This is a genomic window from Sorangium sp. So ce726, assembly GCF_051521405.1.
Classification (GTDB): domain Bacteria; phylum Myxococcota_A; class Polyangia; order Polyangiales; family Polyangiaceae; genus Sorangium.
The window spans coordinates 10708992-10900000 of sequence record NZ_CP150349.1 but is presented as its reverse complement, the minus strand read 5'-3'; the positions used below and the strand labels follow the sequence as shown (position 1 = coordinate 10900000).

The window sequence follows — 191009 nt, the reverse complement described above, 5'->3', positions numbered from 1 at the left end:
GGATTTTCTTCGAACCTGCGCACGGTGAGAGCCGTGCGCAGGTTTTTTTTTGTCCATTGTGCTTCGAACTTTGGGCGTGCGTTGCGGCGTTGAAGGCGCCTCGGGGACGTCGGCGGCTGCGTGAAGCGCGTTCCGGGCTGGCCGGCCCCCGGCGGGGGTGCTCGTCGGGCAGCGCAGCGAGGGCTGAACTCGCCTGGGACGTTCTGTCTCCGGCGCGCTGCGCACGCCGGAGACAGAACGTCGATCGGGCTCAGACATCAGCCCTCGCCACGCTGCCCGACGAGCACCCCCGCCGGGGGCCTACGGTTCGGCAGGACGACTTCGTTTGGGGGCAGCGTCAGACATCAGCCCTCGCCATGCTGCCCGACGAGCCACCCTCGCCGGGAGCCTACGGTTTGGCAGGATGGCTTCGTTGACGAGCACCCTCGCCACCCCACCGAGGCCTACGGTTTGGCAGGATGGCTTCGTTGACGAGCACCGTCGCCACCCCACCTGGGCCTACGGTTCGGCGGGACGGCTCCGTTGAAGGCGCCGCCTTTGCAACGAGCTCGTGCTGGCCGCCGTCAGATCGGGGCCGTTGAGGCAGGGAACGGGGCGATGGCGGTGGCGTGCCATTACGGCGTCGGGACGGGGTGTACCGGGGAGTGACGGTCAGTGCGGACGCTCGGTAGCTCGCCTCGGGCCGTAGCTGCGCAGGAGGATGAGCCCCGCAAGGGCGGATAGGGCGGCGATCTGGAGAGCGAACGGGATCTTTTGCACCCATTCCTCCTCGTCGATCCCGATCGTTGCGAGGAAAAGGCCGAGCAGGCCGCCCATGGCTTCGCCGGCGCGGCTCAGAGACGTCGCTGGGCCGCTTGCGACCGCTTCGTGCGAGAGCGCGTGCAAAAGGAGGCCCGCGACCGCGGAGAGCAACCAGGGCTCGATCGCCTCGAGGTGCTCCAGGTCGACAAGCCGCGTCGCGAAGGCGCCAACCACCGTGGCGAGCGCAATGCCCGCGAGCGCAGCGCTCATGGCGCGCTTGCCGCCGGTATCGGCTTTCACCTCGAGGACCTGAATGGCCACCACCATGGCGAGCGGCACCGTGTGCGCAGCGATCACGAGCACGACAGGGAGCGAGAGCTGTCCAACGCGTGAGAGCGACGCCACCGCCGCGCCCTCGCCGAACTGATGCGCGAGCACCGCGGCGTACCCCATCGCGAGCGCCGTCGTCGGCGTCCGGTCAGCCCCAGCGTCCCCGAGCAGGACGCGCTCCAACACCGCCGGCGCCAGGAAGCCAGCCACCGCCGCGAACAACGCGAGCCAGCCGATCTCGCCGATCGCCTCCGGGAGCAGGTGAAGCAGCGCGATCGACGCCGCACCGACGAGGGCGAACGTCCGCAACGCAGACATCGCGCCCTCGCTCCGGTGACGGAACACCGCCGCAATGCCGCCCAGCATGACGGCCAACGCGAGGAGCGAGACGCCGAACGCCAGCGACACAGGCGCCCTCCTAGCACGGATCCGGCACGAATCGGTGATGCGCCGAACGCTCTGTGGGGTGCGCTACGAACGCGGGTGGTTGTGCCGTTCCGTGCGTAGGATCAGGTCGCCTACGAGGGCAGTCCAGCCGGTCTGGTGCGAGGCGCCGAGCCCAGCGCCGGTGTCGCCGTGGAAGTACTCGAAGAAAAACAGGCGATCTCGGAATCGAGGATCACGCTGGAAGAGGGGGTGCTCGCCGTAGACAGGGCGGCGCCCCTCGCGGTCGCGCTCGAAGATCGCGATCAGTCGGCGCGCGATCTCGTGCGCTCCGTCGCGGAGCGTGCGAGGGCCGTGGCCGCCGAGCGACGGGATCGTGAGCACGTCGCCGAAGCCGTGGTCGAGCCGGAGGAGCGATCGGTAGAGCAAGTAGCCGAGCGGGAACCAGATCGGGCCGCGCCAGTTGGAGTTGCCGCCCTTCATGCGCGTGATCGATTCGCCCGGCTCGTAGCCGACCGTGTACTGCGCGTCGCAGGGCTCGAACCCGAGCGAGACGGGCGCGGCCGCGTGCTCCTTGGAGAGCGAGCGCGGGCCGAACGGCGAGAGGAACTTGTCCTCGTCAAACAGGTGCGCGAGCACCCGCTCGAGGCGCCCCGGCGGCACCGCGGAGAGCACCTGGCGGCCGTCTGGACGTACGGTGATCGCCTCAGCCAGCGCGGGGTTCCTGCGGAGGAACCACTCGGTCCGGCGCCGGAAGTTCGTGAGCTTGCCGTAGATCTCCGGGGTGATCACGTGCACCGCGCAGAGCGGGATGAGGCCGACGGCCGATCGGATCTTCACGTGCCGCGGCTTCCCTCCGGCGATGAGGATGTCGAAGTAGAAGCCGTCCTCCTCGGACCAGAGCGGCAGCCGGCCATCGGCGGTGTGGTGGAGCGCGTGCGCGATCCGCAAGAAGTGCTCGAAGAACTTGCTGGCCAGATCCTCGTACGCGGAGTTGTCTAGCGCGAGCTCCAGCGCGATGCGCATGAGGTCGAGGCAGTACATCGCCATCCACGCCGTGGCGTCCGCCTGCTCCAGGCGCATCCCGGGCGCGAGCCGCTCGCTGCGATCGAAGAGCGAGATGTTGTCGAGGCCGAGGAACCCGCCCTCGAAGACGTTGTGCCCCTCGGCGTCGCGCTTGTTGACCCACCAGGCGAAGTTGATGAGGAGCTTGTGGAACACCCGCTCCAGGAACACCCGATCGCCCTCGCCCCGCTGCTTCCGCTCGATCTTGTAGATCTGGTAGGTCGCCCAGGCATGCACCGGGGGGTTCAGATCCGAGAACTCCCACTCGTAGGCAGGCAGCTGCCCGTTCGGGTGCTGGTACCACTCCTTGACCATCATCTTCAGCTGGGCCTTCGCGAGATCGATGTCGAGCGAGGCCAGCGCGACCGCGTGGAAGGCGAGATCCCAGGCCGCGAACCAGGGGTACTCCCACGCGTCGGGCATGGAGAGGACATCGGCGACGGAGACGTGCCGCCAGTGGGCGTTTCGGCCGCTCAGCCGCTCGGGCGGCGGCGCGTGCGCGTCGCCGCGGAGCCAGGTGTCGACGTCGTAGTGGTAGAACTGCATCGTCCAGAACAGCCCCGCCGCCGCCTGACGCTGGATGGCGCGGCGATCGTCGGACAGGGCAGGGCCCTGGACGGCGAGATAGTACTCGTCCGCTTCTCTGCGCCGCGCCTCCAGGAGCTCGTCCGCGCCGTCGAAGGGGCACTCCACCGGCTCGGGCGCGAGCCGGAGCAGGATCCGCCGGCTCTCGCCGGCCGGCACCTCAAGGCGATGCCAGCTCGCGGCCTTCGTGCCGCGACGCTCGGCGTTCACCCGCGCCTCGTCGCCGTGGACGACCCGGTGATGGAACGCGTCCTTGACGTACGGTGTCCGCGAAGGGACGCCATAGAGCCGCTCGCGGTTCGTCTCGTTGTTGGTGAAGAGCAGCTCCGGGCTGCCCTCGATGTACAGGTGATACGCGCCGTGCTCGGGGTGCGCCGCGCGCACCATCACATGACCGGCGTCGGTCTCCATGGCCCGGATCTCCGGGACCGGACCCGGAGGCTCGCTCCAGGACCATGTGTTGCGGAACCAGAGGTGCGGGAGCACGTGGATCGGCGCGGCCTCCGGGCCGCGGTTCACCACGGTGATGACCATCAAGATGTCGATCGGGCTCCGCTTCGCGTACTCGACGACGACGTCGAAGTAACGATCCCCGTCGAAGGCGCCGAGATCGGGGAGATCTGCCTCACCCTCCGAGAGGCCGCGGTCGCGCGCGGCGGCGACGAGCGCCTCATAGGGGAACGGCCGCTGCGGGTACCGGTAGAGATAACGCAGGTAGCTGGAGGTCGGCGTCGCGTCTTCATAGTAGTAGATCTCCTTGACGTCCTCGCCGTGGTTGCCTTCGGGCCCGGTCAGGCCGAAGGCCCGCTCCTTCAGGATCGGGTCCCGCTCGTTCCAGACGGCGACGGCGAGACACAAGATCTGGTGTCGGTCGCAGATGCCGCCGAGCCCGTCCTCGTTCCAGCGATAGGCGCGGCTGCGGGCATGGTCGTGAGGGAAGTGCGCCCACGCGTCCCCGCTCGCGCTGTAGTCCTCGCGCACCGTCCCCCAGGCCCGTTCGGAGAGGTAAGGGCCCCAGTGCTTCCAGCGCAGGAGGCGCTCGCGCTCTTCCTCGAGGCGGCGGTGCTCGGCGGTCGGCGCAGCGCGGACGGTCCTCGTCATGCGCGCCACGCTAGGCGACTCCGACGGAGGCGTCGAGCCCGCGGCCGGCGCGCGATCGGCTGGAGCGCTGGAGCGGGCGCTACTCGGTGCGCTTGATGATGTGGAAGCCGAACGGCGTCTCGATGATCTCGCTCACCTCGCCGATCTTCAAGGCGAAGGCGGCGTCGGAGAAGCCCTTCACCATCATGCCGCGCTCGAACACCCCGAGATCCCCGCCGCGCTCGGCGGCGCCCGGCTCGTCGCTGTACTCCGCGACCACGTCCTCGAAGCTCGCCCCGCCGCGGATCTTGAGGAGCGCTTCCTGCGCTCGCGCGCGCGCCTCGGCGCGCGTACGGCGGAGGCCCTCGGGCTTGCTCTTCGAGCCCTCGTGCATGACGAGGAGATGCCGCGCGCCGATCTGCTTGGGTTGACTCGCGATCACCGCGCGCTCCCGCTCGATCGCGGCGTCCTCCTCGGCTGCCCGGATCGGCGCGGAGACCGCGAGGCCGCCGCCGACCCACGATGGCGAGGTGGCGAGCGTCCCGCAGGCGGTCGCGCAGAGGAGCGCGAGAGGCGAGCACGCCGAGAGCGCGTGAACCAGCACGGCGCGGAGATGAGGGCTACGCATCGGCGCGGAGACTGCCGCGGGAAGAGTGCGCCCGCAACCCTCCCGTCCGCTCGCGCCGCTCAGCGGAGGACCATCACCGGGACGAAGGCCCACCCGCCAGCGGCCACGCTCACCCGGGCGCGCCTCGACTCGCCGCGGACGCCGACGACCACGTCGTGCGTGCCCGCGCGGACGCGGGTCCGCGCGATCGCGATGCGCGCGGGGAGCGTCGACCAGCCGCGCGTGTCCGGCGTGTCGAGCGCGGTCAGCGTCGCGCTCGTCAGCAGGCCGACGAGCAGGCCCAGCGGCCCGGAGTCCTCCGCAGCAGCCTCGGTGGCGCCCTGCGCGGCCTCGCCGGCCGCGATGCGGGCGACGGTCCTCGTGATGGCCGACAGGATGACGGTGCCCTCGTTCTTCTTCCAGGCCGCGCGCACCTGCGCCTCGACGTCGAGCGCCTGATCCATCGGCTGCGAGCGCCCATCCAGCTTCAGCGTGGGAATCGAATAGCCGCCCTTGCCCCGGGCGAGCGTCGGGTAGTTGACCCAGGTCACGAGCCCCTTCGCCGCGAGCTCGCTTGCCCGCGCGCGATCCGTCGGGCTGATGTCGTTGGCCACGAGCGTGAGCGCGAGGCCGATCGGCAGGCGCTGCGGCACCTTCTGCGGGACGCGCCCGAACCCGACGACGACGATGAGCTCGGCCTCGCCGGTCTCGTCGAGGGGCGGCGGCGGGGCCTCACCGTCGATCAACGCGGCGATGCGGGGCGACCTGGGCTCGCCGCGCGTGAGCGCGCGGAGCGGGCGGCGGAGCGACGGATACGACCCGTGGCGGAGGGCGTCGTCGTAGTGGAGGAGCGCCTCGTCAGCCTGGCTGCTCTTCTCGAAGGCGAGGCCGGCAAGGTAGCTGCCGAGGCCGAGGAGCGCCGTCTCGCCCTCGTGATCGCGCAGGTATCTCTGCATGACCGCGAGGCGGCGAGCCTCGACCCTGGCCCCGCTGAGGTCGCGCTGGGCCAGGTAGTTCATCATGTTGATGGTGTTGATGAGCAGCTTCTCGTAGGCAGGCGCCTTGTACGGGCCCACGTCGTCCGAGAAGAGGTATTTGCCGAGATCGTGGGCGGCCCCGCGGGACATGTCGAGCAGGTCGATCGACTTGTCCGCGGCCCCGAGATCGCGCGCGGACAGCCGGTAGCTGTCCATGCTGAGGAGGATGTTGCCGCGGTCGAGCAGGAGGAGCGCGTTGTCGCCCCGGAGCGCCGGGAGCTGGGCCGCGGTGTCGACCTCGAGCTGCTCGTTCAGCGCGGCCACGGCCTCGGCGGGAGCGCCGCGATCGAGCGCCTGGAGCGCGGTGCGCACGCGATCTTCATGTCCGCCGCAGGCGGCCTGCCAGAGGCCGAGGAGCAGCGCGAGAGGAGCCAGGGCCGCACGCTTGCGCCCCGCGAGGCCCGCGTGCCGCCAGCGCATCACTCCTGGATGAGCGCCTTGGTGAAGGCCGCCCTGTTCTGCCAGGCCACCGCGCTCGTGGCGACCTCGATGACCTGCATGAACATGAAGTACTGGACGCGGCGCTCGTCGTCGGTGCGCTCATCGGCGGTGAAGACCTTGCCGGTGAGGTAGTACTTTGCGCCGAGCTGGCGGTTGTACTCGGCGATGTGGTCCGGATCGAACCCGCCGCCGCGCTGCTTCTCGACCTCCGCGACCATCTGCGGCTGGCGCTCGACGCTCACCACGGTGACGAGGCTCGCCTTGGCCAGGTACGTCTCGATATCGGACAGGAGCGCCTGAAGCTGGCTGTCGATGTGCTCGCTCGTCTGGTTCGACAGCGGATAGATGGCGAGCGTGGGCCGCGAGCCGTCGTGCGCCCACGCCTTGGCCACCGGAGAGGCCATCAACGACGTCAGGTTCTCGTGAAGGAGCTGCTCGATGTCGCGCCTGTCGATTCCCGTGCTCATCGCCGCGTCGTCGAGCCCCTCGACCTGATTGCCGCGCACGTAGGTGGGGCTGCAGCCGATGGGAAGAGAGGCGAGCGCGAGCGCCGCGAGCAGCGCGGCCGGACGGATGCTGGGCGAAATGGGCATGGACGCTCCGCAGGGCAGGACGCCCGCATCCTAGCAGGCGAGGTGTGTGCTGGAGCTTCGATCAGGCGGAAATCGTGCTCTGCGACGCGGCGCACGCGTGGCGTGCACGCCGCGCGCGGCACGTCAGCAGCGCGGACGTCCTGGCTCGCCTCAGCGCGAGCAGCGCGAGCAGCGCGAGCAGCGCGCGCGCGGCCGGGGCCCCGCTGTCGTCGCCGACGACAGGGCCGTGCGCGCACGAGAGCCAGCGCTCGTCGAGCGGCCGGCGCGAAGGCAAGCGCACCGCGGGGTCCGACGCCGCGGCCCACCAGGGCGGGTCGTAGTCGCCGACGTCAGCGGCGCGCATCGCCTCGGTGACGAGCCAGTCGCGATGGGCGATCAGCCCACCATAGATGGGGTCGGCGCAGCCGGCGGGCCCGCGCGACGTCACGCCGATGACTCGCCCCGCGATGTCGAGCGCCGGTCCGCCCGAGTCGCCGCTGCAGATGCCGTTCTCTCCGCGCCACTCGCCTCCTGTGACGCGCTCCTGCGTTCCACACCCGTACCCCACGCACTCGACGTGAAGTCCGTCGCGGCGCCTGCGGACGCCGCCGCCGCGCGATCTGCCCTCCGTGTCGCCGAAGCCCACCGCCGAGTAGACCTCGCTCTCCTCGGGAGGCCGATCGAGGCGGGGCGCGAGCGGCGTGACCTCGCTGCCGCCGAGCGGGGAGGACAGCACGACGAGCGCGATGTCGCGCCCGCAGACGGCGTTGCCGTCGGGCGGGCTGAGCAGCGCGCGCGCGCCGATCCACGGCGTGTCCGCAGCCCACAGGGCCCCGCCGAGCGTGGCGTAGACCTGCGAGGCATCGACCGGCTCACCGAACGTCGCCGTCTTGCAGGCAATGAGCTTGGGAGCTTCCGCGATGCAGTGCTGCGCGGTGAGCACCAGGTTGGGCGCGATCACGGTGCTCGAGCAGGTCCGCGCGACGCGCCCTCGGCGATCGGTGATGAGGAGCCCGGCGACCGCGCGGTCTCCAGCGTCTAGATACCCTCCCTTGATCTCCTGCGCGGCCTCGGCCGCGTCCTCGTCGTGCAGGTCAGCTTCGTCCGCGTCTCCAGCGCAGCCGGCCAGCGCGGCGGCGAGGAGGCAGCCAGCTCGGGTACACCATGCGGTGCTGTTCCGGCACACGGCCAGCCGCCTTTGCACGGCACCTGCCAGCCTGGGCTGTGCACCGCCGCGCTCCCCGAGGGAGGAGAGGATTGCTTCCGAGGAAGCTCACGCGCCGGCGGAGCCACCCCGCTGCGCTGTGGTGTGGAATGCGGTCAACGCGCCGGTCGGGCTCATGTACACCCGAGCGCCCGACCCTGTCGTCAACCGAGCGCAGCGCGATGGAGCGCAAGGCTCCGGCGAGGAGGCGGCGCGGGCGCGGGGCCTCGCGCTCCGGGAGCACCTCCCTCGCGCTGCGATCCCGCGCGTCCGTTCGCGACGTCGCCGCGCTGCGCGCGCTCGTTATTATTCTCCCGGCGGCGCCGGAGCGTCAGCCGACCACGATGTTGACGATCTTCCCCGCGACGTAGATGAACTTCTTCAGCTGCTTGCCCGCGGCGAGGGTGGCCACGCTCTCCAGGCCGAGCGCGGCGGCCCGCGCCTCTTCCTCCGATGCCGCCTTCGCCAGCATCACGCGACCGCGGACCTTGCCGTTCACCTGCACCGGGATCTCCAGGACATCGTCGACGCAGAACGCCTCGTCGTAGGTGGGCCATGGCTCGTAGCTGAGCGAACGCTCGTGGCCGGTGAGCCGCCACAGCTCCTCCGCGAGGTGCGGCGCGAAGGGGGAGACGAGGAGGATCAGCCGGAGGACCGCCTCGCGCGGCGGCGAAGGTAGCGAGCTCAGGTGATTCACGAAGACCATCATCGCGGAGATGGCGGTGTTGAACGCCATCGCCTCGATGTCGCCGGTCACCTTCTTGATCGTCCTGTGGAGCTGCCGGCTCGTCGCGTCGTCCATCGCGTCCGAGAGCGGCCGCGTGCACGTCGCGAACACGCGGTCCCGGAACCGGACCACCCCCTGGATCTGCGCTGATTGCCACGGCTTCACCGCCTCGAGCGGGCCCATGAACATCTCGTACAGCCGCAGCACGTCGGCGCCGTGGGCCCGCACGATGTCGTCGGGGTTGATGACGTTGCCCCGCGACTTCGACATCTTCTCGTTGTCCTCGCCGAGGATCATCCCCTGATGGACGAGCTTCGCGAAGGGCTCGGGGTGCTTCACATGGCCGAGGTCGTAGAGCACCTTGTGCCAGAAGCGCGCGTAGAGGAGGTGCAGCACGCCGTGCTCCGCGCCGCCGACGTAGAGGTCGACGGGCATCCACGCGTCGTACGCGGCCTCCGAGAACGGCTCGGCGTCGTTCTGCGGATCGAGGAAGCGAAGGTAGTACCAGCACGAGCCCGCCCACTGCGGCATCGTGTTCGTCTCGCGCGCGTACCACTTGCCGTCCCGCTGAAAGAAGCGCCAGTCGACGGCGCGCGCCAGCGGGCCCGCAGGGTCGTCGCCAGGGCGGAAGTCGGCGAGCGGCGGCAGCTCGATCGGGAGGCTGGCTTCCTCGACCGCGATCGGCTGATCGAAGCGGATCGTGTGCGCGGCGCCCTTCCTGGGATCGCCCTGCGGATCGGCGAGCTCGACGGGGAAGTAGATCGGGATCGGCTCGCCCCAGTAGCGCTGGCGCGAGAAGACCCAGTCGCGCAGCTTGTAGTTCACCTCGCGCTTGCCTCGCCCGAGCGCCTCGAGACGCGCGATGACCGCGCGCTTGCACTCCTCCGTCGCGAGCCCGTCGAACTCGCCGCTCCGGACCGCGACGCCCGGGTCGACGTAGGCGGCCTCGAGCTGGTCGTGCAGGGTGCCGTCGGGGCTCACGACCTCGACGATGGGCAGCCCGTGGGTGCGGGCAAACGAGAAATCGCGCTCGTCGTGCCCGGGCACCGCCATCACGGCGCCGGTGCCGTAGCCCCCGAGCACGTAGTCGGCGACCCAGATCGGCACCTCCACGCCCGTGATGGGGTGGACGGCGACGAGGCCGGTGTCGACGCCGGTCTTCTCCCTCGCCGCCGCGGCGAGCCGATCGCGATCGCTCTTGCCCGCCGCGGCCGCCACGTACGCGCGCACCGCCTCGCGGCGCGGCTCGGACGCGCCGCTCTCCGCGCTCGTGAGCCATGTCGTGAGCGGGTGCTCGGGCGCGAGCACGACGTAGGTGACGCCCATCAGCGTGTCGGGGCGGGTCGTGAACACGCTCAGCGAGCCCTTGCCCCATCCCTTGACCTCGAACGTGATGAGCGCGCCCTCCGAGCGGCCGATCCAGGAGCGCTGCATCGCCACCGTCCCTTCAGGCCAGTCGAGGAGGCGGAGATCCTCCGCCAGGCGATCGGCGTAGGCGGTGATGCGGAGCATCCATTGCCTGAGCGGCGTCCGGTAGACCGGGTGCGAGCCGCGCTCGCTCTTGCCGTCGATCACCTCCTCGTTCGCAAGGACGGTCCCGAGCGCCGGGCACCAGTTGACGCTCACCTCGTCCTGGTATGCGAGCCCCTTCTTGAAGAGCTGGAGGAAGATCCACTGCGTCCAGCGCACGTAGCGCGGATCGGTCGTGGAGAGCTCTCGCGACCAGTCGTAGCTGAAGCCCAGCATCTTGAGCTGGCGCTTGAAGGTCGCGATGTTCCGCGCCGTCGTGTCGGCCGGGTGCGTGCCGGTCTCGAGGGCGTGCTGCTCGGCCGGCAGCCCGAAGGCGTCCCAGCCCATGACGTGCAGCACGTCGATCCCGCGCGTGCGGAAGTAGCGGGACATGATGTCGGTCGCCGTGTACCCCTCGGGGTGGCCGACGTGCAGCCCCGACCCTGACGGATAGGGGAACATGTCGAGCACGTAGCGCTTCGCGCGGGCGGCGTCGGCGCTGCGGACGGCGCGGAAGGTCTCGCCTTCCTCCCACGCGCGCTGCCAGCGCGGCTCGACGGCGGCATGATCGTAGCGCGCGGGCTCACGCGGCTCGTTGGGAGAAGGTTCGGTGGAGGCGCGGGGGTCCATCGTCTCGGCGGCCATATCGCGACGTGCCATAGCACTGTGCTGCCGCGGTCGACAGCCGCCCCGCGGCGGCAGATGCCCGCGCCCCGGCGGGAGCGCCACGCCTGTCCACGGCGGGCTGCGGCCATGTCGAGAGTTCCCGACAAGCGTGGACAGCGCCTCGGTCCGAGCTCTGCCGTCGGAGACGCCCACGCCGGAGAGGGCTGACCGCGCGCGACGCCTCGCGCTCTGGAACCAGCGCGTACGCCGGAGCGGCGTGCGCGCCGCTGGCGCCGAAGAAGGAGCGCGCGCCTCGTGAGCGCCTCGGTGGCGGGACGAGCTCGCTCTTCACCGAGCCGACCCGAGGAGCGCACCCCTGGCGTCGCTATCCTGCGTCCGTGACGGGCGGTGTCGTCACGGCGCGGCGCTGCGTGGCGCCAGCGCCAACGAGCGGCAGCGCCTCGCGGGGACGGGGCGACGCGTCAGAAGGATGGCCGCACGCCGAGAGTTGGGGGTAGATTGAGAGCGCTGTTCCGCTTCAGTGTGAGGCGGAGGGGTCGCGTGGGCGGTCCCTCCGAGGCGCGCGGATGACCGACAAACACGTTCCATGGGGAGCCCCCGAGAGTGAGAGGGCGGCGCAGCCAGGCCGGCCGCTCTCGTCGGCGCACGGCTCGGGGATCCCTTTCCGGCCGCTGCCCGTGCCGCCGCTGATGGCGCCCGGCGCCCTGCGCCCGCTCTCCGCACAGTACGCGCTGAGCCCGCATCTTCAGCAGCAGAGCCCGCCCGCGTTCTCCGGGCCGGTGCCGTCGGCGCCCGCGTTTCTGGGGTCGGCGTCATCGGCACCCGCGTTCTCGGGTGCCATGCCGGCGCCGGCGTTCTCAGGGCCAGCTCCCGCCGGGTACACCCAGCCGCCGACGGCGAACGTCTCGGCGCGCGGAGGGACCCTTCCGCCCGGGCTCGTCTCGCAGCAGGACGTGCTCTCGGCCAGCGGCGTCTTTTCTCCGAGCGCGCTCCCGTTCATCTCGGCGCCGCCGCAGTCGGATCCGGTGCCTCCGAGCCAGGTGGCCTTCCAGCCGGCGCCGATCACGGACCGGATGGGCGCGAGCGCGGCGCAGCCGCCTGCGCCGGCAGCGCCGCCCGGGTTCGCGGGTCCCGGCTTCGGTGCCGCGGGGCCCGCTGTGCCAGATGCCGCGCGCGCGCCGATGCCATCGGTCCACGCCGGCCAGCCGCCTGCGCCGGCAGCGCCGCCCGGGTTCGCGGGTCCCAGCTTCGGTGCCGCCGGGCCCGCTGTGCCAGAGGCCGCGCGCGCGCCGATGCCATCGCCTCACGCCGGCCAGCCGCCTGCGCCAGCAGCGCCGCCCGGGTTCGCGAGCCCTGGCTTCGGTGCCGCCGCGCCCGCCGTGTCAGAGGCCGCGCGCACGCCGCTGCCCTCGCTGCACGCGGGGATGTCGGCTCAGGCCGGGCCGCCACCGGCCGCTGCGACCGCGTCGGCGATGAGCGCTGCTCCCGGCGCGGCGGCGCACGTTGCGCCTCATGCGGCTGGCGGGTGGGACGGCGCGGCGGCGCACGGCGCGCCTCAGGCGGCCGGCGGGTGGGACGGCGCGGCCATGCCCCCGGCCGAGAGCCCGTGGGCCACCACGTCGGCGCGCCTCGAGATGCCGGCGCTCCCGTCGACCTTCGTTCAGGAGCGCCCGGAACCGCAGAAGCCACCCGCCGCCGTCGTGCCGCGGCGGCGGGAGGGCGGCAGGACGCTCATCATCGTGCTCAGCGTGGTCCTGGCGGTGGCCTTGCTGGCGCTCATCACGATCACGCTGTGGCAGAGCATGCGCGGCGGAGGACCGATCGCGATCGACTACAAGGAGCCGCCGCCCACGGCCACCGAGGCATCGCCAGAGCCCACCGTGAGCGTGACAGCGGCCCCCAGCGCGCCCGCTGCGCCCCGCCCAGCCGCGCGGCCACGGCCGAAGAGCGACGACATCTACGACGAGGTCGAGAAGGAAAAGACCCGGCGCTGAGGCGGCGCGACGCCGCACACACGGGGCGCGCCGCAGGCGATTCGTTGGCCCCGCGCCTCGTTCCGTGCTGGTGATCGCCCGCGATGGCGACGCCGATCCCGCACAACCTTGCCCCCTTCTCCCTCGACGAGCTGGCGCGCGCGACCGGCGGGCGCGTGCTGAGGAGCGGGCCGGACGCGCGGGGCGTCTCGACCGACAGCCGGACGATCGCGCCAGGAGCGGCGTTCGTCGCGCTCGCCGGCGAGAGCTTCGATGGCCACAGGTTCCTCGACGCCGCCGCGCAGCGCGGGGCGGCCGCGTTCCTTGTCTCCCGGGAGGTGGCCCTGCCGCCCGGAGGAGGCGCGGTGCTCGTGAACGACGGCCTCGCGGCGCTCGGGGCGCTGGCCAGAGCGCACCGCGAGCGATGGCGGACGGGCGCCCACCCCGACGGGCCGCGGGCGATCGTCGCGATCGGCGGTTCGGCCGGCAAGACGACGACGACGCGGACGATCGCGGCGCTGCTCGCGGGGGTGGGCCGCGGCGAGGTGCACGCGACAGCGGGCAACCTGAACAACGCCATCGGGCTGCCAATGACGCTGCTCGGGCTCGAGGACCGCCATCGCTTCGCGGTCGTCGAGATCGGCACGAACCAGCGCGGCGAGGTCGCGGCCCTCGCGCGGATCGCGGGGCCGGACCTTGCCGTGCTGACGTCCATCGGCGTCGAGCACACCGAGGGGCTCGGCACGCTGGACGACGTCGCCGCCGAAGAAGGTGATCTGCTCGCCGCCTTGCCGGCCGAGGGCGTGGCCTTCGGCAACGGCGACGACGCGAAGGTGGTCGAGCAGCTCGAGCGCGCCGGAGCCGCGCGGCGGATCACCTACGGCTTCGGGGAGCGCGCGCGGATCCGGATCGCGGGGAGGCGGCCGGTCGGGGTGCGCGGCACCTCGGTGCGGATCGAGCGGGGAGGCGAAGCGCTGGAGCTCGTCGTCCCGCTGCTCGGCGAGGCGGGGGCGCTGGCGGCGGCGGCGGCCGTCGCCGTCGTGGAGGAGGCGGTCGGCGAGCCGCTCTCGACGGAGCGGGCGGCCCGCGCCGCCGCAGGGCTCGCGCCGCCAGGGGACGGGCGCCTGTCCGTCCGCGAGCTGCCGGACGGCACCGTGGTCATCGACGACAGCTACAACGCCAACCCGCTGTCGATGCGATCGTCCCTCAGGACGGCCGTCGAGGTCGCCGAAGCGCTCGGGAAGCGGCTGGTCCTGCTGCTCGGCGAGATGCGCGAGCTCGGCGCGCTCGCGGCGGCGGAGCACGACGCGCTCGGCGAGCAGGTCGGCGCCGTGCGCCCCGCCGCGCTGATCGCCGTCGGCGGCGATGCGGCGCGGATCGCGCGCGCTGCCGAGGCTGCCGGCGTGCAGGCGTGGTTCGCCGGAGACGCGGACGCCGCTGCGGCCCGGGCGCAGGAGATCGTCGAGCGCGGCGATCTGGTGCTCGTGAAGGGCTCGCGCGGGATCAGGATGGAGCGGATCGTGGAAGCCCTCGTCGCCAGCGCCGGGCGCGGCGCCGGCGCGTCGCCCTCGCCGTGAGCGCGCGCCCACCGGTCGAGCACGCTCGCCTCCCGGCGCGCCGGGCCGCGGTCACGCGCCGAGCGCAGCCCGCGCCTCGGCGACGGACAGGCTGAGCAAGAGCTTCGCCTCCTCGTTGCTGCAGAAGGAGCGCGTGACCATGCGATCGACGTACAGCGTGCCGCGGAGGTGATCGACCTCGTGCTGGAGGATCCGCGCGGGCCAGCCCGTCGCTTCCCACCGGACCTCCTTGCCGTCCTCGTCCACGCCGCTCACCTCGACCGACAGATCGCGCTCGACCAGCGCCATGTAACCCGGGACGCTCAGGCAGCCCTCGAAGAACGTCGCCCGCTCCGCGCCTGCCGCGTCCGGGAGCGACGGCGCGAGGACCCTCAGCGTCGGGTTGATGATCACCCGGAGCGGGAAGGGCACGCGGCCGCGCTCGGCGCGCTGGCCTGGCGCGAGGCGGGACATGAGCTCCTCGCTGTCTTCGAGCACGATCACCTGCTGGTCGACGCCGATCTGCGGCGCCGCAAGCCCCACGCCGGGCGCCTTGCGCATGACGGAGACCATCGTCGAGACGAGGTGCTTGAGCCGCTTCGTCCCGATCTCTTCGGGCGGGACGGGCGCGGCGGGCTTCCGCAGGACGGCTCTGCCTGCGAGGACGATCGGGGGGAGCTCCATGCTGCCGGGATGAATCGGCGCCCTCGCGAGCGCAAGCGTTGTGAGCTCGGGAGCAGGGTCCGTGTGGGGGGCCTCGCGGCGAGGCGGACGTGAGGGTGGATGTCCTCGCGGCGAGGCGGGCGTGAGGGTAGAGGAGCGGCGCCGGGCACGGCCCGGCGTTTCCATGGCAGCACCTCCTCCGCCTCCGTCGGCTCGCGCGGACGCCCCCCGCCGGCCGCTCCGCCTCGTCGTCATCGTCGTCCTCGCGGCGCTGACGCTCGCCGCCTTCGCCGCCGTGACGCTGCGGCTACAGCTCGAGCCGAACGTCGCCTCGCTCCTGCCGGAGCGCGGAGACGCCGCGGCGCTGCGCCGGTACGTGCGCGGGTTCGGGGGCGGTGACCTCGGCGTCGTGATGGTCAAGGGCGACGATCCCGACGAGAACGCGGCCGTGGCCGCGGAGATCGCGCGGGCCCTCGCGGCGCGCCCGACCGTGCAGCGCGCCGCCGATCGGATCGATGTCTCGCGCTCGCTCGATCCGTGGGTCGCGTTCCGGCACGCGGACGCGCGCGTGCGAGAGCGCCTCGCCGCCGCGCTCTCGCCCGAGGGGATGCGGGAGCGCCTCGCCGAGACGCGCGCCATGCTGCTCGCGCCGGGGGGCGGCGCCGCGGCCGAGACGATCGCGGCCGACCCGCTGCGCCTCTCTCAGCTCGTCTTCGAGTCCGCGGACATCGGATCCGGGGTGCGCACGCAGGCGGACGGCGCCTTCGCCACGGACGACGGCAAGGTGCACCTCGTCCTGGTGCAGCCAGCGGGGCAGGCGCTCCGCGGCGCCGACGCGCGGGCGTTCGTCGCGGACGCGAACGCCGTCCTCGGCCCGATCCGCGCGGCGCACCCGAGGCTCACGCTCGGGCTCACCGGCGGGCACGCCATCGCCGCGGCGACCGAGGCGATGCTCACGCGCGATCTCGCGATCTCGGGGTCGCTCTCGATGCTGCTCGCCTCCGTCGTCTTCGCGCTGCTCTTCCGCCGCCTGCGCGCCCTCGCCGCGGTGATGCCGCCGCTCGTGCTCGGGACCCTCTGGACCGCGGGGCTCGCCACGACGCTCCCGGGCGGGCTCAGCGCGATCGCCGTCGCCTTCATGTCGGTGGTCGTCGGCGTTGGCGTCGACACCGGCGTCCACGTCTACGCCGCGCTGCTCGAGGCGCGGCGCGAGGGCCTCGATCCGGAGGCGGCCGCGCGCGCTGCGAGGGCGCGGACCTCCCGCGCGGTGCTCATCGCCGCCGTCACCGCGGGGGCGGCGTTCGGGGCCCTCGCGCTGTCGGACATCAACGCGCTCCGGCAGCTCGGGCTCCTGTGCGCCGCGGGCGAGGTCCTGACGGCGATCGCCATCGTCCTCGTGACGCCGGCCGTGGGCGCGTGGCTCGAGCGGGGGACCCCGCCACTCGAGGCGCCGGCGCGCTGGACCGACGGCCTCTATCGGCTCACCCGCACCCGCGGCCGCGCGCTCGCGCTCGCTGGGCTCGCGGCGCTCCCCATCGCGGCGGTCGCCCTCGGCGCCTCGCCGCCGCTCGCGGAGGCCATCGTCGCGATCAGGCCGGCCGAGCTCGAGCCCCTCAAGGTACAACAGGAGATCTTCGAGGCGTTCGGCGGGCGGCGAGGGCAGTGGGTGGTGCTCGTCGCGGACGGCGACCAGGAGCGCGCCCGCGCGCGGGGCGACCGGATCGCGGAGCGCCTCGCCTCGATGAAGGCCGACGTGGAGGCTGTCGACGCGCTCACCGCGCTCGCCCCCGCCGCCCCGACGCAGGCCGAGCGCTTCGCCGCGCGCGACGCGCTCGATCTGCCCTCCAGGGCCGACGAGCTCGCGCGCGCGCTCCGCGACACAGGCTTCGCGCCCGAGCGCTTCTCGGCGGTGCTCGACGGGATGCGCGCGCCGCCCCGGCAGGAGGTGGCGCTTTCCGATCTCGAGCGCGGCCCCGCGTCCATCCTGCTCTCGCGCTACCTCGGGGCGGACGGGGGGGAGGCGCTCGTCGCGCTGTACGTGCGGCCCCGCGAGACCGGATCGGTCGAGCGGATCGAGCGCGCGCTCCGCGAGGAGGATCCGCGCGCCATGCTCACCGGCTACAGCCGGCTCGAGGCGTCGCTGCGCGAGACGCTCGCACACGACATGCCGAGGATCGCGCTCGTCGCGGGTGCGCTCGTGCTGCTGGCGCTCTCCGCTTCCCTCCGCAGCGCGCGCGACATCGCGCTGGCCGCGCTCGTCGTCGCCTCGGAGATCTCCCTCGTCCTCCTGCTGATCCGGGTGCTCGGCATCCCCCTGCACGCGTACGACGCGCTCGTGATCCCGGTGCTGCTCGGGATCACGGTGGACGAGGGCATGTTCCTGCTCCACCGCGCCCGCGACATCGAGGCGGCGGGCGGCGGCGACGCGGTGATCCGCGAGACGCTGCGCCGCGAGGGGCCGGCGATCGCCGCCACGGCGCTGACCACGGCCGCGGGCTTCTCAGCGCTCGCGTTTTGCGGCTTCGACGGCCTCCGCGATCTGGGCCGGGTCGGCGCGCTGGGCAGCGCGGTCGGCCTCGTCGTCGCGCTCATCGTGGTGCCGGCGGGGCTACGGCTCTGGCCCCGGGCCCACGGACGCGCATAACATGTCGCCGTTGTCGCCCCGGGGCCTCCTCCTTGTCGCTCTCCTCGCGCTCGCGCGTCCCGCGGCGGCGCAGCCGTCTCCTCCGCCCGCCGCGCCGCCGCCTCCTGCAGCGCCGGCGCCGAGGCCGCCGCGCTCGGCCTTGGCTCGCGCCGTCGACGCGCTCGTGCGCTCACTCGACGCCGTGGACGGCCGCGCGCTCGTGGCCGCCGCGCCGCTGGTCTCCGACGCGCCGGCGCCGCGCGGCGCCCAGCTTGTGGCCACGCTCGCCGCCCACGTCGCCGGCAAGCTCGGCGCCGGCGTGCGCGCGCAGAAGGACCCGATCCCGCTGCCGCTCGCGCGCGAGGCGGCGCGCGACGACGCGGCGCTCGTCCACCTCGTCGTCGAGATCGCGGCGGGGCGGCTGCGCGTCACCGCGGACGTGTACCCGGTGCCGCGCACCGTCTGGGCGCGCATCCGCGACCCGGAGCCGGGGCCCATCGCCCACGCCTACGCCGAGGCGCCCCTCGACGCGGAGATCCGCAGCTTCCTGGCGCCGATCCCGCTCGTCGCCGCCAGGGTCGACCGCGCGAAGAACTTCGAGGGCGACGTGGTCGCGCTCGCGTGCGGCGATCTCGACGCCGACGGGGCGATCGAGCTCCTGAGCGTGAGCCGCCGGCGCGTGACGACGCTCCGTCTTCGCGGCGGCCGGGTCGTGCCGCTCGCGTCGCGTCCGTGGCCAGACGTGGTCGCCGTGCACCCGGCGCCGCTCCGCGAGCCGCTCGCGTTCGCCACGCTCGTCGAGCGCGCGAGGGACGGCGAGCTCCTGCCGCCGTTCGCCGACGTCGGGCTCACCGACCGCGCGCGCAGCGTCCGCTTCGACGGCGAGCTGAAGGCGCTCGCCGAGCTCCCGGGGCTGGCGATCCCGGACGCGGGCGGCTCGGCCTGCACGACGGCGTGGGGGCCGCTCCTCACGGGCCCGCTCGGGCCGTGCGCCCCGGCGGATCCCCCGCCGGCGACCGCGGCGCTCTCCGGCCGGTACGACGCGCTCGCGTCGGCGCAGCTCCTGTCCGCGCAGGGCGAGCCCTTCGCGGTCTGGGCGACGCGCGAGCGCGGCGCGGTCGAGCTCCGGGACAGCGCGGGCCGTCGCAAGGTCGTGGGCAGCGCCGGGGCGCAGCTCGCGGTCGGCGATCTCGATCAGGATGGAGAGCCCGAGCTGCTCGCCAGCCTCGACGTCCTCGATCCGCTCGAGGACGCCGTCGTGGTCTGGTCGTGGCGGCGCCGGGAAGGGGGCCCGGCCCGCGCGGCGCCCGAGGAGATCCTGCGCTTGCCGGCGCCGGCGGGGGTGCGCGCCCTCGCGGTCTGTCCGCCCGACGGGGCCGGGCGCGCCCCGTTCGCCGTCGCGACGGCGGACGAGATCTGGGTGGTGCGGTGAGCCTCCCGCGCCGCGCCTTCCTCGGCGGCGCCGGCGCGCTGCTCGGCGCGGCCGCCCTCCCGGAGGTCGCGCGTGCGATGGGGCGCACCCCGCTCGGCGGCCGCCTCTCGATGCACCTCCCGTGGCCGACGAGCTCGCTCGATCCGCACGATCTGAGCGATCCCGCCGCGGCGCTCTTCGCGCCGGCGATCGCCGACAGCCTCTACGGGCTCGATGCGTCCGGGAACCCGTACCCGACGCTCTCGTCCGCGCTGCCGTCGCGTGAGGCGGATGGCGCGGTCGTGCGCCTTCGTGAGGGGTTGCGCACCGCGCGCCTGCTCAAGCTCGACGGCCGCGACATCGTGAGCTCCGTCGAGCGCGCCCGCGCTCGCGGCGCCGCCGCGGCGCTCGCCGACATCCCGAGGCCCGAGCGGCACCCGAGGGATCCGCTCGCCGCGGTGTTCCCGCGCGCGGATCCCGCCCGCGTCGCCCGCGCGCTCGCGTCGCCGATGGTCGCGCTCCTGCCGCGCGGCTTCGACCCCGCGGCGCCGGATGGCACCGGCGCGTTCCGGGCCGACGTCGGCCCGGCGCAGATCACGCTGACGCGCAACGACGTCGCCGCGCGCGGCGCCGCCTTCCTCGACGCGATCGAGGTGATCCGCTCCGAGGACCTGACGACCTCGCTGCGCGCGTTCGAGACCGAGCGCGACGACCTCGGCTGGCTCGGCGCCGGCCTCCACACGAACCGCCGCGGCGCCGTCCGCTTCGATCTGGGCGTCGCCGGGTGGATCGTGCTCACGACGGGCCCCGACGCCGGGCCCTTCGGTCAGCCTGGCGTTGCGCAGCGGCTGGTCGACGCGCTGCCGCCCGAGCGCCTCGCGCACCTCGGCCTCGTCGGCCTCCCGAGGGCGCACGGCGATCCTGCGTGGGGAGGGCCCCCGGCGTCGCTGCTCGTGGACGAGTCAGCCGCCCACCTCGTCGAGGTCGCCGAGGCGGTCGCGCCGATCCTCTCGCGGCCTGGGCACGAGGTCACCGCGGAGCCGGTGGCGCGGGCGGAGCTCGGGCGCCGCCGCGCCCGCGGGAAGGCGACGCTCGCGATCGAGCTGGTGCGCCCGCTCGGCCCCGGGCCCCTCGGCGCGCTGCTCGCCCTCGCAACCGCCGACGATCGTAGCCGCGCCCTCGACCTCGCCCGTCACCCGCCCCGCCTCGTGCCCAGCGCCGCCCCCCGCTCGCTCACCGCGACGCTCCGCCTCGGCGTGATCGCCGAGGTCCGGATCGCGGGCGGCGTGCTGCCGGACATCGCGCTCGCGCGCGCCGCCAGCGGCGAGGGCTGGGATCTCGGCGCCACCTTCCGCCGCCCTGCGAGGCGCTGACATGCGCCCACCCCGTGGGGAAGCGAGCGCGACCGCGCGGCAGCTGTTCGGGACGTCCGGGCGAGCGTCACGGCGATGGAGGCCGCTTCGAGCGCTTGCGCGGTGGGGACATTTGGTTACTATCGGCTGGTCACGAACGTCACTGGCACTCGACACGACGCTTCTCTTCTCGGGGATCGCGGATTGATCGCGGACTGGACGACGCAACGTGTGGCGCACCGGGGGCTCCTCCCCAGCGCCGCCCCCCCTCGATCCCCCACGGCTCCATCGGGGCGGCAGGGCACTGTTCGGCACCGAAGCTGACGCATCTCGCAGAGCCGTGAAGTGAATCAGTGTCATGGGTACTCGCCTCTACGTTGGTAATCTCCCCTTCTCCGCCACCAAGGCCTCCGTGCAGGCCGCGTTCGCTCAGAGCGGCGAGGTGACGGATGTACACATCGTGACCGACCGCGAGAGTGGGCAGTCGCGTGGTTTCGGGTTCGTCACGATGGGCACGCCTGAGCAGGCCCAGCAGGCGATCGAGAACATGAACGGCGCCATGATGGACGGCCGTCCGCTTCGCGTGAACGAGGCGGAGGAGCGGGTCCAGCGCGGCGGCGGCGGCGGCGGCGGCGGCGGTTACGGCGGCGGCGGCGGCGGCGGTTACGGCGGCGGCGGCGGCGGTGGTGGCCGCGGCGGCCGTGGCGGTGGCGGCGGCGGTTACGGCGGCGGCGGTGGTGGCGGCCGCGGCGGCCGTGGCGGTCGCGGCGGCGATCGGTACTGAGCCGGACTAGGCCGACGTTTTAGCGGCGGTGCCTCTCCCCAGAGGCGCCGCCGTTCTCGTTTGTGCGCTGCCCTCTGCGGCGACCGCCGTCACGCGCTCCGAGGCCCCGGTCGATCAGTACTCCGTCGATGCCTCCGCCTCATCGGCCGTCGCGGCGATCTGGCCTGCCTCCGCGGGGCGGAGCACGAGCTTGCCGACGGCCATCGCGACCAGGGCCGAGAACAGCGACCCGAGCAGGACGGCCAGCTTCGCGACCCCGAGCCTTTGCCCCGTTCCGAACGCGAGCCCCGCGACGAAGATCGCCATCGTGAAGCCGATACCCGCGACGCATCCCACGACGAGCACGCCTCGCCAGAGGACGCCGCGCGGGAGGGCGGCGAGGCCGAGCTTCACCGACAGGAAGCACGCGACCATGATCCCGAGCGGCTTGCCCAGCATCAGGCCGAGGACGACCCCGAGCAGCAGCCGCGTCGAGCCCGCCGCGCCGAGGTGCACGTCGCCGAGGCTCACGCCCGCGTTGGCGAACGCGAACAGCGGCATGATCCCGTAGGCGACCCACGGATGCAGCGCGGCCTCCAGGCTCACGACGGGCGGCAGCGCCTCGCGCCGCGCCTGCGAGAGCTGCGCGAGCGGCCCCGTGAGCTCGCGCGCGTCATGCCCGCCGGTCGCGCGCTCCTGGAAGTCCTGCAGCGCCCTCCGGGCCTCGGCGAGGAAGCCCTCCTCGCCGAACCACGGATGCACCGGCGTGAGCAGGCCGAGCAGGACCCCCGCGATCGTGGGGTGGACGCCGGCGCTCAGCAGGCCGGCCCAGGTCACGACGCCGGGCGCGACGTAGACCGCCGGCGAGCGGACGCCGAAGCGCTGAAGCGCGAGCACGCCCGCGATGCCCAGGGCCACGAGCCCGAACCCTGCGACCGAGGTGCTCGACGAATAGAAGATGGCGATGACGAGGATCGCGCCGATGTCATCGATGATCGCGAGCGCGAGGAGCAGCACGCGCAGCGCCGCCGGGACGCGGTTGCCGAGCAGCGCCAGCGCGCCGACCGCGAACGCGATGTCCGTCGCCATCGGCACGCCCCATCCGCTGCGCTCCGGCGGGCTCGGGTTCAGCGCGAGGTAGATGAGCGCCGGGAAGAGCATGCCGCCGAGCGCGGCCGCGACGGGCAGCACCGCCCGCTTCAGGACGGAGAGCTCGCCCTGATGGATCTCGCGCCGGATCTCGAGCCCGACGACGAAGAAGAAGATCGTCATCAGCCCGTCGTTGATCCAGAAATGGAGATCGTGCTCGACGACGTAAGAGCCGAGGCCGAACCTCACCGGCGTGTGCCAGAGGCGCTCGTACGAAGCTGCCCAGGGAGAGTTCGCCCACGCGAGGGCCACCGCGGTGGCGATGAGCAGGACGATGCCGCTCGCCGCCTGGACGTGGAGGAACCGCTCGAGGGGCTGGAAGATCCAGAGCGCCAGGCGGCGCGCGGGCAACCAGGTTCCGGGCGGAGCGTTGCGGAGATCCGAGGTGCCCATCCCGCGCGTACGGTAGGGCGCCCCACGGCGATCGAGAAGCGGCAATGACGGCAGCTCCGCGCTTCCGGAGCGCGGAGCTTGCTCCTTTGCCTGGCGGGCGTCAGAGAGCGGCACGCTGCCCGCCCCTCGCGCTTGGGGCGGGCCGCTCACAGCCGATGCCACCTTCCATCCCTTCAGAGCACAGGCCGTCGCCGCGGGCGATCTCGCTTTACTACTTCGGTATCTTCGCCGTCCTCGGCGTGTACCTGCCGCTGTTCCCGAGCTGGCTGGAGGCGCGGGGGATCCAGGGGCTCGCGATGGGGGCGATCGCGGCGACGCTCCCGGCGATGAGCCTCATCGCGCCGCCGGTGTTCGGCTTCATCGCCGACTCGCTCGCCGTGCGGGTGTGGTTGATCCGGGCGGCCTGCGCCGGCGCCTTCGTCGTGTTCGCGCTGCTCGCGCTGTCGTCGGCGCTCGGCGTGTCGCTCGGCTTCGGCGGCCTCTTCGTCGCGGCGCTCGCGTTCGCGTTCTTTCGATCGCCGATGTTCACGATGGCCGACGTCGTCGCGGTGGAGGCGTCAGCGAGCTCCGGCATCGCCTACGGCAGGCTCAGGCTCTGGGGCTCGATCAGCTTCGCGCTGATGGCGATCGCCAGCGGAGCCCTCGTCAATCCGGCGCGGCCGGCCGCGTTTCCCGCCACGATCGCTGCCTCCCTGCTGATCGCGTTCGCCATCTCGTGGGCCCTTCCGGCGCGCGGCGAGGCGCCCTTCCGTCGGTCCGGCCTGCGCGACGGAGCGGCCGACACCGCGGGCACGGCGCGCTCTCCGGCCACCGAAGGCGAAGGCGCCGCGGGCGCGGCGCGCTCTCCGGTCGCCGGAGGCTCCGTGCGGCAGCGCGCCCGCGCCCTCCTCCAGAGCCACGATTTCCGCCTGTTCCTCGCGGCATCGTTCCTGGCTCAGAGCGCCACCTCTTCGTACGATCTCTGTTACACGCTGCACCTGCGCGACATCGGTTTCCCCGAGTCGCTGGTGGGGGTCGCGTGGGCCGTCGGCGTCGCCGGCGAGATCGCGCTCATGGCGTTCTCCGGCCCCCTGCTCAAGCGGTTCGCTCCGCCCACGGTGCTCGCGTTCGCCTTCGCGGGCGCCTCGCTCCGCTGGGCGCTGCTCTCGTATGTGCGCTTCTGGCCCGCCCTGCTGGCCATCCAGCCGCTCCACGCGATCTCGTTCGGCATGATGTGGGTCGCCTCGCTCGCCTACACGCGGGATCGCTCCCCGCCTGAGATCCTCGCCACGGCGCAAGGGCTCTTTTCGGCCAGCGCTGGCGCAGGATCCGTCGTCGGGATGCTCGTGTGGGGTGAGCTCTACAAGCGCGGGGGCGGCACCCTCACTTTTGGGGTCGCCTCGATCACGGCGTTGATAGCATTCGTCCTGGCTGTGACCTTCGCGCGATCAACGCGACCAACGCGACCGACGCGGCGTTCACCGTCAGGGGGCTCAATTTTCTCTGTCAGCTCCCGGTGCCAGGAGTAACGTTCCATTTTCTGCCGCACGCGTAGGCGCGCGCGGGCACTACCTGAACGAGGCGAGCATGTGCGGGATCGTCGGATACGTTGGGTCAAAAAAGGCGGCGCCGATCATCGTCGAAGGGCTACGGAAGCTCGAGTATCGAGGCTACGACTCGGCCGGCATCGCCATTCATGACGGCAAGGGCATCGAGATCGTCCGGACGCTCGGCAAGCTGATCAAGCTCAGCGAGGCGCTCGAGAAGCGGACCCTCGACGGCACGACCGGCATCGGCCACACGCGGTGGGCGACGCACGGCCGCCCGAGCGAGGTGAACGCCCACCCGCACTCCGCGGGCCCGGTGGCCGTCGTGCACAACGGCATCATCGAGAACCACGTGGCCGTCCGGCAGCAGCTGGAGAGCCAGGGGGTCAAGTTCCTCTCCGACACGGACACCGAGATCGTCGCTCACCTCGTCCACCGCGAGCTCCAGAAGGGCGCGAAGTCGCTCTTCGAGGCCGTGCGCGGCGCGCTCCGGCAGGTCCACGGCGCCTACGCGATCGCGGTCCTCTCGCGCGATGAGCCCGACGTCATCGTCGCCGCCCGGTACGGCTCGCCGCTCGTCGTCGGCGCTGGCGAGAACGAGATGCTGTGCGGCAGCGACATCCCCGCGCTGCTCGCGCACACCCGCGACATGATCTTCCTCGAGGACGGCGACATCGTCGAGCTGCGCGCGAGCGGCGTCCGCATCGAGACCGTGACCGGCGGCGAGAAGGTCGAGCGGCGCGTGAAGCGCATCGACTGGAGCCCCGTCCAGGCGGAGCGCGGCGGCTACAAGCACTTCATGCTGAAGGAGATCCACGAGCAGCCCGACGTCGTCGAGGCCACGCTGCGCGGCAGGATCGATCTCGCCGCCGGCGACGTGCACGCGACCGAGATGGGGGTCACGCCCGAGTTCGCGAAGGAGCTGCGCCGGGTCTACATCGTCGCGTGCGGCACGAGCCACCACGCCGGCATCGCCGGGCGCTACTGGATCGAGCAGCTCGCCAGGGTCCCCACGGTCGTCGAGCTCGCGAGCGAGGTCCGCTACCGCGAGCCGATCTTCTTCCCCGACGATCTCGTGATCGCCATCAGCCAGTCGGGCGAGACCGCCGATACGATCGCGGCGCTCAAGGCGGCGAAGGCGCAGGGCGCCAAGGTGCTGGCGCTCTGCAACGTGCTCGACAGCGCGATCCCGCGCCTCTCCGACGGCGCGCTCTACACGCACGCGGGCCCCGAGATCGGCGTCGCCTCGACCAAGGCCTTCACCACGCAGCTCGCCGCGCTGCTCCTGCTCGCCGTCTACCTCGGCCGCCGCCGCGACTCGCTGTCGGCGGAGCGCGGGCGCGAGATCCTCCAGGCCCTCTGGGAGATCCCGAGCCACATGCGCGAGGTGCTCGGCGACGCCGACTACGTGCACGCGATCGCGAAGCGCCTCGTCCACGCGAAGGACGTCCTGTTCCTCGGGCGCGGCCTCGGCTTCCCCATCGCGCTCGAGGGCGCGCTCAAGCTGAAGGAGATCTCGTACGCGCACGCCGAGGGCTACGCGGCCGGCGAGATGAAGCACGGGCCGATCGCCCTCATCGACGAGGCGCTCCCCGTGATCGTCGTCTGCCCGCGCGACGCGCACTACGACAAGACGTTCTCCAACCTGCAGGAGGTCCGGGCGCGCGAGGGGCAGGTCGTCGCGATCGCCACGAAGGGCGACGAGTCGATCCTCGAGATCGCTCAGCACCACGTCTGGATCCCCAAGGTGCCGGACGAGGTCGGGCCGCTCCTTACCGTGCTCCCGCTCCAGCTCATCGCCTATTACGTCGCCAACCTGAAGGGCAACGACGTCGATCAGCCGCGCAACCTCGCGAAGACGGTCACCGTCGAGTAACGAGCAACGCCGCTCTCGCGGCGGTGCATCCCCGCCGCGGCGAGCGGCCTCCTCTGCGGCGCGCAGCGCTCCTCTGCGGTGCGCGCCCCTCCTTCTTCGGCGCGGGCGCTCCCGCGCCGCGCCTGCGCGCCCGCGCGGGGCCGCGGCTATGCTGCGCGCATGCGCATCCCCGGCAGGACGGAGCGGCGGGTCGTCGCGGCCATCCTCGTGACCGCCCTGATCCCGCTCGTCGCCAGCATCGTGGTCGCCAGGACGGTGATCGCGCGGGTGTCGGCGACGGCGTTCCAGCCCGAGTTCGGCGTCCACCTGGACAGGGCGCTCGGCGTGTACGCCGAGCTGGCCGCCGCCATCAAGCAGGGCATGCGCTCCGAGGCCGACGCGATCGTCGCGGCGGACCCGCTGCGCGAGAGCGCCTTCACCGGCGACGCGCAGCGCCTCGAGGGCGAGCTCACGCGCATCATCGCGGCTCACCCCGCGCTGGTCTCCCTCCGCGTCGAGCGCTGCGGCGGCGAGCTCGTCGGAGCGCGCGAGCGTGGCCGCCCTGTGGATCCGGCGCACGAGAAGACGCTCACGGTCCGGAAGGCGATCGCGCGCGCGCCCGGCCACGCCGCCGAGCCCGGCGATCCCGCGCCCGACGACGGCGGTTGCGACGGCGACGCGCGGACCCTCATCGCGACGTTCGCCGCGCCGAGCGCACGCTTCGACGAGCTCGACGCGGCGCAGGCGTTCGCGCAGGCCTACCACGCTCTCGAGCGGGAGCACCGGAAGGAGTACCTCGACGAGAGCTACGGCGACGCCTTCGCCGCCCTGCTCGGCGCGACGATCCTCCTCGCGATCCTCGCCGGCGTGCTCGTGGCGCGCCCCGTGGTCGACCGCATCGCGCGGCTCGCCGCGGCGACCCGGCCCGTTGCGGAGGGCGACCTCTCGGTGCGCGTGGGGCTGCAGGGCGACGACGAGGTCGCCGATCTCGGCCGCGCCTTCGATCGCATGCTCGAGGAGCTCGAGGGCAGCCGCGCGCGGATCGAGTTCCTCAAGCGCATGGGCGAGTGGCAGAAGATGGCGCGGCACCTCGCGCACGAGATCAAGAACCCGCTGACCCCGATCCAGCTCGCCGTCGAGGAGTGCCACCGCCGCTATGCGGGCATCGACCCGGCGTACCAGCGCTTGCTCCAGACGACGCTGGAGGTCGTCGAGGAGGAGGTCGGCACCTTGCGCCGCCTCGTCGGCGAGTTCTCCAATTTCGCGCGGCTCCCGCGGGCGGAGCTCGAGCCCTCGGATCTCGCGGAGTTCCTGCGCGAGCAGGGCGAGCGCTTCGCCGCGGTCGAGGAGGCGGAGCGCGAGCACGCCTCGGACGAGGCGCTGCTCGGGCGCGTCGATCTCGAGTTCGACGTGCCTGACGTGCCCATGCCGGCCGCGCTCGATCGCGAGATGCTCCGGCGCGCCCTCGGCAACATCGTGCGCAACGCGGCGCAGGCGCTGCGCGACGCGCAGCGCGCGGCGCCCGGCGGAGGAGCCGGAGAGCGCCCGGGCGCCGCTGTGTGGGGCAGCGTTCGCGTCTCGGCGCGGAGCGAGGGGCAGAGCCACCTCATCGCGATCGACGACGACGGCCCGGGCATCGATCCCGCCGTGCGGGACTCGGTGTTCGATCCGTACGTCACGACGCGGTACGACGGCACGGGGCTCGGCCTGAGCATCGTGAAGAAGATCGTGGTCGATCACGGCGGCACCATCGACGTGCTCGAGTCCCCGCTCGGAGGCGCGCGCTTCGTCATCCGGCTCCCGCGCGCAGGCACGCCGGCGGCGCGCGCCGCGCTCGGCGCCGAGGCCTTCTCCGACGGCGATCGCGAGCCTGCGTCCGAGGGCGCCGCGCCGATGCGGCCAGCCGCTCGTGGAGGGCAGGCGCCGCGCGGGACGGGGTAGGGCCGCGCCCGCCGGTGCGGCGCAGCGGATCCTGCAGCGCCAGAGAGCCGCACGCTGGACGACGAGCGCTGCCCCGGGAGCGCGCTCCGGGCTGCTGGCGAGGGGCCTCGGCGCTGAAAGCGCACCTTCGGACCGGTCGGTGGTCAGGAGATGCTTGACCAGCCGGCCCCGCTTTGCCATGTTCGCCGGCGGAGAGGTGACCGAGAGGCCGAAGGTGCCTGATTCGAAATCAGGTGTACCCGCAAGGGTACCGCGGGTTCGAATCCCGCTCTCTCCGCTACGCTTGGCTGCTTGCCCCCATTGAAGCAGGGGTGCTCTGACCGCCCGCTCTCTCGCGAGCGGCGCCGGTCCGGCAGAAGCGGGGCGCGTTGAAGTTGTATCGGGAGAGGTGACCGAGTGGTCGAAGGTGCACGACTGGAAATCGTGTGTACGGCAACGTACCGCGGGTTCGAATCCCGCCCTCTCCGCTGAGCTGAACCGTCGATCGACTCCTTGGCGTGATGAGCTCCTTCAAGCGAGCCAGCAGGACGTCGGCGAGCGATGTGACGTGAACGATGAGCGATGAGACCGAGCGGCTGGTCGCTCGACCGCCGTACCCGCTCGTCGAGTCGAAGTCGGGTTTTCTATAAGTGTTGCCTGTCGCGGCGTTCGAGGGGGAAGCTTTGAGCTCGTTCGCCGTCGATGCGGCCAAGGCGCTGCCTGGTTCAACGCCTTGGCAAGCTGGATGATCAGGCAAACAAGAGAAATGTGGGAGCCCGCGACACGCCAGCGGTGCGAGGCGGGACGTACGGGACGTACGGAGCGCCGACGGCTTGTCGACGGACCCCGCTTGACCAACCCCCGCAGGACGATGACGATGCTCCCGCAGAAGCCTGAGACGCTTGACAGGCGAAGGGCCGCCTTGTAGAAGTGGCGCCCCTTTTTGGCAGGCGCCCTTCCGGAGTTTTTCGCCCAATGAATCCTCAGCCCAAGTCCTTTTCCGCCAAGCCTGCGGAGGCCCGCAACGAGCGTACGTGGTGGGTGATCGACGCGGAAGGCAAGCCCCTCGGCCGCCTTGCCAGCCGCATCGCCACGGTGCTCCGCGGCAAGAACAAGCCCACGTTCACGCCGCACGTCGACACCGGCGACTTCGTGATCGTCGTGAACGCCAAGAAGGTCCTTCTGACGGGCCGCAAGCTCCAGCAGAAGAACTACGTGCGGCACAGCGGCGAGCCGGGCGGCTTCCGTTCCGAGTCGTACGGTCACCTGCTCGAGCGCAAGCCGGAGCTCCCGATCCAGAAGGCCGTGAAGGGCATGCTCCCGAAGAACGTGCTCGGGCGCGAGCTCCTCACCAAGCTCAAGGTCTACGCCGGTCCCGATCACCCCCACGCGGCGCAGAAGCCGCAGCCCCTTAGCTACAGCTGAGCAAAGCCATGACGGAAACGAGAACGTACGCCACTGGTAAGCGTAAGACCGCCGTTGCGCGCGTCTTCCTCTCGCCGGGCACCGGCAACATCAAGGTGAACCAGAGGCCCGCTGACGATTACTTCGTCCGCGAGACCTCGCGCATGGTGATGCGTCAGTCGCTCGAGCTGCTCGAGCTGCTCGATCAGTTCGACGTGAACGCGACCGTGGTCGGTGGCGGCCACAGCGCGCAGGCCGAGGCGATGCGGCACGGCATCGCGCGCGCCCTCTGCGAGCTCGATCCGGAGCGCAGGTCGTCGCTCAAGCGCGCGGGCTTCCTCACGCGCGACGCGCGCAAGAAGGAGCGCAAGAAGTACGGCCAGCCCGGCGCCCGCAAGCGCTTCCAGTACTCGAAGCGGTAACAGGCCTGGGCCGCCGCCCATCGAGGCGGACGCCATGGCAAGGACATCGAGGACGCGAGGGTTCATCCCCTCCGCGTCCTCGGTGCGTTTTGTCTGCCTGATACCGCGGAAGCGCCGAGGACGGGACAACTTGTCCCTCGGCATCCTCGCGCCTTCTGGTTTCATCGAGCGAACCTTTCGGTCCGCTCGGGGTTCTCTTGTTTCATCGAGCGGACTTCTCGGCCCGCTCGGCGTTACATCGCTTCCGGCGGGCTCTTGAGATCGGCGCCTTCGATGAGCTCGCCCTCATCGTCCCCGGCGCCTTCCGGCGGCTGCGCTTCTTGCTCGTTCGGTCCGCTCGGTCCGACGTCCGGTGCCGCGGCGGCTGCGGCGGCTGCGCTGCCGGTGGCTGCGGGCGGCGGCGAGGGAGGCTCTGCTGCCTCCTGCTTCACCGGTTCGGGCGGCGGTTCGGGCAGCGGAATGGAGTCGAGCCGCTTGTCGAGCGCTTCCTTCGTCGCGGCAAACGCCGCGCGATCGATGCCGGGCATCACGCGCTCTCCATCGAGCTGGAGCGTCTCGGCATCGAAGTACTTGCCGTCCCTCTTCGCGCTGAAGTGAAGGTGAGGGCCCGTCGAGCGGCCCGTCGATCCGACGTAACCGACGAGCTGGTGGGTACCCACCTTCATGCCGGCCTTGATGCCGGGGGCATACCTCGACAGGTGCGCATAGCCGGTGGTGACCCCGTTCGCGTGCGTCACCGTGACGAGGTTGCCGCTCGGACCCGCCAGACCGACCCAGTCGACCACACCGCGATACGCCGAGTACACCGGCGTTCCCATCGCCGCGCCGAAGTCCGTCCCGTTGTGGGGCATCCTCTTCTTCAGCACCGGGTGCATCCGCTGCGGGTTGAACTTCGACGTCACGGGCGCGCCCGGGACCGGCGCGCGCCAGCCGCCGGCGTGCGGCTGCCGGCCGCGCTCATCGAACGAGCCGCGAGCCTCCTGCCCCTTGAAGTCGTAGATGCGTACCGGCTTCTCCGCGGGATCCGGGGGCCGGTACTCGAGCGCGACGACCTTCTTGTACCGGGAGAACATCCCGAGCGCCGTCTCCTCGATGGCGATCAGCCGGACCGTGCCCCCCTCCTCGAAGCTCTCCGTCGAGATGCGCCCGCTCAGCGCGTCGTCGATCACGTCGAGCACGCCGGGCTCCAGGCCCCCCGCCCGGATCGCGTTGGCGAGATCCTTCCCCACGTAGAAGGAGGCGACGACCTCCTCCTCGGCGATCTTCATGTCGAGCGTGGCGCCCGTGAGCAGCCCGGCCGCGTCGTCCCTCGCCTGGTAGATCTCGCTCGCCGAGACCTCGTACTCGAAGGCGCGGACGCGGCGCGTGGAGCGATCCATCGCGACCGTGAACCGGTCCTTGCGGCCGCACTTGTCGAACTTCCGCAGCCCGTCGAAGGCCTTCATGATCCGGTAGATCTGCGCCTTCGGTACGCCCTTGTCGTCGAGGGCCGTGATGAACGACCGGCGGTCCATCGCGTCGCTCACCAGGAGCACGGAAGGATCCTTCCCGAGCTCGGAGATCCGCCACGGGCCGGGCAGCGGGGTGCGCTGCTTGGTCTTCACCTCGGGAACGGCGGAAGGCCTGGCGGCCTCGTCCGTACCTGCTGCCGAGGTCGCCGGGCTCGCGGCGACCAGCGCGCGCTCGTCGCGCACCGGGACGCCCTGGATCAGCAGCGCGATGAGCGAGGTGAGCGTCGCGAGGCCGAAAATGCCGCCGAAGACCGCGGTCATGCGCGGCGACAGGTGCGGTCCTGGAGGGGGCCGGCTGAGGCCGGGTGGAAGCCGCGGGCCGTCCGTCGAACCGGGGCCCGCGTGGGGACCGCCGTCCATGAGCGACGGCGTCCGCAGGGGCTGCACGCGCGGATCGCTGCCGCGCGACCAGGGCGCCGAAGCGCGCCCGCGAGAAGAAGGAGGAGGGAGCTGCGGCGGCCACGTCGACGCCGCGCGCGCGCGCAGATCGCTGCTGCGCGACCAGGGAGCGGCCGGAGCGCCTTCACCCCGGCGACTGCCCTGCAGCGGCGCGGTCAGCGGCGGCGTGGCCGGTCTGCTGGGGGCGTCGAGCGCGTCGTCCGTGACGTCCTCGGCCGCGCCGATGCGCACGATCTCGGCGCGCGGTGCGTCCTGCGGGACAGCAGCGCCAGGCTCCGCGCGCGGCGCGTCTTGCGGGACAGCGGCGCCAGGCTCCGCCGCGCTGCCGGCCTCTCCGCTCCGCTCCCTGGCGCGGTCCTCGGCGTCCGGCGCTCCGGAGGCCTCGAGCGGGTTCTGGGGTACTGCACTCGGCACGCCGACGTGCGTACCAAGGCATCGACGGGGTTGCAACCGCGCGACTCCCTGGCCGACGCAAGGGTTGCGCGGAAGGCGGATCCCATCGTACGCCGGTCGCGTAAGCTGACGGGCCTGATGGACGACCGGCTGAAGCAACTTCTGGTTCTCGGCAGGGAGCACTACGAGCGGCGCGAGTACGATCTCGCCGAGCATGCCCTGCGACAGATCATCGAGAAAACCGACCGCTTCGCGGACGTCTACAACATGCTCGGCGTCATTCTCCACGAACGCGGTGATTTCCTTGCGGCCGAGGCCCACTTCGAGCGCGCGGTGCAGCTCAACGAGCACTACACGGAAGCGCTGCTGAACCTCGCCGTCACCTACAACGACCTCGGCAAATACGAGGCCGCACGGCAGGTCTACTCTCGCATCCGCCGCGGCGAGGGGGGAGCCGGCGCCCTCGACCCGTTCGCGCGCGGCAAGATCGCCAACATGCACGCCGATCTCGCGCAGGCCTATGCCGACGCGGGTTGCGCGCAGGAAGCGATCGCCGAGCTCACGCGGGCTGTGGCGCTGTGCCCGACGTTCGTGGATCTTCAGCTGCGCCTCGGGACGATGTACCGCGACGCCGGGAATCTGGAGCTCGCTCGCGAGCATTACGCCGCCGCGCGCGACGCGAACCCGAAGTACGCACCAGCGCGCGTGCTGCTCGGGGTCGCGCTGCTCTCTCTTGGTGCGCCCGATCAGGCGAGCGCCGAGTGGCGCGAGGCGCTCGCGCTCGATCCCGACAACAGGACGGCGAAGATGTACCTTCGCACGCTGGAGGCGCAGCGGAGCGGGCGCGCTGCGGGCGCTGTGTCAGGCGAGCCGGCGCCGGCCGCCGCGGCGGGCGGTACGTGGGACGCGCTCGACGAGGCGACACCCACGACCGTGAGCGACATCCTCTCCAAGACGACGGCCGATGCAGCGGGTGAGACGGATCGTGCTGCACGGGAAAGCAAACCCTGAACGTTGGCGAAATACTCTCTCCTCCGAGAGGAGGCGCGCCGCGCGTGGCGTGAGCTCCGTGGCAGCGAGCTGTCCGCCGGCCGGACCGCCGTGGCGGTCGCGATCGGCCTGTTCATCGGGTCGCAGCCGATCTTCGGTTGCCACACGCCGCTCGTGCTCCTCCTCTGTCTGTGGTTCCGTCTGGATGCGGCGATTGCCTGGGTCGCCGCGAACATCTCCAACCCCTTGTTCGCGCCAGCGCTGCTCACGGCCGAGGTCCAGGTCGGAGCGTACCTCCGCACGGGTCGCTGGCTGCGCCTCTACGAAAAGATGAGCTGGGCGCAAGCGCTTTCGGACTTCCCCGAGTACATGTTCCTCGGCGCCCCGGTGGTCGGGCTCGCGCTCGCCGCGCTCGGCGGCGGCCTGATCTTCGTCCTCGTCACGCTGAAGCGGCGCCGCGCTCCCTCGCTGCAGAGCAGCAGGATGGAGCCGTATCGGCTCCCCGGGGATGCGCCGCCGTGGGTTCACGCGGTCGAGCGCGTCGCCGGGAGGTACAGCCCGCCTGAGGGCGCTACGCCGGCGCAGCGTACCCGCTTTCACTATGTCCGCTTCAAGCTGCTCGGCGACCCCATCGCCCGGTTGATTGCCGACATCGCTGGCGACCGCCCCGGCGCGCTCGGGGAGGTCCTCGATATCGGGACCGGGGCTGGCCAGCTGCCGATTCTCCTGCTCGAGCTGGGGAGGGCCGAGCGCGCGCGTGGGTTCGACTGGGACCGAGCCAAGATAGAGGACGCCCGGCGCGCGGCCGGCGAGGGCTCTGGCGCATCTCTCCCGCGCTCGTCCGAGTCGCCCGGCCCGCCCGGCGCGCATCGCGCGGCCCAAGCCGCCCCTTCGCTGAACGCCGAGTTCTGGTGCGCAGACGCGCGCGAGGCCGAGCTCGGAACTGCAGACACCGTGCTGCTCATCGACCTGCTCCACTACTTTCGCGTGGAGGAGCAGGACACGATCCTGCGGCGAGCGGCGGCCGCGGTTCGTCCGGGCGGGCGCCTGCTCGTCCGCGAGGCGGACACCGAGCGCGGCTTGAGGAGCTCGATCACGCTCCTTGAGGAGCGTGTCTTCACCGCGCTTCGATTCAACCGGGGCGAGCGTGTGCGCTTCCGTCCTGCCCGAGAGATCGCGGCGCTCCTCGAGCAGCTCGGCTTCTCCTGCGAGACGATGCCCGCCTGGGGGAAAACGCCCTTCTCGAATGTCCTCATCGTCGGGAGCCGAGCCCAGCGCTGAGCCCGAGTCGCCCTTCCCCGCGAGCTCTCATCCTCCCACCGCCGTCACAGCGCGCTCAGCGTCTGCGGCCGTTGGCGGGGTGTCCGATCCAGCGTGCGACCTCTTGTGCATCCCCCAGTTGCTCGATCACCGCGGATGGTTAGAACCTGTCCAGTACGTTGACGCGTTGGTCTCGCGGCTCCTTTCGGTACACGAGCCGCGCTATCGGGTGGAGCGACCGCTCTCCGCTCTGATCCCGCGCTGATGGCACAGACCATGCCTGTCCCACGGGCATGGCCGCGGAGTCCCGCTGTCCATGTCCCTTCCTGATCGCTAGAGGCCGATAGGCCTCTCGTGGCTCCTCCTTGAGAGGCGTCGGGCTCGCCCACAAGCCGGCAATATCCGCCTGGGGCGTCCTGTCCAGGTGTCCGTGGAGGTGCGTTGAGCGCCGGGCCGGCCGGGTCCAGTGTGGCGCCGAGGGCGCCGTGCGATCGTCGAGAAGGCGCCGGATGGGCGGAGCGGGTCAGGCGTTCACAGCAACGACGCTTGCGCGCAGCGCCGATCGTGCTCTGCCATGTCGGCAGTCCCGGCCACGCTCACTGCCCCACGGAGCGAGCACCGCCCGGCGGGAGTCCGGCCCCGGATGACCAGACTCCTGCGCCGCGTCGTCGCGCCGGTGACCCTCCCTTTCGTCTCCTTGGAGCTCCGCCCGCCTCACGCCCCAGCGTCCGTTTCGAGGCCGCGTCAGCGCTGCGTGACAGGAGACCCGACGGGATCGCTGATACGCGAAACTAGATGTGGTGGTCCTTCGATGATGCCCCACGATATGTTGGGGGCTCAGCGGGTGTTGACGTGGTGCTCTCTCCCGATCCGACGTCGACAAGAGCACGGGCATGGCGGCTCGGTAACCTAGCGTCCTGGGCACCAGAGCGGACATGTGTGCACAGACGCGAGCGCGGAGCGGCGCCGCCTGTGTCGTGTCACCAGGCGGAGCCGCTCAGCAGCGGTCGGGCGGCAGCTGACGGGCCTTGCGAGCGGAATTCTCCGTCGTCCTACGAGGAGACGACATGGCTTGGCGGGACTTCCTGAGGGGCATCCAGCGGCGTGTACGGCTGCGGAGCTTGCTCCGCTCCGATGTGCGACGTCTCCGCGCCTGCCGGGACAGCTCCTGGCTCACCGCGATTTCCCCTGCTGGGTTTGCGGGAAGGCGGGGCGTCGACCTCGGTCGGTTTGGCCGGACCCTTCTGGAGAGCGTCGATGCTGGCTTCAGCGGGAAAAGTACTTGGTAGCCCGCTTCTCTCCTTTCGACGTGATCTTCTTCTCGACGAGCAGCTTCCGAATCGGGAGGGTCAGCTCCTTCGTGGTGGTGCCCAGATCCTTGGCGATCTGCTCGACGCCCTGGCCGCTGTTGCTCCGGATGTGCTCCAGGACCTTCTGCGTCATGGCGGCGAGCTCTTCCTTCGAGCGCTTCTCGCCCTTCTTGCGGGTGGGCTTCGCAGCGCGAGCGGGGCGACCGGCCGCCTTCTTGACCTCCGCAGGCTGCTGAGGAGCGGCCTTGGCCCGACCCACCTTGCGCGGCGCGGCGGCCGCAGCGACCGGCTGGCCCTCCCCTCGCAGGGCGTTGGCGACAGCCTCGAGAGCCGCTTTGCGGACAAGTCCGCTCAGCTGAGAGACGAATGCATCAACGTGGCTTTTGATCTCGGTTTCGACGTTGCTCATTGGATCTCGCGTCCCATGAATAGCTAGAGTTGTCAACTGCTGAACAGCACCTTGCTTGAAAATAATTCGAGAGGTGTCCCCTCAACGTGCGTCAAGAACCCGCGCTCGCCACCTCCCCGTCGGGTCGTGGGGTGCTGGGGGCGACCGGTCGAGCCGGACTCCAGCCACCTCGTCTCCTTGGCGATGTCGCGTCGCGAAGCCAGGCTCCGCCCCAACCCAAGAGGGTGCGATGGACAGCGCCGTGCTCCTCTCTGCACCGCGCAGCCGCTTTGGATGCCGCAGCGCGCGTGCCGTGGGCAGCCCCGTAACCGAGGGGAGCCAGCGACATTCCCATGAAGATCTGCTTTCCTGTGCTCCGGACACACGCGCCCCACCGCGCAGCGGCCGAGGCAGGCACCTGACCGAGGGACCGTGCAGGAGCCCGACCCCCCGGGTGGAGCGCCCGCGATGAGGAAAGGTGTCATGGCCGAGGTCGCCGTTCCAGTCGATCGCCGGTGAGCCGGAGCGGCAGCCTTTCACTTCTGCACTCCACCCTGCTCCGGCGGCGTAACCGTATGCCCGAGCTCTCGTCTCCCGACCGAGCCGCTCTCCGGGATCGACCGCAACGTGTCGGCCGTCGAGACGCCCTCCGGCGGTGTCGACGTCATGAGGGCTACCCCACCCACCTGCCAGGACAGCCCCCTGGCTGATCGGCGCGGCGGCCCGACGCGGTTGCTCCCACCCACGTTGCAGCCCCCAGGCCATGTCGCCTCCGGTCTGGCTGCGTCTTTTTGCGGCTGTGCTGGAGCTGCCCAGCCTCCGGCCGAGTCTCCCAAACCGCTCGCCGTGCCCGAGCTCCGACGGCCGCCCCGGCAAGCCGGAAGTCGCCCTGCGGGAGGCCACGAGGCCGCCGCTCCTGCTCAGCCGCTCATCCTGATTCAGGGGGTGACACTCGTGCTGGGCACCAGGGTGACGCTCGCCCGCGGCTCGCTCCCGCGCGAGGGGGCAAAGCTCACCGCCGCCGCCGAGGGCGACATCGATCCCCCGAGCGGGGCGGTGGTGATGGACGCTGGTGGACAGTTCGTCACTCCTCGGCTGTTCGACGCGCACTCCCACCTCGGGGGCCGCCCGACACCAGGCGCAGCGGCGCACCTGGACGGCAGCGAACGGGAACCAGACACGGGGCCGGTGGCGCCGCAGGCTCAGTTCGCCGATGCCTTCTGGCCCCAGGACCCGGGTATCGAACGGGCAGTCGCTGGTGGTGTTACGACCATACAAGTCCTTTCGGGTTCAGGCAACCTGATTAGAGGGTGCGCGGTAACGATGGAGCTCCGACCGGGCATCGGTCCTCCCATCGGCCATCCGAGCTTCCTCCGAGCTTCCTCCCAGGTTCCTCCCTGATTCCTGCCAGATGCTTCCCAGACGCTCGCCACCGTGGCGCCCGGCGGGCTGAAAGTGGCTTGCGGGGAGAGCCCGAAGCGCAGCTACGGCGGGTACAAGCGGGCACCGATGGCCGGTACGGGCAAGCTTGCTCTCCAGCGGGCGACCTCTCTCAAGGTCAGGAAGCTCCAGACGGACTGGGCGCGATGGAGCGACCGGGAGTCGCGCCGGATTGCGACCGAGGCGAAGACGCCGTCGTCCGCCAGGCCACGAAGCAGGAGCGCTCGACACCCGAGACCTCCTCCCGCGAAGACCTGCCGTCGGGCCTACTGCCTGAGCGAGGGCATGTCTCGCGTCGACGTGGGCGCGGCGCGCCATCACCCCAGTCGCCAGCGCCGCCTCCTACACGGGCGGTCGTGCGACGCGTGACGGCGGCGCACCGTGATGGGGTGGCCTCACGAGAGCCGCGGGTCAACACGCGGCGCGCGCGGCTCTCGTGATCAGGCTGCCCGCGCACGCTGCGCGGCTCACGTGATCAGGCGCTCGCGCGCGCCGCGTGGCTCACGTGATCAGGGCGCTCGTGCGCGCTGCGCGGCTCACGTGATCACGGCGCCCGCGCGCTGCGTGGCTCACGTGATCAACCTGCCCGCGTGCGCCTCGCGCGGCTCACGTGATCACGACGCGCGCGTGCGCGCGCCGATGGCAACGTGGTGCGCGCCGGACTCCCGCCCCGCCGAGCGGCGGCGATCGCCCGCAGTCCGGCCGGCGCGTTCGTGTCGCCTTCGCTTCGGCTCGAACATGGCCTCGCGAACGTCGCGGTCGGGTCGGGCGACTCGCTCGACATCTCGACCTGGGCGTTCTGCCCCGTCGCTCCGTGGCGAGCGGCGCCGCGTCACATGACGGCGTTTTTCTAGATGTAAAGGAGAACCGGCGCGGGCCGCGTCGGCCGCTCTCCACGGGAGGAGCCATGATCGCGGCGCTTGCTGCCGGCGCGCGCGACTTCTAGATCGTTCCGGCCGTGGTCAACCCGAGCGCCAAGCAGGATCCCGAAGCCCTCCTCGCCGCCAAGCTCGCGTCGCTCCCGACGACGCCGGGCTGCTATCTGTTCATCGACAAGGCCGGCGCCGTCGTCTACGTCGGCAAGGCGAAGAGCCTGCGCTCGCGCGTCCGCAGCTACTTTCAGGAGAGCGGGAGCGACGCCAGGTACTTCATCCCGATACTCCGGAAGATCGTGGCCGATCTGGAGACGGTGGTGACCGCCACCGAGAAGGAAGCGGCCGTACTGGAGAACGAGCTCGTCAAGCAGCACAAGCCGCGGTTCAACGTCAAGCTGCGTGACGACAAGGACTTCCTTTGCCTCAAGCTCGACACGCAGAAGGCGTGGCCGATGCTCGAGACGGTCCGCCGTCCCGCCCCGGACAAGGCGCGCTATTTCGGGCCCTACCACTCGGCGACGAGCGCGCGGCGGACGCTCCACCTGGTCAACAAGCACTTCCAGCTCCGCACCTGCTCCGATACCGAGATGGCGTCGCGCCGGCGCCCCTGCCTGCAGTACCAGATCAAGCGTTGCCTCGCGCCCTGCGTGATGGATGTGGACCGGGAGCTCTATACGGAGATGGTCCGCTCGGTCGCGCTCTTCCTCGAAGGGCGCCACGACGAGCTCACGGGCGAGCTCACCACGCGAATGCGGGACGCGTCGCGGGAGCTCGAGTTCGAGCGCGCCGCCATCTACCGCGATCAGCTCCGGGCGGTCGAGGCGGTGCGCGAGGCTCAGCGCGTCGTCTACGTGAAGGACGTCGATCAAGACGTGGTGGGCATCTACCGCGAGGGGACGCTCGTGGAGGTCGAAGTGATCTTGGTGCGGAGGGGGCGCGTGACAGACACGCTGTCCTTCTCGCTCCGCAACATGGAGCTGCCGGATGACGAGGTGCTCGGCGGCTTCCTGAACGAGTACTATGGCGTCGCGTCCACCACGATCCCCGATGAGGTCCTCGTGCCCGTGTTGCCCGACGGCGCGGAGGGCGTTGCGGAGTGGCTCGGCGATCGGCGCGGCCGCAAGGTGGCGCTCTTCGTGCCTCAACGCGGGCCCCGCGTCGATCTGCTCAAGATGGCGAGCGAGAACGCAGCTCACGCGTTCCGGGAGAAGCAGCGGAGCTCCGACGATCTCGAGGCCCGGCTCGAGGAGCTCAGGGAGCGCCTTCGTCTCCCGACGCTCCCGCGTCGCATCGAGTGCTGCGACATCTCGCATCTCGGCGGCGGCGACACGGTGGGATCGATCGTGGCGCTCCTCGATGGTCAGCCGGACAAGAAGCGCTACCGCAGCTTCAACGTGAAGAGCGTGGCCGACGGCGACGACTACGCCGCGATGTACGAGGTGCTCTCACGGCGCTTCCGCCGCGGAAAGGCCGCACGGCAGGCGAGCCCCGCGTCCACCGCAGACAGCGAGGCCGCCCTCGGCGCCGAAGGCGCGCCTGAGAGCCATGGGATGGAGGGCGTCACCGAGAGCGACATGATGGAGAGCGATCCGGAGGAGAGCGACGCGCCCGAGAGCGATGTGCCGGAGGGCGACGTGGCTGATGAGGACATCGGCTTGGCAACAGCGAGCGACGCTCCGCCGGAGACGGAAGGGACGCAGGTGTCCGCTGATGAGGAGCGAGAGATCGCTGGCTCGGGGGGTGATGCGTGCGATGCGTCGAAGAGCGCCGAGGCCGGCGGAGGCGAGTGGGATCTTCCAGATCTGTTCGTCGTCGATGGTGGGCGCGGCCAGCTTCAGGTGGCGCTGTCGGCGGCGCGCGATCTCGGCCTGCACGGCCTCCCGATCGTCGGTCTGGCGAAGGAGCGGGAGACGCAGACCGGAGAGAAGCTCGTCGACCGCGTCTACCTGCCTGGCCAGAAGAACGGCATCCCGCTCCGATCCACGAGCTCCGCCCTCTTCTTCCTGGCGCGCGCGCGCGACGAGGCGCATCGCTTCGCAAACCACGCACGCAAGCGGCTCGGCAAGGCGCGGCGCCTCCGCTCTGAGATCGAGGACATCCCAGGGCTTGGCAGCGCGGTGAGGACGGCGCTCCTCCGGGAGCTCGGTTCCATGGAAGGAGTGCGCCGCGCGACCGACGCTCAGATCCTGGCGGTGACAGGGGTCACCAAGCGACACCTGTCAGCGCTGCGCAAGGTCATCCCCTCTCCCGAGTCCTCGCAGCCCGACGCGCCGGCCGAGGACACCGGCGATCTCTCCAAGGCACGGGGGCTCACGCGCTGAGCGCGACCGGGCCCGCTCCGCGATGGATCGGTGAAAGATCACGCTGCGACCTGAACGGCGTTCCGGGTTGAGCGCCAAGGCGTTCTCTGCGACGATCCGAACACCAGGCGCCCGGTCGCATTCCGGGCGCACGCGGTCATTTTTCGATCAAGAGCACCACCTGGCACACCGAGCGCTTCTTGCGGACCCGCCGTAGTGGGCGGGCCGCGGCGGGCCGCGCTCGGCGGGCTCGATTCCCGGCGGGCACTGCCTCGCTCCGGGGTTACGCGGCACGTGAGCACCATGGGAGAAGTACGCGCTGGCCACACGCTCGGTCGCTATGAGCTCCTCGTCCCCATCGCGCTCGGGGGCATGGCCTCGGTGTGGGCCGCTCGAACGGGCGGCCAGCTCCCAAGGATCGTCGCCGTCAAGCTGCTGCGCGCCGAGCTGAGCGACGATCCCGACTTCGAGGCGATGTTCCTCGACGAGGCCACCCTGGTCTCGCAGATCCATCACCCGAACGTCGCGGAGACCATCGATGTGGGCGAGGAGGACGGCGTCCTCTACCAGGTGATGGAGCTCATCGACGGCGAGCCGCTCAACCTGGTTCTCCGCGAGAGCAAGGCGCGCGGCGGCCTGCCGCTCCCCTTCGCGCTCCGCATCGTGGCCGAGGCGGCCCTCGGCCTGCACGCCGCGCACGAGCTGCGCGGCCGCGACGGCAAGCCCGTCGGCCTCGTCCACCGCGACGTCTCGCCGCAAAACATCCTGGTCGGATACGACGGGTCGGTGAAGATCCTCGACTTCGGCGTCGCCAAGGCCGCCTCGAACCTGCAGCGAACCCAGGTCGGCCAGGTGAAGGGCAAGTACGCGTACATGTCGCCGGAGCAGGCGGGCAGCGAGCCCATCGATCGGCGCACCGACGTGTTCACGCTCGGGATCGTCTTCTATCAGCTCGTGACGGGCAAGCACCCCTTCCACGCCGAGAACGATCCTGCGACGGTGCGCCGCATCTGCGACACGGCGGCAGCCGAGCCGCCGCGGACCCTCGTCCCGTCGCTCCCGGAGGACGTCGGGCGCATCATCATGAGGATGCTCGCGAAGCCGAGGGACGAGCGCTTCGCCACGATGGCCGAGCTGCGCCAGTCCATCGAGCAGCTGTCGCCCGCGACGCCCGTCGCCACCTCGGATGAGCTCGCCGCGCTGATGCAGCAGATGCTCGGCCCGCGCGGCGAGCGGCGGCGAGCGGCGATCCAGGAGGCCATGCAGATCGCGCGCGAGCGCGCGATCGACTCCGACTATCCGCAGTCACAGCAGAGCTCGCCGCAAGCCGCCGCCCAGCCCGGGCGCGCGAGCGCAGAGCGCGGCGCCGCCGCGCCGCAGGGCGCTCCGCCGACGACGCCCGAGGAGGGCCACGCGCGGCGCTGGCTCGTCCCCGCGACGGTCGGCCTCGTGGTCCTCGTGGTGCTCGCCGGCGCGCTCCTCCTGCGCTCCTCGCCGCATGGCGGCCCGCCGCGCCAGCGGGGCTCCCTGCTCGTGCCCAAGGCGGGCTCGATCAAGGAGCCGCTCCTCAGGGCCGCGCGCGCCGCATCGAAGGAGCCGCGCGGCGGCTCCGATGTGACGCGGCCCGCCCCCTAGCGGCGCCCCGCGCCCGCGTTCGCTTGACGGTTCGGGCAACGCTTTTCAAGATGCCCGCCCTCGTATGGATCTTCGCCGCTCGCCGGAGCTCTGGAGGTTCGCCGCGCTGGTGGCGATCTTCGTCACGAGCGGCCTGGTCATCACCTACCTCGTGCTGCCGCCCCCGCTGGACGACGGCCCCAAGCCCCCGCCGATCCTCCGCGTGGCGCAGGTGCCGGTGCCGACGGGCGGCGATGTGGTGGCGAACGCGCTCGACCTCGTGCGCCGCTACGCCACCGGGGAGATCCGGATCGTGCTCCCCGACGGCTCGGCGCGCGCGCTCCACCGCAACGATCTCGGCGTCGAGATCAACCGGGTCCGCCTCGCCGAGTTCGTGCGCGAGGCGCTCCGCCCCGAGAGCGCGCTCCGCCGCGCGCACGAGCGGGCCGGCGATGGCGACAAGCGCGACGAGGACGCGCCGCTCGACATCCCGATCCCGCTCCTCCTCGACTCCGAGCGCGCGATCAGCAAGCTGCTCGACCTGAAGGTCGAGCTCGACGCGCCCGCGGTCGACGCGTATGTCGATCTCGAGGCGAAGCAGCTCAAGCCCGAGAAGATCGGGTATCGGCTGGACGTCTACGGGACGCTCGCGCGCATCGACGCCGCCCTCCGGGCGGGCGAGGACGCCGCGCAGGCCAGCGTCGAGACGATCGCGCCGAAGCTCGTCGCCGAGCAGCTCGGCAACGTCAAGTTCGATCAGGTGCTCGGCTACTTCGAGACGCGCTACGCGACCGGAGGGAGATCCAAGGAGAGGACGTACAACCTCAGGCTCGCCGCGTCCAAGCTCGACGGCGTGGTCGTCATGCCGGGCGAGATCTTTGACTTCAACGAGACGGTCGGCCCGCGCGACGAGGCGCACGGGTACCGCGTCGCTCCGGTCATCGCCCAGGGAGAGCTCGTCGACGGGCTCGGCGGCGGGACCTGCCAGATCTCGGGCACGCTCCACGGCGCCGCGTTCTTCGCCGGGCTCGAGATCGTCGAGCGCTACCCGCACTCCCGCCCGAGCTACTACATCAAGCTCGGCCTCGACGCGACCGTCGTCTACCCGACGATCAACTACCGCTTCAGGAACCCGTTCGACTTCCCGATCGTGCTCCACGAGACGGTGGCCGGCGGCGTCGTGCGCGCCGAGATCCTCGGGCCCTCGCGCAAGCTCACGGTCACGTACTTCCGTCGCATCGACGAGGTCATCCCGTTCGAGGAGCTGGAGCGCCCGACGCCGAAGCTGCCCGAAGGGATACGGGCGCTCGCTCAGCGCGGCATCCCCGGCTTCAAGACGACGAGCTCGCGGGTCGTCCGCGACGGCGCCTACGCGGTGCGGGAGAAGTGGAGCGACAGCTACCCGCCGACCGCGCAGATCATCCACGTCGGGAGCGGTCCGCGCGACCCCGAGGCCAAGACGGCCGACGACAATCACCCCGAGTACGTCGCGGACGAGTACCTCGTCGTCACGCAGGGGCCGGACGTCCGCACGCCGGGCGTGACCGGCCCCGAGCCGGGCGGCGGCACCGTCGAGAGCCGCGAGCCCGGGCTCACGGGCGAGCGCGGCTGGACCGAGCGCGCGGGGTTCGGCACGTTCCGCGCGAAGGGGGATGAGCGCAACGAAGGCGAAGGCGGCCGCGCGCGGGGTGAGGACGCGCCGCCCGCCGAGGGGATCGCCGTCGCGCAGGCCCCGGGCGGGGCGGCGCCAGAAGCCCGTGGCCAGCGGGACCTCGCGGGGGACGAGGCCAAGGGCGGCAAGGGCAAGAAGCGACGCCAGAACCAGAAGAAGACGACGACGAGCGACGGCGGCTGAGCGGGCGGCCTCGAACGAAGCCGACGGCGGCTGCTCGGCGGCGCTCGCCGCGAGCCGGCCTCGGCAGGCTCGCGGCGAGCGCCGCCGCCGCGGCCTTCAGCGAGCGCCGATCACCCGGCGCACCTCGTGGAGCGTCGGGCCCGCGAGCGCCCGCGCGCGCTGGGCGCCTTCCAGGAGCAGCGCGTCGACGCGGGCCGGGTTGGCCATGAGATCGGCGTAGCGGCGCCGCGGCTCCTCGAGCGCGCGGTTCAGCACCTCGAACACGGCCTCTTTCGCCTCGCCCCAGCCGATGCCGCTCTGGTAGCGGCCGCGGAGCGCCTCCGCCTCTTCGGGTGTGGCGAACTCCCGGTAGAGGTGGAAGAGCGGCGAGGTGTTCGGATCCTTCGGCTCGCTCGGTGGCGATGAGTCCGTCTTGTACTTGAAGATCGTCTTGCGCAGCTTCTCCGGCGGCAGGAAGAGCGCGATGGTGTTGTCGTAGCTCTTGCTCATCTTGCGGCCGTCGAGGCCGGGGATCACCGCCGTCTCCGCGCTGATGCGCGCCTCGGGCAGGACCAGGGTCGGGCCGTAGATCGCGTTGAAGCGCTGCGCGATATCGCGGGCGATCTCGATGTGCTGGACCTGGTCCTTGCCCACCGGCACGACATTCGTCTTGAACAGGAGGATGTCGGCCGCCATCAGCACCGGATAGCCATAGAGGCCCATGTTGATCCCGGCGTCGAGGTCGTCGCTGTCCTCGACGCCCGCGGCGCTCGACGCTCCGGCCCGGGACTCCATGTTCTTGGCGACAGCCGCCTTGTAGGCGTGGGCGCGGTTCATGAGCCCCTTCGCCGTGAAGCAGGAGAGGATCCAGCTGAGCTCGAAGATCTCCGGAACGTCGGATTGCCTGTAGAAGATGACCTTCTCGGGATCGAGGCCGAGCGCGAGCCACGTCGCGGCGACCTCGTGGACCAGGCTCCGGAGCTTCTGCGCGTCGTGGATGACGTTGAGCGCGTGATAATCGGCGACGAAGTAGAGCGCGTTCGACGCGGTCCCTGCGAGCGCGAGCGCCGGCTTGATCGCCCCTACGAAATTGCCGAGGTGCGGCGTTCCAGTGGGCTTGATGCCGGTGAGGACGGTGCTTGCCATCGTTGTCGTGTTCCTCTGAAGGAGCTCATCCCATTACGCGCTCCTGGCGGGTGATGCCACTGCCACGCCCCAAAATTCTGCCGGGTTTCTGGCTGCGCGGGCGCGTTGGCGCGTGTCGGCGCGCGTTTGCGCGCGGCGTGCGCGCCGGCACGAGCGCTCTGCCCGCAGCGCAGGCCCCGAGCAGCCGCCCGAGGCGCAGCGTGTGCCGTGTGCCGTTGTGCCGTTGTGCCGTTGTACGGTTCGCGATTTTCGTGCCACGGTGGACGCCGGATCGACCCCCGACCCACGCTGGCACCTACGCCATGTCTGGCCGAACGCCGTCATCTCTCGCACCTCGCCCAGAGGCCTCCGCCCTGCCGCCCGCTGGCCAAGCCCCCGCCAACGCGCGGCCGACCGTCGCGCTCGCCGTCTCGGGCAGCATCGCCGCGTACAAGGCCGCCGAGGTGGCCCGGCTCTTGATCCAGGGTGGCGCGCGCGTGCTCCCGATCATGACGCGCGCGGCGCAGCAGTTCCTCGGGCCCATGACGCTCAGCGGGCTTTGCGGCGAGCCGGTGCGCGACACCATGTGGGATCCCGGCTTCGCGGGCGAGCTGCACGTCGCGCTCGCCGCCGAGGCCGATCTCGTGCTGCTCGCACCCGCGACCGCCGACGTGATCGCCCGCCTCGCCGCGGGGCGCGCCGACGACCTCGTGACGGCGCTCGCCCTGTGCGCGCGGGGGCCGGTGCTCGCCGCGCCGGCGATGCACCCCCGCATGTGGGCTCACCCCGCGACGGCGCGGAACGTCGCCACGCTCGAGGCCGACGGGCGCGTGCAGCTCGTCGGCCCGGTCTTCGGCGAGGTCGCCTCGGGCGAGCGCGGCCTCGGGCGCATGGCCGAGCCGGCGGCGATTGCGGCCGCGGCGTTCTCGCGGCTCGCCCCGCGCGACCTCGAGGGGCTCCGCGTCGTCGTCACCGCGGGCCCCACGCTCGAGGACCTCGATCCCGTGCGCTTCCTCGGCAACCGGTCGACCGGCAAGATGGGCTTCGCCGTGGCGGAGCGGGCCGCGGCGCGGGGCGCGCAGGTCACGCTCATCGCCGGCCCCGTGGCGCTCTCCACGCCGCCCGGATCGCGCCGGGTCGACGTGCGCGGGGCGCTCTCGATGCGCGACGCGCTCTGGCAGGCGCTCGGCGAGGACCTGCGCGGCGCTGACGCGCTCATCATGACGGCCGCCGTGTCCGACTACCGCCCGGCCGAGCAGCACGCGACCAAGCTGAAGCGGACGCCCGACCTCGCGTCGCTCTCGCTCGTGCCGAACCCTGACTTGCTCGCGGAGATCGGCGCGGCGCGCGGGGGCCTGGCGGGCGCTGGCGGCGCCGACGGAGCGCGCTCCCCGGTGCTCGTCGGGTTCGCGGTCGAGACCGCCACGGACGAGGGGGTCATCGCCTATGCCCGGCACAAGCTCGCGAGCAAGCGCGTCGACATGATCGTCGCCAACCACGCGGCGGACTCGTTCGGCCGGGACGACAACCGCGCCACGCTCGTGACCCGCGACGCCGCCGACGCGCTCGGCGTGTTGCCCAAGCCGGTGCTCGCGGACCGTATCCTCGACCGGGTCTTGCAATTGAGATTGAGTCAGACGAGTCAGGCGAGCGCGCGATGATCTCGGGCGAAGATCGCGCCGCGGCACCTTCCGCCGCGGCTCCTCCGGCTGCCTCTGGCTCGGCCGCCCCGGCCTCGTCGTGCGATCCGCGGGCGATCGATCCGCGCGAGCCGCCGCGCTCATCGCGCCGCGAGGCAGCGCTCATCGCCGCGTCCGTCACCGTCAGCGTCGCGCTCGCCGTCTCGTTCGCGTTCGATCCCGGTCGCGCGGGCACGCCTTTCATGCTCGCGGCGCTCGGCGCGCTCTACGCCGTCCTCACGGCGATCACCGTGATGTGGCTCCGCCGGCGTGGCGAGCTCCGCGCCGCGCTCCGCCCCCTGTCGGGCGATCTCGCGCGCGGCGCCCTGGTCGCGGCGGGGCTCTACGGGCTCGCCATGGCAGTGCAGCTGCTGCTCGCCCCGCGGGGCTCGCCTCGCGAGGCGTGGGTCCTTCGCCTCTACCTCCAGCTCGGCGACCCTGAGGCCGACGCGCGCGTGTTCGCCGGCGCGCTCGTCTTCGTCATCGCCGCGCTGGAGGAGATCGTCTGGCGCGGGCTCGTCCTGCGCGCCCTGGAGGGGCCGCTCGACCAGGTCGCTGCGTGGCTGCTGTCGAGCGCGCTGTTCGCCGTCGCGCACGCCCCCACGCTCTTCCTGCTCGCGGATCCGGTGGCCGGGCCGAACCCGCTGCTCGTCGCGGCGGGCTTCGGCTGCTCGATCGTCTGGGGTCGCCTGGTGCACCGGACCGGGCGCCTGGCTCCGGCGGTCTTCGCCCACGCGTTCTTCTCGTGGGCGATCGTCAGCTTCCCGATCTGGCGGCCGTGACGGGCTCGCGCCCGCCGCGGGATCAGCCCTCGAGCTTCGCGAGCTCCTCTTCGGGGACGTCGAAGTCGGCGTAGACGTTCTGCACGTCGTCGTGGTCGTCGAGCGAGTCGACGAGGTTCAGGCAGACCTCGGCGTCGCGGCCCGCGACCTCTTTCTTGGTCTTGGGGACGTAGCCCGCGGAGTTCGACTTCACCGCGATCTTCGCGTCCTCGAGGGCCTTCACGACCGTGTCCATCACGTCGACGCTGGAGAGCACCTGCCACTCCTCTCCCTGGTCGCTGTAGTCGTCGGCTCCCGCGCCCACGGCGGTGTCCATGAGCTGATCCTCCGTCGCCGCGTCCTTCGCGAGGAGGATGATCCCCTTCCGCTCGAAGGCCCACTGCGCGGAGCCGCCGGCGCCGAGCTGCCCGTTGTTCTTCTCGAAGATCTTCCGGATCTCGGCGACGGTGCGGTTCCGGTTGTCGGTCATCGCCTCGCAGAGGAACAGCGTCCCGCCGGGCCCCGTCCCTTCGTAGAGGATCTCCTCGTAGTTCGCGCCCTCGATCTCGCCGGTGCCGCGCTGGATGGCGCGCTTGATCGTGTCGGCGGGCATCGCCTGGCCCTTGGCGTCGTTGATCGCCTTGCGGAGGCGCGGGTTGCCGTTCGGGTCTCCGCCGCCCATGCGCGAGGCGACGGTGATCTCCTTGATGAGCTTCGTGAAGAGCTTGCCGCGCTTCGCGTCGAGCGCGCCCTTCTTGCGCTTGATGGTGGCCCACTTGGAATGGCCGCTCATGCCTGTCTGCTCCGTGATGACGGGGCGTTCGCTCGCGGCGCGCGCCCAGGGGGAAGGTTCGGCGCAAGATGGAGCACCGATCGGTTCGAGCGTAGAAACCGTCAGGGCGCCGGGAGCGCCAAGAGATTGTCGAGCTCTCTTGGCGCTCTCGGCGCCTTTCGGTCCGAACCGTCCGTCGCTCTAGCGGTGCGCCCCGGGGGAGGCAACAACGACGGCACCCCGGCCGCGCGTATCCCTCCTCACCGGGAGGACGAGCGCGTCCGGGGCCCTTGCCGACCTGGGTCTGTGGCTGCCCCCCTCTGTGTCGCTACAGCGCGTAGCCGGTCTCGCCGTGCTCGGTGGCGTCGAGGCCCTCGCGCTCGTCGCTCTCGGGCACGCGCAGGCCGATCAGCTTGTCGACCAGCTTGAGGAGCACGAAGGTCACGATCGCGGCGTACAGTCCGACGGCCGCGATGCCGACCAGCTGCGGGACCAGCTGCCCCGGGTTGCCGGCGATCACGCCGTCACGGCCGGCCTCGTTCAGGGCCTTCTCGGCGAAGACGCCGGTGAGGACCGCGCCGAGGAGGCCGCCCACGCCGTGGACGCCGAACGCGTCGAGCGAGTCGTCGTAGCGCAGGCGCTCCTTCGAGACGACCGCCGCATAACACACCACGCCCGCGAGCAGGCCGATCACGACGGCGGCCCACGGCGCCACGAACCCGGCCGCGGGCGTGATCCCGACGAGCCCGGCGACGATGCCGGACGCCACGCCGAGCGCGGTCGGCTTGCCTCGCTGCGCCCACTCGACGAGGAGCCACGCCGCGCCGCCCGCCGCCGCCGCAAGGTGCGTGTCGAGCAGCGCCAGCGCCGCGAGCCCGCCCGACGTCAGCGCGCTGCCGGCGTTGAAGCCGAACCAACCGAACCACAGGATGCCCGTGCCCGTCAGGGTCATCGTCAGGTTGTGCGGCACGTGCCGCTCGTGCGGATATCCCGTGCGCCTGCCCAGCACGAGCGCACAGATCAGCGCCGAGATGCCCGCCGCGAGGTGAACCACGGTGCCGCCCGCGAAGTCGAGCGCGCCCATCTCGAAGAGCCAGCCCTTCTCCGCCCACACCCAGTGCGCCACCGGGTCATAGACGAGCGTGGACCAGAGCAGGATGAAGACCAGGTACGCCGAGAACCGCATCCGCTCGGCGAACGCCCCCGCGATGAGCGCGGGCGTGATCACCGCGAACATCATCTGGAACGCCGCGAACGCGAGGTGCGGCACCGTGCCGCGCTCCACCGTCGCGATCCCGCGCAGACCGACAAAGTCGAACCCGCCGATGAGCCCACCGTGCGAGGTCCCGAACGAGAGCGAGTACCCGATGGCCACCCACTGCACCGAGATCACCGCGAGCGCGGCGAACGAGTGCATGAGCGTCGCGAGCACGTTCTTGCGGCGCACCATGCCGCCGTAGAACAGGGCGAGGCCCGGCGTCATGAAAAGGACGAGGGCTGTCGATGCGAGGAGCCAGGCCGTATCCCCAGTGTCGATCTTCATGGCACGGGCGTAACGTGCCCAATGTTTCAACGAGGTTTCGTGGTCGCGGCAGGACGCATTTGACAGGAAGTCGGGAAATTTCTAACCCCTGATCTGGCGGCGCCGGACACCGAATCCGATCGTTTCGTGATGTCACCTACATCAGGCCGCTTGTGATCCGCGTATCGACAGGACCGGGATCTTTGCCGATCTCACCACCCGCTGCGCCACGCTGCCGAGCAGCGCCCGCGCAACGGCGCCGCGCGCGTGGGTCCCGATCACGATCATGTCAGCGCCGATCTCGTCCGCGAGGCGGCAGATCTCCTCGTCGGGGACGCCGGCGCGCAGCACGCCCGAGATCTCGACGCCGGGCGCGGCGCGCCGGCGCTCGAGCACCTGATCGAGGCTCCGCTGCGCGGCATCGGCGATGCGCGCGGCGTCCTCGGCCGAGGGGATCAGGGACGAGCCTTCCGGGAAGCTGTAGACGGGCACGCTGTACACGTGCGCCACGACGATCTTCGCGGACAGCTTGCGGGCGAGCTCGATCGCCTTGTCGAGGGCGATCTCGGAGGTCGCGTTGAAGTCATGGGCCAGGAGGAGGGTCTTCATCTTGCTCCGCGGTGCTGGAGGGCGCAGGCGGCGCGCCGCCGTCCTTTCGGTCCGGCTTTCGTAGCTCCGGGGGCGGGTCTCCGGTAGGGGGCTCGTCGGAGGCCGCCGGGGCCGGCGGCTGCGCCTTCGACGGCGGCTTCACCCGCTTGAACAGCGCCATCTTCTTCAGCCGGCTGAGCTCCTCGAGCTCGCCGCGCTTCACCGCCGCGTTGTGGCGCTCCAGGTCCTTGCCCTTGAGCTCCCCCTCGTCGAGCAGCACGTACTGGACGGTCGCGGCGCGGTCGCCCGGATAGAAATAGGCCTCCTTCCGGTTCGACACGTGCGGTCCCATCTTGCTCGTCGCGCCGACGATGGCGTTGGGCGGGATCGCCTCCACCTGCTGACGGACCCAGGCGTAGGTCGCCTCCTGGTCGGGCGTCAGCTTGCGCGCCACGCGGGAGAAGCCGCCCCTGAACGACGCGTTCTCGACGAGGCCGCCGAACTTCCACGACATCAGCGCGGCCGCCACGAGCATGGCGGCGAGCAGCGCGCGAGAGAGGCGCCGCCCGTCGAGCCCGAAGTACGCGGTCGGCCCGGAGCCCTCGATCCGCTTGAGCGCGATCGGCGTCAGCACGAACGCGATGGGGAAGAGGATCGACGAGTACTGGAAGTGGATCGAGAACACCGCGTCGCGCGAGGCGAGCAGGCAGAACAGGAGCCCGTAGGCGAGCATCCAGCGCCCGGGCTTGGCGAGGAACGGCAGGAAGCAGAGGGGGACGAAGAGCAGGAGCAGGAAGATGATCTTCGGCTCTTCCAGCAGGACCTTGAGCGCGAAGACGGGGTTCGTGAGGAGGGAGACGAGCATGCCGCCGAGCCCGCTCCGGTTCGGCATGAGCTCCTCGTAGTAATAGGCGAACGAATAGGCGTCCTTGCCGGACATGATGATGCCCGCCGACGTCATGAAGAACAGCTTCACGATGACGAAGTAGACGAGGCTCGTCGCGATGGTCACCCAGCCGAGGCGCGCTCTGCCGACGCCGCGGCGGTCGAAGATGGCGTAGAGCCCGATGAAGCACATCAGCAGGGAGACGTCCTCCCGGCAGAGCAGCAGCACGGCGAGGGTGACCCAGTACAGCCTGTCCCTGCCCGTCTCGTAAAAGTAGAGGAGCCAGACGACGAGCGGCGAGATCAGCGCGAGCGAGTGGAACTCGTACATGTTCGCGCCGTGCAGGGCCGGATAGATGGCCCACACGGCGGCGAGCAGGAGCGCCTTGCCGCGGTGATCGAGCTTGTCGCGCGCGAGCAGGTACACGGGGACGACGCCGGCGCCGAGCCACGCGGACTGGAGGATGAGGAGGAACTCCGCCCTCGGGTAGATGAGGTAAAGCGGCGAGAGCAGGATGAGGATCGGGTCGAAGTGCGCGGAGCCGTGGTAACCGGCCCTGAGCCAGGAGCAGCCGAGCGGCCGTCCGTGGATCGTCTGGTAGAAGATGTTGTCGTAGTACCCGAGGTCGGGCGTCCTGGTGTGCAGCGCGTGGTGGTTGGTGATCGCGAGCCGGGAGAAGAAGAGCGTGTAGCCCGTCCACATCGCGAGCAGGGCCAGCGGCGGGAGCCACCGCGCGACCGTCGCGAGCGCGCGGCCTCCGCGAGCGGGCGCGCCATCGAGCTCGGACGCATCGTCGAGCCCGGGCGAGAGCCGCACGCGGCGGCCCCAGGCGTAGGCGCCGGCGCCCGTGGCCAGGGCGGCGAGGGCGGCGAAGAAGATCGTGCTCTTCGGGCTATCCTTCTCGATGTTCGGGAGCTTGAGCGCGGCGACGAACGGGAGCGCGAGCAGGGGGATCAGGGCGCGGTTGAGGCGGCCCACGGTGCCCACGAAATCCCACGAGCGGGTGCGGGCCCGCCGCGCCAGCATCACGAGGAAGTAGGCGAGCGCGACCCCCACGATGGCGGCGACGGCGCCGCCGGCCATCCAGCGGCGCTCCACCTCGGTCAGCTTGTTCGTGTCGAGCTGCGCGTGCCGGCTCGGGTGGGTGAAGACCCAGGCCGTCACGGCGATGCTCATGCCGTAGAGGATCGGCCACGGCGCCAGGGTCAAGGCGGCGCGCGCGAGCCGCTCGAGGGCGCCGTCGAGCTTGGCGAGCGCGCTGTTCAGCCTGGTGCGGTGGTTCTCTAGCATAGGTGAGGCGGGTCCTCGGCTACTTGACCCCACCCCCCGCTGTCAAGGAACGGGGGGAACATCGCGAAAGGACGCGGAAGGACGTGTAACGACGCGAGGTCGCGGGAAGGGCAGGGCGCCACGCGCGGCCCGCGGTAGAATGGCGCCATGTCGCACTACCGGGATCATCTCGATGCGGCTCGCGCGCGCATCGAAACCCTCGAAGCCAAGCTGAAGGAGCGGGATGCGGCGCTCGCCGCCCGGGACGCGGAGATCGCGGAGATCCGTGCGGAGGTCGAGCGGTTGCGTGGCGGATCGAACGATGATGGGCCGCTCGACGGGCCGCTCGGCCGGGGCGGTGGGCAGCGGGCCCTGCTGGTGGCGCTCGCGGTGTGCAGCTTCGCCACCGCGACGGGCTATGCGATGGTGCGCCCCTCGCATTGCCTGCAGCGCGGCGGGGCGTACCCCCCCTCTGCCGAGGTGTCGTCGCGCTCTCACGAGGGGTACGACGCCTGGTCGAGCCGGGTCGACGGGGCGCGCGTCCGGGTCGGTAAGGCCGCGGGTGCAGCGCTCGAGCACGGCCGTGTCCGGGCGAAGCGCTGCTGGCAGCCGGACGGGCCGAGCGGGGAGGGGAGCGTGACCGTGATCTTCGCGCCGAGCGGCGAGGCCCACGTGGAGCTGGACGGGGCGCCCTTCGCCGGGACCGAGGTCGGCGCGTGCGTGGTCGACGCGTTCCGAGCCGCTGCAGCGCGGGTGCCGGCCTTCGAGGGGGAGCCTCTTCGGCTCACGACCCCGATCTCGCTCTGAGTACGTCGAAAAGAGCTCGTCGCTCGAGCTCGCTCCTGCGGGCGAGGGAGGAGCTCGGGTCGCTAGCCGAATCGGGGGGTGGACGGGGCTGAGGAGGTGGGCGGGGGGGCCAGCTGCCAGCTCACGAAACCGACGGCGACGACGATGAGGTAGATGACGGCGAAGACCAGCAGGCCGAAGCTGACGCCGTGCTCGGCGGTGAAGCCGAGCGAAGGGAATACGAGGGAGAAGAAGAACTCACGGACACCTACGCCAGCGATCGAGATCGGTAAGAGACCGAGCAGGTTCGCGATGGCGAGCAAGCAGGTGACGTCGAAGAGCGAGAGCGGTACGCCAAGGGCGCGCGCGATGAGGTAGCCCTGTGCGAAGTTGACGACGAACGTCGCCACCGTGACCGGGAGCGTGAAAAGGAGCCCGCGCCCGACATGAGCGCGCAGCGCGACGAGGAAGCGGCTCGCCGCGCCGGGCTCGGCGTTCTCCGATGGATCCTTCGCGAGCTTGCGCGAGAACGCGAGCAGCAGCCGCTCGGCGAGCCCGGGGATGAGCAACACGAGGGGCGCCAGGACCGTGAGGGCGATTCCACCCCACGTCAGCCAGGCCAGGCGGCCGGCGATCACCGCGCTGTAACGGGCGACGCCGACCGCGACAAACGCGGCGAGCACATAGAGATCACACAGCCTGTCCATCACGACGGTGGCCAGCCCCTCCGCGTAAGGCACGCCGAGGTCGTGGCGCAGGTAGCGGATCCGGAGCAGGTCGCCGACCCGGCCAGGGGTCAGCATGCCAACGTAGAGCGACGTGGCGTAGGCGCTCCACGCACGCCGAAGCGGATAGACGATGCCCCGGGCACGCAGCAGCGCGTCCCAGCGGACCACCTTGAGGTGGATGTTGAGGACGTTCAGCGCCGCCGCGAGCGCGAGCGGGCCAGCAGAGGCCGATACGACCGCGCCGAGCACCGCGTCCCGGTCGTCCATGCGCATGACCACGAGGACGAGCAGGAGCGGGCCAATCAGGCGGACGAGGGCGCGCAGGGCGGTGCGGCTCACGACGGCAAACCCCGGCCGCGCGCTCAGCGCGGCGCCGCGGAGCAGAGGGCCTGGAGAGAGGAGAGGCGCCCGGACGCAGGGACCCAGGACCGATCGAGGTGAGGCTCGGAGATCACTCGAACTCCTCGCGGATGGGCGGCTCGTCTGCCAGGTGGCGCTGCTGCATCTGGAAGGTAAGGAACTCGCCGATGAAACCCATCGAGAAGAACTGGATGCCGAGGAGGATCATCAGCACGCCGAGGAGGAGCAGCGGCCGGTCCCCGATCTTGTGACCGAGCAGCCAGAGGAACGTCAAATACGCGTTGATGGTCACCCCGGTCGCCGCGAAGACCAGGCCGATGAGGCCGAAGAGGTGCATCGGCTTCTTCGAGTAGCGCGTCAGGAACATGACGCTGAGCAGGTCGAAGAAGCCGCGCAGGATGCGCTCCAGTCCGTAGCGCGAGGTGCCGTACTTGCGGGCGTGGTGGCGCACAGGGATCTCTGTGACGCGGAAGCCTTGCCAGGCGGCGAGCGCCGGGATGTACCGGAAGAGATCTCCGTAGATCGGGATGGTGCGCAGCACCTCGCGACGGTAGGCCTTGAAGCCACAGTTCATGTCATGGAGCTTCACGCCCGTGACCGCGCGGACGGTCCCGTTGAAGATCCGGGACAGGACGAGGCGATTGGCCGGGTCGAGGCGGTTGACCTTCCAGCCCACCACGACGTCGAGGCCCTCCTCGACCTTGGCGATGAAGCTCGGCAGATCGGCCGGGTCATCCTGGAGATCGGCATCCATCGTGACGACCACTTCGCCCCTCGCCTTGCGGAACCCGGCCGTGAGCGCCGTCGCCTTGCCGAAGTTCTTCCGCAGCCGGATCCCCTTCACGACCGGGTTCTCCGCGCGGATCCTGGAGATGACGCCCCAGCTGTCGTCCGTGCTGCCGTCGTCCACGAAGATGAGCTCGTAGGAGAAGCGCCCTTTCAAGGCCTGATCCACCCGCTGCGCGAGCTCCATCAGGCTCTCCGCCTCGTTCAGCCCCGGGACGACCACCGAGACGTGCGGCGCCGCCGAGGCGGCCGGCGAGATGGAAGGCGCCATGAGGCTCGGGCGAGGATCGAAGGCGGAGAGCCCGAACGTGGCACGGTCCTCCGGAGCCTCGTGAGGGGCAGGTGTGGGGGGCTGGTCCACAATCACGGCGGCGGAGGATAGCAGAACGTCACAAGAAGGCGCGGTTCCGTCCGAGGAACTCGCTGCAAGCGCGGCGGCAACAAGGGCAGGACGTGCTGCCGGTCACCGGCAGGGGGCGAGGGAAGCGCTGCCGGGGGCTGGCAAGGGAGAGGAAAGCGTTGCCGGGTGCTGGCGAGGGGCGAGGCGCGTCTTCCGGCGTCGGACGCCTCAGGCGGGGGTGCTCTCCGGCCTGTCCAGCCGTGGCGACGGTGGCTCCGCGGTGGCCGTGTCGTCCTTCTCGTCGGCCGTGAGGGCGCGCGGTGGGCTCCGCTCGAGCAGCGCGAGGAAGGGCGCGTGAAGCGCCTCGAGGAGCTCGCGCTGCTTCCCGCTGGGCGTGTGCTCGAGCAGCCAGCTGATCTCGTCGTGGATGGCGTTGAACGCCGAGGTACACGCGGCCATCGCCTCGCGGATGCGCTTCGAGCGCGCGATCGCGCGCGTCTGGCCGGAGCTCCGGCCGAGCCCCCTGGCGAGCGCGGTGGTCGCCTCCTCGATGCGCTTCAGGTACGCGCCGGCGCCGACCTTCTTCACGTCGGCGGAGCGCGGCGCCTTGCTCGCGATGGCGACCTGGTGCCAGCCGAAGTCGACCTCGGCGTCGTACCCGTACTGGGTCTGCTCGGTGCCAGCCCCCGCGAGAAGCGCGCTGCGCAGCCGGATCGCCGCGTCGCGGTGGGCCGGATCCCTGCCCTCGGCCGCCGACGCCAGCAACAGGTGCAGCGCTCGCTGGGCAGCGTCCCACTCCGCGTCGAGCTCGGCGAGTGCCGCGGCCGACGCCACCCCGAGCGCCTCGTCGAGCGCCGCGATGCTCCAGAGCGCGCGCAGCTTCCACACCACCGGCCTCGGCGCCTCGAAGAGCAACGCCGTCGGGACGCGGCTCGGAACATCGTACCTGCCGATCAAGACGCCCTTCCACGCGCCGTGCTCGAGATCCCGCGCGAACGCGCTGAACGCCTTGTCCGTGACGAAGCTGTATCCGTGGGCTGCCATCGTTCTCTCTCCGCTCCTCCCCCAGAAATCGCGCATTTTAGCGAGGCGCGCGCGCTCTGCCGCAAGCGCTTTCCTCCAGGAGCTCGGTCGGGACCTTGCTCGGTGCGCGCCGGGCGAGCGGGGCGCTGAGGCGCGTCCCGTGCAGGAGCACACGCTGCTGGATGAGCTGCTCCGGGGGCGGATGCTGCTCGCTTGCGGCGATCGAGGCGCGGAGCGGCCAGGCGACCGCCGCGACATGAGCGCTCGGAGGCGACCCGAGTGTGGTAATCGAGTCGCGTGGGGAGCCGACGGCGTGACGGCGTGCTGGTGCGCCGCGGAGGCGGGTGACGTGGCGGGCGAGAACAGCGGCGCGCCGCGCGGCGGACACCCGGACGATGAGCGGCTGTTCGGCCCCGATGCCGTCCGGACGCTTCGCGTGGCCTTCGAGGAGGTGACGTGGCTCCTCGGCCGCGGCTATCCGCTGCGCACCGCGATCCGGACCGCCGGTGACCACCACCAGCTGGCCGCACGCCAGCGCCTCGCGCTGCAGCGAGCCGCTTGCTCGGATGCGCAGCGGGCGTCGCGCCTCGCGCGCTGCGCGCCGTCCTCGTCGCTCCAGGGCGCGGAGGCGAACATCGACGGTTTCAACCTGATCATCACCCTGGAGGTGGCGCTCGCGGGCGGGCTGCTCGTGCGCGGGCCGGACGGGGCGCTCCGCGATCTCGCGGGGCTGCGTGGCAGCTACGCGCCGATCGTGGAGACCGACGCAGCCATCGATCGGATCGGCGACGCGCTGGCCGGCGCCGGCGCGGCGCGTGCGCGCTTCCTCCTCGACGCGGCCATCCCCAGCTCCGGGCGGCTGCGCGCGCAGATCCTTGAGCGCCTCGGCGGCGCGCCCCTCTCGATCGAGGCGACGCTCGTCCCCGATCCCGACCGCCTCCTCGCGGGGGCGGCGGGCGTGATCTCGTCCGACAGCGTCGTCCTCGATCGCTGCGTGCGCTGGGTCAACCTCGCGGACGAGATCGTGGGCGCGCGCGTGCCGGCGGCGCGGGTGGTCGAGCTCGTCCCTCGCGGAGGTGATGCCAGCGCGTGAGGGCGCGGAGCGCCCGTCACCGGCAGAGCCCGAGCCGCCTCGTTTGCCAGGCGACCTGCGCCGCGAGCCCCTCGCGCAGGGGCACCCGGGGCACGTACCGGAGCGCCGCCTGCGCCGCCGCGGTGTCCGCCCAGGTGCGCCGGACGTCGCCGGGCTGCGGCTCTCCCCGCTCGACGCGCACGGGTCCTGCGAGCTCTCCCAGCAGCCCGAGCGCGTCGTTGAGGCTCACCCGCGAGCCGCCGCCGATGTTGAACACGCCGACGGCGCCGCCCTCCATGGCGTCGACGTTGGCCTGCACCGCGTCGCTCACGTACGTGAAATCGCGCGTCTGCTCGCCGTCGCCGTACACGCGGACCGGCTCACCCTTCAGCACGGCGGCGATGAACCGGTGAAACGCCATGTCGGGGCGCTGCCTGGGGCCGTACACCGTGAAGTACCGGAGCGAGATCGTGGGCAGGCCGAAGTTGCGCCGGTACAGCTCGCAGAGCTGCTCGGCGGCGAGCTTCGTCACCCCGTAGGGCGAGTGCGGGGCGGTCCGGCTGGATTCGTGCATGGGCACATCCCCCGTGTCGCCGGAGGGGTCGCCGTAGACGGAGGAGGACGAGGCGTAGACGAGCTTGCGCACCTGGCCGTGCGCCCTGGCCGCCTCCAGTAGCCGCTGCGTCGCGAGCACGTTGTCGCGCAGGTAGACCTCGAAGCTCTGTCCCCAGCTCGGGCGCACACCCGCCTGCGCCGCCTGGTGGAAGACGACCTCGCGGCCAGAGAGCAGCGGGCGGAGATCGTCTGTCGCGAGGTCGGCCGTCGAGAGCGAGAAGCGCGGTTCGCCGCGCAGCCGTGCCAGGTTCCCCTCCTTGAGCTCGCGGGCGTAGTAGTCGGTGAAGCGGTCCACCCCGAGCACATCGTGCCCGAGCTCGATCAATCGCTCCGCCAGGTGGGAGCCGATGAAGCCGGCCACCCCCGTCACCAGACAACGCATCCGCCTCCCGTCCTGGTCCTGCCGCGTCGCGGCCTCGCGTCCTCGTCTAGCCGCGCCGCGGCCTCCGGTCCCGGGCCTGCCGCGTCGCGGCGCGGCGATGCTAGCACCTCGGGCCGTCCGTTGAGCGGGCAGCAGCCGGCCGCGCGAAGCCCGCCGCGCCGCTGAGCTCGCTCCGGGGTTTGGGGACCGACCGGGGTTGGGGGATCGTGGACCGACCGAGGTTGAGGACCGACCGAGGTTGAGGACCCGCGGCGGACGGACCGGGGTTGCGGCGGACCGACGCGGGTTGAGGATCGACCCGGGGCTGGGGCTGCGTGGACCGGCGTGGACCGACCGAGGTTGGGGACCGACCGGGGTTGAGGACCCGCGGACCGACCTGCGGCGGACCGACCCGGGTTGAGGATCGACCGGGGGCTGGGTCCGCGTGGACCGACCGAGGTTGGGGTCAGCGCACCCTCTTCTTGCAAATACGCCCACCTTTCCGATGTGTATTTCTGAATCTGGTTGCGCCTACCTGCCGGGCGGGCGACGCTGACGCGCGCTCGGGCCCCTCGCATTTCTGTCCGAGGCGCGATCGAGACGGGTCGGAAGGCTGGCTGTTGCTTATGGGAATTGTTGTTGAGCAGCTCACGAAGCGGTTCGGTCCGAACAAGGTGGTCGATGACGTCTCGTTCGAGATCGAGAGCGGCGCGCTGGTCGCGCTCCTCGGGCCGAGCGGGGGTGGCAAGAGCACCGTCCTGCGCATCATCGCAGGGCTCGAGAGTCCCGACTCCGGCGAGGTCATCCTGAACGGCAAGAAGGCGACGACCACCCGCGTCCAGGACCGGAACATCGGCTTCGTCTTCCAGAACTACGCGCTGTTCAGGCACATGAGCGTGCGCGACAACATCGGCTTCGGCCTCAGCATCCGGAAGCGGCCACGGAAGGAGATCGCGACCACCGTCGACGAGCTCCTTAGCCTCGTGCAGCTCGACGGGCTCGGCGGCAGGTTCCCGCACGAGCTGTCCGGCGGCCAGCGGCAGCGCGTCGCGCTGGCGCGCGCGCTCGCGCCAGGCTCGTCGCTGCTCCTGCTCGACGAGCCGTTCGGGGCGCTCGACGCCAAGGTCCGCCTCGAGCTGCGCGAGTGGATCCGGAGGCTCCACAAGGAGCGAGGGATCACGAGCGTCTTCGTGACCCACGATCAGGAAGAGGCGATGGACCTCGCCGATCGGGTCATCGTGCTGCACAAGGGGCGGGTCGAGCAGATCGGCACCCCGGAGGAGATCTACGACCGGCCGTCGACCGAGTTCGTGGCGAGCTTCGTCGGGTCGATCAACGTGCTCAAGGGCGAGGTGCGCGACGGCCAGGCGGCGCTCGGGACCCTCGCGGTGCACGCTCCACCCGGGACCGGTGACGGCACGAGCGTGCGTGCCTTCGTACGTCCGCACGACATCGAGGTCCACACCCGGATCGACTCTTCGAAGACGCCCGCCGCCGATGACGCCAGCATCGCGCGCGTCGAGCGGCTGTCGCGGGTCGGGTGGATGGTCAAGGCAGAGCTCCGCCTCTCCGATGGCCAGCCGCTCTCCGTCGAGCTGACCAAGGACCGCGTCGCCGAGCTTGGCCTGTCCGAGGGGGACAGGGTGCTGGTAAATCTCCGAGACGCTAAGATCTTCGTGCAAGATTACTCTATCTAGCCCGCTGGCCGGCGCTCCCGTCTGGCCAACGGCCATCACGGGAGGCGGCACATGGCTTCAATCTTCGACGACATCGCGGCGACGATCGGGCGCACCCCCCTCGTCCGCCTGAGCTCTGCGGGCAAGGGTCTGCGCGCCGAGCTGATCGGCAAGGTCGAGAGCCGGAACCCTGGCGGCAGCGTCAAGGATCGCATCGGCCTCGCGATGGTCGAGGACGCGGAGCGGCAGGGCAAGCTGAAGCCCGGGAGCGTCCTCGTCGAGCCGACGAGCGGCAACACGGGCCTCGCGCTGGCGATGATCGCCGCGGCCAAGGGCTACCGGCTGATCCTCACGATGCCGGAGTCGATGAGCCCGGAGCGGGTCGCGCTGCTCCGGGCGTTCGGGGTCGATGTGCTGCTGACGCCCGGGTCGCTCATGGTGCAGGCCGTCGCGCGGGCGCGCCAGATCGTGGAAGAGACGCCCGGCGCGGTGATGCTCCAGCAGTTCGAGAACCCGGCGAACCCCGCCGCGCACCGCGTGACGACCGCGCGCGAGATCTGGGAGGACACGGATGGGACGGTCGACGTCGTCGTCGCCGGCGTGGGGACCGGAGGGACGATCACCGGCGTGGGCGAGGTGCTCAAGCAGAAGAAGCCCGGCGTGAAGATGATCGCGGTCGAGCCCAGGAACGCGGCCGTGCTGAGCGGCGGCCGCGTGGGGGCGCACCTGATCCAGGGCATCGGCGCGGGCTTCGTCCCGAAGATCCTCCGGCGCGAGCTCATCGACGAGGTGGTGCCCGTGTCCGAGGACGAGTCCTTCGACGCCGCGCGCCGGCTCGCCAAGACAGAGGGCATCCTCGTCGGCATCTCCGGCGGCGCGGCGCTGGCGGCGGCGCTGTCGATCGCGGCGCGCGACGAGATGCAGGGAAAGAGGATCGTGGTGATCCTCCCCGACGGCGGGGAGCGCTACGTCACCTCGCCGCTCTTCAAGGAGCTCGTCGGCTGCGCTCGCGCGGCCGCACCCCGCTGAACCGCTAGGGAAGGCAGCCGCACATCGGGTCGCCTTCCCTGCAGACGCACTCCGTCTTCTTGGGCGCCTGCGGCGCCGCCGGCCTCGCCGCCTTGACCTGGAGGGCCTCCCGGTCGCGCTTCGCCGCGAGGAGCTTGCGCTCGAGCTCCGCCTTCTCCGCCTGGCTTCGCACCGTCTGGTACGCGAGCGTGAGCTCGCCGATCTTCCTCTCGCTCGACGCGAGGTCGCTCTGGAGCGTGGCGAGCCGCTGCTCGTGGGCGGCGCGCGCGGCCGTCTGCTCGGCCAGCGTCTGCTCGGCCTCCGGCTTGATCTTGCCGAAGAAGATGCCGAGCGTCGCGGCGAGCACGACGACGAAGAGCGCGCTCCCCCCCGTGACGAGCTGCTTGAGCCGCCGCTTCTGGGCGTCCCCCGCGAGGGCGGCGAGCCTCCGCTCGTGCTCCTGCTGCCTCTCCATGGCCTCGATGCGCGCGCGCTGCTCGGCCTCGATGCGGGCCTTCTCGACGGCCGCAGTCCGGATCCCCTCGAGCCGCGCGGCCTCCTCGCGCGCCTGCTCCTCCTCGCGGCGGGTCCGCTCCTCCTCGGCCCGGATGCGCGCCGCCTCCTCCGCCCGAGCGCGCCGCTCGAGGGCGCGCCGCGCCGCTTGCTCTGCGAGCGCGCGCTGCCGCGCGGCCTCTTCCTCCTCGCGCAGCCGCTGCTTCTCGAGGCTCATGAGCTGCTTGAGCGAGAACAGAACAGAGCTCTCCTGGATCTCGGCCATGACGGATCGACCTCCTTGCCCGCGCCGGGGTGCGGAGCACACGGCGCACGCCGACGAGCGCGGCTCCAGCGGATGAACTCCGCTGCTCCGGCCTCGCTCTCGCGCGCGGTGTGCTCTCGGTTCACCCGTTGGACCGAGCGACGAGATGGAAGCTTGGATGGCTGAGGAGCCGAACGGGACGGGCGCAGGGAAAGCGCCGCGAAGGGAATAGCGTGATGAGGGGCGCCGCGAGCGGCGCGGTCACTCGATGCGGACGGCGACGAGGACCTTCATCCACACCCCTTCGGGCGGGATCGTCTTCGTCAGATCGACCTTGCCTTCCCAGTCGACGTGCACCGTGTAATCGCCGCTCTCGTCGTCCTTGTAGAAGAAGGGCCGGATGTCGTCGTGATAGACCCGATCGAGCGGGACGATGCGCTCTCCGGTAGGCATCGGCGCCTTCTTGGCGACGACGGTCGACTCGCCGTCGACGACGGCCGAGGCGGAGACGCTCTTGATGAAGGTGAGGTCGGGCACGTTGCTGTCGCGTGCTTCCAGCCGGATGTACATGAGCTCGGCCCTGTCGACGGAGTTCGGGTCCTCCGAGACGGAGAGCTCGCTCCATCCGGAGAAGACCGACTGCGAGGTGGGCTTGACGAGGAACTTGGTCTCCACCTCATGCTCTCCGACGACCGAGGCACAGGCGCTCGCGCCGAGCGACAGCGCCATGGTGAGCGCCGCGCCGGTGCGCGCGGAGAGGCAGAGCGAGGCGAGCCCACGGCGACAGGTCAACATAAGCATCCTCATTCGCAAGACATAGCATGGCGAGGTCCGATCGACGCGCGGGGCGCGGCCGGCTATCGTCGTCGGCCGAGGGCGACCAGATGGCGGCGGAATCAGGCGCGAGTATTGACGGCGGGCAGGGGACGGCCCCTGCGTCCTTCGAGGCGAGGCTCGAGCTCGCCCAGCGGACGAGCACGCGGCTGCGAGAGGCGATCGGGCAGGTCGTGGTCGGGCAGGACGACGTCATCGAGCAGACGCTCTGGGGGATCCTCGCGGGAGGGCACGTCCTCCTCGAGGGGGCGCCCGGGCTGGGCAAGACGCTCCTCGTCAGGACCATCGCCGGCTGCCTGGATCTCGCGTTCTCGCGCATCCAGTTCACCCCGGATCTCATGCCGAGCGACGTGACCGGCACGAACGTGCTCGTCGCGGCGGCGGACGGCTCGCGCCACTTCTCGCTGCACAAGGGGCCGATCTTCGGGCAGGTGATCCTGGCCGACGAGATCAACCGGGCGACGCCGAAGACGCAGAGCGCGTTGCTCGAGGCCATGCAGGAGCACGCGTGCACCATCGCAGGCACGCGGTACGCGATGGAGGAGCCGTTCTTCGTGCTGGCCACCGAGAACCCGATCGAGATGGAAGGGACCTACCCGCTGCCGGAGGCGCAGCTCGATCGGTTCCTGCTCAAGGTGCTCGTGCCGAGCCCGACCGAGGACGAGATGACCGAGATCATCGCCCGGACCACGGGCCACGATCGCGGGCCGCCGCCGCGGGTGCTCACCCGCGACGACGTGCTCTCGCTGCGATCGCTCTGCCGCGACATCGCGGTCGCCGAGCCCGTCATGCGGTACGCGTCGCGGCTCACGCGGGCGAGCGATCCGGCCGCCGAGGGGGCGCCCGAGATCGTGCGGAGGTCGCTCCGGTTCGGCGCCGGCGTGCGCGGCGCGCAGTCGCTGGTGCTGGCCGCGAAGGCCGTGGCGCTGCTCCAGGGAAGGGCGCACGTCGCCTTCGCCGACGTGCAGCGGGTCGCGAAGCCGGTGCTCCGCCACCGGATGATCCGGTCCTTCGAGGGCGAGGCGGAGGGGATCACGACGGATCAGGTGATCGCGGCGCTCCTCTCCGCGATCGAGGCGCGGCCCGAGCCCGTGGCGCAGGCGATCCGGCGATGAGGCGCATGGACGAGTTGCGGGAGCAGGCGATCCGGAGCGGGTCGCGGAGGAGGGGCGCGAAGGGCCTTGCGGGGGTGGCGTCGCTGGCGGCGCTCTTCTCGGCGGGGCCCGCGTCCGGGCAGGCGCCGCCTCTGTCGACCGCGACGGAGCTCGTCGTCGACGTGGCGCCTGTGCTTGGGACGAGCGGCGGGATGCCCTGGGGCTGGAACCAGGTCGTCGTGCGCATCCAGAACAACGGCGGCCGTGCAGCCAGGGGCGAGGTCGAGGTCGAGTCGAAGCGTTACTCCGACGAGCGCGTCTTCGTCGCGTCGGCGCCGTACGCCGTCGGGGCGGGCGCGTCGGTCGACGTGCGCGTGCCGGTGCACGTGTCGCCATTCGGCGATGTGCAGGTGCGGGCGCTCGATGAGGGCGGAGCGCAGGTGTCGTCGCAGGGGATCTCGTCGACCTCGCAGCACGCGGTGGTGCTCTTCGACGTCAGCGAGAGGTCGCTCCTCCGCGGGGGCCTCCACGACGCGCCGATCGCGCCGCTGTACATATCGACCAGCCGCGCGCCCGGGGGGACGCCGAGCCCTGTCCTCTGGGTCGGGCAGCCTCGCTTCGACAGCGCGACTGGCGACCCGCTGCTGCCCGACCGGGCGGCCCTGTACAACGCGGCGGACGCCGTGCTCATGCGCACCGACACGCTGTCCAGACTGAGCGGCTCCGAGCTCGAGGCGCTCGCAGGCTTCGTCCTCTCCGGCGGCACGCTGGCGCTGTCCGTCGCCCGCCCCGAGGATCTGCGGCACCCGACGCTCGCGGCGTTCGTCGGCGGTGAGGTCGCGAGGGCGCCCATCGCGCCGCCCACCCTCGTGGAGATCGCGCCGCCCGGTGGCTCCAGCGGCTTTGGCAAGCAGGGCAACGTGCTCCTGCCCGCGCCCAGCGCGACCCCCGCGGTGGCCGAGTCGCTCTGCGGCTGGTCGGGGGGCAACCTGCGCGGGAGCCCGTATGGCAGCTCGGCGTTCTACGGCCTCGGTGAGGTGCACCTGCTCGCGTTCGACCCCACGCGCTCACCCGCGGCCAGCGACCCGTGGGTGAAGATCCGGGTGGCCGATCTCGCTCGCCGAGCCTACGACCGTCGCTCCACGGTGGCCTTCCGCCCGGGGGAGGATGCGATGGGCGTCGACCTCGAGCCGGTGCGGCGGGAGCTCGATCCGAACGAGAGCTCCCGCTGGGCGATCGGGGTCTCCGCGCTGCTGCTCTGCTTTTACGCGGTGCTCGCCGGTCCGATCAATTTTTCGCGCGCCGCGCGGCAGGGGAGGCCGCTCCGCGCGCTCTGGCACCTGCCGGTGCTCGCTGCGGTCACGTTCGCGGTGATCGTCGGCGTGGGCCTGTTCGCGAAGGGGGTGCGCGGCCGGGCGCGCCACCTCACGTTGATCGAGGCGGGGGCCGGCATGACGAAGGGGGCGGTGCGCCGGTTCCGGGGCTTCTTCGTCGCCAGCGCGGAGGAGCTCACGGTCCGCACGACCGACCCGAGCGGCGTGATCAGCACGGCGGTGGTCGCCGAGCTCTCGGAGCGGCGCGACCGGTTGCTCGTGGACCGCGACGGGGCGCGGCTGACGAAGGTCGCGGCGCTCCCCTGGCAGACGGTGATCGTGCGTGAGGATGGGGCCGCGTCGCTCGGGGACGGCATCGCGATCGTCGCCGATCCGAGCGGCGACGTCGTCGTGAGCAACCGGAGCGGCCGCGACCTCCGGGGCGGCGTCCTGTGGCTACCGGAGGGCGCGGCCCGCTACTTCGCCCGCATCGGCGACGGGGAGAGGGTCTCGTCGCGCGCGGGGGTCGATCTCGCGGCGCGGAGCGAGGGGCAGGGCTGGCTCTCGCACGCGGGCTTCGCGCGGCGGGTCGGTGGCATGGACGTCCACGACCTCGGCGGGAGGCTGCTGACTCCGCTCCTCGAACCCGACGCCCCGGGGCTCGGCGCCGCGTGGCTGGCCATCGAGGAGGCGGCCGGCGGATCGGTCGACTGGTTCCCGGCCGGCGTGCCCGTGCTGTTCGGTCAGCTCGACGGCGGCGAGGGGCGCGCGAGCGACTCCGGGCTGCGGATCGACAGCGACCGCGTGCTCGTGCGGGTCGTGGGCTACGGAGGCCGGCCGTGAGCGCGGTGCTCGGCGGCGCACCGCCCTCCGGGGCGCAGATCGAGCGGCCTCGGCCGACGATCCGCGTCCGGCACCTCTCGCACCGCTTCGGCGCGTTCGACGTGCTGAAGGATGTCACCTTCGACGTCGGCCCCGGCGAGATCTTCGGCTTCATCGGGCCGAACGGCGCGGGCAAGACGACGACGATCCGCGTCATGGCGACCTTGCTCGAGCCCATGGCAGGGCGGGTCGAGATCGACGGCGTCGACGTGACGATCGACCCCGCGGCTGTCCGCCGCAGCATCGGGTACATGCCGGATCACGCCGGCGTCTACGACAGGATCACGGTGCGCGAGTACCTCGAGTTCTTCGCGGACGCCTTCCGGGTTCCATCGCTCGACGTGGTCGACGCCGTCCTGGAGCTGACCGATCTCGGCAAGATCCAGGACCGGATCGTCGCCACGATGTCGAAGGGGATGAAGCAGCGCCTCCAGCTCGGGAGGATCCTGCTGCACGATCCGAAGGTCCTTATCCTGGACGAGCCGGCGAGCGATCTCGATCCGCGCGCGCGCATCGAGATCCGCGATCTCTTGCTCGAGCTCCGGAGCCTGGGGAAGACGATCTTCCTGTCGTCGCACATCCTCACGGAGCTCTCCGATGTGTGCACGTCGATCGGCATCCTCGAGAAGGGCCGCCTCGTCGTCGCCGGGCCGATCGGGGAGATCGCCGCGCGCCTCGAGGCGGTGCGCGCGGCGCAGGCGCACGGGCACGCGCCGCCGCGCCACGCCGCTGCGCCGGGCGCGTACGGGGCGCAGGCGCACGGGCACGCGCCGCCACGGCACGGGCCCGAGGCGGCCACGTCCGACGGCGCGCCGGTGGATCCGGCCGCCGTCGATCACGCGCAGGCCGGCGGTCCGCCGCCCGGATACGGCCCGCACCCGCCGCACGCCGCCGGGTCGACGAGCGCGGGGCAGGCGGCCTACCCGGCGCTCTCACAGATCTCCCGGCGCAAGGTCAAGGTGCGGGTCCTCGGCGATCCCGAGGCAGCGGCCTTCCTGGTCAGGGGGGGGCCGGGGATCACCGACGTCGACATCGTCGCAGGAGCCGTGCATGTCGGCTACGTGGGCACCGACGTGAAGATCGCCGAGATCGTCCAGCACCTCGTGCGCAGCGGCGTCGGCGTGATCGGCGTCGAGCCGGAGCGCAATGAGCTCGAGAGGATCTTCCTGGAGGTCACGCAAGGAGAGGTGCAGTGAGCGTGCAGACTGGCACATCGCCGACCGCCGGCCCGGCGTCGCAGCGGCTCGTCGATCGAGCGCGGCATCGCGTGGGGCGCATCCTTGGCGAGCCGAACCCGATCTGGATCCGTGAGCTCAAGCAGGCGGCGCGCCTCGCCCGCACGCCGATCATCCTGCTGGTGCTGGCCGTGCTGATGGCGCTGCTCGTGGCGACCATCGGCGGCATCGCGGCGAAGGAAATCGCGCCTGCGAAGACGGGCGTGATCCTGTTCCAGGTCTTCTTCTCGCTCGCGTACTTCGTGGTGGCGCTGGTCGGACCGGCGGTCGCCGCGAACAGCATCGCTTCGGAGCGCGAGGGGCGCACCTGGGAGGCGGTGCTCCTGACGGGCATCCCGCCTGGCGAGATCGCGCGAGGCAAGTTCCTCGCCGCTTACACGGCGATCTCGATGTACGTGGTGATGCTCGCGCCGGTCGGGGCGCTGCCGTTCCTGTTCGGCGGGATCACCGCGATGGAGGTGGTGATCGCCTTCCTGTTCCTCTTCTTGATCGCGCTGCTCAGCGTGGCCTTCGGCCTGGCGATCAGCTCGAAGATGGGGAGCCTGCGCGCGGCGATCCTCGTCACGCTGCTGCTCGCGTTCCCGCTGTCGATCGGCCTGTTCTCGGCGGGTGGCTCGGGGCTCTCGTACGCGGCCCACCTGGCCTGGCCGGAGGTGCCCGAGGGGCCGCCCATCTGGCTCCCGATCGCCTACCAGCGCGCGCCGCTCGGCCTCGATTACGTGCTCTTCCTGCTCCTCCTGCCGATCGCGGCGATCGGCATGCCCGCGTGGTTCCTGTACCAGGTGACCGTCGCGAACCTCACGAGCGAGAGCGACGATCGCTCCTCCGGGCTGAAGACGTGGTTCGCGGTCTGCGCGCCCGTGACGACCGCCGCCGCCGCGGTGCCGGCGTTCTCGGTGGACCCCTCCGATCGCCTGCCCGCGATCGTTGCGGGCGTGTGCGCGGCGCTCTCGTTTCTGATCTTCTGCGTGTTCCTCTTTGCCGGAGAGCCGATCGGCCCATCGCGCCGCGTCGAGGTTCACTGGGCTCGGAGCCGCGCCAGCCGGCTGCGCCGCTTCTTCGGCCCCGGCGTGATGCGCTCGGCGTACCTCCTTCTCGCGGTGGGGGTCCCCGCCCTCGCCGCGCTCTGGGTCGTCGGGCACTGGCTGAGCCTTGGCGCATCGGTCACGACGCCGGAGATCCTGGCGCAGCAGGTCCAGCACGTCGCCGTCTACGCGCTCGCCGTCTACGTGTTCCTCGTCGGGCTCAGCGCGTTCCTGCGCACGCGGATCGCCTCGCCCCTGGTCACGCGGGCGCTGCTCCTGACGCTGCTCTTCACGATCGCGGTCGGCCCATGGATCGTCGCCGCCATCGCCGGCCTCGTCGCGGAGCTCGACACGAGCGAGAGCGCCCTCCTCGTCGCGGCCCCGTCGCCGTTCTACGCGTTCGTGATGCTCTCCAAGGCCGATCAGGGCGATGCGGGGTCTGTCATCGCCGCCGGGTACATGGCTGCAGCTGGCTGGGTCGCCGTCGGGCTCGGCCTGCTCTCCGCGGCCCGCGCGCGCTGCGCTGCCGTCGTCGCGCAACGCGAGGCAGCCTTCGCCGAGACGGACGCGCTCCTCGCCCGGGAAGACGAGGCCGCGCTCGCGGCGGAGCAGGCTGCGCCGCCGCACGCGGGCACGCCCGAGCACGGCGAGCCAGGGAGCGCCGCGGGCACCGCCGCCTGATCACGGGGGCGTGATCGCGACGCGCTCCGAAATCGTACGCACACGTATCTTTGTGTGGAAATTTGGAACGCGACCAGGGAATGCAGCAGGATGCGCTGCGCGCGCATCTGTCGAAATCTTGGGCGTCCTGTGGCGAGCGTGTGAAAAGAGCGCTCGCGCGCTCGAGGTCCGGGAGCGAGAGGGGATCTCGATTCCTCGCGTCGTGTGACGACGGCGGCACCACCTCGACCCGCAGAGGATGGCCTTGCCTTCGCACGAAGACTGCCGATGCGCGGCGCCTGAGCTGAGCGATACCTTGCTGGATGGTACGCCGTACCGGCCCGTGCGCCGGCTCGGGCGAGGGGGAATGGGCGAGGTGATCGAGGCCGCGCACGTGGGCCTCGACAAGCCCGTGGTGGTGAAGCTCCTGCACCGCGACCTGAACCGTGAGCCGCGGCTCGTGGAGCGGATGCGCGTCGAGGCGCAGTCGCTGGCGCGGCTCGCCCACCCGAACCTGGTGACCGTCACCGATTTCGGGCGGACCGCCGAGGGGAGGACGTTCCTCGTCATGGAGCGGCTCTACGGCCGGACGATGCGCGAGGAGCTCGCGGCGCGCGGCGCGCTGCCGGCGAGGGAGGCGCTCGATCTCGTGACGCAGACGCTGGCGGGCCTCGCGGCGGCGCACGGCGCGGGCATCGTTCACCGCGACGTGAAGCTCGAGAACCTCTTCGTGTGCGACGCGGATGCGCAGGGGCGGCGCGTGGTGAAGGTGCTCGATTTCGGGATCGCCAAGGTGGTCGCTCCGCGCGGCGATGGGCGGGCGCCGGCGCCGTCGCTCTATCAGACGGAGGAGGGGGTGCTCGTCGGTACGCCGCGCTATCTCTCGCCCGAGCAGGCCTGCGGGCTCGCCGTCGATGCGCGCACCGACGTGTATGCGGCCGGCGTGGTGCTCTACACGCTGGTCGCCGGCCGCGATCCGTTCGAGCAGTTGAGGCGCGTCCACGAGCTCGTGCGCGCCCATGCGAGCGAGGTCCCCGCGCCGCCGTCGAGCCACGCGCCACGGGCGGTGCCGCCGGAGCTCGACCGCGCGATCATGAGGGCGCTGGAGAAGCGCCCAGAGCTCCGTTTCCCGGACGCAGTGGCGTTCGCGGCGGAGCTGTCGCGCATCGCCGCGGGGCTTTCGGCAGGGGTGGATGGTGGGTCGGTCGTACCGTCGGGGGCGTACTGGCAGCGCACGGCGCCGCTGACGCTGCCGCCGGTCCGGGCGCCGGTGCTCCCACCGACGTTGAGCGCGACCGTGAAGGCGTTCGGCCTCACGGCGCCGGACATGGCAGCGCGGCCCGCCCCAGGGGTTGCGCTGCAGCGCGCATCGGAGGCGCACAGAAGCAGGGCGCGGCGCGCGCGGCGGCCCGCGCGCCCTCAGGCCAGCTGGGCGGCCATGGGATTGCTGGTGGTGAGCGTGGTGCTCTTCGGCTTCACCCTGGCGTTGCTGGTGAGCTTCGTGGGCTGACAGGCGGGTACGGCGTCGTCGCCGCGGATGCCAGGAACGTCCACCCGGTGTGACGAACCCGCTACGATGCGGGCTGCGGAATGGGAGCGCTGGCGCTGAGAGGGGCAACCTGGGTGCGGGCCAGGAGGCAGCTCAACCTGGGTGCGGGCCAGGAGGCCAGGAGGCAGCTCAACCTGGGTGCGGGCCAGGAGGCCAGGAGGTAGCTCAACCTGGGTGCGGGCCAGGAGGCAGCTCAACCTGGGTGCGGACAGTGCGGACAGTGGGGTGCGGACAGTGGATGCTGGATGGGTGCAAAAAATCGATGTCGTGGCATGCGAGAAGTCTGGCAGCGTAGTACTGGGCAACACGCGTGTGGTTCGGTGAGGAAGCAAGAAGGTGGCCAGGCTCAACTCCGCGCGCCGTCGACCCGCGGAGCCGCGCCTCGCGCGCCGTCATGGTCCACGACATCAGAGCCTTCGGGCATCGAGAGCCGCCGCCGTCAGGGACGTGACCGCGGCGGCTCTCGATGCCCGTGCCCTGCCGTGGGGCGGCCTTGGCATCGCTCCGGAGGGGGTGGTGACGCTTGGGTGCGTGGTGGTGGCGGCCGGGTGGAGTATCTTCGGGTCCATGCCGTGGCCCTGTCCCCGAGCGAGCTCCGAGGTATCGTGCGCGGGCCAGCGCACGTTCGACGCTGGCCTTCGGCGCCCCCGGGCTCGTCGGAGCGCTGCCGCGGCACCCGCCACGCCGTCTGCAGTGCAGCGGTCGAGGCAGATCACCTCGGGAGCGCGCCCATGACAGCGCGGCGTCTTGTACCGGGGGCTCGATGCGCTGCTGTTCACGTGGGGCAGCAGCGCGCCTTTTGCGCGTGGCGAGAGGGGCAGGCATGACCAACAGGAACGCGAACAAGAGCTCGCCAGGGCAGCCGGCGGCTCAGGGCGCTGCGGGTGACGCCGCGCCGCAGCAACCGACGCTGCCGCAGCAGCCGCCGCGCGGGTACGACACGCCGAATTTTGCATCGCAAGAGCACCCCTCACCGGCGCAACAGCGAGCGCTTACGCAGGAGCCGCGCCGCAGACCTGAAGAAGGAAACACCGGCCCCGCAGCGCCGCCCGCGGAGCGGATGGTGCAGTGGGGCGACCCCAGGCCGCGGCGCCGCCAGGATCGCGAGGCGGGGCCGAGCGACAAGCAGGTGTATGTTCCTCCGGTCACGCTGCCTCCGAACCGAGAGCACCAGGCGATGGATCAGCAGAAGATCCAGGTAGCGCCGTCGCTGTTGAAGGGCGTCGACGAACGGAACCGGCCGACGATGCGCAGGATCCCTGTGCAGGGGTTGCCGGGCCCCCCGACGGGTGCTCCCGATGGGCAGGGCGGCGCGCGTCCCGGTGGCGTTCGCACGGCCCGCGTCGGCGTCGGCAGCGGCGTCTGGCCGCCGCCCGAAGACGAGTCGTCCGGCTCGCGCGGGCCGTCGTCCCGGAAGCAGCGACCGATTGCAGCGGCCGCTCCCCAGCCAGCAGCCGGCGCGTCTCGAGCGGGGCTGCAGCCGACCGCTGCGCGGGCCGATGCCACCGCGGTGACCGCAGCGGCCGCTGCGGCGGTGCTCGCGGCGCGCCGCCGCCGGGCCCCGCTGGCGCTCTTCGCGTTGCTCGTGTTTCTAGGGAGCGCGACGGTCGCAGGCTTCTGGGTGCTGTGGCGCGCCGCCAATCCGACGAGCGAGCAAGATCCGGCGCTGGCCGAGGGCGGCCGCGTTCCCACGCCCGATCCCGCCGCCCTCGCGACGCCCACCCCGAGCGCGCAGCCCGAACATCCGCCTCCGGTGGCGATCGAGCCGCCACCCACGGCAGAGCGACCTGTTCCTGCCGTGTCCGAGGTTCCGACGGCGTCGCCCACGGCGGAGCCGAGCTCGCCGCCCGCACACTCCGCGGCCACGGTCGCCGCCCGTCCGTCCTCAACGCGTCCTGCTGGGCAGGTGAAGCGCCCCGCCAAGCCTCCGACCGCGCCGGACGACATCTACGAATCGGCTGTGAGCCCTCCGATCCCACCTCAGGTCCCGCCGTCCGCGCCCTCTGCGTCGCCCACGACGCCCCCGGGCACGACCGCTCCCCCGCGTCCGTTCCCCTGACGCGCCGCCTCTCCGGATTGCATTCCTCCCGCCAGCCACCATGCGAAAGCCATTCTTGAAATACCTGTCTCTACTCCTCCCGTGCGCGGCGGTTCTTCTGGGGCCGAGCGTCGCGAGCGCGACCGGCGAGGCTCGGCTGATGCCGAACTCTCCGACCGACGCCCCGCCTGCGACGTCGCGCGCGGGCGAGCGCGCCGCGCAGCTCTACCGGGAGGGGAACAGGTTCTACGATGAAGCGCGATTCGCCGAGGCTGAGGCGCGTTATCAGGCGGCGTGGGATCTCCAGCAGAGCTTTGACGTGGCCGGCAACCTCGGGAACGTCGAGCTGGAGGTGAATCAGCCCCGCGAGGCGGCCGAGCACCTCCAGTATGCGCTCAATACCTTTCCGCTCGGCGAGAAGGCCGAGAAGAAGAGCTTCCTGCAGAAGCGGCTCGCCGTCGCCAGGTCGCAGGTCGGCGCGCTTCGCATCAGCGTGAACGTCGACGATGCCGAGGTGCTGATCGATGGCAAGGTCGTCGGGCATTCGCCCCTCGACACCGAGGTGTTCGTCGATCCCGGCAAGCGCACGATCGAGGCACGCCGCGCTGGCGCCAGGACGTCGACGTCGCTGCTCGTGGCGAGGGGCTCGGACCAGAGCATCGCCCTCAGCCTCGATTCGGGCCCGAACATTCCGCTGGTGGTCGCGGGCGGGGCCGTCGGGCTGCTCGGGCTCGCATCGGGCGTGACCTTCGCGATCCTCTCCACGGCAAAGGGCGAGTCCGCAGCGACGGAGCCGCTCGGCAGCGCGAGGCGCACCGACCTGCGCGACGCCCAGACCACGCTCGCCAACGTCTCGTTCTGGAGCTTCCTCGGCGGCGGCGTGGTGCTCGCGGGGACGGCCTTGTACGCGTTCTCCACGTCGAGCCGCGCGCCGGTCACGAAGGCCGGGCTCCCCCGGTTGTATGCCGCGCCCTTCGTGAGCGCAGAGGCGAACGGCCTGCTGCTGGGCGCGAGCTTCTAGGCCGGTGGGCGCTGCGCGCTCCACGTCTGGTCCCCGGACTCAGCGCGGCTGGAAATAACGGCCTACCTGCTCGCGGTACTCTTCGGGGACATCGCTGCGCTCGACACCGCCGACCTCCTGGGGACCCACGACACCGAGCGCGCTCTCGCCGCGCACGTTGGCGGTGTCTCCGGTGCGCCCGGCTGCTCGGCCCGTCACGAGCCCGGGCATCGGCCTGCCCGGGTTAAGCCTCGCGCTGGCGCGTGAGCGCAGCTCACCCCCGGCGATCGCGCCGGTTTGCCCATCGTGGCTGCCCGGGCCGCCGCCCTCCGAGTGACCTGGCTGCGCCGACCCTTGCTTGCCGGCCCCGCCCCCTGACGAGCTCTGCTGCCCGCCCTGCCCGCGCTCCTGGCTGCCCAACCCCGGTGGGCCTGCCCCGCCTGCCATCGGCATCGGGAGCGGCGTCCCCCCGAGCTGCCCCTCGGCCTCGCCCGCTCCGCGCTGTGCATCGTCGAGCGCTCGTTGGCGCTTCGATTCCTCGCTGCTCGGGCTCCCCTCCTGGGCCATCTGGCGCAGCTGTTCCTCGAGCTGCTGCTGTCCGTCCGGCGTCTCGAGCTGCCGTGCGAGCTCGCGCATCTGCTCCTTCGACATGGGCTCTCCGAGCGCGCTCTCGGGGGACTGGGCCATCCGCTGCTTCAAGCGGTCGGCGAGCCGCTTGCGCTCCTCGGGGCTCAATTTCTCGAGCGCCTTCTCGAGGCTGCCAGCAAGCCGCCGCGCGTCGCGGTCGCTGCCGGTCCGGGCGAGCTCGCGGAGCGCGTCGCGCCCCTCGTCGCCGAGCCCGTCGCCGAGCGCCTCCGCCAGCTCCCTCAACGCGTCGGCCTGCTTGCCGCGCTGATCCAGCAGCTTGCGCTGTTCCTCGAGCGCCTTCGCCACGCCGGGGGCGCCGGCCCTCTTGGCGGCTTCGGCAGCCTCCTCGAGCACCTTCCGGGCCCGTTCGCGGTCGTCCCGTTCGAGCTTGTTCGCGAGCCGCGCCATCTCCTCGTCGAACGCCACGAGGTCGCGATCGCCGAGCGCCTTCGCAGCCCGCTTCAGCTGAGGGTCTTCTCCGAGCTTGCCGAGCGCCGACTCCATCCCATGACGCTGCTCGCCCTCGCCGAGCGACAGCCGCTCGGCCGTGATCGCGTCGCGGAGCCTGCCGAGCTCGGCCTGCGCTTCGCGGCGCTCCACGCCGCTCTTCAGCTTTTCGCGGAGCCTCTTCGCGTCGTCTGAGAGCTTTTTCAGCCGATCGTGTTGCTCGGCGTCCCGAGCGTCGATCTCGGAAAGCTGGACCACCCGCCCGAGGCCGGCGATCTCGGCGAGGCGCACCTGCTCGGCCCCGGGCGGGGGCGCTGCTGCCGCGGGCGCTGGTGGCAGAGGGAGCCAGCTGAGATAGCCAATGGCCGCTGCCGCGAGCGGGGCTCCGGCATGCCAGCGTCGCCACAGGGGCGTGCGGACCTGCCGGGCGGTTGCGGCGTCGAGGGCCGCGGCCGCGTGGGCGAACACCACCTCGCGGGCCGCGGATGCGCTGGCGCCGGGCGCGCCATCCGCTGTGTCCTCGGCTGCCGCGAGCTCAACGGCCGTGGAGACCGACTCGGCGGAGCCGAGCTTGCCGTCGAGAAACAGCGCGACGTTCGGGTCAGTCCACCGGCGCCGGCGCGCCACCGCTGCGCCAGCCACAGCGCCGAGCAGGCTGCCCGCGGCCATCCAGGGGCGGAGCGCGCCTTGCCGCATGTGCCAGGCGACGGCCGCGCCTACCGCGCCGAGCACCATCCCAGCGGCGGCGCCCGTGAGGACCAGATCGAGCGCGAGCCGCCGCCGGACGCGGCGAGACCACCGAGCGAACGCGGCGCTGAACCTCCGCTGGGGAGACGCATCGACCATGGATCGAGGTGTACCTGCGGGCAGACGCGCCGGCCAGCGCTGCCTCGGGGCACTCCTTCAAGCCTCATTGCGGCACGCAGTGCCCGACGTCGCGTCCGGTGCGAGCGTCTCGCGCTCTGTGGGGACCGCCCTGTGGAGCGGCGTCGGTCGTCTTGAGCCACGACGGGTCGCGGAGGAGCTGTCCTCGGACGTATCGCGCCACCGCCCCCTCACGGGACGAAGCACCATTTCAAGTGGAATGACGCGAACTCGAGGCGCGCTGGAACAACGTCCTGGGCAGCGCCGAGCAAGTTCAGGCCACAGTCAGCGAAAGAGAACTTGCAATCGTGCGAGTCCTCGGACGATGTCCGGAGCGTCGCATGGCAAGAGCCATAGAAAAGCGCATCGTCGACGTACATTCGCATGTTCACGACAGCAGCGTCGCCGCCCTTGCGCTTGCTGCCGAGCACATGGAGATCGAGGTAGTAGAAGCCCCTCCTGTCCTTCGAGTGATCCACCAGCTCCAGATTGGTTTCGCCATTGAGACGGGAGCAGTCAACGTCCCAGCTGTCGTCGAATCCGGCGACAGGCAGCTTGCCGCTATCCCCCGTGTCAAGCACCAAGCTCTCCCCGTTCACGGTCATGACCGCCATGCCGTACGCTTCAGGAATTTCCGGGCTAGTAGAGCACCCGAACGGCGAGAGCGACAGCACGAGGCCTTGGGCGAGGAGGGGTCGGTGCATGGGAGTTCTCCAGCAGCATGGCGGGCGAGAGCATCGCACGAGGTCGACAACCATGAACGCGCGCAATGTGGTTGATCCATGCGCCGTGCCAGATGTCAACCGGAAACGGAGGCCCCTGTTGGCCCCGTGCCACCGGAAACGGAGGCCCCTGTTGGGCCCGTGCCGGGCTGACCGACGTTGCCGTTGACTGCCGGCCCGGCCGGTCTGACCGACGTTGCCTTGGTGGTGGTGGTGAGACCCGATACGTGTTGTCTACGGGGCGGTCCCAGGCATAGGCCATGGCGGGCGCCGGCGGAAAACGGGAGCCGCCAGGGTCGCGAAAATTTAAGTATGCGAAATCATTGGCCGCAAGCCCGGGCACGCGTTTGGCATAGTCGGTAGTCATGAGCCAGCCTCGCGCTATCGTTGCAGGTGCCACCTATCTCCTCACACGACGCGCGCTGCGGCGACACCTCCTCTTCCGACCGGATGCCGCGATTACTCAGCTGATCATCTATGCACTCGCGGTTTCGGCCAGGCGCTACGGCATTCGCCTGCATGCGTTGTGCGCCATGTCCACGCACCTGCACATCGTCGTCACTGACGTCGAAGGCGTACTTCCGCGATTCCTGCAACTGTTTCATCGCCTCGTGGCGCTGGGGACCAAGGTGCTCCGAACCTGGGAGGGGCCGGTCTGGGGCCACGAAGCGACCAGCGTTGTTCGCCTCTTGACGCGGGCGGCCGTGGTGGAAAAGATTTCATATTCACTGGCAAACCCGGTCGAGGCGGGGTTGGTGCGACGTGCGAAGGAATGGCCGGGAGCGAAGGTGCTCGTCAACGAAATCGGCCGCGGCGAGCTGCGGGCGAGGCGTCCTGACCTCTACTTTGCTCCGAGCAACCCCGCGTGGCCCGAGGACGCCGCCATTGCGATCTCGCTTCCGCCAGCTGTGACGGATGATGACGCGGACGCCTTTCGGCGCGAGGTGACGGCGGAACTCGAGCGGAAGGAAGCCGAGGCGCACGCCGCGATGCATCGGAATGGCCGCGGTTTCCTCGGCCCCGAGCGCGCATGCACGGTGTCGCCCGACGCTCGCGCGACGAGCGTCGAGGCGCCTCGCGGCCTCAATCCAACATTTGCGGTGGGCAGAGGACATGCAGACGCACGAAGGACCGCGGTTGCCGCTGTTCGTGCATTTCGCGCAGCGTACCGCGAGGCGCTTCAACGATGGCGTGCAGGGCTGCGCAGCGTGGCGTTTCCGGCAGAAACGTGGTGGATGCGCGTCTTCCATGGCGTGGCCGTGAACGATGAGGCGCTCGTGTCGTAAAAGGAGAACGATCGGGATGCCGACGCGGCAGCTGGGCTGCTGATCGAGGGCGAGTGAGCGACAGCCGCCCTCCGTTCGCGTGCATACCTGGTTTTCGTGTGAAACTACACGTCAAGGGTGCCGCGATCGCGTGATCCGGCCTCGTGGCCCAGGAAGCGCGGGCTGTCCGAGCGCGTCGTTACAGCGGTAGGGGGAGCTCGATATACGGCTCGGTGATCCTGCCGACGACGATATCGCGCATCTGCGTCCCATAGTAGGTCGATCCCGATTGCGTGCTCCAGGCGTGTCCCACGATCGTCCCGTTGCTGTTGGCATACAGGCGCATGACGCCCCTGCCAACACCCTCGTGCCAGGAGCCGTCCGCGTTGCGCCGGGTGTCGTTTGTCCCGTGGCCCGTGGTGCTCGAGTCGAGGACGAGGAGCGCGTACTGGATTGTCCCCGTGACGAACGGATAGGTCGCCACGCGTGGCACCGCAGTGCCTGCGGCGATGGCGACGTGCCCGCTCGCCGTGCTCCCCGTCGGATACTCGATCGCGACGATATCGCCAGCCTCGATCTCGCTCACCGTCATGATCTGCTCGAAGCCAACCTCTTCGATGATCCTGTCGTGGTACCGCGCGGCGTTCGGGCTCATGCTGCCGAACCATGTGTTGATGTCGTAGACGGACAGCTGATAGGCCTGCTTGAGGACGTTCGTGACGAACGACGCGCACAGGCTGCGGCTCCGATAGTCCGTGGCTCCTCCGACGCCGGCCCAATAAACATAGGTCGTGCCGCTTCCATATTCGTTGTTTACCGGTGCGATGTGGGTCACGAGCGTGTCGGCCCAGTAGAAATGGCTCGGCTCTCCGGCCGTCTGGCCCTCTGCCGGGCGCGGCGCGAGCAGGCTCAACCCCGCCAGAACGACGGCCGGGAGCGCGCGAACAGCGGCTCCCGAGCTCATGCGCTTCAATGCAATCATTATTTCCTCCCGTGTGGAATCGATGGCCCCGCGTAGGCTGGTCACACCGGTGTCGGCCTCATCGCGGGCATCGCCGCAGAGCGCCGGCAAAGCGAAGTTGCGCACCAAGCCACCGAACATACGCCGAACGAACGATCTCTTCAATCACCGGCACGAAGGCGGCACACGGGCCGTGCGCGATCCTGCGCGGATAGTGTTCCCCTCATTTCCACAGGCTGTCTCCTCCGGGCGACCTCCGTGCACGTCTTCGTAGATCCGCGCGTCGATGCCCACCGCAGGGGGCGGCGCGGCGGTGGCGCGGGGATCACGGCCGGTACGGAGAGGGCGCGGCCGTCGCGACCGACGTTGCGTCCGACGACGGCCGTCGCGACCGAGGTTGGCGGCCGTCGCGACCGACGTTGCGCCAGACGACCGCCGTCGCGACCGACGTTGCGCCGGAAGGCCGTCGCGACCGAGGTTGCGCCCGACGTCGACTGGAGGCCGGCGATGTCGTACGGGTCGGCCGATCCCGGGCGCTCGGGGAGCGCGGTCGGCGAGAGCCCGAGGCGCTGGCGAAGCGCGCCCCGCCCGCGCCGCGTGGCGCGCGGGTCCAGGCGGGTCGCCGGGGCCGAGCTCCGCCGTTTTGTTGACAGATCCGCGCAGATCGATTGGATGGCCGCGTGCCCCCCGTGAAGCGCGCATCGATCCACCTCCAACCCACCCTGACGCTCGGCGACGCGCTGGAGCACTACGCCTCCTGGCCGAGACCCACCGTGATTGTCTCCGACGGTGCTTATGGCGTCTCCGGTTTTCCCGGCGATCCCCCGACGCACGACGGGCTCGCCGCGTGGTACGCGCCCCACGTCGCCGTCTGGTCAGAGCGCGCCTTGCCGTCCGCCACCCTCTGGTTCTGGGCGACGGAGGTCGGCTGGGCGACGGTGCACCCGCTGCTCGAGCAGCACGGATGGGAGTACCGGACCTGCCACGTCTGGGACAAGGGCATCGCCCACATCGCGGGCAACGCGAACACCCGGACGCTGCGCAAGTTCCCCGTGGTGAGCGAGGTGTGCGTGCAGTACGTGCGCAAGGTCCTCCTGGAGAGCGCCGGCGTGCGGCTGCCCCTCAAGACCTGGCTGCGGCACGAATGGGAGCGCTCGGGCCTCCCCCTGCGCCAGACGAACGAGGCGTGCGGCGTGAAGAACGCGGCCACGAGGAAGTACTTCACCCGTTGCCACCTCTGGTATTACCCCCCGGCCTCGGCGTTCGAGCAGCTCGCCGCCTTCGCGAACGCGCACGGCCGCCCCGAGGGACGACCCTACTTCTCGGTCGATGGCAAGCGGCCGTTGACGGGCGAGGAGTGGGCCACCCTGAGAGCCAAATTCCATTGCGAGGTCGGCGTGACCAACGTCTGGCACGAACCCGCGGTCCGCGGCCCCGAACGCTTCAAGGAGGACACGCGGTCGATCCACGGCAACCAGAAGCCCCTCAAGCTGCTCGATCGCATCATCCGCGCTTCGTCCGATCCAGGCGATGTCGTCTGGGAGCCATTCGGGGGGCTCTGCTCGGTCGCGGTGGCGTCCTTCGCCGCAGGGCGGCGCTGCTACAGCGCCGAGATCGCGCCCACGTACCACGCCGTCGCGTCGCGCCGCCTCGCGAAGTGCGCGCCGCAGCCGCGCGCCGAGATCTCGGCGGCCTGACGGTCGGTCTCTGCCCCGCTCGTCCGCATGGTAGCCTGCTCCCCGATGGCGACGCCGAAGATCGTGACCGTGGGAGGGGGGACCGGCCATTACACGCTCCTCACGGGTCTGCGCGCCCTGAGCGCCCGGATCACCGCGATCGTGACCATGATGGACTCGGGCGGCAGCTCCGGAAGGCTCCGGGACGAGTACGGCCTCCTGCCGCCAGGCGACTTCACGCGTTGCCTCGTCGCCCTGTCCGAGCACCCGGAGGCGCTGAAAGAGCTGCTCGGCCACCGCTTCCGCTCGGGGAGCCTCGGCGGGCACACCCTGCGCAACCTCATATTCACCGCGGTGCAGGAGATCACCGGCTCGCTCCCCCTCACGGTCGAGCGCCTGCACGAGATCTTCTCCGTCAAGAACCGCGTCCTCCCGGTCACGATGGATCACGTCGATCTCGTGATGCACCTGGAGAACGACCGGACCATCCGCGGGGAAGCGTCGATTGACAACCTCTCCGACATGCTCGATGCGCCAGTGCTCTCGGTCTATCTGGATCCCGAGGCCCAGGCGTACCCAGCGGCGCTCGACGCGATCGCGGACGCCGATCTCATCATCCTCGGGCCGGGAGACCTCTACACGAGCCTCGTGCCGAACCTCCTGGTCAAAGGCGTGCGCGAGGCCATCGCGGCGAGCCGCGCCCGCGCGATGTTCGTGTGCAACCTGATGACGAAGCCCAACGAGACCCCCGGCTACACGGTCGAGGACTTCGTGGGGACCATCGCCATGTACCTCGGCGAGGCCCGGCTCGACGCGGTGCTGGTCAACGACGTCTGGCCCTCCGAGGGCCTGGAGGAGTACGCCTCCGCTGGCTCTGAGCCGGTCGTTACCTCGCCGGACAAACCGCTCGCCTCCGACCTCCTCGTCCCCGCCGACCTCCTGTTCGGCGGCAAGCTGATTCGCCACGACCCGCACAAGCTCTCGGCCGCGATCGTCTCCCTCGCCCGCCAGCGATCGTGGTGGTGAGGCCCCGGGCCAGGCTCCTCCGCGCCTGGCCCCGCGCTCGACGGCCACCCGCGGCGCGCTCCCGGGACGCGGCGCTCCCGGGCCGGTCGGGCGGCCTCGCGCCGGCGCGGCCACACACGACGATCAGGCGGTCTCCGGCGCGTCGGGCAGATAAAAGGGCGTGTTGACGATCACGATGCCCTTCCCGCCCCGGAAGAGAAGGAGCCATTTGAGGATCGATGCCGTGTGGTTGTGGAGCAGGTAATGGTACCAGCGTGACTCGACCACTTCCGGCACAACGACCGCCACCTGCCGATCCGGGTGGGCGTGCGCGAGGGTGGTGACGAAGCGGAGCAGCGGCCTGAAGAGCCGCCGGTAGCGGGACCGCACCACCGAGAGCCGTGGCGCCGGTACCCCCTTCTGCTTCGCGGGCTCCTCCACGAGATCGCGCCATTCGCCGCTCAGGTCCTCGACGCGAGGATCGTCGAGGAGCACCTGGAGCGCGTAGACCTCAGGTGAGAGCCGGAGCGCGAAGCGGAGCCCCTTCTGCGCCACGAGGTCCCAGCGCCTGATCGGCACCACCACGATCGGCGGCGGAGGTGGGGTGAGGTCGAGCGGCGCGCGGGCGCGGACCACCTCGTCGATGTGCTTGTAGTGGCGTCGCACATTGCAGAAGATGAGAAAGGCCCCGATCACGAGCAGGGTCGAGATCCACGCCCCCTCGGTGAACTTCGAGAGGATGATGACGACGAGCGTGGCGGCCGTGGCCGTGGCGCCGGTCGCGTTGACGGCGAGGTGGAGCCGGGAGCGCTTGCCGCGGACCCTGCGCCAGTGCGCGGTCATCCCCGCCTGCGACATCGTGAAGGCGAGGAACGCGCCCACCGCGAAGAGCGGGATGAGGGCGTCGGTGATGCCCTGGAAGACGACGAGCAGGAGGGCTGAGAGCCCGGCGAGGACGCCGATGCCGTAGGAGAAGGCGAGGCGCCTGCCGCGGTGGATGAAGGGCTCGGGCAGGAAGCGATCGAGCGCGAGCAGCTGACAGAGGCGGGGGAAGTCGGCGAAGCTGGTGTTGGCGGAGAGCATGAGCACCGCCACCACGGCGGCCAGGGTCACGTAGTAGAAAGGGCCGCGCCCCACGACCGCGCCCACGATCTGCGAGACGATGCTCTGATAGCCGCTCCTGCCGGGCTCGGTGGCGGTGATCCCGTACGCCCGCGCGAGGATCGCGATCCCGGCGAGCAGGATGCCGAGCGAGGCGACGATGTACGAGAGCGTCCGGCGCGCCTGCCTGGCGCTCGGCTTGCGAAAGGCGGGGACGCCGTTGCTCACCGCTTCCACGCCGGTCATCGCGGTGCACCCGCTCGCGAAAGAGTGGCAGAGGAGCCCCAGGCTCGCGGCGCCGAGCGCGACGGGCAGCGAGGGCGGCGCGACCACGGGCGGCGGGTGCCCTCCGTGGAGGATCGTCTTCCCGATCCCGATCGCGATCACCGCGAAGAGACAGCCGAGGAACGCGTACGTCGGCACCAAGAACACGAGGCCCGCGGTGCGGAGCCCGCGCAGGTTGGCCGCGGTGAGCAGGGCGAGGACGGCGAGGCAGAGGCCCAGGGTGTGGGGCAGGAGCGCGGGCATCGCGGAGACGAGCGCGCCCACCCCCGCGGAGATGGCGACCGCGACGTTGAGTATGTAGTCGATGAGCAGGGCCGCCGCCGCGACGAGGCCGGCGCGCGTGCCGAGGTTCTCCTTCGCGACGATGTATGAGCCGCCGCCGCTCGGGTACGCGGCGATCGTCTGGCGGTACGAGACGTAGACGATCGCGAGCAGCCCGATGACCAGGGCGCTGAGCGGCACGATGTAGTGGACGCCGTGCGCGCCGAGGGGGAGGAGCACGGTGAGCGCGGCCTCGGGCCCGTACGACGCGGAAGCGAGCGCGTCGAGGCCCAGGACCGGGATGCCGGAGAGCGGACCGATCTGTTCCTTCTCCTCTTCATCGGAGGCCAGCCGCCGGCCGAACAGCACCGTCGTGAGCGACATGGGCGCAGGCAATTCACGCAAGGCGTGTGCCGGGAGCGAGCTCCGTCGCGCGCGCGTCGGTCTCGGAGGCGCGGCGTGCAACCGGCGCTCCAACCTCGCGCCGAGCGCTCGTCAGCGGTGCTGGTCGAGCACGAGCGTCGCCTCCATCCGCGTGGGCGCAGCCCGCCACATTCGAGGTCTGCACGGACCGCCTCTCCTCCGATGCGAGACGATGTCGTGTGAGCCGATCGAGGTGGGATCATTTGCCACGCCCGGCCAAGTTGCCTCATCGCAGACGGGCGCCCTCGCCTGCGAGCGTGCTCGCCGCTGGAGCAAGCGGCTCGCCTGCTGCTGGCGCGAGCCGCGCGGGCTCACCTTTGCTGCGCGTCGGCCGCTCCGGCGCTTCCTGCTGGTATGTGCTTCGCATAGCGCCTGGAGCTATAGCCAACTCAGTGGCTGATCATCTCAGGACGAGGTAGAGCGCTATGAGCATCGGTAACGACCAGTACACTTCGGGCGGGTACAAGAACGGGATTTACGAGGGCGGCTCGCAGGAGTCCGGCTCGCACGAGCCTGGAGCGCAGCAGGCGCAGGGCGGCGAGGGCGCGGTGAACCTCGACATGCTGCTGAAGTTCGCCAAGGACATCCAGACCAAGGTCAAGGACGTCCCGTACATCGTCCCGATCGCGATCGGCGGAGCGGCGTTTGCGATTGGCGTGCTCGCCAGCTCGAAGATCCTGCGCCAGCTCACCCTCCTCGCCGGCGGCTACGCGGTCAAGTACGCGATCCAGAACGTCCCCAGGGAGCCGATCGTCGACTTTGCAAAGAAGGTCGTGTCCGACTCGTACCGGGCGTCGTCGAGGGCCTGAGCCGGGGAGGCGCAGCGGCGCGCGCAGCGGCGTTCGCCCGCATGCAGCCGTGCGACCTCTGGCGGAAGGCAGCCTGACCTGAGATCCTACCTTCGCCGCGCCGGCGGCACACGCACCCCTGCTTCTGGCATCATGGAGGCGGTGGTGCGGACGTGCCGCCAGCGCGTGGCCGGGAGGACGCCATGGACATCCGGGAGAGCATCGAAGTCCGCTGGTTCCTGCCTGCGGACGACGCTCGGGCGGCGCGGCTCGTGTCGTGGTTCTCGCGTGCGTTCTCCGAGGCGCCCCGGCATGACCGCTACCGGCGCCTCCGGCGCGCCGATCTCGGGATCAAGAAGCGCGGCGGTCGGCCGAAGAGCCTGGAGGTCAAGTTTCGGGTCTGCGCGTTCGGATCCATCCACCTCTCTCCCACGGTGCTGGGTGAGCTGGAGCGGTGGACGAAGCTCACCCTCTCGTCGACGGACGCCGATGACAGCGGGTGGACGACCCTCACGAAGGAGCGCCGCGTGAGGGTGTTCGGGCTGGTGGGCGGACGCGCCGTCGAGGTGATGGACGGCGAGCACCCCGGAGCCGGATGTGCTGTCGAGCTGACGCGCGTTGCCGTGGCGGAAGGCGAGGGCGCGGCTGCTCCGGCGGCGTGGTCGCTGGGCCTCGAAGCGTTCGGTCCGCCAGAGATCTTGCTCGAAGCGCTCTACGCCGTGGGCCGCGCGGTGTTCGTGGAGGTGCCCGACCTCGGCCTTACGTCCGTTGAATCAAAGGGGTATCCGGCGTGGCTCGCCGAGCGGTCGACGGAGCGGTGAGCGGAGGGGCTCGCCGTCGCAGCGGCCTGCTGATCCCTGAGCTCGACACCTCCTTCGCGAGCGCTCGCCTGGCGTGCTCGAGCATCTCCAGCGAGCCGTCCAGTCCGCGCGCCGAGCAGCCGTGCAGCCGCTCCAGGAGCGCGGCCGCGAGCAGGCCCTCACTGCAGCAGAGCTCGCGAGCGTCTCGTCTTTCTCTTCCATACGCCATGAAGATACGCCCGTTGGCCATGGCCCGCCGCCGCGAGCGCCTGCTCGCAAGCACCCGCGCCGGAAATGGCATCGCCGCGAGAGACATTCCCTCGAGGGCATCGCGTGGGATACCTTCCTGCCATTCTGATATCCAGGGGAGAGGGGGCCTGCGTGATGAGCGTTGCTTCGAATGGGTTATTTGCTGAATTTTTCTCCAGCTGTCCTGAGCTGCTCTTCGTCGCCTCGACCGCAGGCGGACTGCTCCACGAGAATGAAGCCTTGCGGGAGATCCTTGGCCCCATGAGCGAGGGGGGTGCGACCCTTGCAGAGCTCGCTCACCCCGAGGATCGCGCGGCGCTCCTGGACGCGTGGGCGAAGCTCGAGCAGACCGGCGAGCCCATCTCTCTCTGCCTCCGTGTCCGCGACGCGCGCGGGGCGTACCGGTCGCTGTCGTGCAACGCGAAGCGTTCGCCCGATCGCAGCGCGGTCTTTGGGTCGCTCCGGCCGACATCCGAGATCGATGACAAGGAGCTGATGACCCTCCGCAACAAGGCGCGCATCCTGGACAGCATCGTCGAGCACGTGGACAACATGGCGTTCTGGGCGCTCGACAGCGAAGGAACCTGTTTTTATCACGATGGCAAGGCGCTCGGGACCGCCGGGTTCAAGCGCGGGCAGCTCGTCGGGGCCAACTGGTTCGAGCTGTATGGGAACCAGGCAGACGCAGCTGTCGATGACGCGCCCGTCGACAGCGTGCGCCAATGGTTCGACGGCAAGGTGCGCCGCTTTCGCAGCGACATGCTTGGCGTCTACTGGGACAACTGGATCACCCCGCTTCGTGGGGAGGACGGCGAGCCCGGGAGAGGCTTGCTGGGGCTGTCGTTCGACATCTCGGAGTCCAGGACCACAGAGAAGGAGCTGCGCGCCCAGCTGCAGCAGATCGAGGCGCAGCAGAAGGTGATTCGCGATCTGTCGACGCCGATCATCGAGGTGTGGGACGGAGTGCTGACGCTGCCGATGGTAGGGACGGTGGACAGCGTGCGGACGGCGGACGTGATGGACAGCCTGCTGTCGAAGATCGTGGAGAAGCAGGCGCGCTTCGCGATCCTCGACCTGACCGGCGTCGAGGTGGTCGACACGAAGGTCGCGAGCCACCTGATCGAGCTTATCACAGCGATCCGGCTGCTCGGGGCCGAAGGCATCGTCGCGGGCATCAAGCCGAACGTCGCGCAGACGATGGTCGCGCTCGGTCTCGACCTCTCGCAGCTCACCACGCAACGTAACCTCCGCGCGGCGCTCCAGCATGCGATCCGGAGCATGACCCGCCCGGAGAACCCCCCGCGCGGCGATGCCGGAACATCCGCCGCCGGTGTTGCGCCTTCCGCCGTCGGCGCGATGACGTCCGGCCTGCCGGCGCCCGGCTGACCACGCTGTGCGTCGTGCCTGCGCGCCTGTCCGTGGTCTGTTGCCGCACACTCGGCTCCTGCACTCTCACAACAAGGTGAACGACATCACCTCGCCGGCGTGCCAAGGACTGCTCCCAGCGAAATGACGATCGCGCTGCACCGCAAGGTTCACCTCGCGGAGGGGTCCAATCTCCCGGATGGGCCCGCGCGTCCGGGAGGCGTGCCGTCAGATCCATGAACACTGCACAGGTTGTCGTGCTCGGTGTTGCCCATCACACGCAGGCCCGTTGTGAGCTCGCTCCTTGGCGCAGCGCGTGTCTCGACCGCTCAGGCGCCGCGACGGGCCTTCCCCCGAGGGCATCGCGTACGATACCTTCATGTTCTTCTGGTGTCCTGACGTGCCGCGGAGAGGGCTCGCGCAATGAGTGTTGCTTCGAATGCGCTGTTCGCCGAGTATTTCGCCAGCTGTCCTGAACTGCTCTTCGTCGCCTCGGCCGGGGGCGGACTGCTCCACGAGAACGAGGCGCTGCGGGAGGTCATCGGCCCCGCGAGCGCGGAGGGTACGACGCTCGCAGAGCTCGCACACCCGGAGGATCGAGCAGCGATCCTGGATGCGTGGGCGAAGCTCGAGCAGGCGGACGAGCCCGTCTGTTTCCGTGTTCGCCTTCGCGACGCGCGCGGGGCGTACCGGTCGCTGTCGTGCAACGCGAAGCGTTCGCCCGATCGCAGCGCGGTCTTCGGAGCGCTCCGGCCGACACCCGAGATCGATGACAAGGAGCTGACGACCCTCCGCAACAAGGCGCGCATCCTGGACAGCATCGCCGAGCACGTGGACAACATCGTGCTCTGGGGGCTCGACAGCGAAGGAACCTGTTTTTATCACGACGGCAAGGCGCTCGAGAGGGTCGGGCTCAAGCCTGGGCAGCTCGTCGGGGCCAACTGGTTCGAGCTCTACGCGAACCAGCCAGAAGCGTCCGGCACCGAGATACCCGCGTCGGAGATGCGCAAATGGTTCGACGGGGCGGTGCGCCGCTTTCGCAGCGACACGCTCGGCCTCTACTGGGACAACTGGCTCACCCCGCTCCGTGGCGAGGACGGCGAGGCCGGGGGCGGCTTGCTCGGCATGGTGTTCGACATCTCGGAGTCCAAGCGCACGGAGAAGGAGCTGCGCGCTCAGCTTCAGCAGATCGAGGCGCAGCAGAAGGTGATTCGCGATCTGTCGACGCCGATCATCGAGGTATGGGACGGAGTGCTGACGCTGCCGATGGTAGGGACGGTGGACAGCGTGCGGACGGCGGACGTGATGGACAGCCTGCTGTCGAAGATCGTGGAGAAGCAAGCGCGCTTTGCCATTCTCGACCTCACCGGCGTCGAGGTGGTCGACACGAAGGTCGCGAGCCACCTGATCGAGCTTATCACAGCGATCCGGCTGCTCGGGGCCGACGGGATCGTCGCGGGCATCAAGCCGAACGTCGCGCAGACGATGGTCGCGCTCGGGCTCGACCTCTCGCAGCTCACCACGCAACGCAACCTCCGCGCGGCGCTCCAGCATGCGATACGGAGCATGACCCGCCCGGAGAACCCCCCGCGCAACGGCGCCGCGACGGCCGGCGCCGCGACGCCCGGCCTGCCGGCGCCGGGTTGACTGCGCTGCGTGTCACGGGCGCTCGCCGCCGCCGCAGAGCAGCACCTGAGCTGGAACGGGGAGCGGTGGAATGGGCCCTTCCCACAAGGGCTTTGCGCACGATACCCTTGTGCCCTGTTCATGCCCCGAGGAGGGGCCCATGTGATGAGTCAGACGTCGAACGCGCTGTTCGCTGAGTATTTCGCCAGCTGTCCGGAATTGCTCTTCGTCGCCTCGGCCGGGGGCGGATTGCTCCACGAGAACGAGGCGCTGCGGGAGGTCATCGGCCCCGCGAGCGCGGAGGGCACGACGCTCGCAGAGCTCGCCCACCCGGAGGATCGAGCAGCGCTCCTGGACGCGTGGGCGAAGCTCGAGCAGGCGGACGAGCCCGTCTGTTTCCGCGTTCGCCTTCGCGACGCGCGTGGGGCGTACCGGCCGCTGTCGTGCAACGCGAAGCGTTCGCCCGATCGCAGCGCGGTCTTCGGGGCGTTCCGGGCGACACCCGAAATCGGCGAGGAAGCGCTGACGAATCTCCGCAACAAGGCGCGCATCCTGGACAGCATCGCCGAGCACGTGGACGGTATGAGTTTCTGGGCTCTCCGCCCTGATGGGATCTGTTTTTATCACGACGGCACGGGAGTCGAGAGGATCGGCCTCAAACGTGGGCAGCTCGTCGGGGTCAACTGGATCGAGCTCTATGGAAACCAGCCAGATTCAGGCGGCGACGACGTCTCCGGGCTCGACACGCCTGACATGCGCAAATGGTTCGACGGGAAGGTGCGCCGCTTTCGCACGGATTCGCTCGGTACCCACTGGGACAACTGGGTCACCCCGCTCCGTGGGGAGGACGGCGAGGCCGGGGGCGGCTTGCTGGGGCTGTCGTTCGATATCTCGGAGTCCAAGCGCACCGAGAAGGAGCTGCGCGCTCAGCTTCAGCAGATCGAGGCGCAGCAGAAGGTGATTCGCGATCTGTCGACGCCGATCATCGAAGTCTGGGACGGCGTGCTCACGCTGCCGATGGTGGGGACGGTCGACAGCATGCGCACCGCCGATGTAATGGACAGCCTGCTCTCGAAGATCGTGGAGAAGCAGGCGCGCTTCGCCATCCTCGACCTGACGGGTGTCGAGGTGGTCGATACGCAGGTCGCGAGCCACCTGATCGAGCTTGTCACGGCGATCCGGTTGCTTGGGGCCGACGGGATCGTCGCAGGGATCAAGCCGAACGTCGCGCAGACGATGGTCGCGCTCGGGCTCGACCTCTCGCAGCTCAATACGCAGCGCAACCTCCGCGCGGCGCTCCAGCATGCGATCCGGAGCATGACCCGCCCGGAGAACCCCCCGCGCAACGGCGCCGCGACGGCCGGCGCTGGCGCCGCGGCGCCCGGCCTGCCGGCCCGGGGCTGACCGCGGCGCGTCACGGGAGCTCGCCGCCGCAGAGCAGCGCGGCGAGCTCCTCCGTCCGCTCTGGCGTCGTGAGGTCCCCGGCTGCGACCGTGATCGCGCGGATCCCCTCGGCTCTCCAGAGGCCGTGCTCGCGCTCCGGGGCCGCTGTGATCCGGACGCGCAGGAGCTCGCCGGACGCCACGACCGCGAGCTCCACGCCGTCGCGCTCCGGCCCGTCACCGCGGCGGATGGTCACCGCCACCGCGCCGCGCGCCGCGAGGGCCCGCGCGAGCCGGGCCTCCGGCGCCGCCGCTCCGCCGAGCGGGTAGAGCGCCGTGGCGAGCTCCACGGACGCGATCGCCTCGGAGGGGCGCGTGCCTGCGTCGCGCACCGCCCGCCGCAGCCGCTCCGCGCGCTCGCCATCGCGGTCGAGCGCCGCGCGATCCGCTGGCTCGAGCCGCACCACGCAGCGCACCAGCGCGGCGCTCCTGCCGCCCGCGACCTGCGCTTCCTCGAGCCGCGCGCGCCGGAGCATCGCCGCGCCCCGCGCGTCGCCCGACGCCTCGAGCAGGGCCGCCGCGCCGCCGAGCACCGCGTCCGGAGCCGGCCGCTCCGGCGCCGCCGGGAGGGCGGCCTCCCGGTAGATCTGGCTCCACCCGCGCCTGACGCCGGGCAGGCGCAGCACCAGCGACAGATCGGCGAGCTCCGTCTCCGGCGTGCGTACCGCGCTCGCGAACGCCTCCTTCACCGCCGCGAGGCGGCTCGGATCCGCGGTGAGCGTCGCGAACTCGGGCGCGTCGACGGCCAGCGAGAGGCGTGACGCGCTCACCTCGCGCGACCCGAGCGTCCACCGCTGGGGCGGGGCGGCGAGCGCGAGCTCACCGCCGGCGACGAGGGCGGAGAGCCCGCGCTCACCGCGCGCCTCGAGCAGCGCCGCGACCGCAGCCTTGAGCGCGGTCAGCGCCGGGATCACGCCCCGCCCATGCGCCCGCGCCGCGCCGTCCGCTGCTCCTCGAGGGCCGCCTGCTCTTCGAGGGCCGCCTCGGCCTCGCGCTGCGCCTCGGCGTCGACCGCGCGTTGCCCCTGCTGGACGCGCACGGGCTTCGCCTCGGTGGTCGCCGCCTCGGCCATCGCGACCGCCGCGTGCCGCACGTCGTCGTACGGCTTCGCCAGGTCGAAGATCACCTTGGTGTTGCCCTGGCTCAGGTTCGCCAGCGCCTCGAAGCGGCGCAGCTCCATCGCCCCGGGCGAGCGCGCGAGGATGCCCGCCGCCTCCGCGAAGTTCTTCGCGCTCTCCACGTCGGCCTCGCTCTTGATGACCACGTAGCGCCGATCGCGCTCGGCGATCGCGCCCTTCGCGAGCACCTCCTGCATCTGGGGCGGCAGCGCGATGTCCTGGAGGCCGATCATCTCCACGTGCAGGCCCCACGCGGCCGCCACCGCCTCGACCTGCGCGCGCACCTTGGCGGCGACCTCCTCGCGGTGCGCGAGCAGCTCGTCGAGCCGCGTCTCGCCCACCACGTCGCGCAGCACGACCTTCGCGCGGTCCTTCATCGCCGTCTCGTAGTTCTCGACGGCCAGCGTGGCCTTCTCCGGATCGACGACGCGGTAATAGACGACCGCATCGACCATCGTGGTCACGTTGTCGCGGGTGATCACCATCTGCTGGAGGAGATCGCGGTTCTTCATCCGCGTGTCGATGCGCCGCAGCTCCTGGATCCCCGGGAGGAACAGCGTCACCCCGGGGGATACGCGGCCGGTCAGCTTGCCGAGCGTGAAGCGTAGCGCGGCTTCCCACTGGTTGATCTGCCGCAGCCCCGACAGCAGGTAGAGCGCGGCAAACAGCCCGAGCACGGTGAGGATCAGGGACATCGCCCGCGACTCTAGCAGAGCGCATGGCGCGAGCCGCGCGCGCGTCGGCGGGCGTTCGGACGTTCGCCGGCGCGGCGCTCGCGGGCGCCCAGGCGCGGCTTCGACCTGGTGTCGTTGCCCTGGCGGTGTACTCTCGCTCCCTCGATGGGTGCCGAGCCGAGCCAGGCGTTGCGCGACGGGCGCTACGTGATCACGCGCGCCCTCGGCGAAGGGGCTCAGGGGCACACGCTCGAGGCGGTCGACAAGCGGCTCGGCAAGCTCGTCGCGATCAAGCGGTTCCAGATCCGCGGCGCCTCCAGCTGGAAGAGCGTGGAGCTCGCCGAGCGCGAGGCCCGGGTGCTCGCGTCGCTCTCGCACCCGAGCCTGCCGGCCTACCTCGATCATTTCGAGGAGGACGGAGCGCTCTTCCTGGTGATGGAGAAGATCGAGGGCGAGAGCCTGGGCGCGATGCGCCGTCGCCGCGCGGTGCTCGGGCGGGACGACATCCTCCGCTTCTTGAGGGACGCCTCGGGCGTGCTCGACTACCTGCACGGCCGCGCGCCGTCGGTCATCCACCGCGACATCAAGCCGAACAATGTGATCCGCCGGCCCGACGGCTCCTTCGCGATCGTCGACTTCGGCGCGGTCCGCGATCGCATGCGCCCCGAGGGCGGGAGCACCGTGGTCGGCACGTTCGGGTACATGGCGCCGGAGCAGTTCCAGGGCCGCGCGCTGCCCGCGTCGGACGTCTATGCGGTCGGCGCGACCGCGCTCTGCCTGCTCACCGGCGAGGAGCCGGAGAACCTGCCGCACCGAGGGCTCGCGATCGACGTGCCCGCTGCCCTCGGCGATCGCGCCGACCCGCGCCTCGTCCGGGCGCTCTCCGCGATGCTGGAGCCCGACCCGGACCGCCGCGCCGCGCGCATCGCGCCGCTCCTGTCGGGGCTCGAAGCGGGCGGCGCGCCCCCCGAGACGCCGCGCGCTGGCGAGCCTGCGGAGGGCTCCGCGGAGCGCGGGGCGCGCCAGGGGGAGCGGCGCGCGCGCAAGGACGAGCGCAAGGACGAGCGGCGCGCGCGCAAGGACGAGCGCAAGGAAGAGAAGCGCGCGCGCAAGGAGGAGCGGCGCGCGCGCCGGCACGAGGGGCGCCCGTCGCTCGATCGCGGCCTGGTGGGCCTGCCGCTCGTGGCCGCGCTGTTCGGCCTCACCGTCGCGCGCATCGCGGTCGGCCTCGCGCTCGGGGTGATCGTCCCGACGGTGCTGACGCTGCTGTCCCTGGTGTTCGGCCGCGTGCTGCGCGAGAAGGCCGCGCCCAACGTGCGCAGGGCCGGGCGGGTCGCCGATCTCGCGCTGCGCCGCGCCACCCGCGTCGTCCGCGGGCACCCGGCGCCAGAGGACGCTGCCCAGCGCGGCCAGGCCGCGGCGGCGCGCGTGCGCTTCGAGGAGCAGGAGGCCCCCGGTCGATCGCGCATCCACGACGGCGACGTCGCGCTGGACGAGGAGCTCGACGAGCTGGAGATCGACGAGCAGGGCCGCACGCACGCCGCATCGCGGCCGCCTCGCACGGGGGAGCGCTGAGCGCAGCGCGCGCTCCGGCGGGGCCGCGCGATCAGATGCGACCGCGCGCGGCGTCGAGCTTCAGGCGGAAGACCTCGACGATCGCCTCGGCGAAGATCCGGCGGCTCATCTTCGAGCGGCCTGCGCGGCGGTCGACGAACACGATCGGCACCTCGACCACGCGGAGCCCTTTGCGCAGCGCGCGGTAGGTCGTCTCGATCTGGAAGGCGTAGCCGTTCGAGCGCACGCTGCCGAGATCGAGCGAGAGGAGCGCGCGCCGCGTGAACGCCTTGTAGCCGGTCGTGAGGTCGCGGATGCCGACGCCCAGGATCGCCCGCGCGTAGAGGGAGCCGCCCTTCGAGAGCACGTGCCGCCCGAGGCCCCAGCCCTCCACGCCGCCACCCGGCATGTTGCGCGAGCCGAGGACGACGTCGGCGCCCCGGGCGATCGCGTCGAGGAACGCCGGCAGGTGGCGCGGGTCGTGCGAGAGGTCGGCGTCCATCTCGAACGCGACGTCGTAGCCGCCGTCGAGCGCGCGCTGGAAGCCCTCCAGGTAGGCCGTACCGAGCCCGCGCTTCGCCGCGCGGTGGAGCACGTGGACGCGCCCGTCGCGCGCGGCGAGCTCATCGCCGAGGGCGCCTGTCCCGTCGGGCGACGCGTCGTCGACGACGAGCACGTGCGCGTCCGGGGCCGCCGCGAGGACGGAGCTCACGAACTCGGCGAGGTTGTCTCGCTCGTTGTACGTCGGCGTGATGATGAGGGTTCGGGGGGCCATCCTGGCTCGGCGCCGCGCGAGCGGGCGCTCGCACGCGTGATCGCGCGCACCGTGCGGCGTCGCGCGCCGGGTTCGCTGGCGTCCGCTCGCGCTCAGGCCTCCGCTGCGTCGGCCAGCACGGGCGCTCCGGCGCCGGGCGATCTACCAAAACGACGGCGCAGGCGGAAGGTTCCGCGGGGCGCGCCGCGAGCGCCTTGTGGGTTGCCGGAGGCGTGCGCGCCGGGTACTTTCCTTTCCCGACAGGGCGTCCGCTCTGCATCGGGCCGATAGGCTGGCGCAGCCTCGGTCAACTCACGGGGCGCGCCCCGCGCACCACAGGCGCGGCCCTGAACCTGAACAGCGCGGCACCGACGGAGACAATCATGGCAGGCGAGCACGTCGTCACCTTCACCAACGAGAATTTCGAGTCCGAGGTCATCAACTCCCCGATCCCCGTGCTCGTGGACTTCACGGCCACCTGGTGCGGACCCTGCAAGCAGCTCGCGCCGATCGTCGCCACGATCGCCGCGGAGTCCCAGGGCAAGCTGAAGGTCGGCAAGCTCGACATCGACGCGGCGCCCAAGCTCGCCCAGAAATACAACGTCCGCGCCGTTCCGACGTGCATCCTGTTCCGGGGCGGTGAGAAGGCGGGCTCGTACACCGGCGTCGCGAGCAAGGAGAAGCTCCTGAAGGAGCTCGGCGTCTGATCCGCGGCCGCGCGTGACGCTGGCGTGAAAAAACCCGGCGCGACAGAGCCCGAGCGCGCCGGCGTTCCCCTTCCCACAGACCGAAACCACCCCAAATACCGACCGAAAGCCCTCCCGGCGAGGCGCCGCTCCGGCCAGCCGGCCGCGGCCCCGCCGCCGCCGGCGCTCCCCATCGCCGGCGTCCCACGGCTGAGGCTTTGCTTGACCGTCGCGCGCGAGGTGACTACGACTCGCGCCGGCCACTTTCCCAGGAGTTCGTGATGGCGACGAAGATCGCAATTAACGGTTTTGGGCGCATCGGACGCTGCATTGTCCGCGCGCTCTACGAGCGCGGCGTGAAGGATATCGAGCTGGTCGCCATCAACGACCTGACGGATCCGGCGACGCTCGCCCACCTCTTCCAGTACGACTCGATCCACCGCGAGTTCAAGGCGGCGAAGGTCGGTCACGGCGACAAGCACATCAGCATCGGCGATCGGAAGATCGAGGTCCTCGCGCTGAAGGATCCGGCCGAGCTGCCGTGGAAGAGCCTCGGCGTCGACATCGTCCTCGAGTGCACGGGCCTCTTCACGGACAAGGCGAAGGCCGCCGGCCACATCAACGCGGGCGCCAAGCGCGTCATCATCAGCGCGCCGGCCAAGGGCCACGACCTCACGGTCGTGATGGGCGTGAACGACGAGCTCTACGACGCGCAGAAGCACACGGTCATCTCGTGCGGCTCCTGCACGACGAACTGCCTCGCCCCCATCGCCAAGGTGATGCTCGACAACTTCGGCATCGTCCGCGGCCTGATGACGACGGTCCACTCGTACACGAACGACCAGCACCTGCTCGACATCCCGCACCGCAAGGGCGACCTGCGCCGCGCGCGCGCCGCCGCGGTCAACATGATCCCCTCGAGCACCGGCGCCGCGAAGGCGCTGTCCGAGGTCATCCCGGCGCTCAAGGGCAAGTTCGACGGGCTCGCGATCCGCGTCCCCACGGTCGACGTCTCGCTCGTGGACCTCACCCTCGAGACCGAGAAGCCGATCACGAAGGAGAGCATCCACGCCGCGATGAAGCAGGCCGCCGAGCAGGGGCCGATGAAGGACGTCCTCAACTACACCGATCGGGAGCTCGTCTCGGGCGACTTCATCGGCTCGCCCGCGTCCAGCACGTTCGATTCGACCATGACGTCGGTCCTCGGCGATCGCTTCGCGAAGATCTTCTCGTGGTACGACAACGAGTGGGGCTTCTCGAACCGCATGATCGACCTCGCGCAGCTCGTGGCGAGGAAGGGCGTCTAGCGCCGTGAAGCTCACCGGAATCCGCTCCGTCGAAGACCTCGCCGCCGCCGGGGGCGCTGCTGGCCTCAGCGGCAAGCGCGTCTTCATCCGCGTCGACTTCAACGTCCCGCTCGACAAGAAGACGGGCAAGATCACGGACGACTCGCGTATCCGCGAGGCGATCCCGACGATCAAGCTCGTCATGGAGGCGGGCGCGAAGGTGATCCTCGCGTCGCACCTCGGCCGCCCGAAGCCGGGCAAGACCGAGGGGCTCTCGCTGGAGCCGTGCGGGGGGCGGCTCAGTGAGCTCACGGGCTACGAGGTCCACCTGCCCGACGACTGTGTCGGCGACTCGCCCAAGAAGGTCATCTACGACCTCCGGGCGGGCCAGATCTGCCTCCTCGAGAACCTCCGCTTCCACGAGGAGGAGGAGAAGGACGACGAGGGGTTCGCGCGCCAGCTCGCCGAGCTCTGCGACGTCTACGTCGACGACGCCTTCGGCGCCGTGCACCGCGCTCACGCGTCGGTGCACGCGCTGCCGCGCCTCGTGCGCGAGCGCGCCGCCGGCCTCCTCCTCCAGAAGGAGCTCAAGGCGCTGACCCGGCTCATCGATCGCCCGGAGAAGCCTTACGTCGCCGTCCTCGGCGGCGCCAAGGTCTCCGACAAGATCGACGTCGTCGAGGCGCTCCTCAACGTGGTCGACACCCTGTGCATCGGCGGCGCGATGGCGAACACCTTCCTCGCCGCGCAGGGCAAGAACCTGCAGAAGAGCCGGATCGAGGAGGACAAGCTCCCGCTGGCGCGCACGATCATGAGCAAGGCGCGCGATCGGGGCATCCAGCTCCTCCTGCCCGTCGATGCCATCGTCGCCTCGAGCCTCGACGCGACGCAGGGCGAGCCCGCGTCCGTCGACGCGATCCCCGAGGGCACGATGGCGCTCGACATCGGCCCCCGCTCGATCGAGCAGTTCGGCCAGGCGATCGAGAGGGCGAAGACGGTGTTCTGGAACGGCCCGATGGGCCTCTTCGAGACGCCCGCCTTCTCCAAGGGCACCTTCGACGTCGCGCGCATCATGAGCGGCGCCTCCGGCTTCACGGTGGTCGGCGGCGGCGACAGCGCGGCGGCGGTCAAGCAGGCGGGCGAGCAGATCGCCAAGGGCTTCGATCACATCTCGACCGGCGGCGGCGCTTCGCTCGAGCTCATCGAGGGCAAGCGTCTCCCGGGCGTCGAGGCGCTCCGGTCGGCCGAGGTGAGCGAGTGAAGCCCGTGAACGATGGGGGCACGTCCGCGGAGGCGGGCGCCGCCTCACGGGCGGCCTCGCGTCGTCCGCTCATCGCCGGCAACTGGAAGATGAACGCCGGGGGTCAGGACGCATGTCCTCTCTCGGCGGCCGTCGCCAAGGCGACGCGTGAGCTCACGCGGGCCGAGGTGGTGGTCGCTCCGCCGTTCACGGCGATCGCCGCCGTGGCCCACGAGCTCGCGGAGGCGAAGAGCGAGGTCGGCATCGCCGCGCAGAACATGAGCGCCGAGGTCTCCGGGGCGTTCACCGGCGAGGTCTCCTCGGGCATGCTCAAGGACGCGGGCGCGACCTGGGTGATCCTCGGGCACAGCGAGCGGCGGCAGCTGTTCGCCGAGACCGACGAGTCGGTCGCCCGGAAGGTCGCCTCGGCGATGGCCGCCGAGCTGCGCCCCATCGTCTGCGTCGGCGAGACGCTCGAGCAGCGCGAGGCGGGTGAGACGCTCGCCGTGGTCGAGCGGCAGGTCCGCGCCGTCCTCGACGAGCTCGCGAAGCAGCCCGGCTTCGGCGTCATCGCCTATGAGCCGGTCTGGGCGATCGGGACGGGCAAGGTCGCGCGCGCCGAGGACGCTCAGGAGGTGCACGCGTTCATCCGTGGCCTGCTCGCGAAGGCCTCGGAGGACCTCGCGGGCGTCACGCGCATCCTCTACGGCGGCAGCGTCAAGGCCGACAACGCCGAGGCGCTGCTCGCCCAGGACGATATCGACGGCGCGCTGGTCGGTGGGGCTTCGCTCGACGCCGCTGGCTTCGCCAAGATCGTCGACGCCGCTCACCGACTGGCGGAGCGCGCGGAACAGGGGTAGATCGCAGGCCGCTCCCGTCTTGCCACGGGAGCGCCGGCCTGCCCTCTCGCCCACTTGCCCCTTGGGCCCCTCGCGCGGGCCAGACTCACCCAGCTGAAAGACGCCGATGCTTCACACGTTCCTCAACATCGTGCACGTGTTCGTCTGTCTGTTCCTGATCCTCGTCGTGCTCCTCCAGCAGGGCCGCGGGGGTGGGATGGGCTCGGCCATGGGCGGCGCGACGGCGCAGGTGTTCGGCGGCCGCGGCGCCGGCAACTTCATGACCCGCCTCACGGCCATCTGCGCCGCCGTCTTCATGGCGACGAGCGTGTCGCTCGCCTACCTCTCGTCGGCGGGCGACCGCGAGCTGCGCGAGTTCGAGAAGTCCCAGGAGAAGTAGGCTCGCGTGCTCGGGCCCGCCCCCGCGCCGGGGAGGGAAGCGGGCAGGGTGCTCGACGCGGGATCGTCCGTGGAGGCGGCGTCGGCCGCCTCCGTCCCTTTCGCGCGCGACCTTGCCCTCGTCGCCCTCGCCAAGGCGGTTGTTTCCGCCCTGGTCCTCGCGCTCGGCTTCCGGGCGGTGAGCGACGACGACTTCGCGCGCGTGGTCCTCGCGCAGGCGTGGGCCCACGCGCCCCGGCTCGACCCGACGGGGACGAGCTGGCTGCCTGTCCCTTTCTGGCTCAACGGCGCGCTCTTCTGCGTTCTTGGGCGCGCCTTCGCGCCGACCCTCGAGGTCGCCCGCGCCATCGCCTTCGCCCTCGGCCTCGCCTCGGCCGCGCTCGTCCACCTCTCCGCGCGCTGGATCACGGGTGACCGCCGCGCCGCGCTCACCGGCGCGCTGCTCGCCGGCGCCTTCCCCTGGAGCGCTTGCCTCGGCGTGGCGACGGTCCCCGAGCTGCCGACCGCCGCGCTCTCACTGTTCGCGGTGGCGTCGCTCGTCACGCCGCCTGCCGGCCCTGCGCCCCCGGCTGGGCGCGCCCTCCTCGGCGCGCTCGCGCTCGTGCTCGCGACGCTCTCCCGCTACGAGCCCTGGTCCGTCGCCGTCGCCTTCGCGGCGATGGCGCTGCTCGCCGCCGCCCGCCTTGGCCAGGGCCGCGGCGCGCAGGCGAAGCTCGCGCTCGCCGCGCTCGTCGCGCTCGCCGGGCCCGCCGCGTGGATCGCGTGGAACCGCGTCGCGCACGGCGACGCGCTGCATTTCCTGGCCCGCGTCGCCTCCTACCGCAACGCGATCGGCCCGGGCGGCGACGGCACCCTGCTGCGGCTCTTCGCGTACCCTGCCGCGATGGTCCGCGAGGAGCCGGAGCTCTTCGCGTGGCCCATCGCCATCGCCCTCGTCGCCTGGCGCGCCCGCCGTGGCGCTGCGCCGGGGGCAGCCCGCCCGCTCCCGCCGCTCCTCCGCGCGGCCCGTCCGTATGCGCTCCCCGGCGCCGTCGCCGCCTTCCAGATTGCGGCGCTCTCGCTCGCCCTCGTGCGCGACGGCGCGCCCACCCACCACCCCGAGCGAGCGACCCTCCTCGCGTTGCTCTTGCTCGCGCTCGCCGTCGGGGATCTCTCGGCGCGCGCCTTCCGGGGCGCCTCGGCCGGCGCGCGGCGCGCCCTCGGCGGCGCGTTGGTAGTGGTGCTCGCCCTCGGCGCCCTCTTCCGGCCGCACCTGCGCCGCGAGCACTTCAATCCGCGGAGGGACGAGGTCGCCATCGGCCGCGCCGCCGCGGAGCTCACGCCTCCTTCCGCGCCCCTCCTCCTCGAGGTCGTCGACTATGGCCACCTCGCGGCGCTCGCCGCCCTGGGGCGTCCCGAGGGGGTGCACCCCGATCGCTCGATCGATCCCCGTGATCCGCCTGTCCGCTCGAGCTTCGAGGATCCCGCCTCGCTCGCGCGCCGCGCCGCCGGCCTCGGCGCCGCCTACCTCATCGGGCGCGTCAGGCCGCCCGTCATCGATTTCGCCGGCCCGCCGCTCGCGACGCGCGGCGCCTGGGGGATCTGGCCGGTGCCTCCGGCAGGCAGCGCGCTGGTGGGGGCCCTGCCGGAGGGGGACTCCAGCGGCCCTGCGCACCCCGCGGACAGGACGCCATGAGCGAGCCCGCAAAGGCATTCTTCGCGCACCCGTCAGCGTGCATCGACGAGCCCTGCGACATCGGCGAGGGGACGAAGGTGTGGCACTTCTGCCATATCTCGGCGGGGGCGCGGATCGGCCGCGCCTGCGTCCTCGGCCAGAACGTCTTCGTCGCGGGCACCGCCGTCATCGGAGATGGCGTCCGGATCCAGAACAACGTGTCTCTTTATGACGGCACGCTGGTCGAGGACGACGTGTTCCTCGGCCCGTCCGCGGTGCTCACCAACGTCGTCAACCCGCGTGCCCCGATCGACCGCCGCGCGTTCCTCGACACGACGCGCATCCGTCGCGGCGCCACCGTGGGCGCCAATGCCACCATCGTCTGCGGCGTCACGATAGGGCGCCACGCGTTCGTCGGCGCCGGCGCGGTCGTCACGCGCGACGTGCCCGACTATGCGCTCGTCACCGGCGTGCCGGCCCGGCGTACCGGCTGGATGAGCCGCCACGGTCACAAGCTCGTCGCCTCGCGCGACGGCCTCCTGCGCTGCCCCGAGAGCGGCTATCGCTACGAGCGCCGCGGCGACATCGTCCGTTGTCTCGACCTCGACGAGGACGCGCCGCTCGCTCGGCCCCGTGCCGCGGCCACGCGCCATTACCGCGATCCCCTCTCCGCGGAGGACACCGACGGATGACCGCGCCTGTTCCCTTCTTCGATCGAGCCCGCGGCGATCTCGCCATGCAGGACGAGCTCTCCGCCGTGTTCCAGTCGGTCCTCCGGAGCGGCCACTACATCCTCGGTCCGGAGGTCGAGGCCTTCGAGTCGGAGTGCGCCGCGTACCTCGGCGTCCGGCACGCGATCGGCGTCTCTTCCGGCACCGACGCGCTGCTCGTCGCGCTCATGGCGCTCGGCGTCGGCGCAGGCGACGAGGTCGTGTGCCCCGCGTACACGTTCTTCGCGACCGCGGGCGCCATCCATCGCTCCGGCGCCACGCCGGTCTTCGCGGACGTGCTCCCTGGCTCGTTGAACCTCGACCCCGCCTCCACGGCGCGCGCCCTGACGGAGCGCACCCGGGCGATCCTCGCCGTCCACCTCTACGGCGGCTGCGCGCCCATGGACGAGCTCCTCGCGATCGCGGGCGGCCACGGCCTGCCGGTCATCGAGGACGCGGCCCAGGCCTTCGGCGCCGAGCGCGGCGGCCGCCGCGCGGGGGCGCTCGGGCTCATGGGGTGCTTCTCGTTCTTCCCGACCAAGAACCTCGGCGGTTTCGGCGATGGCGGGCTCGTGACCACCGACCACGACGAGCTCGCGGAGCGCGTCCGGACGCTCAGGGCGCAGGGCGCTCGGAGGAAGCACCATCACACCCGCATCGGCGGCAACTTCCGGCTCGACGCGCTCCAGGCGGCGCTCCTCCGGCGAAAGCTCCCGCGGCTCGGCGCGCTCCTCGAGCGGCGGCGCGAGCACGCCGCGCGGTATGCCGCGCTGCTCGGCGGGCGAGATCTGCCCCTCGCGCTGCCGGACGCCGGCTCTGCAGGGCACACGTTCAATCAATATGTGATTCGCCTGAAGGATGCCTCTCTGCGCGATCCGCTGCGGAGCTCGCTCGCGGAGCAGGGCATCGGCACCGAGATCTATTATCCCGCGCCGCTCCACCTCCAGCCCTGCTTCGCGCCGCTTGGCCCGCCGGAGGGCTCGCTTCCGGTCGCGGAGGCGGCGGCGCGCGATTCGCTCGCGCTCCCCATCTTTCCTGAGCTCACAGGCGACGAGGTCGCCCGCGTGGCGGCCGCCATCGCCTCGTTTTTCGGCTGAGCCGGACGCTTCGGCGCAGCGGCGTCAAGGCGCCGCGTCGATGACCCGCCGCGCGCCCTCGTCCGGCGGCTCCTTCGCGCGGAGCCTCGCGAGCGGTGATTCCGAGCCCCGGAGCGTACAATTGGCGCGTGAAGGCGAGAATTCATGAGCTCGGTTCATCAATCGACCCGTCCGAGGCCGCGCACGCGCTGCAGCTCCTGGTCGCGATCGCGGATCTGCGCTCGTTCTCCGCCGCGGCGGAGCGGCTGGGGCTCACGCCGTCGGCGGTGAGCAAGGCCGTCTCCCGCGCCGAGGCGCGGCTCGGCGTGCAGCTCGTGCAGCGCACGACGCGCCGGGTCTCGCTGACCGATCTCGGCGAAGCGTACGTCGCGCGCGGCCGGCAGCTCCTCGCCGACGTCGAGTCGCTCGAGCGCGACATCGCCGCGCGCGACCAGGCGGTGCGCGGTCCGCTGCGCGTCACGGCGCCTGCGGTCTACGGCGCGTGCCGCGTCGCCCCGCTCTGCGCGCGCTTCCAGGCCGAGCACCCGGGCGTCACCGTCGATCTCCGCTGCGGCGATCGGCTCGCCGATCTGGTCGAGGAGCGCATCGACGTCGCGGTGCGCATGCTCTCCGCGCTCCCGGCCGAGCTCGTCGCGCGACCGCTCGAGGACGACCGGCGCGGGCTTTACGCGAGCCCGGGCTACCTCCGCCACCACCGCGCGCCGCGCGACGCGGCGGAGCTCGGATCACACGCCGGGCTCCGCTACGGCGCGGGCAGCGCGTCGCACGTCAGCTTTCGCCTCGTCGAGCCGGGCGGCGCCGAGGCGACGGCGCGCGTACCCGCGGTCTTCTCGAGCGACAGCGTCCTCGCGGTGCTCGAGGCGACGCGCGCCGGCCTGGGCCTGGCCGAGCTGCCCGCGTACCTCGCCGCGCCAGACATCGCCGCGGGCAGGCTGCGCGAGGTGCTCGCCGGGTGGCTGCCGGTGCGCCGTCAGGTCGTCGCGGTGTACCTCCCGTCGCGCTTCCTGCCCGCGCGGGTGCGCGCGTTCGTCGACCACCTCGCCGGCGCCCTCCGCGCGCGGCGCTGACGGCGGACGGCGGCGCGGGCAAACCGGGAATCTCGTTTGGCGCTGGGGCGGTCCTGCCCACGGGGCCGGGCCGCGCGACCCTGCCTGTGCTAGACGTGCGCGCCATGAGCGTCGAGGTTGGCATCGTCGGACTGCCCAACGTGGGCAAAAGCACCCTGTTCAACGCGCTGACGGCCGCCAAGGCCGAGGCGCAGAATTACCCTTTCTGCACGATCGAGCCCAACGTCGGCGCCGTCCCTGTCCCTGACGACCGGCTCACGACGCTCGCGAAGTTCATCAAGACCGAGAAGATCATCCCTGCCATGGTGCAGGTGGTCGACATCGCCGGGCTCGTGCGCGGCGCGAGCACGGGCGAGGGGCTCGGGAACAAATTCCTGAGTCATATCCGCGAGGTAGATGCCATCCTCCACGTCGTCCGCTGCTTCACGCTCGCGGACGTCGTGCACGTCGACGGCGGGGTCGACCCGCTCCGCGACATCGACACGATCGAGACGGAGCTGATGCTGGCCGACCTCGGCTCCCTCGAGGGGATGCTGGATCGCACGCGGAAGCAGGCCAAGGGCGACAAGGAGCTCCTCCCGAAGATCGCGCTCATGGAGAAGTGCCTCGAGGCGCTCCAGGCCGGCAAGCCCGTCCGCGGGCTCTCCTTCGACGACGAGCAGCGGAAGGTCGTGAAGACGTTCGGCCTGATCACGGCGAAGAAGGTCCTCTACGTGGCGAACGTCGACGAGTCCGACGTCTCCGGCACGGGCCCGCTCGCGACGAAGGTGCGCGAGCGCGCTGCCTCCGAGGGCAGCGGCGTCGTTCCGGTCTGCAGCAAGCTCGAGGCGGAGCTGAACGAGCTCGCGCCCGACGAGCGCAAGGAGATGCTCGAGAGCCTCGGCATGAAGGAGCCGGCGCTCTCGACGCTGGCGCGCGAGGCCTACCGGCTGCTCGGCCTTCAGAGCTACTTCACGGCCGGTCCCAAGGAGATCCGCGCCTGGACGATCCCGATCGGGTGTACGGCGCCGCAGGCCGCGGGGGTCATCCACACCGATTTCGAGAAGGGCTTCATCCGGGCGGAGGTCTACAAGGTGGACGACCTCGTCGAGCACAGGACCGAGGCCGCCATCCGCGCCGCCGGCAAGCTGCGCGTCGAGGGCAAGACGTACGTCTTCCAGGACGCCGACGTCGCGCACTTCCTCTTCAACGTCTGACCGTCCGTCCCCCGAGCGCGCTCGCTTCCGTCGCTCTCCCCGAGCGCGCTCGGTGCGCCCCTGCTTCGCGGGCGGCGCGGCACCGCCGTTGCTCCTCCGGCGTTCGCGCAGGCGCGGTGTGCCGGCTACGACCGCCGGCGCTCCGCGGATCTCGCGCTTCTCGGACGGAGGCAGGACGGTGCCCAGGGCGAGCGTCGGCGCGTGGCGTGTGCTGCTTTTCCTCTCCTCGTCGGGGAGCGCCGCGGCGGGCTGCGTCGCGGATGCCACCGACGTCCCGCCCGAGGAGGCGAGCGCCCCGGACCCAGGTGGCAGCGCGACGCGAGCGCCTGTTCCGCCTGCTCCGTGCGATGTGCCGCGCGGGTTCTCGGCGGGCGCGCCGCCCCGCTTTCCTGCGGTGCCCGCGCCGGCCATCGGCCACAGATCCTCCGAGGAGCCCGGCGACGACGTCTTTGGCCGTTTCTTGCGATCCACCGTCGTCTTCTGCGGGCCCGACGAAGAGCCCTATTTCCTCCACTACCGCTTTTACCTCACTGGCCCGTTCTCGGGCCGCTGGCTGCGCCCGCCGCTGGTCCACCCCCTCTGACCGCGGCTCACCGTTCAGCCCGCCTGGCGGTCGGAGCCGTCGCCGCTCGTCGCCGTTTGTCATCGTTCTCCGCCCGATGGCCGCGCCGCCCCGTCCGGTTTTTTGACCCCCTGGATCCGCTCGGCTACGTCCTTCGCTTTCACGAGACGAAAGGACGATCATTTGGGCGCACTCAAAGGATCCATCTCATTCTCGAAGTTCTATGTCCGCGGCGAGCTCACCGAGGGGTTCCGCGACAAGTTCGTCGAGCGAATCCAGCTCCGCGCGTTCCGGCCGCTCACGGTCGAAGAGGACGCGGAGCAGCGCGCCGGGTGGTGCTCCATCGAGAATCCGCTCGATTGCGAGCTCGATCACGGCAAGATCTTCTTCAACTCGTACATCAACCTCGGCCTCAGGACCGATCGCTGGCAGGTGCCTTCGGCGCTCTTCAAGGCGCATTTCGCCGAGGCGGAGCGTGAGCACCTCGCGAAGCGCGGGCGCGAAAAGCTCGGGCGGCGCGAGAAAGAGGAGCTCCGGGCCGTCGTGTCGAGGAAGCTCCGCGCGCAGCTCATGCCGGTGATGAAGGTCGTGGATCTGTCGTGGAACCTGGAGGCCGGCGTCGTCCGGTTCTGGAACCAGTCGCCGCGCGCGCACGAGGGGCTCTCGGAGCTCTTCGAGGAGACATTCGAGCTCGATCTCGTGCCCGAGAGCCCCTACACGGCCGCCCGCGAGCTCGGCTTGTCAGCCGAGCAGCTGGCCGCGTTCGAGCTGCTCAAGCCCACGGTCTTCCACGCTGAATCGACCCTTGGAGGTGCCCTGTGAGCCTCGCTGAGCTGATCGAGCAGCGCCGGTTTGTCGGCCGCGAATTCCTTGTCTGGCTCTGGTTCGAGAGCGAGCTCTTCGAGGGCCGCTTCTCCCTGGACGCCCTCGGCGTCTGCGAGCTCTGGCTCGAGGGGCAGATCACGCTCGTCCAGGAGAAGGAGCAGAGCCGGCTCAAGGGCGCGGCGCCGAGCAGCGCCCCCGAGGCCCACGAGGCGCTGCGCCAGGGCAAGCTCCCGTCGCACGCGCGCGTCCGCGTCACGCGCGGAGAGCTCGAGTATGCCTTCCTGTTCAACGCCGACGCGTTCTCGCTCTCGGGCGTGAAGATCCCGAGCGTCGTCAAGGACGCCGTGGACGAGCAGTTCTACGAGCGCATGTACCTCATCGAGGAGCTCGAGACGCTCTTCACCGCGCTCTACGGCGAGTTCCTCGCGCTTCGACTCGGGGCCGCCTGGGAGTCCGGGGTGGCGCCGTTCATCCGCACCTGGGTCCGGGGCGAGCCGGTCGACACGGCCGCATATCAGAAGCTCCGGAGCAAGCTCGCGCCCGTCCGCGGCGCGGCGAGGTCGAGGACGACCCCGCCGCCAGCGGAGAGGCCCGAGCGCGCGGCGCGCGTGGTCGCCTGAGCGCGCCGGCGGCCGTGCGCCGGCCGCGCAGCGCAGCGCCTGCGCGCTCGCGCCGCCACGTCTACTTCACCTTGGTATAGACCTGCCTCGCCATCGCGAGGTGCTCCCGGAGCAGCGGCAGCGCCGTGGCGGCGAAGCATTGAGCTTGGTGTGGGTGGCATGGGCTTGCCCCCTGTCGGGCGCTGCCCCTCTGCAGCTGTGGAGGCCGGCAAGGACGCTGCCGCCGTCATGATGGTGAATAGAACAGGCTTGAGCATCTCCTCCCCTCCTTGTCCTGGCTGTCGCCCACGACCGCGCGGCCGCGCCGAGCGCTCCATCGCCCCGCGACGGCCGCGCTCCACGGCTCGGCGCCTCCGGTCGAGCCGCCCGCCGTTTGTCGTGAGATCCGGGTGCCGTGGCAAGGGGCGCAAAAGGCTCCCGAGAAGTGGGCCCCGGCCGATCGCTCCATCTACGCTCGGCGCCTGTGGTCGGCGAGTTCTTCAAGCGCCTCACGAACGGCGTCGTGTTCCTCCTCGCCGCCCTTACCTTCTTCCTCGTCCCCATCGGCAGGAAGACGGCCGCGCAGCACCTCGTCGCGATCGTCTCGACGCCGCCCGCCAGGGAGGCCGCCTCGGCCTTCGCCCACATCGCTCGGCGCATCGCCACCGAGGCGCGCACCGAGCTGGACAAGCTCCGCCGCCCGCCGCCCCCGCAGCGCGAGCCGAAGCCGACGGCCGCGAAGGTGAGGCCGCCGCCGTAGCCGTCCCTGGCGTCGTTGCGCGCTGATCGCGCGGGTCGGCCCGCGCTGCTCGGCCCGCGCCGGGGGCTCAGCCCTTGCGCGGATCCTTCACGTTCGGGTGCTCATTGTAGAAAGCGTCGAGGCTCTCGCGGGAGATCTCCGCCTCGATATCGCCGTCCTTCAAGATCTTCGCCTGACAGCCGAGGCGGCTCGTCGACCGGACGTCGAAGGCCTTGTCGAGGATGTCCTCCTCGTCCTCCTCGGCCTCGCTGAGGAGCTCGCGCCCCTTCGTGACGTAGACGTGGCAGGTGGAGCACGCGCAGACGCCGCCGCACGCGTCGCCCTCGGGCGCGCCCACGGACTTCGACGCCTGGAGGACGGACGAGCCCACCGGGGCCTCGACCTCCCACGCGCGGCCGTGCGCCAGAAATCGGACCTTGGCCATCAGCTCCTCCTCGCCTCGACGCCGGCCTTCGCCGAGCCAACCTCGACCGGCGCGTGGCTCGCGTCGTCCCCGCCGTGCTCGGCCAGGTGCGCGTCCACGCCCTTCGCCGCGGCGACCTTCGCCTCGACGTCCTCGACCTGCTTGCCCGCGATCGCCCTGGCCACGGCGCGGTCCATCCGCCGCCCCGCCCACCCGTGGGTCGCCTCGTCGAGCGCCTCCGTGCGCGCCAGGATCAGCCCCGGCTTGTCCCCGCGGATCGCAGCGTCGAGGCCCTTCAGCGCGCCCTCGATCGCCTCGCGCTCGCCTGGCTCGAGCAGATCGGCGTCCGCAGAGAGCGCCTTGCGCGTCGCCATCGCCACGCGCTCGCCCTCGACCCGCGCCTCGACCAGCCGGCGCTTGAGCAGATCCTCCTCGCCGTGGTCCAGCGCTGCGAGGAGCATGTTCTCGACCTCCTCATCGGTCAGCCCGTAGCTCGGCTTGACCTCGACCTTCTGCTCGACCCCCGTCGTCAGCTCGCGCGCGGTCACGCCGAGCAGCCCATCGGCGTCCACGCGGAACGTCACCTCGAGCCGCGCCATGCCCGCGGGCATCGGCGGGATCCCCTTCAGCACGAAGCGCGCGAGCGAGCGGCAGTCGGCGGCGAGCTCCCGCTCGCCCTGCACGATGTGCAGATCGAACCCGGTCTGGTTGTCCGCGTAGGTCGTGAAGGTCTGCCGCGCCCCTGCCGGGATCGTCGTGTTTCTCGGCAGGATCTTCTCGGCGACGCCGCCCATCGTCTCGATGCCGAGCGACAGCGGCAGCACGTCGAGCAGGAGCACCTCGTCCGCGCGATCCATCGAGCCGGCCAGGATGTCGGCCTGGATGGCCGCGCCCAGCGCGACGACCTCCTCCGGATCGATGTCCTTGAGCGGCTCCTTGCCGAAGAGGCTCGCCACGTAGTCGCGCACGTGGGGCACGCGCGTCGCGCCGCCCACGAGGATCACGCCGTCGAGGTCCGCGGCCTGGACGCCCGCGTCGCGGAGCGCGCGGCGGCACGCGACGCCCGTGCGCTCCAGGAGCGGCGTGATGAGCGCGTTGAGCTCGTCGCGGGTCACGGTGACCAGCTTCGACGCCGCGCTGCCGGTCGCCTCGCTCGCCTGCACGGGCAGCTCGATCTCGACCTGCGTCGCGTCGGTCAGCGCGTGCTTGATGCTGCGGGCGGTGTCGAGCGCGAGCCGCACTACCTCGGGCGTGCGCCGCGTCGCGCCCATCTCCAGGAGCAGCCGCTCTGCGAGCGCGCGGTCCATGTCGTCGCCGCCGAGCGAGCTGTCGCCCCCGGTGGACTTCACCTGGAAGACCCCGTTGTCGAGCAGGAGCACGGTGACGTCGAACGTCCCGCCGCCGAGGTCGTACACGGCGAACAGGCCATTTTGCTGCTTGTCGAGCCCGTACGCGAGCGCCGCGGCGGTCGGCTCGTTGAGCAGGCGCAGCACCTCCAGCCCGGCCAGCCGGCCGGCGTCCTTCGTCGCCTGCCGCTGGGCGTCGTCGAAGTACGCCGGCACCGTGATCACCGCGCCGCCCACGGAGCGGAGCTCGCGCTCCGCCGAGGTGCGGAGCTCCCTCAAGATCTCCGCCGACACCTCGACGGGCGTCACGACCGCGTCCCGCACCTTGAAGCGCACGCTCTTCGCGTCCTCGGGGCCCTTCGGCTCCGCGAACTCGTACGGCCCGAGCCGCCGCGTCTCCGGATCGTTCGCGCCGCGGCCCATGAAGCGCTTCACGCTGACGATGGTCTCGCGGGGATGGCTCTGCGCGAGCCGCCTCGCGCTGTCGCCCACGACCGCGCGGCCGCGCTCGTCGTAGTGCACGACCGACGGCACGAGCCGCTCTCCATTGCAGTCGTCGATGACCACCGGGCGGCCGTCGCGCACGCGGGCGACGAGCGAGTTCGTCGTCCCGAGATCGATGCCGATCGGGCTGGGCCTTGCCTTGGGGTCGAAAATTTCGAGGAGGGTCATTTCAAATCTGCGAGTTCTTCTTCGATGGCGCTCACTTCGTCGAGGAACCGCCGGATGTAGCGGAGCTCGCTGAGCAAGGCGAGCACGCCCTTCAGCTGCTCCGGATCATTCCCTGCGGCGGCGAAGGCGCCCTGGATCGCCGTGAGGGTCGCCTGCTCGCGCGCGAGCATCGCCTCGCCGAGCCGCGCGATCCGCGCGGGATCGTGCCCCTTCGCCGCCTCGGCGAGCTCTTCGCGCGACTCCATCATCTCCATGAGCAGGGCGGGGGAGGCCTTCTGCTCACCCTCCTCGCCCCGCGCGACCCCGGCGCGCTGGAGCAGCGCCTCGGCCCGGCGGATCGGATCCCTGAGGACGCGCAGGGCGTCGTTCGCCTCGATCGCGCGGCCGAGCGCGAGCCGTCGCTCGGCCGCGGGGGCGCCCGCGTAGCGATCGGGGTGGAGCGCGCGGGAGAGATCGCGGTGGCGCTGCTCCAGCGCGCGCAGGTCGAGGTCGAACCGCGGCTCGACGCCCAGGGTATCGAAGGGATCGGTCATGGCGTGCTCTGGGGAAGGCGCCTCGACGACAGGGCGGGCGCTCCCTGCGGCGGCTCAGGCCACCGTGAACGAGTGCCCGCAGCCGCAGCGCGTCGACTCGTGCGGGTTCTTGAACTTGAAGCCCTGGTACATGAGCGTCTTCTCCCAGTCGAGCACCGAGCCGCCCAGGTAGAGGATGCTCTTCTTGTCGCAGAAGACGCGCACGCTCGCCTTGTCCGGCTCGGCGAACTCCAGGACGAGGTCGCCGGACCGGGGCGGCTTGTCCTCGAACTCGATGACGTAGGAGAACCCGGAGCAGCCGCCGCCGCGGATCCCGACCCGGATGGCGCCTTCGGGCGTGCCGCGCTTGGCGAGCTGCGCCCGGATGGCCTGCACCGCGGCGTCGCTCACCAAGAGCGTCCGCTTCGACTTTGCCTCCGCCTCGCCCGAGGCCCCGTCGCTGCGCGCGGGCGCGCCGTCCGCCGTTGTGGCGTGCGGCCCGGTGTCCGCCGCCCTGGTCGTGGTCTCCTCACTGCTCTGCATACGTCGTTCCTTCTCCGGTTCCGGTGCTGTGGGCCGCCTCCGCCCCGAAGCCCCGGCGCTGTTACTCCGCGCTCGCCGTCGCGGTGGCCGCGGCGGGGACCGAAGGCGCCGCGCCCGCGAGCTCCTTCTTCGCCTGCTGCTTGGCGCGGAAGTCGGCGATGGCGCTCTTGATCGCGTCCTCGGCGAGGACCGAGCAATGGATCTTCACCGGAGGCAGGTGGAGCTCCTCGGCGATCATGCTGTTCTTGATCGTCTCGGCCTCGTCGATCGTCTTGCCCTTCAGCCACTCGGTAGCGAGCGACGACGACGCGATGGCCGACCCGCAGCCGAACGTCTTGAACTTCGCGTCCTCGATGACGCCGCCCTCGCCGACCTTGATCTGCAAGCGCATGACGTCACCGCAGGCCGGAGCGCCGACGAGCCCGGTGCCGACGCGCTCGTCATTCTTGTCGAGCGTGCCGACGTTGTGGGGGTTCTCGTAGTGCTCGATGACCTTATTGCTGTATGCCATGGCTCTCTCCTCGACCGTTTCCTTTCGTCTCGAAATCTTGCTCTGTCGGGCCGGCGGCGCCCGCGCCGCTCGTCAGTGGGCCGCCCACTGCACGGTGTTCAGGTCGATCCCCTCTTTGTGCATCTCGTAGAGGGGCGACATGTCGCGCAGCTTGTTCACCTTCCGGATCACGAGGTCAGCGACGAAATCGACCTCCTCCTCGGTGGTGAAGCGCCCGAGCCCGAACCGGATGGACGAGTGGGCGAGGTCGTCGCCGATGCCCATCGCGTGGAGGACGTAGGAGGGCTCCAGGCTGGCGCTCGTGCACGCCGAGCCGCTCGAGACCGCCACGTCCTTGATAGCCATCATCATGGCCTCACCCTCGACGAAGCTGAACGACACGTTGAGGTTGCCCGGCAGCCGCCGATCGGGCGAGCCGTTCAGCTGGATGGCGTCGAGCTCCTTCCAGAGCCGGTTCCTGAGCCGCTCGCGCAGCGACAGGATGCGCGCCGACTCCGCCTCGCCCTCCTCCATGAGGATCTCGGCTGCCCTGGCGAACCCGACGATGCCGGGCACGTTGAGCGTGCCGGACCGCATGCCGAACTCGTGCCCGCCGCCGTCCATCTGCGCGGTGATGCGGACGCGCGGCTTCGACCTGCGCACGTACAAGAAGCCGATGCCCTTCGGGCCGTAGATCTTGTGGGCCGTCACCGACGCGAGGTCGACCCCCATCTGCTCGACGTTGAACGGGACCTTCCCGACCCCCTGGACCGCGTCGGAGTGGAGGAGGATGCCCTTCGATTTCGTGATCTTGCCGATCTCTGCGATGGGCTGGACCGTGCCGACCTCGTTGTTGGCCAGCATGATCGAGACAAGGATCGTCTTGTCGGTGATCGCCCTGGCGACCTCGTCCGGGTCGACCATCCCGTACTTGTCGACCTTGAGGTAGGTAACCTCGTAGCCCTGCTTCTCGAGCCGCTTGCAGGTGTCGAGCACCGCCTTGTGCTCGATCACGCTCGTGATGATGTGGTTGCCTTTGTCCTTGTAGAACTCGGCGACCCCCTTGATGGCGATGTTGTCGCTCTCGGTCGCTCCGGAGGTGAAGACGATCTCCTTGGGGTTCGAGGCGCCGATGAACTTGGCGAGCGTCTCGCGCGCGTGGCCGACCGCCTCCTCGGCCGTCCAGCCGAAGACGTGGCTCCGGCTCGCGGCGTTGCCGAATTTGCCGTTGAAATACGGCAGCATGGCGTCGAGGACACGCTGATCGACCGGCGTCGTCGCGTGGTAGTCCATGTAGATCGGAAGCTGGATACCCATGGTGTTTCTCGCTCAGCGGTGATTCGAGCCGTGGCGGCAATGCCCATTGCCGCGGATCCCGGCGACGAGCTCAGGCTCAGCCGTGCTCTTGTCGTGGAGGTTACAGTTCGTGCAGGCGGCGACGAGCTCGGCCGGGTCGCACGCCTCGCAGGTGTCGAGGTAGGCGAGGCTCGCCACGAGCTCGTGCTCCAGGGTCTCGAGGTGCGCGATCTGCTCCCGCACCTCCTCGAGCTTCTGCTGGTAGACGTGGCGGATCTGCGCCATCGCGCCGGGGGCCGACGAGGACGACTCCCAGGTCGAGACGATCTGCTGGATCTGGCTCAGCGACAGGCCGAGGTCGTGGAGCTTGCCGATCCACCGGACGCGGGTGAGGGCCGCGTGGTCGTAGAGCCGGTAGCGACCCTTGGAGCGGGCGTGCGGGATGAGCAGCCCGACCTCTTCGTAGTGGTGGATCGCCCGCACGGTCTTGCCGGTCGCCTTGGCGATGTCCCCCACCTGGAGTAGACGCTCTTCCTCCCCCTCGGCACCATCAGGCGCCTCCGTTCTCGCGTCCGCCCTGGACGCGCTGGACACGAACGGCCCGCCGATGCTTTGCTCGTGGGCAACGGGAAGGTGGTGGCGGGTCGTCATGAGGGGAACCTTAACCCTTACGTACGCGTTAGGGTTGCGGACCTTGTAGGGCGCCGCGCCAAGACTGTCAACCGGGTTGTACGGGAACCTGGGTGACATGGCGGAAGGAGGCGAAATCGAGCGCCGCGCGACCTTCCGGAGGAGCATCCAGGGAGGAGCAGCGCGGGACGCAGGTTTTGCCGCAACGCGTCATCCAGGCGGGTCCGGATCAGGCTTGTCGCTCGGCGCCGCATAGGCGGCAGCGGTCGGGCGCTGCGCCGGAGGCCGCGCAGCGGCCGCATCGAGAGCCGGCGGAGCGAGCTCTGCGTCCTCGGGATCGCTCGCCCGGCGTCCGTCAGGCGCCGATGACGTCGCCATCCGACTCTGCATGCACGCGGACTTCTCGCGTGTCGTGCGCGAGGCGAGCGCGCGCGGCGATGGCAGTCAAGGCCCCGGCTTGCTAAACAGCGACGTACATGTATGGTGCTGCCCCTGACGATAGAGATGAGATGACAGGCAAGAAGCGAATTCTGTTCGTCGGCTCGTTCAATCCCCCTGCTGACGGCAGGATAGGTGGGCAGTACTTCGCTTGTCGCTCCCTGATCGAGAGCGATCTGAAGGACGACTTCGACTTCCTGCTTGTTGACTCCACCATCGACAGCATCCAGGTCTCGTCGGTGTTCTTTAGGCTCCCCAAGATCGGCTTGAGGGTGCTCCGGTGCGTCAGGGAGCTGTTGCTCTCCGAGGTGGACGCGGTCCTTTTGTTCTCGAGCTCGGGCTTGAGCTTCGTCGAGAAGGGCTCCATCGGGCTCCTGGGCAAGATGCTCGGCAAGAAGGTCGTCATCTTCCCTCGCTCGGGGCCCATCATCGACAACGTCGCCAGGAGCAGGCTGTACAGGTCGTACCTGGGCGCCGTCGTGAGCGCCTGCGATGCGCTGATATGCCAGAGCGACTACTGGCGCAGCTTCTTCCTGGGCCTGGTGCCAGAAGGGAACGGGGACAAGCTCGTCGTCATCGAGAACTGGCTGCCTGACTCCTGCTTTGGTGAGGGCGGGCAGAAGGCGTATCCCGGGGTCATGGACAGGCCGCTGCGGCTGCTCTACTTCAATCGCATCGAGAAGCGCAAGGGCATCTACGACTTCCTCGAGGCCATGCTCCTCTTGCAGCGCGCGGGCGCCTGGGTCGAGGCCAAGATCTACGGGGACGGCAGCGAGCGCGAGAACGTGAAGCGGTTCATCTCCGAGAATCAGCTCAGGAACACCGAGTACGCGGGCTGGCTCGGCAGCGACAAAAAAGACGTGATCTCGTCGTTCGATCTGTGCCTGTTCACGTCGCACAGCGAGGGGTTCCCGAACGCGTTGCTGGAGGTGATGGCCCTCGGCGTCCCTGTCGTATCCAGCAGGGTGGGCGCCGTGAATGACCTCATCGTCTCGGGGAAGAACGGCTTCTTGGTCGACGTCGGGAGCCCGAGCCAGATCGCGCAGGCGGTCCAGACCTTGCTCCGGGATCCTGCGCTGCTGCAGGAGTTCTCGCGGCGATCGGCCGAGCGGGTGCGGCAGGCCAACCGGCTCGATGATGCCATCACCAAGTTCAGGTCGCTCCTGTCAACGCTATGAAGAACCCTTCTGTGTTGCTCTACCGGATAGGGAATTTTTTCTACCGGAACAAGCTGTCCTTCATCGCCACGGCCGTCACCTGGCTGAACAGGTTCTTGTTCTCGGTCTTCATCCCTTCCTCGGCCACGATCGGCGCGAATTTCAGGCTTGGTTACTGGGGTCTGGGGGTGGTGATCCATGCGAGGGCGTCCATCGGCGACAACTGCCTCGTCAGCCAGAACGTCACGATAGGGAGGAACTTCGGCAGTCAGGGCGTCCCGCGGCTTGGCAATGACGTCTATGTCGGGGCGGGGAGCGCCATCTTTGGCGACATCTCCATCGGAGATAACGTGATCATCGGCGCCAACAGCGTCGTGAACAAGGACGTACCATCCAACTCCGTTGTCGCTGGCAATCCATTCAGGATCATCGCGTCCGACAGGAAGCTGAAGTACTACGAGCTAGACGACCCGGGCGCGTGATCCGCGGGCCGGCGCCGCTCGTCCTCGCCCTCGCCCTCTCCACAGAGCGCTGGGCTTTGCGCTCGAGCTCGCGGCGGTTCCACCGGCTCATCCCCTCGGCGTTTGCGCGCCTGCTTACCCGTGCAGCCGCGCGGCGCTGCGGCGCCCGCTCGGATTTGTCCTGGACCGAGGTGGGAAATCGTGATTTCTTTCCGCGAGACACCCGCCAGCGCTGGCGGGTTGCCCCAGCGAGGATGTGATGAGCGACGTGGCTTCATCTGCCGGAGACAAGGCAGGAAAAGCGCATTGGAATCAAGTCTGGTCGAACCGATCGCTCCCGAAGCCGGTTGACCCGCGGGGGCGCGGCCCCCGGCAATATGTGCTTCAGGCGTTTCATCGTGAGTTCGTTCGTGCGTTCGAGGGCATGGACACGAAGGGGCTGCGCCTGCTGGAGGTCGGTTGTGGGCGCTCTGCCTGGCTCCCCTATCTCGCGCGGGAGTTTGGCTTCCAGGTCAGCGGTATCGACTACACCGAGATCGGGTGCGAGCAGGAGCGCGACATTCTCGCGCGCGCCGGCATCCCGGGGACGATCGTCTGCGCGGACCTGTTCGAACCGCCGGAGCACTTCATTGGCGCCTTCGACGCCGTCGTATCCCTTGGCGTTGTCGAGCATTTCGAGGATACGGCTGGCTGCCTGCGCGCATGCGCCCGCTACCTGCGCCCCGGCGGGCGGATCATCACAGAGGTCCCGAACATGCGTGGGCTCGTCGGGTGGGTCGCCAAGGTGACCAACAGGGCCCATTACGACGTCCATGTCCCGCTGGGCCGTGAGGCGCTGATGCAAGCACACCGCGACGCGGGGCTCGACGTCCTGTGGAGCGAGTACATTCTGCCGCTTGACGTGAACCTCTTCGGCGTGAGCGGCATCGGGCCGCGCTGGCTCCGTCTGCCGGCGGCAGGCGCGGCCTCCGTGGTCGCTGGATGCGTCTGGGCGCTCGACGCACGCGGCCTGGCCCCACGGCCGAATCCTATCACGTCCCCTTACCTCTTCTGCGTCGCCGCAAAAAACTGACGTCTCGCCCTTCGCCAGGGCACGGGCATTCCACAGCAGGATTGCGTCGGGTGCGCGATGGGTCCCTGGCGAGAATCATGACGTGCCTCGCCGACGCGCACCTGGCGCCCCTCGGCGACGGGGGCGCCAGGCCCAGGCCACAGCCCTGAGCAGATGAAGCCCGTTTCGCAATCGCTGGTTGCCCGCAAGCCGGGATCTACTGGCACCGGCAACGACAACGTCATCGAGCCGACCCGCCACCACCACCTAGAGAGATTACGGTTTTCAGTTAAACTGTAAAATTCCATGCAATAGGGGTGGACTCGTTTTGCCTGACACGTTCGTAAGGCCTGCCCTTGGTTGTCCGAGCCGCGGACTTGGGGTAGTAGGGACGCACCAACTGCGGGATGTCCTGCATGATGACGAGTTATGAATGTCGCGCGCCACGCCGCATCTTAGTCAGCATGCATGACTCCGTGGGGAGGACGAGGAGCGAGCGATGGTAAGTACGCTCACGGCGGTCATTCTGGCGCTGGTGCTTTCGTGGGCGGCGACGCCGCTCGTGCGCCGTCTGGCGGTGAGCGTCGGGGCTGTGGATGAGCCGACCGCGCGGCGTGTGCACACGCGGTGCATCCCGCGCCTGGGTGGACTTGCGATCGTGGCAGGCTTCGTGCTGCCGCTCTTCATCTTGGTCGCCCTGGGTACGCAGATCGGGCTGATGTGGTTTTCGCAGCACTCGCTCGTTGTCGGGCTGCTGGCGGGCGGGATGACGATCGCGGCGGCGGGTGTGTGGGACGACACCAGGGGAATGCGCGCGCGGCACAAGCTGCTTGCGCAGATTCTCGCCGCGTCGATCGCCTGGGGCTTCGGGCTTCGCCTTGAATGCGTGACGCTCCCGTACTTCGGCCACGTGTCCTTTTGGCCGCTTTCCTTCCTGGTGACGATCCCGTGGTTCGTCGCGATCATCAATGCGGTCAACCTGATCGACGGGCTCGACGGGCTGGCGGCGGGCGTGGGCTTCTTCGCGTGCGTCGCCAATTTCATCACCGCATACCTCGGCGGCTACCCTGGCAACCTGGTGATTTGCCTGCTCGCGGCGACGCTCGCGGGCGCGATCGTGGGGTTCCTGTTCCACAATTTCCACCCCGCGACGATCTTCATGGGCGACACCGGCAGCATGTTCCTCGGGTTCATGCTCGCCGCAATCCCGCTCTTCGGCGTGGGTACGCACAAGGGCGGCACCGCGCTCACGGTCCTGGTGCCGCTGCTGGCGCTGGGCCTGCCGATCTTCGACATGATCTCGGCGATGGTCCGGCGCTACATCGCTCGCCGGCCCATCTTCGCCGCCGATCGGTCGCACATCCATCACAAGCTGCTCGACAAGGGCCACTCGCATCGCGGCGCGGTGCTGATCCTGTACGGGCTCAGCCTCCTGTTCACCGTGGTCGCGTTGGTCGCCTACGTCGGCCGTTCGCACGAGATCGGCTTTGCGCTCGTGGCCTGCAGCGTGGTGCTCTTCATCGTGGTGCGCGCAGCGGGCTCCTTCCCGTTCTTCGGGGCCCAGCAGAAGGACGCCGGGCCCGCGCGCGAAGCCACCGTGGAGGCGCTGCGCCGCGCCGTGCCGCGGGCGCTCGTCGAGATCGAGATGGCGAGCGGGGCGGAGAAGCTCCGCGCGGTCCTCGAGCGCTTCGCCCAGGAGGCGAAGCTCATCGCGCTGGAGGTGAGCTCCGAAGGCGCCAACGGCAGCGCGCGCGTGAAGCCCTGGAATTGGACGCAGGAGGTGGCGACGCAGCAGCAGCTCCGCGAGGCGGTGGCCGCGGCGTTCACGGTGCGGCTCGGGAGCGAGACCGTCGAGCTGCGCTTCCGCTGGGACAGCGAGCAGTGCGCGGTCAATCCGCAGGCGGAGATGCTGCTTCAGCTCGTCGTCGACTCCGCCGAGCGCCTGCTGCTGCGCCGGCCGCCGACGCTGACGCTCGACCGGCGCTCGCAGGGGAGCTTCTCCGTGGTGTGAGGCCTTCCTGCCGCGGCTGACGTGCTTGCGCCCCTGGACATGACCGAGGAGACATCGTGGAACTTGCGCGCCGAATCGTTGGTTTCAACAAGAAGACGAACGAGTGGTATTATCGTTTCAGCGACAACGCGCACTACTGGAAGGTCTACCAGGGCGTCGTGGATGAGGCGGTCGCGCCGGCGAAGGACATCCTCCACCTCGGCTGCGGGCCGCTGTGGTTCGGCAAGGTCGCGACGGTGCCGCTCGACGGCAAGACCATCTACGCCGTAGATCCGGACGAGGAGGCGCTCTCGCGCAACCCGGCGCAGCATCATATCTGCGCGTTCGGCGAGTCGGTCCCGCTGCCGGACGGCTGCGTGGACGTGATCGCCGCGGATCACCTGCTCGAGCATCTCGAGAAGCCCGAGGCGGTGCTGCGCGAGGCGCACCGCCTGCTGCGCCCGGGTGGGCGATTCGTCTTCACGGCGCCGAACCTCCTCTCGTATTCGGGGCTCGCGACGCACCTGACACCGCACTGGTTTCACACGTTCTACATGGGCCTGCTGCGCGCCTCGTCAGGCAGCAGGAACGCGAAGCCGTACCCGACCTTCTTCCGCATGAACACCCTGTGGACGGTGAGGCGCATCGCCAAGGAGACGGGCTTCCGCGTGGACAAGCTTCATACCGGCGTGGATCACCCGTCGTACACGGTGCTCTTTCCGGGGGTGCACCAGGCGCTCATGGCGATGCACCTGGTGCTCGACAAGGTGAAGGTGCTCGAGCCGTTCCGCATCACGCTCACCGGCAGCCTCTTGCGCGAGTAGGGGCACAGAGGCGCTTCGGCGCGCTGCGCGCGGACCGGACCGCGCGCAGCGCAAGGCAGGCTACCACCGGAGGCGAAAGCCGCCGTGCCAGCCGCCCCTGAACTCGCCACGACCGGAGAACACCACCGCCGCGCGCGCCTGCCGGAAGCAGGGATACCACACACCCGGACTCCGCTCTGCCGCGAGCTGAAGGCCCTCGATCGCGATCGACCGGCGCTGGAAGGCGGCTTCGTCGAGCCTGAGCCGTGAGCAAACGCTCGTCCTCCCTCCCGTGACGTCGTCGCGGATCACGAGCTCCCGCTCGGAGAGCTGGAGCTTTCGTCGATGAACGGGAGCGCCCTGGAGAAATCGATACCCGTCGTGCTCGGCCTCAGCCGCGAGGGATGAGGGGGCATGGTCGATCCGGCGTATCTGGGCGTGCGCCCGGCGGCCGACGCGAAAGGCGCTCCATACCTCGCTCGAGTTCACACCACCGAGCTCGACCGTGTTGTGCGCGCGCGTGGCCCGGGTCTCCTCCCGATCCCGGTCCGCGACGTAGCTGGACACGCCGTAATCGACGACAGCGCGCTCGCCGTCGATCCAGAGCTCGAACGTGAGCGCGTCTGCGTGCACGTGCCCGGGCTGGTACGCGGCGCCATCCATCCCCGCGTCGAACGCGAGCCAGGCGCGCTCGCCGAACCGGAGGATCACCCAGCCGGTCGCAGCGAGGTGCACGACCGTCGGCTGATCGTCCGCCGTCGCGCCGGGCGTCGCCCCGGCGTCGAAGAGGTCGAGCGCGGCGCCGAGGGCGAGGACACGGTCGATCTCGGGGGCGGAGTCGAGGGCTGCATCATTGAAGAGGGGGTAAGTCCCGTCGGGGGCACGAACGGCGGCGGCCCACGCCATCGCCTTCCGCGCCGTGACCCGCCAGAGCTCGGGCACCTCGCGCCCCGCTGCCTGGGAGAGCTCGATGGCCTCGAGCAGCCCAGCGGTGAGCGCGAGGTGGTACGAGGCAGAGAGCTCGAAATGCCCGCCGTCCGAGAGAAATTGCTCCGGGAGCTGCCAGGACAGGAGCCTCGATCCGAGCTGCCACCAGGCCTCGGCCTCGAGCCCGCGCGCCACGGCGCCGCCACAGACGAGCCCGATCGCGTTCTCGAGAAGGTGGTTGGCCAGGAGGTGCAGCTCGAGTCCGAGCGCGATGGCGCGACACGCGCGGGCCAGCTCGGCCTCGAGCCCGGGGCGACCGAGGCGCGTCGCCACCGCGAGCCTGCGGGCACGGACCGAGGCCGGAAACGGGTGCGACGCGACAGGGCCGTCCCACACGCTCGGGGCAGGGACGGCTGGATCGGCCCCGAGCTCGTACCCATAGGCGTTCTCATAGACGTGGAGCAGCGACCCCTCGGGAATGGCAGCGAGGCGCGCGCGTCCGCGCTCCCGTTCTGCATTGGCGAAGGCCACGAACGGCGCGCTCGGCGGGGCGAAGTCGGACCTGAGCGACGGCGGCAGCGCCACGGTCGGACCTCGACCGCGCGCGCGCCCCGCCAGGGCGATCGGGCGGGCGAGCACCTGCATCGGGTGAAGCTGTGACAGGGTGCGAGCGACTCGGGGCAGGTTCATCAAGCGCGCCTCACGACGCGATCGCCGCGGGACGCCGCGCGGCGCAGCACGCGCTCGAGGATCTCGGTGTAGTCATGCGCGAGCGTATCGCGATCGAACGAGCGAATGACATGCTCTCGCCCCGCCTTCCCCATGCGCCGCCGCTTCTCCGGATCGGCGGCGAGCGCGAGGATGCCCTGTGTCATGGCCGCCACGTCCTCGGGGGGAGCGAACAGGCCGGCCTGGGCCTCTTCCACGATCGAGCGCGCCTCGCCATCGACCGAGATGACGATCGGCCGTTCCATGGCGAGGATCTCGAAGATCTTGGAGGGGATGACCGTCTGGAAGAGCTCGGTCTTGCGCAATGGAACGAGGCATATATCGGCGGTGGCGTACACCTCGGTCATCGCATCGCGCGGGCGCACGCCGAGGAACGTCACGTTGGAGAGCCCGAGCTCCCGCGCGCGTGTCTCCAGGTTCGCCCGCTCGGCGCCCTCGCCCACGAACAAGAAGCGGATGTCGTCGCGAGCGCGGAGGCCATGCGCCACGTCGAGCACCGCGGTGAGGCCGTGCGCCATCCCATGCGTGCCGACGTACGCCACCACGACGCGATCCCCGAAGCCGAGCTCCGCGCGCAGCGGCGTGTCGCGCGAGGATGGCTTGAAGCGACCGAGATCGACGCCGTTGGGGATGACCTCGATCTTGTCGGCGGGCACCCCCCGCTCCATCAGCCGCTCGCGGAAGCTCCGTGTGACGACGACGATCTCATCGGCCGCGCGGTAGAGATGCTCCTCGACGAGCGTGAGCCCTCGCACCACCGCATGGCCCTCGGGGAGAGCGCCCACCGCCACGATCGACTCGGGCCAGAGATCGCGCACCTCGAACACGAACGGCAGCCCGCGGAGCCTGGAGAGGCCGTAGCCGGCGACAGCCGTGAGGAACTGGGGGCTCGTCGCGATGAGCACGTCAGCCCGAGGGAGATCACGCTGCGCCAGCGTGAGCGCCGACAGGGCGAACGAACCGTACGCGAGCGAGCGACGCACCTTGCCGCGGTTGGCGGCAGCGTACACCCAGGTGCGGAGTACCCGTACTCCGTGAAAATCCTCTTCGACGCGGATCCGACCCCTGTATTCGGGGGGGATCACGCCCGTGGGGTGGTTCGGCATGCCCGTGAGGACAGTGACGTTGTGTCCAGCGCGCTGCCAGGCTCGGGCGAGCTCCGAGACCCGCGCTGCGGGAGCCCCTGGCTCGGGAGGAAAATAAGGAGTGACGTAGAGGATGCGCATGGCCCGCGTCGATCGTGAGGCGTCGTTCTGGCCCGGAGAATGGCTGACTCGCATGCTCGACGTCAACTACTTTCTCCCACCGAAGACAGGGGTGCTCTCGCCGTCGAGCTCACGTGATGAACTCCGCGTATGCCTGCCGTTCGTCTCGGCATCTGACGCTCTCGTCTTCGTTTGAGCCGCTCGCAGCAGCTGTGACATCGGTGCGTCGAGAGCTGGTGTCATTCATCCCCGATCGCAGAATCGGCACCCGACGCGCCGGTGATCCTGGTAGCCTCGCGGGCGGCGCCGGCAGTACGCCCGCGCGCGGCTCCCGAGCTCTTCGTCCAGGCGCCAGCGTCGCGGGCGGCCACGGGCCGCCGAGATCCCCGCCTCAGCTGCCGCCATGCGCTTTCTTGCGAAACACTGGGCGCCCTTCGGCCTCTTTGTCGCCCTTCAGCTCCCCGCGCTGCAGCCCCTGGCGAAGTTCGCTCCCGCGCCATGGATCGCCGTTCCGGCGTTTCTGCTGGCCGCGTGGATCGGCCTGAGGCTGCTGCTCCACCCTCCCGAGCTCCTGAAACGGTGGCTGGAGACCCCGTGGCCCGGCGCCTCTCTGGCGGGGACGTTGGCGCTCGTGGGGACGGTTGTTTACCCTCTGGCGGACGGCCGGAAGCAGGGCGGCGCTGGCTCCGACGCCGACGACGCCATGATCGTGGCGGGGCGAGCGCTGGTCGCGCTGCACAATCCTTATGAGTCGACGACGTACCTGGGAAACCCCTTCAGCCCCGGTCCCGGGTGGGTTGCGCTCTGGGCCCCGCTCTCGGCGCTCGGCGTCTATCCGCTGAGCACCGCGCTGGCCCTGGCGGCCACCGTCCTCGCGCTGCGGTTCACCCAGCACAGGTGGTCCTTCACCAGCGCCTTCGTCCTCGCCTTGTTCAGCTGCGTGCTGCTGTGGGAGCTCGCGGCGGTGGGCAGCGATCTGCCGGCCTTTGGCCTGCTCGCGCTCAGCACGGCCCTGCTCCTCGGGCAGCCTCACGCGCCTCGATGGGCCCTCGTCGCGCTCAGCGTGCTGCTCGGATGCCTGGCCACCGCGCGGATCTCCTTCTCTTACCTGCCATTGCTGGTCGGCTTCAGCCTGCTCTCGGCGCAGCCGCGCCGGGCCGTCGCCGTGGCCGCTCTGGGCTCGGCGACGGCCTTGCTCCTGCACGCCGTCTTCTGGCAGCTGAACCCGCTCGTTTACCCGCCATTGCACCTGGTGAGCCGGGCGCAAGGGCTGCTCTCTGGCTCGCGTCTGTGCGTCGCGCTCGGCTTCCTCGGCGCCGTGGCGGCGTGGATGCTTCACCGGTGGCGCTCCTGGCCTCCGTCGCTGCATCTGGCCTCAGGCCTCGGAGCGCCGATGCTGGTGCTGGCGGTGGCCGATCTGGTCGAGCAGGGGAGCCTTTCGCGCTGGAAAGGGGCTGCGTACCTGGTGGCGAGCCTGCCGGCCACCGCGTACGCATTGCTGGCCCGCATCGGGCGAGACAATCCGCGGCTGGCTACGGGCGGCGCGACGCAGGCAGGCCCGGCGGCGCCGCAGGCCGGCCAAGACGCGCCGCGCGAGGGGCCTGCTCAGGGTTCCCGTGGGCCGGTTGCAGGGCAAAGAGCGCCTGGCGGAGGTGCTTGAGCAACGAGGTGAGAAGGACGACCGCGAGCGTGGCGAACCCCAGGGAAACGGTGATCTTGAGCAGCGCGGTGAACTCGCCTCGAAATTGGTTGTAGGCGAAGGAGGACAGGGTCGCGGCGGACGCGCGGGCGAGCATGGTCGAATCGCGGGCGCCCGCCACGAGGAGCGGCAGGACGAAGAAGAGCCCGCTCATGAACGCGATCTGGATGCCCGCGCCGAGAGCGCCGAGGTTCATGAAGCCTTCGGCGGTGGCGCTCATGGCGAAGCCGCCGCCGTGACGCGCGAGATCGGGGGACATCCACAGGGCATAACGCTGCCCCAGGCCGAGCGGCCGCTCGCTCCAGAGCGGCTTGGGCACCAGGATGAGGAACGCGTTGATCCAGCTCTCGCCAGCGTAGTGCATGATAGGCGGCCGCTCGTTCACGATGTTGACGAGATTGGCGTGAACCATCTTGAGCTCGCCGATCTCCAAGGGGTTCTCGGTCCGCTCGAGGTGCGTGATCGCCGCGGTGATCTGCGCGTCGAACCCGCTCCCCTGGGCGGCCCGCGCGCCCTCGACGGCGATGCCGTAGAAGAGGACTGCCACCGCGCCGAGGGCGAGATACCGGCGTCGGATCTGGACCCCGTAGGCGTGGAGGGCGAGCCCGATGGAGAGGACGGTCCAGACGAGGGGGCCTCGCCGCCCCATGATCGTGTTGAGGAAGATGGTCGCGAGGAAGCAGGAGCCCGCGACGAGGAGCATCTTCGGGACGGGTAAGCCGGCCTTGCGGACCGCGGTGAACCGGAGAAAGCAGTAAGCGATCGCGATCTTGACCAGGAACCAGCCCGAGGTCAGGAGGCCCTTGCCCTCCTCCTCGAGGTGGTTCGCGGCGTAGCTCATCGTGAAGAACTTCCCCACGCCGATCGAGGCGATCCACACCACCACGAGCCCGATCCCGAGCAGCCCGACGAAGATCGTCGCCCAGTCCTGGTCCAGCATGCGCGCAGGGACCGGCCGCCCTGCGTCGGGGCTCTCCGGCGCGCGGCTCAACGCCGTGCACGCGAGGGCGCAGCCGGTCGCGCCGGCGTAACTCACCTCCATGGCCGCCGCGTCGTAGCTCGCCAGGTGGAACCCGTAGGACGTCAGCAGGTTCAGGACGGGGGTATAGCCGACGCTGAGAAAATAGGTCGCCGGTACGTAGGTCTCCGGATCCAGCGGATGGAAACGGGGGCCGCCGGCCCGCGCGATCGACGGCGCCACCAGCAGCAACAGGAGGCCGATCGTCCACCCGCGTCCATCGCCCAACGTCCCTTCCAGGATGGGGCCTGCCGAGGCCAGCGTCGCGACGAGGAACACCGCCAAGAGGCGACCAGGGGGCAGCCTCTTCTTCGGCGGGGCCATGCCGGCGCCGCGCCGGGCGCCGTTCGCGCGGGGGAGTCTCAGCGACAGCAACGGCGGAGATCCTCAGTTCGGCAGGGGAGGCGGTGGGGCGTCCGCGTCGTCCGGCGGCGTGTGCTCGGCAGGCGCCCGGTAGTACCCGTCCTTCTTGTCGCCATAGTAGCGATACGCGCCGTACTCCCGGCGATTCAGGTCGGCGGCGTTCAGCACGGCGCCCACGGTCTTGCCGCCGACATCGAGCACCGCGCGGATCCCGTGGCGCGCGAAGTCGTGCGTCGTGGCGGAGGCGCGCACGACGAGCACGGTGCCGTCCACCAGCGTCGACAGCACGGCGCTGTCGGTGACGGCGCCGATGGGCGGGCTGTCGATGATCACCCGATCGAAGCGGCCCTGGAGCTTGCGGAGCAACGCCCTGAAGCGCTCGCTGTGCAGGAGCTCCGCCGGGTTCGGCGGAATGGGACCGGCCGGGATGACGTAGAGGTTCTCCACCTCGGTCATGAGCGCGTTCTCGTCGTCCACCACCGAGTCGTCGAGCAGCGCGCTCGTCACGCCGATCTCTGGCCCCTTCTTGAAGATGGCATGGAGGCGTGGCCTGCGAAGGTCGCAATCGATGAGGACGACCCGCTGGCCAGCCTGCGCCATGGCGACAGCGATGCAGCAGCACACCGTCGTCTTGCCCTCGGCGGGGCCGGCGCTCGCGACAAGGAGCGTCTTGTAGGGCTGGTCAGGCGACATGAAGAGCAGGTTCGTCCGGATGGCCCGGGCCGCCTCGGCGATCCCGCTCTTCGGCCGATCGTGGACGATGAGCTCGGGCCGGCTCGGCTCAGCCGCAGGCTTACCCCGGTGGCGCGCCCTGCGGGGGACCGCGTCGCCCCGGTCCCGCCGGTCGAACTCCGGGAGCAGGCCCAGGAAGGGCAGGCCGAGCTCCCGCTCGACCTCCTCGGGCGTCTTCAGCGTGCGATCGAGCATCGCCCGCGCCATCGCCGCTCCGATGCCGAGGAGCAGCCCGGCGAGGACGCCGATCGCGATGTTGACGCCCACGCGGGGCCGGATCGCCATGTGCGGGAGGTTCGGCCTGTCGAGGACGCGGATGTTGTTCACCCGCATCATCCGCTGCAGATCGCTCTCCTTCGTGCGCTCCAGCACGAGCTGATAGAGCTTCTCCGTGTTTTCTTTCGTCCTGCGGAGCCGGTCGTACTCGATCTTGAGGGAGTTGAGCTCGAAGGCCTGCTTCTTGGCGCCGTCGAGCAGCCCCGCGAGGCCTGCCTCCTGGCGCTTCACGATGGCGAGATCGCGGTTCACCGCGCCCTGAACATTCTTGATCTCGGCGATCAGCGCGCTCTTGTTGGCGGCCACCCGCTCGGTCGCGGCGCGGACGTCCGGGTGGTTCTCGCCCTTGCCGGAGCCGATGAGCGCGTCGCGCTCGCGGACGAACTCCTCGTGGCGTCCGCGCAGCATCTGGAGCACCGGGCTCTGGATGAGCTCGGAGGCGGGGAGATCGAGCGGGTTGTTCGCGTCGACCTTCGACAGCTCGTGGCTGCGCGCGGCGAACTCTTCGCGCCGCGTGCGCACGGTCGTGAGGGCGTCGTTGATCTGCTTCATCTCCTCGCGAAGCAGGTTGGTCTTGTCCTCGAAATCGATGTCGAGGATGTTGTTGCTCTTCTTGTACTCATGCAGCGACGTCTCGCTCGTCTCGAGATCGTTCTTCAGCTTCTCGAGCTGCGTGCGGAGCCAGTCGACCGCCGAGTTCGTCGAGGTGAGCGCGTCATCGACGTTCTGCTCGATGTAGACGTCCATCAGCAGCGACAGGATGCGCTGCGCCCGCTCGCGATCTGCGTCGTTGTAGCGGACGATGGCGAGGCGGCTGTCCTTCACCGGCTCCACGGCGAGCCGCTCGCGGAGCAGCTCGGCGGCCTCCTCCGGGCTCACGCTCATCGGCGCGGGAGCGGCCGCGTCCCTCGGCAGATCCTTCAGGAAGTAGGCGTCGTTCTGGAGGTTGAGCTGGGCGACGACCGCCAGCGCCACCCGCATCGATCGCATGACCTTGTACTGGGTCTCGTAGTACTCGCGGTTGTTCCAGTACGAGCCGGAGCCCATGTCGACGACGGTGTCGACGCCCCGGCCGAGGGGCCGTGGAGGGTTCGGATCGAACTGCAATGTCGCCGTCGACTGGTAGATCTTCTTCTGGCCGAGCGTGTAGAAGGTGACGCTGAGGGCGACGCAGAGCAGCGTCGTCAACGCGATGGCCCAGTGCTTGCTGACCGTCCGCCACGCGGTGACGATGTCGATGGTGCGCTCGCCAGGGGCGTCGTTGCGGGTCGCGATCGTGGGAAAGGCTCTGGGTTCGTCCGCCATAAGTCACGCGCTCGAGGCGCCACCATCCAGCTAGGGGTCCGGAGGACGGCTAAGGTGCTCTCCGAGCCCCTAAAATTCAAGCTTGCGAGTGGAATAAGGGGACGATGTAGCAGGGTGTGCGCGAATGGTATGGCGGCTTACCACGTTGGTCGCGGAGCCGCTGGGTGCAGCCCATTGTGCGCGGTGCTACCTCGGTCGCGATCGCGTAGACTTCCGCCGAGCCGCTGGCGGTGGGGCGCGTCCGGAAGGGCAGCATGGAACGATTTTCCTCCTTGAGGCGCCGCGCGGTGGCGAGCGCGGCTTGCTCGGCGCTCTTGTTCGACGGCACCTTGGCCGCCGCCGACTGGGCCTCTGCCCGTCACGATCCGCAGCGCACGGGCGCCACGTCCTCCACGAGCAATATCGAAAAGCCGGCGCCCTACTGGCGGGCATACCTCGGCGGCGTGCTCTCGACGGGCAAGGTGCTCGCTGGCGACGCGGACCAGGACGGCGAGGCCGACCTGCTCTTCGTTTCCGGCGGCCGTGTGGTGATGTCCGATCCGCAGGGCTTCGTCCGCTGGAGCACCCCTTTCATGGGCTTCCAGACGCTGCACGCCCTCGATGATCTCGACGGCGACGGATCGCTCGAAGCGGTCGTGCTCAGCGGCGCGGGGGCGGCCGTCGTCGCCGGCGCCGATGGGGCGATCCTCTGGCGAGAGGACGCTTCGGAGCTCGGAACGCTCGGCGCTGCGCGCCTCGCCGATCTCAATGGCGACGGCCACCTCGATCTCTTCCTCGACGAGTGCGGCTGCTGCTCCGTTCGCACGGACAGCCCGGGCGTGATCTACAGCTTCGCGCGCGGGTTCGGTGCCGTGGAGAGGTTGCCCGCGCCCCCGCGACGCTCTCACTGCAGCGCCACGGTCAATACGGTCGGCGACTGGGACGGCGACGGGACGTCGGACATCCTGGTCGCCTCGCACGATCGGCTCTTCTTCGTCGCAGGGACAGGGACCGTGTTCGCGGAGTCGGCGAGCATCGGCGCCTACCTCGGAGGTGCGGCGTGCGAGGCCGTGACCGTGGGCGACCCTTCCGCGCCGCGGCAGCAAGCGCTCTGCTTTCAGAACCGCGTCGTCGGCCAGCAGGGCGCGCGGGAGATCACCCTGCTCGAGCACAGGCCGGGTGAGAGCCCGTCGCTCGCCGTCGTGTGGCGCAAGACGCTCGCGCCGAAGGACGGCGGCGACGCCCGCGCTCCGACGCAGCTCACGTGGGATCTCGACGGCGACGGCGCGCTCGAGGTGCTGGCGAGCGGCAGCACGGGGGGCTCGTGGACAACCTTCGTGCTCGACGCAGCCACAGGCGACGAGCTCGCCGCCATCCCCGGCGAGATAGTGCGAGGCGCGATCGAGGGCGGCCCCGACGCCGAGCAGTGGATCCTCACGTCACGCGAGGAACACGTGTCGGCCTTCCGGTTCAGCCGTAGCCGAGCCGATCGGGTCGAGCCGCTCTGGTCGCTCGACGGAGAGCGGATACGCACGCGGATGGACTGGTCGAGGTCGCGCAGGTCAGGCCATATCTGGTCGCTGGTCACGCCGGATCTCACCGGGGATGGGCGCGGCGAGCTCGTGCTCGAGGCGACCTCGGAGCCCGGGGCCCTCACCGCCTACGAGGTGCTCGAGGGGGGCGTGTCGCCGGCCGCCTCCTATCCCATCGAGCCCGGCGTCGATATTGCGGCGCTCGATACGCTGCCGGTGGCCTCTGCGGCGTCGCCGCGGCTCGTCGTCTCTCGCGATGACGGGTTTCTCACGCTGCTCGACGCCTCGCTCGCGCCCACGAACCTGGTGCGGGAGGGGCGCGATGTCCTGCCCGGTCTGCGCGTCGGCGGCTACAGCACCGGTCCCGGCGCTTACGTCGATTTCGGTCGCGCTCCGCTCGCGGCGAAGCTGTCTCCCGACGACACGGCGGCCAGCGTCGTTGTGGTCGACAGCCGGGGTGACCTCATCCGGATCGCGTCCGAGGGGGCGAGCAATGTCGCGCCCGCCAAGCCGGCCTGGCGCGTGATGGATGCGTTTGGCGCCTCCATCGCGCCTGCCGAGGGCAGCGCGCCGGCGACCCTCGCGTGCTTCAGGAGGCGCCACCCGCTCACCGATCCGGCGAAGTACTCGATCGCCATGCTCGACGCGAGCGGCAGGCAGACGCGCGATGTCCCGCTGGAGAAGCCGCCTGCGTGGGACGTGCTGCACGGCGATCTCGATGGAGATGGCGCCCACGAGCTCGTCGCGCTCACGGTCGATCAGGACCTGCACACCGACGTCCTCGCGATCGATCGGAGCGGCGAGGTGCGCTGGAGTCAGCCCATCGCCGCCGGAGCCGGTACCCAGGCCGCCGCGCTCGCGGACTGGAACGGCGACGGGGCGCAGGACGTCGCGCTCGCGATCAACTCCGCCCGGGTGTTCTCCGGTCTCGACGGCAGCTTCCTCGGCGAGAGCGCCGAGTCGCTCACCTATTTCATGCCGATCCTTGCCGACGTGTCGGGGGACCCTCGGCTCGAGATGACGCTCCAGGGCGGGCGCTTCCCTGCGCGGACGCTATCGCACGACCTCAGGGACGCGCTCTGGAGGGGCACGGACGACAGCCGTCCGTATCCTCACGGCGCGATCGCCGCGTGCGAGGGCAGGTCGCTCCTCGTCGAGGGGTCGTTCATGATGCCGTCGCGCCTCACGTTCACCGAGCTCGACGCCTCCATCGCAGGGCGAGCGACCTCCATCGTCCTCGCCGGCGACGCTGCGTTCGCCGACGAGCAGGCTGCCCGGCAGGCCGACGCCCTCCTCGGCCAGCTCGGCGACGTGGCCATTTCGCGGAACCTCACGGGGCGCGCCTCCGACGGCAGCACGGTTGTGGTCGGCTCCACGAACGGTTTTCTCTACGCGGTCGACGCGTGCTCGAAGCGCCTTCTCTGGTCCCATCACTTCGGCAACCCCGTCGGCGCGCCGATCCTCGCCGATACGGACGGCGACGGCCATGATGACATCGTGGTGAGCGTCGCAGATGGCTATCTCTACAACCTGCGGCACGAGATATTGCCAGCGCCCGAGCTCGTCCTGGATGTCGACCCGAGCAGACCCGACGTGGAGGGCGACGTCGACGAGATCAACACCAGAGACACTCTCCATGTCAGATGGTCGAAGGTCGCTGCGGCCACCTCGTATCAGGTGGCGGTGGTGGGCGGCCAGGGCGATTACATCGACTCGCCCGCGTGGCGGGATGTCGGCGACGTCTCCGAGGCCTCTATCAGCGGTCTGCCGCTGCTCGATGGGGCGAAATACTACGTCGGTGTGCGCGCGGTCTCCGCCGCCGGGCTGTCCCCGGACCGCGGGTCAGATGGTGTGATCGTGAGGATGCCCCAGGGCGAAGGCGGTGGTGGGGCCGGCGGGATCGGCGGCGCGGGGGGCGGGATCGGCGGAGCAGGGGGCGGGACCGGCGGGGTCGCGGGGGAGGGGGGTGGCGGGGGCGGCGGGGACGCCGCGGCCGGCGGGGGCGGGGCTGGCGGCGGTGTCGCTGGTGGTGCCGCAGCGCTGGACGACACGCTCCTCTATGGTCGCGGCTGCGTTTGCTCCGAGGCGCCGGGGCAGCATGCGGCCTCCTGGGCGGCCGGCATCGGCGCATGGGCCGCCGCGCTCCTCGCGGTCGCGCGGCGCCGCGCGACCGCCATCGCCCGGTCAAGCCTCCGGGAGACGCCGCGCGCGCGCCACGCACGTTAGCGATTCCGCGTGTCGTTGCGCGCGTCCCGCGATCGCGTCAGGGCCCCCTGACGCGCGGAGCTATACGCCCACACCCTGTCCCAGCGCCAGCGCGAGCACGAAGGCCGAGACCAGCAGGAGCATCGCGGCCAGCGCATACCGCCGCACGGGCGTGTCGATGAGGAAAGCGAGCCGCGCCACGCCGACGAGCACGGACGGGCCGAACACGCCGAAATGCCGGATGACGGGCTCGGGCGTCAGCAGCAGGAGGCCGGCCAGGCACGCGCTGCTCAGCACGCTGCCGGCCGGGAGCGCGCGGCGCGATCGCGGGCCGCAGAAGTAGACACACATGGAGTCCGTGATCAGCGGGCCGACCCCCGAAACCAGCATGGTCAGCGTCACGGCGTCGCGCGCGGCGCCGGAGAAGGGCAGCCAGGAGATCGGGACAGCGAAGAGCACGTAAATGATCGCGGCGATGACCGAGAGCCCCGCCGCCGCCGGCAGCCAGGCGCGCAGGGCGCGCGCGTGCCAGTCCGCCTCGCCGCCCGGTCCGACCGTGCGCGCGACAGCGCGCGCGGCGAACGCCTGCGACGCTTGCGAGAGGGCCGCGACGAACGACCAGTAGAGCACCTGCTGCCCGGCGCGATGAGCGCCGAGGAGCGACTGGCCGACGCTGAGCGAGAGCGGATAGACGACGACCGTCGAGAAGTTCGCGATCGAATACGGGACCGAGCGCCGGACGACGAGCATCGCATAACGCGCGGCGCGCCGGAGGCGGGTGGGGCGCACGAGGAGCAACGCGGGCGTGGCGCCGGCGAACCCGACGGCGACGGCCACCCCGGCCGGGCTGCCTGCCAGCGCGGCCGCCATGGAGGCGATCGGCGAGAAAACGACGACCACCGCGAGCGTTTGCAGGAAGCGCCCCTGCAGCTGCCAGATGGGCAAGATGCTCTTCGAGGCGGCGGCGAAGAGCGAGCACGCGCTGAAGAAGGCGGTGATCACCCCCGCCATGACGCCCAGCCCGGACCCCAGCTCGTAGGCGAGCGTGACGCTGAAGGCGATGAACGCGATGAGCGCGATCGCGCCGCCGGCGAGCGCGCGCCCGGCCCTGGTCGCCATCGCTCGCGCCCTGCGCGCCACGGTCGGCGAGAGGCCGGCGGCGACCAGCGCCACCACGACCATCCCTCGGGACGTGTAGTTGGCGAGGGCGGCGAGCTCCGCCGGTCCGGCCGCGAGCGTGAGCACCCACTGGGCGGCGAGCGAGGCGGCGCGCGGCAGGAGGACAGCGAACGCGACCCCGGTGCCTCCATGCGTCAAGGCGCGCAGCAACGACGACAACTTCACGGAACGATTCGCTCGATGGAACTGGGCGCGCGCACGTGGACGGGGGGGCGCAGTCTACCTACGGGACAAACGAGGGCGCCAGCGCCTTCGCCTTCTCCTCGAGGACCCGCTTGCGCAGCTCGGGGTCCTTGCCCCCGCGCCGCTGTAGCAGGCGTTCCAGCGCCTTCGACGCCTCGATGTGCGCGCCCGCGCGGCTGGCGGCGTCGGCCAGCTTGAGGAGGCGCTCCTCCGTCGGCTCGTCCTGCGCTGCCCGCGCGTAGTAGGTCACGGCCGACGGATAATCTTCCCGCGCCGCGAGCAGGTCGCCGGCCCAGGTCGACGTCGCCGCGCACGCCGCGAGCGTGGTGCACGACGCGGAGAGCAGCTCGCGGAGCGCGGGGAGGAGCTTCTCGGACGAGGCCATCTGCGCCGCCGCGACGACCCGCAGCCGAAGACAGCCGGCCCGGTTGTCCAGCCGCTCGCAGCTCCCCGCGAGCAGCTGCTCCGCCTCCGCGCTCTTCTTGCCCAGAAGGAGGAGCCGCGCCCTCAGCTGGACCGCGAAGAACGAGTGGTCGTCGAGGCCCTGCACCGCCGCCGCGTGCGCCTCGATCTCCCGCTCGCAGGCGGCCCTCCGCCCGTCGTCACCGCCGCAGCGGGCGGAGCCCGGGGCCTCCAGCATCGCGAGCAGCGCATCGCCCGCAGCCCAGTGCGCTCCGACCCGCGCGCGGTCGCGCGCGATCGCTTCCTCCGCGCAGCGCAGGCGCAGGTCGACCTCTTCCCGGCGGTCGCCCGCGGTGGCCATGCGCTCGAGCACCGCGACCCCGGCGTTGCCTTCCGGCACGGCCCGCAGCAGCTCCTCCCACGTCTGGGTCCACTGCCGGGCGAGCCCCGCGGCCATGTCGGTCACGCCGGGGTCGTCCTCCACGGCGAGCCGCAGGCTCAGGAGCGCCTGCTCCTTGGCGCCGCGCGACGCGAGCACCTCCGCGAGCAGGAGGTGAGCGCGGCCGTGGCGGCGTGAGCGCTCGAGCGTGCGCTGGAGCCATGGGATGGGGCTCTCGCCGCTGCCGCGCAGCGCGGCGACCGCGCCGAGCAACGGGAAGTACGGCTCCGCGGGGTGGCGGAGGATCGCCGCGCGGAGCTCCTCGCGGAGATGTGGCCAGCCGGCGCCGCTCGCCGCGCCGGCGTCGCTCTGCGCGCGCAACGATCGGCGGTCGTGGTCGACGTCGCGCCAGCCGAAGCGCACCATCAGGGAGACGAGCGCGAGCGCGGAGGCCGCGGCGCAAGCCGCCGCCTGCCACGGCCGCCACCGCTCCTGGCCGGGCTCGCCTGCCGTAGCCTCATGCCGCGGCCGCTCGCCATGGGCCTCACCCCAGAGCGAGCCCAGGGTCGCCGCGAGCGCGATGCTGACGCCTGGCACCTCGAGCCCGAGATCGAACAGGTTCTGGAGGAGGAGCACCGCGCAGCCGACCCAGGCGCCCAGCGCCGCCGTGCTCGCGCGCAGGGCGAGCTTGCCCGGGCGAAACGCGACGCCGAGCGCGACGAGCGAGGCCGCCGCGACCGGAGCACCCCACTCCGCCGCCCACTGGATCACGACGTTCTCGGCGTGTGTGAACACGATGTTCCCCGGCGACTGCCGGTACGCGGGGAACACCGTCTCGAATGCGCCGCGCCCGATGCCGAGGAGCCAGTGATCCGCGAGCAGCGGGAGCGTCGAGCGAAAGAGCGACAGCTTGTCGAGGTTGTCGTCCGCCATCTCCGAGAGCGTGCGGTTCGTCGCGGCGAGCGCGGCCAGCAGCGCGCCGCCGCCGATGGCCACGCTCAGCAGCCAGGCCGTCGCGCCCCGGCCGCGAAGGCCGGCGCGGTGCCTGCTGCGCCGCCGCCGTGAGAGCAACGCGAAGAGGGCGAGGCCGAGCGGCAGCACGAGCAGCCCTCCGCGAGACGACGCGATGATGCCGACCCCGACGATCGTGGTGAGCCCGACGCCAACGACCCAGGCCGGCAGGATCGGCCTGCTCGTGAGCAGCAGCCCGACCCCCGAGAGGATGCCGAGGTTCAGGTAACCGGCGAGGTTGTTCGGGTTGAGCAGCGGCCCGACGTGCCATGACGCCACCGAGAACCGCGGTTGATACAGGCCGAAGACGGTCGTCGCGCCGAGCAGCCCGTGGGCGATCGTCGTGAGCGCGGCGAGGAACGCGCTGCCGAAGACCAGGGTGACCCCGAGCTTCGCGCCGCGCCGCGCGCCGACGAACGCGGCCGTGATGAAGACGCCGGTATAGGTCAACCATTTCACGGCCTCTACCAGCGTGGCCCCGGGGTCGAGCGAGACGCTGGCGTACCGCGGCGCCGCCTCGCCGAGCGGCATCAGGGAGCGCGACCAGATGTCGGCGCTCGCCGGCGAGAGCCGATCGAGCCACGCGAGCGGCAGCGGCGCGGCCTGCAGCAGCGTATACGCGGTCAAGCCGAGCAGCGTGAGCGCCGGCAGCGTCTTCACGTGAGACGGCTCGCCGGTGAGCGCGCTGGCGCGGAGCGAGAGCGCGGTGGCGATCGCCACGACCGCGGACACCAGGGCCAGCGTCGGCGTATGGACAGCGCCGATGGCGAGCACGGACCCGGCGACGGTGGCCCCGAGCAGCCACGGGATCACGCGCTCGGCGAGCGGTGGTGCGGCGCTTCCTGGGCGGCTCCGCGCCGCGGCGCCCATCGAGCGCCGGAGCTCGGCGGGCGACCTCAGCTTCTGGCGTGTGGAGTCCGTCGTCACGGCCGGCCAGGGTAGTCGATCTGCGCCGCAGAGGGACCGGATCGCTCACGGCACCATCGAGTCGACCTGCGCGCTCCCGGGATTGACCGAGAGAGTGTGAGATGACGAGCATCCATCCATGAGCGCTGTCGCGCGCCGCCGCGCATCAATGGGTCTTCCTTCGCGTTCAACGCCGAGCGGTTGATGTCGAAGGGGGCGCTCAAGGCGCTCCTCTCGCGCGCGCCCAGCCATGCCTCTGGCGAGCAGCTCGCCGATCACGATCTGCTCCGAGGAGGCGCTCGCGCAGCCTCGCCGCTGGTGTAGAGTGCGCCGCGTGCTCACGCTCTCGGCACATCCTCTGCTCGAAGTCGCCGCCTTCGTCACGACGTTCCCCGCGCCGCTCGGCGAGCTGCAGGGGAGCGACGCGCTCCGCGGCCTCCTGTCCGACAAGGCCTCGGCCCCGTTCCACTCGGACGACGCCGTGCGGTCGGCGGTCCGCGATCTGCTCCGGCACGGCGGCTACAAGCCGACAGGCCGCGGCAAGCCAGCCTCCGAATACCTCATCCGCGCCGCCGAGGGGGGATCGCTCGCGGCCATCAACGCGGCCGTGGACGCGTGCAACGCCGTGTCGCTGCACACCGGCCTGCCCATCAGCGTGATCGATCTCGACCGCGCCCGCCCGCCGCTCCGCATCGAGGTCGCGCCCGCTGGGTCCCGCTACGTGTTCAACGCCTCGGGGCAGGAGATCGACCTCGAGGGGCTCCTCTGCGTCTTCGACGCGGAAGGCCCGTGCGCGAACGCCGTGAAGGACGCGCAGCGGACGAAGACGCACGCGGGGACGACGCGCACGCTCTCGGTCCTGTGGGGCAGCCGCGCGCTGCCGGGCCGCGCGGCGGCAGCGGCCGCCTGGTACAAGGAGCTGCTCGCCGGCACCGGCGCGGCGACCTCGGACGCGCCGATCGTGGCCTGATCGCCCCGGCGCGCGGGCCATCGCCTCCCACGCGTGCCGGCGCCGCGACGCGCCCTACGGCTCCGGCGCAGGGGGGTCGGGGAGCGTGATCACGCTCTCGTCCTTGTCGGTGAGCCACCGCCAGTTGTCGACGAGCCCGGTCGAATCGAGCTGATGGTCTCCGGCGTCGTACGCCCCCCAGCGGATCTTGATCTCCGAGTTCGGCTCCACCGGCGCCGAGGTGACCAGCCAGCTCGTCCCCGCGCGGCTCTCGAACCCGGTTCCGAACAGCTCCCGGGTCCCGCGTGTGCACGCGTAGACCCTGCCGTCGAGATCGCAGGGCGGGCCGTCCTGGCAGGCGCAGACGTCGATGAAGGTGCTGTTGACGCTCATCGCGTTCCTCTCGCTGTCGAACAGGATGTGGCCATCGATGAGGTTGGCCGGCCGCGGCGAGAGGAACGCGACGAAGTAATCGTTGAAATTGTCGCAGACGACTGGCCAGTCGAACGTGACGTAATTGACGTTGAACGCGAAGCCGCGGACGTTCGACGGGACCCGGAGGGTGATCTCGACGGCGGTCGGGTCGGACGGCTTCGCTTGTACGAGATCTTCACAGTTGCGAGGGACCTTCGGAAAGCCCTCGGGGAAATCGCCTTCGTACTTCTTGTCGAAGCCTTGCGGGCTCTCGAACCCCTCGTCGTCCTCCGTCCGCGCCGTGCCGCTCGAGAGGGCGAGCAGCCGCGTGCCCGCCCTCGGCGGGACGTTGAGCCCGAACTTGGGGAGGATGCCGTGCCCGAGATGGAAGTTGGCGAGCAGCTCGGCTTCCTGCGGCGGTGGCGCGCCGTCGACCATGACCCAGGCGGCGGAGACCACTCCCCAGTCGTTGGGCCCGGATGACATCTTGCACAGCTCGACCGCCCTCGCGGCGTTGAGAGGATCCAGGTCGTCGAGCGGGATCCCGTCGTCGCACGGCTCGGGCACGTTGTCGGGGATGCCGTCGCAGTCGTCGTCCACGGGCTCCGGCGAGGCTCCCCCTTCTCCACCGACCGTCGGGAGCTCGAGCGCTCGCGGGTTGATCAGCGCGTTGCAATCGTCGCAGTCGCCGTCGAGCTCCGTGAAGCCGTCGGCGTCGTCGTCGACATCCGGCGAGCCGCTGCAGTCCGCGCCCCCCGCACCCACGCCCGCGGACGTGGCGACGGTCGTCGCGTCGGCCGTCGTTTCGGCTGTCGTGGCCGGTATGCCGCCGGTGCTGGAGGCGCTCGCGGCGCCGCCCTCCCCGACTTCAAGGCCGCCTACCGGTCCGATGTTCCCGGTGCAGGCCGTGCCCAGACACCCGGCCGCAGTGATGAGGCTCAAGAAATTCAACCAAGGTTTCATCGGTGCTCCTCGAGGTCGCATGGAACCAGGGAGGTTCGGGTCGATCCGGCGATACGGGAGTCGTCGATGATTTTATCAGCAGAAGCGGCCGCAGCAGTCAGCCCATCCCAGCAAAGGGCAGTGCTTTTTTGTGAGGTGAGTGCCCACATCGTGGCACCCCCATCCGACCCAGGCGCCATGGTCATGCGCGTTCCAGGAGACGCGGACTGTGTCGACAAAACGCAGAACGCCGGCGCTTTGCAGCGCCGGCGCTCTCGGCCTCTCCAAGGGGCCGTCCACGGTTCGCCCCGCTCACACGCAGCGGGCGGAGCGCTCTGAACGATCAGGCCTGGGCGCCCACTTCCTTCTTGCTCTTGCGCTTCGGCTCCTTCTTGCTCCCGGCGCCGTTCGTGGGCGCGGGGACCGCGGCGAGCGTCGGGCGCAGCAGGTCGTCGGCCAGCTTGGCCGCGCGGTCCGTCTTCTCCCAGGTGAACTCGTCGCGCCCGAAGTGGCCGTACGCGGCCGTCTTGCGGTAGATGGGCTTCAGCAGATCGAGCTGCTCGATGATCGCCTTCGGCCGCATGTCGAAGTTCTGCATGATGTACTTCTCGAGCACGTCCTCACCTACGCGGCCGGTGCCGAAGGTGTTCACGTGGACGCCGACCGGCTGGGCGACGCCGATGGCGTAGGCGATCTGCACCTCGCAGCGCGCCGCGAGCTTGGACGCGACGACGTTCTTCGCGACATAACGCGCGTAGTAGCAGGCGGAGCGATCGACCTTCGTCGGGTCCTTGCCGCTGAAGGCGCCGCCGCCGTGCCGGCCCATGCCGCCGTAGGTGTCGACGATGATCTTGCGGCCGGTGAGGCCGGCGTCGCCGAAGGGGCCGCCGACCACGAAGCGGCCGGTGGGGTTCACGTAGACCTTCGTGCTCTTATCCATCAGCTTGGCCGGGATGCACTTCTCGATGATCAGGCTCCGCACCGCGTCGACGATCGTCTTGTGCTTGACCTCGGGGCTGTGCTGCGTCGACACGACGACGGCGCTCACGCGCACGGGCGTCTGATCTTCGTACTCGATCGTGACCTGGGTCTTGCCGTCGGGGCGCAGCCAGTCGAGCTTCTTGGATTTGCGGAGATCGGCGAGCTTCCGGGCGAGGCGGTGGGCATAGCTGATGGGGGAGGGCATCAGCTCCGACGTCTCGTCCGTCGCATATCCGAACATGAGCCCCTGGTCGCCTGCCCCCTGCTCCTTGAAGAGGCCCTCGCCCTCGGTGACGCCGCGGGAGATGTCGGGCGACTGCTTCTCGATCGCCGTGAGCACTGCGCACGTCTCGTAGTCGAAGCCCATCGCGGCGTCGGTGTAGCCGATGTCCTTGATGGTGTTGCGCACCACGACCGGCATGTCGACCCACGCCGAGGTGGTGATCTCGCCGGCCACGACGGCCATCCCCGTCTTCACCAGGGTCTCGCACGCGACGCGGGCCGTCGGATCCTTCTCGAGGATCCCGTCGAGAATGGCGTCGGAGATCTGGTCGCACACCTTGTCGGGGTGTCCTTCGGTGACGGACTCGGATGTGAACTGGTAACGGCGCATGAATCGCTCCTTCGGCGGACTCGAAATCTGACCTCTACGCATAGTTCGAGCGCGGGGCACCGTCAACGCGAGCCGCGGCCTTCCGCGGACAAAAGCGCCGGCCGGACGAGCTGCCTCCGGGCTGTCGGTGTGGGCTGTCGGCGTGGACGGTGCCGGGCGGCTGTCGCTGTCTAGCCGCACCGAGCTTTCGCGCAGGCTGCTGCCTGGGCAGCACTCTCACTCGGCTTCCCCGCTTCCCCGCTTCCCCGCTTCCCCGCTTCCCTGCTTCCCGGTGCGTCCGCGTTCCCTGCCCCGGGTGAAGGCGCTGCGCTGCCTGCGGGGAGCTCGGCGGCGGGATCGCCCGCGAGACCGGACGAGCGGGGGGCGTCGGGCCGCCGATGCGGCGCGCTCCCGGAGGCGCGCCGTCAGAGGCTATGATGCCGCGCATGACGTTCGACGAGATCAAGGCGTGCCTCGAGCGCGAGGGCTGGGCTGTGGAGGTCGTATCCAACGACACCATGCGCAGCGACTTCCAGGGGGCCGAGCGGCTCTTCCCGCTGTTCGTGCGGCTCTCGCCCCCCTTCGTGGTCTTCGCGGTGATCCCGTTCGTTCGGCTCCCGATGGAGCCCGAAGAGGGCGACCTGATCGTGCGGCGCCTGCTCCAGCTGAACCGTGAGATCAACATGGCCAAGCTCTCGGCTGACGAGGAAGGCGACGTGATTCTCAGCGTCGAGTACCGCCTCGAGGACCTCGATCCGAGCGAGGTGCGCGACGCCGTCGATGTGCTCTCCTTCTACGCGAACAAGCACTATGCCGAGCTCGTGGCGCTCGCCGCGCAATGAGCGGTCACCGGCCCCGCTTCAAGGCGGGATCTGCTCCTCTCTGGGCTTGAGGCCCTCGTGCGCCCTTAGCTCGGTGCGCACGACCCGGACGCGCCGCACGTCGCGCCCGCGGACGACAGTGAGCTCGACGGCGCTCCCGACGGCGCCGCGGAGCCGATCGCGCACCTCTGTCGACGAGAGATCCCGGACATACACGCCATCAATCATCATGATCTCGTCGCCCGGGATCAGCCCCGCTCGCTCGGCGGCGAGGCCCGGCGGCACGTCGCGCACGTAGAGCGCCAGCGACTCGTTATCTCGCCCAAGGACAGCCCCGATGGATCCCACGCTCGCGGAGCACCCTGCGGCCACGAGCAGGAGCGCCGTGCTCCAGGATCTGTTTGCCACCGCGGCACCATAGCGCCGAGGAGCCCCGGCGCGCCGCCATTCTCGCAGGGCACCCCCCGGAGCGCGCGGCGGGGCGCGGCCGCCACGTCAGACCGGCTCCAGCGGACGCGCGCGCTCGTCGAACGTCGCAGCGCCGCAGGCGAGAGAATGTGATTTTACAGGAAGGGAGCGCCCGAGTGTGCCTGTCGCGTCCGAGCGCGAGGTGCGAAACACGGTTCTCGGTGGGACTCAGGGGCGCAAACGACTACGCAGCTGGTCGCCGGAGGCGCGGGATACGTCCTGGAAAGCGCGGCATGCCGCCAGGGCGCCGGCTTGCGGCGATCTGTCACGCCATGTCCATCGAGAGGTCGCAATCCAGTTGGTCCCCGGGGGCGGCTGCCCTAGATTCCGGGCCGGGGTCGCCGATGCCTGAACCGCGCGCTGCTGCCGAGAGCTCGACGCCTGCCGCTCAGTCCGGCGGTGTGCCGGGCGGCTGGAAGATGCGCATGGAGGACCCGCTCAATCGCTACTATCGGTACCCGATCGCGCGCTGGATCGTGCGGGCGCTGATGAGGACGCCGGTCACGCCGAACCAGGTGACGCTGGTTCAGCCGCTCTTCGCTGCGCTGGCCGGTTACCTGGTGACGTTCGATGATCCGAGGCACCTCATCGCCGGGGCGCTCGTGTTCGAGCTCCGCTCCATCCTGGATTGCGTGGACGGCGCGCTGGCGCGGGCGAAGAGGATGGTGAGCCCCGCGGGGCACGCCATTGACGGCCTGGCCGACTGGCTGGGCGTCGTCTTTCTTTATGCCGGCATCTTCTGGCACGTTCGCCTTCACCCGCCGCCGGAGAGCCCGTGGAGCGCGGCCGTGCCCACGAACGCACTCCTGCTGATCGCGTTGCTCCAGGGGGCGCTGCGCTCTTTCTCCGCGGACTACTTCAAGCTCAAGTACTGCTCGATCTTCGAGACGGGCACCGACGAGACGGCGGACGTGCTGCGCCGCAAGGTCCAGGCGCTCGGCCCCTCGTCCTCGTTCTTTGCCCATTTCGATGTCTTCATCGGGCGCATGGGGCACCTCGCGTTCGAGCACGAGTGGTTCGACCCGCGGCGGAGCCAGTCCTCGACCAGCGCGGATCAGGTAAAACAGCTGATCCGGGAGGAGGCGTCGCCGCTCACGCGCTTCATCGGCGCGCTCTGGGCGATATCGAACGGCGACGCGTTCCTGTCGATGGTGGTGCTGACGCTCCTCGTGAACCAGCTCTGGCTGGGTCAGGTCTTCTTCGCGACAGGCGGGGTCGTCTGGATCGTCGCGGTCATCTGGCTGAACGGCTGGTTCCTCCGCGGCGCATCCCGCCGCGCGAAGCTGGCCGTGGCCTGAGCTCGGCTCCCGGCTGCGTCGCCAAGCTCAGATCCGCGTGGTGCCCTCAGCGCCAGCTCTAGAGAGTGCTCGCTAGGCGGCGGGCCTTTTCCACGTCCTCTTCGAAGTCGATCTCGGTCCAGGGCAGATCGTCGACGCGCTCGATACCGAACGGTATCTCCTGGAAAGCGCGGTCCATTGCGGCCTCGTACTCCTGATCGAGGCGGCCGGCGGAGACCTCCTCCTCCAGGAGGCGCTGCATCGTGCGGCCGCCCTGCGGGCCGACCTTGGCGAAGCCGACGGTCTCGCCGGCGATGTCCCAGTCCTTGCCGACGCGGCGCGCGATCTTGAGGATCCGGCCGGCGCGGACGCCGACCATCATCTCTTCGCCGCTCTCCTCCGAGCTCGCGTCGACCAGCAGGCAGTTCTCGTGGGGCGAGCTCACGAGGCGCCGCAGCAGCGCGGCGGGGTACAGCACGTCGGCGTCCATCCACAGCCCGCCGCCCGACAGCCGGTGGGCCGCGACGTGGAGCGAGACGATGCTGCCATGGGTGAACCGCGGGTTCTTGACGAGCTCCACCTTCAGCGAAGGGCGGAGCGAGGCGAGCGCCTCCTCGATCATCTCGTGCCGGAAGCCGACGACGATCGTGAGATCGGTGACGCCGCTCTCGGTGAGGTTCACGAGGTGGCGCTCGAGCAGCGTCTTGCCCTCGATCGAGATGAGGCACTTGGGCGCGTCCCGGCCGATGCGCCGGCCGCGGCCGGCGGCGAGCAGGATTGCCCTCATCGGCGCGCCTCGGCCGCGAAGCGGGAGGCGAGCTCTTGCGGGGTCTCGGCGACGCGGCCGATGCCCTTCACGGTGCCGCCGTCGACGAGGCCGAGGACCATGACCGGGCCCGGCTGCACGAGCGCGGCGCGCAGCGACGCTTCGAAGGACTCGACGGAGTCGGCGCGGTGCGTGGCGCGGTAGCCGACCGCGCTGGCGACCGACTCGAGCTTCACGTCGCCCGAGATCGTCCGCTGCCCGCCCGTCGAGGCGTGGGAGCGGTTGTCGAGGACGACGTGAAGGAGGTTCGCCGGCCGCTCGCTGCCGACGCTGGCGAGGGCGTTCATGCCCATGAGGACGTTGCCGTCGCCGTCGAGCACGAAGATCCGCTTGCGCGGCTGCGCGAGCGCGAGCCCCAGGCCGATCGACAGGCCGAGCCCCATCGAGCCGATCATGTAGAAGTTCGAGGGCCGGTCCTTCGTCGTGTAGAGCTCGCGGCCGATCATGCCGTTGCAGCAGACCACGAGGTCGTCCTTGCCGACCGCCGTCGTGAACACCTTCAGCGCTTCGAGCTTGTTCATTCGAGCACCCCCGCGGGCACGATGAGCGCCGCCGGCTGCCTGGTGGAGAGCATGACGCCCTTTGCCCACTGCACCTGGGGGCCCATCGGCTCGGCGGCGCGGAGGACGCGGTGCTGGATCTTCATCAGATCGAGGATGGGGAGCATGATCTCGCCCATCATGATGTGCTCCGGGGCGTCGTTGCCGCCCTCGCCGCGCCAGGAGATGACGAGCAGCGTGGGCACCTCGTACATCGTGCTGAGCGAGGCCAGCGCGTTCACGGAGACGCCGAGCCCGGAGTTCTGCATGAGGACCATCGGCAGCCTGCCGCCGAGCCAGGCGCCGAACGCCATCCCGATGGCGCTGTCCTCGCGGGTCGCCGAGATGTAGCGGGCGCTCGCGTCGGCATCGAGCAGCGAGACCAGGCCCTTCAACAGCGAGCAGGGCACGCCCGCGAAGAAGTCGAACCCCGCCTCTTTGAGCGCGGCGACGAACTCGGGCGCATACGATTTGCCTGAACCGTGGGACATCGCCTCACTCCTTGATGAGCGCCCAGGCGCGACGGTAGTCCTCGAACGTGTCGATCTCGAGCCACCCCTTGTAAACGTCGATCGCTTGCACATCCGCGCCGCGGTCGATGAGCTCCTGGAGCAGGTCGGTGAAGGTCGCGCTGCGGAGCGACTCGGCCTCGTGGAAGCCGCCCTTCGCGCGGGTCTCCACCAGCTGGTTATAGCAGTCGGTGAGCAGGCGCGCGCCCTTCGCGGTGAACAGGGCCATGCCCACGAACTCGCCGTGCGCCTCGCCAGCGGGGATCGCGCGGCCGACGCGGGCCACCCGGTGCGGCGCCTCGGCGCCGACGAAGCGGTAGCCGGCCTCCTGCGCGTCCTTCAGGGCCACGAGGTCGGGCACGCCGCGCGCGTCCTTGGGCCGCTGGCCCTCGGCGTAGGCGCGGTCGATGACGATCGAGATGTCCGCCGGGCTCTTGAGGAGCTTCTCGAGGTGGCCGCGCTCGAACACGATGTCGCCGTAGAGGAAGAGGAATGGCCCGCTCAGCTCCTTGGAGGCGCGGAAGAGCGAGAAGACCTCGTTCGTCGTCGCGTACTCATCGTTGTCGTAGAAGCGGGCGTTCGGGACCTTGATCGCCTCCTTCTTGTACCCGCGCACGACGGCGACGTCCTTGACGCCGCACCCGTTGAGCACGTCGATCTGTCGCTCGAGGATGCTCTTGCCCTTCAGGTCGAGCATCGGCTTCGGCAGCTCCTCCGTGAGCGGCAGGAGCCCCTGGCTCTGGCCGGCGGCGAGGATGACGGCGGTGACGCCCGGGCTGCCGGAGGGCAAGAAGCTCGACTCCTCCTGCTTCATCTTGTCGACGCCCACGAGCTGGTAGACGCGCTCGAGCGGCACGACCTTGTCGTCGACGCTGCCGGTGTACATCTCGCGCTTCAGCGTCTGGAGCGTCTCTGTCATCGCCTTGATCGACGAGCGGATCGCGTGGTTTGCGAAGATGATCAGCTTGAAGCCGGCCTTGTGCAGGGTGTCGACGCTCGTCGTTCGGTAGATCGTCGGCACGCAGACGAGCGGCGTGTTCGGGCGGTCCCACGCGCGGGCGAAGGAGAGCACCTCGTCCGGGTCCTTGCTCTTCGAGTGGATGAGGACCATGTCGGCGCCCGCGTCCGCGTAGGCGCGGCCGCGGCGGAGCGCCTCCTCCATCCCCCAGCCGGCGATGAGCGCCTCGGTCCGCGCGATGACCACGAAGTCGCGATCCTTCTGCGTCGCCTTCGCCGCGCGGACCTTGAGCGCGTGCTCCTCGACGTCCGCGAGCTCGCGCCTCACGCCGGCGTAGAAGCTGCAGCGCTTCGGGAAGATGTTGTCTTCCATGCAGATCGCCGCGATGCCCGCCGCCTCGTACTCCTCGACGCAGCGGACGACGTTGACGGCGTTGCCGTAGCCGTTGTCGCAGTCCGCGATGACCGGGAGCGACGTGTTGTTCATCATCTTGGCGGCCTGGAGGTTCTCCGCCATCGTGAGGATGTTCGCGTCCGGCACCGCGTAGCTCGCGGAGATCTCGAAGCCGGAAGCCCAGAGCCCGTCGAAGCCTGCCTCTTCACCGATCTTTGCGGAGAGCCCGTTGTGCGCGCCGATGATGACGATCGGCCCGGGGCGGGCCATGAGGTCGCGCAGCTTCCTGGCTTTGGTCACGTCTCCTCCACTCCTCCGCGCGGTCTTTCCATCCCCGCCAGGCGGGCGACAGCGTCCGCATGCGCCGCGGTGCGCGTCCCCAGCGAGCGGCGTCCCGTCGTCACCGCGCGCGGGCAGCTCCGGGGGGACACCCTGATCTCGCTCTCCTCCCCGAGGAGCCGGGCCTCAGAACGGGGGCTGCCTTAACACCGTTGGCCAGTGCCGCCAATGGCAGGGCACGACGGGAACCGACGATCGCGAAGGCGGCGGAGCGCGCTCCGCCACGTGGGGACGTGCGCGCTAAGGCGGTGCCTGATGGCGGGCGCGCGCGATGCTCGCCGCGCGCCCCCTGCCGCTCAGCCCTCGCGGCCGATGACCCCGCGCAAGCGGACCAGCCCGGGGCCTGCGCGGAGCACCGCCTGGCACGCGAGCCGGAGCCGCGGCGGGGCGCCGAGGCGCTCGAGCAGATCGAGCTCGCCGCGCGCGGGCGGATCGAGGAGCTGCTCCCCTTCGACGACCTCGACGCGGCATGTGGCGCAGCGCGCATCGCGGCACGAAAACACGACCGGGGCGCGCGCATCGTCGCAGACATCGATGAGCCTGCCGGCTCCCGCCTCCGCGGTGACGGCGGGGCCGAGCGCGCCGTCCTCGAACACGACCGTGGGCACCGCCGATCCCTCCTCCCTACCTGGCGCGGGAAGACCCCGGCACGTCGGTGAGCGAGGACCCCCAGCGCCTGGAGCGCGAGGGCCCCGGCCCGGATGGCGGAGGCATATCGGCTCCTTTCGCCGACGCCGAGAGCGCATTTTCTCGAGCGTCAGCACGCACTATACGACGAGCGATGACGGATCGCTGGGACGCAATCATCCTCGGCGGAGGGCCGGGTGGGTCGACGCTCGCTGCATCGCTGGCCCGCCTCGGTCGCCGGGCCCTCGTGCTCGAGCGGGAGAGGTTCCCTCGCTTTCACATCGGCGAGTCGCTGCTGCCGCGGTCCCGCGAGGTCTTCGAGCGGCTCGGGCTGGACGAGAAGCTGGACGCGCGCTTCCTCCGCAAATACGGCGCCCGGTTCCTGTGCTCGGCGACGGGGCGGACGCGGACGTACAGCTTCGCCGACGCGTTCGATCCGAGGTTCGAGTTCGCCTACCAGGTGCAGCGCGACGCGTTTGACCAGCTGCTGCTCCGCCACGCCGCGGAGCTCGGGGCGGAGGTGCGCGAGTCGTGGGAGGCCGTCGAGGTGGTGTTCGAGGGCCCGCGCGCCGTCGGGGTGCGCGCGCGGCCTCGCGCGCGACCCGACGGCGCCGGGCCGGAGGGGGCCGCGGCCGCGCGCGCCGACACGAGCGACGCCGTCGAGCTCCGGGCGCCGGTGATCGTGGACGCGACGGGGCGGGACACGCTGCTCGCGTCGAGGATGCGACGGAAGGCGCAGCTGGCCGAGCTCGACAAGACCGCGCTGTTCACCCACTACGAGGGCGTGCCCCGCGAGGAGGGGATCCACCAGGGCAACATCCAGGTGGTCCTCTTCGAGCACGGGTGGTTCTGGTTCATCCCGTTCCGCGGCGAGGTGACGAGCGTCGGCGCGGTGGTGTCGTCGAGCTGGATCCGGAGCCGGGCGAAGGGGGAGAGCCTCGACGAGCTCTTCGAGCGCACCGTCGCGCAGAGCGGCTGGGCGCGGGAGTTCCTCGCGAGCGCGCGGCGCATCAGGCCGGTGGGGGCGCTCGCCGATTTCTCGTACCGGATCGACCAGCTCGCCGGAGATGGATGGCTCTTCGTGGGCGACGCGGGCGGGTTCCTCGACCCGCTCTTCTCGACGGGCGCGCACCTCGCCATCAAGGGCGCCGATCTGGCCGCCACGGCCATCCACCGCGCGCTCGACGCCGGGGACACCTCGCGCGCCGCGTTCGCGGCCTACGAGGCGGAGATCCGCTACGCCGTCGATCTCTTCCTGGGGGTCGTTCAGGGCTTTTACAAAGGCCAGTTCCGGGAGACCCTGTTCGAGCCGAACCAGCGGCCCACGATGCGCAAGCTCATCACCAGCATGCTCGCGGGCGACGTGTTCCACGCCGAGCGGCGGCCGCAGTGGGCGTCGTTCCTCCGGAAGCAGTATCCGGCGGAGGTGCCCGCCTTCGCGTGAAGCGCGGCGGGCGGCCGCGCGCAGCTCGTCGCGTGCGCGCTCGCCCGCGCGCTCGGCCGTCCGGCGCTCAGCGGCCGCACGCTTCGCGGTCCAGGACCGCGTCGCTCATCTGCTTGCAGGCGGCCGCGAGCGCGACGCGCGCCTCCGCCCTCGCGTCGCCCTTCAGCGCGTCGTCGTCGGCCTCCGCCTTGGCCTCGAGCACGTCGCGCGCGATCCGGATCGCGGCCTCGTGGCTCTTCCTGCTCTCCGCGGGCAGCTTGCTGGCGCAGGTGGTCATCGTGGCCAGGTAGCTGTCGCAGGCGTCGATCCCCGTGCTGTCGAGGTCGGCCTTCCCCGGATCGCCGCCTGCCTTGCCGCAGCCGAGGGCGAAGGTGCCGCAGAGAAGAAGTGCCAGGTGAGCTCTCGCCATCGTCGCTCGCCCCGGGGCGCCGCAGGAGGCCGGTGCTGGCCGCCTCGCGCGCTGCCCGACGCCGGCGCACCCTGCCATGAGCCCGCGCCGCGGGGCAATTTTCGGTGGCTCAGGCGCGGCGGCGCGCCTCTCGTGCGCCTGCGCCGCGGGACGAGCTTGGCGGGTCAGGCGCGGATCAGCAGGATGGCGTGCTCGTGGCGCGGGCGGCGCTGGAAGGCGCGCGCCGTGGGGCGGTGGAAGTGGGGGCGCGGCTGCGACGCGACCGCGCGGACCGCGAAGCGCGCGCTGGACGCGGCGGCCCGTACCACGTCGACCGCGTAGACCGGCGCGCCGGCGACCACGCTGTCGGCGATCAGCAGCACGAGCGGCGCGCCGCTCCGGAGGACGCGCGCGAGCGCTGCGAGCACGCCGCTGAGCTCATCGCGCCAGCGCGCGCGGCCGGCCTCGGGGCCGAGCGGGTCGAGGTGCCGGCGGGCCCCGATCTCGTCCTGCTCGAAGCGGGCGCTGCGGAGCCGGAGCCAGCGCAGCCTCGCCTCGTGGTGGGCGAGGTAGTCGTACACGCCCGGGTAGGGCGGCGACGTGATCGCGAGGTGGATCGAGCCGGTCTCCACGCCGCGGAGCACGCGCGCGTCTCCCTCCTCGACGAGCGCGGGCGGGCTCGCTTCGAGCTGTGCTGCGACCTCGGCGAGGCGCTGGGCGAGCTCCTCCGCCTTGCGGATGAAGAGCCGCGCCGGATAGCCGGCGGCGATCCGCCGCGGCAGCTCGTGCTCCGACGTGTCGGACGTGCGGCGGCTGAGCTTCGTCAGGATGGCGGAGAGGACGAGCTCGAGATCCTCGCGGAGCGCGTCGGCGCCGTGGCCCGCGATGCGGTCGAGGCCGACGCGGAGCCCGTCGAGCTCGAGGAGCACGTGTGGCTCGAACAGGGCGACGTCCTCGGGGCCGTACCGGCGGCTCGGACCGGCGCGCGCCTTGCGGCGCTCATCGGCCGCGGCCGCGACCTCGCGGGCGGCGGCGACGAGCCGCTCGCGCTCGCCGGCGGTGCTGCCCTGGACCTTGAGGCGGGCGAGGCGCACGGCCAGCGGGTTCGCGTCGACGCCGATCGCCGCCCGGCCCGCGAGCCGGGCCTCGACGAGGACAGTGCCGCTGCCGCAGAAGGGGTCGAGCACCCGCTCGCCCGGCCTCGAGAGGCCCTCGATCAACCGGCGGGCGGTGTCCGGGTGCATCCGGGCCGGGTAGCTGTGGAACCCGTGCACGTGCGCGCGCGCCGCTTCCTCCGCCGTGCTCGAGCTGGCCACGTCGAGCGCGTGGGCGAGCTTCGCGGCGCTCTCGGGGTCGCCCTCGAGCAGCGTCGCGCCGCCGATGTGGGTCAGGGCGCGGCGCTCCTGGGGCGCGGGCCGGCTCGCGCGGGCCTTCTGCTGCGGCGGGCCCGGCTTCGGCTTGGGATCAGCGCTTCGCGGGGTCGACATGGGCGGTCCGTTGCGTCAGGGGCTCGGCAGCGAAGGCTTCCTCTTCGGCGGCGAGGGCGTGCGCCACGCTCTCGGCCCCCGCCTCGCCCTGGTCTTCGTCGCGCGCCGCGTCGACGCGCAGCTTCGGCGCATAGCCGAACTCGCCTTCGGGGCTCACCGCGCCGCGCACGACGTCGTTGACCTCCAGCAGGGCGAGGAGCTCCTCGGCCTGGGACTCGGCGATGCGGAGGGTCGACGCGAGCCGGCCGGCGGTGAGCGGGCCCTCGGCCTGGCGCGCGACGTCGGAGGCGACGGAGACCCAGGCGGCGTCGAGCGCGGGCGCGATGTCCCGGCTCCGCGACTTCGCCCGCCGGAGGGCCCAGAGGGCGAAGGCGCCGACGGGCGCCATGGTGAGGAGGCCAGCGGTGAAGAGCCCGACGCTCGCGCTGAGGACGAGCAGCAGCACGGCGAACAGGAACAGCTCGAAGCCGAACAGCGCGCTGGCCGCGACGCCGGCGGCGCGCCAGACCGAGCGCGCCGAGGCCGCCGCGCGTGCCTTCTGGAGCAGCGGCGCCTCGCGGCCGGATCGCTTGACGCGGTCGTCGGCGACGGGGACGCGCGGGCCTCCGCAGGCGTCGCACACGAAGCGCAGCTCGGGGTGCGTCGAGACGCCGGTCACGCCGCTGCAGTGCGGGCAGGCCTCGGCGTGCGCGGCCGCGCCGCACTGCGGGCAGCGATCGCTCTCCGGCGCGAGCGCCGCGTCGCACACGCGGCAACGGGCGGCGCCGGGCGACGCGTCGCTCACGGCGCGCTCGCGGATGGGGCCGAGCGGGCGCCGCCCACGCTGCGCAGCACGGCGTCGAACAGGGCGCGCCCATCGGCGGAGCCGTGGCCCTGGAAGGGCTCGCTCATCCGTTCGGGGTGGGGCATCAGCCCGAGCACGTTCCGCCGGGGCCCGCCGTAGATGCCGGCGATGTCCATCGCCGATCCGTTGGGGTTCGCGTCGCCGCCGACCAGCCCCTCCCGGTCGCAGTACTGCAGCGCGATGGCGCGCTCCTCGACGAGCTTGCGGAGCGTCTCCGGATCAGCCTGGTACCGCCCTTCGGCGTGGGCGATCGGCAGGCGGAGCACCCGCGGCAGGCCGGTCGTGAACGGCCCTTCCGCGCGCGGCGTCACGAAGACGTCGCGGCACTCGAAGCGGAGGTGCGCGTTGCGGGTGAGGGCGCCCGGGAGCAGCCCCGCCTCGGTGAGGATCTGGAACCCGTTGCAGACGCCGATCACCAGGCCGCCGCGCTCCGCGTGCCGGCGGATGGCGGGGACGATCTGGCTCGTGCGCGCGATGGCGCCGCAGCGCAGGTAATCCCCGTAGGAGAACCCGCCGGGGATCGCGACGAGATCGGTGCCTGCGGGGAGCTCGGCGTCGCGGTGCCAGGCGGTCGACGTGCGGACCTGGAGCACGTCGCGGAGCGTATGGATCATTTCGGCATCAGCGTTGGAGCCCGGGAAGATGACCACGGTCGCGTGCATGGGCGTCGACGTACTCCGGTTGCCGGCGCTCGGCCAGGGGTCCTGACGGCGCGCGCGGCTTCACCGTCTTCTTTCGGCGTGCCATGATGGGACATGGCGTCGCGATGGGCGCGGACCGGTCGAACCGACGCGACGGTGCGGGCGGCGTCCGGCTATCTCGTCCTCGCGGCGCTGGCGATCTCGCTGTGCCTGGTGCTGCGGGATGGATTGCCGTGGATCCACCCGAGCCCGTGGCTCGCGCTGCCGCCGCTGGCCGCGCTGCTGATGAGCGCCACGCTCGGCCTCACGCTGGCGGCCGGGGTCGTCGTGATGACGCGCGTCGCCGTGGCCCGGTTCAGCTGGGCCCGGCGCCTGCACGCGGAGCTCCGCCCGGTCGCGCGCGACTTCTCGCTCGGCCAGATCCTGCTCCTCGCCGGCCTCTCGAGCCTGGGGGAGGAGCTGCTCTTCCGCGGGCTCCTGACGCCGCTCCTCGGCGTGCCGCTGAGCGCGATCCTCTTCGGGCTGATGCACCAGATGCGCGGTCCGAGCCGCTGGGTGTGGATCGGCTGGGCGGTGGGCGTGGGCGCGGGGCTCGGCGCTATCTTCGCGGCGACGGGGTCGCTCGTCGGGCCAATCCTGGCGCATGCCGTCGTGAACGCGGTCAACCTGAGCTACCTGCGCGATCACGATCCGGGCGAGGTGGAGCAGCAGCCGACGCTTTAGATCGACGCTTCCGCTTCGTCGCTGTCCCCGTTCCTGCGTCAGCGTTTCTTCGCGTCGGGGCGGGGCGGTCTGGCCGGCGCCGGTCTCGGAGGGATCGGGGTCGCACGCGGCGGGCCTTCGTGGCTTGCCGGCTGGGTCTCTGGGGGAGCGAGGGTCCCGCGGGAGAACTCGCCTGTCTCCACGGCGCTCTGCCCCTCACGGCCTGGCGAGGACGGTCGTGAGGGCGGCGTTCCGCTCCGGCCTGGCGAGGACGGTCGCGAGGGCGGCGGTCGGCTCCCGCCTCGCGGGAGCGTCGGAGGCTCGCTCTCCTCCACGCGTATGCCGCGCTGGCTCGACGGCTTCGCTGTCCTGCGGGCCAGCGAGGGCAGCGTTGGTGGCGCCGCCGGGGTCGCCAGCTCGAACTCGAAGTTCAGCTCGAGCGACGGCGGCCCATCGGAGATCGCCACGCCGGGGTCGGAGCTCTTCTGTGGCGCAGGGGTGGGCCCGCGGCGCAGGCGCTCCTCGGACAGGACGCGCGACGACGGCGGCGCGACGTCGTCCAGAAGGGACGACGGCCCGCCGAGCGCCGTCGTCGCGCTCCGGGGCTCCGGACGGCGTCGCGACGGCGGGAGTGGCAGCTCGACGCGGGCGCTCTCGTCCTCGAGCCGGGTCGCCTCGAGCAGGTATGCCGCGATGGATGTCCGCTCCGCGGGCAGGGGGCGGATGCCTGGCACGAACGCGAACCGTCCGACCTTCCAGCTGAGCATGGTGCGGAGCGCGGCGAGCGCCGAGGCGCGCGTGCCTCCCACGGTCCCCTCGACGATGCACCCTTCGGCGATATCCAGCTGAGCCCGACGTTTCTTGCTGCTCACCTCGAACACCCCCGACCGCCGCTCCATCTCGAGCACCGTGAGGACCGTCGCGATGGACATCTGGCTGAGATCGCCCTCGATCGCGGTCTGATCGACGGAGGTCGGGATGGACATGAGGCTGTCCCGCCGCTGGCGCAGGCGCGACGCCATCTGCACGAGCGCCCCGATCTGCGCGACGACCTCGCCGACCCGGAACGGCTTGGTCATGTAGACGTCGGCGCCCACGTGGAACCCTTCGAGGCGGGCCTCCTGGTCGTCGAGCGCGGAGAGGAACAGGAAGGGGGTGACCGATACCCGGGACGGCTGGGTGCGCACGTTGCGCGCGACCCAGTAGCCGTCGTGGTCGGGCAGGCCGATGTCGCAGACGATGCACTCGGGCTCCAGGGTGCAGGCGGTGGAGAGCCCGGCCTCCGCGGTGGCGCAGAAGATGACCTCGTAACCTGCCTCCCGGATCGCGGTGGCGAGCAGGTCCGCGATATATTCCTCGTCCTCGATCACGAGCACGACCCCGCTCGGCATCTGGCAGACGGTACACGCGCCCTGCGGGGGTGGCCAAGGGTGAATGGCGGAGAGCCAGCCTGATCATTCACCGGCGCGCCGCCGTCCCGGCTCCTCGCGCCAGCCCTCGCCGCAGCGCCCCGCGCGAGCTCGCCGCGGCATCCCGTGGGCGTTCGCCCGCGGCGTCCGGCCGCGGCGAGGAATCCACGCTATAAGAACGGAAATGGCAACACTGGTCCGAGAGGCCGACGGTACGGCGCGGCCCGGCGAGCGGGCCTCCTCGGGGGCCCGCGTCTTCATCGCGATGAGCGGCGGAGTCGACTCGTCCGTCGCGGCGGCGCGCCTCTGCGACGCTGGGTACGAGGTCGTCGGCGTGACGCTGCACCTCTGGGACTACCCCGACGACGGCAGCGTCAAGAGCCGCTGCTGCGCGCCCGAGGATCAGCACGACGCCCGCCGGGTCGCCGACCACCTCGGGATCCCGCACTACACGTTCGACCGGCGCGCCCTGTTCCGCGAGCACGTCGTCGACCCCTTCGTCGAGGCTTACCTCGCGGGTGAGACGCCGAGCCCGTGCGTGGCCTGCAACCGTTCGGTCAAGCTCCGGGAGCTGTTCCCGCTGGCGGAGCGGCTGGGGGTCTCGTGGGTCGCGACCGGCCACTATGCGCGGGTCGTCCTGGAGGAGGGCGGCGCTCGCCTCTACCGGGGCCGCGATCGGCACAAGGATCAGAGCTATTTCCTGCACATGCTCCGGTCGGACGAGCTGTCGCGGCTCCTCTTCCCGCTCGGCGATTCGACCAAGGACGAGGTGCGCGCCGAGGCGATCGCCCGCGGGCTCCCGGGCGCCGAGAAGGGGGAGAGCCAGGAGCTCTGCTTCATCCCCTCCGGCCGTTACGCGCCGTTCGTGGCCGAGCGCGCCGCGGACAGGCTCCGGCCCGGCCCCATCGTCGATCGGGACGGCCGCGTGGTCGGCGCACACGGCGGGGTGCACGGCTTCACGGTGGGCCAGCGCAAGGGCATCGGCGTCGCGCTCGGCCGGCCCGCGTTCGTCGTGGGCCTCGACCCCGCGTCGGGCGCGGTGCACCTCGGCGACGAGGGCGATCTGTACGCCGCGGGCGCCGAGATCGCCGACGCCGTGTGGTGCGACGACGCGGTCTTCCCCCTGGAGGCCGAGGTGCGGGTGCGCGCGCGGCACGAGGCGGCGCCTGGCATCATCGAGCGGCGCCGCGACCCCGCGACGGGCGCGGAGAGCTTCGTGGCGCGGTTCGCGAGCCCGGTGCGGTCCGTCTCCCCCGGGCAGATGGCCGTTGTTTACCGGGGCGATCGCGTCCTCGGGGGAGGCCGCATCAAGGCGGCCCTTCGCTCGCAGGTGGCGTCATGAGGGCCCATGCGCTCGCGCCCCTCGCCTGCGCGTTCTCGCTCGGGTGCTCGCTCGGGCAGGGGGAGGGCGAGGTCGTCAGCGAACGGCTGCGCGCGGCCGGCTGCTGGGACGACAGCTACGACATGAGCCCGGACTTCTTCGCTGCGGTCCCCTACCGCTCCACATTGCAGGTCCGGGTGCAGCGGGGGAGCGACCTGCAGGAGATCTCGGACGGGCTCGCGGTCCTGATCGATGATGTCGACCTCATCCGCGGGAACGGGACCGTGAACAAGCTCGACGTCGACCTGAGCGTCGGGCTCCCGCCCGGCGTCGAGCTGCCGGGCTCGCCTCCACCGACGCCGAAGCCGGAGGGGCTCGCGCCGCTCGTGCACATGGCGCTTTACCTCCAGCGGTCCTGCCACAACCAGAACATCGTGCTCTACGCCGTCGATGGGACCATCAAGTTCCAGGCGCTGTTCAGCGGCGATCCCAACGAGACGGACGCGGTCGACAAGTACACCGACGCGACGTTCGACGTCTGGGTCGGCGATCCGCGCGACGCAGGGCTCGGTCACCCAGCGGACGCCATCCCTCGGGAGCTCCTCTCGCGGGTCACCGGGGGGTTCCGCTTCTACTTCGAGCGGGGTCAACCTGGGCAACCGTTCCCCTGAGCCCGTCACGACTCCGTCCTGGGTCTCAGGGGGTGTCCCACCTGTCGGGACAGGAGCCTTCAGTGCCCAGGTGGATTGAAGCTGACCATCTGGAAGGTGTCCTGGCCGAGACGACATGGCAAAGCGCTGCGAACTCGCGGTAAAGTAGTGACCGCTCATGCCCCAACCCCCGCCTCGACCCGCATCGCGAATGGGCGGACCTCCAAGCCCCGGGTCGACCAATTCATCGCCTGAAGCGCGCGCGAAGGAGTCCGAGAAGCAGCAGGGGACGTACTTCCTGGGCCGTTACCGTGTGGTCGACGAGATCGGGGTGGGCGGAATGGCGAGCGTTCACCTGGCTCGCATGGATGGCCCGGGCGGCTTCCAAAAGTGGGTCGCGATCAAGCGGATCCACCCTCATCTGGTCGAGGACGATCAGTTCGTCGACATGTTCCTGGATGAGGCGCGCATCGCGGCTGGCATCAACCACGCCAACGTCGCGCAGGTCTTCGACCTCGGGAAGGACGACAACACCTACTGGATCGCCATGGAGTACCTCCACGGCGAGCCGCTCCGGGAGGTGATGCGCCGCGCGGAGGAGCGCCGGCTGCGCATCTCGCCCGAGCTCGCAGCGCGCATCTGCTCCGATGCCGCAGAGGGGCTTCACGCCGCTCACGAGCTGCGCGGAAAGAACGGCCAGCTGCTCGGCCTGGTGCACCGCGACGTCACGCCGCACAACCTGTTCCTCACCTACGACGGCTACACCAAGGTCGTGGATTTCGGGATCGCCAAGGTGGCCGACCGGCTGTCGTCCACCCGCGCGGGAACGCTGAAAGGCAAGTTGGCCTACATGTCTCCCGAGCAGGTGCGCGGCAACGAGGTCGATCGCACGACCGACGTCTTCGCGCTCGGGGTCGTCCTCTGGGAGCTCACGACGAACCAGCGCCTCTTCCGGATGGACACGGATCTCGACACGCTCGAGAAGGTGCAGGCCTGCGTGGTCCCGCCGCCGTCCACGATCGTGCCCGACTATCCGATCGAGCTGGAGAGCGTGGTCATGAAGGCGCTCGCCAAGCACAAGCACGATCGCTTTCAGACCGCGCGTGAGTTCTCGCGAGCCCTGCAGAATTTCCTGATGAGGAGCGGGATCTTCGTTGGCTCCGAAGAGGTCGCGCAGTTCGTGCAGCAGGTGTTCGTCGATCGCATCCAGAAGCGCGAGGCGCACCTCGCGTGGGCGGCCGAGGTGACGTCCACCATCAACGTCGAGCAGGTGCGCGCCCGCAGCTCGACGACGGCCACGGACAGCGTCGGGCTGCGCAGCCGCGGTCGGGAGCCTGAGCCGCAGCAGCGCCTCACGCCGCCGCAGATCCTGCGGCAGAACGCTCCGCCGGCGAGCGGGATCGCGCCGGTCGGGCGCCCGCAGCCGAGGGACGCGGACGACAGGCAGATGGTCGCCTCATCGCTGATGGATGACGATGAGGATGTCCCGACGACGGTCGCGACGCGCGAGCAAGCCGAGCCGGTGCGATCCCTTCCTCATGGGGAGCGCCCGATGGTGCGCCCCGCGGCAGGCATGGTGCCCGAGCCGGTGCCAGCGCAGTCTCGCCAGGCCGGCGTCCAGTCCGGCATTCCCACGGTGCGTCCTGGCATGCCGACGGCGCGTCCCGGCTTTTCGCCCGCATACCCGAGCCCACCGCGCATGCCCGGCGGTCACGACCCTGCGCCGCCTCCGCTCTCCTCGAGCCCGTACTCTCCGCGCGACTTCGACGCCGGCGAGCTCGCGCCCCTTCCCAAGGGGGGCCTCCTGGACAGCGATCTGGGCAACCCGCTCGCGTCCACGCTCGCGCTCCCATCGCAGGATCCACCGCCGGTTCTGCAGGGCGCGAGCGACCCTGCGCGTCACGCGCGGGTGACCAGGACCCCTGCCGTCGCTGTGCCGTCGCCGGGGCACGCCGCCGTCCCGTATGCGCTCCCGTTCAATGGCCAGGGCCATGCCGCAGCCCATGCGCCCCCTGTCAGCTCGCCGGTGCAGACGGCACCGGCGCCGATGACCGTGGGACAGGCCCAGCTGTTCGCGTCCGCGGCGACAGCGCAGCCCCCACAGTCGCAGATCGAGACCGCGCTCTCCCTGCCGCGCCCGGATCCGGCGGCCATCTGGGCCGCCACGCAGGACGCGGCGTCCAAGGGGAACGGCAGGAACACGCTCGTGCTCGTCGCCGTCATCACCCTCACCGTGCTGTGTGTGCTCGGTATCGGCGCGCTGATCTACATGAAGACGAGCGCCGTGCACCCCTCGCCCTCCAGGGGCGTAGACGCTGTCCCTTCACCGCCTGCCTCGACGGACGCGACCACCACGGGCCAGTCGAGCTCCTGCGTGCAGGGGAGCCCCACGGGGGACTGGCGGGCGCGCGGTCTCGCTCTCCGCGACCGAGCGCCCGTCGTCCACCCCGGCCGGATCAGCCTGCAGCGCCTTACGATGAAGGGATGAAGTCTGTCCACCGCCGCTCGAACGGTGCCAGGGTGCGGCACCGCCCCAGCGAGCGAGCTCAGCTGCGTATCGAGGCGCTGGCCGCCGGGGGTGCGGGGATCGGTCGGCTTGCGGGCGAGGTCGTCTTCGTCCCTGCGACCGCGCCGGGGGATCTTGTCGAGGTCGAGCTCGACCGGAGCGCACGCCCGGCGAGGGGCCGGCTCCTCGGTATCGTCGAGCCGAGCGCCGACCGCGTCGCTCCGCCGTGCCGCTTCGCTGAAGCCTGCGGGGGCTGCGACTGGATGCATGTCCGTATCGAGGCGCAGCAGGCCGCGCATGAGCAGATCGTCCGGCAAGCCATCGCGCGGGCGACGTCGCTCGCCGAGGCCGATCTGCCGCCGATCCGCGTCCATCCGGCCCCCCAGCCGCTCGGCTACCGGTCGCGGGCGAGGTTGTTCGCGCGCGCGGAGCGCGGCGAGGTGCGCGTGGGTTATCGCGCGCCGAGGACGCACGCCGTGGCGGCGGTCGATCGCTGCGTGGTGCTGGTCGACGCGATCGCGCCGCTCGCCGGCGAGCTGCCCGGCGTCCTCCATGGGGCCGTAGGGGAGGGCGATGTCCTGATCTCGCTGGGCGCCTCGAGCCGCCCGGTGGTCGAGATCCTGTGGCGTGGCCAGCTGCCGCCGGCCGTGTGGCAGCGGCTGGACGAGCGTACGGCGCGCGGGGAGTGGGCCGGGGCCCGCGTCACGCTCGACGGCGCGCGCGAGGCCGCGTCGTTCGGCGATCCGCGGCCCGCGATCCTGGGAGCGGACGGCCTGCCGCTGTTCCTGGCGCCGGGCGGGTTCGGGCAGCCGTCCGAGGAGGGGGCGGCCGTCCTCGCCCGCCGCGCCGCCGAGCTCGCCCACCTCGACTCCACCCGGCCCCCGCACGTTCTGGAGCTGTTCGCCGGCAGTGGGACGCTCTCCGTGCTGCTCGCGCGCGGCGCGCAGCGACCCTCCCCGGCCGCCGAGCCCGCCGGGGCTGCGGCCTCTGGCCCCCCGGGGCTCGCGTCCTTCACAGCCGTCGAGCTCTCGTCCGCAGCGGTCGCTTGCCTGCGGCAGAACCTCGCTGCTCGAGGCCTCGCCGGCAAGGCGATCGAGGCGGACGCCGATCAGTACCCGATCCCGGCGCGCACCGACGTCGTGGTGCTGGATCCGCCGCGCAGCGGGGCTCCTGGCGCGGCGCGCGCGATCGCCGCATCGAGCGCGCGCGTGGTCGTGTACGTCTCGTGCGACCCGGCCACGCTCGCGCGCGATCTGGGCGGGATCCTCCGCGGCGGCTTCGAGATCACGGACATCGAGGCGGTCGAGCTCTTTCCTCAGACGAGCCATATCGAGTCGATCGTGAGGCTCTCCCGCGCCCGCAGATCCGCTCGCTGATCCGAGCGGGCATGCCGGCGTGCTCGCCGCGCCGAGCGCTGCTCCGTCGAGCTCGGCCGGAGGGCCGTGCGCAGCCGCGTGGCGCCGTCGCCCGGCGGCTTGCGCTACGCTGGCAGGGATGATTCACCACCTCGACGATCGGCTCCGCGAAGAGGCGCAGCGCTATCGTCTCGTGTTCGCCTGCCCCGATTGCGCCTCGTTCGATCCGGTGGCCCCTGACCCCGACGAGGCGGGCGCCGGGCCGCCTGGCCGCGGGCCTCGTTGCTCGCTTGGCTACCCGGTCGCGCCGCACCTGAGCACCTCGCTCGAGGATCGCGACGAGATCATCTTCTGCAAAGCGTTCGAGCTGCGATGAGCCCTCCTGCTGGACCTCCCCCGCCGCCCAGGCGGGGCCGGTCGCACCCCCCGTCGCTGATCCGCCTCGCCGAGCGGCTGATCCGGGACGAGCGGCTGCTCGCTCGCGGCGACGTCGTGCTCTGCGCCTGCTCCGGAGGCCCCGACTCGACCGCCCTGCTGCACGTCCTGGCGCTGCTCCGGCGGCGGATCGGCCACGAGGTGGTCGCGCACGGCGTCGACCACGGCCTCCGCGCCGCGGCCGCGGCCGAGCTCGCGATCGCGCGCGACCTGTCCGAGCAGATCGGGGTCCCTTACGCCGAGACCCGCGTGGACGTGGCTCCCGGCGCGAACCTCCAGGCCAGGGCGCGCGCCGCCCGGTTTGCCGCGCTGGCCGCTGCCGCGGCGGCGTACGGCGCCCGCGCGATCGCGACCGGCCACACCGCGGATGACCGGGCCGAGACGGTGCTCTTGCGCCTGCTGCGGGGCGCGGGGCCGCGTGGGCTCGCCGTCCTGCCGCCGCGCGCCCCGCTCCCTTCCGACGTCGCTGGCGCGGCGTGCCAGGACCAGGAGCCGGGGTCGGCGGCGAGCATCGAGCTCATCCGCCCCTTGCTCCAGGCCCGCCGCGCCGACGTCCTCGCCCACCTCGGCCGACATCGACTGGCGTTCGCCGAGGATCCCAGCAACAGGGATCCCCGTTTCACCCGCGTCCGCGTCCGCCGCGAGCTCCTCCCGCTCCTCGAGGACCTGTCGCCTGCGATCGTCGAGCACCTCTGCGCGCTCTCGGACATGCTTGTCGCCGGGCGAGATCGGCCGCTTGGCGGCGATCCAGACGTCCTCGACGGCAGCGAGCCGCTGTCGATTCCGCTCGGTCGGGCGCAGCGATTCGCGATCGAGCGGGCTCGCAAGCTGGGGCGGCCGCTGCGCGTCCGGGTTCGCGGCGGCGAAGAGATCGCCGTGGGCTTTCCAGAGGAGTCCAGCGTGCTTATCGAGGACGGGTCTGCGCGTCGCGGGACCTGACCGCATGCACCCCACCCGCGGCCCCTGTCGAGTCCCCTTTTTTCGCTGTGTCACCGCGGGGACGCCTGCGGTCGACGACCGAGCTGACGGGTGGCATGCTGACTGGAACACGCGTACAATTTCAGTACACGCCGGCTCGCCGCGCGAGCTTAGAGGGTCCTCGTGAAGCAATCGCACAAGACGCTGCTGCTCTGGGTTCTGCTGATCATGATGTTCTTGGCGATCTGGCAGTTCTTGAGCCCGGATTCCCGGCCCGCCACACAAGTCGCGTTCAGCGAGTTCATGGCCCAGGTCCAGGTCGAGGCCAAGGACAAGGATCCGCACGTCGAGTCGGTCACGATCAAGGACCGCGAGTACACCTTCTGGGTCAAGGACCCGAAGAGCGGGACGAAGACGAAGAAGGTCACGATCGGGCCTGACAACGCCGACGAGATCACGAAGACGATCGTCGACAACAAGGTCGCGGTGTTCTTCGAGAAGGAGGAGACGTCGCCGTTCTGGCCGGGGGCGATCATGTACCTCCTGCCGACGGTCTTCCTGCTCGTGATGTTCTATCTGTTCATGCGCCAGCTCCAGGCCGGCGGCGGCAAGGCGATGAGCTTCGGCAAGTCGCGCGCCCGGCTGCTCAGCGAGGCGCAGAACAAGGTGACGTTCGCCGACGTCGCGGGCATCGACGAGGCGAAGGACGAGCTCGAAGAGATCATCGCGTTCCTCAAGGACCCGAAGAAGTTCCAGAAGCTCGGCGGCCGGATCCCGAAGGGCGTCCTGATGATGGGCCCCCCCGGGACGGGCAAGACGCTCCTCGCGCGCGCGATCGCCGGCGAGGCGGGTGTGCCGTTCTTCTCGATCTCCGGCTCGGATTTCGTCGAGATGTTCGTCGGCGTCGGCGCGAGCCGGGTGCGCGATCTGTTCGAGCAGGGCAAGAAGCACGCGCCGTGCATCATCTTCATCGATGAGATCGACGCGGTCGGTCGCCACCGCGGCGCGGGGCTCGGCGGCGGTCATGACGAGCGCGAGCAGACGTTGAACCAGCTGCTCGTCGAGATGGACGGCTTCGAGTCGAACGAGGGCGTGATCATCGTCGCCGCGACGAACCGCCCCGACGTCCTCGACCCCGCGATCCTGCGGCCTGGTCGCTTCGACCGGCGCATCGTCGTGAATCGCCCCGACGTGCGCGGCCGCGAGGGCATCCTCCGGGTTCACACGAAGAAGGTCCCGCTCGGTCCGGACGTCGACATGGAGATCCTGGCGCGGGGCACGCCCGGGTTCGTCGGCGCCGACATCGAGAACCTGGTCAACGAGGCGGCCCTCCTCGCGGCGCGTCAGGACAAGGACGTCGTCTCGATGGCCGACTTCGAGATGGCCAAGGACAAGGTGCTGATGGGCGCCGAGCGCCGCAGCATGGTCATCAGCGACGAGGAGAAGCGGACCACGGCCTACCACGAGGCCGGGCACGCGCTCGTCGCGAAGCTCCTGGAGAAGTTCTCGGATCCGGTCCACAAGGTGACGATCATCCCGCGCGGCCCGGCGCTCGGCCTCACGCAGCAGCTGCCGAAGGAGGACCGGCTCAGCATGTCGCGCGACTTCGCCAAGGCGCGGCTGTCGGTGCTGATGGGCGGCCGCGTGGCGGAGGAGATCGTGTTCGGCCAGTTCACGACGGGCGCGGGCAACGACATCAAGCAGGCGTCGAACCTCGCGCGGCGCATGGTGACCGAGTTCGGTATGAGCGACGTGATCGGGCCGATCTCGTACGGCGCGGACGAGGAGAGCGTGTTCCTCGGGCGCGATTTCACGAGCCGGCGCCGCGACTACTCGGAGACGATCGCCAACCAGATCGACGACGAGGTGCGGCGGTTCATCCTCGACGCCCACGCGGAGGCGCGGCAGCTCCTCACGGACAACCGCGAGATCCTCGAGCGGCTCGCCACGGCGCTCCTCGAGCGCGAGACGCTGGACGCCGAGGAGGTCGACGCCATCGTCGGGGGCCGCGAGCTGCCGCAGCGCCAGCGCGTCGTGATCCCGAGCTACAGCGATCGGGATCGCGCCGCCAAGGAGAAGCGCCGGGCGGCCAGCATCTTCGGCACCCCGAAGCCCGCCCCGAGCACCTGATCCCGAAGCGCGGGGGTGGCACCCGACGCCTCGGGAGCCACCCCCCGCGTACCTGCGGCGCCGCGCGGCACGATGCGGCGCCCCGAGCCCCCTCGATTCCCTTCCCCAGCAGAAAAGCGGCGCGCGCGGCCGGCGTACTCCCCGGATCGCCTCAGGGGGCGGTCAGCGTTGCCTGCAGGAACGCCCACTGCTGCAGATCCGCTGGGCGGCCGTCGTTGTGCGCGCGGTTCGCCTTCGTGAAGATCGCCTGGGCGCCGTCACCGAAGATGAACAGGCCGTAGCCGAGCGCGAGGCGCAGCGGCTCCCATGGCTGCAAGGCGAGCGAGACGTCGATCTCGTGGCCCAGCACCCGGCTCTCGTTGTCGCTGGCGGCGCCGACAGGGAGGAGGCGCGCTGTCACCCACCTGCCCCTTGGAGAGGCGAGGCCGACGAACGTGTATCCGGCGGAGACGGTCAGCGGGTCGAAGGGCGAGGCGCGGACGCTTCCGCCCCCCTCGATCACGTTGGACCACGCGTAGAGCCCCATGGGGCCGTGGTTGTTCTGGGCGTCGGGCAGGATCGGATCGAAGCGGCGCTGCGTCTCGCCCACCTCGAGCGCGCCATCGTCGCCCGTCGCGTAGGCGCCGCGGGCGCTGAAGGTGAGGTGGGCGGGGAGCGCCGTCTCGAGCTCTGCCCGCGCTGCGGCCGCGAACGCGCCGAGAGCGCGGTCGGCCGCGAACGTGGCCACACGGCCAAGCTCGTACGCCCCCTCGACCGCGTAGCGAAAGCCCCGGCGATCGCCGGAGACGCGCGCGTCGAGGACGACCGTGTCGCCGGGCGTGAGCCAGGTCGGGCGCGGCTCCCGGGTGATGCGCGCGAGCGCCGTGGCCTCGAGGTGGAGCAGGGGAGCGAGCCGCCAGATCGCGTTCAGGCCGTAGAGCTGGGCGCCTGTCCCGGCGGCGATGGGCTTGCGCGTCCCTGCCACCTCGGGCGGCGCGCCTCCTGGCGCAGCGAGGAGCACGGCCATCGCCTCGATGTCGACGTTGCCGAGCTGCAGCCCTGCGCGCACCGCATCGAGCGATCGCCCGGTGAGCGTCTCGTCGTCGGCTCCGACCAGGCGGCCATCGCCCCACGCGATCCGCTGCCGGCCCAGCCGGAGGAAGGCGCGGCGCCCCGAGCGTGTGCGCAGATCGATGTACGCCTCGTAGGGCGCTGTCTCCGGGAGGGCCGGCTCACCCGGCCCGACGAAGATCGCGTCGTCGTTCCCCCAGAGCCGCGCGTCCTGCAGCGTGACGACGCCCGTGACGGGGCCGCGCTCGACGGTCAGCCCGAGGCGCGCGCGCTGGGCGAAGAACCACTGTGTCTTGACGACGTTGCCCGTGTCGCTGAGCGGCGGCAGCGCGCCTCCGAAGCCCTCGGCGAGCACCGCGTTCGAGCTGTAGACGTCGCCGCCCGTGTCGACCGGGTACCGGCGGAACTCTCCGCGGAGCCGGAACTCGACCGAGGGGCGGAACGTGAACCCGCCGACGGCCAAGGCCTCGGACTGCGGCGACGCCTGCGCCGCCGCCCTCCTGGGCGCGAACGTGAGCGCGAGGAGCGCCGATCCCAGAGCGATGGAGGCGAACGGCAGGGATCGGATCATCAGCGAGGAGGGCTGGAGCGCGGGGTCGTCGGACTGCAGATGTGCGGCCAGGACCGCGGCGTTCAGGCGGGCCACGCTCCTGGATCGCTCGCGGAGGATAGGCGTCCCGATGCGCGTCGGACAAGTGGGGAAGCGGCTCCGCTCTCCCCGAAGCCCCGGCGTCCGGCGGGGACAGCTGGCGCGCCGTGCGCCATGCTGACGACGTCAGGGATCGAAATCGTCCTCGCCGTGCGACGTCGGTGGCTTCGGCGGCTTCGGGGCGGCCCCTGCGCTGCTCCCGCGCCGCGGCGGCGCCTTCACGCTCCTGGCGGGCTGCTTCGGCGGCGATCGGCTCGCCGCGCCCTGCCGCGCCGGAGCGTCGCCCGAATCGACGGCGAGCACCAGATCGAGCGTGAGCTTCGACGCCCTGCCGGCGTGTCGATCCGCGGCCGCGCCCGCCTCCGCGATCACGCGCTCGGCCGCCTCGAGCTCGTGCTTCACCTCGCGACGCTGCGGATCGTCCGCGAGCGCCTCTGCCCACGTGGCCGCCAGCGACGCCCGCTTCTTCTCGAGCTCCGCGGCGCGGTTCGACAGCTCGCCGAGCTGCTTCGACGTCGCGAGGGAGCTCTTCAAGGACGCCTCGAACGCCGCGATGGTGTTCCTGTCCTCCGCGTCCAGCGAGCGCCCGCCTCGGGCGCTCACGATCCGCGCTTCTGGCACGAGCTCGACCTGGAGCAGCACGCCCGCCGCGCGGAGCTCCGCGGCGCGCGCGCGCGCCGCTTCGAGCGCCGCCTTGCCGTCCGATTTCGGATCGAGCCCCAGCGCGCGCGAGAGCTCGGTCGGCGCGGCGTTCGAGAGCTCCTCGGCCTTCAGCGACTCGTCGCGGAGCGCCCGGGTGGCCTCGAAGAACTCGTCGTAGGGCTGCTTGCCCGTGCGCAGGGCCCGCCCCTGATCGAGCAGCGAGACCTGCGCGGTGCATGCGGCGAGCAAGGGTGCGTGCGGTGCGACCAGCAGCAGCGCAAGCGCCGCCGCGCGGAGCTGGCTCGCGCGGGCCGGCGGCCTCGTCACCCACATTGGAGGATGACCCCCCAGAGCTCATAGCTCGCGGCAGGCTTCGAGAGGAACACCACGCCCACGTAGCCCGATCGCGACGATACGCCGAGCACGCCTTGCCCGAAGTTGCCGGCCGGCGGCGAGAGCGCGATCGGATCCCCGACCGGGGAGAAGTCGGCGGCGAGGGTCTGCGCGCGCATGGCGCGGCTCCCCGGAGGGCCTTCGGTCCACACGAGGAGCCAGCGTCCATCGCCGAGCCCCGCGATATCCGGCGCGAAGGCGTCTCCCCCGGGGCCGCCGGAAGGGAGCGGGATCACCTGGGTCGACCTGGGAATGGTGCCCGGAGCGGCCTGCCCGGCGCGGATCTCCCATCGTCCATCCGCTGGACGATCGGCAAAGACGACGGCGAGCGCGCGCTCGTTCCATCCGAGCGATGGCTTGCCGATCGAGCCTCCGGAGCCGGTCACCCGGGTGAGCTCGCCGACGGGCTTGCGCTCGGCGTCGAGCCAGCCTGCCCACACGGCCTTCTCGCGGCGGAACGCGACGGCGTAGCCGCCGGCGCCGGCGGCGAGCGCGCGCGGCGCCTCGAGCGGCTCATCCCCTTGCACCGGCCAGAGCGGGGAGGGGGCGGCGTCGGGAGCATCGGCCGCCACCAGAGCGCCGTTCGCCAGACCGACGACGAACGACCTCGGCCCCGGCACGCTGACAGGAGAGCGGATGGCCTGCTGCGCTGCCGTGAGGACGGTGAAGCGTTCCTCGACCGGCGAGATGCTCACGATGTCGGCGGCCTCTCGGTTCGAGAACCGCTCGCTCCGCTGCCCGGTCGCGGGATCGATCTCGAGGCCGACGGCCTCCATGGGGCTCTTCGCGTACCCCACCACGAGCTTGCCGCCCTTCGTTGCCGTGACCTCGAAGGGGATGCTCTTCGCAACGAGCGGCGCCCATGGCTGGGGCTGACGCGCCACCCAGCAAGGCTTCGGCGGGACGGGGATCGCCGAGCGCGCGGCGTCCTGCGCTGCGCCGAGCGCTGCGCGCGCCGTCCCGACCGGCGACTGGTGCGCGGTCGTGACGGAGCGGCGACCCGCGAAGAAGGCGACGACGCTCATGAGCACCGCTGCCCCGCAGAGGCCGACGAGCGACGAGACCGGCACGGTCACCGCTGCAGAGAGCCCCTTGCCGTCGCCGCGTCGCGCCGCGAGCGCGCGCGGGTTGAGCGCTGTCGGGCCGTTGCCCGATCCGGGGACAGAGCCCCGATCCGAGCGCTGGCCCGAGGCCTGGAGCGCGTCCGCAGCCGCCGCGCTGCGCTGCGGGTTCGGCAGCCCCGGCAGCCCCAGCCACGAGCGCATCGCCGAGTGCCCCTGCCCCTGCCCCTGCGACGCGCTCGATCCGACGCCGACCGACGGGATCGTCGCGTACTCGCGGCGCCCCATCGGCGCCTCGGCGGCCAGCGGAGAGCGCTTCGTCTCGCTGGGCACGGGCGGCGTCGGGAGCTCCGGGGTCTCGCGGTGCAGCACCGTGGTGGAGGGCTCCGGGGCGTCGCTGCGATCGCGGCCGTCGCTGGCCGGCGTGTCCTCGGCGCTGCGGGGCGAGGGACCGTCGGTGGACGTCGCTGGGCTCGCAGGGCGAGATCCAGGCGACGCCATCGCCGTGGGGGCGGCGACCGTGACAGGCGCAGCTTCGGCCGGCGGGGTCGGCCCAGCGAGGGGCAAGGTCGGCGTCGCCAGCGGGGTCGACGGCGCGGGGGGCGCTGCCACCAAGGGCGTGGCGCGAGGCGCGTCCGCAGGGGGGCGCGGCGGCGGCGCGGGGAGCGCTCCGAGACGGACGAGGGCCTTGGCGCCGGCCGCCGTCTGATCCGACGCTTCAGGCGCGCGCGGGCCAGCAGGCCGCCTCGCGGCGACCGCGGGGAACCGGACCGGAACTGGAGGTGGCGGCACGGAGCGCTTCCCCGTCGGCGCGGGGCGCTTCGTGGCGCGGCCGGGGCTCGAGGGCGCCGGTGGCGTCGCCGAGAGGGGCTTGCCGGCGCCCTGATCCGCGCCGGTCGTCGCTCCGCCGCGCCCGTCGTTCTGCGGTGCAGCGCCCGCCAGCGCCGCGTCGCGATCGAGGGGGAGAGGCGGCGGCCGGGGCGGTCTCGCCTCCGCGCGCGGCGTCGTACCGCCCGCGGCTCTCGGCGCTGCACCCGGGCTGCTGGGCGCGGCCGTGCCGGCCGCGCGCTTCGGCGGCGCCGGCTGATCGCCATCCGTCGTCGCGCCGGCGCTGCCTGCGTCTGCGACAGGGCGCTGACCCGCCGAGGTCTCCTCGGGTTCCTCCGCCGCCGAGGGGAGCTTCGGCGCGCGTGGGATCTCGGTCGTTCCCTGGTCGCCGGGCGAGGGACCGTCGTAACGGGGCAGCTGGGTGATCGCGCGGGCGACCCCCGCATCGAACGTTCCGCCTGCGGCCGGCACGACGATCGGCGCGTTCTGTCCGCTGGCCGGCGCGTCTGCCGGCGCTTCGACGCCCGTGAGCGTCCTCATGGACTCGCGCTTGCGCGGCGGCGGGGGAGGCGGCTGCGGTCGCGTGGTCGCCCGGCTCGCGTGCTGCGGCGCCGGCTTCCGCCCGTTCGCGGACCTCTCCGCAGGCGCCGGGCCGATGGGCTGACCGCTGCGGGCGGGCGCCGGACCCAGATCCTCGATGAGCTCGATCTCCAGCGCGGCGCCGTCCTCGCGAGCGGCCTCTTCGGCCTCGGCGGCCGGGCCCTCGGGTGCCGCGGTGCGCGCCTCGGGCTTGCGCCGGAGCTGGGTGGCGTCGGCGAGCTCCGGAAGCCTGGACGCGGGCGCCCACGCGTCCATGCCCTTGCGCCAGACGAGCGTGGAGCCTGGAATGATCCCGGCAGCCAGCGCGCGGCGCAGCTCGGCGGTGCTCAGGCTCCGCTGGACGCCACGCTCATCTGTCCATCTCCACGCGCTCAACGGGGGCCCCTCCGCCAGCTGGTAGAGCGCCGGAATTTCAGGACGTGAACCACGACGATCGCGATCGTACCGCGCGTCGTTTGCAAAGAGATCTTCTTTCGTGCGCCCACGCAACCGCACGTCCACTCACGACGAAGATCGCACTGGTATCTCATGAGCCCTTCCAGCGCCCTCGTCGCCGCAGTCCGCTCCGTGGTCGCCGTCGCTGCGCGCACGCTCAGCCCGCCGGCCTGTGCGGGCTGTGACACCCCGATCGCGGATGCCTCGGTCTTCTGCGCCGATTGCGCGCGGACCTCCGTGCCTTACGCAGAGGGGGCGCCGCGAGGAGCGGGCACGCGCGCCGTGGCGGGGGCACCTCTCGTCGCGTTCGCTCCGTTTGGAGGGGCGGTTGCGGAGGGGATCCGGCGCTTCAAATATGGAGATCGTCCGGATCTCGCCCGCCCGCTCGGCCGGTTGATGCTCTACGCGGCGCGCGATGCGGAGATGCGCGTTGACGTCGTTGTCCCGGTGCCGCTGCATCCGCGTCGTCTCGCCGAGCGCGGGTACAACCAGGCCGCCCTGCTGGCCGCGCACGTCGCTGACGGACTCGCGGTGTCATTCGCCCCACGGGCCCTCTGCCGTGTCCGTCCCACCGCGCAGCAGGCGCAGCTCCCGCGCGATCTCCGCCTTCAGAACGTGGCAGGTGCGTTTCGCGTGCACGCGCCTGAGCGCGTCCAGCGCCGGAGGGTCGCGCTCATCGATGACGTGGCCACCACGGGGGCCACGCTCGCCGCGTGTCGAGATGCGCTCCTCGGCGCGGGCGCAGCTTCGGTGACCTACCTCGTCCTCGCGACCGCCGAGAGCGGGGCGGGCGAGCTCAGAAGCTCACCTCCGTCAGCACACCGCACTTGACGCGGACGGTCTTGCCCTCGGTGAGCCATCGCGTGCCGTCGCGCGTCGGCTCGCCGAGTCGAACGAAGAAGCGCCCGCAACGCACCTCGACGGGTCGCTCGCTGGGCCCCACGGGCACGCCCGTCACGTAGACGGTCGCATTCCGGGAGGAGTTGAGCTTGAGCAGGCCGTGGCCCTTTCTCGGGGTCGGCGGAGTCGTCGCTGCAGCGTCGACGGATGGCTGTTGTTGAAGGGTTGCCGTCTCGGTGGCTGGTGGTGCTGGAGGTGCTGCTGCCTCGGTGGCTGGTGGTGCTGGAGGTGCTGCTGCCTCGGTGGCTGGTGGTGCTGGAGATGCTGCTGCCTCGGTGGCTGGTGGTGCTGGAGGTGGCGCAGCCTCGATGCTTGGCAGTGCTGGAGGTGGCGCAGCCTCAGCACGTTGCGTCGGGGATGCGGTCGGCGTCGGCTGTGCCGTGGCGCCGGTCGCGCTCGCCAGCTGCACGGGGACGGCTGCTTGCTTTGAAGCCACAGCGGTGAGGCTGACAGGACCGCCGGTGGTCACGATCGCCGGTCGAGGCGCTCGGCTGCGTGCCGCCAGTTCGGGCAGGCTCGTCTCGACGGTGTACACCCCCAGCGCAAACAGGATGGTTGCTGTCGCCAGCGCAACTCCGGCGGTGCCGAGCGGCGAGAGCGGCTTCGTCGACAGAGGCGCCGCGACTGACTCAGGTTGAGGCGAGACCGAACCAGGTTGGGGCGAGGGCGGCTTCGACGGGGGGCCATCGTCCGACCCAGGTTGAGGTACGTCCACGCCTGTCGACCCAGGTTGAGGTAGGTCCGACCCAGGTTGGGGTCCGTCCCACCCAGGTTGAGGTGCATCCGACCCAGGTTGGGGTACGTCCACGCCTGTCGACCCAGGTTGAGGTAGGTCCGACCCAGGTTGGGAGGCGTCCGGGGGGGCGTCCGCGTCCGTCGAGAACATCGGGCGCCACTTTAGCGGGATCCCTGCCGCGCCGGATTCCCCCGGTCGGCGGCCCACCCGCCGGAAGCGCAGAAGCTTCTCCGTCGGAGCCGGTCTCGAGAGCAAGCACGAACGCCGATTGTGTGCTGGAATACACTCGTGTACGTCGTCGCACACCCACTGACGTGGATTCGCCGGAGGTTGCCGCGCGGTCGTCGTGTTCTGGCTGCCGGGGTGCTCGACACCCTCGGGCTCCTGGATCGCTTCCTCTGGCTGCGCGCGAAGCTTCGGCTGCCCGTGCTCTCCGTGTTCACCTACCACCGCATCGCGGAAGTCTCGGAGGTGGACGAGCTCGATCCGGGGGTCGCCGAGGTGAGCGCGCGCGAGTTCGAGGAGCAGCTCGCGGTCATCAAGACGCACGGCACCGTGGTGTCCCTCCGGGATGTGCGGCTCCTCGCGAAGGGGCGGAAGCTCCCGCCGAACCCCGTCATGGTCGCGTTCGACGACGGCTACCGTGACAACCACGACGTCGCGTTGCCCCTCCTCGAGCGCGCGGGGGTCACGGCCACGTTCTTCATCGCCACCGGGTACCCCGACAGGGGCCGCCTCTTCTGGTGGGATCGCGTCGCGCTCCTCATGCACCGGTGCCGTCGGGCGCGCGTCGAGATCGCCTACCCAGCGACGCTCGTGCTCGAGCCGCTGCGCGACCCGATCGCCGCGGCGATGCTCGTCTGCCAGACCATCAAGCGCACCTTCGGGGTCGACATCGGACGCCTCTGGGACGAGATCGAGCGCGCCACGGGGGTGTCGATCGACCTCGGCGAGGAGCGCGCGCTCGCGACCAGGACGATCATGGACTGGAACCACATCGGGGCGCTGCGCCGGGCGGGTATGGACGTGCAGTCGCACTCGCACAGCCATCGTGTCCTCCAGACGCTCTCGCCCGAAGAGGCCACTCGCGATCTTGCGCGCTCCCGCCGCGTGCTCTCCGACGCCCTGAACGAGGCCGTGTATGCGGTCGCGTACCCCGTCGGATACAGCCTGTGCGGCGCCTTCCATCGCGCCGTGAAGGAGGCCGGCTTCGAGATCGGCTTCACCAACAACTCCGGCCTTTGCATGCTCTCGTCCTTCGACCCCCTGAATTTCCCGCGCATCGCCATGGACCGTGGGCAGATCGGCGCGCTCTTCAAGCTCAAGCTGCTCATCGGTCAGCGGCCCGGCTCTCGGGCCGGCCGCTGATCGAGCAAAGACCGCGCGCCGCTCCGCCGCCGCGCGCCCCGAGCGCCTCCGCTCGCCCGACGCCGCTTCGGCCGGCGCGCGTGTGGCCTGGGCTGTGCACGTGGACGTCGCTGGGCCGGTTCTGCACGCGCGTGGCCTCGATGGGCCAGGAAAGCTGCTGCGCAGCCTGTTCGACGAAGGGGGGCTCCCGTGAAAGGCACAATCCATGAACGCAGCTTCCGCGCCGCCGTCTCCATGCTCGGCGCGGCCTCGCTGATCTCCGCGGCCCTCGCGTCGGGATGCGGCGGCGCGTCGCCACCGGCCGTCTCCGCGAAGGCGCCCGCGCGACCCGCGCAGGCATCGCCCGATGGGCAGGGCGCGCCGGGGGCGAGCGTCGAGCAGCGCGAGCAGCGCGAGGCTCAGCGTGCCTGGTGCGTGTACCTCGAGGAGCTCTACCAGCGGGCCACCGAGCAGGCGAAGGGCTGGCCGAAGTTCGACCAGTGCACGCAGATGACGACGATGGCCTCGCCGAAGATGCTCCGCGCGACCTCGGAGTGCTCGCTGGCAGCGCTGCGGCGCTTCGAGGGCGATCCCTTCACCGCCGCCTATGCGGAGGAGGTGAGCCGCTGCGGCTCCGACGCCATGACGGCCACCACGCTCCCGCGCGCCGACCTGGCGCCGTACATGGCCGTCCTCTGCGGCCGCCTCGCGGGGTGCGGTGACCTCGACTACGACGCCTGCCGGCAGAGCCTGGAGGACGGCCTCGGTCCGCAGCTCGAGCGAGCGATCGGCGCGATGAACAGCCGCGGTCGGCACGAGGTCCGCGCCTGCTTCGGCAAGCTCGCGTGCGGCGGCGATCTCGGCCCGCAGATCTCCGCGTGCCTCGAGCCCATCATGGACGACCTGCTCTGGCTGCCGGGGTGAGCGGCCGGCGCGCCGCGCCCAGGGCGGCAGCGCCGCGCGGCGGTCAGCCGGCGGCGCCCGGCAGGCGGCAGCGCGCGATCAGGGGGACGTGATCGGACAGCCCTGCGAACGCTCCCTTGTGCCCGAACGGGTGCGTGCCCGTGAAGTCCAGCCACTGGAGGCGCTCGGACGAGTAGACGTGGTCGAGGTGCATGCGGAGGTTCATGAAGCCGGCCGTCGGGAAGGCGCGCGCCTCGGTCTCGGAGAAGCAGCGGACCTTGGCGAACGCGTCCACGAAGCCGGTCTCCTCGCGCAGGAAACGATCGACCGGCGAGCCTGGCAGCGAGTTGAAGTCGCCGACCACCACGAAGTTGTCGCTCCGGCGCTCGCGGCGGACGAAATCGGCGAGCACCCTCGCTTCCTCGATCTGATTCGGCCCGAACCCCATCCGCGCATCGCCGGTCCAGAATTCCCGCGAGAACACGCTCGGCAAGCTGAGGTGGGTGTTGAACACATCGAAGCTCTGCCCGCTCTCGTGCTCGAACGACACGTGCGCGCAGATGCGCGTCTGCTTCAGGCTCTTGACCCCCCGCCGATGGGTGATGTCGTGCGGGCGCTCCGCGTTGTGGTGTCCGATGTGGAATGTGTCGCGCGCGAGCACCGCGAGCCCGGTCGTGTAGATGTTCGTCCGCGAGGTAAGCCTGTAAGTGTGCGCGGGGAAGTAGTAGGCGACGAAGCGCTCGCGCCGCTCTGCCTGCGCCAGCGCCGCGTGCAGCTCGGTCATCAGGCGATCGAGCTGGGTCTCCTCCGGGTGCCAGCGTGGGTTCATCGTCGAGGACCTCAGCGACTGGGTCTCGACCTCCTGGAGGCACACGAGATCGGGCAGCGGGGACATCCGCGCGAGCGTCGTCGCGATCCGGGTGATGGCGGCGCTTGTCGAGGCGATGCCCCGCGTGCCGTGCCCGAAGTAGCGGACGTTATAGGAGACGATCCTGAGCGACGTGGCGTCGTCGCGCGGCGTCCCGGGGCCGCGGAGCGCGCCGGGCGCCGCGCGCGTTGAGGTCGGGTCCGGCACCCGCTCCTCAGGTGTTGGGCCGCTCGAACGAGGTGGGAGGCGTCGCTCGGTCATGTATCCTCTCGCCCATGGGCAAGAACATCATCGTTTCCGAGGATACCATTCGTGACCTGCTGGAAGCGCATGCCTCCCTCTCCGCCTGGTATTACGAGCTCTGGTCGGCGCTGCGGGTCGCGAACGCCTCGGCGAGTGCCCCCGATGATGCGGCCCGTGCGGCGTTTGTCGAGCGGATGGCCACGAGCTTCCCGGAGGTCGCGTCGATCGCCCGCTCCATCCAGGTGCCGAGGATGTTCGTGCCGCCGCCGCCCGCGGTGAGCGTGCCCCCCGTCGCGGCGGGCGAGACGGGAGGAGATGAGGCCCCGACAGCGATCGAGCCCGCGCCCGCCCGGCTGCGGGAGCTCCACGGCCAGCCACCGAAGAGCCAGCCAGGATCGAGCCCCACCGATGAGTCCGCCCCGGCGCCGTCGCAACCCGCGATCGCTCCTCCACCGCTGGTGGTCCCGTCGACCGTCAAATACGACACCTGAGGTCGAGTCCCCGCTCAGCCGGACTCGCGAGCTCTCACCACCAAGGGCACGCCTCTCGTGCTCACCCCCAGCGCGCCTCGCGCGCTGCTCCTCGCACAGGCCGTCACCGCGCCAGGCCGCGAGGGGCCTTGCGACGCGCGAGGAGCTGCTCGGCCTCGGCGGCTCCTGTCATGTCGAAACTGGGGTTCAGATCGAGCGCGTCCCGCACGAGCCGCTCGCCTTGTGCCAGGTCCCCCAGCGCGATCCGGATCGCCCCCGCGTGGTAGAGCAGGCGCGCGTCCCTCGTGCCGAGCGCCAGCGCCCTGTCGCTGGCCGCGCGCGCTTCAGCCAGCTTGCCGGCGCGGTACAGCGCCCAGGCGTGGGTGTCCTCGGTGTAGATGTCTGCGCGGACGGCGCGCTCCGCGGCGGCGAGGCGGAGCGCCTCGTCGCGCTCCAGGCCCTTGGTCGCGTAGTACAGCGCGAGGGTCCGGCGGTCCGACCGCCGCCCCGCGTCGACCGCGCTGGCGTAGGCCCGCGCTGCGCCGGCGTGGTCGCCTGCAGCCATCCTGGCGTCGCCGAGCAGCCACGCGGTCTCCACGTCCGGGCTCTGCTGGTGGGCCCGCTCGAGGAGCTCGACGGCGCGGCCCCACGCGCCGCGGGCCAGCGCGACGCGCGCCCTGCCGGCGAGCGCCGGCGGATACCCCGCCTGCGCGGCGAGCGCCCGCTCGAAGCCCAGGTCTGCGCCCTCGTGGTCGCCCTCGTGCCAGAACATCATGGCCGCCTGGGTCAGGGTCCACGCGAGCGCTTCGGGATCGCCCGGGTCGCCGGCGTCGATCGCGAGGCGGATGATCCGCTTCGCCGTCGCCGCGTCGCCCTGGAGCCACCGGAGGTGTGCGGCCCGCGCGTAGGACGGCAGGCCGGGCCGCTGGTCGACCATCCGCTGCGCCGCGTGGGTCGCGACCTCGAAGGTGCCGAGCTCGAGGGCGGCGTCGCTGAGCGTCCCGAGCGCGAGCGCGTCGCCCTCGTCGCGTGAGAGGACCCGCTCCGCCGCGTCGCGCGCCTCGGCGAACCTGCGCTCGTGGATCAGCACGAGGCCGAGCAGGTTGAGCGACGCGCGATCACCCGCGGCCAGCGCGAGCCCGACCTCCGCGCATGCGTGAGCCCGGCCGTAAAGCGACGGATCGCCCGAGGCGCGCGCCTTTCGGAGCCACGCGCGGCCGAGCGCGCTCCAGAGATCCGCGCCGCCGGGCGCCTTCGCGAGCCGTCGGGACAGCGCCTCGATCTCGCGATCGACGGCGCTCGCACCCGCTGGGGCTGCGAGGGCGAGCGCGCGCGCCGCGTCGAGGCTCGAGGGCGCCGGTGCCTCGGCGGCGCGCCCGGTCGATACCGTCGCGGCCGGGACGGCCTCGGCGTGCGGGCGCTCGGTGCAACCGAGGCTTCCGGTCAGGGCAGCGCAGGCGAAGAGGCAACCCGTTCGTCGCAGCATCGGAGCGCTGACCTCCCCTCGCGCTGGAGCTCCGCCCTGGGCGAGCCGCGACTCACCTGGGGGGCACTACCGGCTCGATCCGATCGCGAAAGAGCTTGCCTCGCCTGTCTGCGCCGGCAAGCTCGCCGCTCCAGCGCATCGTTCGATCGACCAGCAGCGCGCAGCGCGGAGGAGATCGCATTGCCTGTCCAGACGGATGGCGACCGCCTGCAGCGGCTCTGCGCCGCGGCGTTGATCCTGCACCTCTGCGCGGCGTGTGCTCGCCGCACCTCGCCTGAGGCGGGCGCGACCGCGGCGCCCTCGCTGGAGGCGGATGCGGCCGCGGCGCCCTCGCCGGAGGCGGGCGCGACCACAGCGCCCTCGCCGGCAGGGCCTGCGGATAACCTGCCGGGCGACGAGATCACCCCCGTCTACGGGAAGGCCGAGGGCGCGCCGGAGCCGCTCGCGGCCCGGCTGTGCGACGCGCTTCACGCATTGCCCGCGCGGCGCAAGGCGGCGTGCTGCGGCGGCGCCGCGGGCTTCCACGCTGCCGCCGAGTGTGCGCGCGCGCTGAGCCTCGCGGTGCGCACGCGGGCGGTGACGCTATCGACCGACGAGGTGGGCCGCTGTGTCGAGGCGATGGAACGGTCGCTCGATGGGTGCGACTGGGTCTCTCCGCTCGCCGCCCCGGTCCCGCCCGCGTGCGAGGGGATCGTGCGGGGCGCGCTCGACGAGGGGGCCCGTTGCCGGTCGTCGCTCGAGTGCGCGGGCGGGCTTCGCTGCGACGGCGCCGGCCCCACCGACGCGGGCACCTGCCGCCCCCCGCGCGCCGCGGGGCCCTGCGGCCTCTCCGTCGACGCGCTCGCCGCGGTCACCCGGCAGACGCGCTACGCCGAGGCGCACCCCGAGTGCCGCGGCCACTGCGCCGGGCGCGCGTGCGCGGACGACCTCCCGCTCGGCGGCCGGTGCGAGGCCCACGCGGCCTGCGGGCGGGGCCGCCGCTGCGTCGACGCGCGCTGCAGCGAGGCAGCGCTACCCCCCGCCGGCGCCGCCTGCCTCGGTGGGCTCTGTGCGGCCGGCGTGCGCTGCGTGGACGGGCGCTGCGTGGCGCCGAAGGCCGAGGGCGAGGCCTGCACGCGCGACGGCGAGTGCCGCGCAGCGTGTGTTCGACGAGGGCGCGGGAGCGCCGTCGGCGGCGTGTGCGGGATGCGGTGCGCGGCGCCGTGACAGCCGAGCTGCGCGCGGCGCCACGCCGGGCGGCTCAGGGCCGGAAGTGGCCCTGGGTCGCGCCCTCCCAGGCTGTCGCGAGGTAAGGGAAGGCCGGGAGGAACCGCGCGTCGTTCGCTGCGACGCCGTCGCCCGCCGTCGCGCCGAGCGCGCCGGTCAGGACGAGCGTGAGCACCGCGTCGGTGACGTCGGTCTGCTCGTGATCCGCGCCGGGGACCAGCGCGCGGCCGTTCGGGAAGCCCGATGGCATGCCCAGATCGATCCGGAGCACGTCGCCGACGGTCTCCAAACTGTGCCCTCCGAGGCTCGCGGGCTTCAGGTTGAAGGTGTCGATGAGGTCGGTCCGGCTCTGCTTCAGCGCCTCGGGATCGAAGGCCGCGAGCGGCTGGCCTGCCTGGTAGAGCCCGGCGAACTCGGCGTCGCGCACCAGGATCGGGTTCAGGAAGTAGGCCCCGAAGTTGGCGAGATCGTCGCGCGGGTGCGCGCGGTTGTACTTGTCCTTGTCCTGCAGGCCGATGATCCAGGTGTTGATCAGCGGCAGACCGACACGCGACACCTGGACCCAGGGACCGAGGCCATCTTCCTTGCCGTTCGCGCGCAGGATCCGCACCTTGCGGCGGCTCGCGGAGGCCCAGACGCCGAGCGTCTGCCGGTCGCTCGGCCCCGGCGTCGGCTCCGCGCCGCCGTTGACCGCCGCGAGAGGGAGCTCGAGCGCGAGCGTGTGGACGTTGAAGCCGGCGAGGTTGTCGCGCGCGGTGCACGACGGGTTCGGCGCCGCGAGGAGCGGGCACAGCCCCGCCAGATCGGACGCGCGGCCGAGATCCGCGTAGAAGCCGTCGTCGCGCGGCCCGGCCCAGGCGCGCCCCGCGCCGCCCGCCATCTGCTTGAGGAACTTCGAGGACGTCGCGAAGGCCGGGTAACCGCCGCCGGTGATCCGGTAGGCGAGCTGGTTCGTCCTCCTCCCGATGTTCGGCGGCGCGACCGGGGCGTCCCTCAGGAGCACGGTCGACGCTCCGCCCTCGATCTTCGTCACGGTGTACGTCTGCTCCCCGCCGGCGAGCTGCGAGAAGAACTCGTTGCCGCCGCTTGGCGCCGGCGTCAGCCCCGCCGGATCCGCCGCCAGGTACGGCCTGGTCGAGAACCGGAACTGGTATGTCAGCGCGTCCTCGAGGCTCGACGGCCCGCGCGCGATGTGCACCTCGTAGAGCACGTCGTCCGAGAAGCCGTGGAAGTTCGGCCCGCTGGCGGGCTCCTCGAGCGGAATGTAGCTCGCGAGGATCACGAGGTTGCCGCCTTCCACCCACGCGTACAGGTCGGTGTTGTCGGCGGCCGGATCCCTCGCGATGGCCGGCGCCTCGCGGTGGCTCGACGCTGCGGCGAGGCCAGGCGCGCTGAGCGCGACGAACGCCGTGAAGACGGCGACGGCGCGTGACGGTCGGTGGATCATGCGTGCGGGTCCTCCCATCGCTCCTCTGCAGCTCATTGCCTGAGCAGGAACACCGAGCCTTGCTCCTGGGCCCTGTGATCGACGAACGCGAAGACGTCGGCGCCCCTCGCCCGGTGCAGCCCGCCCGGCTCGTCGTGGCCCGGTGCGCCAGCGGACGTCGCCGAGCGCGCCCCGGACGCCACCTCGATCCATACGACCTCGTCGGCGCCTCGGGTCGGGTCGCGCGTGAGCACGAGCAGCGCCGCGTCGTCGCGCGTCAGCGCGATGCCGCACGGATAACCGGCGTGGAGCCCGGTCGCGAACGGGCTCACGAAGCCGTCCTCGATCCTGAAGATGGTCGCCGTCTTGTCGGGGCTCGCGAGGGTGTCGCACACGAAGACGTCGCCCCGGCCGGCTACCGCGATCCCGCTCGGGTCGACGAGCGGGCTCCCCTTGGCGAGCGCCGACACCTCGCCGCCGCGCGCCGGCAGCGAGAACACGCCGGGCTGGCCATCATCGCGAGCGCGCCCCGAGAAGATGATCCGCTCCTCGTTGTCCGCGCCGCGGGCGACCTCGAGGCCGCGCGCGAGCAGCCCCTCACCGCCGTCGATCGGGGCGACGGCGCCGCCGGGCAGATCGATCGCGAAGAGGGCGCCCGCGTCGTCGAGCGCCGGGTCGCCTGCGCCTGGATCGGCCACGAAGACGCGACCGCCGTCCGCGCTCGTCGCGATCCCGAGCGGCGCCACGAGCGGCGGACCGGCCGCGATCTCGGCGGCGCCCGCGCCGCCTTGCGCGCCGATCCTGAAGACGCCGGCCCTGCCGTCCGCGCCGAGGCCGGTGAAGTACACGTAAGCCCCGGCGGCATCCGGCGTCGCGTCGAACGCGATCGCCGGGACGAGCGGCAAAGCCGCATAGGGAGCATCACCCCCCGCGCCGCCCCCGCCTCCCGTACCGCTCGTCGTGGTCGTGGTCGCGCCTGGCGCTCCGCCGGTGGAGCCCGCGCTGGTCCGTCCGGGCGGATCCTCTGCGCGGCTGCAGCCCGGGTTGCTCGCGGCGGCCGCGAGCGACGCGACAGCGCACAGCACACCGGCGCTTCGCCGGAAGTCCCCCCTGGCTTCCGTCATGCCTGCTCCTCCCGAGGGCGCCGTTCGTGCGCTCGGCTCGCGCGGCGCGCGCTGGCGCACGCGACGCGAGCCGCACGGCGATCGCGCGGCGCTGGACGCTGCCCGTTCTGCCACGGGCCTCCCGGATCGAGTAGGCCGCGGCCGGGCCGCGGCGCGACAAAGCCGCGTGCATCCTGCCTCTCGTGTCCGGGATCGCCTGCTGGCGCTCAGGCCCATGAGCAGCGCCGCCCTGGGTGTCCGGACGGCGTTCCCCCGTCGACCCGCTGACAGCCCCGTTTTATAACGACGTCATGTTCGATGTCGCTCGGTCACTGTACGTACGGGCGTTGGAGGACATCCGTGCGGCGGGTCTCTACAAGGAAGAGCGGATCCTCGAGACGCCGCAGGGGCCGGTGATCCGGACCGAAGGTGGCGCTGGGGTCCTCAACTTCTGCGCGAACAACTACCTTGGCCTGTCGTCGCACCCGGCGGTCATCGCGGCGGCGAAGGAGGCAATCGACACGCACGGCTTCGGCCTCTCCAGCGTGCGTTTCATCTGCGGCACGCAGGACCTTCACCGGCGGCTGGAGTCCCGGATCGCCCGCTTCTTCGGCACCGAGGACGCCATTCTCTACTCGTCGTGCTTCGACGCGAACGGCGGCCTCTTCGAGACGCTCCTCGGCGACGAGGACGCTGTCATCTCGGACGCGCTGAACCACGCGTCGATCATCGACGGTATCCGCCTCTGCAAGGCCGAGCGGCACCGCTATCCGAACGGGGACATGGCCGCCCTCGAGGAGATCCTCCGCGCGACGGCCGGCAAGCGGCTCCGGCTCATCGCCACCGACGGCGTGTTCTCGATGGACGGGTACCTGGCGAAGCTCGATACCATCTGCGATCTCGCCGACAAGTACCGCGCGATGGTGATGGTCGACGACTCGCACGCGACCGGGTTCATCGGGCCGACGGGGCGCGGGACCGCGGAGCTCTGCGGCGTCATGCACCGCGTCGACGTGATCACCTCCACCCTGGGCAAGGCGCTGGGCGGGGCGAGCGGCGGCTTCACGACCGGCCGGCAGCCGATCGTCGACCTGCTCCGGCAGCGATCGCGGCCGTACCTGTTCTCCAACACGCTCGCGCCGGCGATCGCCGGCGCCTCGATCGCCGTGTTCGACCTCATCGACGCGGAGCCCTCGCTGCGCACGCGGGTGATGGACAACGCGCGCCGGTTCCGGCAGGGGATGACGCAGGCCGGCTTCACCATCAAGCCCGGCGTCCACCCGATCGTGCCCATCATGCTGGGCGAGGCGCAGCTCGCGAACGAGATGGCGAGGGCGCTGCTCGCCGAGGGCATCTATGTCATCGGCTTCTCGTACCCCGTCGTGCCGAAGGGCGAGGCCCGCATCCGGGTGCAGCTCTCCGCCGCGCACGAGCCCGAGCACGTCGATCAGGCGATCGACGCCTTCCGGCAGGTCGGCCGGCGCCTCGGCGTCGTCGCCTGAGCGGCTCAGTAGCGGAGGATCACCTTCGGGTGGCTCGCGATCGCCTCCTGGAAGGCCGCCGCGTCGTAGTCCTCGAAGTCGAACACCGTCCCCTCGCCCCGGTTCAGGATGACCTCCCAGATGAGGTCGTGGATGTTCGGATCGCGCGACTCGAGCAGGTGGCGCGTGATGTGCCACGTCTCGAAGATACGCCGGCCGATCACGCTGTGGAGGCTGATGCCGTCCACGATGAGGCGGTCGAAGTTCTCGATCACCGCGTCACCGCTCTTCAGGCCGAAGAGGATCACGTCGCCCCCGCGCCTCGCCGCGTGGATCGCGTTGTTGACGCTGCTGTTCACGCCGCTCATCTCGAGCACGACGTCGACGCCGACGCCGTCCGTGAGCTTCCGGACCCGCTCCGTCAGCTCGGGATCGCTCGCGTGGGGTCGCTCGGGGCTCGACCGGTGCGGGCGCAGGACCGCGTCGGCGCCCAGGCGGCGGGCCATCTCGGCGTTCCGCTCCGCCGGCTCCACGCCGATGACGTAGATCGCCCCCATCGCGCGGGCGATCGCGATCGCGAACAGGCCGATGGTGCCGCAGCCGAAGATCGCCACGCGCTTGCCGCGGAGGTTCACCTTGGTGCACGCGTGCACGGCGTTGCCGAACGGCTCCTGCACCGCGGCGACCTCGGGCCGGATCCTCGCGATGTCGGTGCGCCACAGGTTCTTCGCGGGCAGCTTGACGAGCTCGGCGAAGCAGCCGTCCTCGCTGATCCCGATGATCTTGTCGTCCGCGCACACGTGGGTGTCGCCGACGCGGCACTGGTAGCAAGCGCCGCAGGCGATGTGGCTCTCGGTCGACACGATGTCGCCGATCGCCAGCCCGAAGGACCGGCGCGCGTCGGTCCCGAGGTCGACCACGCGGCCGAGCAGCTCGTGGCCGATCGTGCGCGTCGCCTTCCGATCGCGATCGAGCGACGAGAGGATCATGTCCTTGAAGGCGCTGCGGAACCAGATGCCGCGATCCGAGCCGCAGAAGCCCGTCATGATCGGCTTGACGAGGACGTTCGCGCGGTCGTGGTAGTCCCTGGCCTCGTCGATCGCCGGGCGCTCGACCTGATCCTTGGACAGCCCGACGGTGGACTCCCACGGCTGCTTCTCGCGGTTGTATGTCAGCGCCCACATCGCGTCGCTCATGCACCTGACTCCTGTTCGGGGTTCGAGGCGCACGCGGCTGGCGCACGGGCGCCTCGGGCACGTGAAGCGTGGCGCGTGAACGAGCGAGCGCCCATCAGAAAATTGCACTCAGGCTGCTCACGTCTCCGGCGTCTCCCCTCGGCCTCTTCGGCTCGATCTCGCGGCGCCCCGGGCGCACCGTCTGCTCTGTCGCCCTGGACCGGATGACTCGCCGCGTTGACCGCGCGGGGACAAGACCGCCGACGCGCTGCCGGGGAGACTGCGCTCCCACGCGCCGACGCGGCTTCAGCGGCGCTTGGACTGAGGGCGCGCCGGCGGGGGCGGCGGGGTCGTCTCGGAGACGGGGGGCCGCTCGCGGAGGCATTTCTCGAGGCCGTCGTGCAGGGCCGCCTCGTGGGCGCCGGGGAGCTTCGGGCGCCCCATGACGTTCACGAAGAGGCGATCCTGCGCGATGCCGCCGCCGGGGCCGAAGCTCATCCACACGAACATCGCGCGTCCCTTGATGTGATCGAAGGGCACGCCCGCGCCGAGCCCCCCGCGCCAGCTGCGCGAGTCGTGGCTGTTGTTGCGGTTGTCGCCCATCACCCACGCCTCTTCGGCGGCCACCTTGAAGGGGCCTTGGAGATCGCCGCAGACGCCGCCCCGGCACGTGGAGCCCGGCGTGCAGTCGTCGCTCTCCACGCACATCATGCCGTCGGGGTTCTTTTCGTAGAGCGTGAAGTACGACTTGTCTCCGAGGTACTCGACGAACAGCTCCGCTTGCCGGCCCTCGTAGTGGTAGGGGCCGACGTGACAGTGGGGGACGAGCCAGCCGTTGATGACGGGGCGGCCGTTGATCGCCTCGAGCGTGTCGCCAGGGATGGCGATCGTCCGCTTGATGAAGTCCTGCTCCTTGTTCTCGGGGAACTTGAACACCATCACGTCCCCGCGCGACGGCGGCAGGCGAGGGAAGAGGCGCTGGTCGGTCCAGGGGATGAGCGGGCCGTAGGTGAACTTGTTGACGAAGATGTGGTCGCCGACCATGAGGGTCGGGATCATCGAGCCGCTCGGGATCTTGAACGCCTCGACGACGAAGGCGCGCAGGAGGAGCGCGACGGCCACGGCGATGCCGATCGACTCCGCGTACTCGCGCATCTCGCCCTTGCGCCAGCGGCCGAGGTGCTCGCCGACCGTGCGGTCGGCGCGGCTGTGGGCGGCGTCGAACTCGTCGGCGTCGAACGTCTCGGCGCTCATCGCGCGCTCGAGGGCCGCGATCGCCTGCGTCACCTGCTCGCGCTCGCCGCTCGTCAGCTCGCGCTCGACGTCACGCTTGCGGCTGCGCAGGATCCGGTGGGCCTCCTCGAGGAGCGCCGCGGCGTCCTCGAAGCGAGCGCGCGCCTTCGGCGGGATGTCCCGGCGGCCGCCGACGCCGATCGCCGACGCGAACGGCAGCTCGTGGCGGAAGCGCCAGAGGATCATCGCGAAGATCGTGAAGAGCACGATGCCGGCCGGGATCTGCTGCTCGCCGACGAAGACCCGGAGCGGCTGGGAGCTCCCTCCCTGGGCCGGCGGGGTGAGCAGCCAGACGTTCAGGACCGCGAGCGCGAAGGGAACGATGCAGATCCACACGAGGTGGAACAGGAAGCGCAGCGGCGCCCGGCCGTCCCTGCCCCCTGGCGGAGGAGAGCTGCCCGTCGAGCGCGGGTCCGCTCCGCCGGTCGCCTTGGCCGCGCTGGCGCGGGGCTCCGAGCTCGCGCTGCCCCTCATCGAGGGTCTGAACTCCGAGCTTGCGGGCCGACTGGCCGCGACCGACGGGACGCTCTGGGGTTGATCATCGGGGCGCGGCGGCAAGAGAGAGCTTATGTATACGCCGCCCCTCGCCGCGGCAAGTGCGCAGGCGTGGCGGGCGACGCGCGGTCCGTCGGCGTCGTCGCCCGCGTGTCCTCGTTCGCCTTCGTTGCCCTCGTTCGCCCCTCGTTCGCCCCTCGTTCGCCCCTCGTTCGCCCCTCGTTCGCCCGCGGTTACCCTCGTCAGGGCGCGTCTCCGACCTCGACGGCGTAGCTCACGAGGGCCGCGCGGTCGTCGCGGGCGTACGTCGTTGGCTGCGTCCGCCCCGCGGCGTTCGTGTTGTCGATGACCAGGTAGTATTGCCCCTTGGGCAGCGACACGGTTCGCCGCCAGGGGGCGCCGGAGTACACCGGCTCGTCGAGCAGGGCCGCCGCTGTCAGGGGCGCCGGCGCGGGCTGCGTCAGGTACGCCTGGAGCCACGGCTCCCCGGTGCCTCGAGGCACGAGGATGACGTCCACGCCGGGCGCGCCGTCGACGGCGACCGTGAGCGTCAGGGCCTCGCCGTTGCCCGCGATCTCCAGCGGGCCGATGTAATCGCGCTGCTCCTGGTGCACCTCGGTGCGCTCGTTCGCCAGGAGCAGCTTGCCGTTGTCGCGGCGCTCGTACGGAGCGTCGGGCCGCTGCCCCTTCTCGATGATGCCGAGCCCGAACTGCACGGCGCCGTCGTCGTCGCGGATGACGGTGAACCCCCGGGCGATCTCGGTCTTCAGGAGCTGGGCGCCGAGCGCGTTCGCGTACGCGCTGCCCTGGGCGAGCGACACGCCGCCGAGCGAGATCGCGGCGGGCTGCTCGATGAGCTTGGTCGTGAAGCTCGCCGCCGTGGTCGAGCGCTGGCGGAAGTACACGTACATCGTGTCGCCATCCATCAGGAAGTCGTGGTCGTACTCGACGGCCGCGCTCGCATCGAAGCTCATGCGCTTCGTCAGGTTCGTCCAGACGACGCCGCTCCCCCCGAACTGGAGGAGCAGGTGCCCGTTCGCGAGCTCCTGGGCGACGCACGAGCCCGGGTAGAACCGGCCCGTCACCGGGTCCTCGTCGCGGAGGCGCAGCGGCACGCTCCGCTTCCGCATCTCGGTGCAGAGCTGGCTCGTCGCGAAGGCGAGGATGGCCCTGCGGAGGGACAGGTTTCCCGGATCGTTCACGACGCCAGGCATCACGCCGAGCGCGCCTTGGCCGCACGCGCCGCACACCGTTCCGAGCAGCGAGAGGCAGAGCGCGAGGCCGAGCGCGCGCAGCGCAGCGGTGCGGAAGAGCATGGGCGCAGCATAGTCGAAACACCGGCGGGTCGAGCGGCGCGCCGGCGGGTCGAGCGGCGCGCCGCCGTCGGCCTCCGCGCGCGGGTGGTGATAGGGTCACTGTCATGGCGAACGTCGCAGTCATCGGGGCCGGCGCGTGGGGGACGGCGCTGGCGAAGTTGCTGGCGGACAAGGGCAACCCCACCGCGCTCTGGGCGCACCACGGCGAGCTCGCCGAGCGCATCGGCCGCGAGCGCCAGAACGACCGGTACCTGCCGGGCGTGGAGCTGCCCGCGAGCCTGCGCGCGACGGGCGATCTCGAGGACGCGCTCCGCGGCGCGGAGCTCGCCGTCGTGGTCGTCCCGTCGCACGCGCTGCGCGAGGTCGTCCGGGAGGCAGGGCGCCACATCCCGCGGGACGCGCTCGTGTGCAGCGCGACGAAGGGCATCGAGAACGACTCGCTGATGCTGATGAGCGAGGTGCTGGTCGACGAGCTCGGGCGCGAGGCCGAGCCGCGGCTCTCGTACCTGTCGGGGCCGAGCTTCGCGCGCGAGGTCGCGGCCGGCCAGCCGACGACGGTCGTGGTCGCTGGCAGGAGCGAGCGAGAGACGCACGCGGTGCAGCACCTGTTCGCGACCGATCGGTTCCGGGTCTACTCGTCCGATGACGTCGTGGGCGTCGAGGTCGGCGGCGCCCTCAAGAACGTCATCGCCATCGCCGCCGGCATCTGCGACGGCCTCGGCTTCGGCCACAACGCGCGCGCCGGCCTGATCACGCGCGGCCTCGCGGAGATCGGCCGCGTCGCAGCGGCGAAGGGGGCGAACCCGCTCACGCTCGCGGGCCTCTCCGGGATGGGCGATCTGGTGCTCACGTGCACGGGCGAGCTCTCGCGCAACCGCACCGTCGGGATCGAGATGGGCAGGGGACGGAAGCTCGACGAGATCCTCGCCGGCCTCGGCCATGTCGCCGAGGGCGTGAAGACCGCAAAGAGCGCGCACGATCTCGCGGACAAGCTCGGCGTGAGCGCGCCGATTACGGTCGAGGTGTACCGGATGCTGTACGAGGGGAAGCCGCCGCAGCAGGCCGTCGTGGACCTGATGACCCGCGCCCTCACGAGAGAGTGAGACGCGGGGCCGGCTCGCGGGAAGGCGCTTTCTCGCGCCGCTGCGCGCCTCGCCTCTCGCGAGCGTGTAAAGTGGCGGCGCGATGCACACGCGACCTCTCGTGAGTCTCCTCTCCGCGCTCCTCCTGTCGAGCGTCAGCTCGACGGCCGCTGCCCAGTACGGCACGCCGCCCTACGGTGGTCAGCAGGGCGGCGCGTACGGCGGTCAGTACGGCGGCGGGTACGGAGGCCAGTACGGCGGCGGGTACGGAGGCCAGTACGGCGGCTACGGCTACGCGCCGCAGAAGAAGAGCGAGCCCAAATCGACCCCGCTCGAGGTCGGCTATCTCTACGCCACCTCCGTGGCCTACGGCGTGGGGACCGGCATCTGGATCGACGCGGTCGCCGGCATCGACGATCCCGGCGTGCAGTTCATCGCGCCCGCGCTCCTCGGCGTCGCGGCGCCGGTCGGCGTCTACTTCCTCGACTCGCCGCCGATGCCGCGCGGCATGCCGTCCGCGATCGCCACGGGCATGGTGATCGGCGCGGGCGAGGGGCTCGGCATCGCCTCCTACCAGTACGTCAGCGCGCGGAAGGGCAAGGAGTGGGGCTTCCTCGGGCTCGCGACCGCCGAGGTGATCGGCTCCACCGTCGGCGGCGCGGCGGGCTGGGGTTTCTACTACCTCCTCCGGCCCAAGCCGCAGACCAACATGCTCGTCGCCTCGGGCGCCGTCTGGGGCTCGCTCATCGGCAGCGCGTTCGGGGCCGCCGCCAGCAACGGCGACTGGAGCGAGTCGAACGACAGCATCTCGCTCGGGGGCCTCATCGGGTTCAACGTCGCGACCGCGGGCGCCGTCGGCCTGTCCGTCGCATGGACGCCCTCGTGGAACCAGCTCGCGTGGATGTGGGGCGGGCTCGGCATCGGCACGGTGGTGTCGTTGCCCATCTACCTCGCGTACATCGGGAGCGATCACGACCCCCGCCGCGGCCTCATCGCCCAGGGCGCGGCGGGCACCCTCGGCCTCGTGGCGGGCGCCTTGTTCCTCGGGAGGCCGGACTCGAGCGCCTCCGTCGCCCTGGACGACCAGGAAGATCGTGGCCGTCCCCCGTTCGCGCGCGTGCTTGGCGGCAGCCTGACGCCCTATCGAGGCGGGCTCGGCGCCGTCGTCGTCGGAGAGCTCTGGTAAGCCGCGGTGTGCCGTCCAACACGGCTGCATGAGGCCGCGGCACGCCTGCTATGCTGCCCTCGATGCCGACCCTGAAGTATTTCGCCTCCGAGGGCGCGCCACGCCTGTACAGCGTCCACAAGCCGGTCACGACGATCGGCAAGGCGCTCGGAAACGACGTCGCCGTCGCGGGGGCAGGGGTGCTGGACCATCACGCGCAGATCGTGTTCGACGGACGCGATTTTGTGCTGGAGGAATGCGAGCGCGACGGGGAGATCGCGATCAACGGCAAGAAGAAGCGGCGCGCCCGCCTGGTGCACGGCGACCGGCTCCAGCTCGGTACGGTCGAGGTCGGCTTCTCGATGTACGCCGAGGCGCCGACCGTCCAGGAGCGGCTCCCGGCGGGCGACGGCGGGGCGGAGCGGCCCGCGCCGCTGCAGGGCTCGTCGGAGCTCGCCGGCGTCCGCAAGCTGTTCGCCTTCAGCGAGAAGCTCATCAACCGGCGCAACGTCGACGAGCTCCTCGAGGCGATGCTCGACGACGTCATCGAGCTGACGCACGCCGACAAGGGCTTCCTCCTGCTCCTCGAGGGGGCGGAGGCGGCGGCCGACACGGCGGTCTGCGGCGGCGCTCCGGCCGCGCCGGCCGCGGGCGGCGACCGCAAGCTGGCGGTGCGCGCCTCGCGCAACATCCGCAAGGAGGCGATCACCGACGCGGCCGGGGGGATCTCGGACAGCATCGTGCGTCAGGTCATCGTCTCGGGCCGCCCGGTAATCGTCTCCGACGCGCTCGCCGACACGCAGTTCGGGCGGAGCGACAGCGTCATCGCGATGAAGCTCTCCAGCGTGATGTGCGCGCCGCTCCTGTCGCAGGGCCAGATCATCGGCGCGCTCTACGTCGGCAACGACAAGATCAAGCACCTCTTCGACCGCGCCCAGCTCGACCTGCTCAGCATCTTCGCGTCCCAGGCCTCGCTCATCCTCCAGAACGCGATGCTCCTGAACGCGCTCAGGGCCGACAAGGCCAAGCTCGTCGCCGAGCTGCACGACAAGAAGTTCGGCGAGATCATCGGCGCCTGCCCCTCGATGCTCGAGGTGTTCCGCAAGCTGCAGAAGGTCGCGGCGACCGACATCAGCGTGCTCATCACGGGCGAGACGGGGACCGGGAAGGAGCTCATCGCGCGGGAGCTGCACCGGCGCAGCCCGCGCGATGGCGGCCCCTTCATCACCATCAACTGCGGCGCGATCCCCGAGAACCTCATCGAGAGCGAGCTCTTCGGCCACGTGAAGGGCGCCTTCACCGGCGCCATCGCCAGCCGCCCGGGCAAGTTCCAGATCGCCGACAAGGGCACGCTGTTCCTCGACGAGATCGGCGAGCTGCCGCTGAACCTCCAGGTGAAGCTCCTCCGCGCCCTCCAGGAGCGGGTCGTCTTCCGCGTCGGCGACTCGAAGCCCGAGAAGGTCGACATCCGCATCGTCGCCGCCACGAACAGGAACCTCGAGGAGGAGATCCGCGCCGGCAATTTCCGGGAGGATCTCTACTACCGGCTCAACGTCGTGAACCTGTGGCTCCCGCCGCTCCGCGAGCGCGGCGACGACGTGCTCATCATCGCCAAGGTCCTGCTCTCGAAGTACGCCGACGAGCTCGGCAGCGCCGTGCGAGGCTTCAGCCCGGCCGCGCTCTCCGCGATCAAGAAGTACCCCTGGCCGGGCAACATCCGGCAGCTCGAGAACCGCATCAAGAAGGCGCTCGTCCTCTGCGACCAGGCGCTCCTCGCCGTGGAGGACCTCGATCTCGGCCCCGGCGCCGAGACGGCCATCATGCCGCTGGAGAAGGCCAAGGAGGAGTTCCAGCGGCGGTACGTGCTGGAGGCGCTCGAGCGCAACAACGGCAACCGCACGCAGACGGCCCGCGACCTCGGCGTCGACCCGCGCACCATCTTCCGCTACCTCGAGAAGGAGCAGAACCCGATGCCGAGCGGGGCCGGCGGCGTGGCCCGCGATCCGACCGAAGCGTGATGGACTACAACCCCGAAGGGCCCTTCGCAGACCCCTGTCCGACCAAGACCCGCGCCGACCTGGAGTGGGATCGCGTCCTCGAGGCGCTCGCGGAGCGATGCGCGTCTCGGGGCGGGAAGCGGCTGGCCCGGGCCCTGCCGTTCGCGTCGACGCGCGCCGAGGCCCTCACCGCGCTCGCGGAGGTGCGCGAGGCGGTGGAGCTCGCCCGGGCCGGGGAGCCGGTGCCGGCGCGCGACGTCGCGGAGCTCGAGGACGCGCTCGATCGGGCCCGCATCGGCGCGGCGCTCGCGAACGAGGAGCTGCGCGCCGTGCTCGGCCTCCTCGAGGCCGCGCGGACGTCGCGGCAGTACCTGCAGAACCGGCGTCAGATCGCGCCCGCGCTCTACGCCGCGTGCGCGACCAACCCGGAGCTCGACGCCGTCGCGCGCGAGCTCGCGGCGGCCTTCGATCCGGACGGCACGCTCGCCGATCGCGCTTCGCCTCGCCTGGAGGCGCTGCGCGCGGAGCGGCGCGCGGTGCGCGAGCGGCTCGTCCGGCGCCTCGAGGACCTCATCCAGAAGCACGAGGACATCCTCCAGGACCGCTACTGGACGGAGCGCGACGGGCGCTACGTGCTGCCGGTGCGATCCGACGCGCACGAGCGCTTCCCCGGCATCGTCCACGCGACGAGCGCGAGCGGCGCCACCGTGTTCGTGGAGCCCCGGGTGCTCGTCGAGACGGGCAACCGGATGAAGATGGTCGACGCCGAGGTCGCGCGGGAGGAGCTGGCGATTTACGCTGCGCTCACCGCCCGCGTGGCCGAGGACGTCGAGAGCGTCGCGGCCGCCGCCCGCGCGCTGACCCACGCCGACGTGCGGGCCGCGGCGGCGCGGCTCGCGGAGGACCTCGACCTCACCTTCCCGGACGTCCCGGAGGACGCCTTCGGGGCCGGGCGGGGCGCCTCGGAGGGCGGATCGAGGCCGACCTCCATCGAGCTCATCGGGGGCCGCCACCCGCTCCTCGCGCTCGACGGCGTGAAGGTGGTCCCGAGCGACCTCGCGATGAGCGCAGGGCGCGGGATGATCGTCTCCGGACCGAACGCCGGGGGCAAGACCGTGGCCCTGAAGACGCTCGGGCTCGCTGCGCTGATGGTCCGCGCGGGCCTGCCGGTCGCGGCGAGGGAGGGCTCTCGCGTCGCGCTCTTCGACGTCGTGCTGACCGACGTCGGCGACGAGCAGAACCTCCACAAGAACCTGTCGACCTTCAGCGCCCACGTGAAGAACCTGGGGCGGATCCTCGGCGAGACGCGCCCCGGCGCGCTCGTCCTGCTCGACGAGCTCGCCGGCGGCACCGATCCGCGCGAGGGCGAGGCGCTCGCCGCGGCCGTGCTCGACTCGCTGTGCGCGCGCGGGGGCACCGTCGCCAGCACCACGCACTACGAGGGCCTCAAGGCGCTCGCGCTCGGCGATCAGCGCTTCGAGAACGCCTCGGTCGGCTTCGATCTCGCCACCATGAGCCCGACCTTCCGGCTCGTCGTCGGCGTGCCCGGCGCCTCGAGCGCGCTCGCTGTCGCGCGGCGGTTCGGCATCCCGGGGCCCGTGCTGGAGCGGGCCGAGCGCTTCCTCACGAAGGAGGCGGTCACCTTCGAGCAGATGGTCGAGAAGCTCTCCGCCGAGCGCCGCGCGCTCGAGCTCGCGCGCGAGGACGCCGAGCGCGAGGCGGCCGCCTCCCGCGCGAAGCGGCGGGAGCTGGAGGCGGAGATCGAGCGGGCTCGGGACAAGGAGCGCGGCGTGATCACGCGGGAGGGGGAGGCGCTGCTCGCCAGCCTGCGGCGCGCGCGCGAGGACCTCAAGGCGGCGCAGGCGCGCCTGCGCGGCAAGCCCACCGAGGAGGACGTGCGCGCGGCCGCTCGCGCCATGGACGCGGTGGGGCAGAAGACGTCGATCGGCGGCGAGCTCGAGCTGCGCCCGAAGGACGAGCCGCAGGCGCGGCCGGCGATCGATCCGGCCACCATCCGCGTCGGCGCCCGCGTCTACGTGCCTCGCTTGCGGGCCGAGGCCGAGGTGGTGGAGGTCCTCTCGGGCGGCCAGCTGCGGGTCACCGCCGGCGCGCTCAAGCTCACGACCTCGATCGCCGAGCTGCGTGGCACCGGCGCGCCGCCAGCGCCCGCGGCGCCGCCGCAGCGCCGTGTCGATCTCGACGCCGCCGCCGACCCGGACGTCCCCATCCAGACGGCGGACAACACCGTGGATCTGCGCGGCCTGCGCGCGCACGAGGCGGTCGCCATGGCCGAGCAGTTCCTCGACCGCTCGCTCGGCGCGGGCCGCAAGGTCACGTTCTTCGTCCACGGGCACGGCACGGGCGCCCTGCGCGACGCCGTCCGCGAGGCGCTGCGCGGCAGCCCTTACGTGGCGCGCCTCCGCCCGGGCGGCCCCAGCGAGGGCGGCGATGGCGTGACGGTCGCCTGGCTGAAGTGGTGAGTGAGCGCGCGCCTGAGCGACAGCGCGCCGTGACGCTCAGCGATCTCGATCGACCCGGCCGAGGTTCTCGGCGATCCGGTCGAGCACGCCGTTCACGAAGGCGCCGCTCTCCTCGCTGCCGTAGCGCTTGGCGAGCTCGACCGCCTCGTCGAGGATGACCGCGCGCGGCACCTCCGGGCGGTTCATGAGCTCCCACGCGCCGAGCCGGAGGACGTTCCGATCGACGCGCGCCATCCGCTCGAGGCGCCAGTTCGTGCTCGCCTTCCGGATCGCCTCGTCCACGGCCGCGAGATCCTCGGCGACGCCGAGCACCACCTCGTCCGCGTAGGCGCGTCCCTCGGGATCGCCCGGCGTCTCGCGCCAGAAGGTCGCGACGACGCGGGGCGCCGAGCTTCCACCAGCTTCCACCGAGAACAGCATCTGCAAGGCCGCTTCGCGGCCGGTAGAGCGCGCACCCATCTCTCAGAACCTTCGTTTACAGGCCAGCGGTGTCCAGCGCGGCGCCGAGCGCGAGCATCTCGATCGCGCTGACGGCGGCCTCCCACCCCTTATTGCCATGCTTCGTGCCGGCCCGCTCGACCGCTTGCT

The 191009-nt window shown here is 71.2% G+C and carries 149 protein-coding genes, 2 tRNA genes and 1 rRNA gene (2 of these 152 cut by a window edge); 83 read left to right on the top strand and 69 right to left on the bottom strand.

All coding sequences use genetic code 11. From position 1 onward, the window contains the following. A 5S ribosomal RNA gene (gene rrf / locus WME79_RS40525) occupies window positions 1-3 on the top strand (it extends 114 nt beyond the left edge of the window). 648 nt (window positions 4-651) lie between these two features. On the opposite strand, the gene WME79_RS40520 is transcribed toward rrf, so the two are convergent. The 7 genes from WME79_RS40520 to leuS form a co-directional block, all read right to left on the bottom strand. After that, entirely contained in the window at window positions 652-1479 is an 828-nt protein-coding gene (locus tag WME79_RS40520; protein ID WP_437526102.1) for a hypothetical protein, read from the bottom strand. A 63-nt stretch (window positions 1480-1542) separates the two neighbouring features. Next, window positions 1543-4206, bottom strand: a complete 2664-nt coding sequence (locus tag WME79_RS40515; RefSeq protein ID WP_437526099.1) for an MGH1-like glycoside hydrolase domain-containing protein — start codon at window positions 4204-4206, stop codon at window positions 1543-1545. Window positions 4207-4285: 79 nt separating this feature from the next. Beyond that, window positions 4286-4813, bottom strand: a complete 528-nt coding sequence (locus WME79_RS40510; protein WP_437526096.1) for a peptidylprolyl isomerase — start codon at window positions 4811-4813, stop codon at window positions 4286-4288. A 59-nt stretch (window positions 4814-4872) separates the two neighbouring features. Further along, window positions 4873-6249, bottom strand: coding sequence for a hypothetical protein (locus WME79_RS40505; RefSeq protein ID WP_437526093.1), 1377 nt, complete (start codon window positions 6247-6249; stop codon window positions 4873-4875). Then, on the bottom strand, window positions 6249-6863 hold the full coding sequence (locus WME79_RS40500) for a penicillin-binding protein activator LpoB (protein ID WP_437526090.1): 615 nt from the start codon (window positions 6861-6863) through the stop codon (window positions 6249-6251). The genes WME79_RS40505 and WME79_RS40500 overlap by 1 nt, the downstream gene beginning before the upstream one ends. Window positions 6864-6924: 61 nt before the next feature. Next, a complete protein-coding gene (locus tag WME79_RS40495; protein ID WP_437526087.1) occupies window positions 6925-8028 on the bottom strand; it encodes a trypsin-like serine protease in 1104 nt (367 codons plus the stop codon). Window positions 8029-8377: 349 nt separating this feature from the next. Further along, entirely contained in the window at window positions 8378-10942 is a 2565-nt protein-coding gene (gene leuS, locus WME79_RS40490; RefSeq protein ID WP_437526084.1) for a leucine--tRNA ligase, read from the bottom strand. A gap of 533 nt (window positions 10943-11475) precedes the next feature. On the opposite strand from leuS, the gene WME79_RS40485 reads away from it, so the two are divergent. Both WME79_RS40485 and WME79_RS40480 read left to right on the top strand, forming a co-directional pair. Then, window positions 11476-12903 carry a hypothetical protein gene (locus tag WME79_RS40485; protein WP_437526081.1) on the top strand — a complete coding sequence of 476 codons (1428 nt, stop codon included), beginning with the start codon at window positions 11476-11478 and terminating at the stop codon, window positions 12901-12903. 83 nt (window positions 12904-12986) lie between these two features. Continuing rightward, window positions 12987-14459, top strand: a complete 1473-nt coding sequence (locus WME79_RS40480) for a UDP-N-acetylmuramoyl-tripeptide--D-alanyl-D-alanine ligase (RefSeq protein WP_437526078.1) — start codon at window positions 12987-12989, stop codon at window positions 14457-14459. Window positions 14460-14510: 51 nt separating this feature from the next. Here the strand turns inward: WME79_RS40480 and WME79_RS40475 are convergent, their stop codons facing one another. Further along, complete coding sequence (locus WME79_RS40475; RefSeq protein WP_437526076.1) at window positions 14511-15122, bottom strand: peptide deformylase; 612 nt, start codon at window positions 15120-15122, stop codon at window positions 14511-14513. A 163-nt stretch (window positions 15123-15285) separates the two neighbouring features. Here WME79_RS40475 and WME79_RS40470 point away from each other — a divergent pair, with 163 nt between their 5' ends. The 4 genes from WME79_RS40470 to WME79_RS40455 all read left to right on the top strand — a co-directional run bounded on the left by WME79_RS40470 (window position 15286) and on the right by WME79_RS40455 (window position 21271). Continuing rightward, the gene (locus tag WME79_RS40470; RefSeq protein ID WP_437526073.1) at window positions 15286-17745 is read left to right on the top strand and encodes an MMPL family transporter; all 2460 of its coding nucleotides are present in this window, start codon (window positions 15286-15288) and stop codon (window positions 17743-17745) included. A 1-nt stretch (window position 17746) separates the two neighbouring features. Then, window positions 17747-19156 (top strand): hypothetical protein, encoded by a 1410-nt coding sequence (locus WME79_RS40465; protein WP_437526070.1) that lies wholly within the window; start codon window positions 17747-17749, stop codon window positions 19154-19156. Continuing rightward, window positions 19153-20508 carry a hypothetical protein gene (locus WME79_RS40460; RefSeq protein WP_437526067.1) on the top strand — a complete coding sequence of 452 codons (1356 nt, stop codon included), beginning with the start codon at window positions 19153-19155 and terminating at the stop codon, window positions 20506-20508. The genes WME79_RS40465 and WME79_RS40460 overlap by 4 nt, the downstream gene beginning before the upstream one ends. Window positions 20509-20845: 337 nt before the next feature. Next, window positions 20846-21271 carry an RNA recognition motif domain-containing protein gene (locus tag WME79_RS40455; RefSeq protein WP_437526064.1) on the top strand — a complete coding sequence of 142 codons (426 nt, stop codon included), beginning with the start codon at window positions 20846-20848 and terminating at the stop codon, window positions 21269-21271. A gap of 114 nt (window positions 21272-21385) precedes the next feature. On the opposite strand, the gene nhaA is transcribed toward WME79_RS40455, so the two are convergent. Next, complete coding sequence (gene nhaA / locus WME79_RS40450; RefSeq protein ID WP_437526061.1) at window positions 21386-22792, bottom strand: Na+/H+ antiporter NhaA; 1407 nt, start codon at window positions 22790-22792, stop codon at window positions 21386-21388. Between the two features lie 155 nt (window positions 22793-22947). Between nhaA and WME79_RS40445 the strand changes: the two genes are divergently transcribed. From WME79_RS40445 to rpsI, 7 genes are all read left to right on the top strand, one after another. Continuing rightward, entirely contained in the window at window positions 22948-24300 is a 1353-nt protein-coding gene (locus WME79_RS40445; RefSeq protein ID WP_437526059.1) for an MFS transporter, read from the top strand. Window positions 24301-24358: 58 nt separating this feature from the next. Next, window positions 24359-26194, top strand: a complete 1836-nt coding sequence (gene glmS, locus WME79_RS40440; RefSeq protein ID WP_437526057.1) for a glutamine--fructose-6-phosphate transaminase (isomerizing) — start codon at window positions 24359-24361, stop codon at window positions 26192-26194. Between the two features lie 159 nt (window positions 26195-26353). After that, a complete protein-coding gene (locus WME79_RS40435; protein WP_437526054.1) occupies window positions 26354-28114 on the top strand; it encodes a sensor histidine kinase in 1761 nt (586 codons plus the stop codon). Between the two features lie 190 nt (window positions 28115-28304). Beyond that, window positions 28305-28391: transfer RNA gene (locus WME79_RS40430), tRNA-Ser, on the top strand. 105 nt (window positions 28392-28496) lie between these two features. After that, window positions 28497-28581 (top strand) — tRNA-Ser (locus WME79_RS40425). A gap of 487 nt (window positions 28582-29068) precedes the next feature. Beyond that, window positions 29069-29518: a 50S ribosomal protein L13 gene (gene rplM, locus WME79_RS40420; RefSeq protein ID WP_012240013.1), complete on the top strand. Its 450-nt coding sequence runs from the start codon at window positions 29069-29071 to the stop codon at window positions 29516-29518. A gap of 8 nt (window positions 29519-29526) precedes the next feature. After that, window positions 29527-29919: a 30S ribosomal protein S9 gene (rpsI, locus tag WME79_RS40415; protein WP_272102704.1), complete on the top strand. Its 393-nt coding sequence runs from the start codon at window positions 29527-29529 to the stop codon at window positions 29917-29919. Window positions 29920-30152: 233 nt separating this feature from the next. Here rpsI and WME79_RS40410 read toward each other — a convergent pair whose 3' ends face one another. Further along, window positions 30153-32279: a peptidoglycan DD-metalloendopeptidase family protein gene (locus tag WME79_RS40410; RefSeq protein WP_437526049.1), complete on the bottom strand. Its 2127-nt coding sequence runs from the start codon at window positions 32277-32279 to the stop codon at window positions 30153-30155. A gap of 81 nt (window positions 32280-32360) precedes the next feature. On the opposite strand from WME79_RS40410, the gene WME79_RS40405 reads away from it, so the two are divergent. Next, complete coding sequence (locus WME79_RS40405) at window positions 32361-33233, top strand: tetratricopeptide repeat protein (RefSeq protein ID WP_437526046.1); 873 nt, start codon at window positions 32361-32363, stop codon at window positions 33231-33233. Between the two features lie 3 nt (window positions 33234-33236). Beyond that, window positions 33237-34493, top strand: a complete 1257-nt coding sequence (locus tag WME79_RS40400) for a DUF2062 domain-containing protein (RefSeq protein WP_437526041.1) — start codon at window positions 33237-33239, stop codon at window positions 34491-34493. A 1245-nt stretch (window positions 34494-35738) separates the two neighbouring features. Here WME79_RS40400 and WME79_RS40395 read toward each other — a convergent pair. Both WME79_RS40395 and WME79_RS40390 read right to left on the bottom strand, forming a co-directional pair. Further along, complete coding sequence (locus tag WME79_RS40395) at window positions 35739-36191, bottom strand: DNA-binding protein (protein ID WP_437526038.1); 453 nt, start codon at window positions 36189-36191, stop codon at window positions 35739-35741. Window positions 36192-36706: 515 nt separating this feature from the next. Further along, on the bottom strand, window positions 36707-36838 hold the full coding sequence (locus WME79_RS40390; RefSeq protein ID WP_437526035.1) for a hypothetical protein: 132 nt from the start codon (window positions 36836-36838) through the stop codon (window positions 36707-36709). Window positions 36839-38568: 1730 nt separating this feature from the next. On the opposite strand from WME79_RS40390, the gene uvrC reads away from it, so the two are divergent. The 3 genes from uvrC to WME79_RS40375 all read left to right on the top strand — a co-directional run bounded on the left by uvrC (window position 38569) and on the right by WME79_RS40375 (window position 44254). After that, complete coding sequence (gene uvrC, locus WME79_RS40385) at window positions 38569-40806, top strand: excinuclease ABC subunit UvrC (protein WP_437526032.1); 2238 nt, start codon at window positions 38569-38571, stop codon at window positions 40804-40806. A gap of 282 nt (window positions 40807-41088) precedes the next feature. Next, window positions 41089-42420: a serine/threonine-protein kinase gene (locus WME79_RS40380; protein WP_437526029.1), complete on the top strand. Its 1332-nt coding sequence runs from the start codon at window positions 41089-41091 to the stop codon at window positions 42418-42420. 64 nt (window positions 42421-42484) lie between these two features. Further along, a complete protein-coding gene (locus WME79_RS40375) occupies window positions 42485-44254 on the top strand; it encodes a VanW family protein (RefSeq protein WP_437526026.1) in 1770 nt (589 codons plus the stop codon). Window positions 44255-44350: 96 nt separating this feature from the next. Here WME79_RS40375 and WME79_RS40370 read toward each other — a convergent pair whose 3' ends face one another. Beyond that, window positions 44351-45379: a tryptophan--tRNA ligase gene (locus WME79_RS40370; protein ID WP_437526023.1), complete on the bottom strand. Its 1029-nt coding sequence runs from the start codon at window positions 45377-45379 to the stop codon at window positions 44351-44353. A 302-nt stretch (window positions 45380-45681) separates the two neighbouring features. Here WME79_RS40370 and coaBC point away from each other — a divergent pair, with 302 nt between their 5' ends. After that, complete coding sequence (coaBC, locus tag WME79_RS40365; RefSeq protein WP_437526021.1) at window positions 45682-47019, top strand: bifunctional phosphopantothenoylcysteine decarboxylase/phosphopantothenate--cysteine ligase CoaBC; 1338 nt, start codon at window positions 45682-45684, stop codon at window positions 47017-47019. Continuing rightward, the gene (locus WME79_RS40360) at window positions 47016-47819 is read left to right on the top strand and encodes a CPBP family intramembrane glutamic endopeptidase (RefSeq protein ID WP_437526018.1); all 804 of its coding nucleotides are present in this window, start codon (window positions 47016-47018) and stop codon (window positions 47817-47819) included. Before coaBC ends, WME79_RS40360 begins: the two co-directional genes overlap by 4 nt. Before the next feature lie 22 nt (window positions 47820-47841). Here the strand turns inward: WME79_RS40360 and WME79_RS40355 are convergent, their stop codons facing one another. The 4 genes from WME79_RS40355 to WME79_RS40340 form a co-directional block, all read right to left on the bottom strand. Further along, entirely contained in the window at window positions 47842-48591 is a 750-nt protein-coding gene (locus WME79_RS40355) for a YebC/PmpR family DNA-binding transcriptional regulator (RefSeq protein WP_437526015.1), read from the bottom strand. Between the two features lie 307 nt (window positions 48592-48898). Then, window positions 48899-50113 (bottom strand): ammonium transporter, encoded by a 1215-nt coding sequence (locus WME79_RS40350; protein ID WP_437526012.1) that lies wholly within the window; start codon window positions 50111-50113, stop codon window positions 48899-48901. Window positions 50114-50254: 141 nt separating this feature from the next. After that, on the bottom strand, window positions 50255-50701 hold the full coding sequence (locus WME79_RS40345; RefSeq protein WP_437526009.1) for a universal stress protein: 447 nt from the start codon (window positions 50699-50701) through the stop codon (window positions 50255-50257). Next, window positions 50676-52856, bottom strand: a complete 2181-nt coding sequence (locus tag WME79_RS40340; protein WP_437526006.1) for a DUF2079 domain-containing protein — start codon at window positions 52854-52856, stop codon at window positions 50676-50678. Before WME79_RS40340 ends, WME79_RS40345 begins: the two co-directional genes overlap by 26 nt. Window positions 52857-53003: 147 nt before the next feature. Between WME79_RS40340 and WME79_RS40335 the strand changes: the two genes are divergently transcribed. Then, the gene (locus WME79_RS40335; protein ID WP_437526003.1) at window positions 53004-53642 is read left to right on the top strand and encodes a hypothetical protein; all 639 of its coding nucleotides are present in this window, start codon (window positions 53004-53006) and stop codon (window positions 53640-53642) included. A 62-nt stretch (window positions 53643-53704) separates the two neighbouring features. Here the strand turns inward: WME79_RS40335 and WME79_RS40330 are convergent, their stop codons facing one another. The 3 genes from WME79_RS40330 to WME79_RS40320 all read right to left on the bottom strand — a co-directional run bounded on the left by WME79_RS40330 (window position 53705) and on the right by WME79_RS40320 (window position 56879). Then, on the bottom strand, window positions 53705-54688 hold the full coding sequence (locus WME79_RS40330) for a lysylphosphatidylglycerol synthase transmembrane domain-containing protein (RefSeq protein WP_437526001.1): 984 nt from the start codon (window positions 54686-54688) through the stop codon (window positions 53705-53707). 112 nt (window positions 54689-54800) lie between these two features. Beyond that, entirely contained in the window at window positions 54801-55766 is a 966-nt protein-coding gene (locus tag WME79_RS40325) for a glycosyltransferase family 2 protein (RefSeq protein WP_437525998.1), read from the bottom strand. A 297-nt stretch (window positions 55767-56063) separates the two neighbouring features. Next, window positions 56064-56879 (bottom strand): hypothetical protein, encoded by an 816-nt coding sequence (locus tag WME79_RS40320; RefSeq protein WP_437525995.1) that lies wholly within the window; start codon window positions 56877-56879, stop codon window positions 56064-56066. A gap of 139 nt (window positions 56880-57018) precedes the next feature. On the opposite strand from WME79_RS40320, the gene WME79_RS40315 reads away from it, so the two are divergent. Continuing rightward, window positions 57019-57951 carry a DUF434 domain-containing protein gene (locus tag WME79_RS40315; protein ID WP_437525992.1) on the top strand — a complete coding sequence of 311 codons (933 nt, stop codon included), beginning with the start codon at window positions 57019-57021 and terminating at the stop codon, window positions 57949-57951. Between the two features lie 16 nt (window positions 57952-57967). Here WME79_RS40315 and WME79_RS40310 read toward each other — a convergent pair whose 3' ends face one another. Next, entirely contained in the window at window positions 57968-58927 is a 960-nt protein-coding gene (locus WME79_RS40310; RefSeq protein ID WP_437525989.1) for an NAD-dependent epimerase/dehydratase family protein, read from the bottom strand. A gap of 605 nt (window positions 58928-59532) precedes the next feature. On the opposite strand from WME79_RS40310, the gene WME79_RS40305 reads away from it, so the two are divergent. Beyond that, window positions 59533-60603, top strand: a complete 1071-nt coding sequence (locus tag WME79_RS40305) for a sulfate/molybdate ABC transporter ATP-binding protein (protein ID WP_437525986.1) — start codon at window positions 59533-59535, stop codon at window positions 60601-60603. Between the two features lie 51 nt (window positions 60604-60654). Next, the gene (gene cysK / locus WME79_RS40300; RefSeq protein WP_437525983.1) at window positions 60655-61611 is read left to right on the top strand and encodes a cysteine synthase A; all 957 of its coding nucleotides are present in this window, start codon (window positions 60655-60657) and stop codon (window positions 61609-61611) included. A 4-nt stretch (window positions 61612-61615) separates the two neighbouring features. Here the strand turns inward: cysK and WME79_RS40295 are convergent, their stop codons facing one another. Next, window positions 61616-62368, bottom strand: coding sequence for a hypothetical protein (locus tag WME79_RS40295; RefSeq protein WP_437525981.1), 753 nt, complete (start codon window positions 62366-62368; stop codon window positions 61616-61618). Window positions 62369-62608: 240 nt separating this feature from the next. Further along, window positions 62609-63142 carry a hypothetical protein gene (locus tag WME79_RS40290; protein WP_437525978.1) on the bottom strand — a complete coding sequence of 178 codons (534 nt, stop codon included), beginning with the start codon at window positions 63140-63142 and terminating at the stop codon, window positions 62609-62611. An 89-nt stretch (window positions 63143-63231) separates the two neighbouring features. On the opposite strand from WME79_RS40290, the gene WME79_RS40285 reads away from it, so the two are divergent. The 7 genes from WME79_RS40285 to WME79_RS40255 all read left to right on the top strand — a co-directional run bounded on the left by WME79_RS40285 (window position 63232) and on the right by WME79_RS40255 (window position 73998). Continuing rightward, window positions 63232-64296: an AAA family ATPase gene (locus tag WME79_RS40285; protein ID WP_437525975.1), complete on the top strand. Its 1065-nt coding sequence runs from the start codon at window positions 63232-63234 to the stop codon at window positions 64294-64296. A 5-nt stretch (window positions 64297-64301) separates the two neighbouring features. Next, window positions 64302-66431 carry a hypothetical protein gene (locus WME79_RS40280; RefSeq protein WP_437525972.1) on the top strand — a complete coding sequence of 710 codons (2130 nt, stop codon included), beginning with the start codon at window positions 64302-64304 and terminating at the stop codon, window positions 66429-66431. Further along, window positions 66428-67666, top strand: coding sequence for an ABC transporter ATP-binding protein (locus WME79_RS40275; protein ID WP_437525969.1), 1239 nt, complete (start codon window positions 66428-66430; stop codon window positions 67664-67666). The genes WME79_RS40280 and WME79_RS40275 overlap by 4 nt, the downstream gene beginning before the upstream one ends. Continuing rightward, a complete protein-coding gene (locus tag WME79_RS40270) occupies window positions 67663-69411 on the top strand; it encodes an ABC transporter permease (protein WP_437525965.1) in 1749 nt (582 codons plus the stop codon). Before WME79_RS40275 ends, WME79_RS40270 begins: the two co-directional genes overlap by 4 nt. Window positions 69412-69649: 238 nt before the next feature. Then, complete coding sequence (locus WME79_RS40265) at window positions 69650-70900, top strand: serine/threonine-protein kinase (protein ID WP_437525962.1); 1251 nt, start codon at window positions 69650-69652, stop codon at window positions 70898-70900. Between the two features lie 862 nt (window positions 70901-71762). Continuing rightward, the gene (locus WME79_RS40260) at window positions 71763-72998 is read left to right on the top strand and encodes a hypothetical protein (protein WP_437525959.1); all 1236 of its coding nucleotides are present in this window, start codon (window positions 71763-71765) and stop codon (window positions 72996-72998) included. 139 nt (window positions 72999-73137) lie between these two features. Further along, window positions 73138-73998 (top strand): hypothetical protein, encoded by an 861-nt coding sequence (locus WME79_RS40255; protein ID WP_437525956.1) that lies wholly within the window; start codon window positions 73138-73140, stop codon window positions 73996-73998. 39 nt (window positions 73999-74037) lie between these two features. Here the strand turns inward: WME79_RS40255 and WME79_RS40250 are convergent, their stop codons facing one another. Both WME79_RS40250 and WME79_RS40245 read right to left on the bottom strand, forming a co-directional pair. Then, a complete protein-coding gene (locus WME79_RS40250) occupies window positions 74038-75897 on the bottom strand; it encodes a hypothetical protein (RefSeq protein ID WP_437525954.1) in 1860 nt (619 codons plus the stop codon). A 209-nt stretch (window positions 75898-76106) separates the two neighbouring features. Then, on the bottom strand, window positions 76107-76619 hold the full coding sequence (locus WME79_RS40245; protein WP_437525951.1) for a hypothetical protein: 513 nt from the start codon (window positions 76617-76619) through the stop codon (window positions 76107-76109). Between the two features lie 383 nt (window positions 76620-77002). Here WME79_RS40245 and WME79_RS40240 point away from each other — a divergent pair, with 383 nt between their 5' ends. Continuing rightward, window positions 77003-77923: a transposase gene (locus WME79_RS40240; protein ID WP_437525948.1), complete on the top strand. Its 921-nt coding sequence runs from the start codon at window positions 77003-77005 to the stop codon at window positions 77921-77923. Window positions 77924-78101: 178 nt separating this feature from the next. Here WME79_RS40240 and WME79_RS40235 read toward each other — a convergent pair whose 3' ends face one another. Then, a complete protein-coding gene (locus tag WME79_RS40235) occupies window positions 78102-79004 on the bottom strand; it encodes a hypothetical protein (RefSeq protein ID WP_437525945.1) in 903 nt (300 codons plus the stop codon). 797 nt (window positions 79005-79801) lie between these two features. On the opposite strand from WME79_RS40235, the gene WME79_RS40230 reads away from it, so the two are divergent. Both WME79_RS40230 and WME79_RS40225 read left to right on the top strand, forming a co-directional pair. After that, window positions 79802-80560 carry a DNA methyltransferase gene (locus WME79_RS40230; protein ID WP_437540037.1) on the top strand — a complete coding sequence of 253 codons (759 nt, stop codon included), beginning with the start codon at window positions 79802-79804 and terminating at the stop codon, window positions 80558-80560. A gap of 45 nt (window positions 80561-80605) precedes the next feature. Continuing rightward, on the top strand, window positions 80606-81565 hold the full coding sequence (locus tag WME79_RS40225; protein WP_437525943.1) for a gluconeogenesis factor YvcK family protein: 960 nt from the start codon (window positions 80606-80608) through the stop codon (window positions 81563-81565). Window positions 81566-81688: 123 nt separating this feature from the next. Here the strand turns inward: WME79_RS40225 and WME79_RS40220 are convergent, their stop codons facing one another. Next, on the bottom strand, window positions 81689-83575 hold the full coding sequence (locus tag WME79_RS40220) for an APC family permease (RefSeq protein WP_437525941.1): 1887 nt from the start codon (window positions 83573-83575) through the stop codon (window positions 81689-81691). 464 nt (window positions 83576-84039) lie between these two features. On the opposite strand from WME79_RS40220, the gene WME79_RS40215 reads away from it, so the two are divergent. The 5 genes from WME79_RS40215 to WME79_RS40195 all read left to right on the top strand — a co-directional run bounded on the left by WME79_RS40215 (window position 84040) and on the right by WME79_RS40195 (window position 89846). Beyond that, complete coding sequence (locus WME79_RS40215; RefSeq protein WP_437525938.1) at window positions 84040-84423, top strand: hypothetical protein; 384 nt, start codon at window positions 84040-84042, stop codon at window positions 84421-84423. Window positions 84424-84605: 182 nt separating this feature from the next. Next, window positions 84606-85223: a hypothetical protein gene (locus WME79_RS40210; protein WP_437525936.1), complete on the top strand. Its 618-nt coding sequence runs from the start codon at window positions 84606-84608 to the stop codon at window positions 85221-85223. 363 nt (window positions 85224-85586) lie between these two features. Then, window positions 85587-86837, top strand: coding sequence for an STAS domain-containing protein (locus tag WME79_RS40205; RefSeq protein ID WP_437525933.1), 1251 nt, complete (start codon window positions 85587-85589; stop codon window positions 86835-86837). A gap of 402 nt (window positions 86838-87239) precedes the next feature. Next, on the top strand, window positions 87240-88463 hold the full coding sequence (locus tag WME79_RS40200) for an STAS domain-containing protein (protein WP_437525931.1): 1224 nt from the start codon (window positions 87240-87242) through the stop codon (window positions 88461-88463). 144 nt (window positions 88464-88607) lie between these two features. Further along, entirely contained in the window at window positions 88608-89846 is a 1239-nt protein-coding gene (locus WME79_RS40195) for an STAS domain-containing protein (RefSeq protein WP_437525929.1), read from the top strand. Window positions 89847-89856: 10 nt separating this feature from the next. On the opposite strand, the gene WME79_RS40190 is transcribed toward WME79_RS40195, so the two are convergent. Both WME79_RS40190 and WME79_RS40185 read right to left on the bottom strand, forming a co-directional pair. Continuing rightward, complete coding sequence (locus WME79_RS40190) at window positions 89857-90798, bottom strand: hypothetical protein (protein WP_437525926.1); 942 nt, start codon at window positions 90796-90798, stop codon at window positions 89857-89859. Further along, window positions 90795-91697 carry a slipin family protein gene (locus tag WME79_RS40185; RefSeq protein WP_437525923.1) on the bottom strand — a complete coding sequence of 301 codons (903 nt, stop codon included), beginning with the start codon at window positions 91695-91697 and terminating at the stop codon, window positions 90795-90797. The genes WME79_RS40190 and WME79_RS40185 overlap by 4 nt, the downstream gene beginning before the upstream one ends. A gap of 144 nt (window positions 91698-91841) precedes the next feature. Here WME79_RS40185 and WME79_RS40180 point away from each other — a divergent pair, with 144 nt between their 5' ends. Further along, window positions 91842-93251: a serine/threonine protein kinase gene (locus WME79_RS40180; protein ID WP_437525920.1), complete on the top strand. Its 1410-nt coding sequence runs from the start codon at window positions 91842-91844 to the stop codon at window positions 93249-93251. 31 nt (window positions 93252-93282) lie between these two features. Here WME79_RS40180 and WME79_RS40175 read toward each other — a convergent pair whose 3' ends face one another. Next, window positions 93283-94005: a polyprenol monophosphomannose synthase gene (locus WME79_RS40175; protein WP_437525917.1), complete on the bottom strand. Its 723-nt coding sequence runs from the start codon at window positions 94003-94005 to the stop codon at window positions 93283-93285. Between the two features lie 362 nt (window positions 94006-94367). Here WME79_RS40175 and trxA point away from each other — a divergent pair, with 362 nt between their 5' ends. From trxA to WME79_RS40105, 14 genes are all read left to right on the top strand, one after another. Continuing rightward, window positions 94368-94691 carry a thioredoxin gene (gene trxA / locus WME79_RS40170; protein ID WP_437525914.1) on the top strand — a complete coding sequence of 108 codons (324 nt, stop codon included), beginning with the start codon at window positions 94368-94370 and terminating at the stop codon, window positions 94689-94691. A gap of 260 nt (window positions 94692-94951) precedes the next feature. Beyond that, window positions 94952-95977: a type I glyceraldehyde-3-phosphate dehydrogenase gene (gap, locus tag WME79_RS40165; protein ID WP_272102749.1), complete on the top strand. Its 1026-nt coding sequence runs from the start codon at window positions 94952-94954 to the stop codon at window positions 95975-95977. A 4-nt stretch (window positions 95978-95981) separates the two neighbouring features. Further along, window positions 95982-97217, top strand: coding sequence for a phosphoglycerate kinase (locus WME79_RS40160; RefSeq protein WP_437525911.1), 1236 nt, complete (start codon window positions 95982-95984; stop codon window positions 97215-97217). Window positions 97218-97222: 5 nt separating this feature from the next. Then, entirely contained in the window at window positions 97223-98056 is an 834-nt protein-coding gene (tpiA, locus tag WME79_RS40155) for a triose-phosphate isomerase (protein WP_437540035.1), read from the top strand. A 106-nt stretch (window positions 98057-98162) separates the two neighbouring features. Beyond that, the gene (secG, locus tag WME79_RS40150) at window positions 98163-98435 is read left to right on the top strand and encodes a preprotein translocase subunit SecG (protein ID WP_104985237.1); all 273 of its coding nucleotides are present in this window, start codon (window positions 98163-98165) and stop codon (window positions 98433-98435) included. Between the two features lie 6 nt (window positions 98436-98441). After that, window positions 98442-100109: a hypothetical protein gene (locus WME79_RS40145; protein ID WP_437525908.1), complete on the top strand. Its 1668-nt coding sequence runs from the start codon at window positions 98442-98444 to the stop codon at window positions 100107-100109. Next, a complete protein-coding gene (locus tag WME79_RS40140; protein ID WP_437525906.1) occupies window positions 100106-100780 on the top strand; it encodes an acyltransferase in 675 nt (224 codons plus the stop codon). Before WME79_RS40145 ends, WME79_RS40140 begins: the two co-directional genes overlap by 4 nt. Further along, window positions 100777-101895, top strand: coding sequence for a DegT/DnrJ/EryC1/StrS family aminotransferase (locus WME79_RS40135; protein ID WP_437525904.1), 1119 nt, complete (start codon window positions 100777-100779; stop codon window positions 101893-101895). Before WME79_RS40140 ends, WME79_RS40135 begins: the two co-directional genes overlap by 4 nt. Window positions 101896-102023: 128 nt before the next feature. Further along, entirely contained in the window at window positions 102024-102962 is a 939-nt protein-coding gene (locus WME79_RS40130) for a LysR family transcriptional regulator (RefSeq protein ID WP_437525902.1), read from the top strand. A gap of 104 nt (window positions 102963-103066) precedes the next feature. Next, entirely contained in the window at window positions 103067-104158 is a 1092-nt protein-coding gene (gene ychF / locus WME79_RS40125; protein ID WP_437525900.1) for a redox-regulated ATPase YchF, read from the top strand. Window positions 104159-104276: 118 nt separating this feature from the next. Further along, window positions 104277-104741, top strand: coding sequence for a hypothetical protein (locus WME79_RS40120; protein WP_437525898.1), 465 nt, complete (start codon window positions 104277-104279; stop codon window positions 104739-104741). Window positions 104742-104903: 162 nt separating this feature from the next. Then, window positions 104904-105542 (top strand): hypothetical protein, encoded by a 639-nt coding sequence (locus WME79_RS40115; RefSeq protein ID WP_437525896.1) that lies wholly within the window; start codon window positions 104904-104906, stop codon window positions 105540-105542. Further along, the gene (locus WME79_RS40110) at window positions 105539-106165 is read left to right on the top strand and encodes a hypothetical protein (protein ID WP_437525894.1); all 627 of its coding nucleotides are present in this window, start codon (window positions 105539-105541) and stop codon (window positions 106163-106165) included. Before WME79_RS40115 ends, WME79_RS40110 begins: the two co-directional genes overlap by 4 nt. A gap of 463 nt (window positions 106166-106628) precedes the next feature. After that, window positions 106629-106904, top strand: a complete 276-nt coding sequence (locus WME79_RS40105; RefSeq protein ID WP_437525892.1) for a hypothetical protein — start codon at window positions 106629-106631, stop codon at window positions 106902-106904. A 67-nt stretch (window positions 106905-106971) separates the two neighbouring features. Here the strand turns inward: WME79_RS40105 and WME79_RS40100 are convergent, their stop codons facing one another. The 7 genes from WME79_RS40100 to WME79_RS40070 form a co-directional block, all read right to left on the bottom strand. Next, window positions 106972-107328, bottom strand: coding sequence for a 2Fe-2S iron-sulfur cluster-binding protein (locus WME79_RS40100; RefSeq protein WP_437295123.1), 357 nt, complete (start codon window positions 107326-107328; stop codon window positions 106972-106974). Beyond that, window positions 107328-109325, bottom strand: a complete 1998-nt coding sequence (gene hscA / locus WME79_RS40095) for a Fe-S protein assembly chaperone HscA (protein WP_437525891.1) — start codon at window positions 109323-109325, stop codon at window positions 107328-107330. The genes WME79_RS40100 and hscA overlap by 1 nt, the downstream gene beginning before the upstream one ends. Continuing rightward, window positions 109322-109858 carry a Fe-S protein assembly co-chaperone HscB gene (hscB, locus tag WME79_RS40090; protein ID WP_437525889.1) on the bottom strand — a complete coding sequence of 179 codons (537 nt, stop codon included), beginning with the start codon at window positions 109856-109858 and terminating at the stop codon, window positions 109322-109324. Before hscB ends, hscA begins: the two co-directional genes overlap by 4 nt. Before the next feature lie 54 nt (window positions 109859-109912). Next, window positions 109913-110380 carry a HesB/IscA family protein gene (locus tag WME79_RS40085; protein WP_437525887.1) on the bottom strand — a complete coding sequence of 156 codons (468 nt, stop codon included), beginning with the start codon at window positions 110378-110380 and terminating at the stop codon, window positions 109913-109915. A gap of 61 nt (window positions 110381-110441) precedes the next feature. Beyond that, window positions 110442-110891: a Fe-S cluster assembly scaffold IscU gene (iscU, locus tag WME79_RS40080; protein ID WP_437525885.1), complete on the bottom strand. Its 450-nt coding sequence runs from the start codon at window positions 110889-110891 to the stop codon at window positions 110442-110444. A 72-nt stretch (window positions 110892-110963) separates the two neighbouring features. Next, window positions 110964-112181 carry an IscS subfamily cysteine desulfurase gene (locus tag WME79_RS40075; protein ID WP_437540033.1) on the bottom strand — a complete coding sequence of 406 codons (1218 nt, stop codon included), beginning with the start codon at window positions 112179-112181 and terminating at the stop codon, window positions 110964-110966. Window positions 112182-112199: 18 nt separating this feature from the next. Beyond that, a complete protein-coding gene (locus WME79_RS40070) occupies window positions 112200-112817 on the bottom strand; it encodes a MerR family transcriptional regulator (RefSeq protein WP_437525883.1) in 618 nt (205 codons plus the stop codon). Window positions 112818-113305: 488 nt separating this feature from the next. Between WME79_RS40070 and WME79_RS40065 the strand changes: the two genes are divergently transcribed. The 5 genes from WME79_RS40065 to WME79_RS40045 all read left to right on the top strand — a co-directional run bounded on the left by WME79_RS40065 (window position 113306) and on the right by WME79_RS40045 (window position 118717). Next, window positions 113306-114412 carry a glycosyltransferase family 4 protein gene (locus WME79_RS40065; RefSeq protein WP_437525881.1) on the top strand — a complete coding sequence of 369 codons (1107 nt, stop codon included), beginning with the start codon at window positions 113306-113308 and terminating at the stop codon, window positions 114410-114412. Then, a complete protein-coding gene (locus WME79_RS40060; RefSeq protein WP_437525880.1) occupies window positions 114409-114873 on the top strand; it encodes a serine O-acetyltransferase in 465 nt (154 codons plus the stop codon). The genes WME79_RS40065 and WME79_RS40060 overlap by 4 nt, the downstream gene beginning before the upstream one ends. A 238-nt stretch (window positions 114874-115111) precedes the next feature. Next, complete coding sequence (locus tag WME79_RS40055) at window positions 115112-115924, top strand: class I SAM-dependent methyltransferase (protein ID WP_437525878.1); 813 nt, start codon at window positions 115112-115114, stop codon at window positions 115922-115924. 478 nt (window positions 115925-116402) lie between these two features. Then, window positions 116403-117914: a glycosyltransferase family 4 protein gene (locus WME79_RS40050; RefSeq protein ID WP_437525876.1), complete on the top strand. Its 1512-nt coding sequence runs from the start codon at window positions 116403-116405 to the stop codon at window positions 117912-117914. Window positions 117915-117970: 56 nt separating this feature from the next. Next, the gene (locus WME79_RS40045) at window positions 117971-118717 is read left to right on the top strand and encodes a class I SAM-dependent methyltransferase (protein ID WP_437525874.1); all 747 of its coding nucleotides are present in this window, start codon (window positions 117971-117973) and stop codon (window positions 118715-118717) included. A gap of 60 nt (window positions 118718-118777) precedes the next feature. Here WME79_RS40045 and WME79_RS40040 read toward each other — a convergent pair whose 3' ends face one another. The 4 genes from WME79_RS40040 to WME79_RS40025 form a co-directional block, all read right to left on the bottom strand. Continuing rightward, window positions 118778-120313: a heparinase II/III domain-containing protein gene (locus tag WME79_RS40040; protein WP_437525872.1), complete on the bottom strand. Its 1536-nt coding sequence runs from the start codon at window positions 120311-120313 to the stop codon at window positions 118778-118780. Continuing rightward, window positions 120313-121578, bottom strand: coding sequence for a glycosyltransferase family 4 protein (locus WME79_RS40035; protein WP_437525870.1), 1266 nt, complete (start codon window positions 121576-121578; stop codon window positions 120313-120315). The genes WME79_RS40040 and WME79_RS40035 overlap by 1 nt, the downstream gene beginning before the upstream one ends. Before the next feature lie 1511 nt (window positions 121579-123089). Beyond that, window positions 123090-124649 (bottom strand): O-antigen polysaccharide polymerase Wzy, encoded by a 1560-nt coding sequence (wzy, locus tag WME79_RS40030; protein WP_437525868.1) that lies wholly within the window; start codon window positions 124647-124649, stop codon window positions 123090-123092. A 12-nt stretch (window positions 124650-124661) separates the two neighbouring features. Then, complete coding sequence (locus WME79_RS40025) at window positions 124662-126950, bottom strand: GumC family protein (RefSeq protein ID WP_437525866.1); 2289 nt, start codon at window positions 126948-126950, stop codon at window positions 124662-124664. Between the two features lie 272 nt (window positions 126951-127222). Here WME79_RS40025 and WME79_RS40020 point away from each other — a divergent pair, with 272 nt between their 5' ends. Further along, window positions 127223-130687: a hypothetical protein gene (locus WME79_RS40020; RefSeq protein WP_437525865.1), complete on the top strand. Its 3465-nt coding sequence runs from the start codon at window positions 127223-127225 to the stop codon at window positions 130685-130687. A gap of 60 nt (window positions 130688-130747) precedes the next feature. Here the strand turns inward: WME79_RS40020 and WME79_RS40015 are convergent, their stop codons facing one another. After that, window positions 130748-132010 carry a hypothetical protein gene (locus WME79_RS40015; RefSeq protein ID WP_437525864.1) on the bottom strand — a complete coding sequence of 421 codons (1263 nt, stop codon included), beginning with the start codon at window positions 132008-132010 and terminating at the stop codon, window positions 130748-130750. A gap of 58 nt (window positions 132011-132068) precedes the next feature. After that, entirely contained in the window at window positions 132069-134747 is a 2679-nt protein-coding gene (locus WME79_RS40010) for an O-antigen ligase family protein (RefSeq protein ID WP_437525862.1), read from the bottom strand. A 313-nt stretch (window positions 134748-135060) separates the two neighbouring features. Between WME79_RS40010 and WME79_RS40005 the strand changes: the two genes are divergently transcribed. Beyond that, on the top strand, window positions 135061-135696 hold the full coding sequence (locus tag WME79_RS40005; RefSeq protein ID WP_437540031.1) for a phenylalanine--tRNA ligase beta subunit-related protein: 636 nt from the start codon (window positions 135061-135063) through the stop codon (window positions 135694-135696). Window positions 135697-135750: 54 nt separating this feature from the next. Here WME79_RS40005 and WME79_RS40000 read toward each other — a convergent pair whose 3' ends face one another. Then, complete coding sequence (locus WME79_RS40000) at window positions 135751-137052, bottom strand: hypothetical protein (protein ID WP_437525860.1); 1302 nt, start codon at window positions 137050-137052, stop codon at window positions 135751-135753. Between the two features lie 322 nt (window positions 137053-137374). Next, the gene (gene metK, locus WME79_RS39995; protein WP_437525858.1) at window positions 137375-138625 is read right to left on the bottom strand and encodes a methionine adenosyltransferase; all 1251 of its coding nucleotides are present in this window, start codon (window positions 138623-138625) and stop codon (window positions 137375-137377) included. Between the two features lie 425 nt (window positions 138626-139050). Here metK and WME79_RS39990 point away from each other — a divergent pair, with 425 nt between their 5' ends. After that, window positions 139051-139446 (top strand): YbjN domain-containing protein, encoded by a 396-nt coding sequence (locus WME79_RS39990; protein WP_437525856.1) that lies wholly within the window; start codon window positions 139051-139053, stop codon window positions 139444-139446. A gap of 18 nt (window positions 139447-139464) precedes the next feature. Here the strand turns inward: WME79_RS39990 and WME79_RS39985 are convergent, their stop codons facing one another. Continuing rightward, window positions 139465-139833, bottom strand: coding sequence for a PDZ domain-containing protein (locus tag WME79_RS39985; RefSeq protein ID WP_437525854.1), 369 nt, complete (start codon window positions 139831-139833; stop codon window positions 139465-139467). A 485-nt stretch (window positions 139834-140318) separates the two neighbouring features. Between WME79_RS39985 and WME79_RS39980 the strand changes: the two genes are divergently transcribed. Beyond that, window positions 140319-141191 (top strand): CDP-alcohol phosphatidyltransferase family protein, encoded by an 873-nt coding sequence (locus tag WME79_RS39980; RefSeq protein ID WP_437525852.1) that lies wholly within the window; start codon window positions 140319-140321, stop codon window positions 141189-141191. 58 nt (window positions 141192-141249) lie between these two features. Here WME79_RS39980 and WME79_RS39975 read toward each other — a convergent pair whose 3' ends face one another. The 5 genes from WME79_RS39975 to WME79_RS39955 form a co-directional block, all read right to left on the bottom strand. Further along, a complete protein-coding gene (locus tag WME79_RS39975) occupies window positions 141250-141957 on the bottom strand; it encodes an NTP transferase domain-containing protein (protein ID WP_437525851.1) in 708 nt (235 codons plus the stop codon). Next, window positions 141954-142517 carry a thiamine pyrophosphate-dependent enzyme gene (locus tag WME79_RS39970; RefSeq protein WP_437525849.1) on the bottom strand — a complete coding sequence of 188 codons (564 nt, stop codon included), beginning with the start codon at window positions 142515-142517 and terminating at the stop codon, window positions 141954-141956. Before WME79_RS39970 ends, WME79_RS39975 begins: the two co-directional genes overlap by 4 nt. Next, window positions 142514-143026, bottom strand: a complete 513-nt coding sequence (locus tag WME79_RS39965; protein WP_437525847.1) for a thiamine pyrophosphate-binding protein — start codon at window positions 143024-143026, stop codon at window positions 142514-142516. Before WME79_RS39965 ends, WME79_RS39970 begins: the two co-directional genes overlap by 4 nt. A gap of 4 nt (window positions 143027-143030) precedes the next feature. After that, entirely contained in the window at window positions 143031-144695 is a 1665-nt protein-coding gene (locus WME79_RS39960) for an isocitrate lyase/phosphoenolpyruvate mutase family protein (RefSeq protein WP_437525845.1), read from the bottom strand. A gap of 335 nt (window positions 144696-145030) precedes the next feature. After that, window positions 145031-145342 (bottom strand): 2Fe-2S iron-sulfur cluster-binding protein, encoded by a 312-nt coding sequence (locus tag WME79_RS39955; RefSeq protein ID WP_437525843.1) that lies wholly within the window; start codon window positions 145340-145342, stop codon window positions 145031-145033. A 173-nt stretch (window positions 145343-145515) separates the two neighbouring features. Between WME79_RS39955 and WME79_RS39950 the strand changes: the two genes are divergently transcribed. Continuing rightward, window positions 145516-146805 (top strand): NAD(P)/FAD-dependent oxidoreductase, encoded by a 1290-nt coding sequence (locus tag WME79_RS39950; protein WP_437525841.1) that lies wholly within the window; start codon window positions 145516-145518, stop codon window positions 146803-146805. 67 nt (window positions 146806-146872) lie between these two features. On the opposite strand, the gene WME79_RS39945 is transcribed toward WME79_RS39950, so the two are convergent. From WME79_RS39945 to purQ, 4 genes are all read right to left on the bottom strand, one after another. Continuing rightward, window positions 146873-147214, bottom strand: a complete 342-nt coding sequence (locus WME79_RS39945) for a hypothetical protein (RefSeq protein WP_437525839.1) — start codon at window positions 147212-147214, stop codon at window positions 146873-146875. A gap of 164 nt (window positions 147215-147378) precedes the next feature. Next, the gene (locus WME79_RS39940) at window positions 147379-148680 is read right to left on the bottom strand and encodes a DNA methyltransferase (protein WP_437525838.1); all 1302 of its coding nucleotides are present in this window, start codon (window positions 148678-148680) and stop codon (window positions 147379-147381) included. Continuing rightward, a complete protein-coding gene (locus WME79_RS39935; protein WP_437525836.1) occupies window positions 148658-149464 on the bottom strand; it encodes a zinc ribbon domain-containing protein in 807 nt (268 codons plus the stop codon). Before WME79_RS39935 ends, WME79_RS39940 begins: the two co-directional genes overlap by 23 nt. Next, window positions 149461-150186 (bottom strand): phosphoribosylformylglycinamidine synthase subunit PurQ, encoded by a 726-nt coding sequence (purQ, locus tag WME79_RS39930; RefSeq protein ID WP_437525834.1) that lies wholly within the window; start codon window positions 150184-150186, stop codon window positions 149461-149463. Before purQ ends, WME79_RS39935 begins: the two co-directional genes overlap by 4 nt. A 93-nt stretch (window positions 150187-150279) precedes the next feature. Between purQ and WME79_RS39925 the strand changes: the two genes are divergently transcribed. Further along, window positions 150280-150888 (top strand): CPBP family intramembrane glutamic endopeptidase, encoded by a 609-nt coding sequence (locus WME79_RS39925; protein WP_437525832.1) that lies wholly within the window; start codon window positions 150280-150282, stop codon window positions 150886-150888. Between the two features lie 38 nt (window positions 150889-150926). Here the strand turns inward: WME79_RS39925 and WME79_RS39920 are convergent, their stop codons facing one another. Further along, window positions 150927-152258 carry a response regulator gene (locus tag WME79_RS39920; RefSeq protein WP_437525830.1) on the bottom strand — a complete coding sequence of 444 codons (1332 nt, stop codon included), beginning with the start codon at window positions 152256-152258 and terminating at the stop codon, window positions 150927-150929. Between the two features lie 202 nt (window positions 152259-152460). Between WME79_RS39920 and mnmA the strand changes: the two genes are divergently transcribed. The 7 genes from mnmA to ftsH all read left to right on the top strand — a co-directional run bounded on the left by mnmA (window position 152461) and on the right by ftsH (window position 161591). After that, the gene (gene mnmA / locus WME79_RS39915; protein ID WP_437525828.1) at window positions 152461-153618 is read left to right on the top strand and encodes a tRNA 2-thiouridine(34) synthase MnmA; all 1158 of its coding nucleotides are present in this window, start codon (window positions 152461-152463) and stop codon (window positions 153616-153618) included. Next, window positions 153615-154268 carry a hypothetical protein gene (locus WME79_RS39910; RefSeq protein ID WP_437525826.1) on the top strand — a complete coding sequence of 218 codons (654 nt, stop codon included), beginning with the start codon at window positions 153615-153617 and terminating at the stop codon, window positions 154266-154268. Before mnmA ends, WME79_RS39910 begins: the two co-directional genes overlap by 4 nt. Window positions 154269-154458: 190 nt before the next feature. Further along, window positions 154459-156735: a protein kinase domain-containing protein gene (locus WME79_RS39905; RefSeq protein ID WP_437525824.1), complete on the top strand. Its 2277-nt coding sequence runs from the start codon at window positions 154459-154461 to the stop codon at window positions 156733-156735. Beyond that, window positions 156732-158129: a class I SAM-dependent RNA methyltransferase gene (locus tag WME79_RS39900; protein WP_437525822.1), complete on the top strand. Its 1398-nt coding sequence runs from the start codon at window positions 156732-156734 to the stop codon at window positions 158127-158129. The genes WME79_RS39905 and WME79_RS39900 overlap by 4 nt, the downstream gene beginning before the upstream one ends. Before the next feature lie 118 nt (window positions 158130-158247). Beyond that, window positions 158248-158484 carry a hypothetical protein gene (locus WME79_RS39895; RefSeq protein WP_437525820.1) on the top strand — a complete coding sequence of 79 codons (237 nt, stop codon included), beginning with the start codon at window positions 158248-158250 and terminating at the stop codon, window positions 158482-158484. Further along, window positions 158481-159482, top strand: coding sequence for a tRNA lysidine(34) synthetase TilS (gene tilS, locus WME79_RS39890; protein ID WP_437525818.1), 1002 nt, complete (start codon window positions 158481-158483; stop codon window positions 159480-159482). Before WME79_RS39895 ends, tilS begins: the two co-directional genes overlap by 4 nt. A 162-nt stretch (window positions 159483-159644) precedes the next feature. Beyond that, the gene (gene ftsH / locus WME79_RS39885) at window positions 159645-161591 is read left to right on the top strand and encodes an ATP-dependent zinc metalloprotease FtsH (RefSeq protein ID WP_437525817.1); all 1947 of its coding nucleotides are present in this window, start codon (window positions 159645-159647) and stop codon (window positions 161589-161591) included. 151 nt (window positions 161592-161742) lie between these two features. Here ftsH and WME79_RS39880 read toward each other — a convergent pair whose 3' ends face one another. The 4 genes from WME79_RS39880 to WME79_RS39865 all read right to left on the bottom strand — a co-directional run bounded on the left by WME79_RS39880 (window position 161743) and on the right by WME79_RS39865 (window position 168207). Continuing rightward, window positions 161743-163287, bottom strand: coding sequence for an alginate export family protein (locus WME79_RS39880; RefSeq protein ID WP_437525815.1), 1545 nt, complete (start codon window positions 163285-163287; stop codon window positions 161743-161745). A 129-nt stretch (window positions 163288-163416) separates the two neighbouring features. Next, the gene (locus WME79_RS39875) at window positions 163417-164265 is read right to left on the bottom strand and encodes a hypothetical protein (protein ID WP_437525813.1); all 849 of its coding nucleotides are present in this window, start codon (window positions 164263-164265) and stop codon (window positions 163417-163419) included. Then, the gene (locus WME79_RS39870; RefSeq protein WP_437525811.1) at window positions 164256-167189 is read right to left on the bottom strand and encodes a GYF domain-containing protein; all 2934 of its coding nucleotides are present in this window, start codon (window positions 167187-167189) and stop codon (window positions 164256-164258) included. The genes WME79_RS39875 and WME79_RS39870 overlap by 10 nt, the downstream gene beginning before the upstream one ends. 856 nt (window positions 167190-168045) lie before the next feature. Continuing rightward, on the bottom strand, window positions 168046-168207 hold the full coding sequence (locus tag WME79_RS39865; RefSeq protein ID WP_437525809.1) for a hypothetical protein: 162 nt from the start codon (window positions 168205-168207) through the stop codon (window positions 168046-168048). An 89-nt stretch (window positions 168208-168296) separates the two neighbouring features. On the opposite strand from WME79_RS39865, the gene WME79_RS39860 reads away from it, so the two are divergent. The 3 genes from WME79_RS39860 to WME79_RS39850 all read left to right on the top strand — a co-directional run bounded on the left by WME79_RS39860 (window position 168297) and on the right by WME79_RS39850 (window position 171156). Next, complete coding sequence (locus WME79_RS39860) at window positions 168297-168593, top strand: hypothetical protein (protein WP_437525807.1); 297 nt, start codon at window positions 168297-168299, stop codon at window positions 168591-168593. A 655-nt stretch (window positions 168594-169248) separates the two neighbouring features. Then, window positions 169249-170253: a polysaccharide deacetylase family protein gene (locus tag WME79_RS39855; RefSeq protein WP_437525805.1), complete on the top strand. Its 1005-nt coding sequence runs from the start codon at window positions 169249-169251 to the stop codon at window positions 170251-170253. Window positions 170254-170442: 189 nt separating this feature from the next. Next, entirely contained in the window at window positions 170443-171156 is a 714-nt protein-coding gene (locus WME79_RS39850) for a hypothetical protein (protein ID WP_437525803.1), read from the top strand. 43 nt (window positions 171157-171199) lie between these two features. On the opposite strand, the gene WME79_RS39845 is transcribed toward WME79_RS39850, so the two are convergent. Next, window positions 171200-172210, bottom strand: a complete 1011-nt coding sequence (locus WME79_RS39845; RefSeq protein ID WP_437525801.1) for an endonuclease/exonuclease/phosphatase family protein — start codon at window positions 172208-172210, stop codon at window positions 171200-171202. Window positions 172211-172278: 68 nt separating this feature from the next. Between WME79_RS39845 and WME79_RS39840 the strand changes: the two genes are divergently transcribed. Then, a complete protein-coding gene (locus WME79_RS39840) occupies window positions 172279-172737 on the top strand; it encodes a hypothetical protein (protein ID WP_437525799.1) in 459 nt (152 codons plus the stop codon). A gap of 103 nt (window positions 172738-172840) precedes the next feature. Here the strand turns inward: WME79_RS39840 and WME79_RS39835 are convergent, their stop codons facing one another. After that, entirely contained in the window at window positions 172841-174202 is a 1362-nt protein-coding gene (locus WME79_RS39835) for a tetratricopeptide repeat protein (protein WP_437525797.1), read from the bottom strand. A 180-nt stretch (window positions 174203-174382) separates the two neighbouring features. On the opposite strand from WME79_RS39835, the gene WME79_RS39830 reads away from it, so the two are divergent. After that, window positions 174383-175408: a hypothetical protein gene (locus WME79_RS39830; protein WP_437525796.1), complete on the top strand. Its 1026-nt coding sequence runs from the start codon at window positions 174383-174385 to the stop codon at window positions 175406-175408. Between the two features lie 34 nt (window positions 175409-175442). Here WME79_RS39830 and WME79_RS39825 read toward each other — a convergent pair whose 3' ends face one another. Together WME79_RS39825 and WME79_RS39820 are read right to left on the bottom strand one after the other, a co-directional pair. Continuing rightward, the gene (locus tag WME79_RS39825) at window positions 175443-176855 is read right to left on the bottom strand and encodes a DUF4331 domain-containing protein (RefSeq protein ID WP_437525794.1); all 1413 of its coding nucleotides are present in this window, start codon (window positions 176853-176855) and stop codon (window positions 175443-175445) included. Between the two features lie 32 nt (window positions 176856-176887). After that, the gene (locus tag WME79_RS39820; RefSeq protein ID WP_437525792.1) at window positions 176888-177958 is read right to left on the bottom strand and encodes a hypothetical protein; all 1071 of its coding nucleotides are present in this window, start codon (window positions 177956-177958) and stop codon (window positions 176888-176890) included. 290 nt (window positions 177959-178248) lie between these two features. On the opposite strand from WME79_RS39820, the gene kbl reads away from it, so the two are divergent. Next, the gene (kbl, locus tag WME79_RS39815) at window positions 178249-179439 is read left to right on the top strand and encodes a glycine C-acetyltransferase (protein ID WP_437525790.1); all 1191 of its coding nucleotides are present in this window, start codon (window positions 178249-178251) and stop codon (window positions 179437-179439) included. Window positions 179440-179444: 5 nt separating this feature from the next. Here the strand turns inward: kbl and WME79_RS39810 are convergent, their stop codons facing one another. The 3 genes from WME79_RS39810 to WME79_RS39800 form a co-directional block, all read right to left on the bottom strand. Continuing rightward, complete coding sequence (locus WME79_RS39810; RefSeq protein WP_437525788.1) at window positions 179445-180614, bottom strand: zinc-binding dehydrogenase; 1170 nt, start codon at window positions 180612-180614, stop codon at window positions 179445-179447. 285 nt (window positions 180615-180899) lie between these two features. Next, the gene (lepB, locus tag WME79_RS39805; RefSeq protein WP_437525786.1) at window positions 180900-182360 is read right to left on the bottom strand and encodes a signal peptidase I; all 1461 of its coding nucleotides are present in this window, start codon (window positions 182358-182360) and stop codon (window positions 180900-180902) included. 263 nt (window positions 182361-182623) lie between these two features. Continuing rightward, window positions 182624-183697: a hypothetical protein gene (locus WME79_RS39800; protein ID WP_437525784.1), complete on the bottom strand. Its 1074-nt coding sequence runs from the start codon at window positions 183695-183697 to the stop codon at window positions 182624-182626. 104 nt (window positions 183698-183801) lie between these two features. On the opposite strand from WME79_RS39800, the gene WME79_RS39795 reads away from it, so the two are divergent. From WME79_RS39795 to WME79_RS39780, 4 genes are all read left to right on the top strand, one after another. Then, a complete protein-coding gene (locus tag WME79_RS39795) occupies window positions 183802-184800 on the top strand; it encodes an NAD(P)H-dependent glycerol-3-phosphate dehydrogenase (RefSeq protein WP_437525782.1) in 999 nt (332 codons plus the stop codon). 82 nt (window positions 184801-184882) lie between these two features. Continuing rightward, window positions 184883-185965, top strand: coding sequence for a hypothetical protein (locus WME79_RS39790; RefSeq protein WP_437525780.1), 1083 nt, complete (start codon window positions 184883-184885; stop codon window positions 185963-185965). 50 nt (window positions 185966-186015) lie between these two features. Beyond that, on the top strand, window positions 186016-187962 hold the full coding sequence (locus tag WME79_RS39785) for a sigma 54-interacting transcriptional regulator (protein WP_437525778.1): 1947 nt from the start codon (window positions 186016-186018) through the stop codon (window positions 187960-187962). Beyond that, complete coding sequence (locus tag WME79_RS39780) at window positions 187962-190421, top strand: endonuclease MutS2 (protein ID WP_437525776.1); 2460 nt, start codon at window positions 187962-187964, stop codon at window positions 190419-190421. The genes WME79_RS39785 and WME79_RS39780 overlap by 1 nt, the downstream gene beginning before the upstream one ends. 36 nt (window positions 190422-190457) lie before the next feature. Here WME79_RS39780 and nusB read toward each other — a convergent pair whose 3' ends face one another. Then, entirely contained in the window at window positions 190458-190880 is a 423-nt protein-coding gene (nusB, locus tag WME79_RS39775; RefSeq protein WP_437525774.1) for a transcription antitermination factor NusB, read from the bottom strand. Between the two features lie 16 nt (window positions 190881-190896). Next, window positions 190897-191009, bottom strand: the 3' portion of a protein-coding gene (ribH, locus tag WME79_RS39770; RefSeq protein WP_272102824.1) for a 6,7-dimethyl-8-ribityllumazine synthase. It continues 397 nt past the right edge of the window; the window shows 113 of its 510 coding nt (coding positions 398-510); its start codon lies beyond the right edge, outside the window; the stop codon is at window positions 190897-190899.

Excerpts from the sequence above, each read along its gene's own strand:
- WME79_RS40515 (WP_437526099.1), bottom strand. The coding sequence starts at position 4,206 with ATGACGAGGACCGTCCGCGCTGCGCCGACCGCCGAGCACCGCCGCCTC.
- WME79_RS40510 (WP_437526096.1), bottom strand. The coding sequence starts at position 4,813 with ATGCGTAGCCCTCATCTCCGCGCCGTGCTGGTTCACGCGCTCTCGGCG.
- WME79_RS40505 (WP_437526093.1), bottom strand. The coding sequence starts at position 6,249 with ATGCGCTGGCGGCACGCGGGCCTCGCGGGGCGCAAGCGTGCGGCCCTG.
- WME79_RS40500 (WP_437526090.1), bottom strand. The coding sequence starts at position 6,863 with ATGCCCATTTCGCCCAGCATCCGTCCGGCCGCGCTGCTCGCGGCGCTC.
- leuS (WP_437526084.1), bottom strand. The coding sequence starts at position 10,942 with ATGGCACGTCGCGATATGGCCGCCGAGACGATGGACCCCCGCGCCTCC.
- WME79_RS40485 (WP_437526081.1), top strand. The coding sequence starts at position 11,476 with ATGACCGACAAACACGTTCCATGGGGAGCCCCCGAGAGTGAGAGGGCG.
- WME79_RS40480 (WP_437526078.1), top strand. The coding sequence starts at position 12,987 with ATGGCGACGCCGATCCCGCACAACCTTGCCCCCTTCTCCCTCGACGAG.
- WME79_RS40475 (WP_437526076.1), bottom strand. The coding sequence starts at position 15,122 with ATGGAGCTCCCCCCGATCGTCCTCGCAGGCAGAGCCGTCCTGCGGAAG.
- WME79_RS40470 (WP_437526073.1), top strand. The coding sequence starts at position 15,286 with ATGGCAGCACCTCCTCCGCCTCCGTCGGCTCGCGCGGACGCCCCCCGC.
- WME79_RS40465 (WP_437526070.1), top strand. The coding sequence starts at position 17,747 with ATGTCGCCGTTGTCGCCCCGGGGCCTCCTCCTTGTCGCTCTCCTCGCG.
- WME79_RS40455 (WP_437526064.1), top strand. The coding sequence starts at position 20,846 with ATGGGTACTCGCCTCTACGTTGGTAATCTCCCCTTCTCCGCCACCAAG.
- nhaA (WP_437526061.1), bottom strand. The coding sequence starts at position 22,792 with ATGGGCACCTCGGATCTCCGCAACGCTCCGCCCGGAACCTGGTTGCCC.
- WME79_RS40445 (WP_437526059.1), top strand. The coding sequence starts at position 22,948 with ATGCCACCTTCCATCCCTTCAGAGCACAGGCCGTCGCCGCGGGCGATC.
- glmS (WP_437526057.1), top strand. The coding sequence starts at position 24,359 with ATGTGCGGGATCGTCGGATACGTTGGGTCAAAAAAGGCGGCGCCGATC.
- WME79_RS40435 (WP_437526054.1), top strand. The coding sequence starts at position 26,354 with ATGCGCATCCCCGGCAGGACGGAGCGGCGGGTCGTCGCGGCCATCCTC.
- rplM (WP_012240013.1), top strand. The coding sequence starts at position 29,069 with ATGAATCCTCAGCCCAAGTCCTTTTCCGCCAAGCCTGCGGAGGCCCGC.
- rpsI (WP_272102704.1), top strand. The coding sequence starts at position 29,527 with ATGACGGAAACGAGAACGTACGCCACTGGTAAGCGTAAGACCGCCGTT.
- WME79_RS40405 (WP_437526046.1), top strand. The coding sequence starts at position 32,361 with ATGGACGACCGGCTGAAGCAACTTCTGGTTCTCGGCAGGGAGCACTAC.
- WME79_RS40395 (WP_437526038.1), bottom strand. The coding sequence starts at position 36,191 with ATGAGCAACGTCGAAACCGAGATCAAAAGCCACGTTGATGCATTCGTC.
- WME79_RS40390 (WP_437526035.1), bottom strand. The coding sequence starts at position 36,838 with ATGACGTCGACACCGCCGGAGGGCGTCTCGACGGCCGACACGTTGCGG.
- WME79_RS40380 (WP_437526029.1), top strand. The coding sequence starts at position 41,089 with ATGGGAGAAGTACGCGCTGGCCACACGCTCGGTCGCTATGAGCTCCTC.
- WME79_RS40375 (WP_437526026.1), top strand. The coding sequence starts at position 42,485 with ATGGATCTTCGCCGCTCGCCGGAGCTCTGGAGGTTCGCCGCGCTGGTG.
- WME79_RS40370 (WP_437526023.1), bottom strand. The coding sequence starts at position 45,379 with ATGGCAAGCACCGTCCTCACCGGCATCAAGCCCACTGGAACGCCGCAC.
- coaBC (WP_437526021.1), top strand. The coding sequence starts at position 45,682 with ATGTCTGGCCGAACGCCGTCATCTCTCGCACCTCGCCCAGAGGCCTCC.
- WME79_RS40360 (WP_437526018.1), top strand. The coding sequence starts at position 47,016 with ATGATCTCGGGCGAAGATCGCGCCGCGGCACCTTCCGCCGCGGCTCCT.
- WME79_RS40355 (WP_437526015.1), bottom strand. The coding sequence starts at position 48,591 with ATGAGCGGCCATTCCAAGTGGGCCACCATCAAGCGCAAGAAGGGCGCG.
- WME79_RS40350 (WP_437526012.1), bottom strand. The coding sequence starts at position 50,113 with ATGAAGATCGACACTGGGGATACGGCCTGGCTCCTCGCATCGACAGCC.
- WME79_RS40345 (WP_437526009.1), bottom strand. The coding sequence starts at position 50,701 with ATGAAGACCCTCCTCCTGGCCCATGACTTCAACGCGACCTCCGAGATC.
- WME79_RS40340 (WP_437526006.1), bottom strand. The coding sequence starts at position 52,856 with ATGCTAGAGAACCACCGCACCAGGCTGAACAGCGCGCTCGCCAAGCTC.
- WME79_RS40335 (WP_437526003.1), top strand. The coding sequence starts at position 53,004 with ATGTCGCACTACCGGGATCATCTCGATGCGGCTCGCGCGCGCATCGAA.
- WME79_RS40325 (WP_437525998.1), bottom strand. The coding sequence starts at position 55,766 with ATGGCGCCTTCCATCTCGCCGGCCGCCTCGGCGGCGCCGCACGTCTCG.
- WME79_RS40320 (WP_437525995.1), bottom strand. The coding sequence starts at position 56,879 with ATGGCAGCCCACGGATACAGCTTCGTCACGGACAAGGCGTTCAGCGCG.
- WME79_RS40310 (WP_437525989.1), bottom strand. The coding sequence starts at position 58,927 with ATGCGTTGTCTGGTGACGGGGGTGGCCGGCTTCATCGGCTCCCACCTG.
- WME79_RS40305 (WP_437525986.1), top strand. The coding sequence starts at position 59,533 with ATGGGAATTGTTGTTGAGCAGCTCACGAAGCGGTTCGGTCCGAACAAG.
- cysK (WP_437525983.1), top strand. The coding sequence starts at position 60,655 with ATGGCTTCAATCTTCGACGACATCGCGGCGACGATCGGGCGCACCCCC.
- WME79_RS40295 (WP_437525981.1), bottom strand. The coding sequence starts at position 62,368 with ATGGCCGAGATCCAGGAGAGCTCTGTTCTGTTCTCGCTCAAGCAGCTC.
- WME79_RS40290 (WP_437525978.1), bottom strand. The coding sequence starts at position 63,142 with ATGTTGACCTGTCGCCGTGGGCTCGCCTCGCTCTGCCTCTCCGCGCGC.
- WME79_RS40285 (WP_437525975.1), top strand. The coding sequence starts at position 63,232 with ATGGCGGCGGAATCAGGCGCGAGTATTGACGGCGGGCAGGGGACGGCC.
- WME79_RS40280 (WP_437525972.1), top strand. The coding sequence starts at position 64,302 with ATGGACGAGTTGCGGGAGCAGGCGATCCGGAGCGGGTCGCGGAGGAGG.
- WME79_RS40265 (WP_437525962.1), top strand. The coding sequence starts at position 69,650 with ATGGCCTTGCCTTCGCACGAAGACTGCCGATGCGCGGCGCCTGAGCTG.
- WME79_RS40260 (WP_437525959.1), top strand. The coding sequence starts at position 71,763 with ATGACCAACAGGAACGCGAACAAGAGCTCGCCAGGGCAGCCGGCGGCT.
- WME79_RS40255 (WP_437525956.1), top strand. The coding sequence starts at position 73,138 with ATGCCGAACTCTCCGACCGACGCCCCGCCTGCGACGTCGCGCGCGGGC.
- WME79_RS40250 (WP_437525954.1), bottom strand. The coding sequence starts at position 75,897 with ATGGTCGATGCGTCTCCCCAGCGGAGGTTCAGCGCCGCGTTCGCTCGG.
- WME79_RS40245 (WP_437525951.1), bottom strand. The coding sequence starts at position 76,619 with ATGCACCGACCCCTCCTCGCCCAAGGCCTCGTGCTGTCGCTCTCGCCG.
- WME79_RS40240 (WP_437525948.1), top strand. The coding sequence starts at position 77,003 with ATGAGCCAGCCTCGCGCTATCGTTGCAGGTGCCACCTATCTCCTCACA.
- WME79_RS40235 (WP_437525945.1), bottom strand. The coding sequence starts at position 79,004 with ATGTTCGGTGGCTTGGTGCGCAACTTCGCTTTGCCGGCGCTCTGCGGC.
- WME79_RS40225 (WP_437525943.1), top strand. The coding sequence starts at position 80,606 with ATGGCGACGCCGAAGATCGTGACCGTGGGAGGGGGGACCGGCCATTAC.
- WME79_RS40220 (WP_437525941.1), bottom strand. The coding sequence starts at position 83,575 with ATGTCGCTCACGACGGTGCTGTTCGGCCGGCGGCTGGCCTCCGATGAA.
- WME79_RS40215 (WP_437525938.1), top strand. The coding sequence starts at position 84,040 with ATGAGCATCGGTAACGACCAGTACACTTCGGGCGGGTACAAGAACGGG.
- WME79_RS40210 (WP_437525936.1), top strand. The coding sequence starts at position 84,606 with ATGGACATCCGGGAGAGCATCGAAGTCCGCTGGTTCCTGCCTGCGGAC.
- WME79_RS40205 (WP_437525933.1), top strand. The coding sequence starts at position 85,587 with ATGAGCGTTGCTTCGAATGGGTTATTTGCTGAATTTTTCTCCAGCTGT.
- WME79_RS40200 (WP_437525931.1), top strand. The coding sequence starts at position 87,240 with ATGAGTGTTGCTTCGAATGCGCTGTTCGCCGAGTATTTCGCCAGCTGT.
- WME79_RS40195 (WP_437525929.1), top strand. The coding sequence starts at position 88,608 with ATGAGTCAGACGTCGAACGCGCTGTTCGCTGAGTATTTCGCCAGCTGT.
- WME79_RS40185 (WP_437525923.1), bottom strand. The coding sequence starts at position 91,697 with ATGTCCCTGATCCTCACCGTGCTCGGGCTGTTTGCCGCGCTCTACCTG.
- WME79_RS40180 (WP_437525920.1), top strand. The coding sequence starts at position 91,842 with ATGGGTGCCGAGCCGAGCCAGGCGTTGCGCGACGGGCGCTACGTGATC.
- WME79_RS40175 (WP_437525917.1), bottom strand. The coding sequence starts at position 94,005 with ATGGCCCCCCGAACCCTCATCATCACGCCGACGTACAACGAGCGAGAC.
- trxA (WP_437525914.1), top strand. The coding sequence starts at position 94,368 with ATGGCAGGCGAGCACGTCGTCACCTTCACCAACGAGAATTTCGAGTCC.
- gap (WP_272102749.1), top strand. The coding sequence starts at position 94,952 with ATGGCGACGAAGATCGCAATTAACGGTTTTGGGCGCATCGGACGCTGC.
- secG (WP_104985237.1), top strand. The coding sequence starts at position 98,163 with ATGCTTCACACGTTCCTCAACATCGTGCACGTGTTCGTCTGTCTGTTC.
- WME79_RS40140 (WP_437525906.1), top strand. The coding sequence starts at position 100,106 with ATGAGCGAGCCCGCAAAGGCATTCTTCGCGCACCCGTCAGCGTGCATC.
- WME79_RS40135 (WP_437525904.1), top strand. The coding sequence starts at position 100,777 with ATGACCGCGCCTGTTCCCTTCTTCGATCGAGCCCGCGGCGATCTCGCC.
- ychF (WP_437525900.1), top strand. The coding sequence starts at position 103,067 with ATGAGCGTCGAGGTTGGCATCGTCGGACTGCCCAACGTGGGCAAAAGC.
- WME79_RS40100 (WP_437295123.1), bottom strand. The coding sequence starts at position 107,328 with ATGGCCAAGGTCCGATTTCTGGCGCACGGCCGCGCGTGGGAGGTCGAG.
- hscA (WP_437525891.1), bottom strand. The coding sequence starts at position 109,325 with ATGACCCTCCTCGAAATTTTCGACCCCAAGGCAAGGCCCAGCCCGATC.
- hscB (WP_437525889.1), bottom strand. The coding sequence starts at position 109,858 with ATGACCGATCCCTTCGATACCCTGGGCGTCGAGCCGCGGTTCGACCTC.
- WME79_RS40085 (WP_437525887.1), bottom strand. The coding sequence starts at position 110,380 with ATGCAGAGCAGTGAGGAGACCACGACCAGGGCGGCGGACACCGGGCCG.
- iscU (WP_437525885.1), bottom strand. The coding sequence starts at position 110,891 with ATGGCATACAGCAATAAGGTCATCGAGCACTACGAGAACCCCCACAAC.
- WME79_RS40070 (WP_437525883.1), bottom strand. The coding sequence starts at position 112,817 with ATGACGACCCGCCACCACCTTCCCGTTGCCCACGAGCAAAGCATCGGC.
- WME79_RS40065 (WP_437525881.1), top strand. The coding sequence starts at position 113,306 with ATGACAGGCAAGAAGCGAATTCTGTTCGTCGGCTCGTTCAATCCCCCT.
- WME79_RS40060 (WP_437525880.1), top strand. The coding sequence starts at position 114,409 with ATGAAGAACCCTTCTGTGTTGCTCTACCGGATAGGGAATTTTTTCTAC.
- WME79_RS40055 (WP_437525878.1), top strand. The coding sequence starts at position 115,112 with ATGAGCGACGTGGCTTCATCTGCCGGAGACAAGGCAGGAAAAGCGCAT.
- WME79_RS40050 (WP_437525876.1), top strand. The coding sequence starts at position 116,403 with ATGGTAAGTACGCTCACGGCGGTCATTCTGGCGCTGGTGCTTTCGTGG.
- WME79_RS40040 (WP_437525872.1), bottom strand. The coding sequence starts at position 120,313 with ATGAACCTGCCCCGAGTCGCTCGCACCCTGTCACAGCTTCACCCGATG.
- WME79_RS40035 (WP_437525870.1), bottom strand. The coding sequence starts at position 121,578 with ATGCGCATCCTCTACGTCACTCCTTATTTTCCTCCCGAGCCAGGGGCT.
- WME79_RS40025 (WP_437525866.1), bottom strand. The coding sequence starts at position 126,950 with ATGGCGGACGAACCCAGAGCCTTTCCCACGATCGCGACCCGCAACGAC.
- WME79_RS40000 (WP_437525860.1), bottom strand. The coding sequence starts at position 137,052 with ATGAAACCTTGGTTGAATTTCTTGAGCCTCATCACTGCGGCCGGGTGT.
- metK (WP_437525858.1), bottom strand. The coding sequence starts at position 138,625 with ATGCGCCGTTACCAGTTCACATCCGAGTCCGTCACCGAAGGACACCCC.
- WME79_RS39990 (WP_437525856.1), top strand. The coding sequence starts at position 139,051 with ATGACGTTCGACGAGATCAAGGCGTGCCTCGAGCGCGAGGGCTGGGCT.
- WME79_RS39980 (WP_437525852.1), top strand. The coding sequence starts at position 140,319 with ATGGAGGACCCGCTCAATCGCTACTATCGGTACCCGATCGCGCGCTGG.
- WME79_RS39975 (WP_437525851.1), bottom strand. The coding sequence starts at position 141,957 with ATGAGGGCAATCCTGCTCGCCGCCGGCCGCGGCCGGCGCATCGGCCGG.
- WME79_RS39970 (WP_437525849.1), bottom strand. The coding sequence starts at position 142,517 with ATGAACAAGCTCGAAGCGCTGAAGGTGTTCACGACGGCGGTCGGCAAG.
- WME79_RS39965 (WP_437525847.1), bottom strand. The coding sequence starts at position 143,026 with ATGTCCCACGGTTCAGGCAAATCGTATGCGCCCGAGTTCGTCGCCGCG.
- WME79_RS39950 (WP_437525841.1), top strand. The coding sequence starts at position 145,516 with ATGACGGATCGCTGGGACGCAATCATCCTCGGCGGAGGGCCGGGTGGG.
- WME79_RS39945 (WP_437525839.1), bottom strand. The coding sequence starts at position 147,214 with ATGGCGAGAGCTCACCTGGCACTTCTTCTCTGCGGCACCTTCGCCCTC.
- WME79_RS39940 (WP_437525838.1), bottom strand. The coding sequence starts at position 148,680 with ATGTCGACCCCGCGAAGCGCTGATCCCAAGCCGAAGCCGGGCCCGCCG.
- purQ (WP_437525834.1), bottom strand. The coding sequence starts at position 150,186 with ATGCACGCGACCGTGGTCATCTTCCCGGGCTCCAACGCTGATGCCGAA.
- WME79_RS39925 (WP_437525832.1), top strand. The coding sequence starts at position 150,280 with ATGGCGTCGCGATGGGCGCGGACCGGTCGAACCGACGCGACGGTGCGG.
- WME79_RS39920 (WP_437525830.1), bottom strand. The coding sequence starts at position 152,258 with ATGCCGAGCGGGGTCGTGCTCGTGATCGAGGACGAGGAATATATCGCG.
- mnmA (WP_437525828.1), top strand. The coding sequence starts at position 152,461 with ATGGCAACACTGGTCCGAGAGGCCGACGGTACGGCGCGGCCCGGCGAG.
- WME79_RS39910 (WP_437525826.1), top strand. The coding sequence starts at position 153,615 with ATGAGGGCCCATGCGCTCGCGCCCCTCGCCTGCGCGTTCTCGCTCGGG.
- WME79_RS39905 (WP_437525824.1), top strand. The coding sequence starts at position 154,459 with ATGGGCGGACCTCCAAGCCCCGGGTCGACCAATTCATCGCCTGAAGCG.
- WME79_RS39900 (WP_437525822.1), top strand. The coding sequence starts at position 156,732 with ATGAAGTCTGTCCACCGCCGCTCGAACGGTGCCAGGGTGCGGCACCGC.
- WME79_RS39895 (WP_437525820.1), top strand. The coding sequence starts at position 158,248 with ATGATTCACCACCTCGACGATCGGCTCCGCGAAGAGGCGCAGCGCTAT.
- tilS (WP_437525818.1), top strand. The coding sequence starts at position 158,481 with ATGAGCCCTCCTGCTGGACCTCCCCCGCCGCCCAGGCGGGGCCGGTCG.
- WME79_RS39875 (WP_437525813.1), bottom strand. The coding sequence starts at position 164,265 with ATGTGGGTGACGAGGCCGCCGGCCCGCGCGAGCCAGCTCCGCGCGGCG.
- WME79_RS39860 (WP_437525807.1), top strand. The coding sequence starts at position 168,297 with ATGGCTGTTGTTGAAGGGTTGCCGTCTCGGTGGCTGGTGGTGCTGGAG.
- WME79_RS39840 (WP_437525799.1), top strand. The coding sequence starts at position 172,279 with ATGGGCAAGAACATCATCGTTTCCGAGGATACCATTCGTGACCTGCTG.
- WME79_RS39835 (WP_437525797.1), bottom strand. The coding sequence starts at position 174,202 with ATGCTGCGACGAACGGGTTGCCTCTTCGCCTGCGCTGCCCTGACCGGA.
- WME79_RS39825 (WP_437525794.1), bottom strand. The coding sequence starts at position 176,855 with ATGATCCACCGACCGTCACGCGCCGTCGCCGTCTTCACGGCGTTCGTC.
- WME79_RS39820 (WP_437525792.1), bottom strand. The coding sequence starts at position 177,958 with ATGACGGAAGCCAGGGGGGACTTCCGGCGAAGCGCCGGTGTGCTGTGC.
- kbl (WP_437525790.1), top strand. The coding sequence starts at position 178,249 with ATGTTCGATGTCGCTCGGTCACTGTACGTACGGGCGTTGGAGGACATC.
- WME79_RS39810 (WP_437525788.1), bottom strand. The coding sequence starts at position 180,614 with ATGAGCGACGCGATGTGGGCGCTGACATACAACCGCGAGAAGCAGCCG.
- lepB (WP_437525786.1), bottom strand. The coding sequence starts at position 182,360 with ATGAGGGGCAGCGCGAGCTCGGAGCCCCGCGCCAGCGCGGCCAAGGCG.
- WME79_RS39800 (WP_437525784.1), bottom strand. The coding sequence starts at position 183,697 with ATGCTCTTCCGCACCGCTGCGCTGCGCGCGCTCGGCCTCGCGCTCTGC.
- WME79_RS39795 (WP_437525782.1), top strand. The coding sequence starts at position 183,802 with ATGGCGAACGTCGCAGTCATCGGGGCCGGCGCGTGGGGGACGGCGCTG.
- WME79_RS39790 (WP_437525780.1), top strand. The coding sequence starts at position 184,883 with ATGCACACGCGACCTCTCGTGAGTCTCCTCTCCGCGCTCCTCCTGTCG.
- WME79_RS39785 (WP_437525778.1), top strand. The coding sequence starts at position 186,016 with ATGCTGCCCTCGATGCCGACCCTGAAGTATTTCGCCTCCGAGGGCGCG.
- WME79_RS39780 (WP_437525776.1), top strand. The coding sequence starts at position 187,962 with ATGGACTACAACCCCGAAGGGCCCTTCGCAGACCCCTGTCCGACCAAG.
- nusB (WP_437525774.1), bottom strand. The coding sequence starts at position 190,880 with ATGGGTGCGCGCTCTACCGGCCGCGAAGCGGCCTTGCAGATGCTGTTC.